The sequence below is a fragment of the Streptomyces sp. NPDC006624 genome (genome assembly GCF_040611555.1).
In the GTDB taxonomy this organism is placed as follows: domain Bacteria; phylum Actinomycetota; class Actinomycetes; order Streptomycetales; family Streptomycetaceae; genus Streptomyces.
Genome location: NZ_JBEXOM010000012.1, coordinates 1 through 225476, shown reverse-complemented (window position 1 = coordinate 225476; position 225476 = coordinate 1). Strand labels below are relative to the sequence as shown.

At 71.7% G+C, this 225476-nt stretch carries 172 protein-coding genes, 1 tRNA gene, 1 rRNA gene, 4 pseudogenes and 1 riboswitch; of the genes and pseudogenes, 112 read left to right on the top strand and 66 right to left on the bottom strand.

Going from position 1 to position 225476, the window contains the following annotated elements; all coding sequences use genetic code 11:
• The 3 genes from rrf to ABZY20_RS23130 all read left to right on the top strand — a co-directional run.
• Positions 1-84: ribosomal RNA gene (gene rrf / locus ABZY20_RS23140) — 5S ribosomal RNA — on the top strand; the annotation flags it as partial.
• 114 nt (positions 85-198) lie between these two features.
• Positions 199-861: a DegT/DnrJ/EryC1/StrS family aminotransferase gene (locus ABZY20_RS23135; RefSeq protein WP_356443425.1), complete on the top strand. Its 663-nt coding sequence runs from the start codon at positions 199-201 to the stop codon at positions 859-861.
• A gap of 73 nt (positions 862-934) precedes the next feature.
• Positions 935-1010 (top strand) — tRNA-Thr (locus tag ABZY20_RS23130).
• A gap of 43 nt (positions 1011-1053) precedes the next feature.
• Here ABZY20_RS23130 and ABZY20_RS23125 read toward each other — a convergent pair.
• Positions 1054-3807, bottom strand: coding sequence for a SpoIIE family protein phosphatase (locus ABZY20_RS23125; protein WP_356443413.1), 2754 nt, complete (start codon positions 3805-3807; stop codon positions 1054-1056).
• A gap of 381 nt (positions 3808-4188) precedes the next feature.
• Here ABZY20_RS23125 and ABZY20_RS23120 point away from each other — a divergent pair, with 381 nt between their 5' ends.
• The 10 genes from ABZY20_RS23120 (at position 4189) to ABZY20_RS23075 (ending at position 19701) form a co-directional block, all read left to right on the top strand.
• Positions 4189-9660: a HAMP domain-containing protein gene (locus ABZY20_RS23120; RefSeq protein ID WP_356443412.1), complete on the top strand. Its 5472-nt coding sequence runs from the start codon at positions 4189-4191 to the stop codon at positions 9658-9660.
• A gap of 319 nt (positions 9661-9979) precedes the next feature.
• Positions 9980-10660 (top strand): response regulator, encoded by a 681-nt coding sequence (locus tag ABZY20_RS23115; RefSeq protein WP_356443411.1) that lies wholly within the window; start codon positions 9980-9982, stop codon positions 10658-10660.
• Between the two features lie 127 nt (positions 10661-10787).
• Positions 10788-13517, top strand: coding sequence for a DNA translocase FtsK 4TM domain-containing protein (locus ABZY20_RS23110; RefSeq protein WP_356443410.1), 2730 nt, complete (start codon positions 10788-10790; stop codon positions 13515-13517).
• 263 nt (positions 13518-13780) lie between these two features.
• The gene (locus tag ABZY20_RS23105; protein ID WP_356443409.1) at positions 13781-14626 is read left to right on the top strand and encodes a RodZ domain-containing protein; all 846 of its coding nucleotides are present in this window, start codon (positions 13781-13783) and stop codon (positions 14624-14626) included.
• Positions 14627-14719: 93 nt separating this feature from the next.
• Positions 14720-16201, top strand: coding sequence for a 30S ribosomal protein S12 methylthiotransferase RimO (gene rimO, locus ABZY20_RS23100; RefSeq protein ID WP_356443408.1), 1482 nt, complete (start codon positions 14720-14722; stop codon positions 16199-16201).
• Positions 16202-16404: 203 nt separating this feature from the next.
• Positions 16405-17358 (top strand): CDP-diacylglycerol--glycerol-3-phosphate 3-phosphatidyltransferase, encoded by a 954-nt coding sequence (gene pgsA / locus ABZY20_RS23095; RefSeq protein WP_356443424.1) that lies wholly within the window; start codon positions 16405-16407, stop codon positions 17356-17358.
• Entirely contained in the window at positions 17355-17900 is a 546-nt protein-coding gene (locus tag ABZY20_RS23090) for a CinA family protein (protein ID WP_356443407.1), read from the top strand. Before pgsA ends, ABZY20_RS23090 begins: the two co-directional genes overlap by 4 nt.
• A gap of 109 nt (positions 17901-18009) precedes the next feature.
• Positions 18010-18390: a helix-turn-helix transcriptional regulator gene (locus tag ABZY20_RS23085; RefSeq protein WP_003993396.1), complete on the top strand. Its 381-nt coding sequence runs from the start codon at positions 18010-18012 to the stop codon at positions 18388-18390.
• A gap of 212 nt (positions 18391-18602) precedes the next feature.
• Positions 18603-19073: a DNA starvation/stationary phase protection protein gene (locus ABZY20_RS23080; protein WP_356443423.1), complete on the top strand. Its 471-nt coding sequence runs from the start codon at positions 18603-18605 to the stop codon at positions 19071-19073.
• A 370-nt stretch (positions 19074-19443) separates the two neighbouring features.
• A complete protein-coding gene (locus ABZY20_RS23075; RefSeq protein ID WP_356443406.1) occupies positions 19444-19701 on the top strand; it encodes a hypothetical protein in 258 nt (85 codons plus the stop codon).
• 45 nt (positions 19702-19746) lie between these two features.
• Here ABZY20_RS23075 and ABZY20_RS23070 read toward each other — a convergent pair whose 3' ends face one another.
• Complete coding sequence (locus ABZY20_RS23070) at positions 19747-20574, bottom strand: DNA-formamidopyrimidine glycosylase family protein (RefSeq protein WP_356443405.1); 828 nt, start codon at positions 20572-20574, stop codon at positions 19747-19749.
• A 163-nt stretch (positions 20575-20737) separates the two neighbouring features.
• The gene (locus ABZY20_RS23065) at positions 20738-25654 is read right to left on the bottom strand and encodes an ATP-dependent helicase (RefSeq protein WP_356443404.1); all 4917 of its coding nucleotides are present in this window, start codon (positions 25652-25654) and stop codon (positions 20738-20740) included.
• Positions 25655-25783: 129 nt separating this feature from the next.
• Here ABZY20_RS23065 and ABZY20_RS23060 point away from each other — a divergent pair.
• The 3 genes and pseudogenes from ABZY20_RS23060 to ABZY20_RS23050 all read left to right on the top strand — a co-directional run.
• Positions 25784-26614: pseudogene (locus tag ABZY20_RS23060) on the top strand (AraC family transcriptional regulator); the annotation flags it as partial.
• A 23-nt stretch (positions 26615-26637) separates the two neighbouring features.
• A complete protein-coding gene (locus ABZY20_RS23055; RefSeq protein ID WP_356443403.1) occupies positions 26638-27366 on the top strand; it encodes an AzlC family ABC transporter permease in 729 nt (242 codons plus the stop codon).
• Positions 27363-27671: an AzlD domain-containing protein gene (locus tag ABZY20_RS23050; protein WP_356443402.1), complete on the top strand. Its 309-nt coding sequence runs from the start codon at positions 27363-27365 to the stop codon at positions 27669-27671. Before ABZY20_RS23055 ends, ABZY20_RS23050 begins: the two co-directional genes overlap by 4 nt.
• Here the strand turns inward: ABZY20_RS23050 and ABZY20_RS23045 are convergent, their stop codons facing one another.
• On the bottom strand, positions 27672-28625 hold the full coding sequence (locus ABZY20_RS23045) for a hypothetical protein (protein ID WP_356443401.1): 954 nt from the start codon (positions 28623-28625) through the stop codon (positions 27672-27674). It lies immediately after the preceding gene.
• A gap of 79 nt (positions 28626-28704) precedes the next feature.
• On the opposite strand from ABZY20_RS23045, the gene ABZY20_RS23040 reads away from it, so the two are divergent.
• The 4 genes from ABZY20_RS23040 (at position 28705) to recX (ending at position 32739) form a co-directional block, all read left to right on the top strand.
• Complete coding sequence (locus ABZY20_RS23040; RefSeq protein WP_356443400.1) at positions 28705-28899, top strand: DUF3046 domain-containing protein; 195 nt, start codon at positions 28705-28707, stop codon at positions 28897-28899.
• A gap of 103 nt (positions 28900-29002) precedes the next feature.
• Positions 29003-30349, top strand: a complete 1347-nt coding sequence (locus tag ABZY20_RS23035) for an AI-2E family transporter (protein WP_356443399.1) — start codon at positions 29003-29005, stop codon at positions 30347-30349.
• Between the two features lie 341 nt (positions 30350-30690).
• On the top strand, positions 30691-31815 hold the full coding sequence (gene recA / locus ABZY20_RS23030) for a recombinase RecA (protein WP_356443398.1): 1125 nt from the start codon (positions 30691-30693) through the stop codon (positions 31813-31815).
• Positions 31816-31818: 3 nt separating this feature from the next.
• Entirely contained in the window at positions 31819-32739 is a 921-nt protein-coding gene (recX, locus tag ABZY20_RS23025; protein ID WP_356443397.1) for a recombination regulator RecX, read from the top strand.
• Positions 32740-32873: 134 nt separating this feature from the next.
• Here the strand turns inward: recX and ABZY20_RS23020 are convergent, their stop codons facing one another.
• The 8 genes from ABZY20_RS23020 to ABZY20_RS22985 all read right to left on the bottom strand — a co-directional run bounded on the left by ABZY20_RS23020 (position 32874) and on the right by ABZY20_RS22985 (position 39308).
• Positions 32874-33293: a rhodanese-like domain-containing protein gene (locus ABZY20_RS23020; RefSeq protein WP_356443396.1), complete on the bottom strand. Its 420-nt coding sequence runs from the start codon at positions 33291-33293 to the stop codon at positions 32874-32876.
• Positions 33290-33847, bottom strand: coding sequence for a cysteine dioxygenase (locus ABZY20_RS23015; protein ID WP_356443395.1), 558 nt, complete (start codon positions 33845-33847; stop codon positions 33290-33292). Before ABZY20_RS23015 ends, ABZY20_RS23020 begins: the two co-directional genes overlap by 4 nt.
• Positions 33848-33953: 106 nt before the next feature.
• A complete protein-coding gene (locus ABZY20_RS23010) occupies positions 33954-34025 on the bottom strand; it encodes a putative leader peptide (protein WP_310851512.1) in 72 nt (23 codons plus the stop codon).
• Between the two features lie 169 nt (positions 34026-34194).
• The gene (locus ABZY20_RS23005) at positions 34195-35796 is read right to left on the bottom strand and encodes an FAD-dependent monooxygenase (protein WP_356443422.1); all 1602 of its coding nucleotides are present in this window, start codon (positions 35794-35796) and stop codon (positions 34195-34197) included.
• Positions 35797-35984: 188 nt separating this feature from the next.
• Positions 35985-36857, bottom strand: coding sequence for an amino acid ABC transporter permease (locus ABZY20_RS23000; protein ID WP_356443394.1), 873 nt, complete (start codon positions 36855-36857; stop codon positions 35985-35987).
• A complete protein-coding gene (locus ABZY20_RS22995; RefSeq protein ID WP_356443393.1) occupies positions 36854-37519 on the bottom strand; it encodes an amino acid ABC transporter permease in 666 nt (221 codons plus the stop codon). Before ABZY20_RS22995 ends, ABZY20_RS23000 begins: the two co-directional genes overlap by 4 nt.
• Positions 37520-37612: 93 nt before the next feature.
• Positions 37613-38449 (bottom strand): glutamate ABC transporter substrate-binding protein, encoded by an 837-nt coding sequence (locus tag ABZY20_RS22990; RefSeq protein WP_356443392.1) that lies wholly within the window; start codon positions 38447-38449, stop codon positions 37613-37615.
• 82 nt (positions 38450-38531) lie between these two features.
• Entirely contained in the window at positions 38532-39308 is a 777-nt protein-coding gene (locus tag ABZY20_RS22985) for an amino acid ABC transporter ATP-binding protein (RefSeq protein ID WP_356443391.1), read from the bottom strand.
• A 287-nt stretch (positions 39309-39595) separates the two neighbouring features.
• On the opposite strand from ABZY20_RS22985, the gene ABZY20_RS22980 reads away from it, so the two are divergent.
• Both ABZY20_RS22980 and ABZY20_RS22975 read left to right on the top strand, forming a co-directional pair.
• Positions 39596-40282 (top strand): response regulator transcription factor, encoded by a 687-nt coding sequence (locus ABZY20_RS22980; protein WP_356443390.1) that lies wholly within the window; start codon positions 39596-39598, stop codon positions 40280-40282.
• Between the two features lie 9 nt (positions 40283-40291).
• The gene (locus ABZY20_RS22975; protein WP_356443389.1) at positions 40292-41698 is read left to right on the top strand and encodes a HAMP domain-containing sensor histidine kinase; all 1407 of its coding nucleotides are present in this window, start codon (positions 40292-40294) and stop codon (positions 41696-41698) included.
• A 206-nt stretch (positions 41699-41904) separates the two neighbouring features.
• On the opposite strand, the gene ABZY20_RS22970 is transcribed toward ABZY20_RS22975, so the two are convergent.
• Complete coding sequence (locus ABZY20_RS22970) at positions 41905-42906, bottom strand: TAXI family TRAP transporter solute-binding subunit (RefSeq protein ID WP_356443388.1); 1002 nt, start codon at positions 42904-42906, stop codon at positions 41905-41907.
• Between the two features lie 97 nt (positions 42907-43003).
• On the opposite strand from ABZY20_RS22970, the gene ABZY20_RS22965 reads away from it, so the two are divergent.
• Complete coding sequence (locus ABZY20_RS22965) at positions 43004-43411, top strand: MazG nucleotide pyrophosphohydrolase domain-containing protein (RefSeq protein ID WP_356443387.1); 408 nt, start codon at positions 43004-43006, stop codon at positions 43409-43411.
• A 235-nt stretch (positions 43412-43646) separates the two neighbouring features.
• Here ABZY20_RS22965 and ABZY20_RS22960 read toward each other — a convergent pair whose 3' ends face one another.
• Together ABZY20_RS22960 and ABZY20_RS22955 are read right to left on the bottom strand one after the other, a co-directional pair.
• The gene (locus ABZY20_RS22960) at positions 43647-44864 is read right to left on the bottom strand and encodes a cation:proton antiporter (RefSeq protein ID WP_356443386.1); all 1218 of its coding nucleotides are present in this window, start codon (positions 44862-44864) and stop codon (positions 43647-43649) included.
• Positions 44865-44868: 4 nt separating this feature from the next.
• Positions 44869-45354 (bottom strand): TrkA C-terminal domain-containing protein, encoded by a 486-nt coding sequence (locus tag ABZY20_RS22955; protein ID WP_356443385.1) that lies wholly within the window; start codon positions 45352-45354, stop codon positions 44869-44871.
• Between the two features lie 256 nt (positions 45355-45610).
• Between ABZY20_RS22955 and ABZY20_RS22950 the strand changes: the two genes are divergently transcribed.
• The 4 genes from ABZY20_RS22950 to ABZY20_RS22935 all read left to right on the top strand — a co-directional run bounded on the left by ABZY20_RS22950 (position 45611) and on the right by ABZY20_RS22935 (position 49574).
• Positions 45611-46558 (top strand): sensor histidine kinase, encoded by a 948-nt coding sequence (locus ABZY20_RS22950; protein WP_356443384.1) that lies wholly within the window; start codon positions 45611-45613, stop codon positions 46556-46558.
• The gene (locus ABZY20_RS22945) at positions 46558-47211 is read left to right on the top strand and encodes a response regulator transcription factor (protein ID WP_356443421.1); all 654 of its coding nucleotides are present in this window, start codon (positions 46558-46560) and stop codon (positions 47209-47211) included. Before ABZY20_RS22950 ends, ABZY20_RS22945 begins: the two co-directional genes overlap by 1 nt.
• A 64-nt stretch (positions 47212-47275) precedes the next feature.
• Positions 47276-48802 carry a tRNA (N6-isopentenyl adenosine(37)-C2)-methylthiotransferase MiaB gene (gene miaB, locus ABZY20_RS22940; RefSeq protein ID WP_356443383.1) on the top strand — a complete coding sequence of 509 codons (1527 nt, stop codon included), beginning with the start codon at positions 47276-47278 and terminating at the stop codon, positions 48800-48802.
• 58 nt (positions 48803-48860) lie between these two features.
• A complete protein-coding gene (locus ABZY20_RS22935; RefSeq protein WP_356443382.1) occupies positions 48861-49574 on the top strand; it encodes a class III extradiol dioxygenase subunit B-like domain-containing protein in 714 nt (237 codons plus the stop codon).
• Positions 49575-49694: 120 nt separating this feature from the next.
• Here the strand turns inward: ABZY20_RS22935 and ABZY20_RS22930 are convergent, their stop codons facing one another.
• Both ABZY20_RS22930 and ABZY20_RS22925 read right to left on the bottom strand, forming a co-directional pair.
• Entirely contained in the window at positions 49695-50042 is a 348-nt protein-coding gene (locus ABZY20_RS22930) for an antitoxin (RefSeq protein WP_356443381.1), read from the bottom strand.
• Between the two features lie 26 nt (positions 50043-50068).
• Positions 50069-50407, bottom strand: a complete 339-nt coding sequence (locus ABZY20_RS22925) for a hypothetical protein (protein ID WP_356443380.1) — start codon at positions 50405-50407, stop codon at positions 50069-50071.
• Positions 50408-50589: 182 nt separating this feature from the next.
• On the opposite strand from ABZY20_RS22925, the gene miaA reads away from it, so the two are divergent.
• From miaA to hflX, 6 genes are all read left to right on the top strand, one after another.
• Entirely contained in the window at positions 50590-51528 is a 939-nt protein-coding gene (gene miaA, locus ABZY20_RS22920; protein ID WP_356443379.1) for a tRNA (adenosine(37)-N6)-dimethylallyltransferase MiaA, read from the top strand.
• Between the two features lie 108 nt (positions 51529-51636).
• Positions 51637-52149, top strand: coding sequence for a hypothetical protein (locus tag ABZY20_RS22915; RefSeq protein ID WP_356443420.1), 513 nt, complete (start codon positions 51637-51639; stop codon positions 52147-52149).
• 50 nt (positions 52150-52199) lie between these two features.
• The gene (gene dapF, locus ABZY20_RS22910; RefSeq protein WP_356443378.1) at positions 52200-53072 is read left to right on the top strand and encodes a diaminopimelate epimerase; all 873 of its coding nucleotides are present in this window, start codon (positions 52200-52202) and stop codon (positions 53070-53072) included.
• 271 nt (positions 53073-53343) lie between these two features.
• Complete coding sequence (locus ABZY20_RS22905) at positions 53344-55521, top strand: HD domain-containing protein (protein ID WP_356443377.1); 2178 nt, start codon at positions 53344-53346, stop codon at positions 55519-55521.
• 110 nt (positions 55522-55631) lie between these two features.
• Positions 55632-57176 carry a M1 family metallopeptidase gene (locus tag ABZY20_RS22900; protein ID WP_356443376.1) on the top strand — a complete coding sequence of 515 codons (1545 nt, stop codon included), beginning with the start codon at positions 55632-55634 and terminating at the stop codon, positions 57174-57176.
• Between the two features lie 158 nt (positions 57177-57334).
• Complete coding sequence (hflX, locus tag ABZY20_RS22895; protein WP_356443375.1) at positions 57335-58828, top strand: GTPase HflX; 1494 nt, start codon at positions 57335-57337, stop codon at positions 58826-58828.
• Between the two features lie 85 nt (positions 58829-58913).
• Here hflX and ABZY20_RS22890 read toward each other — a convergent pair whose 3' ends face one another.
• Together ABZY20_RS22890 and ABZY20_RS22885 are read right to left on the bottom strand one after the other, a co-directional pair.
• Positions 58914-60161: a hypothetical protein gene (locus ABZY20_RS22890; protein WP_356443374.1), complete on the bottom strand. Its 1248-nt coding sequence runs from the start codon at positions 60159-60161 to the stop codon at positions 58914-58916.
• Between the two features lie 273 nt (positions 60162-60434).
• Complete coding sequence (locus ABZY20_RS22885) at positions 60435-61670, bottom strand: hypothetical protein (protein ID WP_356443373.1); 1236 nt, start codon at positions 61668-61670, stop codon at positions 60435-60437.
• A 512-nt stretch (positions 61671-62182) separates the two neighbouring features.
• Here ABZY20_RS22885 and ABZY20_RS22880 point away from each other — a divergent pair.
• The 4 genes from ABZY20_RS22880 (at position 62183) to ABZY20_RS22865 (ending at position 69437) form a co-directional block, all read left to right on the top strand.
• Entirely contained in the window at positions 62183-63706 is a 1524-nt protein-coding gene (locus ABZY20_RS22880; protein WP_356443419.1) for an aminotransferase class III-fold pyridoxal phosphate-dependent enzyme, read from the top strand.
• A gap of 746 nt (positions 63707-64452) precedes the next feature.
• On the top strand, positions 64453-65973 hold the full coding sequence (locus ABZY20_RS22875; RefSeq protein ID WP_356443372.1) for an IucA/IucC family protein: 1521 nt from the start codon (positions 64453-64455) through the stop codon (positions 65971-65973).
• An 81-nt stretch (positions 65974-66054) separates the two neighbouring features.
• Complete coding sequence (locus tag ABZY20_RS22870; RefSeq protein WP_356443371.1) at positions 66055-67077, top strand: GNAT family N-acetyltransferase; 1023 nt, start codon at positions 66055-66057, stop codon at positions 67075-67077.
• 383 nt (positions 67078-67460) lie between these two features.
• The gene (locus tag ABZY20_RS22865; protein ID WP_356443370.1) at positions 67461-69437 is read left to right on the top strand and encodes an ATP-dependent DNA helicase; all 1977 of its coding nucleotides are present in this window, start codon (positions 67461-67463) and stop codon (positions 69435-69437) included.
• A gap of 265 nt (positions 69438-69702) precedes the next feature.
• Here ABZY20_RS22865 and lexA read toward each other — a convergent pair whose 3' ends face one another.
• Entirely contained in the window at positions 69703-70482 is a 780-nt protein-coding gene (lexA, locus tag ABZY20_RS22860) for a transcriptional repressor LexA (protein ID WP_356443369.1), read from the bottom strand.
• A 620-nt stretch (positions 70483-71102) separates the two neighbouring features.
• Here lexA and nrdR point away from each other — a divergent pair.
• Both nrdR and ABZY20_RS22850 read left to right on the top strand, forming a co-directional pair.
• On the top strand, positions 71103-71663 hold the full coding sequence (gene nrdR / locus ABZY20_RS22855) for a transcriptional regulator NrdR (protein WP_356443368.1): 561 nt from the start codon (positions 71103-71105) through the stop codon (positions 71661-71663).
• A gap of 164 nt (positions 71664-71827) precedes the next feature.
• On the top strand, positions 71828-74713 hold the full coding sequence (locus tag ABZY20_RS22850; RefSeq protein WP_356443367.1) for a vitamin B12-dependent ribonucleotide reductase: 2886 nt from the start codon (positions 71828-71830) through the stop codon (positions 74711-74713).
• Between the two features lie 95 nt (positions 74714-74808).
• Here ABZY20_RS22850 and ABZY20_RS22845 read toward each other — a convergent pair whose 3' ends face one another.
• Positions 74809-75342: a TerD family protein gene (locus tag ABZY20_RS22845; protein ID WP_356443366.1), complete on the bottom strand. Its 534-nt coding sequence runs from the start codon at positions 75340-75342 to the stop codon at positions 74809-74811.
• A gap of 155 nt (positions 75343-75497) precedes the next feature.
• On the opposite strand from ABZY20_RS22845, the gene ABZY20_RS22840 reads away from it, so the two are divergent.
• The 6 genes and pseudogenes from ABZY20_RS22840 (at position 75498) to ABZY20_RS22815 (ending at position 79939) form a co-directional block, all read left to right on the top strand.
• The gene (locus ABZY20_RS22840; RefSeq protein WP_356443365.1) at positions 75498-76103 is read left to right on the top strand and encodes a YdbC family protein; all 606 of its coding nucleotides are present in this window, start codon (positions 75498-75500) and stop codon (positions 76101-76103) included.
• A 129-nt stretch (positions 76104-76232) separates the two neighbouring features.
• Entirely contained in the window at positions 76233-76892 is a 660-nt protein-coding gene (locus tag ABZY20_RS22835; RefSeq protein ID WP_356443364.1) for a histidine phosphatase family protein, read from the top strand.
• Between the two features lie 12 nt (positions 76893-76904).
• Positions 76905-77810, top strand: a complete 906-nt coding sequence (locus ABZY20_RS22830) for an ADP-ribosylglycohydrolase family protein (RefSeq protein ID WP_356443363.1) — start codon at positions 76905-76907, stop codon at positions 77808-77810.
• A 226-nt stretch (positions 77811-78036) separates the two neighbouring features.
• A pseudogene (locus ABZY20_RS22825) lies at positions 78037-78466 on the top strand (TetR-like C-terminal domain-containing protein).
• Positions 78467-78548: 82 nt separating this feature from the next.
• Complete coding sequence (locus ABZY20_RS22820) at positions 78549-79250, top strand: ribonuclease HII (RefSeq protein ID WP_356443362.1); 702 nt, start codon at positions 78549-78551, stop codon at positions 79248-79250.
• Between the two features lie 68 nt (positions 79251-79318).
• A complete protein-coding gene (locus ABZY20_RS22815) occupies positions 79319-79939 on the top strand; it encodes a hypothetical protein (protein ID WP_356443361.1) in 621 nt (206 codons plus the stop codon).
• A gap of 298 nt (positions 79940-80237) precedes the next feature.
• Here the strand turns inward: ABZY20_RS22815 and ABZY20_RS22810 are convergent, their stop codons facing one another.
• Both ABZY20_RS22810 and ABZY20_RS22805 read right to left on the bottom strand, forming a co-directional pair.
• Positions 80238-80852, bottom strand: coding sequence for a hypothetical protein (locus ABZY20_RS22810; RefSeq protein WP_356443360.1), 615 nt, complete (start codon positions 80850-80852; stop codon positions 80238-80240).
• A gap of 323 nt (positions 80853-81175) precedes the next feature.
• Positions 81176-83341 carry a RecQ family ATP-dependent DNA helicase gene (locus ABZY20_RS22805; RefSeq protein WP_356443359.1) on the bottom strand — a complete coding sequence of 722 codons (2166 nt, stop codon included), beginning with the start codon at positions 83339-83341 and terminating at the stop codon, positions 81176-81178.
• Between the two features lie 142 nt (positions 83342-83483).
• Between ABZY20_RS22805 and ABZY20_RS22800 the strand changes: the two genes are divergently transcribed.
• The 7 genes from ABZY20_RS22800 (at position 83484) to ABZY20_RS22770 (ending at position 95111) form a co-directional block, all read left to right on the top strand.
• On the top strand, positions 83484-85331 hold the full coding sequence (locus ABZY20_RS22800; protein WP_356443358.1) for a DUF4192 domain-containing protein: 1848 nt from the start codon (positions 83484-83486) through the stop codon (positions 85329-85331).
• Positions 85332-85954: 623 nt separating this feature from the next.
• Complete coding sequence (locus ABZY20_RS22795; protein ID WP_356443357.1) at positions 85955-87871, top strand: glycogen debranching N-terminal domain-containing protein; 1917 nt, start codon at positions 85955-85957, stop codon at positions 87869-87871.
• Between the two features lie 130 nt (positions 87872-88001).
• Positions 88002-88760 (top strand): NUDIX hydrolase, encoded by a 759-nt coding sequence (locus tag ABZY20_RS22790; RefSeq protein WP_184589838.1) that lies wholly within the window; start codon positions 88002-88004, stop codon positions 88758-88760.
• 143 nt (positions 88761-88903) lie between these two features.
• Entirely contained in the window at positions 88904-91090 is a 2187-nt protein-coding gene (locus ABZY20_RS22785; protein WP_356443356.1) for an ATP-binding cassette domain-containing protein, read from the top strand.
• Positions 91091-91251: 161 nt separating this feature from the next.
• Positions 91252-92139, top strand: a complete 888-nt coding sequence (locus tag ABZY20_RS22780; RefSeq protein ID WP_356443355.1) for a FadR/GntR family transcriptional regulator — start codon at positions 91252-91254, stop codon at positions 92137-92139.
• A 457-nt stretch (positions 92140-92596) separates the two neighbouring features.
• Positions 92597-94138 (top strand): RNA polymerase sigma factor, encoded by a 1542-nt coding sequence (locus ABZY20_RS22775; RefSeq protein ID WP_356443354.1) that lies wholly within the window; start codon positions 92597-92599, stop codon positions 94136-94138.
• Between the two features lie 139 nt (positions 94139-94277).
• Entirely contained in the window at positions 94278-95111 is an 834-nt protein-coding gene (locus ABZY20_RS22770) for a serine protease (protein WP_356443353.1), read from the top strand.
• A 131-nt stretch (positions 95112-95242) separates the two neighbouring features.
• On the opposite strand, the gene ABZY20_RS22765 is transcribed toward ABZY20_RS22770, so the two are convergent.
• Entirely contained in the window at positions 95243-95473 is a 231-nt protein-coding gene (locus tag ABZY20_RS22765) for a hypothetical protein (protein WP_356443352.1), read from the bottom strand.
• 441 nt (positions 95474-95914) lie between these two features.
• On the opposite strand from ABZY20_RS22765, the gene ABZY20_RS22760 reads away from it, so the two are divergent.
• The 3 genes from ABZY20_RS22760 (at position 95915) to ABZY20_RS22750 (ending at position 100383) form a co-directional block, all read left to right on the top strand.
• Entirely contained in the window at positions 95915-98038 is a 2124-nt protein-coding gene (locus ABZY20_RS22760) for a DNA topoisomerase IV subunit B (RefSeq protein WP_356443351.1), read from the top strand.
• 195 nt (positions 98039-98233) lie between these two features.
• Positions 98234-98794 (top strand): DUF485 domain-containing protein, encoded by a 561-nt coding sequence (locus ABZY20_RS22755; protein ID WP_356443350.1) that lies wholly within the window; start codon positions 98234-98236, stop codon positions 98792-98794.
• On the top strand, positions 98791-100383 hold the full coding sequence (locus tag ABZY20_RS22750) for a cation acetate symporter (RefSeq protein WP_356443349.1): 1593 nt from the start codon (positions 98791-98793) through the stop codon (positions 100381-100383). The genes ABZY20_RS22755 and ABZY20_RS22750 overlap by 4 nt, the downstream gene beginning before the upstream one ends.
• A 68-nt stretch (positions 100384-100451) precedes the next feature.
• Here the strand turns inward: ABZY20_RS22750 and ABZY20_RS22745 are convergent, their stop codons facing one another.
• The 4 genes from ABZY20_RS22745 to ABZY20_RS22730 all read right to left on the bottom strand — a co-directional run bounded on the left by ABZY20_RS22745 (position 100452) and on the right by ABZY20_RS22730 (position 105133).
• Entirely contained in the window at positions 100452-101132 is a 681-nt protein-coding gene (locus ABZY20_RS22745) for a response regulator (RefSeq protein ID WP_356443418.1), read from the bottom strand.
• On the bottom strand, positions 101132-102793 hold the full coding sequence (locus ABZY20_RS22740) for a sensor histidine kinase (protein ID WP_356443348.1): 1662 nt from the start codon (positions 102791-102793) through the stop codon (positions 101132-101134). Before ABZY20_RS22740 ends, ABZY20_RS22745 begins: the two co-directional genes overlap by 1 nt.
• A gap of 85 nt (positions 102794-102878) precedes the next feature.
• Positions 102879-103823 (bottom strand): sucrase ferredoxin, encoded by a 945-nt coding sequence (locus tag ABZY20_RS22735; protein WP_356443347.1) that lies wholly within the window; start codon positions 103821-103823, stop codon positions 102879-102881.
• A gap of 53 nt (positions 103824-103876) precedes the next feature.
• Positions 103877-105133: a citrate synthase gene (locus tag ABZY20_RS22730; RefSeq protein ID WP_356443346.1), complete on the bottom strand. Its 1257-nt coding sequence runs from the start codon at positions 105131-105133 to the stop codon at positions 103877-103879.
• A 110-nt stretch (positions 105134-105243) separates the two neighbouring features.
• Between ABZY20_RS22730 and ABZY20_RS22725 the strand changes: the two genes are divergently transcribed.
• On the top strand, positions 105244-106410 hold the full coding sequence (locus ABZY20_RS22725) for a citrate synthase/methylcitrate synthase (RefSeq protein ID WP_356443345.1): 1167 nt from the start codon (positions 105244-105246) through the stop codon (positions 106408-106410).
• A gap of 51 nt (positions 106411-106461) precedes the next feature.
• On the opposite strand, the gene ABZY20_RS22720 is transcribed toward ABZY20_RS22725, so the two are convergent.
• The gene (locus ABZY20_RS22720) at positions 106462-107121 is read right to left on the bottom strand and encodes a DUF6082 family protein (protein ID WP_356443344.1); all 660 of its coding nucleotides are present in this window, start codon (positions 107119-107121) and stop codon (positions 106462-106464) included.
• On the opposite strand from ABZY20_RS22720, the gene ABZY20_RS22715 reads away from it, so the two are divergent.
• Positions 107032-108216, top strand: a complete 1185-nt coding sequence (locus tag ABZY20_RS22715) for a GTP-binding protein (RefSeq protein WP_356443343.1) — start codon at positions 107032-107034, stop codon at positions 108214-108216. The genes ABZY20_RS22720 and ABZY20_RS22715 overlap by 90 nt on opposite strands.
• Here ABZY20_RS22715 and ABZY20_RS22710 read toward each other — a convergent pair.
• Positions 108213-110669 (bottom strand): DNA topoisomerase IV subunit A, encoded by a 2457-nt coding sequence (locus ABZY20_RS22710; RefSeq protein ID WP_356443342.1) that lies wholly within the window; start codon positions 110667-110669, stop codon positions 108213-108215. The genes ABZY20_RS22715 and ABZY20_RS22710 overlap by 4 nt on opposite strands.
• A 225-nt stretch (positions 110670-110894) precedes the next feature.
• Between ABZY20_RS22710 and ABZY20_RS22705 the strand changes: the two genes are divergently transcribed.
• The 4 genes from ABZY20_RS22705 (at position 110895) to ABZY20_RS22690 (ending at position 115741) form a co-directional block, all read left to right on the top strand.
• The gene (locus tag ABZY20_RS22705) at positions 110895-112259 is read left to right on the top strand and encodes a pitrilysin family protein (protein WP_356443417.1); all 1365 of its coding nucleotides are present in this window, start codon (positions 110895-110897) and stop codon (positions 112257-112259) included.
• Entirely contained in the window at positions 112256-113644 is a 1389-nt protein-coding gene (locus ABZY20_RS22700) for a pitrilysin family protein (RefSeq protein ID WP_356443341.1), read from the top strand. The genes ABZY20_RS22705 and ABZY20_RS22700 overlap by 4 nt, the downstream gene beginning before the upstream one ends.
• Before the next feature lie 192 nt (positions 113645-113836).
• Positions 113837-114002, top strand: a riboswitch (cyclic di-AMP (ydaO/yuaA leader).
• A gap of 12 nt (positions 114003-114014) precedes the next feature.
• Positions 114015-114803, top strand: coding sequence for a M23 family metallopeptidase (locus ABZY20_RS22695; RefSeq protein ID WP_356443340.1), 789 nt, complete (start codon positions 114015-114017; stop codon positions 114801-114803).
• A gap of 242 nt (positions 114804-115045) precedes the next feature.
• Positions 115046-115741 carry a GntR family transcriptional regulator gene (locus tag ABZY20_RS22690; protein WP_356443339.1) on the top strand — a complete coding sequence of 232 codons (696 nt, stop codon included), beginning with the start codon at positions 115046-115048 and terminating at the stop codon, positions 115739-115741.
• A gap of 193 nt (positions 115742-115934) precedes the next feature.
• On the opposite strand, the gene ABZY20_RS22685 is transcribed toward ABZY20_RS22690, so the two are convergent.
• Entirely contained in the window at positions 115935-116216 is a 282-nt protein-coding gene (locus ABZY20_RS22685; protein WP_033308341.1) for an HPr family phosphocarrier protein, read from the bottom strand.
• A 180-nt stretch (positions 116217-116396) separates the two neighbouring features.
• On the opposite strand from ABZY20_RS22685, the gene ABZY20_RS22680 reads away from it, so the two are divergent.
• The 4 genes from ABZY20_RS22680 to ABZY20_RS22665 are packed head-to-tail and all read left to right on the top strand — an operon-like array spanning position 116397 to position 121791.
• Complete coding sequence (locus tag ABZY20_RS22680; protein WP_356443338.1) at positions 116397-119264, top strand: GNAT family N-acetyltransferase; 2868 nt, start codon at positions 116397-116399, stop codon at positions 119262-119264.
• Positions 119265-119315: 51 nt separating this feature from the next.
• Complete coding sequence (locus tag ABZY20_RS22675; protein WP_356443337.1) at positions 119316-119903, top strand: DUF5998 family protein; 588 nt, start codon at positions 119316-119318, stop codon at positions 119901-119903.
• Positions 119903-121099 carry a nucleotide pyrophosphatase/phosphodiesterase family protein gene (locus ABZY20_RS22670; RefSeq protein WP_356443336.1) on the top strand — a complete coding sequence of 399 codons (1197 nt, stop codon included), beginning with the start codon at positions 119903-119905 and terminating at the stop codon, positions 121097-121099. Before ABZY20_RS22675 ends, ABZY20_RS22670 begins: the two co-directional genes overlap by 1 nt.
• A 44-nt stretch (positions 121100-121143) precedes the next feature.
• Positions 121144-121791 carry a thymidine kinase gene (locus ABZY20_RS22665; protein ID WP_356443335.1) on the top strand — a complete coding sequence of 216 codons (648 nt, stop codon included), beginning with the start codon at positions 121144-121146 and terminating at the stop codon, positions 121789-121791.
• A gap of 52 nt (positions 121792-121843) precedes the next feature.
• Here ABZY20_RS22665 and ABZY20_RS22660 read toward each other — a convergent pair whose 3' ends face one another.
• From ABZY20_RS22660 to ABZY20_RS22645, 4 genes are read right to left on the bottom strand one after another with little or no spacing between them, the layout of a single operon-like run.
• Positions 121844-123148 carry an ABC transporter permease gene (locus ABZY20_RS22660; RefSeq protein ID WP_356443334.1) on the bottom strand — a complete coding sequence of 435 codons (1305 nt, stop codon included), beginning with the start codon at positions 123146-123148 and terminating at the stop codon, positions 121844-121846.
• Entirely contained in the window at positions 123145-123834 is a 690-nt protein-coding gene (locus tag ABZY20_RS22655) for an ABC transporter ATP-binding protein (RefSeq protein WP_356443333.1), read from the bottom strand. The genes ABZY20_RS22660 and ABZY20_RS22655 overlap by 4 nt, the downstream gene beginning before the upstream one ends.
• Positions 123831-125216: a peptidoglycan-binding protein gene (locus tag ABZY20_RS22650; RefSeq protein ID WP_356443332.1), complete on the bottom strand. Its 1386-nt coding sequence runs from the start codon at positions 125214-125216 to the stop codon at positions 123831-123833. The genes ABZY20_RS22655 and ABZY20_RS22650 overlap by 4 nt, the downstream gene beginning before the upstream one ends.
• Positions 125206-125832: a hypothetical protein gene (locus ABZY20_RS22645; protein WP_356443331.1), complete on the bottom strand. Its 627-nt coding sequence runs from the start codon at positions 125830-125832 to the stop codon at positions 125206-125208. Before ABZY20_RS22645 ends, ABZY20_RS22650 begins: the two co-directional genes overlap by 11 nt.
• Positions 125833-125999: 167 nt before the next feature.
• Here ABZY20_RS22645 and ABZY20_RS22640 point away from each other — a divergent pair, with 167 nt between their 5' ends.
• Together ABZY20_RS22640 and ABZY20_RS22635 are read left to right on the top strand one after the other, a co-directional pair.
• Positions 126000-126707 carry a response regulator transcription factor gene (locus tag ABZY20_RS22640; RefSeq protein WP_356443330.1) on the top strand — a complete coding sequence of 236 codons (708 nt, stop codon included), beginning with the start codon at positions 126000-126002 and terminating at the stop codon, positions 126705-126707.
• Positions 126697-128505 carry an ATP-binding protein gene (locus ABZY20_RS22635; RefSeq protein ID WP_356443329.1) on the top strand — a complete coding sequence of 603 codons (1809 nt, stop codon included), beginning with the start codon at positions 126697-126699 and terminating at the stop codon, positions 128503-128505. The genes ABZY20_RS22640 and ABZY20_RS22635 overlap by 11 nt, the downstream gene beginning before the upstream one ends.
• A 323-nt stretch (positions 128506-128828) precedes the next feature.
• On the opposite strand, the gene ABZY20_RS22630 is transcribed toward ABZY20_RS22635, so the two are convergent.
• The gene (locus ABZY20_RS22630; RefSeq protein ID WP_356443328.1) at positions 128829-129632 is read right to left on the bottom strand and encodes a VOC family protein; all 804 of its coding nucleotides are present in this window, start codon (positions 129630-129632) and stop codon (positions 128829-128831) included.
• A 251-nt stretch (positions 129633-129883) separates the two neighbouring features.
• Between ABZY20_RS22630 and ABZY20_RS22625 the strand changes: the two genes are divergently transcribed.
• Positions 129884-130735 carry a sulfurtransferase gene (locus tag ABZY20_RS22625; RefSeq protein ID WP_356443327.1) on the top strand — a complete coding sequence of 284 codons (852 nt, stop codon included), beginning with the start codon at positions 129884-129886 and terminating at the stop codon, positions 130733-130735.
• 217 nt (positions 130736-130952) lie between these two features.
• On the opposite strand, the gene sepH is transcribed toward ABZY20_RS22625, so the two are convergent.
• The 3 genes from sepH to ABZY20_RS22610 all read right to left on the bottom strand — a co-directional run bounded on the left by sepH (position 130953) and on the right by ABZY20_RS22610 (position 135199).
• Positions 130953-131990, bottom strand: coding sequence for a septation protein SepH (gene sepH / locus ABZY20_RS22620; RefSeq protein ID WP_356443326.1), 1038 nt, complete (start codon positions 131988-131990; stop codon positions 130953-130955).
• Between the two features lie 691 nt (positions 131991-132681).
• Positions 132682-134001, bottom strand: coding sequence for a D-arabinono-1,4-lactone oxidase (locus ABZY20_RS22615; protein WP_356443325.1), 1320 nt, complete (start codon positions 133999-134001; stop codon positions 132682-132684).
• Positions 133961-135199, bottom strand: coding sequence for an MFS transporter (locus ABZY20_RS22610; protein ID WP_356443324.1), 1239 nt, complete (start codon positions 135197-135199; stop codon positions 133961-133963). Before ABZY20_RS22610 ends, ABZY20_RS22615 begins: the two co-directional genes overlap by 41 nt.
• Before the next feature lie 162 nt (positions 135200-135361).
• On the opposite strand from ABZY20_RS22610, the gene ABZY20_RS22605 reads away from it, so the two are divergent.
• Positions 135362-136489, top strand: a complete 1128-nt coding sequence (locus ABZY20_RS22605) for a ferrochelatase (RefSeq protein ID WP_356443323.1) — start codon at positions 135362-135364, stop codon at positions 136487-136489.
• Between the two features lie 8 nt (positions 136490-136497).
• Positions 136498-137313, top strand: a complete 816-nt coding sequence (locus tag ABZY20_RS22600; RefSeq protein ID WP_356443322.1) for an inositol monophosphatase family protein — start codon at positions 136498-136500, stop codon at positions 137311-137313.
• Positions 137314-137443: 130 nt separating this feature from the next.
• Here the strand turns inward: ABZY20_RS22600 and ABZY20_RS22595 are convergent, their stop codons facing one another.
• Positions 137444-137617: a hypothetical protein gene (locus ABZY20_RS22595; RefSeq protein WP_179272427.1), complete on the bottom strand. Its 174-nt coding sequence runs from the start codon at positions 137615-137617 to the stop codon at positions 137444-137446.
• 435 nt (positions 137618-138052) lie between these two features.
• On the opposite strand from ABZY20_RS22595, the gene ABZY20_RS22590 reads away from it, so the two are divergent.
• From ABZY20_RS22590 to ABZY20_RS22575, 4 genes are all read left to right on the top strand, one after another.
• Positions 138053-138706, top strand: a complete 654-nt coding sequence (locus ABZY20_RS22590) for a response regulator transcription factor (protein ID WP_003993508.1) — start codon at positions 138053-138055, stop codon at positions 138704-138706.
• A 5-nt stretch (positions 138707-138711) separates the two neighbouring features.
• Positions 138712-139944 carry a HAMP domain-containing sensor histidine kinase gene (locus ABZY20_RS22585; protein ID WP_356443321.1) on the top strand — a complete coding sequence of 411 codons (1233 nt, stop codon included), beginning with the start codon at positions 138712-138714 and terminating at the stop codon, positions 139942-139944.
• Positions 139945-140349: 405 nt separating this feature from the next.
• A complete protein-coding gene (locus ABZY20_RS22580) occupies positions 140350-140646 on the top strand; it encodes a DUF4193 domain-containing protein (RefSeq protein ID WP_003993510.1) in 297 nt (98 codons plus the stop codon).
• Between the two features lie 13 nt (positions 140647-140659).
• Entirely contained in the window at positions 140660-141625 is a 966-nt protein-coding gene (locus ABZY20_RS22575) for a hypothetical protein (protein WP_356443320.1), read from the top strand.
• A 623-nt stretch (positions 141626-142248) separates the two neighbouring features.
• On the opposite strand, the gene ABZY20_RS22570 is transcribed toward ABZY20_RS22575, so the two are convergent.
• Positions 142249-142707, bottom strand: a complete 459-nt coding sequence (locus tag ABZY20_RS22570) for a DUF3093 domain-containing protein (RefSeq protein WP_356443319.1) — start codon at positions 142705-142707, stop codon at positions 142249-142251.
• A 58-nt stretch (positions 142708-142765) separates the two neighbouring features.
• Between ABZY20_RS22570 and ABZY20_RS22565 the strand changes: the two genes are divergently transcribed.
• From ABZY20_RS22565 to ABZY20_RS22530, 8 genes are all read left to right on the top strand, one after another.
• Positions 142766-143350, top strand: a complete 585-nt coding sequence (locus tag ABZY20_RS22565; RefSeq protein WP_356443318.1) for a PaaI family thioesterase — start codon at positions 142766-142768, stop codon at positions 143348-143350.
• A gap of 104 nt (positions 143351-143454) precedes the next feature.
• Positions 143455-144006 (top strand): dUTP diphosphatase, encoded by a 552-nt coding sequence (gene dut, locus ABZY20_RS22560; RefSeq protein WP_356443416.1) that lies wholly within the window; start codon positions 143455-143457, stop codon positions 144004-144006.
• Position 144007: 1 nt separating this feature from the next.
• Positions 144008-144760: a DUF3710 domain-containing protein gene (locus ABZY20_RS22555; protein ID WP_356443317.1), complete on the top strand. Its 753-nt coding sequence runs from the start codon at positions 144008-144010 to the stop codon at positions 144758-144760.
• Positions 144761-144918: 158 nt separating this feature from the next.
• Positions 144919-146094, top strand: a complete 1176-nt coding sequence (locus tag ABZY20_RS22550; RefSeq protein WP_356443316.1) for an alginate lyase family protein — start codon at positions 144919-144921, stop codon at positions 146092-146094.
• A 132-nt stretch (positions 146095-146226) separates the two neighbouring features.
• Positions 146227-148770 carry an ATP-binding protein gene (locus ABZY20_RS22545; RefSeq protein WP_356443315.1) on the top strand — a complete coding sequence of 848 codons (2544 nt, stop codon included), beginning with the start codon at positions 146227-146229 and terminating at the stop codon, positions 148768-148770.
• Complete coding sequence (locus tag ABZY20_RS22540; RefSeq protein ID WP_356443314.1) at positions 148767-149450, top strand: response regulator; 684 nt, start codon at positions 148767-148769, stop codon at positions 149448-149450. The genes ABZY20_RS22545 and ABZY20_RS22540 overlap by 4 nt, the downstream gene beginning before the upstream one ends.
• Before the next feature lie 53 nt (positions 149451-149503).
• Positions 149504-149902, top strand: coding sequence for an OB-fold nucleic acid binding domain-containing protein (locus ABZY20_RS22535; RefSeq protein ID WP_356443313.1), 399 nt, complete (start codon positions 149504-149506; stop codon positions 149900-149902).
• 3 nt (positions 149903-149905) lie between these two features.
• Entirely contained in the window at positions 149906-150652 is a 747-nt protein-coding gene (locus ABZY20_RS22530; protein ID WP_356443312.1) for a DUF3159 domain-containing protein, read from the top strand.
• A 123-nt stretch (positions 150653-150775) separates the two neighbouring features.
• Here the strand turns inward: ABZY20_RS22530 and ABZY20_RS22525 are convergent, their stop codons facing one another.
• Positions 150776-151453 (bottom strand): TrkA family potassium uptake protein, encoded by a 678-nt coding sequence (locus tag ABZY20_RS22525; RefSeq protein WP_356443311.1) that lies wholly within the window; start codon positions 151451-151453, stop codon positions 150776-150778.
• Complete coding sequence (locus ABZY20_RS22520) at positions 151453-152124, bottom strand: TrkA family potassium uptake protein (protein WP_356443310.1); 672 nt, start codon at positions 152122-152124, stop codon at positions 151453-151455. The genes ABZY20_RS22525 and ABZY20_RS22520 overlap by 1 nt, the downstream gene beginning before the upstream one ends.
• A 334-nt stretch (positions 152125-152458) precedes the next feature.
• On the opposite strand from ABZY20_RS22520, the gene ABZY20_RS22515 reads away from it, so the two are divergent.
• The 4 genes and pseudogenes from ABZY20_RS22515 to ABZY20_RS22500 all read left to right on the top strand — a co-directional run.
• Positions 152459-153373, top strand: a complete 915-nt coding sequence (locus tag ABZY20_RS22515) for a PfkB family carbohydrate kinase (RefSeq protein WP_356443309.1) — start codon at positions 152459-152461, stop codon at positions 153371-153373.
• Between the two features lie 264 nt (positions 153374-153637).
• A complete protein-coding gene (locus ABZY20_RS22510; protein ID WP_356443308.1) occupies positions 153638-155689 on the top strand; it encodes an APC family permease in 2052 nt (683 codons plus the stop codon).
• Positions 155690-155797: 108 nt separating this feature from the next.
• Complete coding sequence (locus tag ABZY20_RS22505; protein ID WP_356443307.1) at positions 155798-157126, top strand: class I SAM-dependent RNA methyltransferase; 1329 nt, start codon at positions 155798-155800, stop codon at positions 157124-157126.
• A gap of 340 nt (positions 157127-157466) precedes the next feature.
• Positions 157467-157643, top strand: a pseudogene (locus ABZY20_RS22500) (toxin); the annotation flags it as partial.
• Positions 157644-158402: 759 nt separating this feature from the next.
• Here the strand turns inward: ABZY20_RS22500 and ABZY20_RS22495 are convergent.
• On the bottom strand, positions 158403-159008 hold the full coding sequence (locus tag ABZY20_RS22495; protein ID WP_356443306.1) for an ABATE domain-containing protein: 606 nt from the start codon (positions 159006-159008) through the stop codon (positions 158403-158405).
• A 135-nt stretch (positions 159009-159143) separates the two neighbouring features.
• Between ABZY20_RS22495 and ABZY20_RS22490 the strand changes: the two genes are divergently transcribed.
• The gene (locus ABZY20_RS22490) at positions 159144-160382 is read left to right on the top strand and encodes an MFS transporter (protein ID WP_356443305.1); all 1239 of its coding nucleotides are present in this window, start codon (positions 159144-159146) and stop codon (positions 160380-160382) included.
• 76 nt (positions 160383-160458) lie between these two features.
• Here the strand turns inward: ABZY20_RS22490 and ABZY20_RS22485 are convergent, their stop codons facing one another.
• From ABZY20_RS22485 to ABZY20_RS22475, 3 genes are all read right to left on the bottom strand, one after another.
• On the bottom strand, positions 160459-161226 hold the full coding sequence (locus ABZY20_RS22485) for an IclR family transcriptional regulator C-terminal domain-containing protein (protein WP_356443304.1): 768 nt from the start codon (positions 161224-161226) through the stop codon (positions 160459-160461).
• A 601-nt stretch (positions 161227-161827) separates the two neighbouring features.
• A complete protein-coding gene (locus ABZY20_RS22480) occupies positions 161828-162541 on the bottom strand; it encodes a 4'-phosphopantetheinyl transferase superfamily protein (RefSeq protein ID WP_356443303.1) in 714 nt (237 codons plus the stop codon).
• A gap of 14 nt (positions 162542-162555) precedes the next feature.
• Positions 162556-163047, bottom strand: coding sequence for an FABP family protein (locus ABZY20_RS22475; protein WP_356443302.1), 492 nt, complete (start codon positions 163045-163047; stop codon positions 162556-162558).
• Positions 163048-163416: 369 nt separating this feature from the next.
• Here ABZY20_RS22475 and ABZY20_RS22470 point away from each other — a divergent pair, with 369 nt between their 5' ends.
• The 13 genes from ABZY20_RS22470 (at position 163417) to mtnA (ending at position 184339) form a co-directional block, all read left to right on the top strand.
• Positions 163417-164781, top strand: coding sequence for an NAD(P)/FAD-dependent oxidoreductase (locus ABZY20_RS22470; protein ID WP_356443301.1), 1365 nt, complete (start codon positions 163417-163419; stop codon positions 164779-164781).
• Positions 164782-164902: 121 nt separating this feature from the next.
• Entirely contained in the window at positions 164903-166738 is a 1836-nt protein-coding gene (locus ABZY20_RS22465; RefSeq protein WP_356443300.1) for an acyltransferase domain-containing protein, read from the top strand.
• A gap of 26 nt (positions 166739-166764) precedes the next feature.
• On the top strand, positions 166765-172818 hold the full coding sequence (locus ABZY20_RS22460) for an SDR family oxidoreductase (RefSeq protein ID WP_356443299.1): 6054 nt from the start codon (positions 166765-166767) through the stop codon (positions 172816-172818).
• Positions 172815-175313 (top strand): KR domain-containing protein, encoded by a 2499-nt coding sequence (locus ABZY20_RS22455; RefSeq protein ID WP_356443298.1) that lies wholly within the window; start codon positions 172815-172817, stop codon positions 175311-175313. Before ABZY20_RS22460 ends, ABZY20_RS22455 begins: the two co-directional genes overlap by 4 nt.
• A 75-nt stretch (positions 175314-175388) precedes the next feature.
• Entirely contained in the window at positions 175389-175817 is a 429-nt protein-coding gene (locus tag ABZY20_RS22450) for an ester cyclase (RefSeq protein WP_037640169.1), read from the top strand.
• Between the two features lie 199 nt (positions 175818-176016).
• Positions 176017-176877 carry an SDR family NAD(P)-dependent oxidoreductase gene (locus tag ABZY20_RS22445; RefSeq protein ID WP_356443297.1) on the top strand — a complete coding sequence of 287 codons (861 nt, stop codon included), beginning with the start codon at positions 176017-176019 and terminating at the stop codon, positions 176875-176877.
• A 49-nt stretch (positions 176878-176926) separates the two neighbouring features.
• Positions 176927-178321 carry a cytochrome P450 gene (locus tag ABZY20_RS22440; protein WP_356443296.1) on the top strand — a complete coding sequence of 465 codons (1395 nt, stop codon included), beginning with the start codon at positions 176927-176929 and terminating at the stop codon, positions 178319-178321.
• A complete protein-coding gene (locus ABZY20_RS22435; RefSeq protein ID WP_356443295.1) occupies positions 178318-179769 on the top strand; it encodes an aldehyde dehydrogenase family protein in 1452 nt (483 codons plus the stop codon). Before ABZY20_RS22440 ends, ABZY20_RS22435 begins: the two co-directional genes overlap by 4 nt.
• A gap of 63 nt (positions 179770-179832) precedes the next feature.
• A complete protein-coding gene (locus ABZY20_RS22430; RefSeq protein ID WP_356443294.1) occupies positions 179833-181095 on the top strand; it encodes a cytochrome P450 in 1263 nt (420 codons plus the stop codon).
• A complete protein-coding gene (locus ABZY20_RS22425; protein ID WP_356443293.1) occupies positions 181088-181318 on the top strand; it encodes a ferredoxin in 231 nt (76 codons plus the stop codon). The genes ABZY20_RS22430 and ABZY20_RS22425 overlap by 8 nt, the downstream gene beginning before the upstream one ends.
• A gap of 2 nt (positions 181319-181320) precedes the next feature.
• Positions 181321-181857 (top strand): hypothetical protein, encoded by a 537-nt coding sequence (locus ABZY20_RS22420; RefSeq protein WP_356443292.1) that lies wholly within the window; start codon positions 181321-181323, stop codon positions 181855-181857.
• Between the two features lie 110 nt (positions 181858-181967).
• Positions 181968-183302: an MFS transporter gene (locus tag ABZY20_RS22415; RefSeq protein ID WP_356443291.1), complete on the top strand. Its 1335-nt coding sequence runs from the start codon at positions 181968-181970 to the stop codon at positions 183300-183302.
• Positions 183299-184339 carry an S-methyl-5-thioribose-1-phosphate isomerase gene (mtnA, locus tag ABZY20_RS22410; protein ID WP_356443290.1) on the top strand — a complete coding sequence of 347 codons (1041 nt, stop codon included), beginning with the start codon at positions 183299-183301 and terminating at the stop codon, positions 184337-184339. The genes ABZY20_RS22415 and mtnA overlap by 4 nt, the downstream gene beginning before the upstream one ends.
• Before the next feature lie 120 nt (positions 184340-184459).
• On the opposite strand, the gene mtnB is transcribed toward mtnA, so the two are convergent.
• Genes mtnB through ABZY20_RS22395 form a run of 3 tightly spaced genes read right to left on the bottom strand, consistent with a single transcriptional unit; the run spans position 184460 to position 186413 of the window.
• Positions 184460-185095 carry a methylthioribulose 1-phosphate dehydratase gene (mtnB, locus tag ABZY20_RS22405; protein ID WP_356443289.1) on the bottom strand — a complete coding sequence of 212 codons (636 nt, stop codon included), beginning with the start codon at positions 185093-185095 and terminating at the stop codon, positions 184460-184462.
• The gene (gene mtnC / locus ABZY20_RS22400) at positions 185092-185823 is read right to left on the bottom strand and encodes an acireductone synthase (protein ID WP_356443288.1); all 732 of its coding nucleotides are present in this window, start codon (positions 185821-185823) and stop codon (positions 185092-185094) included. The genes mtnB and mtnC overlap by 4 nt, the downstream gene beginning before the upstream one ends.
• Positions 185820-186413 (bottom strand): cupin, encoded by a 594-nt coding sequence (locus ABZY20_RS22395; RefSeq protein WP_356443287.1) that lies wholly within the window; start codon positions 186411-186413, stop codon positions 185820-185822. The genes mtnC and ABZY20_RS22395 overlap by 4 nt, the downstream gene beginning before the upstream one ends.
• Before the next feature lie 348 nt (positions 186414-186761).
• Between ABZY20_RS22395 and ABZY20_RS22390 the strand changes: the two genes are divergently transcribed.
• From ABZY20_RS22390 to ABZY20_RS22360, 7 genes are all read left to right on the top strand, one after another.
• Positions 186762-188603, top strand: a complete 1842-nt coding sequence (locus ABZY20_RS22390; protein WP_356443286.1) for a non-ribosomal peptide synthetase — start codon at positions 186762-186764, stop codon at positions 188601-188603.
• Complete coding sequence (locus ABZY20_RS22385; RefSeq protein WP_356443285.1) at positions 188600-192154, top strand: SDR family NAD(P)-dependent oxidoreductase; 3555 nt, start codon at positions 188600-188602, stop codon at positions 192152-192154. The genes ABZY20_RS22390 and ABZY20_RS22385 overlap by 4 nt, the downstream gene beginning before the upstream one ends.
• 96 nt (positions 192155-192250) lie before the next feature.
• Positions 192251-193450 carry an aminotransferase class V-fold PLP-dependent enzyme gene (locus tag ABZY20_RS22380; RefSeq protein ID WP_356443284.1) on the top strand — a complete coding sequence of 400 codons (1200 nt, stop codon included), beginning with the start codon at positions 192251-192253 and terminating at the stop codon, positions 193448-193450.
• Positions 193447-194229, top strand: coding sequence for an alpha/beta fold hydrolase (locus ABZY20_RS22375; RefSeq protein ID WP_356443283.1), 783 nt, complete (start codon positions 193447-193449; stop codon positions 194227-194229). Before ABZY20_RS22380 ends, ABZY20_RS22375 begins: the two co-directional genes overlap by 4 nt.
• The gene (locus ABZY20_RS22370; protein ID WP_356443282.1) at positions 194226-195368 is read left to right on the top strand and encodes a GNAT family N-acetyltransferase; all 1143 of its coding nucleotides are present in this window, start codon (positions 194226-194228) and stop codon (positions 195366-195368) included. The genes ABZY20_RS22375 and ABZY20_RS22370 overlap by 4 nt, the downstream gene beginning before the upstream one ends.
• 26 nt (positions 195369-195394) lie before the next feature.
• Positions 195395-196558, top strand: a complete 1164-nt coding sequence (metK, locus tag ABZY20_RS22365; RefSeq protein WP_356443281.1) for a methionine adenosyltransferase — start codon at positions 195395-195397, stop codon at positions 196556-196558.
• Between the two features lie 50 nt (positions 196559-196608).
• On the top strand, positions 196609-197424 hold the full coding sequence (locus tag ABZY20_RS22360; protein ID WP_356443280.1) for an S-methyl-5'-thioadenosine phosphorylase: 816 nt from the start codon (positions 196609-196611) through the stop codon (positions 197422-197424).
• Between the two features lie 22 nt (positions 197425-197446).
• On the opposite strand, the gene ABZY20_RS22355 is transcribed toward ABZY20_RS22360, so the two are convergent.
• The gene (locus ABZY20_RS22355) at positions 197447-198688 is read right to left on the bottom strand and encodes a cysteine desulfurase (RefSeq protein ID WP_356443415.1); all 1242 of its coding nucleotides are present in this window, start codon (positions 198686-198688) and stop codon (positions 197447-197449) included.
• Between the two features lie 658 nt (positions 198689-199346).
• On the opposite strand from ABZY20_RS22355, the pseudogene ABZY20_RS22350 reads away from it, so the two are divergent.
• Positions 199347-199496: pseudogene (locus ABZY20_RS22350) on the top strand (transposase family protein); the annotation flags it as partial.
• A 225-nt stretch (positions 199497-199721) separates the two neighbouring features.
• On the opposite strand, the gene ABZY20_RS22345 reads toward ABZY20_RS22350, so the two are convergent.
• The 7 genes from ABZY20_RS22345 to ABZY20_RS22315 form a co-directional block, all read right to left on the bottom strand.
• On the bottom strand, positions 199722-199901 hold the full coding sequence (locus ABZY20_RS22345) for a hypothetical protein (protein WP_356443279.1): 180 nt from the start codon (positions 199899-199901) through the stop codon (positions 199722-199724).
• A gap of 184 nt (positions 199902-200085) precedes the next feature.
• Positions 200086-200349: a hypothetical protein gene (locus ABZY20_RS22340; protein ID WP_356443278.1), complete on the bottom strand. Its 264-nt coding sequence runs from the start codon at positions 200347-200349 to the stop codon at positions 200086-200088.
• Positions 200350-200404: 55 nt separating this feature from the next.
• Positions 200405-201847, bottom strand: coding sequence for an FAD-binding oxidoreductase (locus ABZY20_RS22335; protein ID WP_356443277.1), 1443 nt, complete (start codon positions 201845-201847; stop codon positions 200405-200407).
• Positions 201848-201898: 51 nt separating this feature from the next.
• Positions 201899-203194 (bottom strand): peptide synthetase, encoded by a 1296-nt coding sequence (locus ABZY20_RS22330; RefSeq protein WP_356443276.1) that lies wholly within the window; start codon positions 203192-203194, stop codon positions 201899-201901.
• 50 nt (positions 203195-203244) lie between these two features.
• Complete coding sequence (locus ABZY20_RS22325; protein WP_356443275.1) at positions 203245-203979, bottom strand: DUF3159 domain-containing protein; 735 nt, start codon at positions 203977-203979, stop codon at positions 203245-203247.
• A gap of 365 nt (positions 203980-204344) precedes the next feature.
• Entirely contained in the window at positions 204345-205955 is a 1611-nt protein-coding gene (locus ABZY20_RS22320; protein WP_356443274.1) for an alpha/beta hydrolase, read from the bottom strand.
• Between the two features lie 113 nt (positions 205956-206068).
• Positions 206069-206716 (bottom strand): hypothetical protein, encoded by a 648-nt coding sequence (locus ABZY20_RS22315; protein WP_356443273.1) that lies wholly within the window; start codon positions 206714-206716, stop codon positions 206069-206071.
• A 130-nt stretch (positions 206717-206846) separates the two neighbouring features.
• On the opposite strand from ABZY20_RS22315, the gene ABZY20_RS22310 reads away from it, so the two are divergent.
• Complete coding sequence (locus tag ABZY20_RS22310) at positions 206847-207458, top strand: TetR/AcrR family transcriptional regulator (RefSeq protein WP_356443272.1); 612 nt, start codon at positions 206847-206849, stop codon at positions 207456-207458.
• Positions 207459-207668: 210 nt separating this feature from the next.
• On the top strand, positions 207669-208409 hold the full coding sequence (locus ABZY20_RS22305) for a MerR family transcriptional regulator (protein ID WP_356443271.1): 741 nt from the start codon (positions 207669-207671) through the stop codon (positions 208407-208409).
• Positions 208410-208426: 17 nt separating this feature from the next.
• On the opposite strand, the gene ABZY20_RS22300 is transcribed toward ABZY20_RS22305, so the two are convergent.
• Entirely contained in the window at positions 208427-209938 is a 1512-nt protein-coding gene (locus ABZY20_RS22300; protein WP_356443270.1) for an alpha/beta hydrolase, read from the bottom strand.
• Between the two features lie 166 nt (positions 209939-210104).
• On the opposite strand from ABZY20_RS22300, the gene ABZY20_RS22295 reads away from it, so the two are divergent.
• A complete protein-coding gene (locus ABZY20_RS22295; protein WP_356443269.1) occupies positions 210105-210860 on the top strand; it encodes a MerR family transcriptional regulator in 756 nt (251 codons plus the stop codon).
• A 209-nt stretch (positions 210861-211069) separates the two neighbouring features.
• Here the strand turns inward: ABZY20_RS22295 and ABZY20_RS22290 are convergent, their stop codons facing one another.
• The 7 genes from ABZY20_RS22290 to ABZY20_RS22260 all read right to left on the bottom strand — a co-directional run bounded on the left by ABZY20_RS22290 (position 211070) and on the right by ABZY20_RS22260 (position 223274).
• Entirely contained in the window at positions 211070-212638 is a 1569-nt protein-coding gene (locus tag ABZY20_RS22290; RefSeq protein WP_356443268.1) for an MFS transporter, read from the bottom strand.
• A 358-nt stretch (positions 212639-212996) separates the two neighbouring features.
• On the bottom strand, positions 212997-213785 hold the full coding sequence (locus ABZY20_RS22285; protein ID WP_356443267.1) for a DUF4097 family beta strand repeat-containing protein: 789 nt from the start codon (positions 213783-213785) through the stop codon (positions 212997-212999).
• Between the two features lie 78 nt (positions 213786-213863).
• Positions 213864-214427, bottom strand: a complete 564-nt coding sequence (locus ABZY20_RS22280; protein ID WP_356443266.1) for a hypothetical protein — start codon at positions 214425-214427, stop codon at positions 213864-213866.
• 199 nt (positions 214428-214626) lie between these two features.
• Entirely contained in the window at positions 214627-215970 is a 1344-nt protein-coding gene (locus ABZY20_RS22275; protein ID WP_356443265.1) for a lysine N(6)-hydroxylase/L-ornithine N(5)-oxygenase family protein, read from the bottom strand.
• Between the two features lie 313 nt (positions 215971-216283).
• Positions 216284-217126 (bottom strand): DUF4097 family beta strand repeat-containing protein, encoded by an 843-nt coding sequence (locus ABZY20_RS22270; RefSeq protein ID WP_356443264.1) that lies wholly within the window; start codon positions 217124-217126, stop codon positions 216284-216286.
• A 629-nt stretch (positions 217127-217755) separates the two neighbouring features.
• Entirely contained in the window at positions 217756-221907 is a 4152-nt protein-coding gene (locus ABZY20_RS22265) for an amino acid adenylation domain-containing protein (RefSeq protein ID WP_356443263.1), read from the bottom strand.
• On the bottom strand, positions 221904-223274 hold the full coding sequence (locus ABZY20_RS22260; RefSeq protein ID WP_356443414.1) for a serine hydroxymethyltransferase: 1371 nt from the start codon (positions 223272-223274) through the stop codon (positions 221904-221906). Before ABZY20_RS22260 ends, ABZY20_RS22265 begins: the two co-directional genes overlap by 4 nt.
• A gap of 691 nt (positions 223275-223965) precedes the next feature.
• Between ABZY20_RS22260 and ABZY20_RS22255 the strand changes: the two genes are divergently transcribed.
• The coding region (locus ABZY20_RS22255; RefSeq protein WP_356443262.1) for a condensation domain-containing protein at positions 223966-225476 on the top strand (1511 nt) is incomplete at its 3' end.

Below are 225476 nucleotides of genomic sequence, written 5' to 3'. Positions count from 1 at the left end.
TACATTCCGAACCCGGAAGCTAAGCCTTACAGCGCCGATGGTACTGCAGGGGGGACCCTGTGGGAGAGTAGGACGCCGCCGAACAATTATTGAAAGGGTTGGACCCTGAACTTCGGTTCGGGGTCCAACCCTTTTTTGTTGCGCGTCACTTGAAGTTCACATTGCGCAACCAGCATCCACGGCATGGGTACTGCTGCAATGCTCAGGGCCGCCGGTGTCGGACTCGGTGACGAGGTCGTCGTGCCGGCCTTCGGGAACGTCGAGGTCGCCGAGGCCGTGGCCATGGCCGGGGCGCTGCCGGTGTTCGCCGACATAGATCCCGCCACCTACTGCCTGGATGCCTCCGCCGTCGAAGCCGCGGTGACTCCGCGGACCGCGGCGGTGGTGGTCGTCCACCGCTTCGGGCGGCTCGCCGGGATGGCGGGGCTGCACGCGGTGGGCCGGCGGCACGGCCTGCTCGTGCTGGAGCAAGGGGAGTCCGAGGCGCCGTACGACGAGATAGCCAGGCGCCGGGAGCGGGCGGCCTATCTCGACGCGAAGTTGCGAGGTGTGCGGACGCCCGACGGTGGTGACGGGCACACCTACCAGCAGTACGTCGTGCGGGTCCCGGGCAACGGGCGGCCGGACCGGGACGCCTTCGCCCGGGCCGTACGCGGCAAGGGAGTTGAGTGCCGGGTGCCGGTGAAGACGCCCGTGCACCGGCTGCCCGAGTTCCGGCGGTGCGTGTCGTTGCCGGAGACGGAGCGGGCTGCCGACGAGACGCTCGCGCTGCCGGTGGACGCGACGCTCACCAAGCGGGACATGCAGCGGATCGTGTCCGCCTGCAATGCCCTCGGAGGGCTGCTGCAGCCCGCCTTCTGACCTGGTTGGGAGCACGGGTCTGTTCGGGGTATGATCTATTCCGTTGCCGCCGGGGGAACCCGCCGGACAACAGGCCCCTATAGCTCAGTCGGCAGAGCGTCTCCATGGTAAGGAGAAGGTCAACGGTTCGATTCCGTTTGGGGGCTCCAGCAGAAAAGGCCCCACCCTCAAGGGTGGGGCCTTTTTCGTGCTCTAGTCCTTCTGGAGTTCCGGGACGCGCATCGCCAGGATCGCCATGTCGTCGGAGGGCGCGTCCGACGCGAAGCGTTCCACCGCGCGCATGATGCGGGCCGCGACCGCGCCCGCCGTCAGGCCCGTGCACGTCGTGAGGACGTCCGCGAGACCGTCGTCGCCCAGCATGCGGGTGCCCTCGCGGCGTTCGGTGACGCCGTCGGTGACGCACAGCAGGACATCGCCCGGGTCGAGGGTGACCGTCTCCTCGTAGAGCTCCAGGTCGTCGATGACGCCGAGGAGCGGCTGGGGTTCGGCGGCCGGCTCGACCGTGCCGTCCTGGCGCAGACGGAGCGGGAGCGGGTGGCCTGCGCAGACGACCTTCAGCTCGGCGCTGCCGTCCTCCTGGGGGCGCATCTCGCCGTAGAGGAGCGTGAGGAAGCGGCTGCGGGCGCCCTCGTCGAGGATGGCGGAGTTCAGACGCTCCAGGACCGCCGGGCCGCTGAGGCCCTCGCGGGCGAGGAGGCGCAGCGCGTGCCGGGCCAGGCCGGTGACCGCCGCCGCGTTCGGGCCCGTGCCGCAGACGTCGCCGATGGCGAAGCCGTAGGCGCCGTCGCGGATGGGGAAGACGTCGTAGAAGTCGCCGCCGACCTCGTTGCCCTCGCCGGCCGCGCGGTAGATGACCTCGACCTCGACGCCGTCGATGGAGGGGAGCTCCGGGGGCAGCAGGCTGCGCTGGAGGGACTGGCTGATCGCCGTGCGCTCCGAGTAGAGGCGGGCGTTGTCCAGGGCCAGGGCGGCTCGGCGGGAGAGATCCTCGGCGAGTTCCAGGATCTCCTGGCGGAAGTGCTCGTCGGTCGGCTTGCCGAGCGTGAGCATGCCGATGACGCGGTTGCGGGCGACCAGGGGGAGGACGACCGTCTCGCCGCCGACCGCGGAGGCCGTGGTGAGGGTGGGGCCGATGCCGGGGGTGACCTGGCGGGTCGGGCTGCCGCTGAGGCCGAGGCTGCGCATGGAACTGCGCAGGGCGGCCTGGTGGGCGATCTCGGCGGGGGCCGTCCAGACGCGGGCGCCGGGGGTGGGCACCGGGTCGGGCGGGGGGACCTTCGACAGCAGGGACTTGATGCCGTCGATGAGCTCCTCGTCCTCGTGCAGGACGTAGGAGAGGTACGGCTCGGAGGCCTGGTCGGCGATCGTGTAGACCGCGCACCAGGTGGCGAGCGTGGGGACCGTCATCTGGGCCATCAGGGCCAGGGTCTGGTCGCGGTCCAGGGTGCCGGCCAGCAGGTCGGAGGCCTCGACCAGGAAGCTCAGGGAGCCGCGGCGCAGGCGTTCCAGTTCGCCCAGACGGGCCGACTCGACGGCCAGGGCGATGCGGTCGGCGGCGAACTGCAGGCGCAGGGCCTCCTCGTTGGAGTACCTGCCGGGAGCCTCGGCGGCTACGCCGAGGGAGCCGGTGAGGCGGCCCTCGACCTTGAGGGGGACGGTGACGACCGAGCGCATGCCCGTGCCGTTCAGCAGGGGCACCGCGCCGGCGACCGCGGTCAGGTCGTCGTGGACGGCCGGCATGCGGGCGGAGCCGTAGCGGCCGGTGCCCGCCTCGACGGGGACGCGGGCGAAGCGCTGGCGGGCGGAGGGCAGGCCGGTGGAGGCGCGGACCTCCAGTTCCGTCTCGTCGTCGGTGGCGAGCAGCAGGAACGCCGAGTCGCCGTCGAGCATGTCGCGGGCGCGTTCGACCGTGCGCTGCAGCAGGCCGTCGAGGTCGTCCGGGGCGGGGGAGCCGATGAACACCTCGAACGGGTCGGTGCTCTGGCCCTCGGAGCCGGTCGAGGTGTCGGTGGCGGGGATGCGCAGCGGGGTCTGCAGAACTGCCCGTTCGTGGTCCCTCACCAGGAGGCACACGGTTGACGGTTCGCCGCCGGTGTCGCGCACGCGCAGGTGGGAGGCGTAGACGGGGAGGACGCGGCCGGTGGCGTCGCGGATGCCGTAGCTGCCCTCCCAGCGGGACAGGCGCAGGGCCTCCGCGATGCCGGTGCTGGTGCCGGGGGTGTGCGGCCAGGCGGCGAGGTCGGTGAGGGGCTTGCCGGTGACCTGCCCGGCCGGGTAGCCGAAGAGTTCCTCGGCGTCCTCGTTCCAGGCGGTGATGTGGCCGGTGCGGTCGATCTGGACGACGGCCACGCGGACCCGGCCGTCGGCGAGGGGGAGGAGGTCGGCGGGCAGGACCGGGCCGGCGGCGCGGGTGCCCACGGTGCGGGCGGGGAGGTCGAGCTGGAACCAGACGGTCTTGTGGGTGGGCGTGTACTCGACGCCCCAGCGGCCCGCGAGGGCGGCGCAGAGCTGGAGGCCGCGGCCGCCCTCGCGGTCGGGGCTGCCCATGTTGACGGCGGTGCCCTGCAGCGGGATCTCGCGCTCGGGGTACCGGTCGGCCACCTCGATTCGCGCGCCCTCGTCGCTGCGCAGGCACAGCACGTCGGCGCTGGTGCCGGCGTGGACGACGGCGTTGGTCACCAGTTCGCTGGTGAGAACGACGGCGTCGTCGACGATGTCGGCGAAGCCCCAGCCCTGGAGGGTGTCGCGGACGAAGGAGCGGGCGCTCGCGACCGATCGCCCGACGGGCTCGAAACTGGCGGCCGCGCGCGCGGTGATCACAGAACTCCTCGACCGGTTCTCGACGTGCTGATCCGTGGGTCCGGACGGCTGGTGCCGTTGCTGCGGCAGGCCGCCCGTAGGCTGGGGGTCCGGGGGCTGTCCCCCCGGGATCAGTCCGGTGGTCATGTTGTGTGCGGCCGCCCCTCCGATGCCCGCTCGTCTTCGTGCCACCGCCCAGGCCGGACGGACCGGCGTGGCTGGACAGCCGGATGCAAGGTTACTTACCTTCGCGGTCCGAATGGATGCCGGTCTGCAGTGTTTCCGTCCGGAGGGTGTGCGGACGGTGTGCGAAGCTGCCGAACTGTTATGGCCTGGTTCGGCCGGGGTGAAACACTGGGCAGGCTTCTCGTGAAGGTCCGGGCAGGCTGAGTGACGAAGGCGTACGGCGGGCAGCAGCCCCCTGGGAACGGCCTGGTGGGCAGGGCGAGAATACGCAGTAGTAACCGGTACGCCGAGCGTGGTACCCCGGGCAGAGCAGTGACGGTCGACCCCTGCGGGAGGGACACAGTGGAGTCTGGCGCAGCGACGCGTGGCACGAGGACGCGCGCGAAAGGCGGACAGTCCCCGAGCAACCAGGGCAGGGCGCGCAACGGCACCACGGAGGTGGACACGGCCGCGCTGAACCGGCTGATGGCGGCCCTGGTGTCGATGCGGGACGGGAACTTCCGCAAGCGGCTCACGGTGTCCGGCGACGGCGTGATGTCGGAGATCGCGGCCGTCTTCAACGAGGTGGCCGACCGGAACCTGCATCTGACGGGTGAGCTGTCGCGGGTGCGGCGGATGGTGGGCCGTGAGGGCAAGCTGACCGAGCGGCTGGAGACGGGGGCCTGTGAGGGTTCCTGGGCGACGGCGATCGACAACTCGAACGCCCTGGTGGACGACCTGGTGCGGCCGGTTTCCGAGGTCAGCAGGGTGCTGTCGGCGGTGGCCGAGGGTGATCTGTCGCCGCGTATGGAGCTGCGCACGCAGGTCCCGGAGGGGAACGGCCAGCCGCTGCGGGGCGAGTTCCTGAAGGTCGGCCGGACCGTGAACAACCTGGTCGACCAGTTGTCGACGTTCACCGACGAGGTCACGCGTGTGGCCAGTGAGGTGGGCACCGAGGGCAAGCTGGGCGGTCAGGCACAGGTGCGTGGCATGTCGGGTTCGTGGAAGGACCTGACGGACTCCGTCAACACGATGGCGTACCGGCTGACGGCCCAGGTGCGGGACATCGCGCTGGTGACGACGGCGGTCGCCAAGGGCGATCTGTCGCGCAAGGTCACGGTGCACGTGGCCGGCGAGATGCTGGAGCTGAAGAACACCGTCAACACGATGGTGGACCAGCTGTCGGCGTTCTCCTCCGAGGTGACCCGGGTGGCCCGCGAGGTGGGTACCGAGGGGGCGCTGGGCGGTCAGGCGCAGGTGCCCGGCGTCGACGGTGTGTGGAAGGAACTGACCGATTCCGTGAACACCATGGCCGGGAACCTCACGGCCCAGGTACGCGGGATCGCCGAGGTGACGACGGCGGTCGCCAACGGTGACCTGTCCCGAAAGGTGACGGTCCCGGCGCGCGGCGAGGTGGCGCAGCTCGCCGACACGATCAACCAGATGACCGAGACGCTGCGGATCTTCGCGGACGAGGTCACACGGGTGGCCAACGAGGTCGGGGCCGAGGGCAGGCTGGGCGGTCAGGCGAACGTGCCGGGTGCGGCGGGGACGTGGAAGGACCTCACCGATTCGGTGAACACGGTCTTCCGGAACCTGACCACCCAGGTGAGGGACATCGCCGCGGTGACGACGGCGGTGGCCAACGGTGATCTGTCGCAGAAGGTCACGGTCGACGTGGCCGGCGAGATGCTGGAGTTGAAGAACACCGTCAACACGATGGTGGACCAGCTGTCCTCCTTCGGTGCCGAAGTGACGCGTGTGGCGCGGGAGATCGGTGTCGAGGGCGAGCTGGGCGGTCAGGCGCAGGTGCCGGGTGCGGCGGGGACGTGGAAGGACCTGACGGACTCCGTCAACACGGCGTTCCGCAACCTCACCGGTCAGGTGCGCAACATCGCCCAGGTGACGACGGCGGTGGCCAACGGTGACCTCTCGCAGAAGGTCACGGTCGACGTCTCGGGCGAGATGCTCAAGCTGAAGAACACCGTGAACACGATGGTGGACCAGCTGTCGAGCTTCGCCGACCAGGTGACGCGGATGGCCCGGGACGTGGGCACCGAGGGTCGGCTCGGCGGTCAGGCCCGGGTGGACGGCGTGTCGGGCACGTGGAAGGAGCTGACGGACTCCGTCAACTCGATGGCCGGCAACCTCACCTCCCAGGTGCGCAACATCGCGCAGGTGACGACGGCCGTGGCGCGGGGCGACCTGTCGCAGAAGATCGACGTGGACGCGCGCGGCGAGATCCTGGAGCTGAAGAACACCATCAACACGATGGTCGACCAGCTGTCGGCCTTCGCCGACCAGGTGACCCGGGTCGCGCGCGAGGTGGGCACGGACGGGCGGCTGGGCGGTCAGGCGCAGGTGCCCGGTGTGGCCGGTGTGTGGCGCGACCTGACCGACTCGGTGAACGGCATGGCCGGCAACCTCACCGCGCAGGTGCGCAACATCGCCCAGGTGGCGACCGCGGTGGCCCGGGGTGACCTGTCGCAGAAGATCACCGTGGACGCGCGCGGGGAGATCCTGGAGCTGAAGAACACCCTGAACACGATGGTGGACCAGCTGTCGTCGTTCGCCCAGGAGGTCACCCGGGTGGCCCGTGAGGTGGGTACGGAGGGCATCCTGGGCGGTCAGGCCGAGGTGCAGGGCGTCTCCGGCACCTGGAAGGACCTCACCCAGTCCGTGAACGGCATGGCGAACAACCTGACCATCCAGGTGCGCAACATCGCCGAGGTCACGACGGCGGTGGCCCGGGGTGATCTGTCGAAGAAGATCACGGTCGACGCCAAGGGCGAGATCCTGGAGCTGGTGACGACCGTCAACACGATGGTGGACCAGCTGTCCTCGTTCGCCGAGCAGGTGACCCGGGTGGCCCGTGAGGTGGGTACCGAGGGCATCCTGGGCGGCCAGGCGCACGTGCCGGGGGTCACGGGCATCTGGAAGGACCTGAGCGACAACGTCAACCTGATGGCGAAGAACCTCACCACTCAGGTGCGCAACATCTCCCAGGTCTCGGCGGCGGTGGCCAACGGTGACCTGACGCGGCAGGTCACCATCGAGGCGCGCGGCGAGGTCGCGCAGCTCGCGGACACCATCAACACGATGGTGAAGACGCTGAGTTCGTTCGCCGAGCAGGTCACCAAGGTGGCCCGTGAGGTGGGCACGGACGGCATTCTCGGCGGGCAGGCGCACGTACCGGGTGTGGCGGGTACGTGGAAGGACCTCACCGAGTCGGTGAACCAGATGGCGTCCAACCTCACCGGCCAGGTGCGCAACATCGCCATGGTGACCACCGCCATCGCCAAGGGCGACCTGACGAAGAAGATCGACATCGATGCCCGCGGCGAGATCCTGGAGCTGAAGACGACCATCAACACGATGGTCGACCAGCTGTCGTCGTTCGCCGAGGAGGTCACCCGCGTCGCCCGTGAGGTGGGTACGGAAGGGCAGCTGGGCGGCCAGGCACGCGTGCGTGACGTGGACGGCACCTGGCGGGACCTGACGGAGTCCGTGAACGAGATGGCCGGGAACCTGACCCGGCAGGTGCGGGCCATCGCGCGCGTGGCGACGGCGGTGACCCGGGGCGATCTGAACCTGAAGATCGACGTGGACGCGTCCGGGGAGATCCAGGAACTCCAGGACTACATCAACAAGATGATCGCCAACCTGCGTGACACCACGATCGCCAACAAGGAGCAGGACTGGCTCAAGGGCAACCTGGCCCGCATCTCCGCGCTCATGCAGGGCCGCCGCGACCTGGAGGACGTGGCGTCGCTGATCATGAGCGAGCTGACGCCGGTGGTCTCGGCCCAGCACGGCGCGTTCTTCCTCGCCATGCCGCTGGTCGACGGCGAGGACATGAACGCCGCCGACGAGGACCAGTACGAGCTGCGCATGCTCGGCAGTTACGGCTACTCGATGGGCTCCATGCCGACGTCGTTCCGGCCCGGTGAGGCGCTGATCGGCACGGCCGCCACGGAGAAGCGCACGATCCTGGTGGAGAACGCGCCCAGCGGCTACCTGAAGATCTCCTCGGGGCTCGGCGAGGCGCCGCCCGCGCAGGTGATCGTGCTGCCGGTGCTGTTCGAGGGAAAGGTGCTCGGCGTCATCGAGCTGGCGTCCTTCACGCCGTTCACGCAGATCCAGAAGGACTTCCTGAACCAGATCGCGGAGATGATCGCCACCAGCGTCAACACCATCTCCGTGAACACCAAGACGGAGCTGCTGCTGGCGCAGTCGCAGGAGCTGACCGAGCAACTGCGTGAGCGGTCGGCCGAGTTGGAGCAGCGGCAGAAGGCGCTGCAGGCGTCCAACGCCGAACTGGAGGAGAAGGCCGAGCTGCTGGCCCAGCAGAACCGCGACATCGAGGTGAAGAACACCGAGATCGAGGAGGCGCGGCAGGTCCTGGAGGAGCGCGCCGAGCAGCTCGCGGTGTCGATGCGCTACAAGAGCGAGTTCCTGGCGAACATGTCGCACGAGCTGCGTACGCCGCTGAACTCGCTGCTGATCCTGGCCAAGCTGCTCGCCGACAACGCCGAGGGGAACCTCTCCCCGAAGCAGGTCGAGTTCGCCGAGACGATCCACGGGGCCGGTTCGGACCTGCTGCAGCTCATCAACGACATCCTCGACCTGTCGAAGGTCGAGGCGGGGAAGATGGACGTCTCCCCGACGCGGATCGCGCTGGTGCAGCTCGTGGACTACGTGGAGGCGACCTTCCGGCCGCTGACCGCCGAGAAGGGCCTGGACCTGTCCGTGCGGGTCTCCCCGGAGCTGCCGGCCACGCTGCACACCGACGAGCAGCGGCTGCTGCAGGTGCTGCGCAACCTGCTGTCGAACGCGGTGAAGTTCACCGATTCGGGGTCGGTGGAGCTGGTGATCAGGCCGGCCCGGGACGACGTGCCGCAGCGGATCCGGGAGCAGCTGCTGGAGGCCGGGTCGCTGACCGATCCGGACGCCGAGCTGATCGCGTTCTCGGTGACGGACACCGGCATCGGCATCGCGTCAAGCAAGATGCGGGTGATCTTCGAGGCGTTCAAGCAGGCCGACGGCACCACCAGCCGCAAGTACGGCGGCACGGGCCTGGGGCTGTCCATCTCGCGGGAGATCGCGCAGCTGCTCGGCGGTGAGATCCACGCGCAGAGCGAGCCCGGCCGCGGCTCGACGTTCACGCTGTACCTGCCGCTGCACCCCAGTGAGCTGCCGCCGCAGGGCTACCAGCAGCAGCTGCCCTCCCTGGAGGCCGGTGACCTGGTGGCGTCGACGTCCGACCCGTCGGAGTTGTCCGACGTGGAGGCCGAGACGCCGGCCGAGGTGGCGTCGTACCGCGAGACGCAGAACGGGCCGGCAGCCCTGTTCCGGCGGCGGCGCAGGATGCCCGAGCTCCAGGCGCGTCCGGCGCAGCAGGAGCAGTGGACGCCCTCGGAGCAGCCGACGGCGCCGAGGACGCAGCGCGGCATCCGCTTCGGCGGCCAGAAGGTGCTGATCGTCGACGACGACATCCGCAACGTCTTCGCGCTGACCAGCGTCCTGGAGCAGCACGGCCTGTCGGTGCTGTACGCCGAGAACGGCCGCGAGGGCATCGAGGTCCTGGAGCAGCACGACGACGTGGCGGTCGTCCTGATGGACATCATGATGCCCGAGATGGACGGGTACGCGACGACCACGGCGATCCGGCGGATGCCGCAGTTCGCCGGGCTGCCGATCATCGCGCTGACCGCGAAGGCGATGAAGGGCGACCGGGAGAAGGCGATCGAGTCGGGCGCCTCCGACTACGTCACGAAGCCGGTCGACCCCGATCACCTGCTCACGGTGATGGATCAGTGGATGCGAGGGGAATGAGGGGATCGTCGGGCCGTCGCGCGACCGTGGCGGGAAGGTTCGGTGCTCACCTGGAGTCGCCGGCCGGATCGGCGGATAGTCGTGTAGAAGGACGGGATCCGGGGAACCTTCAGGTCTCCTGCGGCGTTTCTGCAACGTGCACAATGGCATGCACAGTGACATCGCGGTGACAGGGTGTGTCGACAGGTGGGGTGCGGCTACGATGACCGGCACAAGGACGGGCGGCGCAAGGGAGTCGTCCCCTGGGGCGGCACCCACCGGTGCATCCTCAGGTCCTGCGGACAGGGGAGGCCCCACGCCGGGGCGAGGAGGGCGGGCCATGGTGCAGAAGGCCAAGATCCTCCTGGTCGATGACCGGCCGGAGAATCTGCTGGCGCTGGAGGCGATCCTCTCTGCGCTCGATCAGACGCTGGTGCGGGCATCGTCCGGGGAGGAGGCGCTGAAAGCGCTGCTCACGGACGACTTCGCGGTCATCCTGCTGGACGTCCAGATGCCGGGTATGGACGGCTTCGAGACGGCGGCGCACATCAAGCGGCGCGAGCGGACCCGGGACATCCCGATCATCTTCCTCACGGCGATCAACCACGGCCCGCATCACACCTTCCGGGGGTACGCGGCCGGAGCGGTGGACTACATCTCCAAGCCGTTCGACCCGTGGGTGCTGCGCGCGAAGGTCTCCGTCTTCGTCGAGCTGTACATGAAGAACTGCCAGCTGCGTGAGCAGGCGTCGCTGCTGCGGCTGCAGTTGGAGGGCAACGGCAAGGACGCGGGCGGCGAGACCAAGGAGTCGGCCGGTCTGCTCGCGGAGCTCTCCGCGCGGCTCGCGGCCGTCGAGGAGCAGGCCGAGGCGCTGACCAAGCAGCTCAACGACGATTCCACGGACGCGGCCGCGGTGGCCACGGCGGCTCATCTGGAGCGCAAGCTCACGGGGTTGCGGCGGGCGCTGGACGCCCTGGAGCCGGGCACCGGGAACACCTCTTCGGTGCCCTCGCAGAACTGACGCGCAGGCGGACAGCGTTGTCCGCCCGTGACCGCGCGTCAGTTTCGTGCCTCTCCCGGAGCGACACGAACGGGTGAAGCCGTAGGCACACGTGTCCTGTGTCGTCTCCCCCGGTAACCTCACACCTATGGCCTCACGTCCCTCCGCAGCCAAGAAGTCGCCCGCGAAGAAGGCGGCCCCGAAGGCTCCGGCGAAGAAGGCCGCCGCCAAGAAGGCTCCCGCGAAGAAGGCGCCCGCCCGGAAGGCCGCGGCCAAGAAGGTCGCGCCCAGGCCGGCACCGAGCCCCACCGGGGGCGTCTACCGGCTCGTGCGCGCCGTGTGGCTCGGCCTGGCGCACGCCGTCGGCGCCGTCTTCCGCGGCATAGGGCAGGGCGCCAAGAACCTCGACCCGGCCCACCGCAAGGACGGCGTCGCCCTGCTGCTGCTGGCCCTCGCGCTGATCGTCGCCGCCGGCACCTGGGCCGCCCTCGAGGGCCCGGTGGGCGACCTGGTCGAGATCCTGGTGACCGGCGCCTTCGGCCGGCTCGACCTGCTCGTGCCGATACTGCTCGCCGTCATCGCCGTCCGGTTCATCCGCCACCCGGAGAAGCCCGAGGCCAACGGGCGCATCGTCATCGGCCTGTCCGCGCTCGTCATCGGTGTGCTCGGCCAGGTCCACATCGCCTGCGGCTCACCCGCGCGCGGTGACGGCATGCAGGCCATAAGGGACGCCGGCGGCCTCATCGGCTGGGCGATGGCGACCCCGCTGTCGTACACCATGGGCGATGTGCTGGCCGTACCGCTGCTGGTGCTGCTGACGATCTTCGGGCTGCTGGTGGTCACGGCCACCCCGGTCAACGCCATCCCGCAGCGGCTGCGGCTGCTCGGCGTCCGGCTCGGGATCGTCCGCGACCCCGTCGAGGACGAGTTCGGCGAGGACGACGAGCGCTACGACGAGCAGTGGCGCGAGGCGCTGCCCGCGCGCCCGCGCGGCCGGCGTGCGCCGGCGCCCGCGGCGTACGACCCCGACCACGCCGAGCAGGAGGCGCTCTCGCAGCGTCGGGGGCGTCCCCGGCGGTCGGCCGTGCCGCAGCCCGACATGGACCGGCCCCGGGACGCCGTGGACGTCGCCGCGGCGGCCGCCGCTGCGCTCGACGGCGCCGTGCTGCACGGGATGCCGCCCTCACCGGTCGTCGCGGACCTCACCCAGGGCGTGCGGGTGGGCGACCAGGAGCCGACCACCCCGACGCCCGTCCCCGCCGCCCGGCCCCAGCAGGACAAGCCGAAGCAGGACACGCCCGAACCGCAGAAGCCGAGGGCGGGCGTCCGCGACCTCACCAAGGCCCCGCCCGCCGAACCCCGCGACATGCCCGCGCGCGCGGAGCAACTCCAGCTCTCCGGCGACATCACCTACGCGCTGCCCTCGCTCGACCTGCTGGAGCGCGGCGGCCCGGGCAAGGCCCGCAGCGCCGCCAACGACGCCATAGTCGCGGCGCTGACCACCGTCTTCACCGAGTTCAAGGTCGACGCCAGGGTCACCGGCTTCACCCGCGGGCCGACGGTCACGCGCTACGAGGTCGAGCTCGGCCCCGCCGTGAAGGTCGAGCGGATCACCGCGCTGGCGAAGAACATCGCCTACGCCGTCGCCTCCCCGGACGTGCGGATCATCAGCCCCATCCCCGGCAAGTCCGCGGTCGGCATCGAGATCCCCAACACCGACCGCGAGATGGTCAACCTCGGTGACGTGCTGCGCCTGGCGGAGTCCGCGGAGGACGACGACCCGATGCTGGTCGCCTTCGGCAAGGACGTCGAGGGCGGCTACGTCATGCACTCGCTGGCGAAGATGCCGCACATGCTGGTCGCCGGCGCCACCGGCTCCGGCAAGTCGTCCTGCATCAACTGCCTGATCACCTCGATCATGATGCGGGCGACCCCCGAGGACGTCCGGATGATCCTCGTCGACCCCAAGCGGGTGGAGCTGACGGCCTACGAGGGCATCCCGCACCTGATCACGCCGATCATCACCAACCCCAAGCGGGCCGCCGAGGCGCTGCAGTGGGTCGTGCGCGAGATGGACCTGCGCTACGACGACCTGGCCGCCTACGGCTACCGGCACATCGACGACTTCAACAAGGCCGTGCGCGAGGGCAAGGTCAAGCCGCCCGAGGGCAGCGAGCGCGACCTCCAGCCGTACCCCTACCTGCTGGTCATCGTCGACGAGCTCGCCGACCTGATGATGGTCGCGCCGCGGGACGTCGAGGACGCGATCGTGCGCATCACGCAGCTCGCCCGCGCGGCCGGCATCCACCTGGTGCTCGCCACGCAGCGGCCGTCGGTGGACGTCGTCACCGGCCTGATCAAGGCGAACGTGCCCTCCCGGCTCGCCTTCGCCACCTCCTCGCTGGCCGACTCGCGCGTCATCCTCGACCAGCCGGGCGCCGAGAAGCTCATCGGCAAGGGCGACGGGCTGTTCCTGCCGATGGGGGCCAACAAGCCCACCCGTATGCAGGGCGCCTTCGTCACCGAGGAGGAGATCGCCGGGGTCGTCCGGCACTGCAAGGAGCAGATGACGCCCGTCTTCCGCGACGACGTCGTCGTGGGCACCAAGCAGAAGAAGGAGATCGACGAGGACATCGGCGACGACCTCGACCTGCTGTGCCAGGCGGCCGAACTGGTCGTCTCCACGCAGTTCGGCTCGACGTCCATGCTCCAGCGCAAACTGCGTGTCGGTTTCGCCAAGGCCGGACGGCTGATGGACCTGATGGAGTCCCGGAACATCGTCGGACCGAGTGAGGGTTCGAAGGCACGTGACGTTCTTGTGAAGCCTGACGAGCTGGATGGCGTGCTCGCCGTGATCCGGGGGGAGTCTGAAGGGTAGGGAAACGAGGCACGGTGATCGCCTCACGAGGCGTTACGGCAAACGAGTGTCCTGATCGTGACTCTTCCGTAAGGGATCATCGAGCAACCGTTTCCCTTCGGCGTACGTCAAGTTGAGCGAAGTGAAAAGCAGTGAGCCCACCATCGGACTGTCGGGCCATTCCGATGGCGTACAAAGTGTCACCGCCCGGTTGCCCCACCGTTTTGTACCCCCCCTAGACTGAACTTCCAGCACAGGCGGCTACACGCTCGAAAGGCGCCCCCGTGTCCATCGGCAACTCCCCTGAAGACGAGCGTCCGTTCGAAAACGAGCACGTCGAAGCAGACCGCGAGGAAGCCCGCCCCTCCATCGGCACCGTCCTGCGGCAGGCCCGTATCGCCGCCGGGCTGACCGTCGACGACGTCAGTAGCGCCACCCGGGTCCGTATGAACATCGTGCATGCCATCGAGGCGGACGACTTCACGCCCTGCGGCGGTGACGTCTACGCCCGCGGGCACATCAGGACCCTGGCCAAGGCCGTCCACCTCGACCCGGAGCCGCTGCTCGCGCAGTACGGCGACGAGCACGGCGGACGCCCCGCACCGACCCCCGCAGCCCCCCTGTTCGAGGCGGAACGCATCCGTCCGGAGCGGCGGGGCCCCAACTGGACCGCGGCCATGGTCGCGGCGATCGTCGCCGTGATCGGCTTCGTCGGCTTCACGATGTTCCAGGGCGGCGACGACGGCGGCGAGGCGACCGTGGCCGAGGGCTCCTCGCCCAGTGAATCCGTCTCGCCGACCACCAAGACCAAGAAGCCCGCCGACCCCGCGCCCGAGCCGTCCGACAGCGCCATCGCGGCCGCGCCGCGGGACAAGGTGACCGTCCGGGTGGTCGCCGCCGACGGCCGCAGCTGGATCGCCGCCAAGGACCACAACGGCCGGATGCTCTTCGACGGCGTCCTCAAGCAGGGCGACACCAAGACCTTCCAGGACAGCTCCAAGGTCCACCTCGTCCTCGGCGACGCCGGCGCGATCGACCTCTTCGTCAACGGCAAGAAGATCGAAGAGAACTTCCAGCCGGGGTCCGTCGAACGCCTGACCTACACAAAGGGCGACCCCGAGGCCGGGTGACCGGCACCGAGGGCTGCGTGACATACGGGGTTGGCCGTGATCGGCCAACCCCGTCGACGTGGGGTGTCAGCGGGACGAAGTAGTCTTGAGCCCATGCCTGAACGCCGTACCGTCGCACTGGTCACCCTTGGCTGCGCCCGTAACGAGGTGGACTCGGAGGAGCTCGCAGGCCGTTTGGAGGCGGACGGCTGGCAGCTCGTGGAGGACGCCGGGGACGCGGACGTCGCCGTCGTGAACACCTGCGGCTTCGTCGAGGCCGCCAAGAAGGACTCCGTCGACGCCCTCCTGGAAGCCAACGATCTCAAGGGACACGGCAGAACCCAGGCCGTCGTGGCGGTGGGCTGCATGGCCGAGCGGTACGGCAAGGAACTCGCCGAGGCCCTCCCCGAGGCCGACGGTGTCCTCGGGTTCGACGACTACTCGGACATCTCCGACCGCCTCCAGACCATCCTGTCCGGCGGCATCCACGCCTCGCACACCCCGCGCGACCGGCGCAGGCTGCTGCCCATCAGCCCGGCCGAGCGGCAGGAGTCGGCCGCCGAGGTCGCCCTGCCCGGGCACGCCCCCGCGGACCTCCCGGAGGGCCTCGCTCCGGCCTCCGGCCCGCGCGCGCCCCTGCGCCGCCGGCTGGACGGCTCCCCGGTCGCCTCCGTGAAGCTCGCCTCCGGCTGCGACCGGCGCTGCTCCTTCTGCGCCATCCCGTCCTTCCGCGGCTCCTTCATCTCACGCCGCCCGAGCGACGTTCTCAACGAGACGCGGTGGCTGGCCGAGCAGGGCGTCAAAGAGATCATGCTGGTCTCCGAGAACAACACCTCGTACGGCAAGGACCTGGGCGACATCCGCCTGCTGGAGTCGCTGCTGCCCGAACTCGCCGAGGTCGACGGCATCGAGCGGGTCCGCGTCAGCTACCTCCAGCCGGCCGAGATGCGGCCCGGCCTGATCGACGTGCTGACCTCGACCCCGAAGGTCGCTCCCTACTTCGACCTGTCCTTCCAGCACTCCGCGCCCGGCGTGCTGCGCGCGATGCGCCGCTTCGGCGACACCGACCGCTTCCTGGAGCTGCTCGACACCATCAGGAGCAAGGCACCCGAGGCGGGCGTGCGCTCCAACTTCATCGTCGGCTTCCCCGGCGAGAGCGAGGCCGACCTCGCCGAGCTGAAGCGCTTCCTGAACGGCGCGCGGCTCGACGCCATCGGCGTCTTCGGCTACTCCGACGAGGAGGGCACCGAAGCGGCCACCTACGACAACAAGCTCGACGAGGACGTCGTCGCCGAGCGGCTGGCCCACGTCTCGCGGCTCGCGGAGGAACTCGTCTCGCAGCGGGCCGAGGAGCGCGTCGGCCAGACCGTGCACGTCCTGGTCGAGTCCGTCGACGGCGAGGACGGCGTGTACGGCCGCGCCGCGCACCAGGCACCCGAGACGGACGGCCAGGTGCTGCTCACGAGCGGCACGGGCCTGCGCCCCGGCCGTATGGTCGAGGCGAAGGTGGTCGGTACGGAAGGTGTCGACCTCGTGGCCGAGCCGCTGCAGAGCTCGTTCGCGTCACCTGCGCGGAGTGAGGAGGCGGGCAGATGACGGGTGTCCCGGCATCCGCGGCGGGAGGTGCCTCCGGCGCGAGGAGGGCCGTGGCCGGTGCGGTGCCCGCGTCCTCGATGGCCGCGTCCTCGGTGGCCGCGAGGCCGGTGTCCGGAGCGCCGCCGGTGCGCGCGATGGCGCGGTCGGCCGACGGCGGGTCCGGTGCGGGACGCGGTGGCGCGTCCGAGCAGGGGCCCGCGGGTCTGGGCAGGACGACGTCCGACGCGAAGCCCGGCACGGGTCCGAACACGGTTCCGGGCGCGGTTCCGGACACGAGTCTCGGCGGGGCGCAGGCAGAGCCCGGTGCGGCTGCTGCCGGGGCGCCCGGGGCGGGGCGCGCTGCGGCCGCCCCCGGGGCGTCCGACGCGGCGCACGGTGGGGGCGCTGCCCGCACGTCCGGTGCGGGTGAGAGCGCGGCCGTCGCCGGCTCGCAGGGCCCCGCATCCGACGGGCAGGGCCCCGCATCCGGCGCGCAGGACCCCGGATCCGACGGGCAGGTTCCCGGATCGGACGCGCTGGACGATGGGAAGGCCCCGCGGGGGGCGAAGCTGGCGGCGGCCGCCGTGAACCAGGCCAGCGTCTGGAACATCGCCAACCTGCTGACCATGCTGCGGCTGCTGCTCGTACCGGCCTTCGTGGCGCTGATGCTCGCGGACGGCGGATACGACCCGGCGTGGCGGTCGCTGGCCTGGGCGGCCTTCGCCATCGCCATGATCACCGACCTCTTCGACGGCCATCTGGCACGGACGTACAACCTGGTCACGGACTTCGGGAAGATCGCCGACCCCATCGCCGACAAGGCCATCATGGGAGCGGCGCTGATCTGCCTGTCCGCACTCGGCGACCTGCCGTGGTGGGTGACCGGCGTCATCCTCGGACGGGAACTCGGCATCACCCTGCTGCGTTTCCTGGTCATCCGGTACGGCGTCATCCCCGCGAGCCGTGGGGGCAAGCTCAAGACCCTCACCCAGGGCGTCGCCGTCGGCATGTACGTGCTGGCGCTGACGGGGTGGCTGGCCACGCTGAGATGGTGGGTGATGGCCGCGGCGGTCGTGCTGACCGTCCTGACCGGCCTCGACTATGTGAAACAGGCCATTGTGCTGCGCCGGCAGGGAATCGCCGCGCGCAAGGCCGCGTTGGAGGAGAAGGAAGCGTGAGTTCCACGGCCACCGACGTGGTGCGACTACTCACAGTGAAGGGCGAGACGCTCGCTGTCGCGGAGTCGCTGACCGGTGGCCTCGTGGCGGCGGAGATCACGTCGGTCCCCGGGGCGTCCAAGGTCTTCCGGGGCTCGGTGACGGCCTACGCCACCGAACTGAAGCGCGAACTGCTCGGTGTCGACGCCGCTCTGCTGTCGGCGCGCGGCGCGGTGGACGCGCAGGTCGCGGCCCAGATGGCCGCAGGCGTCCGCAAGGCGCTCGGCGCCGACTGGGGCATCGCGACCACCGGCGTCGCCGGTCCGGAGCCCCAGGACGGCCGGCCCGTCGGAACGGTCTTCATCGCCGTCGACGGGCCCCTCGCGCCGGATTCCGGTTCCGCCGGCGGCGGAAAAGTGGAGGGTCTGCGGTTGAACGGCGACCGCGCGGAAATTCGTAGAGAGAGTGTACGGAGCGTACTCGCACTGCTCCTGGAGCAGCTTGCGGGCGAACAGACTGGGAATGAGCGGGCACAGGATACGGAACGGAACGGGGGGTTTTGATGTTTGCAGCCCTGAGTGAACACGACATCGCTCCCCGCACGGCCGCGGCGCAAGGCGGTACGGTGGGGCGTAATGGATGCGGCTACGCGGTCCGAGGAGGGAGCCACCGATGATTCTGCTCCGTCGCCTGCTGGGTGACGTGCTGCGTCGGCAGCGCCAGCGCCAGGGCCGTACTCTGCGCGAAGTCTCCTCGTCCGCCCGAGTCTCACTCGGCTATCTCTCCGAGGTGGAGCGGGGGCAGAAGGAGGCTTCCTCCGAGCTGCTCTCCGCCATCTGCGACGCGTTGGACGTACGGATGTCCGAGCTCATGCGGGAAGTGAGCGACGAACTCGCCCTCGCCGAGCTGGCCCAGTCTGCTGCGGCCACCCCCAGCGAGCCTGTGCCCACGCCGGTTCGACCGATGCTGGGCTCTGTTTCGGTGACCGGTGTGCCACCGGAACGGGTGACCATCAAGGCGCCTGCCGAAGCGGTGGACGTCGTCGCCGCGTGAGGCTCTGCGCCCGCACGGCATGAACGAGGCCCCGGCCGGGCCTCTCCGGGAGATCCGGAGGGGTGCCGCCCGGGGTTTTCGCATGTGCGCCGCCTTCGCCCGGCCGCGCCCCGGCGCCTGACGGCCCCTGCCCGGTTTGCGTGCGTTTGCCGCTATGGCGTATGGCGGTCATCGTGGAGGGCATGGCCCGGGGACAGTCCACGGAGGTGCGGATGTACGTCGTGAAGAGCCCGTTGTCGGACGCGAGCATCAAGACCGTGTCCGAGGCGCTGCAGGGCGCCCTCGCCGACCTGGTGGATCTCGCCCTGGTGGCGAAGCAGATCCACTGGAACGTGGTGGGGCCGCGTTTCCGTTCCGTCCACCTCCAGCTCGACGAGGTCGTCGACACCGCGCGCCGATACTCCGACCTCGTGGCCGAGCGGGCCGCGGCGCTCGGGATCTCGCCCGACGGCCGGGCCGCGACGGTCGCCGTCGGCAGCGGGATCGGCGTGACGCCCGAGGGCTGGGTCGACGACACGACCGCCGTCGGGACACTGGTGGAGGCGCTGGGCGCCGTCATCACGCGGATGCGGGAGCGCATCGAGTCGACCGGTGAGCCGGATGCGGTGAGCCAGGACATCTTCATCCAGATCACGGCGGATCTGGAGAAGCATCACTGGATGTTCCAGGCCGAGAACGGGTGACGCGAGCGGGCGCGGCAGCGGCCGGCGGGCCGGCCGGAGGCCTCGCCGGGGTGAGGGGTGGCGTGAGCCGCCGTGGGGCGAGTCGCCGTGTGGTGAGCCGCCCTGGGATGAGTGGGGCGGGACGCGGGGTGGGGCGCGGGGCGCGGGGTGTGTGCGGCGGCGCGCTTGGTTTTCGTCGCGCTCGCGGGGTGCGCGGGGTGCGCGGTGTGCATGGTGTACACGACGTGCACGGCGTGCGCGGTGCTTGCCGCATGCGCGGTGCACCCGGTGGTGGGGGTGACCCTGGCGGCGGCGGTGCGCCGTTGTGCCCGTGGTGCGCCCTGCCTGGGAGGCCTAGCCGCCGAATACCGTCGGGCCGGAGGTGGCGGCCATGGCGGCGATAGGGCGCTGGGGGGTCCGTGCGGCCGTGCTGGGGCTCGTGGGGCTGTGGTGGTGGGCCGTGGTGCGGCTGGTGGCCGTGCCCGGGGCGGGGGCGCTGGAGGCGGCGGTCGCGGCCGGCGGGTGGGGGTTGAGCGTGCTGCCGGTGCACTGCGTGCCGAAGGGGCGGGCGAGCGGTGTGGTGGACACGGGGCGGTGGCGGCAGCTCTGGGGATTCCGGGGGAGGGGTGGGGCGCCGCGGAGGGGGTGAGGGGAGGGGCGTGAAGATTGCCGTACGAGCGTTTCTGGCGGGATGTCAGCTGATCCCGTTGTGGCGGGCGCGTACGGGAGCCGGGGCCGGGCCCGGTTGGCAGGTGGGGCACCAGTAGGTGGGGCGTTCGCGGGAGCCGTCGCCCTGGTCGGCGACCCGGATGGAGGTGCGGCAGCGCAGGCAGGGGCGGGGGGAGCGGCCGTAGACGAAGAGGTCCTGGCCGCGGCGGCCCGTCGTGCTGCGGATCGGGCGGTCGCGGTTCACCTCCAGCAGCTTCTTGGCGAGGGCCGGCAGCTTCGCGGCGCGGTCGGCGGGCAGGTCGCCCACGGGGAGCCAGGGGGTGACGCCGAGCAGGAAGCAGAGCTCGCACTTGTAGACGTTGCCGATGCCGGCCAGGTTGCGCTGGTCCAGCAGCGCCTCGCCGAGGGGGCGTGCGGGGTCCTGGAAGAGGTTGGCCAGGGCGCGGTCGGGGTCCCAGTCCGTGCCCAGGAGGTCGGGTCCGAGATGGCCCACCGCGCGGTGCTCGTCGGTGGTGCGCAGCAGTTCCAGGACGGGCAGGCGGTAGCCGACGGCCGTGCGGTCGGCGGTGCCGAGGATCGCGCGGATCTGGTGGCCGGGGCCGCCGGTCCAGCGCCTGCCGTTCTCGTAGACCTTCCAGGCGCCGTCCATCCGCAGGTGGGAGTGGAGGGTCAGGCCGCCCTCGATGCGGGCGAGGAGGTGCTTGCCGCGCGCGGTGACGTCCAGGACCCTGCGGCCGGTGAGGTCGGCCGTGGCGAAGCGGGGCACCCGGAGGTCGCTGCGGGTCAGCACCTGGTCGGCCAGGGCGCCGTGCAGCCGTTTCGCGGCCTGCCAGACCGTGTCTCCTTCGGGCATGGGTCAAGGGTGGCACGGGGGCGGGCGTTCGCGGGGTTTGGCTGGCGGTGGGGCGTCGGCGGGTGGCGCGTGGCTGTCCGGGCCGGGGCCGGGAGCGGGTCAGGCGAGCGGGTGTTCGCCCCCTGGGCCTGCCTCAGGCGTCCTGCCTCTGGCCTCGTGGCCGTCAGGCGCGCAGGCGGAGTCCTCGGGGCGTCGCGATGAAGCCCGCTCCTTCCAGGAGGGTGCCGATCGGGGAGGTGAGGGCCTGGGCGCCGTTGACGCGCTCCACGGTCACCGTGCCGAGGGAGCCCGCGCGGGCCGCCGAGGCCAGGGCCTCGGCGGCCGGGCGCAGGCGGGGATCGTCGGTGAGGTCGCCGTCCGGGTCGGTGGGCCAGGCGAGCAGGGTCTTGCCGCCGCGCTCCATGTAGAGCGTCAGCTCACCGTCGACGAGTACCACCAGGGAGCCCGCTTTGCGGCCGGGCTTGTGTCCGGCGCCGGTCGGGGGCTCGGGCCAGGGCAGGGCGGCGCCGTACGCGTTCGCCGGGTCGGCGGCGGCCAGGACGACGGCCCGGGACGTGTCGGAGCGGGAGCGGCCGCCCGGGAGCCCCGAGCCGTACGGGGCGCGTCCGCCGTTCTGCCAGGGCGGGACGCTCTGCTGTGCGTGGTCGCGGGGCGAGACCCACTCGTCACGGGAGGGCTGGGCGGTGTCGAAAGGGCTGACGCCCAGGTCGGGGAAGCCGTCGTGGCCCGGGTCGTCGGTGTGGTCGCTGCTGGGGGCGGAGTCGTCCGGCCCGGCGAAGTCGTGCGCGGGGAACGGGTCGGCGTCCAGGGCCGGGGGCGGGCCGGGCAGGTCCTCGCCGCGGTCGCGGGCGTTGGACACCGCGCGCAGGCGGTCCACCGCGCCGTCCATCGCGAACTGCGCGGCACCGAGGCCTTCCACCACGTAGCCGCGGCGGGCCTGGCCGCTCTCCTCGAAGACGGACAGCACACGGTACGTCGCCGAGAAGCCCCCCTCGACGCCCTCCGCCGCGACGGCGCCCCGGGTGACCACGCCGTGCCGGTCGAGGAGGGTGCGGGCGAGGGCGTGGGCGCGCACGGTGGGGTCCTGCTCGTGCGCGGGGAGCAGGGACCAGCGGCCGGCGACCGTGGGCGGGCCGGAGCGGGACGCCGTACGGGCCGCGGCCGTCAGGGAGCCGTACCGGCCGCGCGGGACGGAACGCTTGGCGCGGTGGGCCGTGGAGCCCGCCGTGCGGCCCGAGCCGAGCAGGGAGCGCATGGGCGTGAGCGTGTCGTTGGTCAGACGGCCGGACCAGGCCAGGTCCCACAGGGCGTCGGCCAGCTGCGGATCGCTGGCCTCCGGGTGGGTGGTGGCCCGGACCTGGTCGGCGATCTGGCGGAAGAACAGGCCGTAGCCGCCCGAGAGGGTGTCCAGGACGGACTGGTGCAGGGCGGTCAGTTCCAGGGGGTGCGGGGGCGGCAGGAGCAGGGGGGCCGCGTCGGCCAGGTAGAGGGAGACCCAGCCGTCCTTGCCGGGCAGGGATCCCGCCCCCGCCCAGACGACCTCACCGGCGGCGGTGAGCTCGTCCAGCATCGCCGGGGCGTAGTTCACGACACGGGAGGGCAGCACGAGCTTCTCCAGGGCGGACGCCGGTACGGAGGCGCCCTGCATCTGCTCGATGGCGCGCACCAGGCCGTCGATGCCGCGCAGAGAGTGCCCCCTGCCGATGTGCTGCCACTGGGGGAGGAACTGGGCGAGCGCGGCCGGGGGCACCGGCTCCAGCTCGTGCCGCAGCGCGGCGAGGGAGCGGCGGCGCAGACGGCGCAGCACGGCCGCGTCGCACCACTCCTGGCCGATGCCCGCCGGGTGGAACTCTCCCTGCACCACCCGCCCGGCCGCGGAGAGCCGCTGGAGGGCGCCCTCGGTGACCGCCACGCCCAGGCCGAAACGGGCCGCGGCCGTGGCCGAGGTGAACGGGCCGTGGGTGCGCGCGTAGCGGGCGAGGAGGTCGCCGAGCGGGTCCTTGACGGGCTCGGTGAAGGCCTCCGGGACGCCGACCGGCAGTGCTGTGCCCAGGGCGTCGCGCAGGCGGCCCGCGTCCTCGATGGCCGCCCAGTGGCTCGCTCCGGCGATCCGGACCCGGATCGCGCGACGGGCACCGGCCAGCTCCTCGGCCCAGCGCGGCTCCGCGCCCCGTTCGCCGAGCTCGGCGTCCGTGAGCGGCCCGAGCAGGCGGAGCAGGTCCGCGACGCCCTCGGCGTCCTTGACCCGGCGGTCCTCCGTGAGCCACTGCAGCTCACGCTCCAGCTCGGCCAGCACCTCCGCGTCGAGCAGCTCGCGCAGCTCCGCCTGCCCCAGCAGCTCGGCCAGCAGCCGGGAGTCCAGCGACAGGGCGGCGGCGCGGCGCTCGGCGAGCGGGGAGTCGCCCTCGTACAGGAACTGGGCGACGTACCCGAAGAGCAGGGAGCGCGCGAAGGGCGACGGCTCGGGGGTGGTGACCTCGACGAGGCGGACCCTGCGGGACTCCAGATCGCCCATCAGCTCGACGAGGCCGGGAACGTCGAAGACGTCCTGGAGGCACTCGCGGACCGCCTCCAGCACGATCGGGAACGAGCCGAACTCGCTCGCCACCTGCAGCAGCTGCGAGGCACGCTGCCGCTGCTGCCACAGCGGGGTGCGCTTGCCCGGGTTGCGGCGCGGCAGCAGCAGCGCGCGGGCGGCGCACTCGCGGAAGCGGGAGGCGAACAGGGCGGAACTGCCCACCTGGTCGGTGACGACCTGGTCGACCTCGCCCTTGTCGAAGACGACGTCCGCGGCGCTCACCGGTGCCTGATCGGCGTCGTACTCCCGGCCCGCCTTCAGCGGCTCCTGGTCCAGCAGGTCCAAGCCCATCAGGTCGGCGTCCGGCAGGCGCAGCACGATGCCGTCGTCGGCGTGCATGACCTGCGCGTCCATGCCGTACCGCTCGGAGAGCTTCGCTCCGAGCGCGAGCGCCCAGGGGGCGTGCACCTGGGCGCCGAAGGGGGAGTGCACGACGACCCGCCAGTCGCCGAGCTCGTCGCGGAAGCGCTCCACGACGATCGTCCGGTCGTCGGGGATGTGGCCGCAGGCCTGGCGCTGCTCGTCCAGGTACGACAGCACGTTGTCCGCCGCCCAGGCGTCCAGGCCGGCGGCGACCAGGCGGAGCCGGGCGTCGTCCTTGGTCAGCGAACCGACCTCGCGCAGGAACGCGCCCACCGCCCGGCCCAGCTCCAGCGGGCGGCCCAGCTGGTCGCCCTTCCAGAAGGGCAGCCGGCCCGGCACACCCGGGGCCGGGGAGACCAGGACCCGGTCGCGGGTGATGTCCTCGATGCGCCAGGAACTCGTGCCGAGCGTGAACACATCACCGACCCGGGACTCGTAGACCATCTCCTCGTCGAGCTCGCCGACCCGTCCGCCGCCCTTCTTCGGGTCGGCGCCGGCGAGGAAGACGCCGAAGAGGCCGCGGTCGGGGATCGTCCCGCCGGAGGTGACGGCGAGGCGCTGGGCGCCGGGGCGGCCGGTGATCTCACCGGTGACGCGGTCCCACACCACGCGCGGGCGCAGCTCCGCGAAGGCGTCCGACGGGTAGCGGCCCGCCAGCATGTCCAGGACCGCGGTGAAGGCCGACTCGGGGAGCGAGGTGAACGGGGCGGCGCGGCGGACGGCGGCGAGGAGGTCGTCGAACTGCCACGTGTCCATGGCCGTCATCGCGACGACCTGCTGGGCCAGGACGTCCAGCGGGTTGGCGGGAACCCTGAGGGACTCGATGGCACCCGTGCGCATGCGCTCGGTCACCACCGCGGCCTGGACCAGGTCGCCGCGGTACTTCGGGAAGACCACACCGGTGGAGACCGCGCCCACCTGGTGGCCGGCGCGGCCGACGCGCTGCAGCCCGGAGGCGACCGAGGGGGGCGACTCCACCTGGACCACGAGGTCGACCGCGCCCATGTCGATGCCCAGCTCCAGGCTGGACGTGGCCACGACCGCGGGCAGCCGGCCGGCCTTCAGGTCCTCCTCGACCAGGGCGCGCTGCTCCTTGGACACCGAGCCGTGGTGGGCACGGGCGATGATCTGCGGAGCGCCCTGGGTGCCGCCCGAACCGCCCATGAGCTCGGCGGGGGAATGGTGCTCGTCGAGCGGCTCGCCCGTGGCCCGCTCGTACGCGATCTCGTTCAGACGGTTGCAGAGCCGCTCCGCCAGGCGCCGGGAGTTGGCGAAGACGATCGTGGAGCGGTGGGACTGGACCAGATCGGTGATGCGCTCCTCGACGTGCGGCCAGATCGACGGGCGCTCGGCGCCCTCCGAGCCCTCCGACACCGGGGAACCGCCCAGCTCGCCCAGGTCCTCCACGGGGACGACCACGGACAGGTCGAACTCCTTGCCCGACTCCGGCTGGACGATCTCCACCTTGCGGCGCGGCGAGAGGAACCGGGCCACCTCGTCGACCGGACGGACCGTCGCGGACAGGCCGATGCGGCGGGCCGGCTTCGGCAGGAGGTCGTCCAGGCGCTCCAGGGAGAGCGCGAGGTGGGCGCCGCGCTTGGTGCCGGCGACCGCGTGCACCTCGTCGAGGATCACCGTCTCGACGCCGGCCAGCGCGTCGCGTGCGGCCGACGTCAGCATCAGGAACAGTGACTCGGGCGTCGTGATCAGGATGTCCGGCGGGCGCGTGGACAGGGCGCGGCGCTCGGCGGCCGGGGTGTCGCCCGAGCGGATGCCCACCTTGACCTCCGGCTCCGGCAGGCCCATCCGCACGGACTCCTGGCGGATGCCGGTCAGAGGGCTGCGCAGGTTGCGCTCGACGTCCACCGCCAGGGCCTTGAGGGGGGAGACGTACAGCACGCGGCAGCGCTTCTTGGGGTCGGCCGGGGGCGGGGTCGACGCCAGCTCGTCCAGGGCGGCGAGGAAGGCGGCCAGCGTCTTGCCGGAACCGGTGGGAGCCACGACCAGCACGTCCGAGCCCTCGTGGATGGCCTGCCACGCACCGGCCTGCGCCGTGGTGGGCGCGGGGAAGGCGCCCGTGAACCACGCTCGGGTCGCGGGGGAGAAGCCGTCCAGGGGTCCGGGTGCTGTGCTGGGCATGCGTCCATCGTGCACCCCGGCACTGACATCGGGCGGTCGCCGCCGCCTCGCCCGCCGTCTCGGGACGGGCGAGGCCGCTCCGGGACAGGGGTGGGGCGGGGCCCCGCGTGCTCGGCCGACAATGGTCGTATGAGCGAGCGCGCACAGCACTGGAGGTACGAGGAGCTGCCCGGGGTGGACCTGCTCCGGGCCCGGTACGTGCGCAAGACGTTCGTGCGGCACACCCACGAGAACTTCGTGATCGCCGCCAACGCCGACGGCGTGGAGGTGTTCCACCACGGCGGGGGCGACCAGTACGCCGGAGCCGGCGCCCTGGCGCTGGTGAACCCTGACACGCCGCACACCGGGCGGGCCGGGGTGCCCGAGGGGTGGCGGTACGGGGCCGTGTACCCGTCCGTGGACGTGGTGGCGGAGATCGCGGCCGAGACGACCACGCTGCGGGGGACCCCGGGGTTCGTCAGCCCCGTGGTGGACGACCCGTACGCCGTCGGGCTGGTGCACCAGGTGCTGCGGGCCGCCGACGAGGGCAACGCGCTGGCCGCCGACACCCTGCTCCGGGTGGCCGTGACCCGGCTGCTGCGGTCGAACGGAGGACCCCTGCCCCGGCGGGAGGTGCGGACGGCCGGCGCCCGGATCGCCGCACGCGCGCGTGCCGTGCTGGAGGAGCGGATGGAGCAGCCGCCGAGCCTGGAGCGGCTGGCGGCCGACCTGGGCACCAGCCCGTTCGCGCTGCTGCGGGCCTTCCGCGACGCATACGGGATGCCGCCGCACACCTGGCTCACGGACGCGCGGGTGCGCAGGGCACGGCACCTGCTCGACCGGGGAACGGCCCCCTCCGAAGTCGCCGTGGCGGTCGGCTTCACCGACCAGCCGCACCTGAACCGGCACTTCAGCCGGATCGTCGGAGTGCCTCCGGGCGCGTACCAGAAGGAGCGCAAGAACGTACAAGACGCGCCGCGGTGGCCGGCCGTAGGTTCCCGGGTGTGGCAGAACCGATAGCTCTCCAAGATCCGGAAACCAGTGAGAATGAGAAGGCGGACAGGGCCGTCGTGCGGGACGCCCTCGGCGTCGGGGTCGCCGTGGGGCTCTCCGGGTTCGCCTTCGGGGTGACCTCGGCCGGCAGCGGACTCACCGTGCTCCAGACCTGCGCGCTCAGCCTCCTCGTCTTCACCGGCGCCTCCCAGTTCGCCCTCGTGGGCGCACTCGCGGGCGGGGGCAGCGCGTTCACGGCCGCCGCCGGGGCGTTCTTCCTCGGAGTGCGGAACGCCTTCTACGGGCTGCGGCTGTCGCAGATCCTGGCCCTCCCGCGCGCGGTGCGGCCGTTCGCCGCCCAGTGGGTCATCGACGAGACGGCCGCCGTCGCGCTCGCCCAGCCCACACGGCGATCCGCACGGATCGGCTTCCTGGTGACCGGGCTGAGCCTGTACGTGCTGTGGAACCTCACCACCCTGCTCGGTGCCCTGGGCGCCGAGGCCATCGGGGACACCGACGCGTGGGGCCTGGACGCCGCGGGACCGGCGGTCTTCCTCGCACTGCTCGCACCGATGCTGCGCACCGGCACCGAGCGGGCCGTCGCCGCACTCGCCGTGCTGCTGGGACTCGGACTGCTGCCCGTACTGCCCGCCGGGGTGCCGGTGCTGCTCGCCGCGCTGGCGGCACCGGCCGTGCTGTGGGCGGACGGCCGTCGCAAGGGCCGGAGGGAGGCACGGTGAACGTCTGGATCGCCATCGGCGCGACCGTCCTCGGGTGCTACGCCGTCAAGCTCGCCGGTCTGCTGGTGCCCGCGAACGCCCTGGAACGGCCCGTGGTCCGGCGCCTCGCCGCCCTGCTGCCCGTCGCGCTGCTCGCGGCCCTCACCGCCCAGCAGACCTTCGCCCACGGGCAGACACTGCTGCTCGACGCGCGAGCGGCCGGACTCGCCGCCGCCGCCGTGGCGCTGCTGCTGCGCGCGCCGTTCCTGCTCGTGGTCGCTGCGGCAGTGCTGGTGACCGCCGGGGTGCGGGCCATGGGCGGGTGATCAGCCGATCCGCCGCCCGTACGCACCGAGCGTGCGCAGCGCCTCGATCGTCACCACCGGACGGGACTCCGACGCGGGGACCGGCGCCCAGTGGCGCCAGCGCACCGGCCAGCCGCCGTCCTCCTGCTGCTGCGCCGCGAGATGGTCCAGGGAGCGGTCCATCTCCTCGTCCGAGAACCACGCGCGCGCCAGCGACTGCGGTGTCCTCGCGTAGTCGTGCGGGAAGTGGTGCTCGCCCGGGGCGTAGCCCGGGGAGACCGGATACGCGTCGAGGCCGCCGGGGTCCAGGGCGGCGAGGCGCTGCGCGCGCACCAGGCGGCCCAGCCGGTCGGCGGCCGCCTCCGCGCGCGGGCGGTCGGGCGCGGAGTCCAGGAACGCCACGGCCGCCTCGACCTCGTAGGGGTGCGACGTCTCCAGGGACTCCACCGCCTGCCAGCAGAAGTCCGTGGCCCTGAAGAGCCAGGCGTGCCACACCTCGTTGCGGTGCAGCAGCCCGACCACCGGCCCGGTGGCCAGCAACTCGCTCGGCGGGTCGTCCACCACCGGCACGAAAGGCGCCGTCGGATAGCCGCGCTGGCTCGGGTGGACCGCCGGGAGCGCGCCGTCCGCCGTGGACACGGACGTCAGGTAGCGGCACATGCGTTCCACGCGCTGGCCGGCGCAGCGTCCCACGGCGTCCAGCACGCGCAGGGCGTGGGCGGTGTGCAGCGGCTGGCTGACCGGGCCGCGCAGATCCGGCTCCAGGCCGTGGCCGTACCCGCCGTCCGCGTTGCGGTAGGCGTCCAGAGCGGTCTCCACCGGGTCGGCGGAGGCACCCCGGAAGTGATGGGCGAAGAGGTGTTGCTCCAGCACGCGCGCGGTGAGCCAGACGAAGCGCTCGGCGCGCGCGACGGGCGTGTGCGGCGGGGACGGCGGGGACGTCGGGGGGAGTACGGGTGCTCCTGAATCGGCCATGGGTCAGACCGTAGGGCGCAAAGGACCGTCGCAGGCGGTCCCGGCCCAGGCCCACACCCAGGGGCGGGATACTGGAGTCATGCGGTTGACGGTCTTCTGGGAGCGGATGGCGGAGCACTTCGGTCCGGGCTACGCCGACACCTTCGCGCGCGACCACGTGATGTCCGAGCTCGACGGGCGCACCGTGCACGAGGCGCTGGACGCCGGCTGGTCCGCCAAGGACGTCTGGCAGGTGGTCTGCGCGGTGATGGACGTGCCCCGGGAGAGGCGCTGACCACCGCCGCCGAACGCCGCCGGACGGCCGCGCGGATCGTCGGCCGGTCACGAAGGTCCCAGGCGGGCAGACGGCTGTCGGTGGCGTGGGTGAGACTTGGCGCGTGACATCCACTGACGAGACCGGGCAGACAACCCAGCAGTCATCCCCGTTCGGTTCGACACCGCCCGCCCAGCCCCCGGCAGGCGGGGCCGGGCCGAACGGCCGCATGCCGCGCTGGCTGCCGCGCGCCATGGTGCTGGCGCTCACGCTCGTCGCCCTCTTCCAGCTGGGCAGTTGGGCGTTCCACCAGCTCACCGGCCTGCTGACCAACATCCTCATCGCGTTCTTCCTGGCCCTCGCCATCGAACCTGCGGTGAGCTGGATGGCCTCGCGCGGAATCCGCCGGGGCTTCGCCGCGTTCGTCGTCTTCATCGGCGTGATGATCACGGCGGCGGGCTTCGTCACCCTCCTCGGGACCGTCCTCGCGGACCAGATCATCAAGTTGATCGAGGGCTTCCCCGAGTACCTCGACTCCGTCATCAACTGGATCAACACACACTTCAAGACCGACCTGAAGCGCGTCGACATCCAGGAGGGCCTGCTCCGCTCCGACTGGCTGCGCAACTACGTGCAGAACAGCGCCACGGGCGTCCTGGACGTCTCCGCCCAGGTCATCGGAGGCCTCTTCCAGCTGCTGACGGTCGCGCTGTTCTCGTTCTACTTCGCCGCCGACGGCCCCCGGCTGCGACGCACGATCTGCTCCGTCCTGCCGCCCGCCCGGCAGGCCGAGGTGCTGCGCGCCTGGGAGATCGCCGTCAACAAGACCGGCGGCTACCTCTACTCGCGCGGCCTGATGGCGCTGATCTCCGGCATAGCCCACTTCGTCCTGCTGCAGTTCCTCGACGTGCCCTACGCGCCCGTGCTCGCCGTGTGGGTGGGACTGGTGTCCCAGTTCATCCCGACCATCGGCACGTACCTCGCGGGCGCGCTGCCCATGCTGATCGCGTTCACGGTGGACCCCTGGTACGCGCTGTGGGTGCTGATCTTCGTCGTGATCTACCAGCAGTTCGAGAACTACGTGCTGCAGCCCAAGCTGACCTCGAAGACCGTCGACATCCACCCCGCGGTCGCCTTCGGCTCGGTCATCGCGGGCACCGCACTCCTCGGCGCCGTCGGCGCGCTGATCGCCATCCCCGCCGTCGCGACGCTGCAGGCCTTCCTGGGGGCGTACGTGAGGCGGTACGACGTCACGGACGACCCCCGGGTGCACGGGCATCACCGGCGTGGGGAGGGGCCAGGGCTGGTCTCGCGCGCGCGAGTGCTGTGGGCGCTGCGGAAGCAGGGCCAGGAGCGGCCCGGAGGCGGCGACCTCGGGTCCGGTTCCGGGCCGGGCCCGAGCCACGGCCCGGGATCTGGCTCCGACTCGGACTCCGGCTCTGGCTCGGGATCTGGGTCGGGTTCCAAGTAGAGGTGCCTCTGCGGGCCGCCCGGGCGGGGTGAGCCCTGAGCTCCGCTTCAGCGCTGTGGACACGCGGATCGCTGCCGTCCGCTGCCGGCTGCCGTCCACTGGTGCCGGGACACCGGCGAACCCTGTCACCGGAGGTGCCGAGTGGTGCGCTTGACACCAAAATCGAACATCCATTCTTATGGAGTCTCCGGCGCGGCTCAACGGCGGGCGATTCGACATAGTTTGGGTAGAGAAGCGCCCGAGTTATCCACAGGCCGGAGGTGCGTCGAGGCGCATTGTCAGTGGCAGGCGTTAGCGTCTTTGACGTGAAGCGATCGACTCAAGCAAATCGGGTGGAACCCATGGCAGGAACCGACCGCGAGAAGGCCCTGGATGCCGCACTCGCACAGATTGAACGGCAATTCGGCAAGGGCGCGGTCATGCGCATGGGCGACCGCACCAACGAGCCCATCGAGGTCATCTCGACCGGATCCACCGCCCTCGACGTGGCCCTCGGCGTGGGCGGCCTGCCCCGCGGCCGTGTCGTCGAGATCTACGGACCGGAGTCCTCCGGTAAGACCACCCTCACCCTGCACGCGGTGGCGAACGCGCAGAAGGCCGGCGGCCAGGTCGCCTTCGTCGACGCGGAGCACGCCCTCGACCCCGAGTACGCCAAGAAGCTCGGCGTCGACATCGACAACCTCATCCTCTCCCAGCCCGACAACGGTGAGCAGGCCCTGGAGATCGTGGACATGCTGGTCCGCTCCGGCGCCCTCGACCTCATCGTCATCGACTCCGTCGCCGCGCTCGTGCCGCGCGCGGAGATCGAGGGCGAGATGGGCGACAGCCACGTCGGTCTGCAGGCCCGCCTCATGAGCCAGGCCCTGCGGAAGATCACCAGCGCGCTCAACCAGTCCAAGACCACGGCCATCTTCATCAACCAGCTCCGCGAGAAGATCGGCGTCATGTTCGGCTCCCCGGAGACCACGACCGGTGGCCGGGCGCTCAAGTTCTACGCCTCGGTGCGCATCGACATCCGCCGCATCGAGACCCTGAAGGACGGCACCGAGGCGGTCGGCAACCGCACCCGCTGCAAGGTCGTCAAGAACAAGGTCGCGCCGCCCTTCAAGCAGGCCGAGTTCGACATCCTCTACGGCCAGGGCATCAGCCGTGAGGGCGGCCTGATCGACATGGGCGTGGAGCACGGCTTCGTCCGCAAGGCCGGCGCCTGGTACACGTACGAGGGCGACCAGCTCGGTCAGGGCAAGGAGAACGCGCGCAACTTCCTCAAGGACAACCCCGACCTGGCCAACGAGATCGAGAAGAAGATCAAGGAGAAGCTGGGCGTCGGCGTGCGTCCCGAGGAGCCGGCCGCCGAGCCCGGCACGGACGCCGCGGTCTCCGCTCCGGCCGACGCGGCGCCCGCCGTCCCCGCTCCGGCAGCGGCCAAGACCAGCAAGTCCAAGGCCGCCGCAGCCAAGAGCTGACCCGTGACACGACGAACCGACTGGGCGGAGTACGAGCACGCCGCCTCCGGCATCCCGCGGGGGAGGGCCACCGGAGGCGATACGGACTCGGCCGTGGGCGGTGAGGACGCGTACGGGGGCGACGGGCTGTACCGGGGCGACAGGCTGTACGGGGACGACGAGCCGAACGGAGGGCGGCTGCGCGGAGAGCCGTACGGAGAGCAATACGGAGGAGGCTCACTCGGAGGCGGCTCGGGAAGCACCGCCAGGGACTGCTCGGAAAGCACGTCCGCGGGAGGCTCGGAAGGCTCGCCCGGAGGTGACTCGCGTGGCGGCGGGGCGCGTCGCGGGCGTGGGCGGCGTCGGCGAGGGTTCGAAGACGCCGCTGATCCACAGGACGGAGGTGCCCTCTCTTTGTCGAGGGCCGAGCAGGAGGCGCCTCCGGGGGACCCGGTCGAGCAGGCTCGGGCGATCTGCCTGCGCCTGCTGACCGGGACCCCGCGGACGCGCAAGCAACTCGCCGACGCGCTGCGCAAGCGGCAGATTCCGGACGACGCCGCCGAGGAGGTGTTGTCGAGGTTCGAAGAGGTCGGCCTGATCAACGACGGCGCTTTCGCGGACGCCTGGGTGGAGTCCCGTCACCACGGACGAGGACTGGCCCGGCGTGCGCTCGCCCGGGAACTGCGTACCAAGGGCGTCGATTCCACGCTGATCGACGAGGCCGTCTCCCAGCTCGACTCCGAGCAGGAAGAGGCGACCGCGCGTGAACTCGTCGCCCGCAAGCTCCGCTCCACCCGCGGCCTCGACCGCGACAAGCGCCTCCGCCGCCTCGCAGGCATGCTCGCCCGCAAGGGCTATCCCGAGGGCATGGCCCTGCGGGTGGTCCGCCAGGCGTTGGAGGAAGAGGGGGAGGACACGGAGTTCCTGGGGGACGAGGGGTTCTGAGGGGGACGAGGGGTTCTGGGGGAGCTGGGCTGAGGGGGCACCGGGGGTGGGGAGGGAGGGGGAGGGGAGGGGGTGGCCCCCCAAGACCCCGCCGCCAAGCCCGAACACGTCCTCAGCCCCCACCCAAAAACCCCTCACCCCACCGGCAACCCCGCCCCCCGCCAGGCCTGGAACCCCCCGACCAGATCAGTGGCCCGATGCAGCCCCAGCCGGCGCAGCGACTGGACCGCCAGGCTGGAGGCGTACCCCTCGTTGCAGATCACGACGATGCGCAGCGCATGGCTGGTGGCCTCGGGGAGGCGGTGGCTGCCCTGGGGGTCGAGGCGCCACTCCAGTTCGTTGCGCTCGACGACGACGGCGCCCGGGATGAGGCCGTCCCGGTCCCGCAGTGCGGCGTAGCGGATGTCCACCAGCAGTGCGTCACCGGCCCGGGCGGCTTCGTACGCCTCCTGCGGGCCGATCCGCACGTACTCCGCGCGTACTCGTTCCAGCAACTCGTCGATGCCGACGGGAGGTTGGGCCTCACCGTTCGCCGGTTCGTGCGTGGCGCTCACTGCCAGTCCTCCGGCCGTTCCACTTGCTCGAGGCGCAGGATCGGGCCGCTGCGGCTGTAGCGGCGGATCTGCGGCAGGGGCGGATAGTAGGCGTGGACGGAGATCGCGTGCCGGTCGGGCGACTCGTTGAGCACCTCGTGGACGTGGTGCCGGCCGAAGGTGCGGCCCCGCCCCGCCGGGAGCAGCCGTGTGCGGTCCACTCCTTCGGAGAGTTCCAGGGTCTTCCAGCCGTCGGTGGGCAGCCGTGCGGCGAGCGAGTTCTCCTTCAGCTCGCCCGACGCGGTCTGGAAGGCGCCCACGGAGTCGGCGTGGTCGTGCCAGCCGGTGCCCGTGCCGGGTGGCCAGCCGATCAGCCAGGCCTCGCTGCCGCCCGGGCCGTCGAGACGCACCCAGGTGCGGCCCTCCGGGTCGAGCGGCAGTGAGGAGATCAGTTCGGTGTCGGCCGCCGCGCGCCGCACGAAGTCGTGGAGGTCGGCTTGCGTCGGGGCCGGGCGGGCCGGGGAGACGGAGGGACGCGGGGAGGAAGAAGGGCTCGCGGAAGGGGAGAGGGACACGGGTGCCGTCCTGAAGGTCCTGATCCTGATGATGGTTCGCGAAAGAGGCGCGGCTGCCGACGCGGACACAGCGTGGCGCGCGCACAGGGGAGAGGGAGATGCGAAGTCAGCAGGACGGGCGACACACGCAGCCCGCATAGCGGAGGAGGTCCATATGGACCCTCCGCCACAGGCGCACACAGGTGTCGGTCACGTTCCGGAGTAGACCATGAGCGCCTGGAGCGGTCAACTCACTGTCACCATGCGGACGCACGGTGACAGAGAGCACGTCGTTCGAGGTGTCGGAGTCGGAGTCGGAGTCGGAGTCGGAGTCGGTGGCGGTGGCGGTGTCGGCACCGGCGCCGGTGTCAGCTCGCCGATGCGCCGGCTTCGGCCTCCGTCTTTTTCGTGCCGCCCATCGCGGCCTCGGCCGCCGTGTACAGATCCTCCGGGCGCACTCCGCCGAGGGCGGTGACGAGGTGCCCGTCGGGGCGCACCAGGAGCACCGTGTGCGCGGCCGCGCCCGGGTAGCTCTCGGCGACCAGCAGTTCGGCGGGATGGGGAAGTGCCGTGACCGCGGTGGCGAGCCGGGGCATGATGCCGGCGTGGGCCCAGTGCTTGCGTTCCCACACACCCGTGCCCGGCGCGATCAGCACCACGAGCAGGGCGCCCCGTCCGAGCCGGTCCCGCAGCCGTACGAAGGTGCCGTCCTCCGCGGTGACCCGGACGTCCGTGACCTGCGATCCGGGCGGGGTGTCGACCGGCACTTCTCCTTCGAGATGCGGGGGCGCGAGCGGTGAGTCGGCGTACGCCCCCGGCGCTCCGAGCTGGCCCTGCCCCAGGTGACCGTCCGCGAGGAGGGTGTCGTGGCTCCGGGACGAGCCGGGGACGTAGGAGCGCAGGCCCTTGCCGCCGCGCAGCAGTGGCAGCGCTTGGTCGGCGGCGCGGAGCCGGGCGGCGACGACCGCCCGCCGCTCGGTCTGGTAGCTGTCGAGGAGCCCTTCGTGCGGTCCGTGGTGCCAGGCCAGGGCCAGTTTCCAGGCGAGGTTGTCGGCGTCCCGGAGTCCTTCGTCCAGCCCGTGCGTGCCCAGTGCGCCGAGCAGGTGGGCGGCGTCCCCGGCGAGGAACACGCGGTCGGCGCGCCAGCGCCGGGCCAGCCGGTGGTGGACCGTGTGGACGCCGGTGTCCAGGAGTTCGTAGGGCGGGGTCGTGCCGCCGCACCAGCCGGCCAGGGTCTCGCGGATGCGGGTGATCAGCAGTTCGGGGGTGACGAGGTCCTTGCCGGGCGGCAGCAGCCAGTCCAGACGCCAGACGCCGTCCGGCAGGGGACGTGCGGTGACTTCGCCGGCGGAGGGGCCCGACATGCGCCAGGGAGGCATCCGGTGCAGCAACGCCTCGTGGGGCCAGGGCAGTTCGGTTCGGAGGGCCGCCACGGCGTGACGTTCCACCGCGGTACGGCCGGGGAAGCGGATGTCCTGCAGTTTGCGCACGGTCGAGCGGGGGCCGTCGCAGCCGACGAGATAACTGCCGCGCCACCAGGTGCCTTTGGGGCCGCGGGTGTGGGCGGTGACGCCGGAGGGCTCCTGCTCGATGCCGTCGAGGCGGCTCTCCACGGCGATCTTGACGAGTTTCTCGCCCGCGAGAGCCGAACGCAGGAGGCCGGTCAGGACGTGCTGGGCGATGTGCAGCGGGATCGGCTCGGTGCCGTCGAAAAAGACCTCGCGCATCACCTGCTTGCGCCGTACGGACCGCCATCCGGCCCATTGCGCACCGAACTCGTCCAGCGGCACGCCGGTCAGGCGTTCCACGAGCGCGGCGGTCTCCTCGCGCAGGACGACGGTGCGCGAGGCGCGGGGTTCGTCCTTGCCCGGGCCCTCGTCGAGGACGACGCAGGGCACTTCCTGACGGGCCAGAGCCAGGGCGAGCGTGAGCCCGATGGGCCCGGCTCCGACGATGATCACCGGATCCACGGCGCCGCGCCCCCTGCCCGTGGTGTTGTCCTGAGGGACGTAGGTGAACACGAAGTCGGAGCAGGGTGCACGATCACAGAACGTATGCAACCTATTGCCGGTGCTTGCGTCAAGTGATCAGGGGCAGTGGCGATCATGCCACTGCCCCTGAGGTCGTTACGCGAGGTGACCGAGTGTCAGGTGACGGTTCAGTCGGCCTTACCGGTCGCCAGGTCTTCGGCGCCCACGACCGCGCCGGTCGACTTCTTCGCCTGGCGCAGACGCTGCTCCAGCCAGCTCGCGAAGGAGGTGAGGGCGAAGTTGAGGGCGATGAAGACCACGGCCACGACGGTGTAGCTGGCGATGACGTTGGCGCCGTAGTAGCCGGCCATCGTGCTCGCCGACGCGAGCAGTTCGGGGAAGGTGAGGACGGCGCCGCCGAGAGCGGTGTCCTTCACGATCACGACCATCTGGCTGACGATGGCCGGCAGCATCGCGGTGACCGCCTGCGGCAGCAGGATGAGCCGCATCTCCTGGTTCTTGCGCAAACCGATCGCCATGGCCGCCTCGGACTGGCCCTTGGGCAGGGACAGGATGCCGGCGCGGACGATCTCGGCGAGGACCGAGGCATTGTACAGCACCAGGCCCGTAACGACCGCGTACAGCGGACGGTCGTCGGACGAGACGTTGGTGTACTCGGCGAACAGCGCGAGCCCGAAGATCATCAGGATCAGCACGGGAATGGCACGGAAGAACTCGACCACGACTCCGGCGGGCACCCGGATCCAGGCATGCTCCGACAGGCGGGCGATGCCGAAGACCGCGCCCAGCGGCAACGCGATGATCATGGCGAGCGCCGCGGCCTTCAGCGTGTTCAGCAGGCCCGGCCAGATGTAGGTCGACCAAGGCTCGGCGCTGGTGAAGAACGGCTTCCACAGCACCCACTCGAGCTGGCCCTTTTCCTCGAGGGTGCTGAACAGCCACCACAGCACCGCGGCGGAAGCCACCAGGAAGAGAACCGTGAACAGGATGTTGCGCCGCTTGGCACGGGGGCCCTGGGCATCGTAGAGAACGGAACTCATCGCTTCACCGCCACCTTCTTGCCCACCCAGCCGAGGATCAGACCGGTCGGCAGCGTCAGCACCACGAAACCGAAGGCGAAGATCGCCGAGATCAGCAGCAGCTGGGCCTCGTTCTCGATCATCTCCTTCATCAGCAACGCCGCTTCCGCCACACCGATCGCCGCGGCCACCGTGGTGTTCTTCGTCAGGGCGATCAGCACGTTCGTCAGCGGACCGACGGCCGAGCGGAAGGCCTGGGGAAGCACGACCAGCCGCAGCACCTGCGAGAAGCTCAGGCCGATGGCGCGGGCCGCCTCCGCCTGCCCGACCGGCACCGTGTTGATGCCGGAGCGCAGGGCCTCGCACACGAATGCGGAGGTGTAGATGATCAGGCCGAGGACGGCGAGCCGGAAGTTGGCCGTGTCCGACCTGTCGGCGCCCAGGTTGATCTGCAGGGTCTGGTACAGGCCCAGCGAGGTGAACAGGATGATCACGGTCAGCGGGATGTTCCGCACGATGTTCACGTAGGCGGTCCCGAAACCGCGCATCAACGGCACCGGGCCGACGCGCATGGCGGCCAGCAGGGTGCCCCAGATCAGGGAGCCGACGGCCGAGAGCAGGGCGAGCTGCACCGTCGTCCAGAAGGCTCCCAGGATGTCGTAGTCACTCAGAAAGTCGAACACGATCTCCCGCGCTTCCGCGTATAGGGATGCCGATGCCCCGGTGCGCCGCCCCGGAGGGCGGCGCACCCGTCAGGCTTTGCCTCAGCCGTTGCGTCAGCTCTTGATGTCGCCGATCTTCGGCGCGGGCTCGTTCTTGTAGTTGGCCGGGCCGAGGTTCTTGTTCACGGCCTCCTGCCAGGCCTTGTCGGCGACCATGTCCTCGAGGGCCTTGTTGATCTTGTCCTTGAGGTCGCTGCCCTTCTTGACGCCGATGCCGTAGTTCTCGTTGGTCATCTTGAAGCCGCCGAGCTTGAACTTGCCCTTGAACTGGGCCTGGGCGGCGTAACCGGCGAGGATCGAGTCGTCGGTGGTGAGGGCGTCGATGGCCTTGTTCTGCAGACCGCTCAGACAGGCCGAGTACGTCGGGTACTGCTGGAGGTCGGCCTTGGGGGCCAGCTTCTCCTTGACGTTCTGCGCCGAGGTGGAGCCGGTCACCGAGCAGAGCTTCTTGTTGTTGAGGTCGGCCGGCGACTTGATCGAGTTGTCGTCGGCGCGGACCAGCACGTCCTGGTGGGCCAGCAGGTACGGGCCGGCGAAGTCGACCTTCTCCTGGCGCTCGGGGGTGATCGAGTAGGTCGCGGCGATGAAGTCGACGTCACCGCGCTGCAGCATGGTCTCGCGGTCGGCGCTCTTCGCTTCCTTCCACTCGATCTGGTCCTCGCTGTAACCGAGCTTCTTGGCCACGTAGGTGGCGACGTCGACGTCGAAGCCGGAGTAGCCCTGCGGCGTCTTCTGGCCCAGGCCGGGCTGGTCGAACTTGATGCCGACGGTGATCGTCTTGCCGCCGGAGCCGGAACCGCCCTCGTCGTTGCTGTCGCCGCCGCACGCCGTGGCGGTCAGGGCGAGAGCGAAGACGGTGGCCGAGGCGGCGGTGACCTTGCGGAGCTTCATGGTGAACATCCTTTGGCTGGTGAAGGAGATGCGGACCCTCAAGGGGCGGGCGGCGTGGTCGCGTCCAAAGCGACCCGCGCCGTCAGTGGTGCAGGATCTTCGACAGGAAGTCCTTGGCACGGTCGCTGCGCGGATTGCTGAAGAACTGGTCGGGCGCAGCCTCCTCGACGATTCGGCCGTCCGCCATGAACACCACGCGGTTCGCCGCAGATCGTGCGAAACCCATCTCGTGGGTGACGACGATCATGGTCATACCGTCGCGGGCGAGCTGCTGCATGACCTCCAGCACCTCGTTGATCATCTCGGGGTCGAGCGCGGAGGTCGGCTCGTCGAAGAGCATGACCTTCGGCTCCATGGCCAGGGCACGCGCGATCGCGACGCGCTGCTGCTGGCCGCCGGAGAGCTGTGCCGGGTACTTCTCGGCCTGGGCGGCCACGCCGACCCGGTCCAGCAGGGCCCGGGCCCGCTCCTCGGCCGCCTTCTTGTCCTTCTTGCGGACCTTGATCTGGCCGAGCATCACGTTCTCGAGCACGGTCTTGTGCGCGAAGAGGTTGAAGGACTGGAAGACCATGCCGACGTCGGCCCGCAGCCGGGCCAGTTCCCTGCCCTCGGCAGGCAGGGGCTTGCCGTCGATCGTGATCGCGCCCGAGTCGATCGTCTCCAGGCGGTTGATGGTGCGGCACAGGGTGGACTTTCCGGACCCGGAGGGTCCGATGACCACGACGACTTCGCCGCGGGCGATCGTCAGGTCGATGTCCTGGAGTACGTGCAACGCGCCGAAGTGCTTGTTGACGCTCTTCAGGACGACCAGTTCGCCGGTCGCGGCCACATCTTCCTTGGCCACCGATACTTCGGTCATCGCTCTCAGGCTCCGTCCTCCTCGGTTTCGGAGGACAGTAGTTACCCTCCACGACCTGCGTCATTACATCTGAGGGGAATCTGAGCATCACGATCCGATAGCAATCGGACACATGTCGTAGCACTTATGAGCAGCGCTCATATCGGCCGGATAACGGAAGTCGTCAGCAACCGGAACCCTCTTGACGCCGTCCTCATCCATCAGCGTGACTGCACAGTGCGCACGCGCGTGTGCACGCGTCTTGTACCTCTCCAGATCGTACGGCCAGTGAACCGAAGGGGGCCCGGGTGAGACTGCTGCTCGTCGAGGACGACAACCACGTCGCCGCTGCCCTGTCGGCGGTACTGGCGCGGCACGGGTTCGACGTCACGCACGCGCGCAGCGGTGAGGAGGCCCTCCAGGCCCTGGTGCCCGAGGTCGACGGCTTCGGCGTCGTCCTCCTCGACCTCGGCCTGCCCGACCAGGACGGCTACGAGGTCTGCGGCAAGATCCGCAAGCGCACCAGCACCCCGGTGATCATGGTGACCGCCCGCTCCGACGTGCGCTCACGCATCCACGGCCTCAACCTCGGTGCCGACGACTACGTGGTGAAGCCCTACGACACGGGGGAGCTGCTCGCCCGCATCCACGCGGTGAGCCGGCGCACCTCCCACGAGGACACCTCCAGCGGCATCGAGACCGAGCTGCGGCTCGGCGCGATGCACATCGAGCTGCCCACCCGCCGGGTCAGCGTGGACGGGTCGGTCGTGCAGCTGACCCGCAAGGAGTTCGATCTGCTGGCCCTGCTGGCGCAGCGGCCCGGGGTGGTCTTCCGCCGGGAGCAGATCATCAGTGAGGTGTGGCAGACCAGCTGGGAGGGAACGGGGCGCACCCTCGAGGTGCATGTGGCGTCCCTGCGCGCGAAGCTGCGGATGCCCGCCCTCATCGAGACCGTCCGCGGAGTCGGATACCGGCTCGTCGCGCCTGCCGGATAGCGGGGCCGGGTGCGCACTCGTCTGCTCCCGCTGCTGATCATCCTGATGGCGGCCGTACTGCTCGCGCTCGGCGTGCCGCTCGCGGTCAGCACGGCCGGCGCCCAGCAGCAGAAGGTCGTCGTCGACCGCATCGACGACACCGCGCGCTTCGCAGCCCTCGCCGGCTTCGTCACCGACTCGCCGGACGCCGCCGCCGAGGCCTTCGAGAACGAGCGTCTGGCCACCCTCAGCAGCGAACTCCGCAGCTACCACGAGGTCTACGGCATCCGCGCCGGTGTCTTCTACCGCAACGGCAGTGCCATGGCCAGGGCACCCGCCCGCTGGGCCCTGCCGAAGGACGGCGAGGTGCGTGACGCCTTCGCCGAGGCCCTGCTCAGCCGCCGCAGCCACGACCCGCAGCAGGTGTGGCCGTGGCAGCGCCGCAACCTCGTGGTGGCCTCGCCGGTCATCCGGGACGGTGACGTCGTCGCGGTCGTCGTCACCGACTCGCCCACCGGGCAGATGCGCTCGCGCACGCTGCAGGGCTGGCTGGTGATCGGCGCGGGCGAGTTCGCCGCGATGCTGCTGGCCGTGGGCGCCGCCCTCCGGCTGACCGGCTGGGTGCTCAAGCCCGTACGGATCCTGGACGCCACCACGCACGACATCGCCACCGGGCGGCTCAAGTCGCGGGTCGCGGCCGCGGGTGGCCCGCCGGAACTCCAGCGTCTGGCCCGGTCGTTCAACGAGATGGCCGACAACGTCGAGGACGTCCTGGAGCAGCAGCGCGCCTTCGTCGCCGACGCCTCGCACCAGCTGCGCAACCCGCTCGCGGCGCTGCTGCTGCGCATCGAGCTGCTCTCCTTCGAGCTGCCCGAGGGCAACAAGGAGATCGCCTCCGTCCAGGCCGAGGGCAAGCGTCTCGCCCAGGTCCTCGACGACCTGCTGGACCTGGCGCTGGCCGAGCACACCGAGGCGGATCTGAGGATCACGGACATCGGCGCGCTCGCCGCCGAACGCCTCGCGGCCTGGACCCCGACCGCCGAGGCCAAGGGCGTGCGCCTGGTCGGCGACTGCCCGCCGACGACCGGCTGGGCCGACCCGATCGCCCTGTCCAGCGCGCTGGACGCGATCATCGACAACGCCGTGAAGTTCACGCCCGAGGACGGGACCGTCGAGGTGAGCGTCGCCTCGAACGGGGACTCCTCCACCGTGGTCGTCGCCGATCACGGCCCCGGCCTCACCGACGACGAGCTGGCCCGCATCGGCGACCGTTTCTGGCGCAGCGGCCGCCACCAGAACGTCAAGGGCTCGGGCCTGGGGCTGTCCATCTCGCGGGCGCTGCTCGCGGCGGGCGGCGGTTCGATCACGTACGGCCATCACGAGCCGCACGGGCTGCGGGTGACGGTACGGGTGCCCAGGTCGGCGTCGGCGGCCTGAAGCCGGGCTTGCCGTGATCGCCCTCGACCACCGGCGCCACCCTTGACTACCGGCGTCACCCTCGACCACGGGCGTCACACCCTTGACCACCGGCGTCACCCTCGACCACGGGCGTCACCCTTCGACCCCGGCGTCACCCTCCACTACCGGGATCACCCTCCACTACCGGGATCACCCTCGATCACCAGGATCAGCGGGCTCCGGCGCTACGGCTTGACCGACTGGTAGTAGCGCTGAGCCCCCGCGTGCAGCTGCAGCGGGTCCGTGTAGATGGCCGTACGGACGTCGACCAGTTGCGCGGAGTGGACGGACCGGCCGATGCCGTCCCGGCTGTCGATCACCGTCCGGGTCAGCCACTCGGTGAGCCGTGGATCGAGGTCGCTGCGCGTGATCAGCACGTTGGACACCGCCAGGGTGGGCACCGGCTCGCCGCGCTGGATGGTGGGGTAGGCCGACTCCGGCATCTTCGTGGCGCGGTAGTAGCGCGTGGCGCCGCCCTGCTCGTGCAGCTTGGCCACGAGGCGGGCGTCGATCGGCACGAACCGGAACGCCGACGCCGACGTCTTGGCCACCCGGCTGAGCCCGTCCGTGGGCAGCCCGCCCGACCAGAAGAACGCGTCGAGGCCGCGACCGAGGCGCCGGGGCCCGGTGTCGATGCCGTCCGACGCAGGCGTGATGTCCTTCTCCGGATCGATGCCGGCCGCCTTGAGCACGCCGTTCGCGATCAGCCGCACGCCGGAGTTCGGCAGCCCTATGGCCACGCGCTTGCCCCGCAGGTCCGCGACGGAGTGGATGTCCGAGTCCGGCGACACGACGAGCTGCACATAGTCGTCGTACAGGCGGGCGACCCCGCGCAGCCGGTCGGCGCCGGGGCTGTTGTCGAGCTTGTACGTGGCGATCGCGTCGGCGGCGGCGATCGCGAAGTCGGCCTTGCCCGTCGCCACGTCCGAGACGTTCTCCTGCGAGCCGGCCGTGGTCAGCAGCCGTACCCGCAGGTCGGGCATGTCCTTGTCGATGGCGTTGCTGAGGAGTTCGCCGTACTCGTGGTAGACCCCCGCGCGCGTGCCCGTGCTGATGGTGACCGTCCCGGACGGGGGCTCCTCCGCCCAGGGGCGCAGCCACCACAGCAGGAGCCCGAGGACCACGAGAGCGGCGGTGCCGCCCTGCAGGGCCCGCTGCCTGCCGATCGGGGGGAACGTCCTGGACATGCGCGCGATCCTGCCAGGCGTGGGGCCCCTCTGACCAGGGCGGGGGTCACAGGTGGGGGCGGGGGGAGTGTCAGTGGCCGCCACTACAGTCGGCCCCATGAGCTCCTCGCCCGCCGACCTGGTCCGTGCATTCCACCTCGCGTTCGGCCTGGACGCCCGCAGCACTCCGACGGAGGTCTCCCCGGAACTCGCCGCCCACCGCGGCGAACTGCTGGCTGAGGAGGCCGCGGAGGTCGCCGAGGTGTCGGTGACGGGCCCGCTCGACCGGCTCGCGCACGAGCTGGCGGACGTGGTCTACGTCGCCTACGGCACGGCCCTGGTGCACGGCATCGACCTCGACGCCGTGCTCGCCGAGATCCACCGCTCCAACATGACCAAGATCGGCCCGGACGGGTCGGTGTCCCGCAGGGAGGACGGCAAGGTCCTCAAGGGCGAGCACTACGAGGCACCGGACGTGGCGGGGGTGCTGCGGAAGCAGGGGTGCGTGCCGGGCGGGGGCGACTGACCGGGGCCGCTCTCTCCACGCGCCCCGGCCCCGTCACTGATCTCGCCCTGTCCCCGCCACTGTCCTCGGCCTGTCCCCTCCACCGATCTCACCCTGTCCCCGCCACTGTCCTCGGCCTGTCCCCTCCACCGATCTCACCCTGTCCCCGCCACTGTCCTCGGCCTGTCCCCTCCACCCCCGGCGTCTCCCGCACCCTTGCTGGGCGACAGGTGCCTCTACTCCGCGAAAGGTGCCTCTACTCGGCGACAGGCGCCTCCGCCTCCGCCGGACGGAGCGCGGGCTCCGTCCGTCGCGGCGCGCGGCGGCCGGTCCACCAGGACGCCACCGGCTCCGTGTACCGCGCGGTCAGCGGGCCCAGGACGACCAGGATGAGGACGTAGGCCGTGGCCAGCGGGCCGAGGGACGGCTCGATACCGGCCGAGACCGCGAGTCCCGCGATGACGATCGAGAACTCACCGCGTGCCACCAGCGCACCGCCCGCCCGCCAGCGTCCCTTCACGGAGATCCCGGCCCGGCGTGCCGCCCAGTAGCCGGTGGCGATCTTCGTCAGCGCGGTGAGGACGGCCAGGCCGAGCGCGGGCAGCAGGACCGGCGGGATGCTCGACGGGTCGGTGTGCAGCCCGAAGAAGACGAAGAACACCGCCGCGAACAGGTCGCGCAGAGGGCTCAGCAGCGTGTGCGCGCCCTCCGCCACCTCACCGGACAGCGCGATGCCCACGAGGAAGGCCCCCACCGCCGCCGACACCTGGAGCTGCTGCGCGACCCCCGCCACCAGGATCGTCAGACCCAGCACGACCAGCAGCAGCTTCTCCGGGTCGTCGCTGGAGACGAAGCGGGAGATGACCCGGCCGTAGCGCAGGGCCAGGAACAGCACGAGGCCCGCCGCACCCAGCGCGATCGCCAGCGTCACACTGCCGGCCAGCAGACCGGCGCCCGCCACCAGCGCCGTGACGATCGGCAGGTAGACCGCCATCGCCAGGTCCTCCAGCACCAGCACGCTGAGGATCACCGGCGTCTCGCGGTTGCCGACCCGGCCCAGATCGCCGAGCACCTTCGCGATCACCCCGGACGACGAGATCCAGGTGACGCCGGCCAGGACGACGGCGGCCACCGGTCCCCAGCCGAGCAGCAGCGCCACCGCCGCTCCCGGCAGCGCGTTGAACGCGCAGTCGACCAGACCGGACGGGTAGTGCGTCTTGAGGTTGGAGACCAGATCGCTCGCCGTGTACTCCAGGCCGAGCATCAGCAGCAGCAGGATGACGCCGATCTCGGCGCCGGTGGCGATGAACTCCTCGCTCGCCCCCAGCGGCAGCAGACCGCCCTCGCCGAAGGCCAGTCCGGCCAGGAGGTACAGCGGTATCGGCGACAGCCGGAAACGGGCGGCGAACCGGCCGAGCAGGCCGAGGCCGAGGATGATGGAACCGAACTCGATCAGGAGGACCGCGGAGTGCACCGGCTCACTCCCGCTCGAGTATCGACGCGGCCGCGTCGACGCCCTCGCGCGTGCCCACGACGATCAGGGTGTCGCCGCCCGCCAGCCGGAAGTCCGGTGCGGGCGACGGGATGGCCTCGGCCCGCCGCAGCACCGCCACCACGGAGGCGCCCGTGTCCGTCCGCATCCGGGTGTCGCCCAGGACCCGCCCGTTCCAGCGGGAGGTCGCGGCCACCTCGATCCGCTCGGCCACCAGTCCCAGGTCCGTGGTGTACAGCAGGCTGGGGCTGTGGTGGGACGGCTTGAGCGCGTCGATCAGGGAGCCGGCCTCCGAGCCGGTCAGCCGCAGGGAGTGCGCGCAGGAGTCGGGATCGTCGGCCCGGTACACGTTCACCGTGCGCGTGCCGTCGCGGTGCGCCACCACCGACAGATGGCGGTGTTCCCGGGTTTCCAGGTCGTACTGGACCCCGATACCCGGTAGCGGCGTCGCCCTCAGGCGCGGAGCTGACACGTTGCGTCCCCTTGTCCGACTTGTCTGTCTGTTCGCCGTGCTCTTGCAGATCCGGTCGTGCTCTTGCAGGTCCGGTCGTAGCTCTTGCAGGTCCAGTGGACCGTGCCGATCATCGGACCGGCCACCTCCGCATGCTGCCATCCGGTCGTACGGTGACGACATGGGTGTCGTGACGGATATACGAGGCGACCGGCCACCGGAGAGGCTGGGGCGGGCAGTGCCATACCCGAGAGCCGGAAGGGGCGGAGCCGCGCACGTGTCGTTGTTCTGGCGCATCTTCTCGCTCAACGCCGCCGGTCTCGTCCTGGCCACCGCGTTGCTGCTCGGCCCCGTCACCGTGTCGACGCCCGTCCTGTGGGGCGAGGCGCTGGTCCTGCTCGGCGGCCTGGCGCTGCTGCTGGCCGGCAACGCGCTCGTGCTGCGCTTCGGCCTCAGGCCGCTGCGGCGGCTGGACCGGGCCATGGCCACCGCCGACCTGCTGCGCCCCGGGTCCCGCCCGGTCGTCGCCGGCCCGGCGGAGACGGCCGGCCTGATCACCACGTACAACACGATGCTCGACCGGCTGGAGGCCGAGCGTGCCACGGGCGCCGCCCGGGCGCTGTCCGCGCAGGAGAGCGAGCGGCACCGGATCGCGCGGGAACTGCACGACGAGGTCGGGCAGACCCTGACCGCCGTCCTCCTGCAGCTCAAGCGCGTCGCCGACCGGGCACCCGAGGATCTGCGCGAGGAGGTCGGGCAGGCGCAGGAGGCGACCCGGGCCGGACTGGACGAGATCCGCCGTATCGCGCGCCGGCTGCGCCCCGGTGTCCTGGAGGAGCTCGGCCTGGCCAGTGCCCTGCGCTCGCTCGCGGCCGAGTTCACCACCCACGGGCTGACCGTCCGCCACCACGTCACCGGCGACCTCCCCGCCCTGCCGCCGGAAGCGGAACTCGTCGTCTACCGCGTGGCCCAGGAGGCCCTCACCAACACCGCCCGGCACGCGGCGGCCGACCGCGCCGAACTCCGCCTCCGGCCGGTCGCCGGCGGTGCCGAACTCCTCGTCCGGGACAACGGCACGGGCCTGGGCGGGGCCCCCGAGGGCGCCGGCATCACGGGCATGCGCGAACGCGCCCTGCTGATCGGCGCCGCCCTCGGCCTGGAAGCGGCCCCCGGCGGGGGAACCGGCATCCGGCTGCGCGTCCCCGTCACCGAAGGACCCCGATGATGCCCACCCCGATCCGCGTCCTGCTCGCCGACGACCACACCCTCGTCCGCCGGGGCGTGCGCCTCATCCTGGACGGGGAGCCCGACCTGACCGTCGTCGCCGAGGCGGGGGACGGGGCCGAGGCGGTCGCACTGGCCCGCCGGACCCCCGTCGACCTCGCCGTCCTGGACGTGGCCATGCCCCGCATGACCGGCCTCCAGGCCGCCCGCGAACTCTCCCGCCGCCTGCCCGACCTGCACATCCTGATCCTGACCATGTACGACAACGAGGAGTACTTCTTCGAGGCGCTCAGGGCGGGAGCCAGCGGCTACGTCCTCAAGTCGGTCGCCGACCGCGACCTGGTCGAGGCGTGCCGGGCGGCCGTACGCGACGAGCCGTTCATCTACCCCGGCGCCGAGCGGGCCCTGGTCCGCTCCTACCTGGACCGGCTGCACCGCGGTGACGGCCTGCCGGCGCGGGCCATCACCGAACGCGAGGAGGAGATCCTCAAACTGGTCGCCGAGGGCCACACCTCCAAGGAGATCGGCGAACTCCTCTTCATCAGCGCCAAGACCGTCGAACGCCACCGCGCCAACCTCCTGCAGAAACTCGGCATGCGCGACCGCCTGGAGCTGACCCGGTACGCCATCCGGGCGGGTCTCATCGAGCCGTGAGGCCCGGGGCCCGGTTGTCCACAGGCGGCCCGGCCACGTCCGGCGACCGCCTACCCTTGTCCCCATGAGCAGCATCGACCGGAGCCAGTCAGTGGGCGGCACGCGCACATACGAGGTACGCACCTACGGGTGCCAGATGAACGTCCACGACTCCGAGCGATTGGCCGGGCTGCTGGAGGACGCGGGCTACGTCCGCGCCCCCGAGGGCGCCGACGGCGAGGCGGACGTCGTCGTCTTCAACACCTGCGCCGTACGCGAGAACGCCGACAACAAGCTGTACGGCAACCTCGGGCACCTCGCCCCGAAGAAGGCCGGCCGCCCCGGCATGCAGATCGCGGTCGGCGGCTGCCTCGCGCAGAAGGACCGCGACACGATCGTGAAGAGGGCGCCCTGGGTGGACGTCGTCTTCGGCACGCACAACATCGGCAAGCTCCCGGTCCTGCTGGAGCGCGCCCGCGTGCAGCAGGAGGCGCAGGTCGAGATCGCCGAGTCCCTGGAGGCGTTCCCCTCGACGCTGCCCACGCGCCGCGAGAGCGCCTACGCGGCCTGGGTCTCCATCTCCGTCGGCTGCAACAACACGTGCACCTTCTGCATCGTCCCGGCCCTGCGCGGCAAGGAGAAGGACCGTCGCCCCGGCGACATCCTCGCCGAGATCGAGGCCCTGGTCGCCGACGGCGTCTCGGAGGTCACCCTCCTCGGGCAGAACGTCAACGCGTACGGCTCCGACATCGGCGACCGCGAGGCCTTCAGCAAGCTGCTGCGGGCCTGCGGCAGGATCGAGGGCCTGGAGCGCGTCCGCTTCACCTCGCCGCACCCCCGCGACTTCACCGACGACGTGATCGCCGCCATGGCCGAGACGCCGAACGTGATGCCGCAGCTGCACATGCCGCTGCAGTCCGGTTCCGACCCGGTCCTGAAGGCGATGCGCCGCTCCTACCGCCAGGAGCGCTTCCTCGGGATCATCGACAAGGTCCGCGCCGCCATCCCGCACGCCGCGATCAGCACGGACATCATCGTGGGCTTCCCCGGCGAGACGGAGGAGGACTTCGAGCAGACGCTGCACGTGGTGCGCGAGGCCCGCTTCGCCCAGGCCTTCACCTTCCAGTACTCCAAGCGCCCGGGCACCCCGGCCGCCGAGATGGACGGCCAGATCCCCAAGAAGGTCGTCCAGGAGCGCTACGAGCGTCTGGTCGCCCTCCAGGAGGAGATCTCCTGGGAGGAGAACAAGAAGCAGGTCGGCCGCACGCTGGAGCTGATGGTCGCCGAGGGCGAGGGCCGCAAGGACGACACCACCCACCGTCTGTCCGGCCGCGCCCCCGACAACCGCCTGGTCCACTTCACCAAGCCGGACCAGGAGGTCCGCCCCGGCGACGTGGTCACCGTCGAGATCACCTACGCCGCGCCGCACCACCTCCTCGCCGAGGGCCCTGTCCTCGACGTGCGCCGCACGCGCGCGGGCGACGCCTGGGAGAAGCGCAACGAGGAGAAGTCCTCCAAGCCGTCCCAGCCGGCCGGTGTCCTGCTCGGCCTGCCCAGGGTCGGCGTCCCCGAGCCGCTGCCGGTGGCGGCCGGCGGGTGCGGCTGCGACTGAGCCGGGCGGCTGCCGCCGCGTGCGGCGGTGGCACTCCCTGAGGGTTACCCTGCCGATCATGCTCGTCGCCGCCGCTGTCTGTCCCTGCCCGCCGCTGCTCGTTCCCGAGGTCGCCGCGGGAGCCGCTCCGGAGCTGGACGCCGCGCGCGCCGCCTGTTCGGACGCGCTGAGTGTGCTCGCCGCCGCCCGGCCCGGCCGCCTCGTGGTCGTCGGGCCGGTGGACGGCTCCGGGTGCGAGGCGTACCCGGAGGGCGGCCGGGGCTCGTTCAAGGGCTTCGGCGTGGACCTCGGCGTACGGCTGGGACCGGCCGCGGCGCCGGACACCGCCCGGCCGCTGCCCTACTCGCTGGCCGTGGCCGCCTGGCTGCTGGAGCGCGTCGGGTGGTCGGACGCGCCCGTCGAAGCACTGGGCGTGGGGGAGCAGCTCCCGCCCGAGCAGTGCGTACGGACCGGACGGGACGTCGCCGCACGGGACGAGCGGGTCGCCCTGCTGGTGATGGGCGACGCCAGCGCGTGCCGGACGCTCAAGGCCCCGGGCTACCTCGACGAACGGGCGGCGCCCTTCGACGCGGAGGCGGCGCGCGCCCTCGGCGCGGTGGACCTGCCGGCGCTCACCGCGCTGGACGCCGCTCTCGCCGGTGAGCTGAAGGTCTCCGGCCGGGCACCGTGGCAGGTCCTCGCGGGCGCGGCGGAGGGCACGGACCTCGACGGCTCGCTGCTGTACGAGGACGCTCCGTACGGAGTGGGGTACCTCGTGGCGACCTGGTCGTAGCCGGCCAAGGCGGGACACCCGGCGGCCGGCGCGGGAAACGGCGGACGGCCGGGAGCCCTCGGGCTCCTCGGCCGTCCGCCGTCGTGCCTTCCGTGCGGCGATGTCGCGGCGATGCGCGGGTCAGGACGCCGGAGGGGGCACGTCGTCCGGCGGCGTCGGCCCGCCCGGATCGCGCGGCGGCGCCGTGCGACCCGCATCGGGCGGCGGGGTCGCCGTGCCCGGCGGGGGAGCCGTGCCGCCCGCGGCCGGTCCGCTGTCGCCCTTGTGCGCGAATCGGTCCATGGCGTCCTTGGCCCGGCCCGTGCCGGACTGGATCTTGCCGCTGTACTTGCCCTTGGTGCCCTTGTCGACGGCGTGGGCCGCCTTGTCGAGGCCGTGCTGGATCTTGCCCTCGTGCCGCTGTGCGAGGTCGGAGACCTTGCTCTTGGCCGGGCCCAGTTTGGCCTTCATGTTGTCCAGCAGACCCATGGTTCACCTTCCCTCGCGCGAAGCGGTCACGTACGTGCGCCGTCACCGGCCTCGTTGTCGGCCGCCTTGTCGGTGGACTGCTGCTTGGGGATGTCGACCCCTTCGGTCTCGGTGTCCTTCGCCGCGGGTTCGGCGGCTTCCGCCGTCCCCTCGGCCGCCTTCACCTCGGCGGCGGCCGCCGCCTCCTCGGTCCCGGCACCCGCGTCCGCCGACTCGGCACCGGCACCCGCCTCCGCCGACTCGGCACCGGCACCCGCCTCCGCCGACTCGGCACCGGCCCCGGCCTTCGCCGACCCGGCGCCGGTCTCGGCGGCAGGCGCCTCCGTGGCCTTGGACCGCCGGAGAAGTCGTGCAAATACGCCCATATCCACTCCATACGTTACTCGTGCGGGCGAAATCCCGCGTAACCCGGTGCGTCCGTTTGCGCGGCCCGGGCCACCGCCTCGGTGATCCGGCGGCAGGAACCTCGCAACGGGCAACGACCCCGAAGCCGCGGCGTCACGTAACTCGTTCGAGACGGAGCTCCGAGGTTTGCGAGACTGTTCCGGTGAGCAGCGCACCCCCCGCCCCCCGCGTCATCGCCGTCGTCGGACCGACCGCGGCCGGAAAGTCCGATCTGGGCGTCTTCCTGGCCCAGCGTCTCGGCGGCGAGGTCGTCAACGCCGACTCCATGCAGCTCTACCGAGGGATGGACATCGGCACCGCCAAGCTGACGCCCGAGGAGCGCGGCGGCGTCCCGCACCACCTCCTCGACATCTGGGACGTCACCGTCACGGCGTCCGTCGCCGAGTACCAGCGCCTGGCCCGGGAGCGGATCGACGCGCTGCTCGCCGAGGGCCGCTGGCCGATCCTGGTCGGGGGCTCGGGGCTGTACGTGCGCGGGGCCGTCGACAACCTGGAGTTCCCCGGCACCGACCCCGAGGTCCGGGCCCGCCTGGAGGAGGAACTCACGCTGCGCGGCTCGGGCGCCCTGCACGCCCGCCTGGCTGCCGCCGACCCCGAGGCCGCCCGGGCGATCCTGCCGAGCAACGGCCGCCGGGTGGTCCGCGCCCTGGAGGTGATCGAGATCACCGGCCGGCCCTTCACCGCCAACCTCCCCGGCCACGACTCGGTCTACGACACCCTGCAGATCGGTGTCGACGTGGCCCGCCCCGAACTCGACGAGCGCATCGCCCGCCGGGTCGACCGCATGTGGGACGCCGGTCTCGTGGACGAGGTGCGCGCACTGGAGGCGCAGGGGTTGCGTGAGGGGCGTACGGCCTCGCGTGCGCTCGGCTACCAGCAGGTGCTCGCGGCGCTCGCCGGGGAGTGCACCCTGGAGGAAGCGCGGACCGAGACCGTCCGTGCGACCAAGCGCTTCGCGCGCCGCCAGGATTCGTGGTTCAGGCGCGATCCCCGGGTGCACTGGTTGAGTGGGGCCGCGGCCGATGTCGCGGAACTTCCGCGGCTCGCGCTGTCCTTGGTCGAACGACCGGTTACAGCCTGATCACGTCATGGCATCGGGACGCCCAGGCCGTCATCGGGGCCTGCGGCGGCGTGCCATCATCGAGCTTCGATCGACCGAGTTGAGTCCTAGTTGGGAGGGCGCGTGGCGATGGAGGCCGGCCCTCGCGACACCGCACGAAGCACCGATCACATCACCGCCGAGCGGGACGTGACGGGACACGACGACGGACCGGAGCAGGACACGGACCGCCTCAGCTCCGACGGGCCCGACGAGACGCCGGGTGTGACCGACGACGGCCCCGAGCCCGAGGAGATGTTCGCGGACGAGGTCGAGGTCGAGCTGCGCCCGCAGCGCCGGCTGCGCATCTGGCAGCTCGCGCCGATCGTGGCGCTCGCGGCGGTCGGCTCCCTGATGTTCGCCTTCCCGCTCGCCTTCGACTTCGGCGACAGCGGCGCCGTCATCGCCATGCTCGGGCTGCTGATCTGCTCGACCGCCGCGGGCTGGGGCATGATGGCCGCCCGCCGGGTCGGCCACACCTGGCCGGGGCTGCCGGCCAAGGGCTCGGGCCGCAGACCGGACTGGCGGGTCGTCCTCGGGTACGCCCTGGTCGTGACCGTCGTGGTGGTCCTTGCCGTGTGGCGCGTGGCGCGGCTGCGCTGATCGTCCGCACGGGCGCGCTCCCTGTCGTACCCACCCCGTACGATCGAGGAATGAGCACGCGGATCGCCTTCCTCAAGGGGCACGGCACCGAGAACGACTTCGTGATCGTCCCGGACCCCGAGAACGCCATCGACCTGCCCCCGGCCGCCGTCGCCGCCCTGTGCGACCGCCGCGCCGGCATCGGCGGCGACGGGCTGCTGCACGTGGTGCGGTCCGCCGCGCACCCGGAGGCGAAGGACATGGCGGCCGAGGCGGAGTGGTTCATGGACTACCGCAACGGCGACGGCTCCATCGCCGAGATGTGCGGCAACGGCGTGCGCGTCTTCGCGCGCTACCTCCAGCGCGCCGGGCACGTGACGGAAGGGGACCTGGCCGTCGCCACCCGGGGCGGCGTCAAGGCCGTCCACATCGCCAAGGGCGGTGAGGTCACCGTCGGCATGGGCAAAGCGCGGCTCCCCGAAGGAGACGTCACGGTGAGCGTCGGCGAGCGCAGCTGGCCCGCGCGGAACGTGAACATGGGCAACCCGCACGCGGTCGCCTTCGTCGACGACCTGGCGCAGGCCGGCGACCTGCTCACCCCGCCGCCCTTCAGCCCGGCCTCCGCCTACCCGGACGGCGTGAACGTCGAGTTCGTGGCCGACCGCGGCCCCCGGCACGTCGCGCTCCGTGTGCACGAGCGCGGCTCCGGCGAGACCCGCTCCTGCGGCACGGGCGCGTGCGCGGTCGCCGTGGCCGCCGCCCGCCGCGACGGCGCCGACCCGGCGGCCACCGGCACCCCGGTGACGTACACCGTGGACGTCCCCGGCGGCACGCTCGTGATCACCGAGCACCCCGACGGCGAGATCGAGATGACCGGCCCCGCCGTGATCGTGGCCGAGGGCGAGATCGACGCGGACTGGCTGGAGAGCGCCACGGCGGTGTGAGCCGGGCAGCCGCCCGGACGACCCGAAAACACCGGTGACAACCGGCCACTTGGCGGGAACACGACTGCTGAGGCCATGCTGCAAGGGGGTGCAAACCTCACATTCATCCCTCGAATGGGTGATCAGTTTCACGCTCGGCGAGAGGCGGTCAGCCAGGCGTGGTGGGCTCGATAGCATCAAGCACCGGCCCGGACGGGGGACCGAAGCCGCCCCCTGAGCCGTGTCCGCCCTGGGGCACCCCGTCCGCCGGTTGACGCAGCCGGAGGTGCCCATGAGTGCGGAGGCCACGAATCCCGTGACCCCAGGCCCGATGCCGGGCGCGGTGTCGGGACCGGTGACGCCGACAGCGCCGCGCAGAAAGGCCCGCCCCCGGATCGACCTGCGCCGCCTGGGCAGAGCCGCGCTGCTCGGCCCCGCCGCCCGCGACCGGCTGCCCGACGCCATCAGCCACGTCGTCGAGGCGCACCGCGCCCACCACCCCGACGCCGACCTCGAACCCCTGCGCCGTGCCTACGTCCTGGCCGAGTCCTCGCACCGCGGCCAGATGCGCAAGAGCGGCGAGCCGTACATCACCCACCCCCTCGCCGTGACCCTGATCCTCGCCGAACTCGGCGCCGAGACCACGACGTTGACCGCCTCCCTGCTGCACGACACCGTCGAGGACACGGACGTGACGCTGGACCAGGTGCGCGACCAGTTCGGCGAGGAGGTCCGCTACCTCGTCGACGGCGTCACCAAGCTGGAGAAGGTCGACTACGGCGCCGCAGCCGAGCCTGAGACCTTCCGCAAGATGCTCGTCGCCACCGGCAACGACGTCCGCGTCATGTCGATCAAACTCGCCGACCGGCTGCACAACATGCGCACCCTGGGCGTGATGCGCCGGGAGAAACAGGAGCGCATCGCGAAGGTGACACGTGACGTGCTCATCCCGCTCGCCGAACGCCTCGGCGTGCAGGCCCTCAAGACCGAACTGGAAGACCTGGTCTTCGCGATCCTGCACCCCGAGGAGCACGAGCGCACCAGGGAGTTGATCGCGCGCAACGCCGCCCGCCCCGACGACCCGCTCGCCGAGGTCGCCGACGAGATGCGCACGGTGCTGCGCGAGGCGGACATCCCGGCCGAAGTCCTCATCCGGCCCCGCCACTTCGTCTCCGTGCACCGCGTCTCCCGCAAACGCGGCCGGCTCCGCGGCTCCGACTTCGGCCGCCTGCTGGTCCTGGTGAACGAGGACGCCGACTGCTACGGCGTCCTGGGCGAACTGCACACCTGCATGAAGCCGGTGGTCTCGGAGTTCAAGGACTTCATCGCCGTACCGAAGTTCAACCTGTACCAGTCGCTGCACACGGCCGTGGCCCGTGAGGACGGCCAGGTCGTCGAGGTCCTCATCCGCACGCACCAGATGCACAAGGTCGCCGAGGCCGGAGTCGTCGCCCTCGGCAACCCGTACGCACCCGCCCCCGAGGACCCGGCCGACGGCGAGCGCGTCGACCCGACCCGCCCCGGCTGGCTCTCCCGGCTGCTGGACTGGCAGGAGGCGGCGCCCGACCCGGACCACTTCTGGTCGGTCCTGCGCGAGGACCTCGCCCAGGACCGCGAGATCACCGTCTTCCGTCCCGACGGCGGCACGCTCGGCCTGCCCGAGGGGGCGACCTGCGTCGACGCCGCCTACGCGCAGTACGGCGAGGACGCGCACGCCTGCATCGGGGCGCGCGTCAACGGCCGGCTGGCGACGCTGAGCACCGTCCTCAGGGACGGCGACACCGTGCAGCTCCTGATGGGCCAGGACCCGGCGTCCGAGCCCTCCCGCGAGTGGCTGGAGCACGCCCAGACGCCCGCCGCCCGCATCGCCATCCAGCGCTGGCTGGCCGCCCATCCGGCGCAGGCCGAGGCGCAGGGCAGCGAGACGCGGGACGCGACGGACCGGGCCGTTCCCCGGCCGGCCGTCGAGCCGTCCGCGTCCGACGGAGTCCCCGAGCAGCCCGCCGCCCGCACCGAGAGCGCCGACGTCCTCACCGACCTGCCGGGCGCGGCGGTCCGGCTGGCCCGCTGCTGCACGCCCGTACCGCCCGACGAGATCACCGGCTTCGCCGTACGCGGGGGCGCGGTCACCGTGCACCGCGTCGAGTGCGCCGCGGTGGCCCGGATGCAGGCCGGGGGGCGTGCGGAGATCGGCGTGCGCTGGGGGGACACCGCCGAGTGCCGGGTCACGCTGGTCGCCGAATCGTTCGTCCGTCCCCATCTGCTCGCCGACCTCACCGAGGCCATGGCCGTGGAAGGCGCGGAGATCGTCTCCGCGACCGTCGAGCCACCGACCCAGCAGCAGGTGCGGCACACGTACACCGTGCAGCTCCCGGACGCCGCCCACCTGCCCGCCCTCATGCGCGCCATGCGCAACGTGGCCGGGGTGTACGACGTGAGCCGCGCGCAGCCGCAGACGCAGGGCGGCTGAGCCGGCCGGCGGATCTCAGGCGGCACCCGGCGCAGACCCCGGTCCCCGGTTCGGGTGGGGCGGACGCGCGCCGTCCGCGCCCGGCAGGCGCGCGCTGATAGCCGTGAGGCATGCCCCACACGCCCCGCGTCCGCGCCCCCCGCGCCCGCTTCCGGCGGACCTCCGCCGCCCTGCTCGCCTCCGCCGTCTCCGTCTGCCTCGTCGCCGCGAGCGCCCCCGCCGTCCCGCTCGGCGTCGGCGACCGCCTCTTCCCGTACCTGGGCAACCCCGGCTACGACGTCGCCTCGTACGACCTCTCCTTCGTCTACTCCGGCGACAACAGCGAGCCCCTGCGGGCCGTCACCACCATCGACGCCTGGACCACCGAGGACCTGGACCGGATCAACCTGGACTTCGCCCACGGCACGGTCGAGTCGGTCGAGGTCGACGGCGACCCCGCCGCGTTCCGCACCGCCGGCGAGGACCTCGTGATCACGCCTGAGGACTCCGTGTCCGACGACAACTGGATGCGGATCACTGTCCGCCACACCAGCGACCCCGTGCCCGCCGAAGGCCGCGAGGGCGGCTGGGTGCGCACCGCGGACGGCCTCGCCATGGCCAACCAGGCCGACGCCGCCCACCTGGTCTTCCCGTGCAACGACCACCCCTCCGACAAGGCCGCGTTCACCGTCCGGGTCACGGCGCCCGACGGGCTGACCGCCGTCGCCAACGGCCTGCCCGCCGGTGTGGACCGGCACGGCGGCACGACCACCTGGACCTACCGCACCCGGCACCCCATGGCCACCGAACTCGCCCAGGTCTCCATCGGCCGCTCCACGGTGCTGCACCGCACCGGCCCGCACGGCCTGCCCGTACGCGACGTCGTCCCGACACGCCACCGCAAGGCCCTCGAACCCTGGCTGGAGAAGACCCCCGCCCAGATCGCGTGGATGGAGCGCAAGGTCGGCCGCTACCCCTTCGAGACGTACGGATTGCTCGTGGCCGACGCCACCACCGGCTTCGAACTGGAGACCCAGACGCTCTCCCTCTTCGAGCGGGAGCTGTTCACCGAGCCGGTCTACCCCGCGTGGTACGTCGAGTCGATCATGGTCCACGAGCTGGCCCACCAGTGGTTCGGCGACAGCGTCGGCCCCCGCACCTGGTCCGACCTGTGGCTCAACGAGGGCCACGCCACCTGGTACGAGGCGCTCTACGCCGAGGAGCACGCCGGCAAGCCGCTGCGCGACCGGATGAAGGCCGCCTACGCCGCCTCCGACCGCTGGCGCGCCGCGGGCGGGCCGCCCGCCGCGCCCAAGCCCCCCGAGCCCGGCCGCAAGACCGGCATCTTCCGGCCCAACGTCTACGACGGCGCCGCACTCGCCCTGTACGCCCTGCGCCAGGAGATCGGCCGCCCGGCCTTCGAGCGCCTGCAGCGGGCCTGGGTCGGCCGCTACCGGGACGCCACCGCCACGACCGGCGACTTCGTCCGCCTCGCCACCGAGATCTCCGGGCGCGACCTGGACGGCTTCTTCCAGGGCTGGCTCTACGGCGAGAAGACCCCGCCCATGCCGGGTCACCCGGACTGGAAGCCCCAGCCCCCCGCGAAACCGGCGGGCCCGGGGAAGGCCACAGGGCACGCGAAACCCGCGGGAGCCGCCGGGAGGGCCGCGCGATAACACAGTGACGAGACGCCCCGTGCCGTGCGACCATCTTCGGGTCGGCGCGGCACGCAGCGCCGGGGGAATCTCCCGGACGGCCCGTGCGTTGTGGACAGTGACGGAACAGCTCGCAGCGCTCCGCCGACCCACCGGTTTCCAGCTACGTTAAGGATCCAATGACCTCCTCTTCTTCCTTTTCCCAGGACACCCCGCGCTTCGCGCACAGCCACCCCGAGGGTCTTCGGGCCGATGCCCTGATGGAAGAGGACGTCGCCTGGAGCCACGAGATCGACGGAGAGCGGGACGGCGACCAGCTCGACCGCTCCGAGCGCGCGGCCCTGCGCCGTGTGGTGGGCCTCTCCACCGAGCTCGAGGACGTCACCGAGGTCGAGTACCGCCAGCTCCGTCTGGAGCGGGTCGTCCTCGTCGGCGTCTGGACCTCGGGAACCGTGCAGGACGCCGAGAACTCCCTCGCGGAGCTCGCCGCCCTCGCGGAGACGGCCGGCGCGCTGGTGCTCGACGGTGTCGTCCAGCGCCGCGACAAGCCCGACGCGGCCACCTACATCGGTTCCGGCAAGGCCGAGGAACTCCGGGACATCGTCCTGGACACGGGCGCGGACACCGTCATCTGCGACGGTGAGCTCAGCCCCGGCCAGCTCATCCACCTCGAGGACGTCGTCAAGGTCAAGGTCATCGACCGGACGGCCCTGATCCTGGACATCTTCGCCCAGCACGCCAAGTCCCGGGAGGGCAAGGCGCAGGTCGCGCTCGCGCAGATGCAGTACATGCTGCCGCGGCTGCGCGGCTGGGGTCAGTCGCTGTCCCGGCAGATGGGCGGCGGCAAGGGCGGCGGCCTCGCCACCCGCGGTCCCGGTGAGACCAAGATCGAGACGGACCGGCGGCGGATCCGCGAGAAGATGGCGAAGATGCGCCGGGAGATCGCGGACATGAAGACCGGCCGCGAGATCAAGCGCCAGGAGCGCAAGCGCCACAAGGTGCCGTCCGTGGCCATCGCGGGCTACACCAACGCCGGCAAGTCCTCGCTGCTCAACCGCCTCACGGGCGCGGGTGTGCTGGTGGAGAACGCCCTGTTCGCGACCCTCGACCCGACCGTGCGCCGGGCCGAGACCCCGAGCGGACGGCTGTACACGCTGGCCGACACCGTCGGCTTTGTACGTCATCTGCCGCATCACCTGGTCGAGGCGTTCCGTTCCACGATGGAGGAGGTCGGCGAGTCCGACCTGATCCTGCACGTGGTCGACGGTTCGCACCCGACCCCGGAGGAGCAGCTGGCCGCCGTGCGCGAGGTGATCAGGGACGTCGGCGCCACCGGCGTACCCGAGATCGTCGTGATCAACAAGGCCGACGCGGCCGACCCGCTGACCCTGCAGCGGCTGCTGCGCGTCGAGAAGCGGTCCATCGCCGTCTCGGCCCGCACCGGCCAGGGCATCGAGGAACTGCTCGCGCTCATCGACAGCGAGCTGCCGCGCCCGTCGGTCGAGATCGAGGCGCTCGTGCCGTACACGCACGGCAAGCTGGTCGCCCGTGCCCACGACGAGGGCGAGGTGATCTCCGAGGAGCACACCGCGGAGGGCACCCTGCTCAAGCTGCGGGTGCACGAGGAACTGGCGGCGGAACTCGCGCCGTACGTCCCGGCTCCGGCGCTCTGAGCCCCGGCCCGCAGCCGAACCCGGAACACAAACGGAAGGCCCGCTCCCTGTCCGCAGGGAGCGGGCCTTCCGCTTGTGTTTCCGGTCAGCGTCCGCCGTACGTCTCGCTCATGTTCCGGTAGAGCGCCTCGGCGTCCGGGCCCAGCTGCGGACCCGCCAGCCAGGTGTTGTCGGTCGGGCCGATCGAGGTGTTGGAGACCAGCACCGACTTGCCGTTCAGCACCCGGAACCAGCCGCCTCCGGACGACCCGCCGGTCATGTCGCAGCCGATGCGGTACATCGTCGGCAGGGACGGGCTGAGCGAGAACCGGCCGGGGACGTCCACGCACTTGAACATCTTCAGGCCGTTGTAGGGCGGCGCAGCCGGATAGCCCCAGGCGCCCATCTTCGCGGCCTCCGCGGCGGACGGGGCGGAGAAGTCCACGTCGAGCGCGGCCCCGACCGTCTCCTCCAGCGACTTCGCGCCCCGCTCCGGCTTCACGTGCAGCACCGAGTAGTCGTACGCGGCACCGTCACCGCCGCTCTCCGAACCGCCCTGGATCCACTGGTTCGAGGTCGAAGCCCAGTCCGCCCACCAGTTGCCGTACGGGGCGACCTCCGCCGGGTCCGCGTCGCCCAGCTCCGCCTCGGACCTGCCGAGGTCGTTGTAGGCCGGGACGAACACGATGTTGCGGTACCAGCCGCCGTCGCCGCCGGCGTGCACACAGTGGCCCGCCGTCCACACCAGGTTGGACTTGCCCGGGTGGTTGACATCCTTGATCACCGTGCCCGAGCAGACCGCCGGGCCGTCGGGGGAGTCGAAGAAGACCTTGCCGACCGGCGCCGCGTTCTCGTGGTACGGCGTCTTCTCGGCCTGTGCCCGCACGGGCGCCGGTTCCGGGTCGCTGACGCCCTGGCCGGCCGAGGCGTCCTTCGTCGTGACCGTCTTGTTCGCCTCCTCGGCGGACCGCATCCGCTCCGGCTTCCAGAGCCCGTCGATCACCGGGTTGACGAAGTCCTTGGCGTCACTGAGCCACTTGTCCTTGTCCCAGTCCTTCCAGCCGCCGTTCCTCCACGTGTCGACGTCGATGCCGTGCTCTTTGAGCTTGCCGGCGATGTCGGCCGGGATCCGGACCTTGCCGCCGTCCGCGCCTCCCGATCCGGCGGCCCGGGAGGCGGTGGCGTCGGGCTTGTCGCTCGCCGAGTCCGCCGAGCCGCCGCAGGCGGTCGCGGTCAGCGCCAGGACGGCGACGACACCGGTGGCGGCGAGAACGGTGCGCCGCCCGCGCCTCGGTGCGGGCGTGCGATGTGGTGCGGGCTTGCGACTTGGTGTGGGCGTACCTGTGGAACGCATGCTGCGATGACCCCCGTGGTGCGTACGAGTTGGTGCGTGGGAGGGACCGGAAGGACTGCGACTACGACTGCGACGGTCGCGCAGGGGTGCCGTGCCGGTGGCTCGGAGTCCGGCCGCCCTTGCGCGACACCCCACTATGCCTTCGGAGTTGAGGGCGTACCGGGGTGGGGCGGTGAAGCTTCGCGTGAGTCCTGGGACCAGCGCCGAAGCACTCCACCCCACCCCCGGCGGGACTTACCGCCCCGAGACTTAGCGCACTTACTGCCCCGGGACTTACCGCCCCGCGAACTTCTTGCTGACCGAGTCGTAGACGCCCTTGGCCTCGTCGCCCAGGCGCGGTCCGGCCAGCCAGCCCGACGTCACCGGGCCGATCGAGGTGTTGGAGACCAGCGCGGGCTTGCCGTCCGAGCCCGTCCCGACCCAGCCGCCGCCCGACGAACCGCCGGTCATGGTGCAACCGATGCGGTACATCGTCGGGTCCGACGCGGTGACCGACAGCCGTCCCGGCCGGTCCTGGCACTTGTACAGCTTCTGCCCGTCGTACGGGGGCGCGGCCGGGTAGCCGATCGCCGTGAGGCTCTCGACCTTCGGCACGGCGGGAGCCTTGAAGTCGACCGGCAGCGCCGAACCGACCGTCTCCTCCAGCGACTTGCCCTCGTTGCCCTTCTCCGGCGTCACATGGATGACCGCGAAGTCGTACGGCGCGCCGTCTCCGCCCGTCGAACCGCCCTGCTCGATCCACTGGTCCGAGGTCTGCGCCCAGTCGCCCCACCAGACGCCGTACGGGGCGACATCCTCGCGGGTGGCGTTCTGCAGCGCCTCGACCGGCTTGCCGTCGTCGTTGTACGACGGCACGAAGGCGATGTTGCGGTACCAGCCGCCCTTCTTGCCCGCGTGCACGCAGTGGCCCGCCGTCCACACCAGGTTCGACTTGCCCGGGTTGGCCGGGTCCTTCACCACCGTCGCCGAGCAGACGGCCGAGCCCTTGGGGGAGTCGAAGAACACCTTCCCGGCCGTGGGCGCATTCGCGTGGTACGACGGCGGAACGGCCTGCGCCCGGACCGGCACGGGCGTCGGATCGGTCACGCCCTGGTCACCGTCGAGGTCGCTGTCGTCCACGCCCTGGTCGGGTTCCTCGGCCTCCCGCATGCGGTCCGGGTTCCAGAGCCCTTCGATGATCGGGTTGACGTACTCGTGGGCCTCGCGCAGCCAGTCGTCCCGGTCCCAGTTCTTCCAGGCGCCGTTCTTCCATTTGTCGATGTCGATCCCGTGCTCGCGGAGCCGGTCCCGGATGTCGTCCGGGATCCTCAGCTTGCCGTCGTCGGAGGCGGACGCCGAGGCTGCGGCGGACGCGGAGGCCTCGCCGTTCGCCTCGGCGCCGCCCGACTCGCAGGCGGTGGTGGTCAGCGCGAGCGCCGAGGTGAGGGCGACGGCGGCCAGCACGGGGGAGTTCCTGCGGCCCGCCCTCCTCCCCCGGCGAGTGGTGGACAACGGCCGTATGGATCGCATGATCTGACTCCCCCTGATGGTGACGTACATGGACGAACCGGTGCTCCCCGGTCGCGGCCCCTGTTGCTGCGCGTGGAGCCGGCCGGCACCTCACGGCGTCCGGGAACGGCACCACACACTATGCGGTGCCTGTGGGCGGGGTCCGACGGAACAGCAACAGTTCCGTCACGGAAAGGATCTTGAGGCAACCCGTAACCCCGTGAGCGATCGGGGGTTGGTAGCGGTGGGGGTCCTGCTGTCCGTGTGCGGTCCTCCGTGCCCGTGCCCAGGAGGAGGACAGGAAGAGCGTGGCGGAATCCACCCTCGGGGGTCGTGCGTCAGAGGAGGCCGCTGTGGGGCGTGCGTCGGTGAACCTTCCTCGTTCGCGTACCGCTGGTGCCGTCGGTGCCGTCGGTGCCGTCGGTGATGCTGGTCGCGCTGGGGTGCCGGGGGCGGGCGGCACTGGGCCGGGAGTCGTGGACGGTCCATCGGGAGTCCGCGAGTCGGGGGGCCTGGGCCGTGAGTCGAGGAGCCTGGGCCGTGAGGCAGGGAGCCTGGGCCGTGAGTCGGGGGCGCGCGGCCCCTGTGAGGAGGTTCTGCGTCGGCAGTCCTCGCGTGAACCCGCCGCCCGGACCTACGCCCGATCCCTGCCGATCGTGCCGGTGCGGGCGAGAGGGCTGACCATCGAGGGAGCGGACGGCCGCCGCTACCTGGACTGCCTCTCGGGCGCCGGTGCCCTCGCCCTCGGGCACAACCACCCCGTCGTCCTGGAAGCCGTCCGCAAGGTCCTCGACTCCGGCGCGCCCCTGAACGCCCTCGACCTGGCGACACCCGTCAAGGACGCCTTCCTCACCGAGCTGTTCCGGACCCTGCCACCAGGGCTCGCCGGCCGGGCCCGGGTGCGGTTCTGCGGACCGACGGGCAGCGACGCGGTGGAGACCGCGTACGGCCTCGTCCGCGCGGCGACCGGTCGGACCGGCATCATCACGTTCGCCGGCGCCGGTCACGGCAGGATCACCCGGTCCCCGGACACGTCCTCGCACGTCTGCGACGCGGAGGCCGCCTTCGACGCGAAGGCCACCTGTCCGCCCCGCTCACCCGATTTCCGCTGTCCTTTCGGTGTCAGCGGTGAGCAGGGGACTGAACCCGCCACCCGCTGGACCGAGTCCGTCCTCGACGCCGCCACGTCCGGGGTGCCGCTCCCGGCCGGGTTGATCGTCGAGCCCGTGCAGGGCGAAGGCGGGGTGATCCCCGCACCGGACGGCTGGCTCCGGCGCATGCGGCACCTCACGGCCGCCCGCTCCGTCCCACTGATCGCCGACGAGATCCAGACGGGCGTCGGACGCACCGGCACCTTCTGGGCCGTGGAGCACAGCGACGTCACTCCCGACGTGATGGTCCTCTCCGAGGCCATCGGCGGCAGCCTGCCCCTGGCCCTCGTCGTCTACCGCGACGACCTCCACACCGGGGGACCGAGCCCTCAGACCGGCCCCTTCCGCGGCAACCAGCTCGCCATGGCCGCCGGTACGGCGACTCTCGCCCACGTCCGCGAGAACCGCCTCGCCGAACGCGCGGCAGCCCTCGGCGCACGCATGCTGGGTCAGCTCAAGCGCCTGGCGGCGGAGTTCCCGTGCGTGGGCGAGGCGCGAGGGCGGGGGCTGATGATCGGGGTCGAACTGGTGGACCCGGACGGCGATGAGCCGGCCGCGGAGCCGGAGACGGAGCCGTGCCCAACGGGGACCGGGCTGACACCAGGATCCGCGTGGGACGGCGAAGCGGCGCCGCCGGTGGTGCCGGACAGCGTGCGGGGGCGGGGGAGCGCGGGTCGCCTTCGCCCCGGCGCCCGTGCCCTGGCCTCCGCAGTCCAACGCGAGTGCCTGCGACGGGGACTCATCGTGGGGCTCGGCGGCCGCCACGGAAGTGTCGTACGGCTGCTGCCGCCGCTGACGATCACCGACGAGCAGGCGACCGCCGTGCTGGACCGCCTGGCCGACGCGGTCCGAGCAGTGGCCGCTGGGTGCCCTGGGGGCACGGCAGTGGTGCGGTCCGCGCGATGACGTGTGACGCAGTGATGGTCTCGGGTGACGGGGTGACGGGGTGATGGCGGGGTGATGGTCTCGGGCGTGCGGCTTTGCAGCGTGGGTTGCCCCGCGACGAGTGCGCAGACCTCGGCAGCGGACGCTTCCTTAACCGCGCCGAGGACGCTTCCTCGGCTCACCCACCCCGCTCGCACCCCCCTGAACCACCGCACGAGGTACCTGTCTTGCACGCCATCCCCCCACCCGACAGCCACGCGACGACAGGGAAAGGAGGCCTCGTCGACGACCGCGCGTATGGGGAGCCGGGGACGAGATCGGCAGTACCCCGGCAAGATCGCGAAGCGACGGCGCAGTCGGCCCTGGGGCAGGGCACCGATCCCGCCCCCGATCTCCTGACTCACCCCGACGCGCACGTCGCAGCCCAGGCCGCGGCCGTGGAGACCCTGCTGCGCTGCTGGGTGCGAGAGACCGACCAGCCCGCCCCGACCGACGGCACCCTCCGCATCCCCCTTCCCGCCAGCGGCACGGCCCTCCTCGCCCCGGTCCGCTACTGGTCCCCGACAGGCATGCACCGCTTCGACCTCCCACGCCTGGCCGACGCACCAGAGCACGCTCCACCCGCCGACGCCGTCACTGTCGCCGCCCTCCTGTCCAGGGAAGACCCGGCAGTGGGTCGCAGCTCCGCCTCCGGACGCTGTTCCGGTACCGGTACCGGAACAGCGTCCGGAGGCGGAACCGGGGCAGGTCCCCGCCTCGTCGCAGACGTGGCCGACTCCTTGCACCGCATCACCACGTTCATCAGCCACCGGCGGGAACACCCCACCGCCTCACCCGACCTCTTTCTCGCCGCCGAACAGGCACTGGTCCTCGGGCACCCCCTCCACCCGACCCCGAAGAGCCGCGAGGGCCTGACCGAGGCCGAAGCGCGTCTGTACTCACCCGAGACACTCGGTTCCTTCCCGCTGCACTGGATGGCTGTCGCACCCTCCCTTCTCGCCACCGACTCCTCATGGACCGAACGAGGCCGCCCGGTACCCGCACCCCGCCTGGCCGCCCGCCTGGCCGGCCCGGGCCTGCCGCTGCCCGACAGCTACGCCCTGCTGCCGCTCCACCCCTGGCAGGCACGCGAGGTCCGGCACCGCCCCGACACCGCTGCCCTGCTGGCTGGCGGACTGCTCCGTGAACTCGGCCCTCACGGCACTCCTTGGCACCCCACCTCCTCCGTACGCACCGTCCACCGGTCAGGCGCCCCGGCGATGCTCAAACTGTCGCTGGGCCTGCGCATCACCAACTCCCGTCGCGAGAACCTCCGTAAGGAACTCCATCGCGGCGTCGAGGTCCACCGCCTCCTCCGCACTGGTCTCGCGCGGCAGTGGCAGGCCGCGCACCCGGATTTCGACATCGTCCGTGACCCGGCCTGGCTCGCCGTCGACGGACCCGACGGGGAGCCGGTGCCAGGGCTGGACGTCGTGATCCGCCACAATCCGTTCAGCCCCACCGACGATGTCTCCTGCGTCGCGGGCCTCGTCTCGCTGTGTCCGGGCCTGGGCCCGAGTCCGGGGTCAGACAGAGGCAGAGGCAGGACGAGAGGCAGAGGCACAGGCCCGGGCACACCGGCCCTGCTGGAAATGGTCCCGGACCGCTCCTGGACGCACGGTCCCGTTCCGCGCTCCCGACTTGCCCAAGTCGTCACCCGCCTCGCCCAGCGGACCGGCCGGCCGCGTGCAGCCGTTGCCGCCGAGTGGTTCCTGCGCTACCTCGAACACGTCGTACGTCCCGTGTTGTGGCTGGACGGCGAGGCAGGCGTGGCCCTGGAGGCGCACCAGCAGAACACCCTGCTCCTGCTGGACACCGACGGCTGGCCCAGGGGCGGCCGCTACCGCGACAACCAGGGCTACTACTTCCGCGAGTCCCGGCGTGCGGACCTCGACGCCCGGCTGCCCGGTATCGGAGAGCGCAGCGACACGTTCGTCTGCGACGACGTCACCGACGAGCGCCTCCTCTACTACCTGGCGGTCAACAACGTGTTCGGTCTGATCGGGGCGTTCGGCTCCCAAGAGCTCGCGGACGAACGGCTGCTGCTCGCCGCCTTCCGCCGCTTTCTGGGAACTCTCGCCTCCGGCCCGTCCCGGATGCGCACCTCCCTGCCTGCCCAGCTGCTCGACTCACCCGTCCTGCGCTGCAAGGCCAACCTGCTGACTCGACTGCACGGCCTCGACGAACTGGTCGGCCCGGTCGAGACGCAGTCCGTCTACGTCACCATCGCCAACCCCCTGCACGCCTGACCACCTGACCGTCCTCGCTCCCAACCGACCTCCTTCATCCCTGAGGACATGCCCCATCCCCCTTCCTGAGAGGAGCGTTTGGTGTCTCCCGCCGATCCGACCGCCGACACCGGCACCGCAGTCACCACCACGGCCGACGTCGGCTTCCACGCCGAGCCCGGTCTCGGCTCCGGTCCTCATGCCGATGCCCGCCCCGACATCGAGATGGACTCCGATGCCGACGTCGGCCCGGCCTCCGACACCGGGAGCCTTGCCGAGCACGAGGCGGAAGCGGAGCCCACGTCGGACGGGCATGGCGGCGAAGACACCATGGACCTGCATCTCCCGGACGAACTCCTCGCCTTCTTCGCGGAAGGGACGACCGAGCCCGCTCACCACGAGGCGGAGTGCTGCGCCCAGGAACTGGCGTCACTCCCCGCTGCCGACTTCGACTCCGCGTCCGCCTCCGACTCGTCCTCCCTCTCCGTCACCACGTCCCGCACCACCTCCGGCCTCCCGTACGACCGCTTCCCGCACGAGGACCTTCCGTATGACGACCTCCTCGACGGCGTCGGAGACTGGGGGCCGACCGACACACCCGCCGGCGTGTTCCACCTCGTCCCCGTCCGCGTCGAGCGTGACCTTCCGCTCATCAGCCGCTGGATGAACGACCCCGCCGCCGCGGCGTTCTGGGAGCTCTCAGGGCCTCGGGACGTGACCGAGCACCACCTGCGGGACCAGCTCGGCGGCGACGGACGCAGCGTCCCCTGCATCGGCGTGCTGGACGGGAAACCGATGAGTTACTGGGAGATCTACCGGGCGGACCTGGACCCGCTGGCTCGCCACTATCCCGCCCGACCGCACGACACGGGAGTCCATCTCCTCGTCGGTGCCGTAGCCGACCGGGGACGCGGTCTCGGCGGTCTGCTGCTCAGAGCCGTGGCCGATCTCGTTCTCGCGCGGCGTCCCTCATGCGGACGCGTCATCGCGGAACCCGACATGCGCAACACCCCCTCCATCGCCGCTTTCCTCACCGCCGGCTTCCGGTTCTCGGCCGAGGTCGACCTGCCCGCCAAGCGGGCCGCCCTCATGGTCCGAGACCGATCACTTCGGCGACTGATGTAGCGCTGTGTCATCGCGCCATCACTCATTGAACGGAGCCCGCACGGCCGTGGTTCCCGCGCACGGCACATTTTTCTCCGGCCGCCGTTCACCGGCTTCGCACGGCCCTGCCCACTCCGGCCGCTCCCCCCGCCGCCTCCGTCCGCATCCCCTCCCACCCCATTCCCACCCCACTCCCACCCCCTTCTCCGTCCCGTCCCCGTCCCCGCCCGTCCAGGAGCACAGGCCGTGAACCCACCGCACTCCTTCACCTCGACCTCACCTGATGTCTTGGTCGCACGCCCTGTCCTCACCGTGCTTCCGCCCCTCGTCGCCGCCTCGATCGCACCACCCGACTCCGCCGTGATCACCCGTTTGTCAGTGCTGGGTCGTAGGGTGGTCGCGCTATGACGAAGCCCTCACTCCCCGAACTCCTGCACGCTGCCGTCGCTGCCGTCGGCGGTACGGAGCGCCCCGGTCAGGTGGCCATGGCCGAAGCCGTCGCGGAAGCGATCGACGACGGCTCCCACCTGCTGGTCCAGGCCGGCACAGGCACCGGTAAGTCGCTGGGGTACCTGGTGCCCGCGCTCGCGCACGGGGAGCGAGTGGTCGTGGCGACCGCCACCCTGGCCCTGCAGCGCCAGCTGGTGGAACGCGATCTTCCGAGAACGGTGGAATCGCTGCACCCGCTGCTGCGCCGCCGCCCGGAGTTCGCGATGCTCAAGGGCCGGTCGAACTACCTGTGCCTGCACCGCCTCCACGAGGGTGTCCCGCAGGACGAGGAGGAGGGCCTCTTCGATCAGTTCGAGGCGGCCGCGCCCACCAGCAAGCTCGGCCAGGATCTGCTGCGCGTGCGCGACTGGGCCGACGAGACCGAGACCGGCGACCGTGACGACCTCACGCCCGGCATCTCGGACCGGGCCTGGGCCCAGGTGTCGGTGTCGTCGAGGGAGTGCCTGGGCGCCTCGAAGTGCGCCTACGGCGCGGAGTGCTTCGCCGAGATGGCCCGGGAGCGGGCCAAGCTCGCCGAGGTCGTGGTCACGAACCACGCCCTGCTCGCCATCGACGCCATCGAAGGCGCCCCGGTCCTGCCGCAGCACGAGGTGCTGATCGTCGACGAGGCGCACGAACTGGTCTCGCGCGTCACGGGAGTCGCCACCGGCGAACTGACCCCCGGCCAGGTGAACCGCGCGGTGCGCCGTGCCGCGAAGCTGGCCAACGAGAAGGCCGCCGACCAGCTCCAGACCGCCGCCGAGGGCTTCGAACGGCTGATGGAGCTGGCGCTCCCGGGCCGCCTGGAAGAGATTCCCGAGGACCTCGGGTACGCCCTGATGGCGCTGCGCGACGCGTGCCGCACCGTCATCTCCGCCATCGGCAGCACCCGCGACAAGTCCGTCCAGGACGAGGACGCGGTCCGGAAGCAGGCTCTGGCCTCCGTGGAGAACGTCCACGATGTGGCGGAGCGGATCACCAACGGCTCCGAGTGGGACGTCGTCTGGTACGAGCGCCACGACCGCTTCGGCGCCTCCCTGCGCGTCGCCCCGATGTCGGTCTCCGGCCTGCTGCGGGAGAAGCTCTTCGCGGACCGTTCCGTGGTCCTCACGTCCGCGACGCTGAAGCTGGGCGGTGACTTCAACGGTGTCGGTGCCTCCCTCGGCCTCGCGCCCGAGGGCACCGAGGGGGACGACCTGCCCCAGTGGAAGGGCATCGACGTCGGCTCGCCCTTCGACTACCGCAAACAGGGCATCCTGTACGTCGCCAAGCACCTGGCGCGCCCCGCGCGCGACGGGGACCGCGCGGACATGCTCGACGAGCTCACCGAGCTGATCCAGTCGGCCGGCGGTCGCACCCTGGGCCTGTTCTCCTCGATGAGGGGTGCGCAACTGGCCGCAGAGGAACTGCGTTCCCGGATCCCGGAGTTCCCGATCCTCCTCCAGGGGGAGGAGACGCTCGGCGAACTCATCAAGAACTTCGCGGCCGACCCGAAGACCTGCCTCTTCGGCACGCTGTCGCTGTGGCAGGGCGTGGACGTCCCCGGGCCCAGCTGCCAGTTGGTCGTCATGGACAAGATCCCGTTCCCGCGTCCGGACGACCCCCTGATGAGTGCCCGCCAGAAGGCGGTGGAGGAGGCGGGCGGCAACGGCTTCATGGCGGTCGCCGCCACGCACGCCGCGCTCCTCATGGCGCAGGGCGCCGGCCGCCTCGTACGGGCGTCGGGCGACCGGGGGGTCGTCGCCGTACTGGACCAGCGGCTGGCCACGGCCCGGTACGGCGGGTATCTGAAGGCGTCCATGCCCGACTTCTGGTACACGACGGACCGTAACCAGGTGCGGAAGTCGCTGGCAGCCATCGACGCGGTGGCCAAGCAGACGGAAGCCGAGTAAAGGCTCGGGAGGGGGCCCCGATCCGCCGTGCCGACGCCGGGCAAGGAGGGCGCCAGCCGCTCCACGCTCGGTGTCGCCGACCGCCGATCCGCCGATCCGCCGGGGGACGGCCCTCACCGTTCAGCCCGTCCGGGGCGGGCCCGCGCCGGCTTCCCTCGGCGCCCTCACCGCCCCCGGACAGCGCAGGACCCCGGAACCGGCGCAGGGGTTCCGGGGCCCGGTACAGAGGGCGGGCCGACTGGGCCCGCCCGACGCGGTGCGCGGCTCATACGCGGCGCAGTACGGCCACCACCTTGCCGAGGATGGTCGCGTCGTCGCCGGGGATCGGCTCGTAGGCCGCGTTGTGCGGGAGCAGCCACACATGGCCGTCCTCGCGCTTGAAGCGCTTGACGGTGGCCTCTCCGTCGAGCATCGCCGCGACGATGTCGCCGTTCTCGGCGACCGGCTGGCGGCGGACCGTCACCCAGTCGCCGTCGCAGATCGCGGCCTCGATCATCGAGTCGCCGACGACCTTCAGCACGAACAGCTCACCGTCTCCGACGAGCTGGCGGGGGAGGGGGAAGACGTCCTCGACGGATTCCTCAGCGAGGATCGGGCCACCTGCGGCGATGCGGCCGACCAGCGGGACGTACGACGCGGCCGGCTTGCCCGCGGTGTCCGTGGGCTGCACCGAGGCGGCCTGGTCGGAGCCACGCACCTCGTACGCGCGCGGGCGGTGCGGGTCGCGGCGCAGGAAGCCCTTGCGCTCCAGGGCCATCAGCTGGTGCGCCACGGAGGAGGTGCTGGAGAGGCCGACGGCCTGGCCGATCTCGCGCATCGACGGCGGGTAGCCGCGTCGCTGCACCGAGTCCCTGATGACCTCGATGACGCGGCGCTGGCGGTCGGTGAGGCCCGAGCTGTCCGCCCGGATGCCGGGAGGTCGGCCCGGCAGGGAGCGCTTGTGCCCCTCAGGGTTCGTGGCTTCGTTCATCGCATGCACCGGCTCCAGTCGGCCCTGGGAGCGGTCCTGGGCAGTGATGATGGCACTGTCTGCGGTGGTGGTCACGTCGGCCCCTCTCGATGGTCTCCCTGCTGCACAACGGTAGTTGCTTTCGAAAGGTTGCGCCAAACACACGTTCGAGTGAAAAATCGCGAATCATCGGACGCGATCACGTGTCCGGGTGTATTGGCAGCCGCACCGCCTGGCAGGCAAAAGGGTCCATTGCTGTACTCTTCACCGCCGGGATGATCGCCCCGTGGACAGGTGCCCCAGTCTGCCATCCGGCATTCCCCTGCTCTGGGAGCAGCCCTCATTTCTGCGGGAGTCCCACGTCCCCTCCCCGTGGCGCCCACGGTATCTCCGCATGCACCGCAGCGATACGGCTGTGCGGGAAGGGATGCGATCGCGGCGGCCGCGGCGGTGGACGGGAGGCGTTCCCGGGGGCTTGTGGGGCCGGATGAGGGGGACCTGTCGTGTGTCGCCAGGGCCTGTGCGCGCGACACGCGCATACAGCCAGCATGTATGAGCCAATCCCCACATCTAGTGGTTGGATTGCTACAGCAGCCCAGAAGTTGTGGTCCCCCCGGTCTCCGGGCCCATGGTCATCGCCTATGCTGGGGGCTGCTTCGTGGGGCGCAAGAGGCCCGGCGAGGTCATTGAGTCTGCTGTGAGGAGGGTTGGAGTTCATGCACTGCCCCTTCTGCAGGCACCCCGACAGTCGTGTCGTGGACAGCCGTACGACCGACGACGGCACGTCGATCCGCAGGCGCCGCCAGTGCCCTGACTGCTCCCGTCGTTTCACGACCGTGGAGACGTGCTCGCTCATGGTGGTCAAGCGATCGGGCGTCACCGAACCCTTCAGTCGTACGAAGATCATCAACGGCGTGCGCAAGGCGTGCCAGGGCCGGCCCGTCACCGAGGACGCGCTCGCCCAGCTCGGCCAGCGGGTCGAGGAGGCGGTGCGGGCGACCGGCAGTGCCGAGCTGACCACCCACGACGTGGGGCTGGCCATACTCGGCCCGTTGCAGGAGCTCGATCTCGTCGCCTATCTCCGCTTCGCCTCCGTCTACCGGGCCTTCGACTCGCTCGAGGACTTCGAGGCGGCCATCGCGCAGCTCAGAGAAGAGACGGCACGCCCCGGCGCGGACGACGGCGACCGCGAGGACGCGGGTGCGGGGAGCCATGAGGACGACCGCGGGCCCGGAGGGACGACACAGGTCCCCGAGCCCGCAGGCGCCGCCGACTGACAGGCGGGCCGGACCCGGAAGGCAGCTCCGGGACCGGCCGGTCGGCGGCGATGTGAAGACCTGTTGCGGGTCATGTGAGTGGTGCCCGCAGCATCAGACAGAACACCGTGCCACGGGAACAAACGGGGCACTTCAGGGCGTTTTCGCCCGTACAGGGAGGCGGCATGACAGAGACGGCGAGCGGTCCGGCACGGAGTTCCCGCGCCAAGAGCCCCAAGGCGAGCAAGGGCCTGCGTATCGAGCGCATCCACACCACCCCCGGGGTCCACCCCTATGACGAGGTGGCCTGGGAGAGCCGTGACGTCGTCATGACCAACTGGCGCGACGGCTCGGTCAACTTCGAGCAGCGCGGCGTCGAGTTCCCCGACTTCTGGTCGGTGAACGCGGTCAACATCGTCACCAGCAAGTACTTCCGCGGTGCCGTCGGCACCCCGCAGCGCGAGACCAGCCTCAAGCAGCTGATCGACCGCATCGTGAAGACGTACCGGAAGGCCGGTGAGGACCACAAGTACTTCGCCTCGCCCGCCGACGCCGAGATCTTCGAGCACGAGCTGGCCTACGCCCTCCTGCACCAGATCTTCAGCTTCAACAGCCCCGTCTGGTTCAACGTCGGCACCAAGCAGCCCCAGCAGGTCTCCGCCTGCTTCATCCTGTCCGTCGACGACTCCATGGAGTCGATCCTCGACTGGTACAAGGAAGAGGGCATGATCTTCAAGGGCGGCTCCGGCGCCGGCCTGAACCTCTCCCGGATCCGCTCCTCCAAGGAGCTGCTCTCCTCCGGTGGCAACGCCTCCGGCCCCGTCTCCTTCATGCGCGGTGCCGACGCCTCCGCAGGAACGATCAAGTCCGGTGGCGCCACCCGCCGCGCCGCCAAGATGGTCGTCCTCGACGTGGACCACCCCGACATCGAGGACTTCATCGAGACGAAGGTCAAGGAAGAGGAGAAGATCCGCGTCCTGCGCGACGCCGGCTACGACATGGACCTGGGCGGCGACGACATCACGTCCGTCCAGTACCAGAACGCCAACAACTCCGTCCGCGTGAACGACGAGTTCATGACCGCGGTCGAGCAGGGCGGCCGGTTCGGGCTGCGCGGCCGGATGACCGGCGAGGTCATCGAGGAGGTCGACGCCAAGGCGCTCTTCCGCAAGATCGCCGAGGCCGCCTGGGCCTGCGCCGACCCCGGTATCCAGTACGACGACACCATCAACAACTGGCACACCTGCCCCGAGTCCGGCCGCATCACCGCGTCGAACCCGTGCAGCGAGTACATGCACCTGGACAACACGTCCTGCAACCTGGCCTCGCTGAACCTGATGAAGTTCCTCAAGGACGACGGCAAGGGCAACCAGTCCTTCGAGGCCGAGCGCTTCCAGAAGGTCGTCGAGCTGGTCATCACCGCGATGGACATCTCGATCTGCTTCGCGGACTTCCCGACCCAGAAGATCGGCGAGAACACGCGCGCGTTCCGCCAGCTCGGCATCGGCTACGCCAACCTCGGCGCCCTGCTGATGGCCACCGGCCACGCCTACGACTCCGACGGCGGCCGCGCCCTCGCCGGCGCCATCACCTCCCTGATGACGGGCACGGCGTACCGCCGCTCCGCCGAACTCGCCGCCGTCGTCGGCCCGTACGACGGCTACGCCCGCAACGCCGACGCCCACAAGCGCGTCATGAGTCAGCACTCCGACGCCAACGACAAGGCCGTCCGCATGGACGACCTGGACACCCCGGTGTGGGCCGCCGCCAGCGAGGCCTGGGGAGACGTGCTGCGCATCGGTGAGAAGAACGGCTTCCGCAACGCCCAGGCGTCCGTGCTGGCCCCGACCGGCACCATCGGTCTCGCGATGTCCTGCGACACCACCGGTGTCGAGCCCGACCTCGCGCTGGTCAAGTTCAAGAAGCTGGTCGGCGGCGGCTCGATGCAGATCGTCAACGGCACGGTGCCGCAGGCCCTGCGCCGCCTCGGCTACCTGGAAGAGCAGATCGAGGCGATCGTCGCCCACATCGCCGAGCACGGCAACGTGATCGACGCCCCGGGCCTCAAGCCCGAGCACTACGAGGTGTTCGACTGCGCCATGGGCGAGCGGGCCATCTCCCCGATGGGCCACGTCCGCATGATGGCCGCGATCCAGCCGTGGATCTCCGGCGCCATCTCCAAGACGGTCAACATGCCGGAGACGGCGACCGTCGAGGAGGTCGAGGAGATCTACTTCGAGGCCTGGAAGCTCGGCGTCAAGGCGCTCGCGATCTACCGCGACAACTGCAAGGTCGGCCAGCCGCTCTCCGCCAAGAAGAAGGAGGAGAAGAAGGCCGAGGAGCCCGCCGCCGTCGAGGCCAAGGTCGAGAAGGTCGTCGAGTACCGCCCGGTCCGCAAGCGCCTGCCGAAGGGACGTCCCGGCATCACCACGTCCTTCACCGTCGGCGGTGCCGAGGGCTACATGACCGCCAACTCCTACCCGGACGACGGTCTCGGTGAGGTCTTCCTGAAGATGTCCAAGCAGGGCTCGACCCTCGCGGGCATGATGGACGCCTTCTCCATCGCCGTCTCCGTCGGCCTCCAGTACGGCGTGCCGCTGGAGACCTACGTCTCGAAGTTCACGAACATGCGCTTCGAGCCGGCGGGCATGACGGACGACCCGGACGTGCGGATGGCGCAGTCGATCGTCGACTACATCTTCCGCCGCCTGGCGCTGGACTTCCTGCCCTTCGAGACGCGTTCCGCCCTCGGCATCCACTCCGCAGAGGAGCGCCAGCGGCACCTGGAGACCGGCTCGTACGAGCAGACCCTCGGCGAGGAGGAGGTCGACGTCGAGGGCCTGGCCCAGTCGGCGCCGCGCGCCCAGGAGCTGAAGGCCGTCTCCGCGCCGAAGCCCGACGAGGCGGCCAAGCCCGCCCCGCAGCAGGCCCACACCAGTGCCGAACTGGTCGAGATGCAGCTGGGCATCCAGGCCGACGCCCCGCTGTGCTTCTCCTGCGGCACGAAGATGCAGCGCGCCGGTTCCTGCTACATCTGCGAGGGCTGCGGCTCGACCAGCGGCTGCAGCTGACGCCGAGCGCCTGACCGCATGACAGAGGGGCACCGCCTTCGGGCGGTGCCCCTCTCGTCGTCGCAGGCTCCGGACGGCGTCCCGCCCCGCAGGGCTCACGACCGGTGTGCCGCCCCCATCGTCCTGGTGAAGTCCACCGGGTCGCCCTCGAATCCCCGCAGGCCGGGACGGAAGGACCACGGGCCCGAACCGTCCCGGACGAACTCGGCGACCGTCGTCGCGGTCGCCCCCAGGACGCCGCCGAAGTCGTCCTCGGCCAGGACGTCGTACCCTTCGCGGATCCTCAGCCCGGGGTTGACCACGCTGACGAACGTGCGCTCGGCGGGACGCTGCTGGATGACGACACCGACCACCACGCGCGCGTAGCGGGCGTCCAGCCGGTGGAGCTCCAGGGTCATCACCTCGTCGAAGCCGAAGCCCTGGCCGTCCTTGCTGTCCCGGTTGAGATAGATCGTGCCGTCGGGCGAGCGGCTGTCGAAGTGCACCACGTACGCGGGATCGCCGTGCGGGTCGTCCGCAGGATAGGTCGCCGCGACGAGATCCAGATCGGTGGACGGCTGCCCCGCCGGACTGGGATCCCACCGCACCGCGATCTCGACCTTGCGAAGCCCCTTGTTGAGCCCGTCCACCGAAGTCCCCTTCCCCGTACCGACCCGTCCGTTCGCCCCAACTGCCGGGCACTCACGGCTGTTTGTCCATCCTGCCACGCGGGCGGGTGCGCGCGGGGCGGAGCGGTCCAGCCGAGAGTGACCGGCGCCACGCTCGCTGGCCTTACCATGGCGCGGTGCTGGTCAAGTGGATTCGCTGCACCGTGGTGGACCGCCGTGGGTTCGAGCGGGGGCAGCGGAAGTGGGCGGGGCTTCTGGGGGAGCCGGGGTTTCGCGGGCAGGGGGGTGGCTGGAGCCGGAGGCGACCGGACGTGGCGCACATCTTCGCGTTCTGGGAGAGCCGCGCCTTCTACGACTCCTTCATGGCGAGGTCCCACGACCGGCTCGCGTCGGCCCAGTCGGGCACGTTCAAGGACGCCCAGGTCAGGCTCTTCGATTACCGCTTCGACGTGAAGACCGGTTTCGAGCCGCGCTTCGCGGACGCCGACCTGCTCAGGGTCGCGCTCTGCCGCGTCCACGAGGAACGGGCCGAGCACTTCGTGCTGATGCAGGAGAAGGTCTGGAACCCGGCGATGGCCGGTTCACCCGGCATGGTGCGCGGGCTGTTCGGTGAGGCGCCCGGGAACGAGTACCTGGTGCTTTCGATGTGGCGGTCGGCCGCCGAGCACGGCAAATACCGCACCGAGCGGGTGGAACGGCTCGCCCTGAGGGCCCAGACGGAGGCCGACGTGGCGGCGCTCACCGGGGATGTCGTGGACATGGAGACGACCTGGACCGTGTGATCGCCCTTCGCGCGCGGGTGCGACCGGAGGCCGCGGAAATGTGATCCGCGGTGCGGGATCTGTGTGACCTACGCTGTATGGGTACGGTCCGGGTGCTCGACGGGCCCTCACCCGATCTAGGGTTTTGGCATGGCACGACCACGGCGCATCGTCCTTGTCCGGCACGGCGAATCAACGGGCAATGTTGATGACTCCGTTTACGAGCGTGAACCCGACCACGCCCTGGCGCTCACCGAGCGCGGAAAGCGGCAGGCAGCGGCGACGGGGGAGCAGCTGCGCGAGCTGTTCGGGCATGAGCGCGTCAGCGTCTACGTCTCCCCGTACCGCCGCACGCACGAGACGCTGCGCCAGTTCCACCTCGACCCCGGGCTCATACGGGTGCGTGAGGAGCCCCGGCTGCGGGAGCAGGACTGGGGCAACTGGCAGGACCGCGACGACGTCCGCCTGCAGAAGGCCTACCGGGACGCCTACGGCCACTTCTTCTACCGCTTCGCGCAGGGCGAGTCCGGAGCCGACGTCTACGACCGGGTCGGCGGCTTCCTGGAGAGCCTCTTCCGCAGTTTCGAGGACCCCGACCACCCTCCGAACGTCCTCATCGTGACCCACGGCCTGGCCATGCGGCTGTTCTGCATGCGGTGGTTCCACTGGACGGTGGCGGAGTTCGAGTCGCTGTCGAACCCCGGGAACGGCGAAGTGCGGATGCTCGTTCTGGGAGACGACGGCAAGTACACGCTTGACCGGCCGTTCGACCGCTGGCGAGATCCCGAACCGTACGGGATCACCGGATAGAGTGGCAGGGCGATGACCGCTGACTCCTCCCCCGACGTGCGCCTGGACCGCGCACTCGCCGCCCTGCGCGGACTGTCCGTGGGGGACGCCCTGGGCTCCCAGTACTTCGTGCCGGTGAACTACCCGCTGCTGAAGAGCCGCGAGGTCCCGGACGGGCCGTGGCAGTGGACCGACGACACGGAGATGGCCTGTTCCGTCGTCGCCGTCCTGGCCGCCCACCAGCGCATCGACCAGGACGCCCTCGCCCGGTCCTTCGCCGAGCACCACGACTTCGACCGGGGCTACGGCCCCGCCGTCAACCGCCTGCTGCGGCTCGTCCGGGAGGGCGGTGACTGGCGTGCGCTCGCCGCCGGGCTGTTCAACGGACAGGGGTCCTGGGGCAACGGCGCCGCGATGCGGATCGCCCCGCTGGGCGCCTGGTACGCGGACGACCCGGAGCAGGCCACCCACCAGGCGGAGATCTCCGCATACACCACCCATCAGCACCGGGAAGCCGTCGTGGGCGCCATGGCCGTCGCTGCGGCCGCCGCTTTCGCCGGGGCGCCGGGCGGAGCGCCCGGTGCCGAAGCCCTCCTCGACGGGGTCATCGACCTGGTGCCCAAGAGCGCGGTCGGTGCGGGGCTGCGCCGGGCCCGGGACATGCTCGACTACGGCGACGCGGCCACGGTCGCCGCGGTCCTGGGATGTGGGCGGCGCACGACCGCCCACGACACGGTGCCATTCGCCCTCTGGTCGGCCGCGCGAAGCCTCGGCGACTACGGGAAGGCGTTCTGGACGACCGCCCAGGCCGGCGGCGACGTCGACACCACCTGCGCCATCGTCGGCGGGGTGATCGCCTCGGGGAAGGCGGGGACCCCGCCCGCCGAGTGGGTGGAGCGGACGGAACCGCTCCCGGAGTGGGTGCCGGCATCGGCCTAGCGTGGCCGCACCCGCCGCAGATCACGAGGTGACCGGAACTCTCTGTGTCCGGTGGGAACTCTCTGTGACCGCCCGTGCGTTCTCGTGGCGTCCGGTGTGCGAGCCGTCCAGCCGCACACGGACGGCGGCGTCAAGTTGGGAGTTCGAAGGGGGGTGGCCATGGGAGTCCTGAAGCGTCGCCGCCGGCGCCCGGGCCGGAAAGGCGGCCGTCCACCGGCGATGGCCCTTGGAGGAGGACCTGGTCGCCGATGCCCTGCGTGCCGGGCTGCCGCACTTGTACGCGGTGCCGGGCGAGGGGAGGGTGCGCGAGGACCTCTTGTTGCTGTGTCTGCGGGCCGCGACGCGAGGTTCTCCCGCCCGGTCCCGCTCTTCGCTCGGTGGTTCACGAATGTGACACGAGGCAGGCGGAGCGCTTCCATGCCGTGGTCTTCGAGTGTGTCGTGGAGTCCACCATCAGGATGCTGCGGACAGTCATCGATCGTGGGATCGCGCGGGGTGAGGTGCGAGCGGGCGCCGCCGACGGATACGTCATCGATGCCATTCCGGCCATGATGATGTACCGCTCCAAGGTGTGCGGCTGCGAATGGGGAGACCGGGAAATCGAGGACATGATCGACCAGTTGACGGTTCCGCTGCTACGGCCGGAGGGCGGCTGACGCGTGTGGTCCGGGGCCGTGGCGTCGGGGAGGCGGCCCGGGGTGTCGCGGGTGGTTCGGGGCGGCGTAATCTAAGGGCGCCATGCCGTACGAACCGCCTACTCACACCGTCGAGCGCTCCCTTCGAGCCACGACCGGAGCGAAGATCGTTGCAGGTGTCGACGAGGTGGGGCGCGGCGCGTGGGCCGGTCCCGTCACCGTCTGCGCTGCGATCACCGGGCTGCGTCGGCCGCCCGAGGGCCTCACGGACTCGAAGCTGCTCACCATCAAGCGACGCACCGAACTCGCCGAGGAACTGCGGAAGTGGGTGACGTCGTACGCCCTGGGGCATGCCTCCCCCGAGGAGATAGACGACCTGGGGATGACGGCCGCGCTGCGGCTGGCGGCTGGGCGGGCCCTGGAAGCCCTGCCGGTCCGTCCCGACGCCGTCATCCTCGACGGCAAGCACGACTATCTCGGGGCGCCCTGGCAGGTCCGTACGGTCATCAAGGGCGACCAGTCGTGCGTGGCGGTCGCCGCGGCCTCGGTGATCGCCAAGGTTCAGCGCGACAAAATGATGGCCGAACTGGGTATCGACCATGCAGACTTCGGTTTTGCGGACAACGCCGGGTATCCCTCACCCGTGCACAAGGCCGCACTGGCGGAGCGGGGCCCCACCCCCTACCACCGCTTGTCGTGGGCGTATCTTGATGCGCTGCCCCGGTGGCGGCACCTCAAGAAGGTCCGCAGCTGGGCGGGCGGAGGCGTTCCGGAGGTCGAAGGTCAGCTGGGCTTCGATTTCTGACGGTTTCGTTCGCACACATGCGCCACCCGCTGACGCGGGCCGTACCAACGTTTGATAAATATCAGCCCATGCCTCTCATTCCCGAGGAGCCTCAGATTCACGAGAGTGCCCAGGGTCCCCGCGCCACGCCGGCCAGCGGCCGCACCGCGCCGACCCCTCGCCCCGTACCCGGCCCCCGTCCCGCGGCTCCGTCGCGTCCCGGTCGTCCCGGCCCTCTGCGGCCCGCGCCGCCGGTGCAGCGCACGCCGCGCGAGGTGGCCGCCAAGCCCGGTCCTTCGGGCCCCGCCGCCGCTCCGGCCACCCCGCAGATCCAGCTGATCCCGGCTTCCGCCGAAGGCGCGCTCGACGCCGCCGAGGAGGCCGTGGACCTGCTGCTGGACTCCGGTCGTGCCCCCGGCGACGTCCTGGTGATCACGACCGGCGAACAGCACCCGTGGGCCACCCACGAGCTGTCCTTCGGTGAAGCCTCCTACTGGGCCCAGCACGACGCCCGTGACGACGTCTTCTACACGGACGCCTCCGTCGCGGCCCGCGCCGCGTCGCGCCCGGTGGTCGTGGTCGCCGTCAACGGCGGTCCCGAGGACGCGGCCGCGAACGCCCTGCCCCTGGCCCACTCCCGGGCTGGCGCCCTGCTGATCGTCTGTGGCGACCCGCAGCGCATCAACTCGGTGCTGGGTGCGGGCGTCTGAGTCGCTGCCGTAGCACCCGCCCGGGCGCCGCGGGATGACTTCAGGTGCCGCGTCGGCGGCCCCCGTGCAGCGGGCGGTCCGGCCTGCCCGTACGGCGGGACGGTGTGGGCTCGGCCGGGCTGGAACCGGCGCCGATCAGCGGTGCCGGAGCGCTGTCCCGCTGTCCGCACCGGGTGCCCGGCGTAGGCGTCATGGTGTGCTGCGTGCTGCGTGCTGCGTGCTGTGTGCCGTGCGCTGGGCGCGGCCCCGGTTCCTCGCGGAACGGTCTGCGTCTTCTTGCGGACGGTCTGCCCCGGCCTCAGCGTGCCGCGGCTGCGCGGCGCAGTATGTCGGAGGTGGCGCCACCGGTGCGCGGGGGCGGTGGCGGTGCCTCCGAGGTGGCGAACGGCTCCGGTGCCGAGGCCGAGTGAGGGCGGCGTCCGCCGCGGCCCTCGCCCAGGACCTGCCAGCCGTCACGGGTCAGGGTGATGTACGCCCCGCACCGCAGCCCGTGCAGGGTGCAGGCATCCCGCAGTCCCCACATCCACGCGCCGTCCTCCTCCGTCCAACGGGCGTCGCCCTCACGGCAGTAGAGCAGCACCGCCGTGCGCACCGGCGTACGGCGCCGCAGGTCGTGCGGGATGACCCGGCGCAGCTGCGCCAGCAGCACGTTGCGGAACATCCAGCCGTCGGCGGGTGCCGGGCGGCGGACGAAGGAGGCGCTCGCCCGCAACCGCTCGTCCGGGTCGAGCACGGCGATGACAGCGGTCGCCGGCTGCGGATGGTGCCGGGCGTGCAGTCCGCTGACCACCTCGCGGGGGTTGCGCAGCAGTGGGATCCCGGCGGCGGCCCATTCCGCGGGTTCGAGCAAGCGGTTGGCGGAAGCGGCGGACGTCGACGCCGCTGCCGAGGCCGGAGCGAATCCGAAGGTCACGGTCCTCCCTTCGGCTACGCGCCCACACTGCGGGCGGGGTCGGATTCCTGGGAGCGCGCACCGCAGCGAAGCCCAGCCGGAGCGGCGGACGAGCCGTGCGGGAGCGGACCTCAATTCTTCCTGTCGAACTTGGATGCGGCAACGAGCAATTGAGGCAGCCGACCGTTATCAGATGGTGCGCGGCTAATATCCCCGCCCGGTGTGCCGCCGGAACGCCCATGGGGCGTTCGAGCACGACACGTTCGTACGTCACGGGAAGGCGCGGCGTCCAGAGGCGTGCGCGAGAGACCGGCGCCGCGTGCCCGGTAACAGACGGCGGGATGTCACCCCTGCACCGCCAGCACCAGGGGCAACACCCCCTGAGCACCGCATCGTCGGAGCAGGCGGGCCGCGACCGCGAGGGTCCAGCCGGTCTCCGTGTAGTCGTCCACCAGGAGCACCGGGCCCGGGGCCTCGGCCAGGGCGGACGACAGGGCCGGCGGCACGGTCAGCGCCCCGTCGAGCGCCTTCAGCCGCTGGGCGCTGTTGCTGCGGGGACCGGTGTGCGCGTCACCGGTGTACTCGACGCTGCCCAGCAGTGGCAGCCGGCCGATCTCCGCGATGCGCGCGCCCAGCGAGTGGATCAGCCGGGGCCGGGTGCGGGAAGCCACGGTGACGACGCCGACCGGGCGCGGCGGTGCGTCCGGAGCGCCCGACGCCCAGCCGCCGGGGCCCTTGGCCCAGTCCGCGAGCACGTCCACCACAGCCTTGGCGACATCATCGGGAACCGGTTCGTCGGGGGCCTGGGGCGCAAGCATGGGACGCAGCCGGTTGCCCCAGCCGATGTCCGTCAGGCGGCCCAGAGCGCGTCCGGGCGCGGCCTGTTCGCCGACCGGGATACGGCCCTTGAGATCCACTCCGATCGCCGGGAGTCCGGTCGGCCACATCCGGCGGGGCTCCACCTCGACACCCGCCCGGCCCAGATCCACCCGCGCGGCGACGAGCGCGTCCTCGGAGGTGTCGGCGGTGAAGCGGGGCCCCGCGCAGTTGTCGCAGCGGCCGCACGGCTTGGCCGCCTCGTCGTCCAGGCGGCGCTGCAGGAACTCCATGCGGCAGTCCGCCGTCGACGCGTACTCGCGCATGGCCTGCTGCTCGGCCTCGCGCTGCCGAGCCACCCACGCGTACCGCTCGGCGTCGTACGTCCACGGCTGCCCGGTCGCGATCCAGCCGCCCTTGACCCGCTGGACGGCTCCGTCCACGTCGAGGACCTTCAGCATCGTCTCCAGACGCGAGCGTCGCAGCTCCACCAGGGGCTCCAGAGCGGGCAGCGAGAGGGGCTTCTCCGCGTGTCCCAGGACGTCGAGCGTGCGGCGCACCAGGTCCTCCGGGGGGAAGGCCAGCGAGGCGAAGTACTTCCAGATCGCCTCGTCCTCCTTGCCAGGGAGCAGCAGCACCTCGGCGTGCTCCACACCGCGTCCTGCGCGGCCCACCTGCTGGTAGTACGCGATGGGGGAGGAGGGCGAGCCGAGGTGCACCACGAAGCCCAGGTCGGGCTTGTCGAAGCCCATGCCGAGAGCGGAGGTGGCGACCAGCGCCTTCACCTTGTTGGCGAGCAGGTCCTCTTCGGCCTGCTGGCGGTCGGCGTTCTCGGTCTTGCCCGTGTACGAGGCGACGATGTGCCCGCGCTGACGGAGGAACGCGGTGACCTCCTCGGCCGCCGCCACGGTGAGCGTGTAGATGATTCCCGAGCCCGGCAACTCGTCGAGGTGCTCAGCGAGCCAGGCCATCCGGTGAGCGGCGTCCGGCAACCGCAGCACGCTCAGGCTCAGGCTGTCCCGGTCCAGCGGCCCGCGCAGGACGAGTGCGTCGGAGCCGCCGCCGGTGCCGAGCTGTTCCGCGACGTCGGCCGTGACGCGCGCGTTGGCCGTGGCGGTCGTCGCGAGCACCGGCACGCCCGGTGGCAGGTCCGCGAGCATCGTGCGCAGCCGACGGTAGTCGGGCCGGAAGTCGTGGCCCCAGTCGGAGATGCAGTGGGCCTCGTCCACCACGAGGAGCCCGGTGGCGGCCGCCAGCCGGGGCAGCACCTGGTCCCGGAAGTCGGGGTTGTTCAGCCGCTCCGGGCTGACCAGCAGGACGTCGACCTCGCCCGCGGCGATCTCGTCCTGGACGGCCTCCCACTCCTCGGTGTTGGACGAGTTGATGGTCCGGGCGTGGATGCCGGCCCGGGCTGCCGCCTCGACCTGGTTGCGCATGAGCGCGAGCAGCGGGGAGACGATCACGGTCGGACCGCTGCCTCGCGCCCGCAGCAGCGAGGTCGCCACGAAGTACACCGCGGACTTGCCCCAGCCGGTGCGCTGGACGACGAGAGCACGGCGTCTGTCGGCGACCAGCGCCTCGATCGCCCGCCACTGGTCCTCGCGCAGGCGGGCGGCTCCCGAAGCGTCGCCGACGAGACGGGCGAGGACGTCATCCGCGGCGGCTCGGAGATCCGCGTTGCTCGTGTGTTCCATGCGTTCCATACAACAGGACGCGACTGACAGCGGGTGCGCTGCCTGTGGACAAGGCGGCTGCGCGTCGACTGCGTGTCGTGTTCCTGATCGAAGTTGTCCACAGGCAAAAGCGGAGCTTTGCATTCCGCGAGATCGTCTTCGCATGACGAATCACGGCGAAACGACTGGATCCTCTGAAAACGGCGACATCGCCGGGTCCGGGGGAGACAAGGCGCACAGGGCATACAAGGAGCACAAGACCCACGAGGTGCACGAGGGCGAGGCCTACAAGGTGCATGGGGGCGAGGGGCACGAGGTGCACACGGGCGAAGGACGCGGGAAGCGGGGGAGCGGCCCGACCGGGCTCCATGTCCCCACCCCGTCGCGCGACGGCCACGGCGGCGAGCACCAGGTCACCCTGCGCACCCCTGCCGAGCTGGCCGACGCCCTGCCGTATCTGCTCGGCTACCGACCAGAGGACAGCATCGTTTTGGTCGCCTTGCACGACAAGGACGGCCACGGCCGGTTCGGTGGCCGGGCTCGTCTCGGTATCCCCGCGAACGCGGACGACTGGCCGTCCGCTGCCCGCCAACTCGCCCAGGGACTGATCAAGGGCAGCGAGCGCCGAGGGGCGCGGCCCGAGTCGATGGTGGCCTTCCTGTGCCAGGAGCCGGAGAAGGGCCAGACCGGCCGGCAGGTCATGGAGCGGCTGAGGCCTCTGGCCCAGAACTTGCGTGTCGAATGCGGTTCTCAGGACGTGGTGGTGGTCGAGGCGCTGTGCATCTCGGAAGGGCGCTACTGGTCGTACTGCTGTGACAACCCGGTCTGCTGCTCACCAGAGGGAGCATCCATGGGTCTGCCGGGCACCTCCGTGCTCGCCGCGGCTGCCACCTACGCCGGAATCCAGGTCCGCGGCAGCCTGCGCGAGCTGAGGGCCAGGCTCCAGCCCTGGGAGAACGCCGCCGCACTCGAGCAGGAGACCGCCCTGGACGCCGCGAGCATGGCGCTGGTCCCCAGGATCCTCGACGAGGCGGGCCGCACGGAGGTGGCCGACGAGACGCTGGCACTGGCCGAACGGATCCTCAACCGCCTGGCCGGAGCCGAACCCGTCTCCGGCATGCTCCTTGCGGACATCCGCGACGACGAACTGATCGGCCACGACGAGGCCGCCCGCATCGTCCTCGGCCTCCAGGACCGCACGACCCGCGACCGCGCGGCCGAGTGGATGGAGGGAGACGAGGCCGGGCACGCCCTGCGCCTGTGGCGGTCACTGGCCCGCCGCTGCGTCGGACCCTACGGTGAACACGCCGCCGCCCCGCTGACCCTCGCGGGCTGGGTCGCCTGGTCCACGGGGGACGAACTGGAGGCCCGCGAAGCCCTGGCCATGGCTCTGGGCGCGGATCCCGACTATCTCTTCGCGCGGCTCCTGCACCAGGCCTGCAACGAGGGACTCGACCCGGAAACGATCCGCAGGTGCCTGCGGACGGAACGCGAGGGGCGGGGGAGCGGGACCGTGGGCAGCAGCCCGGACGCTGAAGCAGAGGCCGAGGAGCGGGCAGAGGCGGAGACAGACGGACCGGTGGCCGGTAGGCAGGGGGAAGACGCTGCTGACGGGCTGAAGCCGGCCGCGCCCGCGGCCCCACCGGCAGGGACGCCGTCACGCCGCCGACGTCGCCCCCGTTCCGCTGGTGGCTCCATCCCTGCTCTCGATGCCACCCGCGGTCGTGTCCGCGCCGCGAACCGTGACCCGGGCAGGCGCAGCACGTCCGCCCGCCGTACGCCGACCGGGGCCGCACGCCCCGCCGGTGCCGCGGAAGCAACCACCCGCCCTGGCCGGGGGACAACGGCCAGCACCGCCCGGCCGGGGATCGCACGCACAGACGGCCCGCGTGCGCGTGCCCCGCGTGAGGCCGCCCTGTCACCCCGGGACACCGGACAGGAAGGCTTGCGGCCCGGCCACGGCACCCCCGGCCACGGCACCCCCGGCCACGGCACCGAGGGACAGGAGTGAGGACCCGGCAGGTATCGGCGCGTAAGGGGCCGAGCCGCCGGCGTGACCCGGAGCGGGTCCCCACCGTTCACCTGAGTGGCGGAACGTCCGGACCGGCCGTGACGCCGCACTGCCCCTGTCCCGTCGGAGCCCTCCGATACCGGTACCGAACCCGACCCAGGCGCACAGAGCGCAGAGGAAGCCCTCCCATGCATCAGCCGACTCCGCCCTGCACAGTCGCCGACGACCGTCATGTCCCGGGCGGGACCCCGCCGTCCGCCGGAACGGGCCGGGGCCTGCCCGGAGCCGGTCCGCCGTGGCCCGGTGACTCGGGCATCCCGGTGAGGCCCGTGGCGCGGATCGACGGCTTCGGCCCCAGGTTCCCCGACGGCGCCTCACCCGCCCGGCCGTCCATGGGCCAAGAGCCGTGCCCGCCGTCGCCACCCGGCTCAAGCCGTCCTGCCGACCGATGGACCGGCCAGAGCCGCCGACCCGGGCCCACGCCGGGGGACGCATCGCCCACGCCGCCCTCGTTCCAGGAACGAGCCCCGTCACCTGCGGGGCACACGTCCCCGCCGCCTCCCCGAGGTGCCACGGTCCCGGGACTGCGCTGGTCCGCCGACCTGCCGCCTGCCCACAACGCGATGATCTGCGTCGCCCTGCCCGGCCTCGCCATCTCGACCGAGGGACAGATGACCGGCCGGGGGCTTGAGGGGTTCTACCGGGCGGGCCGGCGCGTGCTCTCCCGGTGCGTGGTCCGGGTCGCCGGGCGGGAACCCGTCGCCGTGCAGACCCGGATGGCCGCGGCCGACCGCGCCCGGTTCGTGGGCACGCTCCGCGCCTCCCCCGGGACCGGCCCGGACCCGGACGTGATCGTGGAACGCGACCGGTACGCGGACGGCACGGAGCGGATCACGCTGCACAGCGCTGCCGCCCGCCCGCTGCGGCTGCCGGTCGAGGTCGCCCTGGGCACGGACCTGGCCGACCTCGGAGCGATCGCCTCCGGCAAGGCGGGACCCGAACTTCCCGCAAGCGTCCACGACTCCGGCCTGCGCTGGTCCAGCGCCACCGGCAACGCCACGGTTACGGCCGCACCACCCCCGTCGGACGCCCTGGCCTCGGCCGGGCTGCTGCGGTGGGAGCTTGAATTGCCGCCCGGGGGCAGCGCAAGCGTGGAACTGCGGGTGCGCCCCGACCGGGCCGGACCTCTCCGTGCCGTGGGGCGCGCGGCGACCAGCCCTGTCGCGGTGGCCCGTGCGGAAGGCGACGATCCGAGAGTCCACGCGTTCCTGCGGACGAGCATCGAGGATCTTCAGGCGCTCCTGTTGCGTGACTCCGCCCGCCCGGCGGACACCCACCTCGCAGCCGGGGCCCCCTGGCGCTGCGGCCTGGCACCCGCCGACGCGCTCGTCGCCGCCCGGATGGCGCTGCCCCTCGGGACCGGCCTCGCCGCGGGCACGCTGCGGATCCTCGCCCGGACCCAGCTCGGCGGTCCAGGGCCGCAGGCCGGGATGATCCCCGGGCCGAGACGGGACGCCGGGCCCCACCTCCCGCCCCACTGCACCGGTACGGAGGCCACGCTGCTCTTCCCCGTCCTGCTCGCCGAGGCCCGCCGCTGGGGCCTGCCCGAACGGGAGACGGAAGAACTACTGCCCGCCGCCGAACGCTGCCTGACCTGGCTGCGCACCACCGCAGAAAGGGACGCGTACCTGCGCGACCCCCACCCCGAAGGTCCCGCCCGCTGCGAGACGCAAGCGCACGCCCACCGTGCCGCACTGCTCGGCGCCGACCTGCTCGACTCCTGCGGCCGCAGTGGAGGGGCCGCACTCCGGCAGTGGGCGGAGGAACTGCGGACCGCGTTCCGGAGGGACTTCTGGGTCGACGGCCCGGGAGGCGGCAGACCCGCTGTGGCCCGCACGCCCGACGGCAGACCCGTGCCTCCCCTGTGCTCGGCCGCCGTCCACCTCCTCGACACCGGTCTGCTGGGCGGAGGAGGGGTGGCGCCTGGCCTGCTCGACAAGGTGCAGACCGAGAGCCTTGCCCGGCTGCTCGGAAGCCCGGTCATGGACTCCGGCTGGGGGCTGCGAGGGCTCGGCGCCAAGGAACCCGGATTCAATCCCTTCGGCCATCGCGCCGGTGCCGTACGGGTCCAGGAGACGGCACTCGCCGTCGCGGGCCTGGCCGCCGCCGGCTACGAGAAGGAGGCGAGCGCGTTGCTCCTCGGCGTGCTCGCGGCGGCGGAGTCCTTCGGCCACCGCCTGCCCGAGATGTACGCGGGGCAGCAGCGCACGGAGGGCAGTGCCCCGCTGCCCCACCCGGCCGCCTGCCGCCCCGCCGCCATCCCGGCGGCCGCCGGAGTCCTGCTGCTGACCACGCTCGCCGGCATCCGCCCCGACGCCCCGGCCGGGACGGTCACCCTGCGGCCCGTGCGCGGCGCGCCCCTGGGCGAGATCGGCCTCACGGGACTCAGGGTGGCCGGCGCCCCCTTCTCCGTACGGGTGAGCCGGCTCGGTCTTGCCATGGTCGAAGAGGCGGCCGAGAGTCTGCAGCTGGGCGTATGACCTGCCACGACATGTCCTGTTCAGGTCTCTGGGAACAGACAGTGAACCCATACCCCATCGAAGTGGATCAGCAGGCGAGCGGACCGGCGAAGGGAGTGTTTATCGTCAGGCAGACGACTATGATCGCGGCATGCCCTACGACCCGTCAGCGTTTCCGCCCTTCGCCGTCACCGTGGACCTGGTCGTGCTGACCGTGCGCCGCCACGCCCTGTGTGCGCTCGCGGTCCGCAGGGGTGAACCGCCGTTCCAGGGACGTTGGGCGCTCCCCGGGGGCTTCGTACGGGCCGACGAGGACCTGGCGCAGGCCGCGGCACGCGAGCTCGCCGAGGAGACCGGGCTGCGGGTCCACGACCCGGCCGTCCCCGCTCAGGACAACGGCGCTCATCTCGAACAGCTCGCGACCTACGGTGATCCGAAGCGGGACCCCAGGATGCGGGTCGTCAGCGTCGCCCACCTCGCCCTCGCTCCCGACCTGCCCGCGCCCCGGGCGGGTGGTGACGCCAGCAACGCCCGCTGGGCTCCGGTCGAGGAACTGTTGCAGCAGGGCGGTTACGGACGCGACGCCGAGCCGGTCGCACCGCTGGCCTTCGATCATGCGCAGATCCTGGCGGACGGTGTGGAGCGTGCTCGTTCCAAGATCGAGTACTCGTCGCTGGCCACGGCTTTCTGCCCGCCCGAATTCACCGTCGGGGAGCTGCGCCGTGTCTACGAGGCGGTGTGGGGCGTGGCGCTGGACCCGCGCAACTTCCACCGCAAGGTCACCGGCACACCGGGCTTCCTCGTGCCCACCGGCGGCACGACCACCCGGCAGGGCGGCCGCCCGGCGCAGCTCTTCCGTGCTGGCGGTGCGACGCTGCTCAACCCTCCGATGCTCCGCCCCGAGGTGTGATCAGCGGCGCGAACACGGACCGCGCCTGACGTCGGACGTGTCCGTCCGCAGTCCAGCCGCGGTCCAGGAATACGGGATCGTCGTACCCCAGTCCGGTCTCCAGGTGCCCGAAAAACCGGACATAGCGCGCTATCTTGCTGCGGGTGATCGAGGCCTTCGGACTGACCAGCAACGCTCGCAAAGAGCTTCCGCCCGCAGCTGACGACGTCTCGTTCGAGGCGCCGGCGGGTCGCGTCACCGCGCTGCTCGGAGCACCGGGCGCCGGCAAGACGACGGTCCTCAGACTCATGCTCGAACTCCAACAGGGCCGCGGCATCACCTACTTCCGAGGCCGCCCCCTGCATCGCATCGCCCACCCCTCACGCGAGGTCGGCGTGCTGCTGGGTGATGTGCCGGGACATCCGGCCCGCACCGTGCGCGGTCATCTGCGCATGCTGTGTGCTGCGGCGGGCGTTCCGGTCCGGCGTGCCGACGAAGTCCTCGAGGCAGTGGGGCTGGTGAGCCTGCGCGAGGAACGCCTCGGCACCCTCTCGCGCGGCATGGACCGCCGCCTCGGCCTGGCCTGCGTCCTCCTCGCCGACCCGCACACGCTCGTCCTCGACGCCCCCACCGAAGGGCTCTCCGTCCGCGAGGGGAACTGGCTGCACGGCATGCTCCGCGCACACGCCGCCCAGGGCGGCACGGTCCTGTTCACCACGGCGGACCCGAAGGAGGCCGCACGGACCGCGGACCGTGTCGTCACACTGGAGCAGGGCAGGCTCGTGGCCGACCAGGAGGCAGCCGAGTTCGCACGCACCCGCCTGCGTCCCCGCGTCGCCGTGCGCAGTCCGCATGCGGCCCGTCTGGCGGCTCTCCTGGCCAAGCAGGCCCGCACGGCGCAGCGCTCCGTCGAAGTCGTCAGGGAGGGTGGCAACCGCCTCTCCGTGTACGGCAGTACGTGTGCGGACGTTGGTGAGACCGCGTTCCGCCACGGCATCCTCGTCCATCAACTCGCCGACGAGATCGGGGACATGGGTCCGGGAGCGGGAGCGGCTCCGGAAGTGCGGGAACCCACCGCCGGGGAACCTGCCGCCGTCGCCACGGAGGCGTGTCCCATCCTCGATGCGCCACCCCACGCCGACCCCCAGGGACCGGTCGCCGATGAGCCGTCGCCGACCGATGAACCGTCGACCATCGATCAGCCGTGGGTCTCCGATCAGCCGTGGGCCCTCGATGAGCCGTCGCCCTCCTCCCAGCCGCTCGTCACCCCCGAGGACGAAGAGCCCACCGCCGCTCCCGACGACAACTCGGGCGCCCCGGGAGCACCCGATCAGGGATGCGGCGCCGACCCGTCCCAGGAAGACACGGCACCGCTTCCCCCTGTGGTCACGGACTCCGAGCCCTGGGCACCCAAACCCTCAGCACCCGAGCCCCCGGCACCCGAGCCCCCTGCCGTCACCTCTGATCACCAATCCGCGTCTGATCACCAATCCGCGCACCCCGCCAGCGCCCACCCCACCCGTGCGGCCCGCACCCTCGACACCCTGCCCCCGCTGCCGCCGCCGATCTCCGTCCGTCCCGCCCCCAGCCCGCTGCGCCCCCTTCGCTACGAGATCCGGCGTGCCACCGGGATCGGCACCGGGTTCCTCACCGGGGCCGTCGTGCTCGTCGTGTCCGCCGTGACCGCCGTCGTGCTCGCCCGCATCGGGCACACCCCGCAGCCGCGCCTGCTCGCCGCGTGGCCGCAGGAGCTGCCCCTGCCGCCCGCCGCCCTCGGTGCGGGACTGCTCGGCGCGCTGGCCTTCGGTGACGAGTTCCGCCACCCCGCTCTGGCGGCCGACCGCGGCACCGTGCCCCGCCGGCTGGGGCTGCTGGTCGCCAAGCTCCTCGTCTCCTCGGCCACCGCGCTGGCGCTGGCCGTCCTCACCGTCGGCTGCGACGCCGAAGTGCTGTATCTCGTCTACGGACGGGAACTCGCCCAGGTTCCCGCCGACTGGTGGTCCCTGAGTGCGAGTTGGATCGGGCTCGTGGTCGGCTGCGCCTGGGCGGGCGTGCTGGCCGCAGGGGTGTTCCGGTCCACCTCGGCGGGGCTGGCCGCGGTGGCCGCCGTGCCCCTCCTCGTGGTGCCCGTCGTGCACCAGCTCCTGAACGGGCCGTCCGTGCGGACCGCGGCGGGCCTGCCCATGCGACTGCGTGAGGCCGTCATGCCGCGGTGGCCCTTCGGGGGAGAGCGCTACCTGGAGGCCGTGCTGCGGGTGATCTCCCAACCCGTCGGAGGCGCGCTGACGTTGTCGCTGGCCACGCTGCTCGGCGCGTACCTGGTCACCGGCCTGCGGAGCAGGTTCCGGTGACGACTGTCCGTGACCCTTGGTTCGGCCATGCGCACAACTCCCCGCAGAACGCCCATTTCTTTCCGATAAGGCGTCAATTGCGACGGGGTGAGCGATCACCCTTTCGTGTGCTTTTCACCAAAGACCTCAAGGGAGTTGGAGACGGCGCCGACAAAGGATGCGTGAGTACCCTTGCGCACACCATGATGACCGCCGCCCGCTCCGCTGACTCCGGCCTCGCGAGCCCGGGCGAACTCGACCGCTACCCCTACGCCGAGGCGCCCGCCGTCGACCGCGTCGGAGCCTCTGCCTGGGACGGCGGGGATCCCGAGCTGGGCCGGGTGGGCCGGCGCGCCGCGGGCAGCCGCGGGCGCGGCCTGCACGGCCAACTCGTCCAGCAATTGGGGCAGATGATCGTCTCCGGTGACCTGGGCGCCGACCGCCCGCTGGTGCCGGAGGAGATCGGCCAGCGCTTCGAGGTCTCGCGCACCGTCGTCCGTGAGTCGCTCCGCGTCCTGGAGGCCAAGGGCCTGGTGAGCGCCCGGCCGAACGTAGGGACGCGGGTGCGCCCGGTCAGCGACTGGAACCTCCTCGACCCGGACATCATCGAGTGGCGGGCCTTCGGCCCGCAGCGCGACGACCAGCGCCGTGAGCTGCTCGAGCTGCGCTGGACGATCGAGCCGCTCGCCGCGCGCCTGGCCGCCGGGCACGGGCGCGAGGACGTCCAGCAGCGCCTGGCGGACATGGTCGAGATCATGGGGCACGCCATGGCCCAGGGTGATGCGCTCACCTTCGCCCGCGCCGACGCCGAGTTCCACTCCCTGCTCATCCAGATCGCGGGCAACCGCATGCTGGAGCACCTCTCCGGGATCGTGTCCGCGGCCCTCCAGGTCTCGGGCAATCCGGTCACGGGCTGTGACCGGCCGACCGAGGCGTCGCTGGCGCACCACGGTCGCATCTGCGACGCCCTCGCGACCGGCGACGGAGCGGCGGCCGAGACGGCGACGCGGCAACTGCTCATGGTCCACCCCGAGGTGGAACGGGTGGTGCCCGCTCCGCGCGAGCACTGACCGCCGTTCCGCGGGCGGCGCGGCCGGGCGTGCCACCCCCCTCCTGTGGCAGTGCCCGATCGAACCGCCTCCGTCGGACCCCGTGGGATCCTCGGAGATCCTGCGGGGTCCGACGGTGCGAAGGCGGCGCTGGTGCGGCGCGATGGCGGCGCGAAGAGGGTCTGGCCCCTGGGTGCGGCAGGTTCATCGTCGTAGACGACCACTTCCGTCCGCTTATGACCGCTTTTGTTCGCTTACGGGGTGTGACTCGGGCCACGCGGATTGGGCGTAACGCTCGCGGGAAGAAAGCGATGACCTAAGAGGTGACAGCCGCGGAGGGAATACGGACGCCGTTCACGGCGCTGTGCATCTTCCCGGCCCCCGCCCGCGCCGTCGGCCCATCCCCAAGCCGGCGGTCGGCCCCTGTCCCCTGTGGACGGGGCCGGAAGCCGTTTTCCAACGTTCCGAGAGGTTGTTCGTGTCGGCCAGCACATCCCGTACGCTCCCGCCGGAGATCGCCGAGTCCGTCTCTGTCATGGCGCTCATTGAGCGGGGAAAGGCTGAGGGGCAGATCGCCGGCGATGACGTGCGTCGGGCCTTCGAAGCTGACCAGATTCCGGCCACTCAGTGGAAGAACGTACTGCGCAGCCTCAACCAGATCCTCGAGGAAGAGGGTGTGACGCTGATGGTCAGTGCCGCAGAGCCCAAGCGCACCCGAAAGAGCGTCGCAGCGAAGAGTCCCGCCAAGCGCACCGCCACCAAGACGGTCGCGGCCAAGGCGGTGACCACCCGGAAGGCCACTGCTTCCACCACGCCGGCGGCGCCCGCGGCCGAGCCCGCAGCCGAGGAAGAGGCGCCCGCCGCGAAGAAGGCGGCCGCCAAGAAGACCACCGCCAAGAAGGCGGCCGCGAAGAAGACGACCGCCAAGAAGACGGCGGCCAAGAAGACCGGCGCCAAGAAGGACGACGCCGAGCTCCTCGAAGAGGAGGTGCTCGAGGAGGCGGCCCCCGGCAAGGCCGGCGAGGAGCCCGAGGGCACTGAGAACGCGGGCTTCGTGCTCTCCGACGAGGACGAGGACGACGCGCCGGCGCAGCAGGTCGCCGCCGCCGGTGCCACCGCCGACCCGGTCAAGGACTACCTCAAGCAGATCGGCAAGGTCCCCCTGCTCAACGCCGAGCAGGAGGTCGAGCTCGCCAAGCGCATCGAGGCGGGCCTGTTCGCCGAGGACAAGCTGGCCAACGCCGACAAGCTGGCGCCGAAGCTCAAGCGCGAGCTGGAGATCATCGCCGAGGACGGCCGCCGCGCCAAGAACCACCTGCTGGAGGCCAACCTCCGCCTGGTGGTCTCCCTGGCCAAGCGCTACACCGGCCGCGGCATGCTCTTCCTGGACCTCATCCAGGAGGGCAACCTCGGTCTGATCCGCGCGGTCGAGAAGTTCGACTACACCAAGGGCTACAAGTTCTCCACGTACGCCACCTGGTGGATCCGTCAGGCGATCACCCGCGCCATGGCCGACCAGGCCCGCACCATCCGTATCCCGGTGCACATGGTCGAGGTCATCAACAAGCTCGCGCGCGTGCAGCGCCAGATGCTCCAGGACCTGGGCCGCGAGCCCACCCCGGAGGAGCTGGCCAAGGAGCTCGACATGACCCCGGAGAAGGTCATCGAGGTCCAGAAGTACGGCCGCGAGCCCATCTCACTGCACACCCCGCTCGGCGAGGACGGCGACAGCGAGTTCGGTGACCTCATCGAGGACTCCGAGGCCGTCGTCCCGGCCGACGCGGTGAGCTTCACGCTCCTGCAGGAGCAGCTGCACTCCGTCCTGGACACCCTCTCCGAGCGCGAGGCGGGCGTCGTCTCCATGCGCTTCGGTCTCACCGACGGTCAGCCGAAGACCCTCGACGAGATCGGCAAGGTCTACGGCGTCACGCGTGAGCGGATCCGTCAGATCGAGTCCAAGACCATGTCGAAGCTGCGCCACCCGTCCCGTTCCCAGGTGCTGCGCGACTACCTCGACTGATCCCGGTCGCACGACACGGAAGGCCCGGTTCCCTCAAGGGACCGGGCCTTCGCCGTGCCAGGCCGCTGCCGCGGGTGCGGGGGAGTGCGGGGTGGATCACCCTGGGTGTCTCACCGACACCACGGAGTGAGGAGTGTGTATGCGTCGCCGCCTTGTCCGAACCCTGGTCGGGCCGCTGGCCCTGGCAGCCGCGGTATCCGCCGTATCGGTGGCCTCCAGCGACTCTGTGGCCGTCGACCGCGGCGTCATAGGCGGGTTCCCAGTGGAGGCGTCGGAGAGCCCCTGGACGGTGGCCCTGTCCAGTCGTGACCGGTTCGGGCGTACGCGGGCGGGGCACTTCTGCGGGGGCGTGGCCGTCGGGCGCTCCACGGTGCTCACCGCGGCCCACTGCATGGACGAGGCGGTCCTGGGCGGGCCTGCGCAGCGGGTCTCCGACCTCAGGGTGATAACGGGACGCACGGACCTGTCGGACGGCGGGGGCCGGGAGATCGCCGTGCGGTCCACCTGGGTGAATCCCGGGTACGACGGGGCCAGCAACTCCGGGGACTTCGCGGTGCTGACCCTGGCCGAGCCGCTGCCCGCCGATGCCGTCATCGGCATGGCGGCCGAAGGCGACCCCGCGTACGCGGCGGGCGGGACCGCGACCGTCTACGGGTGGGGCGACACCTCCGGCGCGGGGGAGTACCCCAGCGGTCTGCGCGCGGCGCGTGTGCGGGTGCTGCCCGACGCGCTCTGCGAAGAGGCGTATCCGGGCGGCGGCGACGGCACCTACGACGCCAGGAGCATGCTGTGCGCCGGGGAGGCGGAAGGGGGCCGGGACGCCTGTCAGGGCGACAGCGGAGGGCCGCTGGTGGCTCAGGGGCGGTTGATCGGGCTCGTGTCGTGGGGCATCGGCTGCGGCAGGGCCGGCAGCCCCGGGGTGTACATGCGGGTGTCCGACATCATGCGGACACTCGGCTGGACACGGGTCTGAGGAGCGCGGCAAGCGCCCGGCAGGCCCTGTGAGGGCCTGCGGTGACGAGGACGGGCGGCTGCCTCTGGGTAAGGAGGCAGCCGCCCGTTCACCGGCCTGTGCCGGGCTGGCTCGTCGTCGGACGCGAGGTGTCAGCGCTCTTCTTCGGAAGCGGCAGCGGGAACGGCCGTGAGCCGCTCCGTCTCGTCCTGTATCTCAGCGGCGATCTTCTTGAGTTCCGGCTCGAACTTGCGCCCGTGGTGGGCGCAGAAGAGCAGCTCTCCGCCGCTGAGCAGGACGACGCGCACGTACGCCTGGGCGCCGCAGCGGTCGCAGCGATCAGCGGCCGTCAACTGGCTCGCAGGGGTCAGAACAGTAGTCACGTCGCCTCTTCTCTAGCTCGACGAGCTGTCGTACCAGGGTCAACATCCAACCAGCCCGAAAACGTTCCCGCTCGTGGCTTTTCCTCGAAAAAATCTTGCGAGGCGGCTGTCTGCTGCCGGTTGGCGGCGAATGTGCCGTATTGCGTGTCTATGTGTCTTACGGGGCTTCGCGTGTATCGGTGGTCGGTCCTCCCGGCTGGGTTGCCGGTTGTTCATGAGGACGTGCCCGGAGCCTAAATGGTTCATGCCTGGAAGGGAACGTGATGTGTGCTTCACCTCCATCGAGGGATCGAACAAGCATGCGACTCTGGACTAGGGTGAGTTTCCGACGAGGGTGGCGTTACAACGGCTCTACCAGGCCTCGGTACCCTCTCACCGGTGACTGAAGCCGCGCCCTTACCCATGAGGGCCCCATCTGAAATTCAGCGAGGAGCGAACCGCGTGACCGCCGACACGTCCGTGCCGTCCACAGCTCTGCTGGCAGGAGCAGACCGGGACGGATCCAACTACACCGCGCGGCACCTGCTCGTCCTCGAGGGGCTCGAGGCCGTACGCAAGCGCCCCGGCATGTACATCGGGTCGACCGACAGCCGTGGCCTGATGCACTGCCTCTGGGAGATCATCGACAACTCCGTCGACGAGGCCCTCGGCGGCTACTGCGACCACATCGAGGTCGTCCTCCACGACGACGGCTCGGTCGAGGTCCGGGACAACGGCCGGGGCATCCCGGTCGACGTCGAGCCCAAGACCGGCCTGTCGGGCGTCGAGGTCGTCATGACCAAGCTGCACGCCGGCGGCAAGTTCGGCGGCGGCTCCTACGCCGCCTCCGGCGGTCTGCACGGCGTCGGTGCCTCCGTGGTGAACGCCCTGTCCGCCCGCCTGGACGTCGAGGTGGACCGCGGTGGGCACACCCACGCGATCAGTTTCCGCCGCGGTGTACCCGGCGCCTTCTCCGGGAACGGCCAGGACGCGAAGTTCGAGGCCGGCAGCGGTCTGCGCAAGGCCAGGAAGATCCCCAAGAGCCGTACCGGCACGCGCGTGCGCTACTGGGCCGACCGCCAGATCTTCCTCAAGGACGCCAAGCTCTCGCTGGAGAACCTGCACCAGCGCGCCCGGCAGACGGCGTTCCTCGTACCGGGACTGACCATCGTCGTCCGCGACGAGTACGGCCTCGGCGAGGGCGGCAGCAAGGGCGAGGAGTCCTTCCGCTTCGACGGCGGGATCAGCGAGTTCTGCGAGTACCTGGCGAGCGACAAGCCGATCTGCGACGTCCTCCGCTTCTCCGGCCAGGGCACTTTCAGGGAGACCGTGCCGGTCCTGGACGAGCACGGCCAGATGACCCCCACCCAGGTCACCCGCGAGCTCGACGTCGACGTGGCGATGCGCTGGGGCACCGGGTACGACACGACCCTGAAGTCGTTCGTGAACATCATCGCCACCCCCAAGGGCGGCACCCATGTCGCCGGCTTCGAGCAGGCCGTCGCCACCACGATGAACGAGGTGCTGCGCGCCAAGAAGCTGCTCCGCGTCGCCGAGGACGACATCGTCAAGGACGACGCCCTGGAGGGCCTCACCGCGGTCGTGACGGTACGGCTCGCGGAGCCCCAGTTCGAGGGCCAGACCAAGGAGGTCCTGGGGACCTCGGCGGCCCGCCGCATCGTGAACAACGTGATCAGCAAGGAACTCAAGGCCTTCCTGACGTCCACGAAGCGTGACGCCGCCCAGCAGGCCCGGGTCGTGATGGAGAAGGCCGTCGCCGCGGCCCGTACCCGCATCGCGGCCCGGCAGCACAAGGACGCACAGCGCCGCAAGACGGCCCTGGAGTCCTCCTCCCTGCCGGCCAAGCTCGCCGACTGCCGCAGCGACGACGTGGACCGCAGCGAGCTGTTCATCGTCGAGGGGGACTCCGCGCTCGGCACGGCGAAGCTCGCCCGGAACTCCGAGTTCCAGGCGCTGCTGCCGATCCGCGGCAAGATCCTCAACGTCCAGAAGTCGTCCGTGACGGACATGCTGAAGAACGCCGAGTGCGGCGCGATCATCCAGGTCATAGGGGCCGGCTCGGGCCGGACCTTCGACATCGACACCGCTCGCTACGGCAAGATCATCATGATGACCGACGCCGACGTCGACGGCTCGCACATCCGCACCCTGCTCCTGACCCTGTTCCACCGCTACATGCGGCCCATGGTGGAGGCCGGGCGCGTCTTCGCCGCGGTGCCGCCGCTGCACCGGATCGAGATCGTCCAGCCCAAGAAGGGCCAGGACAAGTACGTCTACACGTACTCGGACCGGGAGCTGCGCGACAAGCTCATGGAGTTCCAGACCAAGGGCATCCGCTACAAGGACTCGATCCAGCGCTACAAGGGTCTCGGCGAGATGGACGCCGACCAGCTGGCCGAGACGACCATGGACCCGCGCCACCGCACCCTGCGCCGGATCAACCTCTCCGACCTGGAAGCCGCGGAGCAGGTCTTCGACCTGCTGATGGGCAACGACGTCGCACCCCGCAAGGAGTTCATCTCCAACTCGGCGGCGACGCTGGACCGGTCGCGGATCGACGCGTAGGCACCGCACCGACCCTCCGGCCCGGTCCGCGCGGGCCGGACATGTGAGAGACCCGGGCACGGCTTCGGCCGTGCCCGGACCGCGATACGCCCACCCGCGGGACTCGGCGCGGCCACCAGCGGATCGGTCACCTGATGGGGTGAAGACAGCGGGGAAGAAGAGTCGGGGATCTTCCCGTTCTGTCCATCCTTGGGCATGCAGTCAAGCAAGGGCCGTCTCCACGACGCAGGGGCCGGTCGGGAGAGTTCGGTCGGGTATCACGACGGTCAGGACCCGGGCGCGGCCGAGGAGGCCGGGCAGCTGGAGTATGACGACCCCTGGTACGACGCCCTCGCGGCGGGCTGGGGCGAGTCGGCCGGTGGCGGAGGACCCGCCCCGGCGGCTGTGCCGTCGGCTCGCCGGGAGGGCGAGAGGGGGGCCGCCCCGGCCGATGTGTACCTCGAGGTGCAGCGCAGCGCGGCCTTCCAGGAGGTGCGGCGCCGCTACCGCCGGTTCGTGGTGCCGGCCTGCGCGGCCTTCTTCGCCTGGTACGTGGGTTACGTCGTGGCGGCCACCACCGCACCGGAGGTGATGGCCCGGCCCGTCGCGGGAGCGGTGAACGTCGGCCTGGTCGCGGGGCTCGGACAGTTCCTGACCACGTTCCTGCTCACCTGGGCGTACGCGCGCCACGCGCGGCTGCGCCGGGACCGGGCGGCGCTCGAACTGCGCTGGGACACACAGGAACTGACGCGCGGCGTGAACGGCGGTGCCCCGTGACGAGTGAGCATCAGACGCTGGCGCTGCTGCTGTTCAGCGCGTTCATCGCGGTCACGCTGGGGATCACGACCTGGGTGAGCCGCAACCGGCGTGGTTCGGCGGAGGAGTTCTACGCGGGCGGGCGGCTCTTCTCACCGATGGAGAATGGTTTTGCCATCGCGGGCGACTACATGTCGGCCGCGTCCTTCCTGGGCGTCACCGGGCTCATCGCGCTCTTCGGGTACGACGGGCTGCTGTACGTGGTCGGATTCCTGGTGGCCTGGCTGGTGGTGCTGTTCCTCGTCGCGGAACTGGTCCGCAACTGCGGCCGGTTCACGCTCGCCGACGTCGTGGCGGCCCGGATGAGGGAACGGCCGGTGCGGATCGCGGCGGGCACCTCGTCCGTCACCGTCTCGGTCCTGTACCTGGTGGCGCAGATGGTTGGCGCGGGCAGCCTGGTGGCGCTGCTGCTCGGCGGTACGAGCGACGCGGCGCGGTCCTGGACGGTCATCGGCGTCGGGGCGCTCATGGTGATCTACGTGTCGCTGGGAGGAATGCGGGCGACCACATGGATCCAGATCGTCAAGGCCGTCCTCCTCCTCGGGGGCACCGTCGTGCTGACCGTCCTGGTCCTGGTGCGCTTCCACGGCGACCTGGACCGGCTCCTGCTCACGGCGGCCGAGCGCAGCGGGCACGGACAGGCCTTCCTGGCGCCCGGGCTCAAGTACGGCGAGGACTGGACGGCCCGTTTCGACTTCATCAGCCTGGGGCTGGCCCTGGTGCTGGGTACGGCGGGCCTGCCGCACATCCTGTCGCGCTTCTACACCGTGCCCACCGCGCGTGCCGCACGCCGGTCGGTCGTCTGGGCCGTGGGGCTCATCGGCGGCTTCTACCTGATGACGATCGTGCTCGGGTTCGGCGCGGCCGCGATCGTGGGCCCGGACGCCGTGCGCGGCTCGAACGCGGCCGGGAACACCGCGGTCCCGCTGCTGGCGCTCGACCTGGGCGGCGGTGCCGGATCCACGGGGGGCACGGTGCTGTTCGCCGTCGTCGCCGCGGTCGCGTTCGCGACGATCCTCGCGGTGGTCGCCGGAATCACGCTCGCCTCCTCGGCGTCGGTGGCGCACGACCTGTACGCGTCCCTGCGCCGGAAGGGCGGCAAGCAGCGCAGCGAGGTCGCCGTGGCCAGGATCGCGGCCGTCGGAGTCGGAGTCGTGGCGATCGCCCTCGGACTGCTGGCGCGGGACCTGAACGTGGCGTTCCTGGTCGGCCTGGCCTTCGCCGTCGCCGCGTCGGCGAACCTCCCCGTGCTGCTCTACTCCCTGTTCTGGCCCGGCTTCACCACCCGAGGAGCGGTGTGGGCCGTCTACGGCGGTCTGGTCCCGGCCGTCGTGCTGGTGGTGCTGTCCCCAGTGGTCTCGGGCAGCCCCGACTCGCTGTTCCCGGGGATCGACCTGCAGTTCTTCCCGCTGCAGAACCCGGGCCTGGTCTCGATCCCGCTGGGCTTCCTCGCGGGCTGGCTGGGCACGGTCACCTCGCCGGAGGTCCCCGACGAGGCGAGGCACGCGGAGACCGAAGTGCGGTCACTGACCGGGGCGGGGGCGGCCTAGCATCGCCGGGCGGTTCGCCCCGCGTCCGGTGCCGACCGGGTCGCCGGCCCCGCTCACGATCGGCACCGCTAGCCGCGGGTCGCCCACACGTAACGGTGTTCCGGGCGGCCCGCGTCGCCGTACTTGAGGGTGAGCTTCGCCCGGCCCGTGCGCTCCAGCAGCTTCAGGTACCGCTGGGCGGTCTGGCGGCTCACTCCGGTGCGCTCCGCGATCTCCTGGGCCGACAGGGGCCCGTCGGCGCTCATCAGCGACTGCCGGACCAGTTCGGCGGTGGTGGGGGAGTGCCCCTTGGGCAGATTCGGCTCCGATGACGCCGACAGCGCCCCGAAGATGCGGTCCACCTCGGACTGTTCGGCCTCGCCGCCGCCGTCCAGGGTGCGGCGCAGGTCCGCGTACGCCTCCAGCTTGGCGCGCAGGCCGGCGAAGGCGAACGGCTTGACCAGGTACTGCAGCGCGCCGTGCCGCATCGCCGCCTGCACGGTCGAGACGTCCCGGGCCGCCGTCACCATGATCACGTCGGTCTGGTGGCCGCGCCGCCGCATCTCCTGGACGACCGCCAGGCCCGTCTCGTCGGGCAGGTAGTGGTCCATGAGGACCAGATCGAGCCGGGGCAGCGTCTCCAGCTGGCGCAGGGCGTCGGCGGCGCTGTGGGCCTCACCGGCGACATGGAAGCCCGGCACCTTCTCGACATAGGCGGCGTTGACCCGCGCGACCCGGGTGTCGTCGTCCACGACCAGCACCTCGATCATCACGACTCCTCCTCGGCGGTCCGCGGGGCGGTCAGGGCCGGCTCGGGGCCCGGTCCGGCCAGCGCGTCGGGCAGCACGACCGTGAACTCCGCGCCTCCGCCGTGCGCCTCGCCGACGGTCGCGCTGCCGCCCTGCCGCTCGGCGAGCCGGCGCACCAGGGACAGTCCGATGCCGCGCTCGCGATGCGCCGGCGGCTGCTTCGTGGACCATCCCTCGGTGAAGATCAACTCCCGGTGTTCCGGCGGGATTCCCGGGCCCGTGTCGCGCACCCGGAGGATCGCCGTGTGCCCCTCGGCGCGCAACTCGACCTCCACGCGCGCGTGCGGCGTGCCCGCGACGGCGTCCAGGGCGTTGTCCACGAGGTTCCCGACGACGGTGACCAGCCCCTGCGGGTCGACCAGCCGGTCGGGCAGCCGGGTCCGGTCCGACACCCACAGGGCGACACCCCGTTCGGCCGCGACGGTCGCCTTGCCGACCAGCAGGGCGGCCAGCAGCGGGTCCTCGATCCGCTCGGTGACCTGTTCCGCGGTCGCCCGGTGGTCACCGACGACCTCGCCGACGAACTCGACGGCGTCGTCGTACATCTCCAGTTCGAGCAGCCCCAGCAGGGTGTGCATCCGGTTGGCGTGCTCGTGGTCCTGCGCGCGCAGGGCGTCGATCAGGCCGCGCGTGGAGTCGAGTTCGCGGCCCAGCTGCTCCAGTTCGGTGCGGTCGCGCAGGGTGGCCACGGCGCCGCCGTCGTCGGTGGGCATGCGGTTGGCGACCAGTACCCGCTGACCGCGTACGGCCAGCAGGTCCGTGCCGGTCACCCGCCCTGCCAGCACATCGGCCGTACGGCCGGTGCCGAGGGCCTCGTCGGGGGTGCGGCCCACCACGGCCTCCCCGATGCCCAGCAGGCGCTGCGCCTCGTCGTTGACCAGCCGGATCCGTCCGGTGCGATCCAGGGCTACGACGCCCTCCCGGATGCCGTGCAGCATCGCTTCCCGCTCCGACAGCAGCGCCGCGATGTCCGAGAACGCCAGGTCCCTGGTCTGCCGTTGCACGCGCCGGGAGATGAGCCACGCCGCCAGCGCGCCGACGGCCAGGGCACCCCCGGCGTACGCCAGCAGCCCCGGGATGGCGTGGATGAGCCGGGCCCGGACGCTGTCGTAGGCGATGCCGACCGAGACGGCGCCGACGACCGTGCCGTCGCCGTCGCGCAGCGGCACCTTGCCCCGGGCGGAGCGGCCGAGGGTGCCGCTGTCGATCTCCATGACCTCCTTGCCGGCCAGCGCCTGGCCGGGGTCGGTCGAGACGATGCCGCCGATCTGCTCCGGGTCGGTGTGGGACCAGCGCACGCCCCGCCAGTCCATCACCACGACGTACTCCGCATTGGTGGCCTTGCGGATGTGCTCCGCCTGCTGCTGCACCGGGCCGCTCGGTGAGGGCGGCGTGTCCCTCAGGTCCTGTGCGAGCCCCGGCCGCTGCGCCGTCGTCTGCGCGATCGCGAGGGCGCGGCGCATGGCCTGGTCGTCCAGCTGGTCGCCGAGGGGCGCGAGGAACAGCCCGGTCGCGAGGACCGCGACCCCCGCGGCGATCGCCACCTGCATCAGCAGGACCTGGGAGAACACCCGCCGCGGCAGGCCGAGGCGCAGGCGGCGTGCGGGGGGAGTGGGGCTCATACCCAAGACGGTACGTGCGCCCGCCTACCCGCCGTAACGGGTGTGGCATGGATCTCTTGATCAATGGGTCTCTTGATCAATGTGTTCAGCTCGCGAGAGCCGCCGTGAGGCTCAGCTCCCGCACCGCCACCACGCTCATCCGCGCGGGCGATCCGAGGACCGACGCCCCGCAGCTCTCCGGCCGGGGCGGCAGACCCGCCTCCTGGGCCACCTCCACCTGCCAGCGGCGTCCGTCGGCATGGGCGACGGTCACCTCCCAGCGCGGAGCCGCACCGGCCGTCCGTACGACGCTCAGCGCCTCCGCGGCGTACTCGCCGATGCCGGCCCGCACGGCCAGCTCGGCGGCCTGGCCGGGCCGTTCCCAGGCCGAGCCGCCCCGGCAGCCCTCCAGGACGATCCGCCCTTCCCTGGCGCCCTCCATGGCCTCTTTCAGGGTGTGCGCCCCGGCCCGCCCGTAGGCGTATCCGTACGGCAGCACCAGGACGGTGGGGGCGAAGCGGTGACCACCCAGATGAGTGACCTCCCAGACGCCTTCGACCCCGGAGGCGGCCAGCTCGGCGGCGAGAGGACGGCCGAGGAGGGCGCAGCAGCGGTCGCGCTTGCCGTTGGTGCACACGAGCGCCAGCGGGCCGCCGTCGTGCGGCCGTCCCCCGAGCAACTCGTCGAAGCCGCGGTGGTCGCCCCGGCCCAGGGCGGCGAAGTCGAGGTCGAGCAGCCGGGCGGGGTCCGAGGTCGTGGCGGTGTGCAGCCACACCTTCCCGGGGACGGTGTGGGCCACGTACACGCGGCGCGTGGACGGCGTCCGGCGGTCCGCGTGACGCCCGGGGCGGCGGATGAGCACGATCCGTACGCCGGTGTCCTTGGCGGCCGCCTCCAGGGCGCGCCCCAGGGCGGGGTCCAGGTGGCTCGAGGTGAGCGCCTTGGCACCCCAGGGGCCGGGCTGTTCCAGCAGCAGCCAGGTCGTCGCGGTGGCCGCGGTTCCCGAAACGGGCTCGCCGATGTCCCGGGAGACGCTTGAGCACGTACTCACAGAGGTGAGCCTAACCTGACTTGGCCCGCTGTTCCTGCCGGGGCCGCCCCGTCCTACTCCGGCAAGGGCTGAGGCGGCTTCGGACCTGCGTAGAGACCACTCGGGCGCATGCGCAGCGGGCGCTCGCCGTACTCCTCCAGGGCGTGCGCGATCCAGCCCGCCGTACGGGACACGGCGAAGATCGTCTCCCCCGCGGTCGGGGGCATCCCGCAGGACGCCGTGAGGACGGCGAGCGCGAGGTCGACGTTGGCGTGCAGCGGGGCGTGGCGGGCGGCGGTGTCGACGATGTCGCGGGCCGCCAGGAGCGCGGGTTCCGCGCGCGGCATCCGCTCCAGGAACGTGAACAGGGCACGCGCGCGTGGGTCCTCGCCCGGGTAGAGCCGGTGGCCGAGCCCCGGGATGCGGCGGCCCGCGCGCAGTTCGTCCGCGATCACGGGGGCCGCGTCGCCCTGGTCGAGCACGTCCTGGAGCAGCCGGTGGGCGAAGCCGCTGGCGGCGCCGTGCAGCGGGCCCTCGATCACGCCCAGACCGGCGGAGACCGCCGCGTAGGGGTGCGCGCGGGCCGAGGCGGCGACTCGCACGGCGAGCGTGGAGGCGGCCAGGTCGTGGTCGGCGAGGAGGGCGAGGGCGGCGTCCAGGGCGCGCAGGGACGCCTCGTCGGGATCCCGCGCGGACAGCCGGTTCCACAGGCGGCGCGCCAGGGAGCCCTGGTCGCGGCGCTCACGTCCCGCCGCCGGCAGCGCGGCGACGAGAGTCGGGATGAGGGTGCGTGCCGTGCCGAGCACGGCGTCCGCGGACAGGTCGAAGCGCAGGGGGTCCGCGGTCGCGGCGGCGATCGTCGCGACGCGCAGGAGGTCGGTGGGCGCGGCGTGTTCGGGCAGGGCGTCGACGGCGCGGCGGGCGACGGCCACGGAGGCGGCGGGCGCGGTGAACGTCCGGCCCGGGCTCGTCCGGCCCGTCCACAGCCACTCGGCGACCTCCTCGTAGGTGTGCCGGGTGGCCAGGTCGACCGCGTCGACGCCGCGGAAGTAGTAGCGGTCGGCCTCGATGAGGGTGATGCCGGTGCGCACGGACAGTTCGCCGCCGGAGCCGGAACTCGCCGCGCCGTCCCGCCGGTTGCGCCGGGCGAGCGCCTCGACCTCGCGGGCGTCGAAGGTGCTGCCCCGGCCGCCGGCCGCACGCCGGCTGCTGAGCTGGCCGCGGCTCACGTACGCGTACACGGTCTCCGGCTTCACGCCGAGCAGCTCGGCGGCCTCCCTGGTGGTCAGCCGCCGTTCCGTGTCGAGGGGGGCGGGTTCGTGATCGCGCATGGGGGTCACCGTATCCGTCTACCGGACCATTGAATGCTGTGTTGATTCAATCAATATTGACACAACTCAAGTCAAGCATGGACAGTCGAATCAAGTCCAGGGAGGAAGACATGTCCGTCAACAGGTCCGCATCCGTTCTTGTCGAGGTGCCGCGGGGTCTCGCCGGTGTCGTCGTCGCCGACACCCGTATCGGCGACGTCCGCGGGCGTGAGGGCTTCTACCACTACCGGCAGTACTCGGCCGTCGATCTCGCGCGCACCCGCACGTTCGAGGACGTCTGGCACCTGCTCGTGCACGGCGACCTTCCGGACGCCGGACGGAGCGCGGCCTTCGCCCACCGGACGGCCGCGCTGCGAAGGCTCCCCGACGAGGTGCGCGTGGCGCTGCCGGCCATAGCGGCGGCCGGCGGGCGTTCGGGCCCGCTCGCCGGGATGCGTACGGCGTTGTCGCTGCTGGGAGCCGCGAAGGGCTTCCGTCCGGTGTACGACGTCGACGCCGGGCAGCGCAGGGAGGACACGCTGGTGGCGGCAGCGGCCGTGCCCACGCTGCTCACGGCCCTGCACCGGCTGGGGAAAGGGCTCGAACCGGTGGAGCCGCGCGAGGACCTCCCGTACGCGGCGAACTACCTCTACATGCTGACCGGTTCGGTACCGGACGATCAGCGCGCACGGGCGGTCGAGCAATACCTGATCTCCACCATTGATCACGGATTCAATGCATCAACCTTCACGGCCCGGGTCATCGCCTCGACCGGCGCGGACGTGGCGGCGTGCCTCGCCGGTGCGGTGGCGGCGCTGTCGGGACCGTTGCACGGAGGTGCGCCGAGCCGCGCACTGGACACGCTGGACGCGATCGGCACGCCGGACCGCATCGACGCGTGGGTGCGTGAGCGGGTGCTCGCCGGTGAGCGCATCATGGGCTTCGGGCACGCGATCTACCGCACGGAGGACCCGCGCTCCCGGATGCTGCGCGAAGTCGCCCAGCAGTTCGGCGGCCCGCGTGTGGACTTCGCGGTGGAGGTCGAACGACGGGTCGAGGCGATCCTGGCGGAGCTGAAGCCCGGCCGCGAACTGCACACCAACGTCGAGTACTACGCGGGCGTGGTGATGGAACGCTGTGGTCTGCCGCGCGAGATGTTCACGCCGACGTTCGCCGCCGCGCGGGTGGTGGGCTGGAGCGCCAACATCCTGGAACAGGCGGAGGACACGAAGATCATCCGTCCGGTGGCGCGGTATGTGGGGCCGGAGGCGCCGGTGGCGGTGCCGGAGTCCGCCTGAGGGCGCATCGACGAGCGAGTCATGACCCGCTCGAGTCATGACCCGCTCGAGTCATGACGCGCTCGTCATTACGCGCTCGTCACGTCGGGCCGGGGGTGCCGTGCTGCTGGGCCTCGTGGAGGGCCCGCTCGAAGATCCGGAAGAGCCGTCCCTCATGGCTGTCGGGTGAGAGGCACTCCTTGGCGCCACGAGAGGCTTCCAGTACCGCTGGAACAAAGGGCGTCTGAGGAGAGTGCGGGCGTATTCGAGCAGCTCTTCCTCCGGCACCTCTCCCCATTCGTAGAAGAGGAGGTAATGGCCGAAGGTGAGGTTGGCGAAGAGATTCCGGCGCACCATTTCACGCGGCTCGCGGGGACAGCCGTTCCACACCTCCGCGAGGGCGGGGTCCTCCATGGCCATCCGGGTCAGTTGCACGTGCAGCGCGGGGAGGTCGGCTCTCGCGCTGCGTCGCAGCCCGGAGCGGGAGGAGATCCCCTCACCTGGATGCCTGAGGGCCAGCGCTGCTGACAATCGTTCACTTCGGCGCGTTTTCCACGGCTCGTATCCTGGGGCGGCATCCCATCCTCGTACGTGTGCCGGAACGCGAGCCGGTGCACGCGTCGGCGTGAGAGAGGTCGCACGGTGAGTCAGCCGAGCCCGAAACCGCAGCAGATCCCGGTCGTCGTCCTGGCCGGATTCCTCGGCTCCGGGAAGACCACACTGCTCAATCACCTGCTCCACCGCAGCGGCGGCAGCCGCATCGGCGCCCTGGTCAACGACTTCGGGGCGATCGAGATCGACGCGATGGCCGTGGCGGGAGCGCTCGGGGACTCGACGGTCTCGCTGGGCAACGGCTGCCTCTGCTGTGCCGTCGACGGGAGCGAGCTGGACCAGTACCTGGAGCGGCTCGCGGCGCCCTCCCTCGGTATCGACGTCATCGTCATCGAGGCCAGCGGTCTCGCCGAGCCGCAGGAACTGGTGCGGATGCTGCTCGCCAGCGAGCACCCGGGGATCGTGTACGGCGGGCTCGTCGAGGTCGTCGACGCCGCCGAGTTCGACGACACCCGCACCCGGCATCCCGAGATCGACCGGCATCTCGCGTTGGCCGACCTCGTCGTGGTCAACAAGCTCGACCGCGCGGCCGACGGCGACCGAGTCCTGGGGCTCGTCAGGTCGCTCGTCGACCGCGCCGCCGTCGTCCCGGCCACCTACGGCCGGATCGATCCCGAGTTCCTCTTCGACTGCCGGCCCAGCGAGGAACGCATCGGGCAGCTGTCCTTCGACGACCTGCACGACCACGACCCCGGCGCCGACGAGGACGGGGACGAGGACCACGCCGGGCATCTGCACACCGCCTACGGCAGCCTCTCGTTCGTCTCCGCCGAGCCGCTCGACCCGCGCCGGCTGATGACGTTCCTCGACAGCCGGCCCGAAGGGCTGTACCGGATCAAGGGATACGTCGACTTCGGCCCGTACGACGTCCGCAACCGCTACGCCGTGCACGCCGTCGGGCGCTTCCTGCGCTTCTACCCCGAGCCCTGGCCGGCCGGGGACGAGCGCCGCACGCAGCTGGTTCTCATCGGCTCGGGCATCGACGCCTCCGCGCTCGGCAAGGAGCTGGACACCTGCAAGAACGGCGCCCCACACGCCGACGAGCACGGCATGTGGGGCGTCCTGCGGTACGTGCGCGACCCCGAAGAGGATCCGGAAAGGGATCTCGGAGGGGCTCTCGAAGAGGACGCCGACGGGGATCTCGGCGCACGCGAGCACGAAGGGCCCTGGGGCGAGCTGGGCGACCCCCTGGAGGGAGCCGCCCGGCCGGCCTAGACCGGTCCCGCCACCACCGCCACCGTTTTCGCCAGGGACACGCCCGAGCCGTCGCGGCGCGGGTCGACCTCGGGGAGGTCGGCCGGGGAGCCGTTTTTCTGCGCGGCAAGGGCGGGCGCCGGGCCGGCCCAGGCAAGCGACAGGCAGTCCTCGCCCTTCAGGAACCGCTGGCAGCGGACACCGCCGGTGGCGCGGCCCTTGCGCGGGTACTGGTCGAAGGGGGTCAGCTTGGCGGTCGTCTGGACCGAGTCGTCCAGCGTGCCCCGCGAGCCCGCGACCGTGAAGACGATCGCGTCCGCGGCCGGGTCCACCGCCGTGAAGGAGATGACCTTCGCTCCCTGCGTGAGCTTGATGCCGGCCACACCGCCGGCCGGGCGGCCCTGCGGGCGGACCTGCGAGGCCTGGAAGCGCAGCAGCTGGGCGTCGTCGGTGATGAAGACCAGGTCCTCGTCGCCGGAGCGCAGCTCGACCGCGCCGACGATCCGGTCACCCTCCTTGAGGGTGATCACCTCCAGCTCCTCCTTGTTGGACGGGTAGTCCGGCACGACGCGCTTGACGACACCCTGTTCCGTGCCGAGCGCCAGGCCCGGCGAGGACTCGTCGAGCGTCGTCAGGCAGACGATCGTCTCGTCGTCCTCCAGGGAGACGAACTCCGCCACCGGCGCGCCTCCCGCCAGGTTCGGCGTCGGCATCGTCTCCGGCAGCTGCGGCAGGTCGACCACGTTCAGCCGCAGCAGCCGGCCCGCCGAGGTGACGGCCCCCACCTCGCCGCGGGCGGTGGCCGGCACCGCCGAGACGATCACGTCGTGCTTGACGCGCTTGGCACCGGCGGCCTCCGTGAACGGCTCGGCGTTCGCCGTACGGGCCAGCAGACCCGTCGACGACAGCAGCACCCGGCACGGGTCGTCGGCCACCTGCAGCGGCACGGCCGCGACCGGGGCACCGCCCGACTCCAGCAGGACCGTACGCCGGTCGGTGCCGAACTTCTTCGCGACCGAGGCCAGTTCGGAGGAGACCAGCTTGCGCAGCTCCGCGTCCGAGTCGAGGATCCGGGTCAGCTCCTCGATCTCCGTGTTGAGCCGGTCCTTCTCGCTCTCCAGCTCGATGCGGTCGTACTTGGTCAGACGGCGCAGCGGCGTGTCGAGGATGTACTGCGTCTGCACCTCGCTCAGCGAGAACTGCTCCATCAGGCGCTGCTTGGCCTGCGCGGAGTTCTCGCTGGAGCGGATCAGGCGGATGACCTCGTCGATGTCCAGCAGGGCCGTCAGCAGGCCCTCCACCAGGTGCAGCCGGTCGCGCTTCTTGCCGCGGCGGAACTCCGAACGCCGCCGGACGACGTTGAAGCGGTGGTCGAGGTAGACCTCCAGCAGCTCCTTCAGACCCAGCGTGAGCGGCTGGCCGTCGACCAGGGCCACGTTGTTGATGCCGAAGGACTCCTCCATGGGCGTCAGCTTGTACAGCTGCTCCAGGACCGCCTCCGGCACGAAGCCGTTCTTGATCTCGATGACCAGGCGCAGACCGTGCTCGCGGTCGGTGAGGTCCTTGACGTCGGCGATGCCCTGGAGCTTCTTCGAACCGACCAGGTCCTTGATCTTGGCGATGACCTTCTCGGGGCCGACCGCGAAAGGCAGCTCGGTGACGATGAGGCCCTTGCGGCGGGCCGTCACCTGCTCCACGGACACGGTCGCCCGGATCTTGAACGTGCCGCGGCCCGACTCGTAGGCGTCCCGGATGCCGGAGAGGCCGACGATGCGGCCGCCCGTGGGCAGGTCCGGGCCCGGGACGTGCTTCATCAGGGCGTCGAGGTCCGCGTTCGGGTGCCTGATCAGGTGGCGGGCGGCGGCGATGACCTCGCGCAGATTGTGCGGCGGCATGTTCGTGGCCATGCCGACGGCGATGCCCGAGGCGCCGTTGACCAGCAGGTTCGGGAAGGCGGCGGGCAGGGCGGCCGGCTCCCGCTCCTGGCCGTCGTAGTTGGGGTTGAAGTCGACCGTGTCCTCGTCGATCGACTCCGTCATCAGGCTCGTCGCCTCGGCCATCCGGCACTCGGTGTACCGCATGGCGGCCGGCGGGTCGTCGTTGCCCAGCGAGCCGAAGTTGCCGTGCCCGTCGACCAGGGGGACCCGCATGGAGAAGGGCTGGGCCATGCGCACGAGGGCGTCGTAGATCGACGCGTCGCCGTGCGGGTGCAGCTTGCCCATCACCTCGCCGACGACACGGGCGCACTTGACGTACCCGCGCTCCGGGCGCAGGCCCATCTCGTTCATCTGGTAGACGATGCGTCGGTGCACCGGCTTGAGGCCGTCGCGGGCGTCCGGAAGGGCGCGGGAGTAGATGACCGAGTACGCGTACTCGAGGAAGGAGCCCTGCATCTCGTCGACGACGTCGATGTCGAGGATCCGCTCCTCGTACGAGTCGTCGGGCGGCGGGGTCTTCGTGCTGCGGCGGGCCATCGCTGCCGGCTCCTTGCTGCTGCGTTCCAGATCTGACGCGGACCATTGTGGACCGCCGCACTGACAAGCGGGACCAGGACCCGGGTCAAGCGCCGCCCCCGCCCGCGGCCCGAGCCCGGCGCCGGGAACTTCACCAGGGCTTCGCGCGCTTGCATACAGTGGCAGGACCGGCAGGAAATCCGCGGTTTGATCGACCGCCCAGCGATCGAAGGGACGTACATGCCCATGGGTCACACGGCCACAGCCCAGGCAGGCTCCGGAGGCCTGACAGCGACCGAGCACCGCCTGGCCAACGGCCTTCGCGTGGTGCTCTCCGAGGACCACCTGACCCCGGTCGCGGCGGTGTGCCTCTGGTACGACGTCGGCTCGCGCCACGAAGTCAAGGGGCGCACCGGCCTGGCTCACCTTTTTGAGCACTTGATGTTCCAGGGATCCGCGCAGGTGAAGGGCAACGGCCACTTCGAGCTCGTCCAGGGCGCGGGCGGCTCGCTGAACGGCACCACCAGCTTCGAGCGGACCAACTACTTCGAGACCATGCCCGCCCACCAGCTGGAGCTCGCCCTCTGGCTGGAGGCCGACCGCATGGGCTCGCTGCTCGCCGCCCTCGACGACGAGTCGATGGAGAACCAGCGCGACGTGGTCAAGAACGAACGCCGCCAGCGCTACGACAACGTGCCCTACGGCACCGCCTTCGAGAAGCTGACCGCCCTCGCCTACCCCGAGGGCCACCCCTACCACCACACCCCCATCGGTTCCATGGCCGACCTGGACGCGGCGACCCTGGAGGACGCCCGCGCCTTCTTCCGCACCTACTACGCGCCGAACAACGCGGTGCTCTCCGTGGTCGGCGACATCGACCCCGAGCAGACGCTGGCCTGGATCGAGAAGTACTTCGGTTCCATCCCCGGCCACGACGGCAAGCCCGCCCCGCGTGACGGCTCGCTGCCGGAGACCCTCGGCGAGCAGCTGCGCGAGGTCGTCGAGGAGGACGTCCCGGCGCGCGCCCTGATGGCCGCCTACCGGCTGCCGCACGACGGCACGCGCGCGTGCGACGCGGCCGACCTGGCCCTCACCGTCCTCGGCGGCGGCGAGTCCTCCCGCCTCTACAACCGCCTGGTGCGCCGCGACCGCACGGCCGTGGCGGCGGGCTTCGGCCTGCTGCGGCTCGCCGGGGCGCCCTCCCTGGGCTGGCTGGACGTGAAGACGTCCGGTGACGTGGAGGTGCCGGTCATCGAGGCCGCGATCGACGAGGAGCTCGCCCGGTTCGCCGAGGAGGGCCCCACGGCCGAGGAGATGGAGCGCGCCCAGGCCCAGTTGGAGCGCGAGTGGCTGGACCGGCTGGGCACGGTCGCCGGCCGCGCCGACGAACTGTGCCGGTACGCCGTGCTGTTCGGTGACCCGCAGCTCGCCCTGACCGCCGTCCAGCGCGTCCTGGAGGTCACGGCGGAGGAGGTCCAGGAGGTCGCCAAGGCCCGCCTGCGGCCCGACAACCGCGCGGTGCTGGTCTACGAGCCCGTCGCCGACGAGGACGCCACCGACGAGGACACCGCTGCCGCGGCCGGAGACGAGAACGAGGAGGCGGCCAAGTGACCGAGCTCGCCGCGATGGACTTCCACCCCCAGCCCCAGGCGGGCGACGCCAGGCCCTGGGCCTTTCCCGCCCCCGAGCGCGGCACGCTCGGCAACGGCCTGACCGTCCTGCGCTGCCACCGCCCCGGCCAGCAGGTCGTCGCCGTCGAGGTGCTGCTCGACGCGCCCCTGGACGCCGAGCCGGCCGGCCTGGACGGCGTGGCCACGATCATGGCCCGGGCCTTCTCCGAGGGCACCGACAAGCACTCCGCCGAGGAGTTCGCCGCCGAGCTGGAGCGCGCCGGCGCCACGCTCGACGCACACGCCGACCACCCCGGTGTCCGGCTCAGCCTGGAGGTGCCGGCGTCCCGGCTGGCCAAGGGGCTCGGGCTGATCGCCGACGCCCTCAGGGCGCCCGCGTTCGCGGACAGCGAGGTCGAGCGGCTGGTCCGCAACCGCCTCGACGAGATCCCCCACGAGCTGGCCAACCCCTCGCGCCGCGCCGCCAAGGAGCTCTCCAAGGAGCTGTTCCCGGCGGACTCGCGCATGTCGAGGCCCCGGCAGGGCACCGAGGAGACGGTCGCCGCGATCGACTCCGCGGCCGTACGCGGCTTCTACGAGAAGCACGTCCGCCCCGCCACCGCCACGGCCGTGGTCGTCGGCGACCTCACCGGCATCGACCTCGACGCCCTGCTCGGCGACACGCTGGGCGCCTGGACCGGCTCGCAGGCCGAACCGCGGCCGGTGCCGCCGGTGACCGCCGACGACACCGGCCGGGTCGTCATCGTGGACCGCCCGGGCGCCGTGCAGACGCAGCTGCTCATCGGCCGCATCGGCCCGGACCGGCACGACCGCGTCTGGCCCGCGCAGGTGCTCGGCACGTACTGTCTCGGCGGCACCCTCACCTCCCGTCTGGACCGCGTCCTGCGCGAGGAGAAGGGCTACACCTACGGCGTGCGCGCGTTCGCCCAGGTCCTGAGGTCCGCCCCGGACGGCACCGGTGCCTCCATGCTGGCCATCAGCGGTTCGGTGGACACGCCCAACACCGGTCCCGCGCTGCAGGACCTGTGGACGGTGCTGCGCACGCTCGCCGCGCAGGGCCTGACCGACGCGGAGCGGGACGTCGCCGTGCAGAACCTGGTCGGCGTGGCGCCGCTGAAGTACGAGACGGCGGCGGCCGTCGCCTCGACGCTGGCCGACCAGGTCGAGCAGCACCTGCCCGACGACTACCAGGCCACGCTGTACCGGCAGCTCGCCGCGACCGGCACCGTGGAGGCCACCGCGGCGGCCGTCAGCGCGTTCCCGGTGGACCGGCTGGTGACCGTCCTCGTCGGTGACGCGGCGCAGATCAAGGGCCCGGTGGAGGCTCTCGGCATCGGCGAAGTCTCGGTGGTCGCCGCCGAGTAGCGGCACACGCGCGCGGGAGCCCTGGTTGTCTTCTAAGGCGCCAGGGCTCCTTTATGCCCGAATTGGTACGGAGGTTGCCTGTCTGCCCTGTGGGATGCGCTACAAAAGCCGGGATCCGTTTGGGAATTGAAAGTGCCCCCGCTTAGCGTCGTCCGGGCTGTTCGTCAGGCAGTGCGCCGCACCCGCGGCACCGGACAGTCATCGCCGAGTCCCCGTACGGCGCGAGCCAGGGGAGCCGGGGACCCACCAGTAGTCCCTGGGGTGAATCGGACGCCCGCGCGAGTCGCGAGGGGGTCCGTAGGAGACCTTCCTGCTCCGAACCCGTCAGCTAACCCGGTAGGCGAGAGGGAAGGAAAGGACCAGCCACTACATGGCGTTCACCCGCGCCACCGGGAAGCACCGTCGGCCCAGCCGGATGCAGCGTGGCACCGCCCGCGCCGCGGGCGTCGCGGCCCTCGCGACCACCGGCGTCATCGGCACCGTGGCCGCTCCGGCCGCCTTCGCCGCCGACCCCGCTCCCGAGCAGACCGGTCTCACCCCCGTGGTCACCATGGGCGACACCGTCGCCCAGCAGATCGACGCCCAGGCCGTCGCCCAGAAGCAGGCGGCCGAGGAGGCCGCCGCCAAGAAGAGGGCCGAGGAGGCCGCCCGCAAGCAGGCCGCCGAGATGGCCCGCAAGGCCAAGGAGGCCGCGGAGGAGGCCCGCGAGGCCAAGGAACGCGCCGCCCGCGAGGCCGAGCGCAAGCGCCTCAACACCTTCGTCTCCCCGATCGCCGGCTCGTACGTCTCCACCGGCTACCGGACCAGCAGCGGCCTGTGGTCCTCCGGCAGCCACACCGGCGTCGACTTCCACGCCGCCACCGGCACCTCCGTCCAGTCCGTCGGCATGGGCACCGTCGTCGAGGCGGGCTGGGGCGGTTCCTACGGCAACCAGGTCGTGATCAAGATGAACGACGGCACGTACACCCAGTACGGCCACCTGTCGTCCATCGGCGTCTCCGTGGGGCAGAAGGTCACCCCCGGCCAGCAGATCGGGCTGTCCGGCGCCACCGGCAACGTGACCGGCCCGCACCTGCACTTCGAGGCCCGCACGAGCCCCGAGTACGGCTCGGACATGGACCCCGTCGCCTACCTCCGCTCGCACGGCGTGAAGATCTGACCCACCCCGCCCCGCGTCCGAAGGCCCCGGCTCGTCGAGCCGGGGCCTTTCGGTGTTTCCGGTGACCACCGCCCGAACCGGCGCCCCGGATGAACGGGGTGTTCCCGGTCCGGACCGCCGGCGGTTGTCCAAAAAATATCCATGATTTCCGGCCCGCCGTCGGAAATTCCGGCTCATTGCAATAGAGTCACGGAACACGCGTCACGCGTCGGCGTTTCACGGGGATTAAGCGGAGGTCGGTCATGCGCATTCCCGCGCACTCGGTGTGCACGGCCATCCGGGACGACATCGTCGCGGGTGTCCACGAACGCGGCAGCCGGCTCACCGAGGAACTCCTCGCGCGCCGCTACGGCGTCTCACGGGTCCCCGTCCGGGAGGCGCTGCGCACCCTGGAGGCGGAGGGCTTCGTGGTGACCCGGCGGCACGCGGGCGCGTGCGTCGCCGAACCCACCGAGCAGGAGGCGGCCGACCTGCTGGAGATGCGCATGCTGCTGGAGCCGCTCGGCGCCGCCCGGGCCGCCCAGCGCCGCACCGAGGCCCACCTGAAGGTCCTGCGCGGCCTGGTCCGGCTGGGGCAGGAGCGCGCCCGCCGGGGCGGCAGCGAGGACCTGCGCTCCCTGGGCGGCTGGTTCCACGAGACGCTCGCGCAGGCCTGCGGCAGCCCGGCGCTCACCTCGACGCTCACCCAGATCCGCCACAAGATCGCCTGGATGTACGCCGTCGACGCGCCGGCCAGCCCGGTGGAGGCCTGGACCGAGCACGGCGCGATCGTCGACGCGGTGGCGCGCGGGGACAGCGAACGCGCGCGGGCGGTCACGGCGCTGCACACCGAGCGCGAGACGGCCGCGCACCGTCTGCGGTTCGGCTCCGCCGGGGAGCGCGCCGAGCGTGTGAGGAACTCGCAACATCCCGTAAACACGACGGGCCTGCGGCATTAACACACGAGCCGTATACAAAGAGCGGGGAATTCGCGGGGGCTATTTCTGCTGCCCGCGGGAAATATCCGCAGGCGTCTTCGCGGCCTCGTTCGCGGCCATGTCCGCGAACCGGAAATGCGCGAAACGCGAAGGGCTCGCCCGGCGAATGCGGACGAGCCCTTCAGGATGCGCCGGGTGTGGCGCGGGGAATTGCTCAGACGGTCTCGGGAAGCTCTTCGAGACCCTCGGAGACCAGCTTGGCCAGCCGGTCCAGAGCGGCGTCGGCGCCCTCGGCGTCGGAGGCGAGGACGATCTCCTCACCGCCCTGGGCGCCCAGGCCCAGGACGGCCAGCATGGAGGCCGCGTTGACGGGCTTGCCGTCAGCCTTGGCGATCGTCACCGGGACGCCTGCGGCCGTGGCGGCTCGGACGAAGATGGAGGCGGGGCGGGCATGGAGGCCCTCGGCCCAGCCGACGTTGACGCGGCGCTCAGCCATGTGTTGCTGCCCTTCGGTGTTCAGGGTTGTCTAGACCAGTTTCCCATATCGTGAAGCTGCGCCGGGAGCGGTCCCCGAAGGACCGCCCCGGGGTGCCGCCGGGTCGCGGCCTCGACCCGGCTGACGCCCTCCACAGACTGCCTCGCGCCGTTGTCAGGCGCTAGCCGTACTCTGGGGCCCATGCAGACCTCGCCGGACCGGCACGAGTATCCCGCCCACTGGGAAGCCGACGTGGTGCTGCGCGACGGAGGCACCGCGCGCATCCGGCCCATCACCGTTGATGACGCCGAGCGTCTCGTCAGCTTCTACGAGCAGGTCTCCGACGAGTCGAAGTACTACCGCTTCTTCGCGCCGTACCCTCGCCTGTCCGCCAAGGACGTCCACCGCTTCACGCACCACGACTTTGTGGACCGGGTGGGACTCGCGGCCACGGTCGGCGGCGAGTTCATCGCCACCGTACGCTACGACCGGATCGGCGCCGACGGAACGCCCGCGTCCGCACCCGCCGACGAGGCCGAGGTCGCCTTCCTGGTGCAGGACGCCCACCAGGGCCGAGGCGTCGCCTCCGCCCTGCTGGAGCACATCGCCGCCGTCGCCCGCGAGCGCGGCATCCGCCGCTTCGCCGCCGAGGTGCTGCCCGCCAACACCAAGATGATCAAGGTCTTCACGGACGCCGGCTACACCCAGAAGCGCAGCTTCGAGGACGGCGTCGTCCGCCTGGAGTTCGACCTCGAACCCACCGACCGCTCCCTCGCCGTGCAGTACGCGCGCGAACACCGTGCCGAGGCGCGCTCCGTGCAGCGGCTGCTCGCGCCCGGCTCGGTCGCCGTCATCGGCGCCGGGCGCACCCCGGGCGGCGTGGGCCGCAGCGTCCTGGGCAACATCCGGGACGCCGGCTTCACCGGCCGCCTGTACGCCGTGAACAGGGCCCTGCCCGAGGGGCAGAAGGAGCTCGACGGGGTGCCCGCCCACCGTTCGGTGCGGGACATCGACGGCCCCGTCGACCTCGCCGTCGTCGCCGTGCCGGCCGAACAGGTCCTCGACGTCGTCACCGAGTGCGGCGAACACGGCGTGCAGGGCCTCGTCGTGGTCTCCGCCGGGTACGCCGAGACCGGCGGCATCGAAGGCCGGGACCGCCAGCGCGCCCTGGTGCGGCACGCGCGCACGTACGGCATGCGCATCATCGGCCCGAACGCCTTCGGCATCATCAACACCTCCCCGCGGGTCCGCCTCAACGCCTCCCTCGCCCCGGAGACCCCCCGGCCGGGCCGGATCGGCCTGTTCGCCCAGTCCGGCGCCATCGGCATCGCCCTGCTGTCCCGGCTGCACCGGCGCGGCGGCGGCGTCACGGGCGTGACCGGCGTCTCGACGTTCGTCTCCTCGGGCAACCGGGCCGACGTCTCCGGCAACGACGTCCTGCAGTACTGGTACGAGGACCCCGACACCGATGTCGTGCTCATGTACCTGGAGTCCATCGGCAACCCCCGCAAGTTCACCCGCCTCGCCCGCCGCACCGCCGCCGCGAAGCCCCTGGTCGTCGTCCAGGGCGCCCGGCACGGAGCGGCCCCGCAGGGGCACGCCGTCCGGGCGACCCGGCTGCCGCACGCGACCGTCTCGGCCCTGCTGCGCCAGGCCGGCGTCATCCGGGTCGACACCATCACCGACCTGGTGGACGCGGGCCTGCTCCTCGCGCGCCAGCCCCTCCCCGCCGGGCCGCGGGTGGCGATCCTCGGCAACTCCGAGTCGCTCGGCCTGCTCACGTACGACGCGTGCCTCGCCGAGGGCCTGCGCCCGCACCCCCCGCAGGACCTGACCACGGCCGCCTCCGCCGCCGACTTCCACGCGGCCCTGTCCCGCGCGCTGGCCGACGACCGGTGCGACGCGGTGGTCGTCACCGCCATCCCGGCGGTGGGGGAGGGCTCGGTCGGGGACGCGGCCCTCGCCGAGGCCCTGCGCTCGGCCGCGGCCGCCGCCCCGGCCAAACCGGTCCTGGTCGTGCACGTGGAGCTGGGCGGCCTCGCCGAGGCCCTGTCCGCGGCGGCGAGCACGGCACCCCAGGCCGCGGCGGACGACCCGCCGCCGCCCGCCCCCCGGCAGGCACCGCCCGAGGAGCGGCCTCTCACCGCGCAGCGGCCTCCCGCGGACGCCACCGAACAGGACCCGACCGCCGAGGCCCCCGAAGGCACCCGCCTCATCCCCGCCTACCCCGCCGCCGAGCGCGCCGTCCGCGCCCTCGCCCAGGCCGTCACCTACGCGCAGTGGCGGCGCGACGCGGCCGACCCCGGCAGGGTGCCCGAGTACGACGACATCGACCAGAAGGGCGCCGCCGCCCTCATCGACGGGCTGCTCGCGCGCGGGCAGGGCCTCACGCTCGGCACGGAGGAGACCTGCGACCTGCTGGGGCACTACGGCATCGACGTCCACCGCGCCCTGCCCGCCCCGACCCCCGACGCCGCCGTGGAGGCCGCCCGCACCCTCGGCCACCCCGTCGCCCTCAAGGCCACCGCCCCGCACCTGCGCCACCGCGCCGACCTGGGTGGCGTACGCCTGGACCTCGCCGACGAGGAGCAACTGCGCCGGGCGTACGCCGAGTTGACCGAGCTGTTCGGTGACCCGGACGAGCTGCGTCCCGTGGTGCAGCGGATGGCGCCGCGCGGCGTGGACGTCGTCGTCCGGGCCGTCATCGACCCGGCGGCCGGCGCGGTGCTCTCCTTCGGGCTGGCCGGGGCCGCCTCGCAGCTGCTCGGGGACACGGCGCACCGGCTGATCCCGGTCACCGACCGGGAGGCGAACTCGCTGGTGCGTTCGATCCGTACCGCCCCCCTGCTGTTCGGCTGGCGCGGCACCGCACCGGCCGACACCCGTGCCCTGGAGGAGCTGCTGCTGCGGGTGTCCCGGCTGGTGGACGACCATCCCGAGGTTGTCGCGGTGACCCTGGAGCCGGTCGTCGTCGCCTCGCACGGACTGAGCGTCCTGGGCGCCTCCGTCCGTCTCGCCCCACCGCCCGCCCGCGACGACCTGGGCCCCAGGACGCTGCCCGCGTACTGACCGGGGGCGAGCGGTGCCTCGCAGTCAGTGGTCCCCCGTAGGATGGGCGTCATGGCCAAGACCAGTACGACGACCCAGGGGCTGCGTGCGGCGATCGAGCGCAGCGGCTACTACCCGGCCCTCGTGGCCGAGGCGGTGGAGGCCGCCGTGGGCGGCGACCCCATCCGGTCGTACCTGGTCCACCAGGAGACCACGTTCGACCAGAACGAGGTGCGCCGGCACGTGACGGTGCTCGTCCTCACGGACCACCGCTTCATCGTCAGCCACACCGATGAGCAGGCCGCCGACAGCACCTCCCCGACGCCGTACGCCACGACGTCGACGGAGTCCGTGAAGATCGGCCGTATCTCGTCGATCGTGGTCAGCCGCGTCGTCGCCAACCCGGAGTCCTACAAGCCGGGCACCCTGCCCCGCGAGGTGGTGCTCACCATCGGCTGGGGCGCCGTCTCCCGCATCGACCTGGAGCCGGCCGCCTGCGGCGACCCCAACTGCGAAGCGGACCACGGCTACACCGGCAACTCGACGGCGGACGACCTCAGCCTGCGCGTCAGCGAGGCCGGGGACGGACCGGAGACCGTGCGCGAGGCGCTCGCCTTCGCGCAGGCCCTCTCCGAGGCGACCGCGGACAGCGCCCGCTGATGGCACAGCCCGACACGGCCTGGGGCCCTCATCCCGAACCGCTCGCCGTCGCCTCCGCACCGGTCCCGGAGTACGGCAGCGGCTCCCTCGCCGACCTGCTGCCCACCCTGGCCGCCGGTCTGGGCGTCCCCGGCATGAGCGCCGCGATCACCGAGCTGACCCCCGCCGACCGCAACTGCGTGTTCCTGATCGACGGCCTCGGCTGGGAGCAGCTCAAGGCGCACCCCGAGGACGCCCCGTTCATGGCGTCCCTGCTCGCCAGCTCGCGCGGCGGCACCGGACGCCCGCTCACCGCCGGCTACCCGGCGACCACGGCGACCTCCCTGGCCTCCGTCGGCACCGGCCTGCCGCCCGGCGCGCACGGCCTGCCCGGCTACACGGTGCGCAACCCCGACACCGGCGAGCTGATGAACCAGCTGCGCTGGCAGCCGTGGACCGCGCCCGGCCCCTGGCAGCCGTACCCCACGGTCTTCCAGCTGGCCCACCAGGCGGGTGTGCACGCCGCGCAGGTGTCGTCCCCGACCTTCGAGCACACCCCGCTCACCAAGGTCGCGCTCAGTGGCGGAACGTTCCTGGGCAGGCTCTCCGGCGAGGACCGCGTCGACCTGGCCGCCGAGCAACTGGCCGCCGGCGACCGCTCCCTGGTCTACACGTACTTCGCCGAGGTCGACGGCGCCGGCCACCGCTTCGGCGTCGACTCCGACGCCTGGCGCGGCCAGCTCATGTACGCCGACCGCCTCGTCCAGCGCCTCGCCGAGCAACTGCCCCCGCGCAGCGCCCTCTTCGTCACCGCCGACCACGGCATGATCGACGTGCCCTTCGACGAGGAACACCGCATCGACTTCGACGAGGACTGGGAGCTCAGCGCCGGAGTCGCCCTGCTCGGCGGCGAGGGCCGCGCCCGGCACGTCTACGCGGTGCCCGGCGCCGCGAACGACGTCCTCACCTGCTGGCGCGAGGTGCTCGGCGAGCAGTTCTGGGTGGCCTCACGCGAGGAGGCCATCGCGGCGGGCTGGTTCGGCCCGCGGATCGACGACCGGGTCCACGGCCGCATCGGCGACGTGGTCGCCGCCGCCCGCGACGACGTCCTGCTCATCGCCTCCCAGCGGGAGCCGAAGGAGTCGGCGATGGTCGGCAACCACGGTTCGATGACCCCCGCCGAGCAGTTCGTCCCCCTGCTCGAAGTACGCTCCTGAATCCGCACGCCGCCCGACCCTCCGCCGAAAGGTGTTCCCCTCGCATGCCCGAGCTGGTGTTCTTCTGCGGAACGATGGACTGCGGGAAGTCGACGCTGGCTCTCCAGATCGAGCACAACCGCTCGGCGCGCGGGCTGGTCGGCATGATCTTCACCCGCAACGACCGGGCCGGGCAGGGCAAGCTGTCCTCCCGCCTCGGCCTGGTCACGGACGCGGTGGAGGTCGGCGACGGCGCGGACCTGTACGCCCACCTCGTCGACCACCTCTCGCAGGGCGGCCGCGCGGACTACGTGATCGCCGACGAGGCCCAGTTCCTCGCCCCCGAACAGATCGACCAACTCGCGCGCGTGGTCGACGACCTGAGCCTGGACGTCTACGCCTTCGGCATCACCACCGACTTCCGTTCCAAGCTGTTCCCGGGCTCCCAGCGGCTGGTGGAGCTGGCCGACCGGGTCGAGGTGCTCCAGGTCGAGGCGCTGTGCTGGTGCGGCGCCCGCGCGACGCACAACGCCCGCACGGTGGGCGGCGTCATGGTCGTCGAGGGCGCCCAGGTGGTCGTCGGCGACGTCACCCACTCCGCGGACGAGGTCGGCTACGAGGTCCTGTGCCGCCGCCACCACCGCCGCCGGATGACCGCGGCGTCGGCGCGGGCGGCGGCGCTGTCGCCGGACGTGCTGCCGGTCACCCGGTGACGGACGGCCCCGGCGCCCCCGTCTCCCGGGGCTGAGCCTAGGTCGACGCCGCCTAGGTCGACGCCAGGGCTTTCGTCGGGGACAGCCGGGAGGCGCGGACGGCCGGGTAGACACCGGCCACCACGCCGACCACCGCCGCACCGAGGCAGCCGCCGGCCACCGACAGCGGCGAGATCACCGCTGGCCAGCCCTGGTAGGTCGCGTAGCCGACGGTGACGAGGACACCCAGCACGGTTCCCGCGGTGCCGCCCAGCACCGCCAGCGCCACGGACTCGGTGAGGAACTGGGCCCGTATCTGGCCCCGGGTCGCGCCCAGGGCCCGGCGCAGCCCGATCTCCCTGCGGCGCTCCAGCACCGAGATCACCATGGTGTTGGCGACCCCGATCCCGCCGACCAGCAGGGCGATTCCGGCGAGCCCCAGGAAGAGCGACGAGAAGGTGTTCTGGGTGGCGCGCTTGGCGGCCAGGGCGTCCGAGGGACGACTGACCTGGACCTGACCGGGCTGGTCGGGGAACACGGTGGCGGGCAGCACGTCCCGCACCTCCTCGAGGGCCTCCTCCCGTGCCTTGATGTAGATCACCGTGGGTTTGCCGTCGAACCGCAGGGTCTCCCGGGCGGCGTGCCATCCGGTCAGCACGGCATGGTCGAGGTCGTCGGCCAGGCGGACGGCGCGCAGCACGCCGATCACGGTGAACCACGACCTGCCGATCCGGATCTGCGGGGGCGGGTCGCCGGCGTGGATCTCGCCGATGCCGAGCCGGGTCGCGGCCCGAACACCCAGGACGGCGGTGGGAAACCGTTCGTCGGCACGGCTGAAGTACCGGCCCGACGACACCGATCCGCCCACCACGTCCAGCAGATCGCGCCGGGCCGCGAGAACGGACAGGCCCGCGCCGGAGAAGTCGTTCTCGTCGACCAGGTCGGAACGCCGGACCTGGGCATGGGTGTTGGCCACCGCGCTCACCCCGGTGACCGGGCCGATACGCCGCACCATGTCGACCGACTCCTCCGGCAGGGGTACGGGCCTGCTCTGCACGGACACGGACTGCGCCCGCAGCATGTTGGAGCCGAGCGCGGACATCTCGTCCATCAGCGCCCGATGGCTGGAGGCGGGGATGCCCGTCACCACGACCATCGTGGCGATGCCGATCGAGATCCCGAGCGCCGACAGGGCGGCCCGGAGCCTGCGGGTGCGCAGCCCGAGGAGCCCGAGCCCGAGGAGGTCCGACGGAGCCAGCCGCACCGGCTTGGTCGTGCGGCCGCCGCCGGAGCGGGAGGACCCGGGAGCCGGTGGCCTCCGCAGAGCGTCGTGTGCCCTTCGCTGCGTCCGGCGGGGCGGGGCGTCAGGAGTGGTCATGGCGAACTCTCGATCAGTGCGGTGTCTTCGACGAGGCGGCCGTCGCGCATCCGGATCCGCCGGGGCAACTGGGCGGCGATGTCGCGGTCATGGGTGATGACCGCGATCGTGGTGCCTTCCTCGTGGAGTGTTCTCAGCAGCGCCAGCGCGGCGGCGCCGTTGGCCGTGTCGAGTGCTCCGGTCGGTTCGTCGGCCAGGACCAGGGCGGGTTCGTTGACCAGCGCGCGGGCGATCGCGACGCGCTGGCGCTCCCCTCCGGACAACTGCTGGGGCAGGTGGCCGGCGCGGTGCGCCAGCCCCACCCGGGCCAGGGCCTCCTCGGCCAGCCGGCGCCGATGGCGTCTGCGCACTCCGGCGTGGAGCAGGCCGGTGGCGACGTTCTCCGCCGCGGTGAGACCGTCCGTCAGGTGGAACTGCTGGAAGACGAAGCCGAGTCGCCGGCCGCGCAGGGCGGAGAGCTCCCGGTCGGGAAGATCCGCCACGTTCTGTCCTTCGACGATCACCTCGCCGCTGGTGGGCCGGTCCAGGGTGCCCATGACGTTGAGGAGCGTGGACTTGCCGGAGCCGGAAGGGCCGACGATGGCCAGCAGTTCGCCGGGCCCGACCGACAGCGAGACCCGGTCGAGAGCCCGGACGCCGCCGGAGTAGGTCATGGTCGCCTCGCGCACGGTGATGACGTCGGTCATGCCGTGGCCTCCACCTTCATGCCCTCCGTGACACCCTCGCCGCTGATCTCGACCAGCCCTTCGGCGAACATGCCCGTCTCGACGGGGACGAGGTCGCCTCCGGTGAGGCGGAGGGCGTAACCGCCTTCGCGCAGGGCGAGCAGGGCGCCGACGGGCACCGCGAGCACGTCCTTCCTGGACTCCGCCTCGAAGCGCGCCTCGACCGGTGCGGAGTCGAGGTCCTTCACGGCCTCCGGGTCGTCGAGCGAGACCGTGACGTTGATCTTGGAGCGTCCCGGCTGGTCCGCACCGTCCTGTCCGCTGCGGATGACGCTGCTGATCGCGGAGACCCGGCCCTTGGCCTCGGACCGGTCGGGGAGCACCACGGTGACCCGCTGCCTCCTCTTGACGGACCCGATGTCGAGGGCCTCCACCGGCACGGTCACGGACTTGGTCGTGGAGGTGACCGTCATCAAATCCGCCGCCGCCTCGTCCCCGGGCTGGACGAGGACCTCACCGACCCGCACGGCGTCCTGCGTCACCACCACGTCGGAGACGTCGAGGAAGCCGGTCGGCTGCATGCCCACGGTCGGCTGCCAGCGCCGGACGGCGGCCATCAGCGAGGAGGTGAGCACGCCGTCGCCCTCCTTGACCGTCACCGGCGGGGGAGCCGCCTCCGGTTCCCCGGCCGGTGCCCCGGCGGGCGAGGAGTCCGAGGGAGGGGTGCCGCTCTCCTCGGCGGGCGGGGGCTGCGAGGCCGGCTCCTCCTCCCGCTCTCCCTCCGGACTGTCCGCCCCGGACGGGCCGGGGACCGCGGGGCGTGACGGCTGGATCCGCGTGCCGGGCGGCGGCTGGCTTCCTATGTCGTAGCCGAGCGCCTTGAGGTTGTCGGCGACGACCCGGACGTCCCGCCCGGTGAGGCCGACGGCGTCGAGTCTGCGGTACATGGGGGTGCTGCCGTAGAAGACCACGGCGGGACGCTCGTCGACCCGGTACAGCGGTCGGCCGCGCCCGACCGTCGTCCCCTGTTTCGCCGACCAGGTGACGCGTCCCTGCCCGGGGCCGCGGAGGGTGCGCGGGGAGGTGTAGTCGAGGGTGCCCTCGATCTCCCTGGTGCCCGACAGGTCGGTCCTGGTCACGGCGACCGTCCTGATCTCGGGACCGCTGTCGGCGGCCGGCGCGCCGGTGTCGTCGCGGGCCCACAGCAGCCCGGCGCCGACCCCGAGCGTGAGGAGCACGGCGGTCGCGGCGACGACGCCGCGGCGCGTGAACCTGCTGGAGCGCCGCGCGGCGGGCCCCCGGGGGTCCGGCTCCGGCTCTGGCTCCGGCTCCGGCTCGGGTCCGGGTGCGTCGGCGACCGTACGCAGCATCACGGTGTCCGCGGGGTCGCGTTCACTGCTCACTGAAGGCCTCGATCCGGCACTCGCTGTCGATCCGATCGGCGTTGTCCGGTATGTTCCCGCCCTCCCTGTAATTCCAGCCGCTGCCGTCGGGGAGCGGGTCGACCGCCAAACCCCTGCGGTTATTGCATTCGATCCACTCGCGGTAGTCCGCCATGTAGTTCGGGTTCTTCTTCGGGTCGGTTTCCGAGGGCGGCAGCGGCCTCTTGGAGAGACATTTCCTTTCCGCGGCGGGGTGCTCCTCGGCCACGTTCACGCCCGGGAACCACAAGGAATTCGGATCGATGTCCTCACCGCCTTTGCCGCCTGAGCGCGGGATGTCCACGCCCTGGTCCTTGAGGCAGCGGAGGTAGCCCTGGTACATCCGGACCTCCTCCTCGATCGTGGTGTCCAGCCGGAGTTGGGGACGCCCGGCCTCGGCCTCGGCGGCGGCCGAGGACCTGCTCCCGCCCCGCTCGCCGGAGTCCACGGAGGCCACCTCGGATTCCTGGGCGCCGCTGCCGTCGGAACAGCCGGAAACCAGGGCGGACACGGCCCCGGCGACGGCGAGCACCAAGGCGCCGCGAAGGGAGCGCCGTGCGCCGAAACCGGAACGGCAGCGGGTCGATGCGTTTCTCATGCGGTGACTGTGGCAGAGGATTGTCAGGAAGGTATGAGACGGCGCCGACAGGGCGGGATCCGGCCGCCGTTCCCCGGCAATAGCATGGAATTGTCAGGAAGTTGTGAGGAACGAAAAGGGGGCGGGGTCGGCCTCTCGGCGCGCATTTCCGGTCTAGCATCGGAACCATGGGTGCGAACGTTCTGGTGGCCGAGGACGACGAGAAGCAGGCCGAACTGATCCGGCGTTACCTCGTTCACGAAGGTCATGCCGTCACCGTGGTGCACGACGGCCGGTCGGTCCTGGACGAGGTCGCCCGGCGGCCGCCGGACCTGATCGTGCTCGACTGGATGCTGCCGCGTCTGGACGGACTGGAGGTGTGCCGCCGGATACGGGCCGGGGGAAACCTGCCCGTGCTGATGCTCACGGCCCGGTCCACCGAGGACGATGTGCTCCTCGGCCTGAATCTGGGCGCGGACGACTACATGACCAAGCCCTACCGGCCGCGTGAGCTGGTGGCGAGGGTCCGCACCCTGCTCCGGCGCACCCGGCTCGCGGATCAGCCGGTTCCGGAGACCCGGCAGGTCCTGGAGGTCGGGCCGCTCACTCTGGATCCGGTCGGCCACGACGTCTTCTGCCACGGCCGCCCGATCCGTTGCACCCCGGGGGAGTTCCGCATCCTGAGCACCATGGCGGCCTCGCCCGGCCGGGTCTTCACCAGGGCTCAGCTGCTGGAGTGCACCACGGGCCACGACCGGGTCATCACGGAGCGCGCCGTCGACGTGCACATCATGAACCTGCGGAAGAAGATCGAGGTCTCTCCGCGCGACCCCGCGCTCCTGCTGACCGTCCACGGGATCGGGTACAAGCTGACGAGCGGCCGCCGTGGCGGCTGAAGTCCCCCTGCGCAACAGCCTGCTGCTGCGGCTGCTGCTGACGTCCCTCGTGATCTCCCTGCTGTCCATCGGGGCGACCGCGTGGCTCACGGTGCGCGGCACGAGCCTGGCCATCGAGCAGGAGCGCGGTCAGGTGCTCGCGGACGACGCCGCCATCCAGGACACGCTCACGGCTTTCGCGGCGTCGCACCGCAGCTGGGAGGGCGTGGAACGCGTCGTGCGGGAGCTGGCCGACCGGACCGGCCGGGGCATCGTCCTGACCACGCGGACCCGCCGGCCGATCACCGCGTCCGACAGGGAACGCGCCGGTGACCTGCCCGTCAACGCCTCGGCGGTCATCGACCCGTTGCACGTCACGGCACACCCGGGACAGGGCATCGACCCGGAGCAGCAGATCTCCCGCATCGACCCCCGCGCCGTCGGCCCCTACCGCCTCCCCGCCGACGAGAGAGCGGAGCTGCGGCGGCTCGCCCGTGCCGAGGTCGAGTGCCTGGCCGGCAGCCTGGGGCGTCCGGCGTACATCGCCGAGGGATTCAGCGGCCGGCCCGAGGTCCGGCTCTCCAGGACGGACACCGAGGCCGCTCCCCTGTGCCTCTCCAAGGAGCTGGCGGCACCCACCAGGACGGAGGCCGCCGCACTCGCGGAACTCGAACGGCTCGTCCGGCGCTGCGCGGAGCGCCATCACGTGCCCGCGCCCGGGTCCGTACGCATCGACGTGCGGCTGCGGCCGGAATACCAGGGTTCGGAGGCGGAGCAGACGATCGTGGACGAGTGCGTCGAGGAGGGGCGGCGCGAACAGCTCACCGGGCATGTCGCCCCGGCGGCACTGCTGTTCGTCACCGACTCCTCCCGAGAGGCCGTCCGCGTGTTCGACCTGTCCCCGTCCGGGACCCTCCGGATCGTCGGCACCACCGCCCTGGTGCTCGCCGTGACCCTCGCGTTGACCACGGTCATCGCCGTCCGCCTGGTACGCCCGCTGCGGGCGCTGGCCGACGCCGCCCGCGCCCCCGACGGGCGGCACCTCCGCATTCCGGTCACCACCAAGGACGAGACCGGCTCTCTGGCCGCCGCCCTCAACGACCTCTCGGAGCGCCGCGAACGCACCGAGGAGCAGCGCAGAGCCATGGTCAGCGACATCGCCCACGAGCTGCGGACCCCGCTCACCAACATCCGCGGCTGGCTGGACGCGGCACAGGACGGGATCGCCGAACCCGACTCCGTCCTCTTCGCCTCGCTGCAGGAGGAGGCCCACCTGCTCCAGCACATCATCGACGACCTCCAGGTGCTCGCCGCCGCCGACGCCGGGACGCTGCACCTCAGCCCGCGCGAGGTACGCCTGGACGACCTGATCGGGCAGTCCGCCGCCGCGCACCGGGCGGGAGCGAAGGCCAAGAACGTGGAGCTGATCGTGCACGCCGCCGGTGATCTGTCGGTCCACGCCGATCCGGTGCGGTTGCGCCAGGTGATGGGCAACCTCCTGTCCAACGCGATACGCCACACCCCTCCCGGCGGCCGGGTCGTCCTCGACGCCCACCGTGTGCCGGGTGGTGTCGAGCTCCGGGTGACCGACACCGGCTCCGGAATCCCCCCGGAGGATCTGCCCCGTGTGTTCGACCGCTTCTGGCGGGGGGACACGTCCCGCAGCAGGAAGACCGGAGGCAGCGGCCTGGGACTGTCCATCGTCAGGCAGCTCGTGCGGGCGCACGGCGGAGAGGTCCTCGTGACGAGCCACCCGGGCGTCGAGACGGCCTTCACCGTCCGCCTGCCCCACGAGACCTCTCCCACGGGTCGGCCGTAGCGCCGTGGCGCGAGCGGCGGGGACGGCCGGGCCGCATGACGGTCACGAGCGGTGGCTTCGGTCAATGGGCGGCGGCGCCGTCGGCCCGGACCCGCCGCCGGTCCGGACCCGCCGGTCACGCGCTCGGCGTCACCGTGAGCTCGCCGGGGCGGCTGAAGTCCGCGCCCTGATGCGGGGTGAGGACGGCGTCCTCGGGCGCCGGACGCCGGCGGACGGCGGTGCCGCGGCTGTTCCGGCTCGAAGAACGGACGGAGCTCGCGGTTCGCTCGGCTGCCATGGCGTTGACGTGGTGCCGGTGACCTCCGGCTGACGTCCGGGCCCGGTCACCGCGCTCGCTCCACCAGCGCGAACCGCGCCCCCTCCGGGTCCGTCACCATCGCCACGCGCCCTTGCGTCGTGTCGTGGGCCGGCTTGAGGATCTGCCCGCCCAGGTGGGACAGGTGGTCCAGCGCGTCGTCGAGGTCGGAGACCAGGAAGTACGTCACCCAGTGCGCGCCCCGGTCGCGGGGGAGGGACCGGCCCAGGCCGTGGATGCCGGCGACGGGCCGGCCGTCGAGCCGCAGCGTCACGTAGTCGAAGCCGGCCGAGACCACCGGCTCCTCCTCATAGCCGAACACCGTCCGGTAGAACTTGGCGACGCTCGCCGACTCGTACGTCAGCAGCTCGTTCCAGGCGGGGGTGCCGGGGGCGTCTGCGACGGACGTGCCGAGGTGGGCGGCGGCCTGCCAGATGCCGAAGACCGCGCCCGAGGGGTCGGAGCCGATCGCCAGCCGGCCGGCGTCGGCGGCGTCCAGCGGGCCCACGCCGATCGTGCCGCCGCAGCCGCGCACCGACTCGGCCGTCAGGTCGGCGTTGCCGGTGGCGAAGTACGGGGTCCACGCGAGGGGCAGATGGCGGTCCGGAGGCAACTGGCCGATGCCCGCGACGTCACGCCCGTCGAGCAGCGCGCGCACATAGGGGCCGAGTTGCCGGGGGCCCGGTCTGAACTCCCAGCCGAACAGCGCCCCGTAGAACTCCTCGGTCACGGTCAGACCGTGCACCATCAGGCTCACCCAGCAGGGTGTGCCGGGCGCGTGCCGAGCGGGTGCGGCCCCGTTCGGGCCTGCGGGCTCCCGTGCTTCGGTCATCGTCACTTCCTTCTCGGCCTCGTGGTGGCCGTGCTCTCCGCAGCCCTCGTGGGGCACGCCCTGGGGGCGGTTCTCGTCCGGGAGGATGCCCGATGTGCGGGGCGGTGTCCCTGGCGGCGCGCTTGTCGGAAGGTGTCGTTCAGCTGTACAGCACGTGCTTGTACCCGCACGCCCTGTGATCGACCCGGTCCGGCGGAGCAGAGTAGCCGGACAACGGCGGCTCGGCCACCCGGTGCGCGAGGATGGGGACCATGAACGCCATCATCTCCGCACCCGGCCTCGCGACCGAACTGTCGGGCCCCAACCCGCCGGTCCTGCTCGACGTCCGCTGGCAGCTCACCGCCGCCAAGGCGGCCGGTGAACCGCCATTCGACGGCCGGGCCGCGTACGCGTCGGGGCACCTGCCGGGAGCCGTTTTCGTGGACCTGGACCGGGAGTTGGCCTCCGCGCCGGGTGCGGGCGGCCGGCATCCGCTGCCCGACCTCGCGGTCTTCGGCGCCGCGATGCGCCGCGCGGGCGTGTCCGCCGGGACACCGGTGGTCGTCTACGACGGCGGCCAGGGCTGGGCGGCCGCCCGGGCGTGGTGGCTGCTGCGCTGGACGGGTCACCCGGACGTGCGGGTCCTCGACGGCGGGTTGCCGTCCTGGGAGGGGCCGTTGGAGACGGCCGTGCCGACGCCAAAGGAGGGTGACTTCACGCCCGAGCCGGGGGCGACGGGGCTGCTCGACGCGGACGCCGCCGCCGAACTGGCTTGCTCCGGGGTGCTGCTGGACGCACGGGCGGGGGAGCGGTACCGGGGCGAGGTGGAGCCGATCGACCCGGTGGCCGGGCACATCCCGGGCGCGGTGTCGGCGCCCACCACGGAGAACGTGGGGCCGGACGGCCGTCTCCTGCCCGCCGAGGAACTCCGTCAGCGCTTCAAGAGGCTCGGCGCTTCGGGAAGTTCACGCGTCGGGGTGTACTGCGGCTCGGGTGTCTCCGCGGCCCACCAGGTCCTGGCGCTCGCGGTGGCGGGCATCCCCGCGGAGCTGTACGTGGGCTCTTGGTCGGAGTGGTCCTCGGATCCGGAGCGGCCGGTCGCGGTGGGGCCGGACCCCCGGTAGCTGCAGAGGCCGGTCGTGGTGGGGCCGGACCCCCGGTAGCCGAAGCGGCCGGTCGTGGTGGGGGCCGGACCCCCGGTAGCCGGAGCGGCCGGTCGTGGTGGGGCCGGACCCCCTCGGTAGCCGCAGAGGCCCGGCCGGACCTGCCCGCTCCGGCAAGTGCGCGCACGCGGAGGGCCGCGCCGTGCGGGGCGCGGCCCTCGGTCTGCCGGTGGTCCGGCTATTCCTGCTTCTTGCGCCGTGTGCCGAACACGATCTCGTCCCAGCTCGGCACGGCCGCTCTCCGGCCGGGGCGGACCCCGTCGGCCTCGGCCTGGCGGTCGGTGGCCCCGATGAGCCGGTCGCGGTGGCTGCCCACGGAGCGCGGCATGAGGACGTCCGCGTAGGCGGAACCGGCCGAGGCCGCGGGAGCCGGCGGCTCCTCCGCCTCGGGCTCGGCGACGATGGTCTCCTCCTCCGGCTCCGCGGCCGGGAGCTCCGGCACGACCAGGTCGCCGCGGAAGCTCGGCACCGCCTCCAGCAGGCTGGTGAGGGAGTCCCGCTCGCCGGTGCTCTCCTCGAGCGGTTCGGACGCCTGCGCGGGCAGGCTGGGACGCTCGCGGTCGGCGGAACGGTCCAGCGGTCTGTCGCGCGGCAGCCGGGCGATGCGCGGCACGAACGGGAAGCTGGGCTCGGGCGCGGCCAGGTCGTCGGACTCGCCGATCAGGGAGCGCGCCTCGTCGTCGACGGCCTGGACGAGCCGCCGGGGCGGGTCGTACGTCCAGCTCGCCGAGTGCGGTTCGCCCGCGACGCGGTAGACGAGCATGACTTCCCACGTGCCGTCGTCACGACGCCACGAGTCCCACTGCACGGTGTCCTTCTCGGCGCCGCGCAGCAGCAGCCGCTCCTGCACCGCTTCGCCCAGCGGCGGGCCGGAGTTCTCACCGGGGCGGCGGACGGGGGTCTTGCGGGCGCGCTCGGCCATGAAGGCGCGCTCGGCGAGCACCGGGCCCTCGAAGCGGCGGACGCGGTCCACGGGGATGCCGGCCATCTGCGCGACCTCTTCCGCGGTCGCGCCTGCACGTATACGGGCCTGGATGTCGCGGGGGCGGAGGTGGCTCTCCACCTCGATCTCGATCTGGCCGAGGCGGGGACGGTCGCCGCGCACGGCGGCGCGGAGCCGTTCGTCGATCGGAAGCGTGTACTCCGTGCTGTCCGCAGCCTTCAGCACCAGCCGTGTGCCGTCATTCGAGACGGCCACGACACGCAGTTCGGGCATGGGGACCTCCCGGGTGGTGCCTGCCGACGTCACGTGCGTCGCTGCTTCCGCTAGTCGAGTGTGGCCTGCCCGGGTGCAGCCTGCCACAACCTTGCCGAGTTGCCCGGCGTGTCGGGCGGGGGCCCTGGATCGCCGTTATGGCACGGTTACCTGTTCGCAACGCTCAGTGACGAATCCTGTCACCCTGCGCAACTAGCCCCCTCCCGGCGGTCCTTAACGGCCCCGGGCACCCTGACGGGAGACCGGACCCAGGGCTCGCCACAGTACTCCATTTGGGCCACGTGCGTGGATTGGCACGCCGCCCAACTTCTGGCAAGAGGGGGGACTTGGCCGTCCTCTGCCCCGATTCCCCGATCTTGAACGTGGGGAACTTCACCTCATCGCCTGAACCGGAATCACGGGTTTCGGTCGCACGTCCCCTTCCCGCGCAGGTGAACGACCCTGCGCGGACCAGGCGGGCGAGGTTCAAAGGCGCGGCAGGTCGCCGGGTCGGTGGCCGCGGCGGCGGCGCAAGGGCCTCCGTCATGCGGAGGGTTCACCGGGGGCGACGCCTGCCGCGCCCGGCCCCGGGCGGCGGGGGACCGGTGCCCGCAGCGGTCGTGGCCTTCGGCGTCAGCATGGCCGAAAACCGCCCATGGGTGGTCGTCGTGCCACGACCTCCGCGGCGGCCCCGGCGCGACAGCCGGCCGGCCTACGCCCCCAGAACCCTCCGCAAGTAGTCGTTCTGGAACCGCCGGTCGGGATCGAGGCGATCCCGCAGCGCCGTGAACTCGCCGAAGCGCGGATACACCCGGGAGAAGTACTCGGCGTCGCGGGTGTGCATCTTGCCCCAGTGCGGTCGGCCCTCATGAGCGACGAAGATGCGTTCGGCGGAGGTGAAGTACCGCTGATACGGAGTGCCCTGGAACATGTGGACGGCGATGTAGGCGCTGTCCCTGCCGGAGGCGGTGGACAGGGTGATGTCGTCGGCCGGGGCGGTGCGCACCTCGACGGGGAAGCTGACCCTGAGGCCGGAGCGGTCGACCATCGCCTTCAGCTCGCGCAGCGCGTCGGCGACCGCCGCGCGCGGAACGGCGAACTCCATCTCCACGAACCGCACCCGGCGCGGGGACGTGAACACCTTGTAGGGGATGTCCGTGTAGGTCCGCGCGGACAGGGCCTTGCTGGAGATCTGCGCGATCGCGGGGATCGTGGCGGGCACCGCGCGGCCGACCCAGTTGGCCACCTGGAAGACCCCGTTGGACAGGAACTCGTCCTCGAACCAGCTCTTGAGCTGCGGCACGGGCCTCTCCGGGCCGGCGCTGCGGTTGTTGCGCTTGGTGTTGGTGCTGCCGGTGTGCGGGAACCAGTAGAACTCGAAGTGCTCGTTCTCGGCCCACAGTTCCTCGAACTCGGAGAGGACCCGCTCGAACGGCATCGGCTCCTCGCGGGCCGTGAGCAGGAAGACCGGCTCGATCGCGAAGGTGATCGCCGTGACGATGCCCAGGGCGCCCAGGCCGATGCGGGCGGCCGCGAAGACCTCCGGGTTCTCCTTCTCGGAACAGGTCAGGACCGAGCCGTCGGCGGTGACCAGTTCCAGGCCCTTGATCTGGGCGGCGATCGAAGCGGAGTCGCGACCGGTGCCGTGGGTGCCGGTACTCGTGGCCCCGGAGACCGTCTGCTCCATGATGTCGCCCATGTTCGTGAGCGACAGGCCCTCACGGGCGAGGGCTATGTTGAGCCTCTTGAGCGGGGTGCCGGCCTCCACCGTGACCGTCATGTTCTCCCGGTCGATGTCACGTATGCCGGTCAGCAGTTGAGGGCGGATCAACACGCCGTCGGTCGCGGCTATGGACGTGAAGGAGTGCCCCGTTCCCACGGCCTTCACCTTCAGCCCGTCCTCGGCGGCCCGCCGCACCGCGGCGGCCAGCTCGTCGACGGACGCCGGGGTGACCTCCCGCGCGGGGCGCGCGGAGACGTTGCCGCCCCAGTTACGCCACGTGCCGTTCTTTCCGTTCGCTGTGCTGCTCAACGGAGCCTCCCCGACCCGGCGCCGGTCGCTTGAGCCGGCGGTACCCGAGGAAACCCACCGCGACCGCGACGGCCCCGGACACCACCGGGACCCCGTAGCCCGCGCGCGCCCCGGCCGCGTCGATCACCCAGCCGGCCGCGGAGGAGCCGAGCGCGACCCCGACCGCGAGCCCGGTGCTCACCCAGGTCATGCCCTCGGTGAGCTGCGCACGTGGTACGTGCTCCTCGATGAGGGACATCGTCGTGATCATCGTCGGAGCGATGGACAGTCCCGCAACGAACAGCGCCACGGCCAGAGACGGCAAGTTTCCGACCAGTAGGAGGGGGATCATACTCACGGCCATGGCGCACACGCCCAGCAGCCAGCGACGCTCCGGCGCCCCCGCGAAGTGCAGCAGCCCGAACACCATGCCCGCCGCACAGGAGCCGGCCGCGTACAGCGCGAGGACGACGCTCGCGGCGGCCTTGTGCCCCTCCTCCTCGGCGAACGCCACGGTCACCACGTCGACCGCCCCGAAGATCGCCCCGGTGGCGACGAACGTGGCCACCAGGACCTGCAGCCCCGCCGCCCGCAGCGCGCTGCCGCCGCCCTTGCGCTCGCGCGGGTGCGGCGGCGGTTCGGTGGCGCGTTGCGCGGTCAGCCAGAAGACGCCGACGGCCAGGAAGCAGGCGGCGAGCAGCGGGCCGGCCTCCGGGAACCAGGCCGTGGACAGGCCGATGGAGATGATCGGCCCGAAGATGAAGCACACCTCGTCCACCACGGACTCGAAGGAGTACGCGGTGTGCAGCTTCGGCGTGCCCCGGTACAGCACCGCCCAGCGCGCCCTGATCATCGCGCCGACGCTCGGCACGCAGCCGATGCCGACGCACGCCGCGTACAGCACCCAGTCCGGCCACCCGTAGTGCGCCGCCACCAGCAGGGCCGCCGCGGCCACCAGCGCGACCAGCGTCGCCGGGCGCAGCACGCGCCGCTGCCCGTACTGGTCGACCAGCCGGGAGACCTGAGGCCCGGCCACGGCGGCGGACAGCGCGATGGTCGCCGACAGCGCACCGGCCAGTCCGTACCGCCCGGTGAGCTGGGAGACCATCGTGACCACGCCGATGCCCATCATCGACAGCGGCATCCGGCCGAGGAAGCCCGCGGCGGAGAAACCCTTGGTGCCGGGGGCGGCGAACAGGGCGCGGTAGGGGCTGGGCAACGAAGGCTCCGGAAAAGGCTCAGTAAGCTGCGAGCGCAGTCGACACAGCTTACGTCCCGGGCCGTCCCCGTGCACCCGTCCGGGGTACTCCCGACCGGCCGCCCGCGCCCGTGTCCCCCCGTGGTTTTCCCGCTGTCAGTGCAGGGTGGCAGGATCGGAGTCATGCCAGACGCGCGTGATGTGAGCCCCTACGACGCCCTGCTCCTGCTCTCCTTCGGTGGCCCGGAGGGCCCGGACGACGTGGTCCCGTTCCTGGAGAACGTGACGCGCGGGCGCGGCATCCCCAAGGAGCGCCTCAAGGAGGTGGGGCAGCACTACTTCCTGTTCGGCGGGGTCAGCCCGATCAACGACCAGAACCGGGCCCTGCTGGAGGCGCTGCGCGAGGACTTCGCCGAGCACGGCCTGGATCTGCCGGTGTACTGGGGCAACCGCAACTGGGCGCCGTATCTGACGGACACCCTGCGCGAGATGGTCCGAGACGGGCACCGGCGGGTGCTGGTCCTGGCCACCAGCGCCTATGCGTCGTACTCGGGCTGCCGTCAGTACCGCGAGAACCTGGCCGACGCGCTGGCGGCGCTGCAGAGCGAGGGTCTGGAGCCGCCGGTGATCGACAAGCTGCGGCACTACTTCAACCACCCGGGCTTCGTGGAGCCCATGATCGACGGGGTGGTGCGGTCCCTGGCCGAGCTGCCCGAGGACGTCCGCGACGGCGCGCACATCGCCTTCTCCACGCACTCGATCCCGACGGCCTCCGCCGACACCTCCGGCCCCGTGGAGGGCCACGGCGACGGCGGCGCCTATGTGCGGCAGCACCTGGACGTGGCGAAGCTGATCGCCGACGCCGTCCGCGAGCGCACCGGTGTCGATCATCCCTGGCAGCTGGTCTACCAGTCCCGCTCCGGCGCCCCGCACATTCCGTGGCTGGAGCCGGACATCTGCGACCACCTGGAGGAACGGCACGCGGCCGGCGTCCCGGCGGTGGTGATCGCCCCCATCGGCTTCGTCTCCGACCACATGGAGGTCCTCTACGACCTGGACACCGAGGCCAGGGCCAAGGCGGAGGAACTGGGCCTTGCGATGCGCCGCTCGGCCACCGTCGGCGACGACCCGCGCTTCGCCGCCGCCATCCGCGACCTCGTCCTGGAACGCGCCGCGGTCGAGCGCGGACAGCAGGTCACCCCCTGCGCCCTGGGCTCCCTCGGGGCGAGTCACCAGCTGTGCCCGGTCGGCTGCTGCCCGGCCCGCGCGCCCCGGCCCGCCGCCGCGGGCGCCGACAGCCCCTACGCGTGAGGAACCCCGTGACCGACCCCCTGCACACGGACCTGCTCGAACTCGCCCAGGAGGCCGCCCGCCGCGCCGGCGCGCTGCTCCGGGACGGCCGTCCCGCCGACCTCGCGGTCGCCGCCACCAAGTCCAGCCCCATCGACGTGGTCACGGAGATGGACATCGCGGCGGAGAAGCTGATCACCGGCCTGATCGCCGAACGCCGCCCGGACGACGGCTTCCTCGGCGAGGAGGGCGGCTCCACCGAGGGCACGAGCGGCGTCCGCTGGGTGATCGACCCGCTCGACGGCACGGTCAACTACCTGTACGGCCTGCCCACCTGGGCCGTCTCCATCGCCGCCGAACAGGACGGCGAGACTGTCGTCGGCGTGGTCGCGGCCCCGATGCGCGGCGAGACGTTCCACGCCGTGCGCGGCGCCGGAGCCCGGGCCACGGGCGCCTGGGAGGGGGAGCGCGAGCTGGCCTGCCGTCCCGCGCCGCCCCTGGACCAGGCGCTGGTCTCCACGGGCTTCAACTACGTCCACGAGGTTCGCGCCCACCAGGCCGAGGTGGCCCGGCGGCTGATCCCGCTGGTGCGCGACATCCGGCGCTCGGGCTCGGCCGCGGTCGACCTGTGCGACCTGGCCGCCGGACGCCTCGACGGCTACTACGAGCGCGGTCTGCACGCCTGGGACCTCGCGGCGGGCGACCTGATCGCCCGGGAGGCGGGCGTGCTGACCGGTGGACGCCCCGGAGAGCGCCCGTCGGGCGATCTGACGGTCGCCGGTACGCCGGGTGTCTTCGAGCCCCTCCAGCGCCTCCTGGAGGACTTCGGCGCCTGGCACGACTGAGAGCCGTTCCGCCCGCGGACCCGCGGGCGGACGGTGGCCGGCGGCACGCTGAACACCGCGTGAACACGGCCGCGAACGACGGAGCGGGCCCCGGCGCTGGATTCGCCGGGGCCCGCTTCCTGCCGCCTGATCAGACGCTCGTCGCGCCGACCTCCACACCGTGCTCGGCGGCGAGACGGCGCAGGTCGTCGAGCTCACCCTGCTCCACCTCGACGAGGAACTCGTCGCCCTCGTCGCGAGCCCGGGACAGATCGGACTCGGTCGCCCTTATGCGCTGCAGAAGTCCTGCGGTGAATGCGTCCATGCTGCGCCCCCTCGTCCTGGGTCGTGGGTCGATGGCACCGGGGTGTGCCTGCCGGAAGGGACGATCACGTCTCGTGTGGATGCCCGGCGCCGCTCGGCCGGGCGGCGACGATGCCGGACACCCACGCCCGCCCTGCGGAAAAGCGGAGTGCGTGCACCGCATGGATGTGCGGTACCGGCAGAGCGTGATCGTGGGATGTAAAGCCGTCCTCCCCAAGCTCCCATTCCCGGAAACCTCACCCGGGGAGAAAATCTCCGCTTCCCGCCCCGGGCCCGGTTTGCTCGCGCCGCCCGGCTCCGCCCCACCCGCCTTACCTCCGACTTATGACCGAAAAGGGCAGGATGGAGGGCAACACACCGAGACACCGTCGAAGACCCCTGCCCGCGTCCGCCCCCACGAGCGCTGCGCGGGCGGACATGAGGAAGGACCAAGGACGTGCGCGTACTCGTCGTCGAGGACGAGCAACTGCTCGCCGATGCGGTGGCCACCGGACTGCGCCGGGAGGCCATGGCCGTCGACGTCGTGTACGACGGTGCGGCCGCCTTGGAGCGCATCGGCGTCAACGACTACGACGTGGTCGTCCTCGACCGCGACCTCCCGCTCGTGCACGGCGACGACGTCTGCCGCAAGATCGTCGAGCTCGGCATGCCCACGCGCGTGCTGATGCTCACGGCCTCCGGCGACGTCAGCGACCGGGTCGAGGGCCTGGAGATCGGCGCCGACGACTACCTGCCCAAGCCGTTCGCGTTCAGCGAGCTCATCGCCCGCGTGCGGGCCCTGGGCCGGCGCACCAGCGTGCCCCTGCCGCCCGTGCTGGAGCGCGCCGGGATCAAGCTCGACCCCAACCGCCGCGAAGTGTTCCGCGACGGCAAGGAGGTCCAGCTCGCACCCAAGGAGTTCGCCGTGCTGGAGGTGCTGATGCGCAGCGAGGGCGCCGTCGTCTCGGCGGAGCAGCTCCTGGAGAAGGCCTGGGACGAGAACACCGACCCGTTCACGAACGTCGTGCGCGTGACGGTCATGACCCTGCGCCGCAAGCTGGGCGAGCCGCCCGTCATCGTCACCGTCCCCGGCTCCGGCTACCGGATCTGATACCCGTGGCCGCGACCCCCGCGCCTCCGCAGGCGCCCCCGAAGCCCACCTGGGACCCCAGAAGACCCGTCCCGCCGTTCCCGTGGCTGCGCCCGACCATCCGCATACGGCTCACGCTGCTCTACGGCGGCATGTTCCTCATCGCCGGCATCCTGCTGCTGTCGATCATCTACCTGCTCGCCGCGCAGGCATTGAACGTGGGCAGCGACCTGCCCTTCAAGATCGTCGAGGGCAAGGTCACCAGCAACAGCTGCAACCTGCCCGACCAGGCCTCGCCCAGCGAGTTCAACGACGCCATGAACAGCTGCGTCAACGAGCAGCGCAGGCACGCCCTGGACAGCCTGCTCAGCCGCTCGCTGCTGGCGCTGCTGGGCCTGGCGGTCATCGCCTTCGCCTTCGGCTACGCCATGGCCGGGCGCGTGCTGTCGCCGCTGGGCCGGATCACCCGCACCGCCCGCGCGGTGGCGGGCTCGGACCTGTCCCGCCGGATCGAGCTGGACGGCCCCGACGACGAGCTGAAGGAGCTGGCGGACACCTTCGACGACATGCTGGAGCGGCTGCAGCGCGCCTTCACCGCCCAGCAGCGCTTCGTCGGCAACGCCTCGCACGAGCTGAGAACGCCGCTGGCGATCAACCGCACCCTCCTGGAGGTGCACCTGTCCGACCCGGGGGCGCCGGTGGAGCTCCAGCAGCTCGGCAAGACCCTGCTGGCCACCAACGAACGCAGCGAGCAGCTCGTGGAGGGCCTGCTGCTGCTCGCCCGCAGCGACAACCAGATCGTCGAGCGGGGCCCGGTGGATCTCGCCGAGGTCGCCGGGCAGGCCATCGACCAGGTGCACGCCGAGGCCGAGAGCAAGGGCGTGACCATCCGCGGCGAGCAGAAACCCGCCGTCGTCCAGGGCAACGGCGTCCTGCTGGAGCGCATCGCGCTGAACCTGGTGCAGAACGCCGTGCGCTACAACGTCCCCGAGGACGGCTGGGTCGAGGTCACCACCGACGTCCAGCACGGCCAGGCGGTCCTGGTCGTCTCCAACACGGGCCCGGTCGTGCCGGCGTACGAGATCGACAATCTCTTCGAGCCGTTCAGGCGGTTGCGCACGGAACGGACGGGCAGTGACAAGGGGGTCGGACTCGGTCTGTCCATCGTCCGGTCCGTGGCCCGGGCGCACGGCGGGCACATCTACGCCCAGCCGCGCGAGGGAGGAGGACTCGTCATGCGAGTCACACTGCCGATCTGAGATCATGTCGCCGATCAACTCGGCGGCACACGGGGATGTTCGCTTTGCGCTGAATTTCGCAGAGTCCGCCGCGCGGGTCCCGTGTGTGATCGATCACAGAGGCGCCTTTCCGGACATCCACTCTCCGTGATCATGCACCCTGTCGGAAAGCCGGGAAAATCCCGGTTTTCGGGGGTCTTGATCACGGGAAGTACACGGTGAGACGCCTTTGTAGTGCGGCATTCGGACCGTGTACGGTCCCCATCGCCATCCAAGCCGATCACTCGTGAGGAGTCCGGTTGGGTGTCGATTGAGTAACAGACCTTGATGTGAGGCAAAATCTCCGCCTCAGGTCGGGCACAAGTCCGGCCTCTCACGCGTTACGTGCGCTGGAGACACCGCAGACACCCAGAGGGGGAGAGCGACATGGCAACCGATTACGACACTCCACGCAAGACCGACGACGACGTCGACTCGGACAGCCTCGAAGAACTCAAGGCACGGCGAAACGACAAGTCGGCCTCGGCCGTGGATGTCGATGAGTTCGAGGCCGCAGAGGGACTCGAGCTGCCCGGAGCCGACCTGTCCAATGAGGAGCTGGCCGTCCGGGTGCTCCCGAAGCAGCAGGACGAGTTCACGTGCATGAGCTGCTTCCTGGTGCACCACCGCAGCCAGCTGGCCCGGGAGAAGAACGGTCAGCCGATCTGCCGCGACTGCGACTGAGGACGGGTCGGCCGTGACTGGCTCGACCCCTCCCTGGAAGCGCCGCTTTTCCCGGCGGAAAGCGGACGAAGGGCCGATCGACGGCCCGCAGTACGGCGTACGTGACAACGAGCGGGGCTCAACCGGCACGGGGGCGGCCTCGCTCGAACCGGCAACGGACCGGGGTGACCTCCCGGCGTCCGTGGACGTCCCCGCACCCGTCGCCCGACGGCGGGCGGGGGCGATCCGTGAGCGGGCCAGGGAAGGCGCCCGCAGAGGCGGTGACCGGGCGCGGGCGGGACTCGCGTACCTCGCCGACCGGATCATCGAGCTGGCCCCGCGGGTCCCCGTACGGGACCTGGCGACCCTGCGCAGGCAGTTCCCCGGCCTGGGGCCCGAGGAGCTCGCCGACAAGCTCGTCGCGGGGGCGGCGAAGGCGACGGCGACGGTGGGAGCCGGCGTCGGTGCGGCGGCCATGCTGCCCGTGCCCCCCGCGATGCCGACGGAACTGGCCGCCGAGATCACCGGCGTCGCCGCGATCGAGCTGAAGCTGATCGCCGAGCTCCACGAGGTGTACGGCGTGCGGCCGGCCGGCAACCTCAAGCAGCGCAGCACCGCGTACCTCGACTCGTGGTCGGGGGAGCGCGGCGTCGACGCGACCAAGCCTTCGACGTTCAGCGTGGCGCTGAACAGCCGCATGAAGCACGAACTGCGCCAGCGGATCATGAAGCGGATGGTCCGCAACATGCCCAACCTCCTGCCGTTCCTGGTGGGCGCGGCGGTGGGCGCGGCCATGAACCGCAGCGAGACCAGAAAGCTCGCCGGCCGGATCCGCAGCGACCTGCGCAAGATCCAGGTGCCCTGGGAGGCCCTGGAGGCCCTCCCCGCCCTGGAACGCCCGGCGGACGCCCTGGAGATCGGCGAGATCACCCACGACCCGCTGGGCCGCCACCCCGGCGGTGAACCCGACGGCACTCTCCGTGGACCGGGCGCCGGCTGACGGGGCGGAGAGCGGAACGGCTCACGCCGTGACGTGCGGAGGCGGCGAGCGTCTAAGGCCGGTACGGGGTGCTGGTCCGCGGACGGCCGGTGCGAACGTCCGCGCACGGTGAATCGGGCGGGGCGGATGGGGTGAGGGAGGGGCGGCCGGGTGGGCTGACGTAACAGGCCGTGCGGGGGCGAAGCACGAAGCACGCCGCGCGCCGACGGGTGTGCCGGGATCGGCTGTCCGTCGCCCGGTCACCGGCGTCTTCCGGGCGGCCGTGCCGTGGATGGGGCGCCGGACGGGCCGCCGTCTGTCGGGTGCGCCGCTCCGCCGGGTCGTGCAGCGCCTCGGCCAGCACCCGCGCACCGCATCGATAGCTGGCGGCGGCCCGCGCTCGTACCCCGGATATCCGCGTCCCGTCTGCTGCCGTGGCCTTCGCGTCCGTCTGCTGCCGTGGCCCGCGCGTCCGCCTCGGAGCGGCCCGCGTCGGCCGCTCTGCGAACCGGCCTCCGCACCCGCCTTCCGCGCATCGGGGCCTGGTGTGCGCCGACGCCTCGTGTCGCTCCCGCCGGGAGTGGCAGCCGGTCCGTCCCCCGGCAGCGAGCATCCGCCCCCGAGTGACCCCCCGCGCAGCTGTGCTAAGCGGTCTTCGCCGCCTCAAGGGCCTCTGCCAGGCGCTCCGGGTCGCGTGTGGACAGGTACAGGTACGGGGTCGGGTCCTCGGGGTCCGTGACCTCCACGCGCAGGGCCGTCGGGATGTAGGCGCGCAGCAGGAGGAAGGCGCGCGGGTCGGCCTTGTGGGTGCGCCAGGCGCGGGCCTCCTCGGCGTCCAGCACCCGCGCCTCGCCCAGGGCCGCCACCGGGATCTTCGCCTCGCCCGCGATCAGGGAACCGCCCACGACGCGGATGCGCACCGAGCCGTACGAACTCGCGGCGACGGCCGCGACCGCGGTGCCGCCGGCCAGGCCGCCGAGCATCGGCAGCGTGCCGAACGGGAGCAGGACCAGGGCCATGGAGACCCCGACGAGGAACGAGATGAGCCACCAGGTCCGCGGGGCGGTGAGGCGTTCTTCGTAGGGGGCGGCGGAGAGCTGCATGGAGCCAAGCTTGACACGGTGTCCGGAACGGGCCGACGCGCGGGTAAGGTCTGCGCCTGTGAGTGGTACTTCCGCAGTCCTTCAGCCCCCGGCCGACGCCGTGCGACCGGTGCGGCACCCGGACGCGCCCGCGCCCGGCGAGCTCCTCGGCGCGCACTACGCCCAGTGCTTCGGCTGCGGCGGCGATCAGCCGCACGGACTGCACCTGGAGGCACGGGCCGGCGAGGGCGTGTCGCTCACCGCCGAGTTCGTCGTGCAGCCCGCCCACCAGGGCGCTCCGGGCCTCGCGCACGGCGGCGTGCTCGCCACGGCCCTGGACGAGACCCTCGGCTCGCTGAACTGGCTGCTGCGCACGATCGCCGTCACCGGGCGGCTGGAGACCGACTTCGTGCGGCCCGTGCCCGTCGGCACCACGCTGTACCTGGAGGCGGAGGTCACCGCGGTGGCCGGGCGGAAGATCTACTCGACCGCGACCGGACGTGTCGGCGGCCCCGACGGACCGGTCGCCCTGCGTGCCGACGCGCTGTTCATCGAGGTGAAGGTCGACCACTTCGTCGACCACGGCCGCGAGGAGGAGATCCAGGCGGCCATGAACGACCCGGACCAGGTCCGCCGCGCCCGTGCGTTCGAGGTGAACCCGTGAGCCTGGCCGGCTCCACGAGTCCGGCGGGCCGCACGGCCCCCGGCGGCTGCACCACCCCCACCGACCCGGAGAGCCACATCACCCCCATGCCCCCCACGAGCCCTGTGAGCCGTCCGCCGGTCGACGTGCTGATCCGGCGCGTCGATCCGGACGTACCGCTTCCGTCCTATGCGCACCCGGGTGACGCCGGAGCAGATCTGCGCACCACCGAGGCGTGCGAACTGGGGCCGGGGGAACGGGCCGTGCTGCCCACGGGAGTGTCTGTGGCGCTGCCGGAGGGGTACGCGGCCTTCGTGCACCCGCGGTCCGGTCTCGCCGCCCGCTGCGGCGTCGCCCTGGTGAATGCCCCGGGGACGGTTGATGCCGGGTACCGTGGGGAGATCAAGGTGATCGTGGTGAATCTCGACCCGCGCGAGGCCGTGCGGTTCGAGCGCTTCGACCGGATTGCCCAACTGGTCGTCCAGCAGGTCGAGAGGGTCCGCTTCCAGGAGGTGGCGGAGCTTCCCGATTCCGTGCGGGCCGAGGGGGGCTTCGGGTCCACCGGAGGGCACGCCGCGGTGGACGGGACGAGCGGCACAAGCGGTCAGGCCGCCCTGGGCGGTCGGACGGGTGGGAATCGATACGCTTCGGTCGTATCCGACCGGGAAGGACAGTGACGTGTTCGGACGTCGCAAGAAGAGGGATGCCGCCGAGGACGCGGCCGGCGAGGCCGAGCAGGTCGTCGACGGTGTCGACACTGAGGCGGACGAAGAGGGCGGGCGCCTGAGGCTCGAGCCGGCGCCGCGCCCCGACGGGCCCTGGGACAGCTCCGAGGTCCGCGACCCGGGCGAGGGCCGCGTCGACCTGGGCGGCCTGTTCGTGCCGGGTGTGGACGGCATGGAGCTCAGGGTCGAGGTCGCGGGCGACGCGATCGTCGCGGCGACGGTCGTGCTGCGCGACAGCGCCATCCAGCTCCAGGCCTTCGCCGCGCCCAAGCGCGAGGGCATCTGGGGCGAGGTGCGCGAGGAGATCGGCACCGGCATCACCCAGCAGGGCGGCATCGTCGACGAGGTCGAGGGTCCGCTGGGCTGGGAGCTGCGCGCGCAGGTGCCGGTGCAGCTGCCAGACGGCACCGGAGGCTTCCAGGTCGTGCGGTTCGTCGGCGTGGACGGCCCCCGCTGGTTCCTGCGCGGGGTCATCTCCGGCCAGGGCGCGGTGCAGCCGCAGGCCGCCGGGCTGCTCGAGCAGATCTTCCGGGACACCGTCGTGGTCCGAGGCGAGGGCCCGATGGCGCCCCGCGACCCGATCGTCCTGAAGCTGCCGAACGACGCCCAGATGGTCCCCGAGGGCGTCCAGCAGGAAGAGGGCTCCCGTTTCGCCGGCGGAATGGGGCAGCTCCAGCGCGGACCGGAGATCACCGAGGTCCGCTGAACCACGGAGACACCAGGGCCGCACCCCGCTGAGGGTGTGGCCCTTTCTCGTGCGCGGAACCTTGACGGCGCATTGGTCTGTACCTACGGTCTCCGACCAACGCGTCTGTTCATAAAGGCGCTTCACGTTCACATGCGAGAACGGAAGGCCCCCCACGTATGCGCAGAACCGCTCTCCTCGCCGCCTCGGCCGCCCTCGTCGCCGGTGTCCTCACCCGGCCCGCCGACGCCGCGCCCGGCGCCCCCGCCGCCTTCGTCCACCCCGGAGTCACCGTCTCCCAGGGGCAGTTGGACTTCGCCCGGTCCAAGGTCACCGCCGGTGCCCAGCCCTGGAAGGGCGCCTTCGACCAGATGAGGGCGAGCAAGTACGCCGACCTGAACCGCGTCCCCCGGCCCCGGGCGGTGGTGGAGTGCGGCTCCTACTCCAAGCCCGACAACGGCTGCACCGACGAACGCGAGGACGCGATCGCCGCGTACACCCAGGCCCTCGCCTGGTACATCACGCGCGACGAACGGCACGCCCGCAAGGCGATCGAGCTGATGGACGCCTGGTCGGCCGTGATCCGGGACCACACCAACTCCAACGCGCCCCTGCAGACCGGCTGGGCCGGCTCCTCCTGGCCCAGGGCCGCCGAGATCATCAAGCACACCTACCCCGGGACCTGGACGAACTCCGGCCGCTTCGCCACCATGCTCCGCGACGTCTACCTGCCCGAGATCATCAACGGCTCGAACTCCAACGGGAACTGGGAGCTGTCGATGATGGAGGCCGCCGTCGGCATCTCCGTCTTCCTGGAGGACAAGGCGTCCTACGACCGGGCCATGGCGAAGTTCCGCACCCGCACGGCCGCCTACGTCTACCTGGAGTCCGACGGCGCCCTGCCGAAGACCGTCCCGAGCCAGAACCTCGACACCCGGGACAAGATCGTCTCGTACTGGCAGGGCCAGTCGACCTTCGTCAACGGGCTCAGCCAGGAGACCTGCCGGGACTTCACGCACACCGGCTACGGACTCTCGGCCATCTCCCACGTGGCCGAGACCAGCCGGATCCAGGGCCAGGACCTCTACGGCACGGACGTCGGCGAGCGGCTGCGGCACGGCCTCGGACTCCACGCCAGGTACCAGCTCGGCACCGCCGCCCCGAGCTGGCTGTGCGGCGGCTCCCTGAAGCTCGGGCTCGGCCCGGTCACCGAGGTCGGCCACAACGCCCTCGCCCACCGCCTCGGGCACGCCATGACCAACACCGGGACGCTGACCCTGCGCGGCCGCCCCGCCGGCAGCAACAACCTGTTCGTCGCCTGGGAGACCCTGACCCACGGCGACAACCCGGCCTGACCCCCCGACCGGGCCGGGCGCGTCAGGGTTCCGTCAAGGACGGTCCCCGTGCCGTGCCCGGCGCCGGTGAGCCGCCCCCGCGCGCCGTAAGGTCGACGCTGCGCAGGCAGCAGACCGGAAGACAATGAGGCCATGGCACGCGGCAACCTTCGGATCTACCTCGGAGCGGCACCGGGCGTCGGCAAGACGTACGCGATGCTCTCCGAGGCGCACCGCCGCGTCGGGCGGGGCACGGACTGCGTGGTGGCCTTCGTCGAGCACCACGACCGGCCCCGCACCGAGGTGATGCTGCAGGGGCTGGAGCAGGTGCCGCGCAAGGAGCTGGAGTACCGCGGCGGCGTCTTCCCCGAGATGGATCTCGACGCCGTCCTCGCCCGCCGTCCGCGCGTCGCCCTGGTCGACGAGCTCGCCCACACCAACGTCCCCGGCTCCCGCAACGCCAAGCGCTGGCAGGACGTCGAGGAACTGCTCGCGGCGGGCATCGACGTCGTCTCGACCGTCAACATCCAGCACCTGGAGTCCCTCGGCGACGTCGTCGAGTCGATCACCGGGGTCCGGCAGCAGGAGACCGTGCCGGACGAGGTGGTGCGGCGGGCCGACCAGGTCGAGCTGGTCGACATGTCCCCCGAGGCGCTGCGCCGGCGGATGGCGCACGGCAACGTCTACCAGCCGGACAAGGTGGACGCCGCCCTGTCGAACTACTTCCGCCCCGGCAATCTGACCGCCCTGCGCGAGCTGGCGCTGCTGTGGGTGGCCGACCGGGTCGACGCCCACCTCACCCGGTACCGCAGCGAGCACCGGGTGTCGAGGATCTGGGGCTCGCGCGAGCGGATCGTGGTCGGGCTGACCGGCGGCCCCGAGGGCAGGACGCTGATCCGCCGGGCCGCCCGGCTGGCCGAGAAGGGCGCGGGCGGCGAGGTCCTCGCCGTCTACATAGCGCGCAGCGACGGGCTGACCTCCGCCTCGCCCAAGGAACTCGCGCAGCAGCGGACCCTGGCCGAGGACCTCGGCGGAACGTTCCACCACGTGGTCGGCGACGACATACCGGCCGCGCTGCTCGCCTTCGCCCGCGGCGTGAACGCCACCCAGATCGTGCTCGGCTCCTCGCGCCGCAAGGCCTGGCAGTACGTCTTCGGACCCGGCGTCGGCGCCACCGTCGCCCGGGAGTCCGGACCCGACCTCGACGTGCACATCGTCACCCACGACGAGGTCGCCAAGGGCCGCGGACTGCCGGTGGCCCGGGGCGCCCGTCTGGCGCGGTCGCGCCGGGTGTGGGGCTGGATCGCCGGTGTCGCGGGTCCGCCGGTCCTGGCGGCGCTGCTGAGCGCGGTCGACCTCGGGCTCGCCAACGACATGCTGCTGTTCCTGGCGCTGACGGTGGCGGCGGCCCTGCTCGGCGGGCTGCTGCCGGCGCTGGCCTCGGCGGCGGTGGGCTCCCTGCTGCTGAACTACTTCTACACACCGCCCCTGCACCGGTGGACCATCGCCGACCCGAAGAACATCGTCGCCATCGTGATCTTCGTGGCGGTCGGTGCGGCGGTCGCCTCCGTGGTCGATCTCGCCGCCCGCCGCACCCACCAGGCGGCCCGGCTGCGGGCCGAGTCGGAGATCCTGTCCTTCCTCGCGGGCAACGTGCTGCGCGGCGAGACCGGCCTGGAGGACCTGCTGGAGCGGGTCCGCGAGACCTTCGGCATGGAGTCGGCGGCCCTGCTGGAGAGGGCGGGCGACGTCGAGCCGTGGACCTGTGCCGGCCGGGTGGGCCGGGGGCGTCCCGTGGAGCGGCCCGAGCAGGCGGACGTGGACATGCCGGTCGGGGACCACATGGCCCTCGCGCTGACCGGCCGTGTCCTGCCCGCGGAGGACCGCCGGGTGCTGGCCGCCTTCGCCGCCCAGGCGGCCGTCGTCCTGGACCGCCGCCGGCTCCGGGAGGAGGCCGAGCGGGCGCGCACCCTCGCCGAGGGCAACCGCATCCGCACGGCGCTGCTCGCCGCCGTCAGTCACGACCTGCGCACTCCGCTCGCCGCGATCAAGGCGGCGGTGTCCTCGCTGCGTTCCGAGGACGTCGAGTGGTCCGAGGAGGACAGCGCGGAGCTGCTGGAGGGCATCGAGGAGGGCGCCGACCGGCTCGACCACCTCGTCGGGAACCTGCTCGACATGTCCCGCCTGCAGACCGGCACGGTCACCCCGCTGATCCGCGAGATCGACCTCGACGAGGTGGCGCCGATGGCGCTCGGCGGTGTGCCCGAGGACAGCGTCGAGCTGGACGTCCCGGAGACCCTGCCCATGGTCGAGGTCGACCCCGGGCTGCTGGAGCGGGCCATGGCCAACCTCGTCGAGAACGCCGTCAAGTACGCCCCGCCCGGGGTGCCCGTGCTGGTCGCCGCCAGCGCGCTCGCCGACCGGGTCGAGGTCCGGGTCGTCGACCGGGGGCCCGGGGTCCCCGACCCGGCCAAGGACCGCATCTTCGAACCCTTCCAGCGCTACGGCGACGCCCCGCGCGGTGCCGGTGTGGGGCTGGGACTCGCCGTGGCGCGCGGCTTCGCCGAGGCCATGGGAGGCACCCTGAACGCCGAGGACACCCCCGGCGGCGGACTGACCATGGTGCTCACCCTCCGCGCGGCGGGCACGCGCCCGGACGTCCTCCCCCTCGCACGACCGGAAAGGCAGGCCTCATGACCCGCGTCCTGGTGGTCGACGACGAGCCGCAGATCGTGCGCGCCCTCGTGATCAACCTCAAGGCACGCTCGTACGAGGTCGACGCGGCCCACGACGGCGCCACCGCCCTGCGGCTCGCCGCCGCCCGCCACCCCGACGTGGTCGTCCTCGACCTCGGCCTGCCCGACATGGACGGCGTCGAGGTCATCCGGGGCCTGCGCGGCTGGACCCGGGTACCGATCCTGGTGCTGTCCGCGCGGCACTCCTCCGACGAGAAGGTCGAGGCGCTGGACGCGGGTGCCGACGACTACGTCACCAAGCCGTTCGGCATGGACGAGCTGCTCGCGCGGCTGCGGGCCGCCGTGCGCCGGGCCGAACCGGCCGGGGCGGGGGAGGGCGACGTGGTCGTGGAGACCGACGAGTTCACCGTCGACCTGGCCGCCAAGAAGGTCAACCGGTCCGGGAAGGACGTACGGCTGACCCCCACCGAGTGGCACCTGCTGGAGGTCCTGGTGCGTCACAGCGGCCGCCTGGTCGGGCAGAAGCAGCTGCTGCGGGAGGTGTGGGGGCCGTCGTACGGGACGGAGACGAACTACCTGCGCGTGTACATGGCACAGCTGCGGCGGAAACTGGAGGCGGATCCGTCGCACCCGAAGCACTTCATCACCGAGCCCGGAATGGGGTACCGGTTCGAGAAGTAGGGCCCTCACCACAGGGGTACGGAGATGTCAGCACACCCCGGTACGCTTCAGATATGAGTGGTGTTCCTCGTTCGCAGAAGCCGACGGGCCGGTTCCGGCGCATGCTCGACCGGCTCTCCTCGTCGCAGGAGGACCTGGAGTCCGAGGAACTGCGGGAGGACGCCGAGACCGCCGGTTGCACGCGCATCGGAGACTGCCAGGACCGCCAGATAGTGACGGTTACTGGTACCTTGCGCACGGTCACCCTCCGGCCGCGCGCCGGAGTCCCGGCGCTGGAGGCCGAGCTGTTCGACGGCTCCGCCGCGCTGGACGTGGTGTGGCTCGGCAGGCGCTCCATCGTGGGGATAGAGCCGGGGCGCAAGCTGATCGCATCGGGCCGGATCTCCATGAGCCGGGGCCGCCGGGTGCTGTTCAATCCCAAGTACGAACTGAGACCCCTCGGACGGGAGTAGCCGGTGACGTCGCTCGACAAGCCGACCGAAGAGAACGCCGCGGACGACGCCCGGGCGGTGACCGAGGCCGCCCTGTTCGAGGCGTTCGGCGGTGTCCGGGGCATGGTCGAGACGGTGCTGCCCGGCCTGCTCTTCGTCACCATCTACACGATCAACAAGGATCTGCACCTGTCGGCGATCGCGGCGCTGGCCGTGTCGCTGGTGCTGGTCGCGGTCCGGCTGGTGATGAAGGACACCGTCAAGCACGCCTTCAGCGGTGTCTTCGGCGTGGCCTTCGGTGTCGTCTTCGCGATGATGACCGGCAACGCCAAGGACTTCTACCTGCCCGGCATGCTCTACACGCTGGGCCTGGGCCTGGCCTACATCATCACCACGCTGTGCGGGGTGCCGCTGATCGGGCTGATCCTCGGCCCGGTCTTCAAGGAGAACCTGTCCTGGCGGACGCGGAACCCGGGCCGCAAGAAGGCCTACGCGAAAGCCAGTTACGCCTGGGGCACGATCCTGCTCGCCAAGTGCGCGATCCTCTTCCCGCTGTACTGGTGGGCGGACACCACGCAGCTGGGCTGGGTCCTGGTCGCCCTGAAGATCCCGCCGTTCCTGCTCGCCGTGTGGCTGACGTGGGTCTTCCTGGCGAAGGCGCCCGCGCCGATCGACGTGTTCGCGGAGATGGAGGCGGAGGAGAAGGCGGCCGAGGAGAGGGAGCGGCAGCAGGCCGCGGCCCGCTCCGCCGGCCAGAGCCCGAAGCACTGACGCGGAGCCGTCGGCGAGAGCCGGTAGCAGGAGCCGTCGGCAGGAGCCGGTAGCAAGAGCCGGCAGAAGAGGCGTCCCGATCCGTCGGGACGCCTCTTCTGATCTCCCCTCGAAGGGTTCCGCTCAGCTCGCGGCGCTGTTCCGGCGTACCGACAGCAGGTCCTCCAGCTGCTCCTCGCGGGCCTGCGCGGCCACGAAGAGGAGTTCGTCGCCCGCCTCCAGGGAGTCCTCCCGGGAGGGGGTCAGGACGCGGGTGCCGCGGATGATGGTGACCAAGGACGTGTCCTCGGGCCACTCCACGTCGCCCACCCGCGTGCCGGCCAGCGCCGACTCCTCCGGCAGGGTCAGCTCGACCAGGTTGGCGTCGCCGTGGCTGAAGCGCAGCAGACGCACCAGGTCGCCGACGCTCACCGCCTCCTCGACCAGGGCCGACATCAGACGCGGCGTGGAGACGGCGACGTCCACGCCCCAGGACTCGTTGAACAGCCACTCGTTCTTCGGGTTGTTCACCCGGGCGACGACGCGCGGGACGCCGTACTCCGTCTTCGCCAGCAGGGAGACGACCAGGTTGACCTTGTCGTCGCCCGTCGCGGCGATGACGACGTTGCAGCGCTGCAGCGCCGCCTCGTCCAGGGACGTGATCTCGCAGGCGTCGGCGAGCAGCCACTCGGCCTGCGGGACGCGCTCGACCGAGATGGCGGTCGGCGTCTTGTCGATCAGCAGGACCTCGTGGCCGTTCTCCAGCAGTTCGCCCGCGATCGAGCGGCCGACCGCGCCGGCTCCGGCAATGGCGACCCTCATCAGTGACCGCCCTCCTCTTCGGGACCCTTGGCGAACGCCGCCTCGACCGTGTCGACCTCGTCGGTGCGCATCATCACGTGCACCAGGTCGCCCTCCTGCAGCACCGTCTGGGAGGTCGGCAGGACCGCCTCGCCGAGCCGGGTCAGGAACGCCACGCGCACGCCTGTCTCCTCCTGGATCCGGCTGATCTTGTAGCCGACCCAGGCGGTGGAGGTGTGCACCTCGGCGAGCTGGACGCCGCCGGTGGGGTCGCGCCACAGCGGCTCGGCGCCGGAGGGCAGCAGACGGCGCAGCATCTGGTCGGCCGTCCAGCGGACCGTCGCGACGGTGGGGATGCCCAGGCGCTGGTAGACCTCGGCGCGGCGGGGGTCGTAGATACGGGCGGCGACGTTCTCGATGCCGAACATCTCGCGGGCCACGCGGGCGGCGATGATGTTGGAGTTGTCCCCGCTGGAGACGGCGGCGAAGGCGCCCGCCTCCTCGATGCCCGCCTCGCGCAGGGTGTCCTGGTCGAAGCCGACCCCGGTGACCCGGCGGCCGCCGAAGGAGGAGCCCAGGCGGCGGAAGGCGGTGGGGTCCTGGTCGACCACGGCGACGGTGTGGCCCTGCTGCTCCAGGTTCTGGGCCAGGGCGGAGCCGACCCTGCCGCATCCCATGATCACAATATGCATCGCGTCACACCGCGCTTCCTGCAGGCCCTCTGGCCTTCATGAATGTCGTGCTCATGTCTCTCTTTCGGCTCGCCAGGCAACACGTCGCGGCCTGAGTGCGGGCCGCCAGGCAACATCATGCCGGTGGAATCACGCCATGACGCCCTCCGGGGCCGGTACCGCGATCGGCTGCCCGAGTCCAACGTATCGGCAAAGCCGCGGGGGTTGCCGGGGTCTGCCGGGCCCTCGGCGGGCCCCGGCGGCACGCCGCGCCGCGATCGAACCGGAAACGGCTGGGCCCGACGGGACCGCGCATGAGACCTTGGGCGGGACTCGTACGGGGGAGGACGCACGGATGAGCCATGAGATCGACGTCCTGGTGCTGGGCGGCGCCGGTGTGGACACGATCGTGCACGTGCCCGAACTGCCGGTGGCGTTCGCGGACAGCCACATGATCCGGCCGGGGATCGTGACGCGCGCCGGACAGAGCGGGGACTTCGTCGCGCTGGCCGCGAGCGCCCTGGGCCTGCGCACCCACCACCTCGACATGCTCGGCGACGACCCCGAGGGCGACCTCGTGCGCGCCCTGCACCGCGACCGCGGCATCCCTCTCACCGCCGTCCCGCAGCCGCTCGGCACCAAGCGGGCCGTCAACCTCGTCGGCCCGGACGGCAGACGGATGTCCCTCTACGACGCGACGCGCTTCGCGGAGGCGGACCGGCTGCCCGAGGCCACCGTGCGCGACCTGGCGTCGGTCAGCCGGCACGCCCATGTCGTCATCACCCAGCCCTGCGGCCACGCGCTGCCGGCCTTGCGCGCGGCGGGCGTGACGATCTCGACCGACCTGCACGACTGGGACGGCGTCAACCCGTACCACGCCTCCTTCGCCCACGAGGCCGACCTGGTCTTCCTGTCGGCCGCGGCCTTGACCGACCCGGAGCGGACCATGCGGCACATCGCCGAGCGGGGCCGGGCCCGGGTGGTCGTCGCCACGGCCGGGGCGGACGGGGCGTACCTGCTGGCCGACGGCGAGCTGACCCGTGTCCCCGCCGCCCCGCCCCCCGCCCCGGTCGTCGACTCCAACGGCGCGGGCGACGCCTTCGCGGCCGCGTTCCTGCACGCCTGGCTGAACGGCCAACCACCCCGGCGCTGCGCCCTGCACGGCACGGTGGCCGGCGCGTACGCCTGCACGGTGCCGTCGACCCGGACGGACAGCATCGGACGGGAGGAACTGCTGGCCGGGGTGGCGGGGCTGGTCAACGGCGGCTGATGCTCCGCACGCTGGCCAGTGTGAGGATTCCGAGGACGACGAGTGTGACTGCGGCGCCGATCAGTTCTGCGGGGGCGTGCACGGGGCCTCCTGGGGCGGCGTCGGCGGGGGGCGGAGCGGGTTTAGTCATATAGGCATGGGATCGGCGTGACCAGGGGAATCCTCAGCCGCACGCGCCTCTGAATTCACTCGGAGAGCAGAGGGATCGCCGATGAGGGGTGGCGGGTGGGCGCCCCCGCAATCGAACGCTTACGATCCTCTGTTGTGTCCAAACTGACCGACGTGCCCAAACGGCTCCTCATCGGGCGCGCACTGCGCAGCGACCGGCTGGGGGAAACGCTCCTGCCGAAGCGCATCGCACTCCCCGTCTTCGCCTCCGACCCGCTGTCCTCCGTGGCGTACGCCCCCGGTGAGGTGCTGCTGGTCCTGTCGATCGCGGGCGTGACGGCGTACCACTTCAGCCCCTGGATCGCCGTCGCGGTCGTCGTGCTGATGTTCACCGTGGTCGCCTCCTACCGGCAGAACGTGCACGCCTACCCCAGCGGCGGCGGCGACTACGAGGTGGCGAACACCAACCTCGGACCCAAGGCGGGGCTGACCGTCGCCAGCGCGCTGCTGGTGGACTACGTCCTCACCGTCGCGGTGTCGATCTCCTCCGGGGTGGAGAACCTCGGCTCGGCGATCCCGTTCGTCGTCGAGAACAAGGTGGCCTGCGCGATCGGCGTGATCGTGCTGCTGACGCTGATGAACCTGCGCGGGGTGAAGGAGTCGGGGTCGCTGTTCGCGATCCCGACGTACATCTTCGTCGCCGGTGTCTTCACCATGATCGCCTGGGGCGCCTTCCGCGGACTGGTCCTGGGTGACACCATGCGGGCACCGACGGCGGACTACGTCATCAAGCCCGAGCACCAGGGCCTGGCCGGCTTCGCCCTGGTCTTCCTGCTGCTGCGCGCCTTCTCCTCCGGCTGTGCCGCGCTCACCGGCGTCGAGGCGATCTCCAACGGCGTCCCGGCCTTCCGCAAGCCCAAGTCGAAGAACGCCGCGACCACCCTGGCGATGATGGGCCTGCTGGCCGTCACCATGTTCTGCGGCATCATCGGCCTCGCCATGGCGAGCGGCGTCCGCATGGCCGAGAACCCCGCCAAGGACCTGGTCGACAACGGCGTCCCGCTCGGCCCCGACTACGTCCAGCACCCGGTGATCTCGCAGGTCGCCGAGGCCGTCTTCGGCGAGGGCAGCTTCCTGTTCATCCTGCTGGCCGCCGCCACCGCGCTGGTGCTGTTCCTCGCCGCGAACACCGCCTACAACGGCTTCCCGCTGCTCGGCTCGATCCTCGCCCAGGACCGCTACCTGCCGCGCCAGCTCCACACCCGCGGCGACCGCCTGGCCTTCTCCAACGGCATCGTCCTCCTCGCCGGAGCCGCCGCCCTGCTGGTCGGGATCTACGGCGCCGACTCCACCCGCCTGATCCAGCTGTACATCGTCGGCGTGTTCGTGTCCTTCACGCTCAGCCAGACCGGCATGGTCCGGCACTGGAACCGCCACCTGGCCACCGAGAGGGACCAGGCCAAGCGCCGCCACATGATCCGCTCGCGCGCGATCAACGCCTTCGGCGCCTTCTTCACCGGCCTGGTCCTGGTGGTCGTGCTCATCACCAAGTTCACCCACGGCGCCTGGGTCGCCCTGCTCGGCATGGTGATCTTCTACGCGACGATGACCGCCATCCGGAAGCACTACGACCGGGTCGCCGCGGAGATCGCCGCCCCCGAGGGCCCGAGCGACGACAGCGTGCGACCCTCCCGGGTCCACTCCGTCGTCCTGATCTCCAAGATCCACCGCCCGACGCTGCGCGCCCTGGCCTACGCCAAGCTGATGCGCTCGGACACCCTGGAGGCGCTCAGCGTCAACGTCGACCCGGCCGAGACCAAGGCGCTGCAGGAGGAGTGGAACCGGCGCGGCATCGACGTCCCGCTGAAGGTCCTGGACTCGCCCTACCGCGAGATCACCCGGCCGATCATCGAGTACGTGAAGAACCTGCGCCGGGAGTCGCCGCGCGACGCGGTCTCCGTGATCATCCCCGAGTACGTCGTCGGGCACTGGTACGAGCACCTGCTGCACAACCAGAGCGCCCTGCGGCTGAAGGGCCGGCTGCTGTTCACGCCGGGGATCATGGTCACCTCGGTCCCCTACCAGTTGCAGTCCTCCGAGGCGGCCAAGCGGCGCGCCCGCAGGCAGCAGGACTGGAACGCGCCGGGCGCGGTGCGGCGGGGACCGGCGCAGGTCCGGCACAAGGAGTCCTCCGAGCGTAAGTCCTGAGCGACGGCTCGGGTCAACGGCCGGGCGGCAGCCACGTAGACTGGTGGGCTGTTGTCCGGCCGTACGTCGTACGGTGCCTTCCCTCTCGCGTTTTGGAGTCACCCCACCATGCAGGCAGAACCGAGGAAGTCGCTGGTGGGGGAGGAGTACGAGGTCGAGGTCGGCCCCGTCGCCCACGGCGGTCACTGCATCGCCCGCACCTCCGAGGGCCAGGTGCTGTTCGTCCGGCACGCACTGCCCGGCGAGCGCGTCGTGGCGCGCGTGACCGAGGGCGAGCAGGGCGCGCGGTTCCTGCGGGCCGACGCCGTGGAGGTGCTCGACGCCTCCAAGGACCGCATCGACGTCCCCTGCCCGTTCGCCGGGCCCGGCCGCTGCGGCGGCTGCGACTGGCAGCACGCCAAGCCCGGCGCGCAGCGCCGCCTCAAGGCCGACGTCATCGCCGAGCAGCTCCAGCGGCTCGCCGGGCTCACCCCGGAGGAGGCCGGCTGGGACGGCACGGTGCTGCCCGCCGAGGGCGACAAGGTACCGGCCGGCCAGGTCCCGGCATGGCGTACGCGCGTCCAGTACGCCGTCACCGCCGACGGCCGGGCGGGGCTTCGCCGGCACCGCTCGCACGAGGTCGAGCCGATCGACCACTGCATGATCGCCGCGGAGGGCGTCAGCGAACTCGGCATCGAGAAGCGCGACTGGACGGGCATGGACTCCGTCGAGGCGATCGCGGCGACGGGTTCGCAGGACCGCCAGGTCATCCTCACGCCGAAGCCGGGCGCGCGCCTGCCGCTGGTCGAGCTGGACCGCCCGGTGTCCGTGCTGCGCGTCGACGAGCGCACCGGCGGTGTGCACCGCGTCCACGGCCGCCCGTTCGTCCGCGAGCGCGCGGACGGCCGCACCCACCGGGTCGGCAACGGCGGCTTCTGGCAGGTCCACCCGAAGGCGGCCGACACCCTGGTGACCGCGGTCATGCAGGGCCTGCTGCCGCGCAAGGGCGACATGGCCCTCGATCTGTACTGCGGCGTCGGCCTCTTCGCCGGCGCCCTCGCCGACCGCGTCGGCGACCAGGGCGCGGTCCTCGGCATCGAGTCCGGCAAGCGCGCGGTGGAGGACGCCCGGCACAACCTCGAGGAGTTCGACCGGGTGCGCATCGAGCAGGGCAAGGTCGAGAGCGTGCTGCCGCGCACGGGCATCACGGAGGTCGACCTCATCGTCCTCGACCCGCCGCGCGCGGGGGCGGGCCGCAAGACGGTGGAGCACCTGGCGTCGCTGCGGGCACGGCGCATCGCGTACGTCGCGTGCGATCCGGCTGCGCTGGCCCGGGACTTGGCGTACTTCCGGGACGGGGGGTACCGGGTGCGGACGTTGCGGGCGTTCGATCTGTTTCCGATGACGCATCATGTGGAGTGCGTGGCGATTCTTGAGCCTGCGGCAAAGGGCGCCTGACCTGCGGTTTTGTGGTTTGGATGGGTCGCTCGACCTGTTTTCCTCCGTGCAGCGGTTCGAGCGGACGGATCGATTTTGCAAGCTCCCTGACCTGGAATTCGTGGGCGAGGTGCTTGCATCGTCGACGCCTTCAGAGGGCCGTTCGGAGATTCTTGACGCTCGGATGACGCTCGAAGCGGAAGTCTCTGCCGCACCTCCGCAGCGGCGGTGCGAGCGGAGAACGCGGCCCGACCGCGCCACATTGATACCGCTCAGGTCCGTGACGCCGGGCCGAGCTGAAGGTCGATGACGTCTTGGCCGAGCTCATGGACAGCGATGCGGAGATCCTGGACTACCTGAAGTGACCGACGTGCGCCATCTCCAGATCGACGAGGTCCTGGCCATCGCCCGCACGGTCAGCGGTACCGAGCACAGCGTGCGCGACATGGGCCTTCTGGTGTCGGCGATCGAGCGCCCGCGGACGAACGTGTTCGGAGCCGAGTTGTATCCCACCCTGCACGAGAAGGCCGCGGCGCTTTCCTCCTGACGGGCATCCGGGGTGAGGATGCGCTCGGTTTGTGCGAGGGGCGTGAGGCCGCGGTGCTCCCAGGTGAGCGCTACCGGACGAGGCAGGTCGCTGGAAACGGTGGTCTGTTCGCAGAGGGTCAGGCCGTCCCAGGTGAAGCGGATCTCCTCTGCAACGGTCTTGCCGTCCGCCGCCAGGCGCTGCTTGGAAGTGCCCGTCACGCGGCCGCCCGGGTGCGGGAGGCGAGCTGGAGGAAGGCGTCTTCCTGCACGGCGTGCACGGTACGGCCGACGCGTGTGCGCATACCCGCCACAGCTTGAGGAGTGAGCGGGAGCCAGCTCGTGCAGGTGAGCTGGTCGTGGCGACCTCTTCCGCCCAAAGGGGAGGGATGGACTGTCGGTCATGACGCTCATTTGACGCTCTGGGCGCCCGCAGACGCGGCAGAGAGTCGATGATCCGCTCTGACCTGGGCGTTTTCGTGACTCGCCCAGGTCGACATCTTTCCGATGACGCATCACGTGGAGTGCGTGGCGATCCTTGAACCCGCCGCAAAGGGCTCCTGACCTGCGGTTTTTTAGGTGGGCATTATGTGCGGTGTGGGCGATACGGGCGATATCTTGACGCTGAAGTGACGTTCGTGGCGCGTGGCCCTGGTGGCCGCGCGGGTCCGAGTCGCCGGACCATCAGGAGCATACGGACGGCCGACCCTGAACTGACGTGCACGAGAGCCGAGTTGGCAGCGCAGTGGTCGAGTTCCAAGCCGGCGTCTTCTCAGGTTGTGCGGCCTCGGGTGGTGCGGTGATCGGTGTAGTGGCGGGCCGCGCGGACGCGGTTGCCGCAGCGGTCGGAGCACCAGCGGCGGGCGCCGTGGGTGCGGACGAAGAGGCGGGTGCAGCCGGGAGCTCCGCAGGTGGAGAGGCGGCCGCTCGGGGGGCCGGTCAGGAGTTCCACGGCGTTCTCGGACAGCACCGTGAGGGCCGCGCCGACGGGGTCGTCGGCCGGGCGGCGGACGACCGCGACCGGGCCGGTGTGCTCCCAGTGGATCTCGTGGACGGCGGGGGCCGCCGCGAGGGTGGTGTTGACCGTGGACAGGGCTGTCGGGGCGGGTGCCGCGCCGCTCAGGTGGGCGTCGAGCAATTCCCGCAGTGAACGCCGGAGTTCGAGCAGCCGTTCCAGCTCCCGGGTGGCGACCGGGGTCCCGGAGGGGAGCAGTCCCCGGCTGTTCAGCCAGGCGGCGGCGCTCTCGGTGTCGCGCAGTCCGTCATAGGGGCCGTTCGGCCGGCTGAACTCGGTGTTCACCAGTGCCAGAGCGCCGTGGCGGTCCTCGCCGGGAGCCTGCGGCGGGGCCGTCGCGGTGGAGGATTCGGCAGCGTCCATGACCTAACGCTAGCACTTGAGACTTTCCGTGAGGCTGGGATAAGGTCGCGATGTCTAACGGAGAATTTTCGACTTGCCCGTTAGTTGTGCCTCTTCAGCCACCCCTGGCTTCCGTCGTCAACGATGGGGATTCCCGTGGAAAAACCAGACAAAGGCCTTACTTGGCGGTTCGTCACGCTGGCCATCGGCATGTTCGCCATCGGCACGGACAGCTTCGTGGTCGCCGGCATCCTGCCCAGCGTGGCCAAGGACCTCGACGTCGACGTGCCCACCAGCGCCGAGCTGATCACGGCCTATGCGCTGTCCTACGCCGTCCTCTCGCCCGTCGTGGCGGCGGTGGCCGCCCGGGTGCCGCGCAGGCTGCTGCTGATCGGCGGCCTGCTGGTGTTCATCGCGGGCAACATCGGCACCGGGCTCGCGTCCGGGTTCGAGGTGGCGCTGGGCTTCCGGGTGATGGCCGCGCTCGGCGGTGCCATGTTCACACCGACTGCGGCCGGCGTCGTCGTCGCGCTCGCCGGGCCGGAGCGGCGGGGTACCGCCCTGTCCATCCTGTTCGGCGGACTGAGCGCGGCCACCGCCCTCGGTTCCCCCATCGGTACCGCGATCAGCGGCTTCACCGACTGGCGCGGCACCATGATCTTCGTCGCGGCGGTCGGTCTGGTCGCCGCGATCGCCGTCTCGGTGGCCCTGCCCTCCGTGCCCAGCCCGCCGGCGGTGACGCTGAAACAGCGTCTGTCGCCCGTCACCGATCTCCGGATCGCCCTGACGCTGCTGCTGGTCCTGGTCGGCTACAGCGGCCTGTTCGTCCTGTACACCTACGTCAGCCAGATCTTCGCCCCGGCCACGGACGGCAACGGCCGGACTCTGGCCTGGCTGCTGTTCGCCTGGGGCATCGCGGCCGTCGTCGGCAACATGACCGCCGGACGCCTGACCGACAAGTTCGGCAACCGTGTCGTGATCAACACGGCCGGTGTCATCGCGGTCGCCGTCTTCGCCACCACCCCGTGGAGCAGCCGGCACCTGGCGACCGCGTTCGTCGCCGCGATGCTGTGGGGCGCTTGCGGATGGGCGATGCTCGTCCCGATCCAGCACCGGCTCGCCGGGGTGAACCCCGCGGTCGCGCAGATGTCCATCTCCCTCAGTTCCTCGGCGAACTACGTCGGTGTCTCGCTCGCTCCGGTGGTCGGGGGCTTCCTCCTCGACCACGACGTGGAGATGCGCTACCTGGGTGTGCCCTCCGCCGCGATCGTCGTCGCAGGCCTGCTGATCGGTGAGGCGGGGCACCTGCTGATCAGGCGCAAGCAGCGGCAGGTGGAGGCGGAGGCGGACGGCGGTGACACTCCGGCCGAGGGGCGGGCCATCGCGGCGCGCTGACCCGGCCGAAGGCGCGCGGGGGCTCCGCATGGACCGGGCGACGGTGCCCTGCGAAGCCCCCGCGGGGAGCCGCGGGTCAGGCGATCCGGCCGCGCGGCTGCGGTTCCAGCACTCCCATGAGCTGGCTCACCTCGGCCGTCGCGGACCTGACGGCCAGGACGCAGCGGTCACGGGTGGCTGCCGACTGGTGGGCCGGCTTCAGCAGGACGAGCGAGCCCAGCACGGTGCCGTCCCACAGCACGGGAGAGGCGAAGGAGTCCCAGCCGCGCGCGCACTCCTGGAATCCGAGCGCGTAACCCTTGACCCGGATCTCCGCGAGGGAGGCGAGCAGTTGACCGCGGTCCCGGTACACGCCCGGTCCCACGGCCGCGGGCAACTGCTCCGCGAGCACACGGTGCTGGAGGTTCTCGGAGAGGTGGGCGAGGATCGCCCGGCCCGAGGCGCCGATCCGCAGCGAGCGGTTGACCCGCATGATCTCCCGCGGCGACATCCCCAGTTCGGTCAGGTCGTGGGCGCCCACCGCCATGTTGAGGCAGTGCCGCTGAGGGTGGCCCAGGTTGGTCAGGCCGTACAGGAACACCATCCCGCCGTCGGTGCTGAGGCGCAGTTGTTCCAGGCAGTCGCTGAGCGCGTCGTGGTCCAGCCGGGGCGTCAGTGCCTGGGTGCCGAGCCGCGCGGCGGCCGGGCCGAGCCGGTACCGGCCCCGGGCGACCTGCACGAACGCGCCCTGCTCGATACCGGAACGCAGGATCCGGTAGACGGTGGAGTCGTCCAGACAGGAGGCCCGGGCCAGTTCCGCGAGTCCGTGCACCTCGCCGCCCAGCTGGGTGAAGGCGTGCTGCACGCGGAAGACGCGCTCGGCGTGGCTCGACCCGGCGGTGTGCGACGTATTCTTGGGCTGGTTTTTGAATTTATTTTGCTGAGGGGCGGGAAATGGGGTCCGTGTGACACCGGACTGATGGGCGGCACCGTGGCGCACGGTATGACCTCTCGACATAGAAAATGGGGGGAATGCGGTCGGCGGGCGTCGGAGTCACCGCGTGACTTCAGTGACGGATGGATGAGTTCCTTCGCGCGAAAAGCCGACATGTGCGAAATGCGTCCGGCCCTGGTGTCGTCAAATGGGTTGTCAATGGCGAGAAATGCATGCACAGCCCCCGTTGGTTCTTTGTGCAACTACTTGCGGTGCTGGCGGGATGGTTTCCCGTACCTGCCGCAGGCGAGTTACGTGCGTTTTGCTGGACGGTACAGCGACCTGGCGGGCGGGAGTGTGACGGGCCTCACTCTCTAACGGATTCGGCTGAATTTTGCCGTGCTCTGTGCTCCGTCTCGGCGCGGATCGTCGACCGTTGCCCCGTGAAGAAGCAGCGGAATGAAGGATCCGACTGGCGTGCGAGGGGGTGGATCCAAGCCACCGAGCCGGTCGGTCCGGATGGCCCGGTCGGTCAGATCGGCCCGGTCGGCTTCGCGGCGGCCCGGTGTGCCGTGACGGGCTCGTCCGGCCCGGCGGCCGGCCGGGCCACCGCCGCCAGGAGCCCGGGGGTCGGCAGAAGGTCGCTGACCCGCCAGTCGCCCCCGCGCCGCCCCGTGCCGTGCGATACGCGCGCCGTCCGTTCGCGCGGCCGCACGTCCAGGTCGGTCAGGTCGCCCACGACCCCGGTGCCCACCGCCTTGAGAACGGCTTCCTTCCGCGTCCAGCAGCGCAGGTAGGCGAGCGAACGGCGTCGGCCCGCAGGCTCTTCGGCCACGTAGTCCCGCTCGTCCGCGCTCAGCGTCGTCGGCGCGAGCACGTCCAGGGGCATCGGCCGCAGCAGCTCGATGTCGAGGCCCACCGGGTGGCGTGGCGACAACAGCAGGGCCGAGTAGCCCTCGCTGTGCGAGAGGCTGAGGTGCACCGCGCCGTCCGCGAGCTCCGCCACTAAAGGCCCGTGTCCGGTGTCACCGCAGCAGGGACACGGCTCCCGGGTCAGCCGTACGTCCCGGGCGGGCACCCCGGCAGCGGTACCCGCGATCCGCTTGGTCAGGGCCCGCGCCCAGATGAACCGGGCGCGGTGGGCCGGGAAGCGGAAGGCGGCGGCCCGTGCGCGTTCCGGTGCGTCCAGCAGCTCGGTGAAGCCCTCGGGCACCGGTGTGGCGTGCCGCCACCACCACAGTTCCACGTGACCGGCCCCGGTCAGCCGGGCAGGCGCCGCAGACGGGCCGACAGGTGCTGCTGGAGCGGCTGCCCGACCGCCTGCACCTCCGTGACGACCGTCAGCTCGTCCCCGCGCAGCGTGAGGCGGCGCCGGGACGCGGTGACCTCCTTCGCGAGCGGGGTGACGACCGTGTCCCGCGACGCCATCTCGATCTCGCCGCCCGAGATCCGGCCGACGTACGTGGTGGCGATCCCGATGGGATGGGCGACCACCGCCTCGAGGTAGCCATCGGCGCCGACCCGCCACCAGCCGGTCTCGCGTCCCGACGGGCGGTCCGGCCGGCCCTCGCTGTCGGTCAGCCAGGCGCGCGCCTCGTACCGCAGGAAGGGTCGGCCGTCGTGGCTGAAGGTGATCTCCTGCTCGTAGGAGAAGCCGTCGGCCAGAGTGGCGTATCCACCGGTGCCGGACCCGCGCCACATGCCGAGCAGGGGGAGGGCGGGGGCGATCCACGGATGCGGTTCCGGGCCCACGCCCACGACCTGGCTGTCAGGGAAAAAGGCCTGCGTGTAACCCAATTTGCTCACTCCGCCGTGTTCGCCGGTACCGGCGGTACCGGAATCAGCTGTAGCCGGAATCAGTCCTACCCGGAGCAGCGTAGCGGAATGCGAGCCGAGTTTCCGCGACAGCCGCCCTTTTCTCGGCACATGAGAAACCGGGCGCCGGGTGGAGGTCGGCGATATTTCTCATCCGCCGAGAAACCGGTTCGAGTTTTCTCGCTGGCCGAGAATGTGCAGGTGGGAGGCCCGGCAATAAATGATTGACGAATACTCGGGGCGTCTTGTTACGCTGGCCGCGCCGGATTTCCATCCGGAGATCTTCATTCGTGGACGGGGGCTTTCGTGTACGACGCGATTGTTGTAGGCGCACGAATATCCGGCGCATCCACGGCTCTGCTGCTGGCGCGGCTCGGCCACCGGGTGCTGCTGGTCGACCGGGCGCGTTTTCCCAGCCCGACGTCGTCGTCCACGAACCTCATCCACCCGCCGGGCGTCCAGCGGCTCACCCGGTGGGGGGTGCTCGACCGGCTCGGCGACCCGACGATCCCGCGGATCAGTCGCTACCGCCTGGAGAGCGGCCCCGTCCGGCTGGAGGCCCGGCTGCCCGCCGTCGAGGACGTCGACTACGCGCTGTCGCCGCCCCGCGTCAAACTGGACGAGGCCTTGGTGCGCTGCGCGGCCGACGCCGGTGCCGAAGTACGCGAGGAGACCTCTGTCCAGGAACTGCTGCGCGACGCCGACGGCACCGTCGTAGGGATTGCGGGCACGGCCAAGGGCTTGGGCCGCTTCCAGGAGAAGGGCACCGTCGTCATCGGCGCCGACGGCAAGAACTCCAAGGTGGCCCGGCTGGCCGGGGTCGGCCAGTACCGCGCCGAACCGGTGCTGAGCAAGAGCCTGTGGACGTACTGGGAGGGGCCGGCGCAGCCCTCGCTCGTCCGCACCTACCGCAAGAACCGCCGCCACCCCTTCACCTGGCCCACCCACGACGGCCTGTCCATCGTGGGAGTGGCCTGGCCCACGGCGGACTTCCCCTCGCCGGGCGGTGACGAGGCGACCGACCGGACGGTCATCGCCGCGCTGGCCGACGTGGACCCGGAGTTCGCCGAAGAGGTCCGGGCGGGTCGGCGGGCCGGTCGCTGGCTCACCGGTTCCGTCCCCAACTTCCTGCGCACGCCGCACGGTCCGGGCTGGGCCCTCGTCGGCGACGCCTCCGCCACCCGCGACCCGATCACCGCATCCGGCATCACCCACGCCGTGCTCGGCGCCGAACTCCTCGCGGACGCCGTGCACCGGGGCCTGTCCGGCGGCCGCGGCCTGGACCTGGAGCTGGCGGCGTACGCCCGCGCCCGGGACGCGCTCGTCCGCGACCACTACGACTACACCCGGGACTACGCGCGCATCCTCGACCACACGCGGGAGGAGCGGGCGCTCATCGAGGCGATGAGCCGCAGCCCCTGGCACGCGCGCACCATGATCGGGCTGTTCGCCGCGGTCGTCCCGCCGGAAGAGTTCTACTCCCGCCGCAGCTTCCGCGAACTGTTCGACTATCTCGACGAAGAGGGCGGACTGCCGCACACCATCCGCATGCTGCGCTGGCTGCTGTACGCCGTCCCCGGCCGGTCCGAGGCCACGGCCCGGCTCGCCGACCGGCTGCTGGCGGCCCGGCTCGGTCTCATGGGCGAGCTTCTCCTGCGCACGGCTGCCTGAGCCACGCCCCGGTACGACCACCGGCCCTTCGCCATCCCCGATGACACGCCCGTGCACCGACGCCGTTGTGCGGCTGCTCGGAGCACCGCCCGTGACACCTTGTTCTGGAGGAATTCCCACCATGCCCGGTACGCGGCAGTACGCCGGCCCCGTTCTTCTCTTCCCCGGCCAAGGCGGCTTCGACGGTGTCGCGCTCACACGCGCGGCCGACGGCTACCCGCAGGTGCGGGCCGTCTTCGAACGGATCGACACCGTGACCCGGCAGATCCACGGCCGGGAGCTGTCCGCGACACTGTTCCGCGACACACCGGTGGAACTGACCGACCTGCTGAGGGACGAGCCCTGGGTGTCCCAGCTCGCCATCTACGGGTCGGGTCTCGCGGCCCACCGCGTGCTCACGGAGCACGGAGTACGGCCCTTCGCCCTCGTCGGCCACAGCCTCGGCGAGATCACGGCGCTGGTCGCCGCGGGCGGCTACTCCGTCGAGGACGGCGCCCGGATCGTACTGCGCCGCACCGCCGCCATCGCCGGGCTGGACGGGGGCAGCGGAGCGATGGTCGCGCTGGCCGCCGCACCCTCCCGCGCCCGGCATCTGATCGCGCTCGTGGAGAACGACCGTCTCGCCGTCGCCACCGAGAACCACGCCACCCAGACCGTGCTGAGCGGTCCCCGCGAGGCCATCGGCCAGGTCAAGGCCATCGCCGAGCAGCTCAGGATCGGCTGCGCCGAACTGGACGCCGCGTTCGCGTTCCACAACCCGTCGCTCGCCTCCGTGGCACCCGACTTCGCCGCCGCCGTACGGGACCTGCCGCGCGGCCCGCTGAGCGTGCCCGTGTACTCGCCGATCCTGCAGCGCTTCTACGACCCGGACGAGAGCCTCGGCGACCGGCTGGCCGACCACTTCACCCTGCCCGTGCGGTTCTCCTCGGCCGTCACCCTCCTCCACGAGCACGGCGCGCGCGTCTTCGTGGAGGCCGGCGGACGCGCCACCCTCACCTCGCTGGTGCCCAAGGCACTGGGCGGGCCGGACGACGTCACCTCGCTGTCCACGCTGTCCGTGGGCCGCGGCAACACCCTGCGGCTGGCCGACACCCTGGCCGAGCTGCGGCGGGCGGGCCTGTCGGCCGGCGACGGACTGGACTCCCTGCGCCAGTACCTGGCCCCCGAGCTGACCGCCGCCGAGTTCTCCACCTTCTGGACCACGACCGGCCACGAGATCACCGCCCTGGTGAGCAGGCGGCTGTCGGACTTCCGCACCGCGCCGCAGAACGTGCCGGCCGGTACGGCCGAGCCCGCAGGCACGGACGGCGCGGCCGAGCGGCCGGACACCGGTGCGCGGCCGGCTGCCGCCGTGGTGGAGGTGCTGGGGCGGGAGGAGGTGTTCGCGAGCGTGCGGGGGCTGTATGCGCGGGCGTTGGAGTATCCGGAGGAGGTGTTCACGCCGGGTGTGCTGCTGGAGGCGGAGCTGGGTGTGGACTCGGTGAAGCAGGTGGAGCTGCTGTCGCGGGCGTCGGAGTACTTCGGGCTGGAGCCGCGTGGTGAGGACTTCCGGCTGGCGGACTACGAGACGCTCGACGCGGTCGCCGACCTCATCCACCAGGAACTCGGCACCCGGCGCGGCGCCGTCGAGAGTGAGGCGCCGGACACCGGTGCGCGGCCGGCTGCCGCCGTGGTGGAGGGGCTGGGGCGGGAGGAGGTGTTCGCGACCGTGCGGGGGCTGTATGCGCGGGCGTTGGAGTATCCGGAGGAGGTGTTCACGCCGGGTGTGCTGCTGGAGGCGGAGCTGGGTGTGGACTCGGTGAAGCAGGTGGAGCTGCTGTCGCGGGCGTCGGAGTACTTCGGGCTGGAGCCGCGTGGTGCGGACTTCCGGCTGGCGGACTACGAGACGCTCGACAAGGTCGCCGACCTCATCCACCAGGAACTGAACGGCCGTCGGCTCCAGGGCGCCGCGGCGTGAGCAGGCGGACCGGAGGGACGACGTCCATGCAGGACCTGACCGGCAAGATCGCACTCGTCACGGGCGGCGCCCGCAACGTGGGCAAGGCCATCGCGGCCACCCTCGCCGACCGAGGCGCCCACGTCCTCGTCAACTACTTCCACTCGCACGAGCAGGCCAAGGAGACCCAGCGCGAACTGCGTGCCCGGGGCGCCCGCGTGGACCTGCTCCGCGCCTCCGTGGCCCGTCCCGAGCAGGTCGACCGGATGTTCGCCGAGATCGAGCAGCGGTTCGGCCGGCTCGACATCCTCGTCAACAACGCGGCCAACGGGGCACTCGTCCCCGGCTCCGAGGTCACCGACGCCCATCTCGACAAGGCCCTCGACACCAACCTCAAGGGCGGCCTGCGCTGCGCCCGGGCGGCTGCCCCGCTGATGCGGAGGGCCGGCGGCGGTTCCATCGTCAACATCTCCGCCCTCGGCGGCTCACAGCTCGTCATGGCCAACTACCTGGCCTGCGCCCCCGCGAAGGCCGCGGTCGAGGCCGCCGCACGCTACCTGGCCGTGGAGTTCGCACCCTTCAACATCCGGGTGAACACCGCCTCGGCCGCGATGCTGGTCAGCGAGGTCGCCGAGGCCTTCCCCGACGCCGGGGCGATGCAGGCCGCCATCGCGGCGAGCACCCCGCTCGGACGCCTGGGCACGCCCGAGGAGTTCGCCGAGGTCGTCGCCTTCCTCGCCTCCGACCGGGCCCGCTGGATCACCGGCCAGGTGGTCCTCGCCGACGGGGGACTGTCCCTCGGCGCACCGCTGCTCTCGCCGCCCGCGGGCACGGGTGCGGTGGAACCCGCGGTCGTGCAGGCCACGGCTGAGGCCGAGGCGGAGCCCGCGGCCGTTCCCGCCGCTCTCACCTCGGCGGAGGCCGACGGGGACACGCACGGGGACACGGATTTCCCCGAGGACGACGACATAGCCGTCGTCGGCATGGGGCTCGTCGTCAGCGGTGCCGACAGCCCCGAGAAGTTCTGGCAGCTGCGCACCACCGGTCGTGAGCTGTTCATCGAGGTGCCCGAGGACCGCTGGGACCGGGCCCGGTTCTCCTCGCCCGACCGGTCCGCCGAGGACAAGTCCTACCAGGACACCTGTGTGTTCATCACGGACTTCGAACCGGGCCGCGCCGTCCTGGACGGTCTGCCGGCGCTACCGGACGAGACCGAGCTGACCACTCTGTGGCTGCGCCACTCGCTGGTCCAGGCCCTGGACGGGGTGCGCGTCGGTGACACCGACCGCTTCTCCTTCCACGTGGGCTACACCGCCGACGGCAGCCAGCACCTGGAGGAGGCGGGCGTCCTGCACGCCGCCCGGCGTCTCACCGAGGACGTCGCCGCCGGACTGGACCTCACGCAGGAGGACCGCGCCCGTCTGGTGGGCCGCGTCGACAAGGTGCTGTCCGGCCGCTACCACCGAGGTGCCACCGACGCGCCACGGTTCCTGCCGCACCAGGTGGGCCTCGCCGCGATGGCGGGCGTCCTGCCGGACGCCACCCAGCTCCAGATGGTCGACACGGCCTGCTCCTCCTCGCTGTACGCGATCGACATCGGCATCAAGGGCCTGCTGATGGGCAAGCAGGACATCGCGGTGTGCGGCGGCGCGTTCGCGCTGGCCCCGCGCGGAACCGTGCTGTTCTCCAAGCTCAAGGGCCTGTCCCAGCGCGGCGCGGTGCACGCGCTGGACGCCGAGGCGGACGGTGTGATCTTCGCCGACGGCGCCGGCGTCGTCGTACTGAAGCGGCTCAGCCGGGCCAAGGCCGACGGCGACCGCGTGCTGGGCGTGCTCAAGGCGTTCGGCAGTTCCTCGGACGGCAAGGGCAAGGCGATCTACGCGCCCAGCTCCACCGGGCAGAACCTGGCGGTGGAGCGAGCGCTGGAGGCCGGCGGCCTGGACGGGGCGGAGGTCGACTGGATCAACGCGCACGCGACCGGTACCCCGGCCGGCGACCTCGCCGAGTTCACCACGCTCCGCGAGCACTACGGCAACGCCCGCGCCACCACCGTCACCTCCAACAAGTCGCTGATCGGGCACACCGGTTGGGCGGCGGGCGTGATCTCGCTCATCGAGTCCATCCTCGCGCTCCAGGGGGAGACCATCCCCGGCCAGTACCGGTTCTCCTCCGCCCCCGCGATGTTCCAACTCGACCGCACCCGGCTGGAGATCTCCGGCAGCCCACGGCCGTGGCCCGCCGTCCCCGGCCGGGCCCGCACGGCGGCGATCTCCGGCTTCGGGTTCGGCGGCACCAACGCCCACCTGATCCTCACGGAGGGCACCGACGGTACTGAGGGTGCGGGGGGTACGGAGGGGACTGACAGGGAGCGGGGCCGTACGGCCGCCGCGTCCCGGTCCGCGACCGACCGCATCGCGGTGGTCGGCTGGTCGGTCAAGCTGCCCGGCGTCGAGGACCGTGACCAGGTCCTGCAGTGGCTCTCCGGGGACCGGGACGTCGAGCAGAGCTTCGGCGAGCAGTACCCGGCACCGCCGTTCCAGCAGGTGCGGATGCCGCCGGCGACGGTACGGACCATCGACCGCTGCCAGCTGATGATCCTGGCCTGCGCGCACGACCTGCGCGACCAGTTGGGCGACTTCTGGCAGCGGCACACCGAGCGCACCGGTGTCGTGGTCGGCCACATGGGCCCCACCCGCGCCGCCATGCTCTACGCCAACCGCTGCTACCTCGACGACATCGAGCACGCGTTGCGCCAGGACCCCGAACTCGCCGCCACCGCGCAGCTCACGCCGCTGCTGGAGCGGATGCGCGAACGGGTCCGTTCGCTGGTCCCGCCGTCGAACGAGGACTCCTTCCCCGGGATGATGCCCAACATCATCTCGGCCCGGGTGGCGAACTACTTCGACCTCAAGGGCCCGAACATCACCGTGGACGCGGGACTCGCCTCGACCGTGGCGGCGTTCGCGACGGCCGTGCGCTATCTGCGCAGCGGTGAGCTGGACTTCGTGCTCGCGGGCGGCATCAACGGCAACAGCCTGCCCGAACTCGGCGGGCTGCTGGCCGACGTCTTCGAGGAGCCGGTGCGGCCGGCCGAGGGCGCCTTCCTGTTCGGGCTGACCACCGAGCGCGCCGCAAGAAAGGCCGGACTGCGCGTCCTCGGCATCATCGACGAGGCCGATGTGCGCGAGGCCGGCACCGGCGAGGGGGCACCGGACGTCCTCGACTGCGGCTCGCGCGGCGGCTACGGCCACTACCTCGGCGCGGCCGGTGGGGCGCAGATCCTACGCGCCCTCCAGCGGACCGGCACCACCACCCGGATCCACTGCCGGGAGAACGGCCACGACATGGCCACCCACCTCGTCGTCACGGTCGGAGAGCCGGCACAGGACGCGCGGGGCTCCGCCCCCGTGGAATCCGAGGCCTCCTCAACCGAGGCCGCACAGACCGCCATGCGGACCGGGGCCGCACCCACCGGTTCCGCCCCAGATCTGGTCGAGCGGTACGCCGTCACGCTCACCCCGGCGCCCGCCGCACCCCGTGGCCCGGTGCCCGCCGCGGTGCCCGACGGTGCGTTGATCCTCACCGACCGGCCCGGCCTCGCCGAGCGCCTCGCCCGGGGCGCCGCGGACTGCACCGTGTTCAGCACCACACCCGTCACCGGGGAGCAACCCGCCGTACGGCAGGTGACGAGCACCCCGGAGGGCGTGCGCGCGGCCTTGGACGCGCTGGGCCGCCCGGCACGCCACGTCGTCCTGGTCACCGACCTGACCGCGTCCGCGCCGCCGCGCACCGCGCTCACCGCGGACCACCCCGGCCTGACCGCGCTGCACGACCTGGCCTTCCTCGTCGTACAGCAGCGCTACGCCGACCTCGGCGAGGCACCCGCCTCCGCGGTGTTCGCCCTGCTCGGCGCCGAGCCCCAGGGCATCGCCCACCCGCTCGCCGGACTCTTCACCGGTCTGCTGAAATGCGTCCGCCTGGAACGCCCGGACGCCGACTGCTTCGCCCTGCTGACCGCCACGGGCGACCCGGAGGCGGCGGCGGAGCTGATCGCGGCCGAGCGGGCCTGCGAGCGTGCCTTCCCGGTCGTCCACCGCGACGGGGACCTGCGCCGGGTCCCCACCCTGACCGCACGGCCGGCCACCGCCTCCGCGGACCGCCCCGCCCCGCTGGAGCGGGAGTCCGTGGTGGTCGCCCTCGGCGGGGCTCGCGGCATCACCGCCGAACTGCTCACGGCGGTCGCCGAGCGCTACGGCAGCCGTATCTACGCACTCGGCAGCAATCCGGTCGACAGTTACCCGGTCGGCACCTTCGACGGCACGGACGAGGAGTTCGCGGCCACCCGCGCCCGGTACATCCGCGAGCAGCTCGCCGCCGGCGGCCGTACCGTCGCCGCGATCAACAAGAGCTTCGACCGCATGGCCGACGCGCGCGCCGCTCGGCGGAACCTGGACCGGATGGCCCGGCACAGCGGTGCGGGGCGGGTGACGTACCTGCACTGCGACGCACGGGACGAGGAGTCGGTGCGCCGCGCCCTCGACACGGTCCACGCCGCGCACGGCCGGATCGATCTGCTCGTCAACGCGCCCGGCCTGAACCGCTCCGCGCTGATCCAGGACAAGAACTTCGACGAGTTCCGGCGCATCCGCGACCTCAAGCTGGTCGCGCACCGTAACCTGCACCGCGCGCTCGCCGGTCGGCCACCGCGCCTGTGGTGCGACTTCGGTTCCCTGCTCGGCTACTTCGGGCAGCGCGGCGAGCCCGACTACGCCTCCGGCAACGACTACCTGGCCACGGCCGCCGCCTACGCCGCGAAGGCGACCGGCAGCGACGAGTTCGTCATCGGCTGGACCCTCTGGGACGAGGTCGGCATGGGCGCCGACGAGCTGACCCGCGAGTACTTCAAGCGGGCGGGCTCCTACAGCCACATGCCGGTCGCCGAAGGCGTCCGGCACTTCCTGGCCGAACTCGGCACCGGGGACCGCACCCCCTCGCTCGTGCACATGGGGGCGGCTGAACGCGCCACGGTGGAGACGTTCTACCCCGGCTACCTGACCGAGCGGCCGGCGGTCGCCGCCACCGCGCCGGCCCGGGAGCCGGGCGGGCCCGCCCGGGGCCGGTTCTATCTGCGCCGTACGCTGCCGACGGACACCTGCGACGCGGACACCGGCGACCGCGACGGCCCGGGCGCCGTGCGCTTCGAGTGCCCCTTCGGCCTGGACACCGACGGCTATCTCGCCGGGCACCTGGTGCGCGGCGTGCCGACGCTGCCCGGCACCTTCGTCACCGAGATCGCCGCCGAGGCCGCCCTCGCCCTCGTCCCGGACGGCTGTGTGGTCGCCTTCGAGGACCTGCGCTTCCTGCACTTCCTGCAGGTCCGGGAGGGCGTCGCCCAGACGCCCAAGCGGATCACGGCCCGGATCAGCGAGCGGGTCGGCGACCTGACCACGGTCGAGGTCTCCGTCACCCACGATGTGATCGCCCCGTCCGGAGTGCTGCTGGTGTCCGGCAAACCGCACTTCACCGTGCGGGTCCTGGTCGCCGGTGCGTTCCCGACGGCGCCCAAGTGGCAGCGCTGGGACGGTGAGGGGGAGCAGCCCGTCGTGGATCCCTACCACGTGCCGTCGGCCCCCGTGCTGCTCAGCGGACCGTTCCGGGCCACCACCGGCACCCGGCGCCACCGGCTGGGCGCCCGCTCGGTGTTCCGGCCCGAGCTGGACCCCGCCACCGGGCCCTGGCGGCAGTTCCTGATGCCGACCGTGCTGCTGGACGCGCTGGCGCGGACCGGGGTGCTGGACCCGGTGGACGGGCTCGTCCCGGTCGCCGCCCCGCTGTCCATCCGGCGGATCGACCTGTACCAGAGCGCCAACGACCTGGACCTGGCGCAGACCCACGGAGCGTTGGACCTGTACGTCACCCAGCCCGGGTTCACGGCCGCGCCGCGGTCCGGCAACCGGTTCGTCGCCGTCGCCCCCGGCGGGCACGTCGTGGCCCAGATGAAGGACGTCGACGCCACCGTGATCGGGTATCTCGACCCGGACACCGGCGAGGTGCGTCCGCCCGCGCAGGCTCCGGCCGGGGCGGGGGGCCGTACCGCATGACCGCGCTCACGGACCTTCCGCTCCTCAGCGATGACACCGCGGACGGAGCGGCGTCCGCCGGCACCGGCGGATCCGACGCCATGACCCGTCCGGTGCGCCGCATGCTGTGGCGGCTCACCCCCGCCCCGGCCCCCGGCAGCCCCCGAGACCTCACCGGCCGGCGGGTGCTCGTCCTCGGCGGCACCCCGGACGACGCGGAGCGGGTGCGCGGCGAACTGCGCGCCCGGGGCGCGTCGGTACTGCCCGGCCCTTCGCTCTCCGGCTCCTCGGCCGAAGCCGGACCGGTGCCCGACACCCTGGTCGACCTGACGCTCGCCGAACGGTTCTCGGCCGACGCCGACGCCGACTCCTGCGCCGGCCGATGGCGCACGGCACTGCTGCGCACCTTCGACACGCTGCGGCACTGCTACCCGGAGTGGAGCAGGGAGACCTCGGCCCAGCGGCTCACCTACCTCGCCGTCACGTACCACGGCGGCGGCATGGGATACCACCCCGACGACGACATCGCCCAGCCGCTCGGCGGGCTGTGGGCGGGCCTGGCCAAGACGCTGCACCGGGAGCTGCCCAACTGCCGGGCCCGGGTCCTCGACATCGCCCTCGGCGACCGCGCGGACCTGCCCCGGCTGGTGGGCGACGAGCTGGGCCGCCCGTACCTGAGCGAGATCGGGCACCGGGACGGCGCGCGCTGGACCCTGACGCCGGACGCCGTACGGCCCGGGCCGCCCACTGTGCGGCTCGGCCCCGAGGACACCGTGCTGATCAGCGGCGGCAGCCGGGGCATCGGCATGGCGCTGGCCCGGCGGCTGTGCGCCGAGTTGGGACTGCGGGTCGTGGTGACCGGGCGCGGGCGGCTGCCGGCCGAGGACACCTGGGACGATCACACCCCCGAGCGGCTCGCCGAGCGCCGCGCCGAGCTGTGGGCCGGGCACCGGCAGGGGCGCGGCGTGGCCGACATCCGCCGCGACATCGGGCGCGCCGAGAGCACCTGGGAACTCGTCGGGCATCTGCGCGCGGCCCGCGCCGAGGGGCTGCGGCTGGAGTACCGGCGCTGCGATTTCACCGACCCCGGCCAGGTGCGGACGCTCGTCGCGGGGCTGCCCGGCCTGACTGCCGTGGTGCACAACGCGGGCGTGGACCGGCCCACCCGGCTGCCCAACAAGTCCGACGACGACGTGGTCGCCGTGGTCGCGACCAAGGTCGACTCCTTCGTCCACCTGGTGCGGGCCCTGCGCGAGCGGCCGCTGAAGCTGCTGTGCACAGTCGGCTCGCTCACCGGGCGGCTGGGCGGCATGGTCGGCCAGTTCGACTACGCGGCCGCCAACGAGTGCCTGGCCCGCCTGGGCCTGTGGGCCGCGCGGCAGCTGCCGTACCCGGTGATGACACTGGCCTGGCCGACCTGGGCCCGGCTGGGGCTGATCTCCAACTACGAGGCCAGCCTGCGCTACATGGCGGCCCTGGATGTCTCCGAGGGCCTGGACCACTGGCAGGCGGAGCTGCTGGCCGGCAGCCGCGGCGAGATCACCTTTGTGGGTCCCCTGGGCCGCGCGCTGGACCCGGTGCAGGCCACCGGCTATCCCATGCCACCGTCGCTGCCGGGGTACGCCGAGACCTACCCGAAGGTCTTCCACCTGGGTGAAGCGGAGGTGTTCCAGCCGCACGAACGCCTGTGCTCCGTCGTCACGTTCGACCCGGCGACGAGCCCGGCGGTCGGTGACTTCACCGTCCACGGCACGCCCGCCGTACCCCTCGGCATGCTGGTGGAGAGCGCCGTGCGCGGCGCGGAGTGGGTGACCCCCGCCGACCTGCCCGACCACGCCCCGCACGCGGTGGAGGACCTGCGCGTCCCGTGGAACGTGCTGCGCTGCCCGGACGGCGGGCCGCTGCGGCTGCGCCGGGACATCCGGGCGCGGCGGAGCACGGACGGCCGCTGGCGGCTGGACGTCGCCTTCCGCCGGGTGGACCCCGCCGGGGCCATGACGACGGGCGCGGACGACGCGGACACCGCACGCCTGCGGCTGGTCTTCGGCGCACCCGGCGAGGCGGCCGCCGCCGCGCCCCCGGCACCGCGCCCGCCCGCCGGGCACCACGCCGGTGCCCTCGGCACCACCCTGCTCAGCGCCGCGCCCGTGCTCCGCTGGCACGGGGTGGTGGTGCCGTTGGCGCGCTGGCGCCCGGACGGCCGGCACCGGATGGTCGCCGAGGCCGGCCGCTGCACGGCGCCCGACCTGTGGGTGGTGCCGCAGCCGCCCGAGTGCCTCGTGCCGGTCGCCGCCGTCGAGAACATCGTCCGCGCGGTCACCGAACGCGCCCCCGGACTGTCCGTCACGCACGACCCGCTGACGATCCGTCACCTCTCCTTCCCGGCGGCCGGCACCCCCGCCGGCGGACCTGTCCGGCTCGAAGGGGACCCGGCACTCGGTGTCTGGAGTGCCCGGCACACGGACACCGGCCGGACCGTGATCCGCGTCCGCGGGCTCGCGGCCGACGGCATCTGACCCATCCGCCCCGTCCGACCCATCCGACCGCAACCGATCACAGCCGATCCGGCCCGCTACCGAGGAGTTCCCGGCATGAGCGACAACCAGCACGTCAGCGCCAACCGCAAGCTGCTGGAGCACTACTACGAGGAGTGCCTGAACAAGGGCAACCTCGACGCCGTCTACGACAAGGCCGTCCCGGACCACATCAGCCACGGCACCCGCGCCGACGGCTTCGAGGGCGTGGAGCACCTCAAGGAGTGGGTCCGCATCCAGCGCGCCTCGTTCCCCGATCTGCACGTCGTCGTCGACGAGTGGATCGAGGAGGGCGACAAGGTCGTCCAGCGGTTCACCGCCCGCGGCACCCACTCCGGCGAGGACTACTACGGCATCCCGGCCGCCGGCCGGAAGATCGAGATCTCCGGGATCGTCATCGACCACTTCGTCGACGGCAAGATCGTCGAGAGCTGGTTCTCGATGGACGGCATGGAACTCGCCCAGCAACTCGGCGCGCTGGGCTGACCCCGCGCGGAGCCGGTCCCCGGCTCCGCCCACCCGGCCCGGACGGCCGGGGGCGCCCCCGTCGATGCCCGCGCCCCCGGCCGTCCGGCACCCACCCGCTTCACCCACCCGGCACCACACCGTGCCGAACCCAGTGAGGCCCCCCAGCAACCCCCAACAGGCCCTGACAACGCAGAACCCCCAGGAAGGGGAAGGCACGATGACCCAGCGCTCGACCGCCCTCGTCACCGGGTGCTCGTCGGGGATCGGACGAGCCACCGCCCTGCGCCTGCACGCCGCCGGCCACCGCGTCTACGCCAGCGCCAGGAACCCCGCGACGCTCGACGAGCTCGCCGCGCGCGGCCTTGGCACCCTGGCCCTCGACGTCACCGACCCCGCATCCGCGAAGGCCGCCGTCGAGGCCGTCGAGGACGAGCACGGTGCGGTGGACGTCCTCGTCAACAACGCCGGATACGGGCTGTCCGGGACCTTCGAGGAGACCCCGCTGGACCAGGTCCGCGACCAGTTCGAGACCAACGTCTTCGGCCTGGTCCGGCTCACCCAGCTGGTGCTGCCCGGCATGCGCGCCCGCGGCGCCGGCACCGTCGTCAACGTCTCCTCGATCTTCGGCCGCTACGCGGCCCCGGGCGGGGGCTACTACCACGCGAGCAAGCACGCCGTCGAAGCCCTCAGCGACGCGCTCCGGCTGGAGACGGCGGCCTTCGGCATCCGGGTCGTCCTCGTCGAACCCGGACCTGTGCGCACCGGCTGGGGCCGGCGGTTCCTGGACCACATCCCGGACGGACGGACCCGCGCCGACTCCCCGTACCGCCGCTTCCACGAACAAAGCGCGGCCTACTACGACGCCATCTACAACGGCACCCGCAGAACGCTCGCCGGCACCTTCGCCATCGAGGCCGAGCAGGTCGCCGACACCATCGTCCGGGCCGTCAGGTCCCGCTCCCCGCGCTCGCGCTACCCGGTCGGCTTCCTCGCCGCCAGCACCATCGCGCTGCGCAGGCTGACCCCGGACCGGATCTTCGACAACGCGTTCATACGGCGCCAGTTCCCGGTCCCGTGAGCGGCGGATCCAACAGCTGACCAGGCGAACCAACGAGGTGACGAGAGACATGACCACCCTGGCACCGACCCCCGCGACCGCCCCGCGCGGCGCCGTCGCACCCGGCCCACGGGGAGTCCCCCTGCTGGGCAACCTGCCCCAGTGGAAGTCGGACACCGCCCAGTTCCTGCTGCGCGCCCAGCGAGACCACGGCGAGGTCGCCCGGCTGCGCCTCGGCCCCTACACGGTGCACCTGGTGACGGCTCCCGACGCCGTGGGACGGGTCCTGAAGGAGAACAGCGGCAACTACACGCGCGGGGTGCTCTACGAGCAGTTCCGGATCGTCATGGGCGACGGGCTGCTCACCACCGACGGCGACTACTGGAAGGCCCACCGGCGCGCGGTCCAGCCCGTGTTCCTGCGCAAGGCGGTCGCCGCCATCGGCCCCAACGTGGTGCGCGCCACCCGCGAGATGCTCGACGACTGGGAGGTCCGCGCCCGCCGCGGCGAGCCCGTCGACCTGGTCACCGAGACCCTGCGCCTGACCCTCGTCACGCTCAGCAGCTCACTGTTCGGCTATGACATCCGCCCTGCCGCGCCGGTCATGAAGGACATCGTCGACAACGTGATCGAAGTGATGTTCAAGCACGGGTCGGTCGGCGAGATGCTGCCCTCCTGGCTGCCGACCAGGCGCAACCGGCTCATCGCCCGCGACCGGCGGATCTTCACCCGGCTCGTCACCGAGATCCGCGACCGGCACGCGGCCACCGGGGAAGGGCCGCTGATGGAGCTCATGGAGGCGGCCACCGACCCGGTCACCGGCGCCCGCTGGACCGACGACGAGATCCGTGACGAGATGCTCACCATCTATCTCGCCGGACACGAGACCACCGCGGTCGCCCTGCTGTGGACGCTGGTCTCCCTCGCCCGCCACCCGTCAGTCGGCGAGGAGCTGGACGAGGAGCTGGCACGGGTGCTGGGCGGCGCCGAGCCCGCCCCCGAGGACGTGGAGCGGCTGCCGTACACCAGCCAGGTCGTCGACGAGAGCCTGCGGATGTACCCGCCGATCTGGATCTACCCCCGGGACGCCGTGGCCGACGACGAACTCGGCGGATTCCACATCCCCGGCGGCTCCTCCGTGCTGCTCTCGCCCCTGGTCTCCCAGCGCAACCCCCGGTACTGGGACAACCCCGAGGCCTTCGACCCGCACCGCTTCGACCCGGAGCGGGTCAGGGAACGGCCCCGGATGACCTACTTTCCGTTCGGCGCCGGCGCCCGCATGTGCATCGGCAACTTCATGGCCCTGCTGGAACTGCGGATGATCACGGCCATGATCCACCAGCGGTTCCGGCTCAAGCTGGTGCCCGGCGACTTCCTGCGCTACGGAGACACCTCCATCTCGCTGCGCCCGCTGACCAAGGTGCTCGCCCTGCCTGAGCCGCGCGAGGCGGGAGCCCGGGCATGACCACCGCCGCCGATCCGCCGCACGCCGCCCCCACGGCCACCTCCGGCACACCCGACGTCGCCGCCGCGGTGTCCGCCGCCCGCAGCGTGCAGCCCGCCTGGGACGCGCTCGGCTTCGCCGGGCGGCGCAAGGCCCTCCAGGCCTGGTGCGCGCTGATCCTGCGCCGCTCGGACGAACTGGTCGACCTCATCCGCGCCGAGACCGGCAAGACGGCCGACGACGCCCGGCTCGAGGTGATCCTCGCCGCCCACCACCTGCGCTGGACCGCAGCCCACGCCGCCCGGGTCCTCGGCCCGCGCCGGGTCTCGCCCGGGCTGCTGATGTTCCACCACGCGGTCACGGTGGCCCACCGCCCGCTCGGGGTCGTCGGCGTCATCGGCCCCTGGAACTACCCGGCGTTCATCCCCATCGGCCCCGTCTCGGCCGCCCTCGCCGGCGGCAACACCGTCGTGCTGAAGCCCAGCGAACTCACCCCGAGGACCGGCGAGTGGCTGGCGGCCACCCTCGCCGAGGTCACCGGCGGGATCCGGGTGCTGCACGTCGTCACGGGAGACGGGACGGCCGGCGAGGCGCTGTGCCGGGCCGCCGTCGACAAGATCTCCTTCACCGGCTCCAGCGCCACCGCACGCCGCGTCATGGCGGCGTGCGCCGACCGGCTGACCCCGGTGGTGATCGAGGGCGGCGGCAAGGACGCCATGATCGTCGCCGCCGACGCCGACCTCGACGCCGCCGCCGACGCCGCGGTCTGGGCGGCCATGACCAACGCCGGGCAGACCTGCGTCGGCCTGGAACGCGTCTACGCCGTCGATACCGTCGCCGACCGCTTCCTGGACCTGGTCACCGAGCGCGCGGCCGCCCTCCGCGTCGGCGACGGGCCCGACGCCGACCTCGGCCGGATCGTGCTGCCCCGGCAACTCGACGTCATCGCCGCCCAGGTGCGCGACGCGCTGTCCCGCGGCGCCCGCGCCGTCCTCGGCGGCCCGCAGTCCATCACCCCGCCGTACGTCGCGCCGATCGTCCTCGCCGACGTCCCCGAGGACGCGGCCGCCGTCACCGAGGAGACCTTCGGACCGGTGCTCGTCGTGAACCGGGTGACCTCCGTGGCGGAGGCCGTGGAGCGCGCCAACGCCAGTGACTACGGACTGGGCGCCTCCGTCTTCACCCGCGACCGCGGCAGCGGCCGCGGCGTCGCCGCCCGGCTGCGGGCCGGAATGGTGTCCGTCAACGCCGTGATCGCCTTCGCCGGAATGCCCGCCGTCCCCTTCGGCGGGGTCGGTGACTCCGGTTTCGGCCGGGTCCACGGCCCCGACGGGCTGCGCGAGTTCACCCGCACCCAGGCCATCACCAGCCAGCGGTTCCGGCCGCCGGTGCAGCCCACCTCCTTCCGCCGACGCCCCGGCACGATGCCGACCCTCGTGCGCCTGGTGCGCACCCTCTACGGCCGGTGACGGCGCTCCCGCCCACCTGGCGCCGACGCGTCGCGCACCCGCCCCCAAAGGAGCACGCAGAACGTGACCACCACCCTGACCACCGGGCTGGCCCGGCTCGCCGACCCCGCCTCCCGGGCCCACCCCTACCCGCTCCTGCGCGAACTGCGGGAGGCGTCACCCTTCACCGACCCCGCGAGCGGCATCGCCGTCGTCGGCCGCCGGGCCGACTGCGAGACCGTGCTGCGCAGCCCCCGGGTCGGGAGCAATCGGCTGGGCGCCGGGATCACCAAGGTGCCCCAGCAGCCCAACCTGATGAACCTGGACGCGCCGGACCACACCCGGCTGCGCCGGCTCGCCGGAAAGGCGTTCAAGCCGCGGGTCGTCGAACGCTGGCGGCCCCGGGTCCGGGCCATCGTGCGCGAGCTGCTCACGGACATCGCCGCGAGCGGCGCCGACGGCGTGGACATGGTCTCCGCCTTCGCCTACCCGCTGCCCGTCCGGGTCATCTGCGAGATGCTCGGCGTGCCCCGCGAGGACCACCCGGTCTTCGAGAAGTGGGCGCACTCCATCGCCTACACCGTCGACCCCCGACTGGTCCCCGGTGAACTGACCACCGAGGTTGAACGCAACGTCGAGGAGGCCCGCGCCGGCTTCGTCGGCTACTTCTCCCGGCTGATCGCGGAACGCAAGCGAGAACCACGCGCCGACGTCCTTTCCGAGCTGATCGCCGCCGAGGAGGGAGGTGACCAGCTCGACGAACGGGAACTGATCCTCACCTGCGTCCTGCTGCTGGTCGCCGGCCACGAGACCACCGCCAACCTGATCCTCAACGGCGTCCTCGGCCTGCTGCGCCACCCCGACCAGCTGCGGCTGCTGCGCGAGCGGCCCGAACTCGCCGAGGCGGCCGTCGAGGAGGTCCTGCGCTACGACGCCCCGGCCCAGATGGTCACCCGGATCGCCCGGGAGCCCTTCACCCTGGGCGACCACGAAGTGGCCGCCGGACAACCTCTGCTGCTGCTGCTGGCCGCCGCGAACCGGGACCCCCGCCAGCACCACGAGCCCGACCGCTTCGACATCACCCGGGGCGATCCGGGACACCTGGGCTTCGCCGCCGGACCGCACTTCTGCCTCGGCTCGGTGCTGGCCCGCATGGAAGGCGCCATCGCTCTCGACGCCTTCGCCCAGGCGTTCGTCGAGCCGAGGCTGGACGAGGCGTCGCTGCACTACCGGCCGCACGTCGCCGTACGCGGCCCCGACCATCTGCGGATCACCTTCCAGGGCGTCCGGCTCGACTCGCTGCCCGCCGCCGGCCCGGCCGAGGAGAGCGAGGCCGCACATGGCTGAGCGGCAGTGGGAGGTGACCGTCGATCAGGAGCGGTGCGCCGGCTCCGGCGTGTGCGTGGCCGTGGCGGCCGGCCACTTCGTGGTGCGCGACCGCAAGTCCCACGCGCTGCGTCCCGTCACCGCACCCGACGACGCGGTCCTGGACGCCGCAGAGACCTGCCCCATGGAGGCGATCACGGTCCGCGAGTCCGGCGCCGGCACCCTGCTCGCCCCGGTGGAATGACCGTGCCCGACGCGGTCAGGCCGGGTGACCTCGTCACGGTGACCCACCGGCCGCACCCGCTCGCCGGCCGGCGGCTGCCGGTGCGCGCGGTCCGCGGCCGCGGTGCCGAGAGCCTGCTGTGCGAACGCCCCGGCGGCGGGCTGGTGACCGTCCTGCGGTCCTGGACGGACCGGGCCTCGGACGCCCGGCCTGTCCAGGCCCGGGCCTCGGACGCCCGGCCTGTCCAGGACCGGGCCTCGGACGCCCGGCCTGTCCAGGACCGTGAACCACGCCGTGCGGCGGGACATGAGGTACGCCCCGCGGCACGTTCCGAGATCACCGGCGGCGGTGCCTTCCAGGTCTCCGACACCGCCCTGCACCGGCTGCGCGCCTCGCTGGCGCTGTCGGTGGAACGCCTCGTCGGCCTGGACGCCGCGAAATACTCCGCCACCGCCGGAATTCCGCGGCCGCCGCACCGGCTTTTCTCGGCAGCTGAGAAAGAGAGGCCGGTTTCTCATCCCGTGAGAAAGCGCGGCCGGAGTGTGGCGACGTCTGATTGACGAAGCCTCAGAACCTGTTGCTAAGCTGCCCGGACCGATTTTTCGGCCGGGGGCCCGGGGATATTCCGGCGGCGAGAAGAGAGTCACCCCGATTCATGGGAGTTGTCCGCATGACGAAAAGGCCTGCCGCCCTCCTGCGAGGCTGCGGGAAACTGCTCCTGGGCATGGAGTGGGACCCCGTACTGGGGCGTGCGGCAGTGGTGCACCTCATCAGCGGCGCCTCCTTCTCCACTTTCTGGAGTTATGCCGGCGTCTGGGCGATCGAGGCATTGGGCGCCACCACCGGTCAGGTGGGCGTCATGTTTCTCCTCAGCGCCGTCCTCAGCCCGCCCGCGGCCTGGCTGGGCGGTTTCGTGTCCGATGTGGTGGGCCGCCGCAGCGTGCTGGTGATGAGCACCGGCATCCAGTCCCTGCTGATCCTCGGTCTGTGCCTCGTCGGACACAGCGCGGCCTGGGGCATCGCCCTGGTCGTCGTGGCCGGGGTGGTGTGGGCACCGGGACGCTCCGCCGTAAACGCCATCGTCGCGGACGTCACCCCGCCCGAACGCCACGACCAGGCGTACGCGGCCCTGCGCACCGCCAACAACCTCGGCGTCGTCGTCGGCCCCCCGCTGGCCGCGCTGCTCCTGTTCCTCGGCGACTGGACCGCGTTTGTGCTCGGCATCGCCCTGCTCGGCGCTCTCACCTGCGGGCTCGCCGTGCGGCTCCTGCCCCGCGACCGGGTCCGCGGCCACCGCGGCGGCACCGCCGCGCAGACCGCGCGCGTGGTGCTGACGGACCGGTCCCTGCTGCTGCTGCTGGTGGCGACGCTCCTCGGATTCATGGTCTACATGTCCTTCGAGACGGTGCTGCCGGTCATCGCCGTCACATCGTTCGGGTTCGCGCCCGAGACCTGGGGCCTGCTGTACGCGGTGAATCCCGTGGTGGTGCTGCTCTTCCAGATGCCCCTGACCCGCTGGACGCGGAGCTGGCCGGCCTCGGTCACGCTGAGCCTCGGCGTGCTGCTGATGGGCCCTCCGTTCCTGCTCTTCCTGGTCTCCCATCACATGGCGGTCGTGGTGCTGGTGGTGCTCGTCTTCGCCTTCGGTGAGATGCTCTGGGTGCCCACCATGCAGGCCACCGTCGCCCGCCTGGCGCCGCCCCACCTGCACGGGGCCTACCTCGGCGGTTACACCAGCAGCCAGCTGCTGGCCTGGATGATCGCGCCGCTCACCGGACTGCGCCTGGAGGAGGCCCTCGGGGAGCGCGCCATCTGGGTCTTCTTCACCGCGCTGTCGGCCGTCAGCGTCGTCGCCGGACTCGCGGCGGTCCGCCGCCGGCGCCGCACCGCGACGGGCGACCGCAAGGGTCACCGCATCGACGACCGCGGCAGCCATCGCCTTGCCGACCGGGCCGATGCGCCGGCGTCCGTCCACCCCGACCCCTCCCCGGAGAAAGCCCCGTGAGCCACGAACCGCGCGCCGTCAGCTGGACGGGCACCGCCCTGTCCCTCATCGACCAGACGGCCCTGCCCCGAACCCTCCGGCGTCTGGACGTCCGCGACGTGGACACGCTGATCGACGCGATCGTCCGGCTCGCGGTGCGCGGAGCTCCCGCCATCGGGGCGGCCGGCGCCTACGGTGTCGCCCTGGCCGTGGCCCAGGCACGCCGGGAGAACTGGACCGACCGCGAACTGGCCGACGCCGTCGCCCGCCTGCGCGCCGCGCGCCCCACCGCGGTGAACCTCGCCGTGTGCGTGGACCGGGCCGCCGCGCGGATCCCGGAGGGGCTGGACGCCGTACTCGCCGAGGCCGACGCCATCATCCGCCAGGATCTGGCGGCCAACCGGGCCATGGCCGAGGCCGGCGCCGACTGGCTGCTCAAGCGGGTGGCCGCCGACCGGCCGCTGCGGATCCTCACCCACTGCAACACCGGCGCGCTCGCCACCGCGGGTATCGGCACCGCGCTCGGTGTCATCCGGGAACTGCACGGGCGTGGCCTGCTCGAAACGGTGTACGTCGACGAGACGCGTCCCCTGCTGCAAGGGGCGCGGCTGACGGCGTGGGAGCTGGCACAAGAGGGCATCCCGCACCAGGTGCAGGTGGACGCGGCGGCCGCGGCCACCGTCGTCGGCGGGCTGGTCGACGCCGCGATCGTCGGCGCGGACCGGATCACCCGCAACGGCGACACCGCCAACAAGACGGGCACCCTGGGCATCGCCCTCGCCTGTGCCCACGCGGGTCTGCCCTTCATGGTGGCCGCGCCCACCAGCACACTGGACCTCGCCACGGCCACGGGCGCTTCGATCCGCATCGAGCAACGCGGGGAGGAGGAAGTGCTGAACCTGACAGCCGGCGCCATCACCGCCCCGAACGGCACCCGGACCCGCGCCCACAACCCCGCTTTCGACGTCACCCCGGGCACCCTTGTCACCGCGCTGGTGACGGAACGAGGGGTCCTGGAGGTCGCTGCGGGCGTACTGCCGGGGGACCACTGGAACTGACGCCGAGCCCGGCCGACCGGTTCGCCCGGCAGGTGAGGGCCGGGGCGGTGGCCCTTCCCCGGCGGGCGGGGGGGGGCGGCTCCCTTGCCCCCTTTCCCCCCGACCCACTCGCCTCGCCGCCTACCGGCCCCGCTCCTGCGCGAGCTCCAGTTCGAGCAGCCACTCCACGACCTCCGTGTGACGGCGGGCCTCTGAGAGGTCCGCGCCCCACGTGTACAGGCCGTGGCCCGCCACCACGACCCCCGGGACCAGGGGGTTCAGGGCTGCCTCCAGGCGGTCGCCGAGGACGCGCATGTCCTGAGAGTTGCCGATCACCGGCAGCACGACCTCCTCGTCGTGGGCGGAGCGCCCGATGCCCTTGAGCATCTCCAGGTCGCGGAACACGATGCCGCCGGGCCGCCGGCGGCCCATCGCCACGGAGGCGACGGTGTGCACATGGACGACGGCGCCGGCGCCGGTCAGCCGGACCACCCGCGCGTGCAGGGCGGCCTCGGCGGACGGCTTCCCGGCGGCCCCGGTGCCCGGCACCGCCCTGCCCTCCCCGTCCACCGGCACCACGTCACGCGCACCCAGCTCGCCCTTGTCCAGCCCGCTCGCGGTGACCAGCAGGCGCAGCGGGTCCCGGCCGGTGACCACGGACAGGTTTCCCGATGTGCCGCGCATCCACCCGAGTGCCGCGAACCGTGCCGCCTCCGCGGCCAGCGCCCCGCCCCAGCCCGCCGTCCGAGGCGCGCCCGTGGTGATGGTGCCCGTCATGCCGTTCCCTCCGCGAGTTCCATGTCGAGGTCGATGTCGGTGAAGGAGCGCGCCACGGGGTGGACCGTACGGCCCGACGCGCTGTGCGGCTCCTCCGGACGGATCAGGGCGCCGGTCAGCCATCCGGCCTCCCGCGCCGCGTCCAGTTCGCTCGCCCGGTCGGAGAGGAACAGGGTGGCTGCGGGCGGCACTCCGGTGGCGGCCGTGATGGCGCGGTAGGACGACGACGACGTCTTGGGCCCGGCGGTGCGGGTGTCGAAGAAGCCGCTGACCAGCGGCCGCAGGTCGCCCTGCGGGGTGTGCCCGAACCAGGAGCGCTGCGCGGACACCGAGCCGGAGGAGTAGACGTACAGACGCGCTCCCCGCTCGTGCCAGCGCCGCAGGACGGGGACGACGTCGGGGTAGAAGTGCGCGGTGAGGTCGCCGCGCGCGAAGCCTTCCGCCCAGATGACGCCCTGGAGCGTCTTCAGCGGGGTGACCTTCCGGTCCTCGTCCAGCCACGCGCCGAGGGCACGCTCGACCCGGTCGGCGTCCGCCTCCGGCTCGCCGATCAGCTCCCGGACCTGCTCGACTGCGGCCCGGACCTCCGGCTCGTCCCGCCGTTCGGTCAGCAGCCGCGCGAAGCGCCGGCGCGAATAGGGATACAGGACGTCCGTGACATGGCGGGTCGCGCTGGTGGTGCCCTCGATGTCGAGCACCACGGCCGTCGCCCTGAAGCTCGGCGTCACACGCTCACCCCGGTGTACCCGGCCCGCAGTGTGTCGAAGTCGGGGAAGCGCGCGGCGATGTCGCTGCCGGTGAACGTGCCGATCCAGCCGTCCTCCTCGTGGAAGAAGCGGATCGCGCTGAACGAGGGCCGGGTGCCCATGTCGAACCAGTGCGTGGTCCCCTTCGGCACGCCCAGCAGGTCGCCCTTCTCGCAGTACACGGCGTGCACCGCGCCGTCGACGTGCAGGTAGAAGACACCGGCCCCGGAGACGAAGAAGCGGACCTCGTCGTCGTCCTCGTGGGTGTGCTCGGCGAGGAACTTCTCCCGGGCCGCGCGGGCCCGGTCCGCCCAGTCCGGGGAGCCGTCCGGATGCAGCGAGACGACGTCGACCGTGCGGAAGCCCTCCCGGGCGGTGAGCGCCCGCACCTCGCCGGCGTAGGCGGCGAGCACGGCCTGTGGGCCGGCGCCCGGCGGCAGGTCGTCCCGCACGGGCCACTGCTCGTAGGCGACGCCGAGCGGGGCCAGGGCCGCCCTGATCTCCTCCGGATCGGAGGTGCGGCGCAAAGCGGTCTCCGGGCCGGAATCGGGCCAGGTGGTCAGAAGCGTCATCAGCACTCCATCCGCGAAAGAAGGTCGGCGGGTCCTTCCCGGACCACCGGAGGATTTCACGTCGGTGGATCGTACGGCATTCCGAGGGCGCCCGGCAGAGCGAACTCTTTCCTTTCTCACCGGCCGAGAAGAACGGTGTATTTCTCGCCCTGTGAGAAACATTCCGCGGCTGCCGGAGAGGCCCTGCGCATGCCGGGAACAGGCGTCTTTCCAGCGCGAGTCGACGCCGTCGGGGCGCCCGAACGACATTGACAACAACAGGTCGCCCATATTTGGCTGTTCAACGCTTGCCGAGGAAACTTCGGAAGCGGTCGTCGTCCGGCGAAGAATGAGGGTTGAGGGTACGGAATGGCGGAACAGGCGAAGTCGGATCCTGGTTCACGGTCGGCCAGTCAGTGCCTGCACGACCAATTCGCCGGACAGGCGCGGCGGCGCCGGAACGCCGTCGCGGTCGTCCAGGGCGAACGGTCCCTGACCTACGCGGAACTGCATGAGCGGGCCCGGGCCCTGGCCGCCCGGCTGCGGGCCGAGGGCGTGGGACCCGACGTGGTGGTCGGTCTCTTCGCGGAGCGTTCGGTCGACATGCTCATCGGCATGATCGGCATCCTGGAGGCGGGCGGCGCCTATCTGCCGCTGCGGGTGGACGACCCGACGGACCGTGTGTCGTTCATCCTGCGCGACGCCGGAGTGCGGGTCGTCGTGACCACCCCCGTGACCGACGAGCGCGGTCTCGACTTCGACGGAGTGCGCGTACGGGCCGACGTCCCCGGCGCCGTCGCCCCGGCGGAGGAGACCCCCGCCCGCGCGAAGGAGGAGACCTCCGCCCGCGCGAACGAGGAGACCTCCGCCCGCGCGAACGAGGAGAACCTCGCCTACGTCATCTACACCTCCGGCACCACCGGCACCCCGAAGGGCGTGGCCGTCCCGCACCGCGCCGCCGCCCGGATCGTCCGCACCGGCGTCTACGGCGACTTCGACGAGCACCAGACGTTCCTGCAGGCGTGCCCGCTGTCCTTCGACGCCTCCGTGTTCGAGATCTGGGCGGCCCTCGCCAACGGCGCCAGGCTGGTCCTGCTGCCGCAGCAGCGCTCCTCGGCGGACGCCGTCATCGACACCGTCCGCCGCTACGGCGTCACCACCTGCTGGCTCACTCCCACCCTGTTCAACCAGCTGGTCGACGAGGACCGGCTGAAGGACAGCGGGCTGCGCCAGGTGGTGATCGGCGGAGAGGTGGTGTCCACCCCGCACCTGGCGCAGGCCATGCGGTCCACCGACATCCGCTTCGCCAACGGCTACGGGCCGACCGAGGCCGGCGTGTTCACCTGCTGTCACCTCTTCCAGGAGTCCGACCTTGCCTATGCGCCCCCGCCGGTCGGCACCCCGCTGCCCGGCACCCGGGTCTGGATCCTCGACGAGCGGATGCGGCCGGTGCCCGACGGGGAACTGGGCGAGCTGTACATCGGCGGACCCGCGCTGGCCCGCGAGTACCATCGGCGCCCCGACCTCACCGAACGGGCCTTCCTGCCCGACCCGTTCGGCCAGACCGCCGACGGCCGGATCTACCGGTCCGGCGACCTCGCCCGGATGCTCCCCGGCCAACTGGTCCAAGTGGTCGGACGCACCGACAGCCAGGTCAAGATCCGCGGTAACCGGGTGGAGCTGACCGAGGTCGAGGCCGCCCTGCTCGACGAGCCGGCCGTCGCCCAGGCCGCCGTCGTCGACCGCGGCGAGGGAGCCGAGCGGGTGCTCGCCGCCTATGTCATCCCGGCGTACGGCGCCACGCCCACCGTCACCGAGCTGCGCGCCCGGCTCGCCGCCCGGCTGCCGGACTACATGATCCCCACCGAGTTCCACCGCCTGGAGCGGCTGCCGCTCACCCGGCACGGCAAGACGGACCGGGCCGCGCTGCGCGCCGAGACCGGAGCGCCCCGGCTAGAGCTGGGCACCGCCTACCGGCCCGCGGCCGGCGAACTGGAGTCGCTGATCGCCGGAATATGGGCCGAGGTCCTCGGCGTGCCGGCGGTCGGCATGGACGACAACTACTTCGACCTGGGCGGCACCTCGCTCTCCATCAAGCAGGCGCAGCTCCGCCTGGAGGAGCGGACCGGTGTCCGTCTCCCGTCCACGGCCCTCTACGAATACCCCACGGTTCGCGCGCTCGCCGAAGCCATGGCCAAGCACGAGGTATGACACCTGTGAACCCTCAGTCCACTGACCCCCACTGTCGCGACATCGCCGTCATCGGAATGGCCGCCGAACTGCCGGGCGCCGACGATCTCGACGCCTTCTGGGAGAACATCCGCGCGGGCGAGGAGTCCATCACGCACGGCTCCCCGCGCGTCGTCGAGGACCCCGCCACCGGCCGCCGCTGGGTGCACGCCCGCGGCGTCCTGAAGGACGTCCGCCGCTTCGACGCCGAGTTCTTCGGCATCCCGCGCCGGGAGGCCGAGGTCCTCGACCCGCAGCACCGACGGCTGCTGGAGCTGTCCTGGAACGCCATGGAGGACGCCGGCTACGACCCGTACCGGGTGCGGGAGACCGTCGCCGTCTACACCTCGGTCGGCCCCAACACCTACTACGGCACCAGGGACTTCGGAGCCCGCTCCGCCGCCGAGCGCATGCTCATCCAGCTGTCCAACGGGCCCGACACCCTGCCCACCCGTATCTCCTACAAGCTGGGCCTGACCGGCGAGAGCGTCAACGTCCAGTCCGCGTGCTCCTCGGCCGCCGTCGCCGTCCATCTGGCCTGCGAGGCGCTGCGCGAGGGCCGCGCTGACATGGCACTGGTCGGCGCGGCCAGCATCAGCGCGCTGGAGACACTCGCGTACGAGCACCAGGACGGGTTCATCCTGTCCGCGGACGGCAGCACCCGCGCCTACGACAAGGGCGCCAGCGGCTACGTGGAGGGCGACGGCGCCGGTGTGCTCGTCCTGCGCCGCCTCGACGACGCCCTGGAGCGCCGGGACAACGTCCACGCCGTGATCAAGAGCAGCGCGGTGAACAACGACGGCCGCGCCAAGGCCGGTTACTCGGCGCCCAGCGTGGAGGGGCAGTCCCGGGTCATCCGGGCGGCGCTGGAGGCCTCCGGGGTCCCCGCCGACACCATCGCCCTGGTCGAGGGCCACGGCACCGGCACCCAGGTCGGCGACCCGATCGAGGTACGCGGTCTGTCCCGCGCCTACCGGGCCTTCACCGACCGCACCGACTACTGCGCCCTCGGCTCGGTCAAGGCGAACATCGGCCATCTGTGCTTCGCCTCCGGCATCGCCGGGCTGCTCAAGGCCGTCCTGTGCCTGATCCACGGCGAACTGCCGCCCGTGGCCGTCCTGGAGGAGCCCAACCCGGACCTCGACTTCACCGGCACGCCGTTCTACCTCAACCGGACGCTCAAGCCGTGGCCGCAGCCCGGTCCCCGCCGGGCCGCCGTGAGCTGCTTCGGGATGGGCGGCACCAACGCCCACTTCGTCCTCGAGCAGGCACCCGAAGCGGTGACCCGTGACCGGGAATCCGGCCCCCGGCGGACCCTCCCCGTGGTCCTGTCGGCCCGCAGCGCCGAGGCCCTGACGGAGGTCAGGCGCCGCCTGGCCGCTCACCTGCGCGCCCACCCGGACACCGACCTCGGCGCGCTCGCCCACACGCTCGCCACCGGCCGCCGTCCGCTCGCCCACCGCTGGGCCGCGGCGGTCGATTCCGGCGAGGCACTGCTGCGCGCGCTCGACGGCGCCCCGCCCGCCCCCGACGGCTCTCCGGCCGCCGAACTGGCCCGGACATGGGCCGAGGGCGGCGACGTGAACTGGGACGAGGTGTTCGACACCGCCGACCGGCGCCGGATCCCGCTGCCCGGCTACCCGTGGCAGGGCGAGCGCCTGTGGATCGAGGCCGCCCCGGCCGGCACCGAGGGCGGCGTCGAACTGGAGTCGGCGGAGCAGGCCCCGGTAGCCGAATGGCTCCACCGGCCCGCCTGGGAACGGACCGCGCTGCCCCGGCCGTACCTCACCGGCGACCTGCCGCCCGTCGACGGCGTCACACTGCTGTTCGGCGACGGCGACGGCGACGGCGACGGCGGCCCGGCCGGCCCGCTGGCGGCCGAGCTGAGCGCGGCGGGACGCACCGTGCTGCACGTCGCGCCCGGCGACCGGTTCGAGGTCACCGACGACCACCACGCCGTCGTCCGGCCCGAGGTGGCCGAGGACTTCCACCAGTTGGTGGACTGGGCCGTGACACGCGGTGGCCAGGTGGCCGAGGTCGTCCACCTCTGGTCCTACGGCGCCCCGTCCGACCAGGACACCGGCATCGCCCGGGGCGCCCTCGCGGTACTGCACCTGGTGCAGGCCCTCGCCACGGCACGACAGCGCGCCGACCTCTGGATCGGCACCGAGAACGCGCAGACCGCCGCCGCCCCACGCCCCGGGGCCACGGCGTCCGAGGACGCCCGCCGGACCCTGCGCCTGGAGGCGTCCGCGGTTCTGGGACTGTGCCGGGTCATCCCGCAGGAACACCCGGAACTGCGCTGCCACGCCGTCGACTTCGCCCTGGACACCCCACACGGGCAGGCCGCCGCCGGGCTGCTCGCGGAAATGGCGTCCCCGGGCGCCGACCCCGAGGTGGTGTACCGGGGCGGCGACCGGCTGCTGCCCACGGTGGAACCGCTGCCCGCCCCCGACGGCGGCCCCGTGCCGGTGCCCGTACGCCCCGGTGGCGTGTACCTCGTCACCGGCGGCCTGGGCCGGATCGGACTGGTGATCGCCGAGGTGTTCGCGCGCACCGCCCCGGTCCGCCTGGCGCTCGTCTCCCGCACCCCCGACCCGGACGCGCCGGGCGTGCGCCGACTGCGCGAACTGGGGGCCGACGTGCTCGTACTGGGTGCCGACGTGGCCGACGAGACGGCGATGCGCGAGGTCGTCGACAAGGTCCACGCCCGGTGGGGAACCATCGACGGAGTGGTGCACTCGGCGGGCATCGAGGAGAGCCGCAACTTCTCCTTCATCGCCGAGACCGGCACCGACCAGGCCGTGGCCGCCCTGCGGCCCAAGGTGCCCGGCATCGCCGTCCTGGACAGGGTGACCCGCGACGAGCCACTGGAGTTCTGCCTGGTCTGCTCCAGCCTCGACACCCTGCTCGGCGGCATCGCCTTCGGCATCTACTCGGTGGCCAACCGCTACCTCGACGGCTACGCGCACTGGCGGCGCGCCCACGGCGCCCCCTGGATCAGCGTGGACTGGGACTCGTGGCAGTTCGACGGACCCGGTTCCGGACGCATCGGAGCCGCCGCCGCCCGCACCGCGATCCGCCCCGGCCAGGCGGGCGACGTCCTGGGCGCCGTGCTGACCAGCGGTGAAGCCCAGTGCGTCGTCTCCACCGTGCCCCTGGCGAGCCGTATCGAGCGCATCCGCCGCGCCTTCGAACGCCGCCGACAGGACGCCGCCGCACACGAGGGCGCACCGCACGCCCGTACCCGCGAGGAGATCGGCGGCCTCGTCCGCGACGTCGTCGGGGAGATCACCGACACGCCCACGCCGCGGGACGAGGACGAACTGCTCGCCGTCGGCTGCGACTCGCTCGCCATGCTGGAGGTCGTGGTCCGGCTGGAGGGCGCGCTGGGGCTCAAGCTGCCCATGGCCGACCTGTGGGGCTGCTCCACCCTGTCCGACCTCGCCCAGGTGTGCTGGGCGAGCGCCGGAGCACACGGGGCGGACGACGGCGACGGCGCCGAGGAGGCGCTGCGCTATCTCGCCGGCTGAGGCGGCACGGCGCTCCGCGCACTCCGCGGAGCGCTCCCGGGACCTCCACCACAGGCGTCTCGCGCAGACGCCGGCCGAAGACAGGTGACCCAACCGATGCAATTCGACCTTGCCAGGGCCCGCGCCGACACACCGGGTGTCGCGCATGTCGTGCACCTGAACAACGCGGGCGCCAGCCTGGCCCCACGCGCCGTGACCGACGCGATGACCCGGCATCTCGCGCTGGAGAGCACCGTGGGCGCGTACGAGGCGGCCGAGCGCGCCCACGAGGCGGTCGCCCGTGCCCATGACGCGCTCGCCGCGCTGCTGAACGCGCACCCCGACGAGATCGCGATCCTGGAGAGCGCGACCCGAGCCTGGGGCATGGCGCTGTCCAGCATCCCGCTGCGGCGGGGGGACCGGGTGCTGCTGTCACCCGTGGAGTACGGCAGCAACCACATCTCGCTGCTCCATCTCGCCGAACGCACCGGCGTGTCCCTCGAGTTCCTGCCGGTCGACGGCGACGGCCTCGTCGACACGGCCGCGCTGGAGCAGTGCCTGGACGAGCGGGTCAAGCTCGTGGCCATGGCGCATGTGCCCATGCACGACGGCCTGGTGAACCCGGTCGCCGAGGTGGGCAAGGTGGTGCGCCGGACCGACGCCCTGTTCCTCGTGGACGCCTGCCAGTCGGTGGGCCAGCTGCCGGTGGACGTCCAGGACTTCGGCTGCGACCTGCTGGTGGGCTGCGGCCGCAAGTACCTGCGCGGCCCGCGCGGCACCGGTTTCCTCTACGTGGCCCGCGACGTCGCCCCCCGCCTCACTCCGCCGGTGCTCGGCCTGGACGGCGTCGAGTGGCATGCGGGGAAGTACCGGCTCGCCCCAGGCGCGCGCCGCTTCGAGACCTGGGAGGTCAACGCCGCCGCCCGGATAGGGCTCGGGGTGGCCGTCGACTACGCCCGCGGTTGGGGAGTGGAGCGCACCTGGCAGCGGATCCGCTCGCTGGCCGCCGGACTGCGCGCCGACCTGGCCGGAGTGCCGGGCGTCACGGTGCAGGACCGGGGCGTGGAACGGTGCGGCAACATCGCCGTCACCTTCGCCGGCCTCGACCCCTTCCAGGTGCGCGCCGAGTTGCTGCGCGCCGGCATCAACAGCTGGGTGTGCCTCGACAACGCCGCCTGCCACGACATGCAACAGCGCGGCCTCAGCCGCCTCTTGCGGATCTCCGTCCACTACTACAACAGCGAGGACGAGCTGGAGCGGCTGTGCTCGGTGCTCGCGGGTCTGACCTCAGGAACGAAAGCGAGGGCCTTCGCATGACGGCATCGGCATGGATCAAGCGGCCGCGGCCGCGGCCCGAGACCCGCGCGAGGGTGTTCTGCGTCCCGCACGCCGGTGCGGGACCGTCGTCCTACGCGCACTGGGTTTCCGAACTGCCCGAGGACGTCGAGCTGTGCCTGGTGCATCTGCCGGGACGGGAGGCACGGCTGGCCGAGCTGCCGCTCGACGACATCACGGCCATCGCCCAGCACGTCGCCCGCGCCTGCGCGGACCTGCTCGACCTGCCCTTCGTCATGTTCGGCCACAGCATGGGCGCACTCGTCGCCTACGAGACGGCCCGGCGGCTCACCGTCCAGCCCCGCCGGCTGTTCGTCTCCGCCTGCCCGCCCGCGCACCGGCTGGTGGAGGAGCCGCCCGTCGCCCACCTGCCCGACGACGAGTTCCTCGCCGAGGTCCGCCGCGCCTACCAGGGCATACCGGACGAGGTGTGGAACGACCGGGCTCTGATGCGGATGATGCTGCCCGCCCTGCGCGCCGACTTCGCCGCGTACGAAACCTACGAGTGGGTCCGGCGCGCCCCGCTGAGCTGTCCCGTCACCGTGCTGGGCGGCTCCGCGGACGCCCTGGTGCCCACCGGTTCGCTCGCGGGCTGGGCCGAACTGACCGAGGGGGAGTGCGCGGTCGAGGTGTTCGACGGCGGGCACTTCTACCTCACGCGGGCCCGCCGCGAGGTCCAGGGCATGGTCACCGCGGCGCTCCTGACCGACGGGGCCCCGGCCGCCGCCGGCACCGGCCCGGACCGAGGAGCCGGGGCATGACCGTATGGACGACCGAGAATCTGGCCGAGGCGCGCGAGAAGGGCTGGGACACCGTCGTCCCGCCCGACGACCTCTTCCGCTCCCCGGGCTGGCTGGCGCTGGAGAGCGAACAGACCAACCTCCCGCCCCGCTACTACCTGGCGGGCGAGCCCGGCCGGGCCGAGGCGGGCCTGTCCTGCTACCCACTGGACGCCTCCTCGGAGCCCTGGCCGTTCATGCGCGTGGACCGGACCGTGCGCATGCTCGCCGGAGCCCGCGGCGTCGAACCGGACGAGGACACCGCCCGAGCCGTCGACGCGCTGCTGCCCACCCGGCTGTTCGGCGGGCGCAGGGTGCCGAATACCGCGCTTGTCACGGCGCCCGACCTCCCGGACAACCGGCGCCGGCACCGGATCGCCGAACTGGTCGCCGCCGGCGAGGACGATGCCCGGGCCGCCGGCGCGGCCAGCTCCGCCTTCCTCTTCGTCGCCGCGTCCGACACCGCGCTGCGGGAGGTGCTGCGCGAACGCGGCTACGCCGAGGTCCCCACCGCCCACTACTCCACCCTCCGGCTGTCCGAGCCGGGCTTCGAGGGCTATCTGCGCCTGCTGCCCAGCGACCGCCGGCGCAAGGTGCGCTACGAGCGCCGCCGTCTGGATGCGGCCGGTGTCGGCTTCCGGATCGAGCCCCTCACACACGACCTGACCGGGGAACTGGTGCCGCTGCTGCTGAGACACGGCAACAAGTACGGACACGCCTACGCCCCCGAGGCGATGGCCCGCACCTTGCAACTGCACGCCACGCACTGCGGCGCGGACGCCGAGGTCATCACCGCCCGCTCCCAGGACGGCGCGGTGCGCGGCTTCTCCCTGGTCGTCCGCCGGGGCACACGCCTGTACATCCGCCTGACCGGCTACGACTACGACTGGCAGGGCAAGCTGCCGCTGTACTTCGCCCTCTGCTTCTACGAACCCGTGGAGCACGCGAGCCGGATCGGCGCGACGACCCTCGACTACGCCGTCGCCTCCGAGAGCACCAAGCTCTCCCGTGGCTGCACCCAGGAACGGCGCTTCGGCTATGTCAAGGCGTTCGACCCGACGACCCACACCACCGTCGCCCGGCTGCTCGCCCGCCTCGGCGACGACCCCGCAGACCGTTGACCCTCCGCCCCACCCCTGGGAGACCCATGCCCGGCCGCCTGTTCACCTCGGAGTCCGTCACCGAGGGCCACCCCGACAAGATCGCCGACCGGATCAGCGACGCGATCCTCGACGTGCTGCTCAGCGAGGACCCGGCCGCCCGGGTCGCCGTCGAGACCCTGGTCACCACCGGCCAGGTCCATGTGGCCGGCGAGGTCACCACCTCCGCGTTCGCCGACATCCCCGCCCTGATCCGGGCCGCCGTCCTCGACATCGGCTACGACTCCTCGCAGAAGGGCTTCGACGGCGCCTCCTGCGGCGTGACCGTCTCCATCGGCGCCCAGTCCCCGGACATCGCGCGGGGCGTGGACACCGGCGGCGCCGGCGACCAGGGCCTGATGTTCGGCTACGCCACCGACGAGACGCCCACCCTGATGCCGCTGCCGATCTTCCTCGCGCACCGGCTGTCCAAGCGCCTGTCCGAGGTCCGCAGGAACGGCACCATCCCCTACCTGCGCCCCGACGGCAAGACGCAGGTCACCATCGAGTACGACGGCGAGCGCGCGGTCCGCCTGGACACGGTGGTCGTCTCCTCGCAGCACGCGAGCGACATCGACCTGGAGTCGCTGCTGGCCCCCGACATCCGCGAGTTCGTCGTCGAACCGGAGCTGAAGGCGCTGCTCGACGAGGGCATCAAGCTGGACACTGAGGGCTACCGGCTGCTGGTGAACCCGACCGGGCGGTTCGAGATCGGCGGTCCGATGGGTGACGCGGGTCTGACCGGCCGGAAGATCATCATCGACACCTACGGCGGTATGGCGCGGCACGGCGGTGGCGCGTTCTCCGGCAAGGACCCGTCCAAGGTGGACCGTTCGGCTGCGTACGCGATGCGCTGGGTCGCCAAGAACGTGGTCGCGGCGGGGCTGGCCTCGCGCTGCGAGGTTCAGGTGGCGTACGCGATCGGCAAGGCCGAGCCGGTCGGCCTGTTCGTCGAGACCTTCGGCACCCACAAGGTCGAGCCCGAGAGGATCGAGAAGGCCATCGACGAGGTCTTCGACCTCCGCCCGGCCGCCATCATCCGCGACCTCGACCTGCTGCGCCCGATCTACGCCCAGACCGCGGCGTACGGCCACTTCGGCCGCGAGCTCCCCGACTTCACCTGGGAACGCACCGACCGCGTCGACGCCCTGCGCGCCGCCGCCGGAGCCTGACCCCGCCACCCGCCCCGGCAACCGTGCCGCACTCCCCGAAGGAACACCCCATGACCGCGACGACGCAGGCCGCGCCGACCCTTGGCGTCATCGGCGGCAGCGGCTTCTACCAACTGCTCGAAGAGGCCGAGGAGATCAGCGTCGACACACCCTACGGTGCGCCGTCCGACACCATCGCGGTCGGCGCGGTGGCCGGGCGCCGGGTGGCGTTCCTGCCTCGCCACGGCCGCACCCACGCCCACCCGCCGCACCGCATCAACTACCGGGCCAACCTGTGGGCCCTGCGCTCGCTCGGAGTGCGTCAGGTGCTCGCCCCCTGCGCGGTGGGGTCGCTGCGCCGCGAGCACGGCCCCGGTGCGGTCGTCGTCCCCGATCAGCTGGTCGACCGCACGAGCGGGCGGAGCCAGACCTTCTTCGACCAGGGAGCGCTGCACGTGCCCTTCGCGGACCCGTACTGCCCCGACGGGCGCGGCGCCGTCCTCAAGGGCGCGGCGGCCGTCGGCGCCGACGCGCACGACGGGGGCACCATGGTGGTCGTCGAAGGACCCCGGTTCTCCACCCGCGCAGAGTCCCGGTGGTTCGCGGCGGCCGGCTGGTCGCTGGTCAACATGACCGGGCATCCGGAGGCCGTCCTGGCCCGCGAACTCGCCCTCTGCTACACGTCGATCGCCCTGGTCACCGACTACGACGCGGGCCTGGACGCCGGTGAGAGCGTCCAGCAGGACGACGTCTTCGCGGTGTTCGCCCGCAACTCCGCCCGTATGCGGGAGATCGTCCTGGAGACGGTACGGCGGCTGCCGGAGCGGCGGATGTGCCCCTGCCCCGGAGCCCTCGCCGGAATGGACCTCCCCTTCGAACTGCCGTGAGCCGGCCGGCCCGGACCGGCCGTCAGCCGAAGTACTTCTGTGCCTCCCGTACGCCCCGGGCCAGCGTCTCCACCTCTTCGGGGGTGTTGTAGACGTAGAAGCTCGCGCGGGTCGTCGCCGCAACGCCGAAGCGCTGGTGGAGGGGGCGGGCGCAGTGGTGGCCGACGCGGACGGCCACCCCGAGTTCGTCCAGTACCTGACCGACGTCATGGGCGTGGATCCCGTCCACGGTGAAGGCGACGGTGGCGCCGCGGTCCTCGGTGGTCAGGGGCCCGATGACGGACACGCCCGGGGTGTCGGACAGCAACGCGAGTGCCTGCTCGGTGAGTTCGTCCTCGTGCCGCTTGACCTGCTCCATCCCGAGCGCTGTGAGGTAGTCCACGGCCGCGGCCAGACCGACTGCCTGTGCCGTCATCGGCACCCCTGCCTCGAAACGCTGCGGCGGCGGCAGATACGTCGACCGCTCCATGGTGACGACCTCGATCATGGAGCCACCGGTCAGGAAAGGCGGCAGCTCCGCAAGGAGGCGACGGCGGCCCCACAGGACGCCGATGCCGCCCGGGGCGAGCATCTTGTGCCCGGAGAAGACCAGGAAGTCGGCGCCGAGTGCCGCCACGTCGACGGGGCGGTGCGGCACGGACTGGGCCGCGTCCAGGAGGACGAGCGCGCCGACCCGCCTGGCCCGCTCGGCGATCAGCTCGACCGGGTTGACCGTCCCCAGGACGTTGGACTGGTGCGTCAGGGCGACGACGGCGGTGTCCTCGGTGATCAGGTCGTCGATCGACGTCAGGTCCAGCCGGCCCTCGTCGGTCAACGGGAACCAGTCGAGGGTCGCCCCGGTCCGTCGGGCGAGTTCCTGCCACGGCACCAGGTTGGCATGGTGCTCCATCTCGCTGACCACGATCCTCTTGCCGGCCGTGACGGTGCCGGCGATGCCCAGCGCGTAGGCCACGAGGTTGATGCCCTCCGTGGCGTTCTTGACGAAGACCACCTCGTCGGGCTCGGCCCCGATGAACCCGGCCACCGTGGCCCGCGCCGCCTCGTAGATCTCGGTGGCCTCCTCGGCGAGCTGGTGGGCGCCCCGGTGTACGGCGGCGTTGTGCCGGAGGTTGACATCGCGCTCGGCGTCCAGCACTTGGACGGGCTTCTGGGAAGTGGCCGCGGAGTCCAGGTAGACCAGCGGGGCGCCGCCACGCATCACTCTGCCCAGAATGGGAAAGTCGCCCCTGATGTCCCGCACGTCGAGTCCGAGGCCCACTGACATATACGCGCCCTCTCGTTCTTCCTCGCTCACCTAATGGAATCTACTCTATTTCTCTGTTAGAAGGCGTCGAGGGGATGCCATGACCCGTTCAGCGGAACGGGAGGGGTTCGAGGCACGAACGGTGCTGCTGGGCTACGGGGTGGGCAATGACCGGGCGAAACAGCAGGGCAACAGCCCGGAGACGGGTCGAGGTCGGCGGCCGAGGACACGTAAGGATACGGATAGTGATCAGTCGTAGGCCGGTACGCGTTGGACTCCTTGCCGCGGCTGTGACCGGCTTGTTGGGTCTCGCGGCCACCGGTTGTGGCGGGGACGGAGACGAGGAGCCGGCCGACAAGGCCTTGGCGGGAACGCGAGTGTGCGGTGGTGACGCCGTGTCCGCCCAGGCGTCCAAGGCACTGAAGGTGATCATGGGGACATCGCGGTTCGGGACGACGGCGGAGAAGTCCACCGTCGCGCGGGCCGCGACGAACCCAGTCGCGGCGTTTCCGGCCGCCACCAAAGGGCGCGATGACGTCTGTCGCATCTTCACGGCCGGCGGTGAGGCGGATGTCGCGATCCGAGTCACCTGGGGGCTGTATGGCGACTCCCCGCCTCCGGTTGGCGGCCCAGGGATGCCCACAGCCGGATCAAGGTGTGGGCCGTCGCGGTGTCTGCTGTGATCACCGCGTCGCGGCGCGAGGGCGCAGATCCGGTGCACAAGGGTCGACCGTGGAGCCTGCCGCTGGAGGACCGGGTCCTCATGATCGCCGCGTACTGGCGGACCAACCTCACGCTGCGGCAGCTTGCCCCGTTGTTCGGCGTCTCGTGCATCTCCGTCACGCGGCTGCCCGGTTACGGGAGGCGAGCTGACTGGGAAGGCGTCCTCCCACACGGCGCGCACGGTGCGACCGACGAGGGTGCGCAGCACCGGCCGCAACTGGAGGAGGCAGGTCCTGGTTGAGGTAGCGGGGCAGATCGTCATGCAGGCGCTCGTGTAGGACGGTGCGGTACAGACCCGTGTGCTGGCGAGGCTTGCTCATGTCATACGAGGTCATCCCGGCCAGGCCATGTGCAGCGTCAGCTCCACGCCCCCCGAGTGGGGGCCCTGCAGTACGTACGACGACTCCGGCAGGAGCCGCCGGAACTTCTCCCGGTGCAGCACGAGGTCCTCGGCGCCGGCTCCCGAGAGATCCCTCGGCGCGGGTGCGGAGTGCTGTGGGCTGGAGGGCATGACCCCATCATGGCGGCCGGAGAAGTGGTGCGGGTCATGATGTGCGAGCCGGTGTCCGGAGTGAGCGCGGGCGGGCAGCGGAGAGTCCGTCACCTGGGCGCTCAGGGCTTCAGGAGCAGGTTCACGTGCGCGTGCCCCACCGGGTCCGGACGACGTCGCGCCCCCGGTCCTTGGTCTTCCTCGTTCACCAGTTCCCGTGGTCCTCCACGCAGGTGGCGATCAGCTCGAGCAGGGCGTCGGCCCGGTGCCGGTCCTCGCGCTGCTCGCGCAGGGCCTTGTCGGCGGCCCGGAGGCGGGCCAGGGTGGCCGGTTCACCGTCGACCAGGTCGTCGACCACCGGCGTGGTGACCAGGTCCAGGCATTCGGTGAGCAGGGGCCGGGTGGCCGGGACGGGGGGAGCAGGGCCGGTCGGGCGAGAGGTTGTGAGTCTCGGGAGCCTCTGCTGCACCAACGGAGTAGTGGCAGATGCTCCCGGCGGCCGGAGGGGCGACGTCGTCTTCCCCTCACACGGGCATGGATCCGGCGTCGGCTGTCCCGAGGGGGAGCGGCGTGGCGGCGAAGACGGAGTCCGGGTCGACCGCGGCCTTCACGGCGAGCAGGCGTTCGGTGTTGGGCCCGTAGGCTTCGGCAACCTGGTCGGGAGTCTCCGGCCCCAGGAAGTTCACGTAGCCGCCCGGCAAGGAGAACGGCTCGAGCGCCGCGTGCAGCTCCTCCAGCCAGCGCAGGTGCGGGGATCTGCCGCCGCCACCGCCTGCGGTGTCCTCGCCTTCGCCGCCCTCCCACATGGAGATCAGTTCGACCATCAGGTGCGGTTCGCGTCGGCCGAAAGCCGTCGAGCCGAGAGGCGGACGGGTGGCAGCACCGTGGAACCGGTGCCACACGATCGCGGAGAACGGCGAGGTGAACTCCTGGGCAGATCGGTCCAGGACGGCCGCGAGGGGGCTGGAGACGCTCTGGACGGTCCGTGTGCGAATCGCGCCCATCCGCCCGGGCGGGAACATGGCGTCCGTCGCGGCCAGCGTCGCGGAACGGGCGACCGGTCCGACCTCGGCGAGGAGGGGCGTACCGAGCCGGGCCAGCGCACGCACCGGCCCGTTCCCGGCGTTCCCCACCGCCAGATCCCCCGACCAGGTCGGCGCGACGTACACCGTCGGCTTGCCGTCCGGGCCGGGAAGGAACCCCACGTCCGCCGTCAGCTCGTCCGGACCGTCCTGGAGGATCCCGGCGAGGTCGGCCAGCACGCCGGCGCTCTGGGCGACCGGGTACAGGATGGTTCCCGACACCACTGTCGGGACCGGGTGCAGGCGGATCCGCGCCGAGGTCACGACACCGAAGTTGCCGCCGCCGCCGCGCAACGCCCAGAAGAGGTCCGGATGATGTTCGGCGTCGGTGTCCACCCGTGAACCGTCGGCCAGGACGATCTCGGCGCCGAGCAGGTTGTCGGCGGCGAGCCCGCACCGCCCGATCAGGGGACCGTATCCGCCGCCGAGGGTGAGGCCGACCATTCCGACGGCTCCCGCTGTTCCGGTGACGGCGGTCAGGCCCACCCGCTCGGCGGCCGCTACGACGTCGGACGAGAGCGCCCCGCCACCCACCGTCGCGCACCGGTGGTTGACGTCGATCCGCACTTCCCGCATGCCGGTCAGATCGAGAACCAGCCCCCCGGGACGGAACGCCCGGCCCCAGAAGTCGTGACCCCCGCCACGCACGGAGAGCGGCACTCCGTGGCTACGCGACGCACGTACCGCGGCCTGCACGTCAGCGGTGGTCGCGCACCGCACGACGACGGCTGGACGGACCTCCACCGCTGCGTTGAACAGCGCCACGGCCCGTGCGTACTCCGGCCCGTCGGTGAGCACCCGGCCCGCTGGAATGCGGGACCGCAGCTCATCCAGCAGGGCAGTGCTGACTGCGTCGCGGGCATCGGCATCGCCAGGGGTCTGCATGGTCACTCCCGTGTGTCGCTGTCGGAGACGGAGTTCGGCGGCCTGAACGGATCAGGAGGACGGCGGGGCGGGCTCGGCGCACTGCTGCGCGAGCACGGTGGCCATGTCGGGCAGCAGAACGGCCACGGGGTCGTGGGTCAGTTCCGTCATGCGCAGGCGCCCTCCGACCGTGGCGACGCCGAGGACGTGCTCACCGCGCAGCTGGGTGGTCTGCGCCGGTCCCCACAGAGCGGTGAGGCAGGTGCGGCCGTGTGCCGGGGTCTCCACCACCCCGAGATTCGTGATCTGGATGTCCGCGGCGGTGGCGACGGCCATCATCGCCTCGGCCTCCTCGGGGGTGGCCGGCGGCTGCTGGGCCAGCGCCTCCGAGCCGGTCTTGAGTACCTGCGGTGCGCGCCGGCGTTCCAGATCCATGTGATGGTGCCGGGCCAGTTCCCAGAAGTCCCCGGCCTGGGACGCCTCGCTCGCCGTCCGCGCTCCCGCGAACCGGTTCGCCACTGCGTCGGGCAGACCTGCGGCACGACGCAGGTCGATCGGGCTCAGCACCCTCACCCGGGTGCGGCCCGCGCGGTGGAAGACCGTGCAGGCGGCAGCGCACAGTGCCGCGTGCACGGACACCCCTTCCGCGTGGCAGCGGTCCACGAGCCGTGCGGTCAGGCCGTGTTGCAGGGCCAGGGCGGAGACGTGCGGTGCCCGTCCCGAGAACCGCGTCAGTGAGCCGGGCTCGTTCATCAGCTCGTCCTGGGGTGCGTCCGCGGTGGGCGTCGCAGTGTCGAGAGCTCGCAGGAGGGTCTCCTGGGAGGGCGGCACATCCTCTCCCAGGGCCGCCACATCCCCTTCCGGGGGCGGCACATCCCCTTCCGAGGCCGGTTCGCCGCCCTCCTCTTCCTCGTCGTCGAGAGCGGCGACGAGGTCCGCCACCACCCGCATGCCGCCGGTCCCGTCGGTGATCTGGTGGGCGAAGGTCAGCACGATGACGCTGCCGAACTCCGCGGGAATGAGCACGGTCCGCATCAGCGGGCCGGGCTCCGGCGCGATGGGGCGCGTCTGCTCCGCAGCGACGACCGCCTGCCAGGGAGTTCCCTCGGCCGCCGTTTCGACCCTGACCGGACCCTCTGCCCAGCGGTATCGGGCCCGGGGAGTTCGGCGGTCGACCGAGACGCGAAGCAACGGGTGCCGTGCCTGCACACCCCGCAGTGCCCGCGCGAGAGTCTGCTCGGAGATCTTCCGGTCCATCTCGGCGACCAGTGAGAACTGGACGGGATTTCGGTGCATGTAGAGGTCGATGGTCTGCTCGAATGCTCCGAGTTCCCTCACCGTCTCCGCGTGCGTATCGCTGATCGACATTCAGGGGCCCTTTCTTCGCTGAGGTGAGGTGAGGTGAGGTGACGGTGTCGCTACCTGGACGGGCTCCGCCGAGGCGGCAGGTCGGCCTGCTGCCGAGCGGTCGTCTCGGCCGGTCGGCCGGGCACCAGGCGCTTGGACGTCTTGCGGAAGGCCCAGGCGACGACCAGCGCGGCCACCGCGGTCAGGGGGGTGCCCATGGCGATCTTCGCGACGGCGAGCCAGCCGGTGGCGTCGTGCACGTAGAGCCACTGCTTCACCACGAACCGGGCTCCGAGGACGAGTGCCGCGGCGAGGGTGGCGAGGTCGTGTGCCCGCAGAACCTGCCGGTCCTCGCGCCAGGCGTACGTGCCCCCGTGCAGGAGGTTCCACGCCATGCCGGTCAGGGGGCGGCGGAAGAGGACCGACCCGAATGTGGCGAGGAAACCCGCGAACGCCACCCAGATGCCCAGCAGGAAGAAGTCCTTGGCGGAACCGGTGACGGCGACGATGCCCGCCGCGACCAGAACGCCGGTCAGACTGCCGGAGGCCGCGAGGAGACGTTCGCCGCGCACCAGCCGGATCACGGTGAGCACCGCACCGGTGGCGACGGCCGCGAGCACGGCCGCCTTCGTGGACAGCGAGGCGAGAGCGATCACGAACACCGCGACCGGCACGGTCGAGTAGACGAATCCCGCCGTGCCGCCCAGGGATTCGAGCACGGGCGGCCGCGGGGCGGGGGGCGGCGTATCACGGGGTTTCCTGCTGTCGGCCGGGGAGGGGCCGTGCGCGCCTTCCGGATGGGACATCGATCACTCCTGGTCATGTGCTGCGGCTGCAGAGTTCCTTGGGCGTTTCTCGTCGTGGGAAGAGGCATTACGCGCAGCAGGAAGACTTGCAGGAAGACTTTCCCCGCACCCCGTCTTCCGCGGTTTTCTGCGAATCGCCTTCACGGAAAGAGGAAACGCAGAAGGCCAGGCATTCGCCACTGTCTTGTATGCCGGTGAGCGAATTCCTTGCTGCGCTTTTGCCTTCCTGTGTGACTACTACCTTCGGTTCGAGGCGTGAAACTGGTGACGTTACGGCACACTTCTGCGCACCTCGGAGAAGGGACATTCCTGTGCGTATGCGTATGCGTATGCGTACGCGTGCGCGGGTGAGGGCCGGCTGCGGCTCAACGTTTCGCGAGGACGAGGGGGCGGGTGGTGGCGGGCTTGTCCGTCTTGCATACGGTGCCGTCGGCGGGGTGGGTGCCGTGCACGAGGGCGGCGTCAACTGCGCTGTCGATACACGAGTTGGTGCCGTAGGAGCCGTGTCCGACTCCTTCACGCGTGAGCAGGACCGCGGAGTCCAGGGTTCGGGTCATGTTCTCGGCCCAGTGGTGGGGGGTGACGGGGTCCAGCCGGCCTGCCACCACCAGTGCCGGCGGCGTACCGGCGCCGGTGAGCGGCTCGGTGACGCGGTCCTTGTTCGGGGCGGGCCACCGCGCGCAGTTCAGGGCGGAGTAGGCGGCCCGGGTCCCGATCCGCCCGGCCTCAGTGAGGGCCTTGGTGGCTGCGGCCTTGTGCGCGGCGATGCCGGCCGGGGTCTGCCAGTCGGCGCAGCGAACCGCCGTGTGGGATTCGTACATCGCGGTAGGGACGGGGAAGGGGGAGACCGTGACGCTGCTCCACAGGGTGTACAGGGGTGCGCCGTTGCCGTCCTGTGCGGCCAGCAGCGCCGAGGTCAGCAACGGCCAGGTGTTCTGGTCGCCGGCCAGGGCCCGGGTGGCCTCCAGGGCCATGGCGCCGTCGAGTTCGCCGCCCGGGGTGGTGCCCTCGACGGGTGCGACCTTCAGCGGCTTCGCTTCCAGCGTGTCGATCAGCGTGTCGAACGCCGTCTGCGGGTCTCCCGCTCCGAACGGGCACACGGCTCTCCCTTCGGAGCGGCAGGTCTCGAACCAGGCGTTGAGCGTCCGTTCGCTCGCCACGGCGACGTCGTTGAGGAAGGGGAGGGAGTTGCCGAACCACATGCCGGTGTCGACGGGCGCGTCGAGCACCATCTGGCGGACGCGGTGAGGGAACAGGGTGGCGTACATCGGGCCGACCACGGTGCCGTAGGACAGGCCGTAGTACGTGATCTTGTCCTCGCCGAGCGCGGAGCGAACCTGGTCGATGTCGCGGGCCACGTTGTCGGTGGACATGCTGGCCAGGAACTCTTTGCTCTGGTGTTTGACACAGCCGCCGGTGAACGCGGCGGCATCGGTCAGCAGCCGCGGCAGGGGTTTGCCCCCGGGGACGGCCGGGTCGAAGGCGGTGCCGGCGGCGTCGGCTCGCTGCTCGTCGGTCAGGCAGCGAACGGCCTGCGATCCGCCGACGCCGCGCGGGTCCACCGCGATGACGTCGAACCGGGCGAGCACTGCGGCCGAGAAGGCGCCAGGGGTGCCGGCTGTCCTGGGCAGGTTGCGCAGTGTCTCGGTGGCGGGAACCCCGGGCCCGCCCGGGTTGAAGATCAGGCTGCCGATGCGGCGGTCGGGGTCAGTGGCCCGATGCCGCATGACCGCGAGCGGGATCCGCGCGCCATCAGGCTCGGTGTATTCCTGCGGCACCTTGATCGTGGCGCATTCGAGGTTCTTCCCGCACGTGCTCCAGGACAGCGGGTCCGGGGACGGGACGGCGGCCGACGTGGCCCCCGCGGACGTGCTGCGTGGCCCCGAGGCGCCGGACGAACACCCGGTCAGGACCAAGAGGGCCGCGGCGAGCGCCGCCCCGTACCGGGCGGCGGGCCTGGGCCTCGACTGGATCATGCTGAACTTCCTTTCGCCGTACGCGTGTCATGCCATGCGGCCGGGCCATGCCGGTCGCGCGGGACGCCGGCCCGAGAGGGCTGACGTGGTCGTGCCTTCCTCGCTTCGCGGGGTCAGCGGCCGGCCGCGTCGAGCAGCGGGGAGTACCGCAGGCGGAGCGCGCGCTCCGTGCTCGCCAGGACGGCCCCGACCGCCAGGGCGAGGTTCAGCCAGATCGGCAGGTGCAGCGGCGATTCGAACGTTCCGACCCGCTGCGTGACGGGAGGGATGTGAGAGACGGGTTCGGCGAGTTGCAACAGGTTCAGGCCCACGCCGGTGACGAGCAGCAGCACCGATCCGATGCCGATCGTCCGGCTCAGCCCCGGATGGCGGGCACCGAAACGCGCCCGCCGTCCCTCCGCCGAGGCCGGGTCGGGCGTGAGCTGACGCGGCTGTCCGCCCGAGGGGCGATAGTGGCAGCGCCTGATGCCGTAATTGCTCATCGCCACCTCGATGACACCCCCGTCGACGGGGAAGAGCGCGGGCAACTTCGACTCGGCCACGTGCCTGCCGTCCAGGAACAGATGCGCCCGGATCCCGCTGCCGTCCCACCCCGCCCAGCGCCGTACGTCGACGGCGTGCACGCGGGCGTGCCCGTCGGCGCCGGGAAGCCGTAGCCAGAACAGGGAGCGCAGGGGGAGCTGCCACCAGCGGAACCGCTGCAGTTCCCGGCCGTCTCCCGGCTTGAGGCGCCTCGATGCCGCCCACTGCTTCCAGGTCATGCTCGCCCCTCCTGTGCACATCAAACGCACACCTCACTAGTACAGCGTGTTAGAGAAACGCTAGCACGCCGTACTAGTACGGCGTGCTAGTAGAGTGAGAGGGCTGGGGAGAAGCGAAGGAGAGCGGAGCATGGAAACACGCGAGAAGATCCTCCAGGCCGCCGCGGAGATGATCGCCGAGGACTTGGCGGCGAAGCTGAGCGTGCGAGCGGTCGCCGCGCGTGCGGGGGTGAGCACCGGCTCGCTGAGGTTCCACTTCCCCACCCAGCGCGCCCTGCAGGACAGCCTGCTCGCGCGGATCTACGAAGGCCTGCTGCCCGGCGACCCGATCCGGGACCGGACGCTGCCGCCCCGCGAACGGCTGCTGAACTGCCTGCGGCAGGTCCTCGCACCGCTCGGCACCAGTGAGGACGCGCGAACCGCATGGGGAACGATCTATCGGACCTTCATCGAACCCGAGCCGACCGAACAGGTGCGCGCCGCCTACCTCGGCCATGAGCGGGAGGCGGAGCGCCGGGTCGAACACTGGCTGACCGTGCTCGCCGAGGAAGGCGCACTGCCCCCGGGAGACCACACCCGCAACGTCAGGTTCCTTCTCACCGTCCTCAACGGACTCTCGGTCGAACGCGCCCTGCCCACCCGCGAATCCGTCCTCGTCGCCGAGACCGAGACCCTCAGCGCCGCCGTCGACCACGTCCTGTCCACCGGCTCCGCACCACCCGCCGGGCCGACTCGGCCGTGAACCGAACCGGCCAACCACCTCTCGGCACCGGTTCCTTCCCGACGGGCAGGGGCGCGAGCGCCGGTTCCTTCCCGACGGGCAGGGGTGCAAGTACCGGTTCCTCCCCGACGGGCAAGGACGCGAGCCCCGGCCTGCCGTTGCGGCATGGCTTTCAATGGGCCAACGGCGCGACCGCGCCGACGGCAGCGGACGGTGAGGGAGACATCGATCATGGCGTGGAGCACCCGGGAGATGGCGGAGCTGGCCGGCACCAGCCTCAGGGCCGTACGGCACTACCACGAGATCGGCCTGCTCGACGAGCCGGAGCGCCGCTCCAACGGGTACAAGCAGTACGGCGTCAGCCATCTCGTCCGACTCCTCCGGATCAAGCGCCTCGCCGCCCTGGGCTTCTCCCTCTCCCAGATCGCGGACATGCCCGACGGCCCCGACTCCGACCCGGACCCGCGTGATCTGCGGGCTCTCGACGAGGAGTTGGCCGCCACCATCGAGCGCCTGCAGCACGCACGCGCCGAGGTCGGCGCCCTCATGCGCAGAACGGCCGCGACCGATCTTCCCCTCCGCCTCGCCTCCGTGGACGAGACAGCGGAACTCCCCGACCCCGACCGCTCCTTCGTCACCGTCCTCGGTACGGTCCTCGGCCCCGGTGGGATGGACGCCTACGCCGACCTGCTCCAGGAGAAGCCGCAGCCGGTGGCACGCGAACTCGACGAGCTTCCCGCCGATGCGGACGAGCCGACGCGCCGGAGTCTCGCCGAGCGCCTCGTGCCGTACGTCCGAGGCCTCCGGGCCAGGCATCCCGGGCTGAGCGACCTCGCCTCGGACGCCCCGCGCGGCCGGCGGCACACCGCTCGCACCATCGGCACAGCCGTCACCGACCTCTACAACCCGGCCCAGGTCGACGTGATGCGGCGTCTCCACACCCTTCTGTCCGATACGGGCGACCCGCGGTGACGGGCCTGCGGGGAGGGTCAGTCCGCGCGGCAGAAGATGTCCTTCGCGGGCATCTCGCCCTCGACGAGGTAGCGCGTGGCGGTGTTCACCGCGCAGGAGTTGTCGCCCAGGACGTACACGCCGTGCCCGCTGTCGTCGACGCTGACCAGCCGGGCCCGGTCGCCGAACTTCTCGCGCAGCATCTTCCCGCCGCGGTGCGGGGTCGACGCGTCCCGCCGGTTCTGCAGGAGCAGCACGTTGCGCGGGCCCTCGGCGTCGATCTCCACCGGCGCTTCGGCCGGGGTGTGCGGCCAGAAGGCGCACGGCGTGATGTTGGCGGTGGCGGCGCCGAACAGCGGGTAGCGTGCGCGGTCCTCCGCGACGCCCCTCCGGTAGGTGGTGACGTCCTCGGGCCACTCGACGTCGTTGCAGGTGACGGAGAGGAACACGGTCAGGGCGTTGTCGGTGGGCGACAGCGCCCCGTCCTCCGTCTCCTCGGGGGCGGCCGACAGGCCGCGGACCGTCGCCTCGTCGCCTTCGCGCATCGCCTGCCAGGTCCGCGCCAGCTCGGGGTACTGCGTCCGCTTGAACAGGTGACCGAACGTCAGGAGCCGGAAGAGGCTGCCGTCGATCCCCCCGACCGGGGCGTCGTCGAGTGTGTCCGCGAGGGCGAGGTAGGAGGCCCGGACCTGTTCGGGCGTGCGGCCCAGGCCGTAGCTGTCGTGCCGGCGGGCGGCCCACCGCGCGAAGTCCGGCAGGGTCTGCTCCATGCCGAGCGCGTAGCGGCGCATGCCGTCGCGGTCGAGGTGGGTGTCTCCGATGTTGCTGTCGAGCACGATCCGGTCGGTGCGCTCGGGGAACATCGAGGCGTAGGCGGCGCCGAGTGCCGTGCCGTAGGAGTAGCCCAGGTAGCTGGTCTTCTCCTCGCCGAGCGCGGCCCGGATCCGGTCCAGGTCGCGGGCGGTGTTCGCGGTGGTGAGGTGGCGCAGCCGGCCGTCGTGGTCGTTGTCCGCGCACTGCTCGGCCGCCTGCTCGGCGATCTTCGCCTGCGCGGTGACCGCGGCGTCGTCGGCCGCGTACGGCGGGATGTTGGAGTAGTAGGGGCTGTTTGTGGTGAAGCCGCAGCCGACCGGTGTGGAATGACCGATCCCGCGGGTGTCCATGCCGATCAGGTCGTAGCGGTCGGTGACGCTGCTGGGCAGGCCCTGGGCCACCAGCAGCGCCGACAGCGCCAGCCCGGACCCGCCGGGGCCGCCCGGGTTGAGCATGAGGACGCCGCGCCGCTTGTCCGGGTCGGCGGCGGCCAGCCGGGAGACGGTGAGGTCGATCTGCTCGCCCTCCGGGTCGGCGTAGTCCAGCGGCACGCGGACGGTGGCGCACCGCAGCTCGGTCGGAGCGGCTTCGGCCACGACGTCGCCGGGGCACCGGCCCCACTCCACCTGCGGCGTCTCCGGCTCCTCGGCCGCGGCGGGCACGGTGGCCAGCGAGCCTCCCAGGCCGAGCACCACCAAAAGGGCCAGACTCCGTCCGGCACTGCCTTGTCGTTTCATGTCCAGTCTCCGCACACCGGTTCGTGGTCGTGGTCGCGACCATCCCACTCCGTGCCCCTGGGGCACGGTCAACAACGGCCGGCGCGGAACCTGCCGGTGATTGACCGTGCCCCAGGGGCACGGTTTTGAATGGCCGCCGGGAACAAGGCTGGAGAAAGGGCTCCTGGTGGCGTGGAGTACGCGTCAGCTGGCGGAACTCGCGGGCACGACGACCAAGGCCGTCCGGCACTACCACGAGATCGGCTTGCTGGAGGAGCCGGAACGGGCGTCCAACGGCTACAAGCGGTACGGCGCCGGCCATCTGGTACGCCTGCTGCGCATCCGCAGACTGACCGACCTCGGTGTGGCCCTCGCGGACGTCCCCTCGGTCGAGAGCGGCGACGAGAAGGCGCGGCAGATCCTCCGGGACCTGGACGCCGAACTCGCGGCGGACATCGAACGCCGGCAGCGGATGCGGCGGGAACTGGCGGCCGTCATGGAGAACCGGGCCGCGCTCGACATGCCCCCGGACTTCAGGACGCTCGCCGACGACCTGCCCGAGACCCAGCGGTCCCTGCTGCTGGCCTACTCCAGCATCCTCACACCCGCGGCGATGGCCGCCCTCCGGGCACAGCTCGCGGGACCTCGTCGCGAGAACCTCGAAGCGGAGTTCGCGGCGCTCGACGAGGACGCCCCCGAGGAGGTACGGCAGCGGCTGGCGGAGCGGATGGCGCCCGACGCCCGCCGACAGCACAGGGACCACCCCGGCCTGGCCGACCTGGGGCTCTCCTCGCACCGGGAGACGCCGGTCGCCGAGTCGGTCGTCGCGCACGCGCTGGTCGAGTTCTGCAACCGCGCCCACCTCGACGTGCTGCGCCGCGTCCACGCGATCCTCTCCGAGGAGGAGACCACGGAGAGCGAGAGCGACGGTGCCCGGGGGTGAGCCGGTGTGCCGGGCTCCTCCGCCCGATTCGAGCAGTACGGGCGGTGAACGGGCACTGCGTGATCGGGCGCTGCGCGACCTGATGGCCCGAGGTCCGGGGCAGTCGGCTTGCACGGAACCGTCACTGCACGCTCCCCTCACCAGTGGGAAGCACCCGGACACAGCGAAGCCTCCGGCGACGGTCGTCGCGGAGGCTTCGCTGCCGGTGGTTACAGGAAGGCGGCCATCTGGTCGCCCTTGGTGTCCTCGTTGGAGACCAGCAGGGAGAGCAGGGCCGCGCCGACCGCGACGGCCGCGCTGATCAGGAACACGGTGTGCAGACCGTTCAGGAAGGTGTCGTGGGCGGCCTGGGTCATGGTCGCCGAGAACTCCCGTACCTGGTCCGCCGTCATTCCGGCGTTCGTCAGTTCCTTCTCCAGGGCTTCCTGCGCACTCGGCGGGAAGCCCAGCTCGATGAGCTTGTGCACCTGCTTGTCGTCGGCCAGCTGCTCAACGGTCTTGCCACCCTCGCCGCCGAACGCTTCCCGCAGGTCCTGTGCGAAGCGATTGTTGACGAACGCGGCCAGGAAGGCACCGAAGACCGCCGTGCCGAGCAGACTGCCGAGCTGGGACATGGACTGCTGCATGCCCGAGGCCGTGCCCGCCTTGTGCACCGGCGCGCTGCCCACGATCGCCTGGGTGGCGGCCACCATCATGAAGCCGACGCCGATACCGCCCAGGACCAAGGGCGGGCCCACGGTGGCCACACCGGAGTCGCCCTCCAGACGCAGCAGGAGCAGCGAGGTTCCGGTGATGCACAGGGCGCCGAAGGCCAGGGACTGCTTGACACCGAACTTGTCCACGGCCCAGCCGCCCAGCGGTGCCGAGATGATGAACGTCAGGGTCAGCGGCAGCAGGGCCACCGACGCGGACATCGGGCTCTTGCCCTGGAGGCCCTGCAGGAAGAAGTTGAGGTAGTAGATGATCGCGTAGAAGGCGAACATCGTGACCACCATCAGCAGGCATCCCACGGACAGTGAGCGGATGCGGAACAACTCCAGGGGGATCATCGGGAAGCGGCGCATCCGCTGGATGATCACGAAGACGATCAACAGGGCCACGCTCAGACCGATGTAGCCGAGAGTACGCACCGAGGCCCAGCCGTCCTCCTGGCCGTGCGTCAGGGCCCATACCAGGCTGACGATCGAGAGCGTCAGTGTGATCCCACCGGGCAGGTCCAGCGGCTCGGGCTGCTCCTGCCGCGACTCGCGGACGAAAAGGACGGCCATGACGACGCTGAGCACGCCGAAGGGCAGGTTGATCAGGAACACCCACTGCCAGGTGAGGTGTTCCACCATCACGCCGCCGAGCAGCGGACCGCCTGCGAGGGACACAGCCGTGACACCGCTGAACAGGCCGATGGCGGTGGCGAGTTTCTCCGGTGGGAACGCGGCCTTGATCACCGCGAGTGCTGCCGGAATCATCATCGCGCCGAAGACACCCTGAAGAACGCGAGCGCCGATGAGGAGGCCGATGGTGTTCGACATCGCGCACAGCACGGAAGCGATCGTGAAACCGACGAGGCCGATCATCAGCCCCCTCTTGCGGCCGATCCGGTCGACCAGAGTGCCGGCCGGGATCAGCAGGCCCGCCAGCACCAGGAGGTAGCCGGTCATCACCCACTGGAGGCTGTTGAGGCCGGCGTCGAGGTCCTTGGCGATCGCCGGGTTCGCGACCACCACGACCGTGCCGTCGAGCTGCACCATCATGATGCCGACGCCAACCGTGGCGAGACTCAACCAAGCTTCTTTGGGTGTCTTGCCCGAACTCGCGGCCGGAACGGCGCCGTCTAATGAACCGCCGTGCTCCGTGGTTGACTTGCTTGCTTCTGTCATGATGAATTCCTTGTGCGTTAGGGCACCGTGCCGGAACACGGACCGGGATGCAAGCGGGCACGTCCCGGCACGGTGCAACAGCAGGGAACGCCGGACGGGAGTCGATCCCGACCCCTTACGCACGAGGCGGCCACCTCGTACGCCGACGTTCCCTGGGTGCGCAGGCCCCGGAGAGCGGGGGATGTCCTCTCCGGGGCCCGTGAAACCGGCATCGACTCGCCGACGGGGGCGCACCGGTGCCGTGCTCTGGCCGGGCGGCGCCTCAGGCGCTGCGCCGGACGATGACGTCACCCATGGTGGTGTTGGCGACGACCTTCACCGTCTGTGCGGACGGATCGGGGCCGTCGACCGGTGTCATGAAGTTGTGGATGCTGCCCGAGACGGACCGCACGTCGAGCAGGGCGGCGGTGTTCGGCGCGATGCCGATCTCCACCTGCCCGATCGAGGTGCCCAGCACGACTGAGCCGCGCGCGACGCTGCCCACGCGGACATCGCCGTTGGCCGCCTTGGCCTCGAGATTGTCACGGGCCCTGTCGACGACGATCATGCCGTTGGAGCTCTTCAGCACCGCGGAATCGGCCGACTCGCGGATCCGCAGGGTGCCGGATCCGGTGGCCGCCTCCAGCGGGCCGCCGGCCCGGTCCACGGTGATGTCGCCGACGCCCGTGTTGAGAACCAGCCGTCCCGCTTCCTCCAGATGGATGTCGCCGGTGGAGGTTCTGATGCGGACGCTGTCGAGCCGGCCGCTCGCGTAGAAAGACGCCTCGCGGGCGCTGGCCCACAGTTCGGAGCCGTCCGGCAGTTCGATCGTCAGGTCGATCGAGCCGGAGCGGGAGAACAGGCCCCGCTGCCGGGGCCCTCTGACAGTCAGTTTCTGGTCGGCGTATTCGACCACGGTCTGGTCGGCGGCTCTGACGTCCGCTTCGTTACCGGGGTCGGTCGGTGTGATCTCGACGACCGTGTCAACACGCTGCTCGGCGTGCAGCCGCACGTGCCCGACGCCGAGGTCCATACTCACGGCGACTGGTAGAGGTGTCTGGAAAACAGGCATGACTGCACTCCGTGGTGGGATGGCAGAGTGTCCCTGAGGATGGACGGACGGATGGTGCTCGGCCTCGGAGCCGAGGACCTATCTGACCCAGCCCGTGTAGCGTTGGACCTGACGCAGGGCCCCGCTGCGCGGGGCCCGTCTTTCGGGGCGTCCGCGTTCGTCGCTCTCCAGCATCGAGGAGACCACTCGAATCAACCAGGCGTTCACCGACAGCCGTTCCCGGCCGGCGGCCTCCTCGATCTTGGTCTTCAGGTACTCCGGGGGGCGGAAGTTGATACGGGCGGTGCCACTGCCCTCGCCGCCCAGCGGTACTGATTCCGGGTGCATGGACGCTGTCCCGGAGGAAGGGGCGTGCTTGAACTCCTCGGCATCGGCCTCGGCTTCGTACGCCCGGTCCTCCGGCGGCAGGGTGACCACGAACCCGGGATCGAGTCCGCGCAGCCGAAGCTCCACCGAACCGGGTACCAGCTCCCGGGTGATCTCGCCCGCGGCATCCGACAACGCTTCCAGCAAGGTCAGCTGGAGCGCCGACGAGAGCTGGGCCACAAGCCGCTCGGCGAGAAGGCGACCTTCTTCGCCCTCCGCCTCGGCAGCGACCGAGACCTCTCGCCGCAAGTTGTCGATGTACCGGGTCAGGTCCATGGCACCAATATGGCACCGCTTTGGCTCCGGTGCAAGTCCTGCCGTTTTTCGGCCGCGAACCTGGGCTTTGCCGACACCCCATGGGGCCGGGCCCTGAGGGGGGTGCCGGCATGCGTGGCGCCATGGGTGGATGCATGACGCCATGCAGACAGGGCGCCCCCCGGCGATCGGGGGGCGCCCTGCCCGGTGGGGGGAGGCGTCAGCCGCGCGCCCGTTCGGCGGCGACCGGGAGGCCCCGGGTCAGCTCCCGTTCGGTCCGGCGCTGCACGATGGACTCGACGATCTCGCCGCTGCGCACAGCCAGGTTCGACAGCAGAGAGGAGGTCAGGCCGTGCGTGTGCTCGGTGCCGCCCTGGAGGTACACGTCGGCGGGCAGCGGGGAAGCGGCGGACAGCCGGTAGTTGCGCTCGACCCGGTAGCGCCCGGCGTCGTCGCGCAGGAAGTGCCCGTCCAGCGAGGTCAGAAGGACACCCGGCTCCATGGAGTCGTATCCGGTGGCGAAGACCAGGACGTCGGTCTCCAGTTCCCGGGGCTCGCCCTCGACCAGCGACCTCACCGTGACCCGGGTCTCGGTGCCGGCCCGCTTGACGGCCGTCACCCGCGTGAGGTTCATGAAGCGAAGACGCTTGGTCTTGCTCACGTCCTCCTCGTAGGCGCGCCGGTGCAGCTCCCGGATCAGGTCGTCGTCGACCACCGAGTAGTTGGTGTTGCGGTGGTAGCGCCAGAAGGCCTCACGGGTGTGGCTCGTGCCGAAGTAGTAGTCGTCCACCGCGCCCGGGTCGAAGACCTGGTTGGCGAAGGGGGTGTCGTCGGCGACGGAGTAGCCGTAGGACGGGATGATGGCGGTCACCTGGGCGTGCGGGAGAGCGTCGTGGAAGAACCGGGTGATCTCGGCGGCGCTCTGGCCGGCGCCCACCACCGCCACGTTCTTCAGGTCGTTCGGGTTCATGCCGCGGAACCGCTCCAGGAACGCCGAGCTGTGCCACACCCGCTCGTCCTGCCGCACTCCGTCCGGCATGCGCGGTACGAGCCCCGTGGAGATGACCAGGTTGCGGGCGTTGACCAGGCGGGGCCGTCTTCCGTCGGTGCCACGGATCTCCACCTGGACGTGGTCCGCCTCGGCGCCGGCGTTCTCGGGAAGCCGTACGGCGGTGACCTCGGAGTCGTAGGAAACCTGGTGGGTGAAACTCGACTCGACCCACTCCAGGTACTGGTGGAATTCATGGCGGGACGGGAAGAAATCCTGGTTGTTGATGAACTGTGTCAGTCGCCCTGCGGCATGCAGATACGACACGAAGCTGTACCGGGACGCCGGATTTCGGAAAGTGGCCAGGTCCTTCAGGAAGGAAATCTGCATCGTCGTCTGGGGCAGCAGCATGTTGCGGTGCCAGCCGAACGAGGGCTGCCGTTCGAAGAAAAGGGCGCTCAGTGGCTTCTCGGCGGTACTGGCCCGGTGTTCTTCCAGTGCGACGGCGAGTGACAGGTTGGACGGACCGAACCCGACGCCAACCACGTCGTAGATCTCGTTGTCGGAAGTACCCATGGAAAATTCTCCCGTTGGCGTGGCTGTGACAGGGCTGCTGCAAGAATCTTCTACGGGCCATGACGGTAGCCGAAGAGGATGTGGGCCGGGAATTCCGGGAGTGGCACGATGAGATTTCCCGGACTCGGCAAGGAGTCAACGTAGTGGCGCTCGATTGGCCTTTCAAGGCCCTCTCGTTTTCTCGGGCGTCCGCGACTCGCCATTCGCCGGCGGCGGACCTGCTGTCCTGTCGGCAGGACAGCAGGTCCGCCGCAGCTTTACGTAACTGCGCGGCGGTCGGTGAATAGGGCGCGGGCCGCAGACCTGTGCCTGGTCATTGCGCGCCGCAGCGTTCCACCATGATGTCGCCGATGACGGTCCGGGCGTGCACATGCACGACCTCGTCGACCGACTCGTCGGTGCTCAGCAGGGAGAGAGACGTGTAGACGGTGCCCGCGGTGGAGTCGAGGACCAGGCGGGCGCCGCTGGTCTCCGCCACACCGATACGGATGTTGCCGAAGGTGGTGTCGGCGACCACGGAACCGCGCACCACCTTGCCGATGTCGACGTCGCCCTGGGACGTCCGGGCCTCCACTCCGGCGTGCGCCCACCGGATCTTGATGTCGCCCCTCTCGGCGTGCAGGCGTGCCACTCCGTGCACCTCGCCCACGACGGCGTCGCCCTCGCTGCTGGAGCTGACCGTGGCCCTGCCCTCCACATGTCCCAGGCGCACGTCGCCGCGCTCGGCGGTAGCCTCGACGGAGCCGGCGGCGCTGTCCACCGTGATGTCACCCAGAGCGGCTGTCAGTTGGAGACTGCCCGTGCGGTCGAGACTGATGTGGCCCAGGCCTGTGGAGAGCCTGCACTCACCCAGCTGCCCCACCCCGAGGAAGTCCGCGGCCATGGCCCGTCCGTGCAGACTCGATCCGGTCGGCACGGCGATCACCACGACGACCGCGCCGCGGTTGCCGTCGGTCTCCGGCACGTTCACCAGCAGCCGGCCGTCGGCGTAATTGATGCGGAGCTGCTCGGCCGTCCATACGTCCACCTGGTCCCCGGCGTCCCGGGGGTAGGCCTCGACCGTCGTGTCGGCGCGTTCGCTCGCGACGATCCGCACCTCTCCGAACACCAGGCTGAGCACCACCCGGACAGGCGCGGGTGTGTCGAACGTCGGCATCGCGGGCCGCCTCCGGGAGGTCTGCGGCCGCCGGGTCTGAGCCGTTGGCCGGAACGACACAGGTCCCTGCTGCGTGGCGTGTGCGCGGCTGCACCCCCGGAGCCCGCGCAACCGGGGCGCGCATGTGCACCGCCGGACGGCCCAGCCGATTCTGACCCAGCCTCACCACGTTGGACACCTCGCGTTAGCCGTGTGGAGCGCGCCGGACACGCGCCCGCGCCTGATTGCTGGTGACGCCCCGCCGGGGGCGGGTGACGCCATGTGGTGCCAGATTAGCGCCATCGGGGGAGTGCATACTGTACGGGTTTGGAAACTGCGGGTGACGGCGCTTCAATCCGGTCACGCCGGGCCATGCGGAACAACGACGCCACCGACCCCCTTCCTGGTGATCGGGCAGGTTCAACGCGAGCGACGGGACCGAGCGGCGAGATACGGCCAAACAGGATCTTCCCGGAGCGCGCAGCCCTCGAAGAGCTTCTGCAGGCGCCGTCGTTCGGCCTCACGAGCGTCGGGCCCGGCAGCGAAGCGCGGCCGGCAAGTGGCGGAGCACGCGCGAGTGGCCGACAGCGGACGTCGCTGTCGGCCACCTCGTCGCCCGCCTTTGGAGACGGCGGGCGTGGAACCGGGATCTAGCGGGTCATGCGGCGGAGGCCGGGGCGCGAGCGAGTGGTCCCCGTGCCCACCTGCCGGGCCAGCTGCGCGATGGTCGGATGCTCGAAGACCGTCCGGATGGAGACCGTCAGGCCGAGCGTCCTGCGCATCCGGCTGACCAGGCGGCCGGCCATCAGCGAATTGACGCCGATGTCGAAGAAGCGGTCGTGGACGCCCACCCGCTCGATGCCCAGAACCTCGGCGAACAGCTCGCACATCGCTGCTTCCCGAGGGCTCACCTCGGCTTCCCGGCCGTCGGCGGCCGCTTCGACGTCCCTGTCCGGTGAAGGCGGCGGGGACGTCGGCTGCGGCCCATCGTCCCTGACGTACTTGAGCAGGTCGGGGGCGCTCAGCACGACGTCCACCATCCCCACGGGGCGGTCCGGCTCGGCCGCCATCTGGTCGAGGACGGCGCGGAAACGATCGGCGATCAGCTCGGCGAACCGCCGGTCGAACCGGTCGGGGTGGTACTGCACCACCAGCCGGTCCGGCTCCACGAACAGTGCCAGCGGGTAGCTGACGCCGCCCACGGAGTCGACACCGGTGACCTCGAACCCGGCAGCGGCGACGGCCTCGGCGCCCGGCCGGTCGGCCGGATACGACTGGAAGACCACCAGCGTGTCGAAGAGCGCCCCGAGCCCCGCGTCCCGGTGGACGTCGGTGAGCCCGCGGTGGTGGTGGTCGAGCAGCGAGGTCTGCCGCCCGTGCAGCTCGGCCAGCAGCCGCGCCACCGGCTGCCCCGGCTCGCATCGCACGCGCACCGGGACGGTGTTGATGAACAGGCCGACCATCGACTCCACGCCGGCCAGCGAGCCGGGCCGGCCGGACACCGTGGCGCCGAACACGACGTCCGTCCGCCCGGTCAGCGCGGACAGCAGCACCGCCCACGCGCCCTGCACCAGCGTGTTCGTCGTCACGCCCAGACGGGCGACGGCCTGCGTCACACCCCCCGACCGGCCCGTCTCCAGCGGCAGGACGACCTCGCCGGTGCCGCCGGCCGGGGCATCCGGCCGGACCGCGGGCGCCAGCAGCGTCGGCGCCTCCACGCCCGCGAGTTCCTCCCGCCACGCACGGGCGGCGGCCTCCTGGTCCCGCCGGGACAGCCAGTCCAGGAAGTCCTCGAAGCCGCGCGGCGCCGGGAGAGCGGTGCCGTCGCCGCGCGCGGCGCACAGCCGAACGAGATCACCGGCCAGCACCTGCTCCGACCAGCCGTCGAACAGCGCGTGGTGTGCGCTCAGGACCAGCACCGCCGGTCCCGTTCCGAAGCGCAGCAGCGCCATGCGCACCAAAGGCGGCGTGGTCAGGTCGAAGCGCTCAACCCGGTCCTCGGCCAGGAACCGTCGCAGCGCCTCCTCACGGCCCGTCTCGTCCAGTTCGCCGCAGTCCACGACGCGCCACGGCAACTCCAGCCCGTCGAACACGAGCGACACCTGGCGGTCGGCCGTGTCCCGCACGAACGCGGCGCGCAGGCTCGCGTGCCGGTCGAGCAGAGCCTGGGCACCGGCCCGCAGTGCCTCGGCGTCGATCCGCCCCGACAGTCGGTACAGCGTCTGGAGGTGATAGGGGTCCTCGCCGGTCTCCCGGAGCATCGAGTCGAACAGCATCCCCGACTGCATCGGCGTCAGCGGCCAGACCCCGGCGAGCCCTGGACGGGCGCGTCGCCACTCCTCGACGTCCCGGGCGTCGGCGGCGAACAGCGGTTCCCGCGGCGCGGCACCGCCGTCGCCCCCGGACTCGGCGACCGCGGTCGCCACCTCGGCGAGCGCGGCCACCGTGCGCCGCTCCAAGACCTGACGGGCAGTCAGGCCAAGCCCGCCGGCGCCGGCCCGGGTGACCACCCGGATGGCACCGATGCTGTCGCCGCCGAGCGCGAGGAAGTCGTCGTCCAGCCCTACCCGGTCAAGGCCCAGGACGTCCGCGAAGATCGCCGCAAGCGCCTCCTCCGCGGCGGTTCCGGGCGCCCGGTAGGCGGCACCGGCGCGCTGCGGCGCGGGCAGGCCCTTGCGGTCGAGCTTGCCGTTCGGGGTCAGCGGCAGCGCCTCCAGCGTCACGATCGCGTGCGGCACCATGTACTCCGGCAACCGGGCCGCCACCAGGGCGCGCAGCTCCTCCTCCCGGTCCTCGCCGGCCGTGTCGGGATCCTCCGGGACGACGTAGCCCACGAGCCGCCCGTCGCGCGCGGCCACCGCCGTCTGCCGCACCCCGGGCGCCGAGCGCAGCAGCGCCTCGATCTCGCCCAGCTCAACCCGCAGCCCGTTGATCTTCACCTGGAAGTCGGTGCGCCCGAGCAGCTCGATCATCCCGTCGGCGCCGAACCGGGCCAGATCGCCCGTACGGTACAGGCGTTCGTGCACGACGTCGTCCCAGGACCAGTCGACGAACCGCTCGGCGGTGCGCTCGGGCTGGTCGAGATAGCCGCGGGCGAGTCCGATGCCCGCCAGAAACAGCTCGCCCGGCACTCCCTCAGGGACCGGCTGGAGCCGCTCGTCGAGGATGTACGTGCGCTGGTTGGCCATGGGGCGGCCGTACGGGATGCTGTTCCACTCCGGGTCGACCCGCTCCACCTCGTAGAGCGTGGAGTGGATGGAGGCCTCGGTGGCGCCGCCCATCACCACGAAGCGCAGGCCGGGTGCGTGGGCCCGGACGCGGTCGGGCAGCGGGACCGGCACCCAGTCGCCGCCGAGCAGGGCCAGCCGCAGCGACGGCAGCGGGCCGGTACCGGTCTGCTCCAGGTGGTCGGCGAGCAGCCCGAGCAGGGCCGGGGCCGAGTTCCACACCGTGACGCGCTCCGACACGATGAGCCTCGCCCAGTGTGCCGGGTCCTGCACGCGGTCCCGGTCCGGGAGGACGACGGTGCCGCCCGCGGCGGTGAGACCGAGGAACTCGTACACGGACATGTCGAAGCTCGGGGAGGACAGCGCGAGCACCGAGTCCGCCGGGCCCACTTCGAACCGGGAGTTGAGGTCCGCGATGTTGTTCATCACTCCGCGGTGGCGCAGCGCGATGGGTTTCGGCGTGCCGGTCGAGCCCGAGGTGTGAATGATGTAGCAGAGGTTCTCCGGCCCCGCCGTGCGGGCAAGGGGTGCAGGGCTGAGTGCCGCCAGTGCCTCGGCGTCCCGGTCGAGCAGCACCAGCGGGGTGCCCGCGCTCGCGCCGGGCAGATTGCCGGCGAGGTCACCGCGGCTGATCATCACCGCACAGGACGTCCCCGCGATCATGGTCTCGATCCGGGCACCGGGGTAGGCCGGGTCGAGCGGGACGTAGGCCCCGCCGGCCTTGAGCACGCCGAGCAGCGCCGTCAGCAGTCCCGGCGAGCGGTCCAGGCACAGCCCGACCCGGACGTCCGGGCCCACCCCGAGCGAACGCAGCCTGTGCGCCAAGCGGTTGGCGTCCTCGTCGACACGCCGGTAGGTCCACCGCTCACCGCCGTGCACGATCGCGACGGCGTCCGGCGCGCGCCGCGCGTGTGCCTCGAACGCCTCGTGCAGGCAGACGTCGTGTGGCAGCTCCGCCTCGGTCCTGTTCCATTCGACGAGGGTGCGCCGCACCTGCGCCTCGGTCAGCAGGCGCAGCCGGGAGACCGGGCGGTCGGGGTTCGTCAGCGCGTCCGAGACCAGCGTCCGCAGGTGGTCGAGCCAGCGCGCGGCGGTGCCCTCGTCGAACAGGCGCGGGTCGTGGCGCAGGGCGGCGGTCAGGGAGCCGTCCCGCTCCTCCCCGACGACCAGCTCCAGTTCGCACCCCGGGGATCCGGCGGTGGCGCCGGCCGCACCCGCGAAACGGATTCCCACCGTCACCGCGCCCGCGTCCGTCGCGCCCACCGCCGTGACGGCCTGCGCGCGCAGGGGCGCGTCGGGATCTACGGTCACTCCGATCCGCTCGGTGCGACCCGTGCCGTCCGTCCTGAGCAGGCCGATCCGCGGCAGGCCCGTGCAGCGGTGCAGCAGGGTGGCCCATCCCGCCAGCAGCAGATGCGGCGCGTCGTCGCCCAGTTCCTTGGTGGCAGGACCGAGTTCGCCGTGCACCACGGCCGAACAGGCGGGCACCGCTGCGGGGTGGCGCGGCCGGTCGGCGGGCATCAGCACGGGCGGCAGCGCCGCGGTCGCGCTCCCGGCCGGCGCAGGCCCGCTCACTGCTCGGCCCCCGCGGCGAGTGCCTCCGCGGCGTGCGCAGCCGTGGCGCGGGGAGCCACGGCGAGCGGGCCGGTGTCGGCCGGGAGCGGATGGCGGGCACACAGCGCTTCGACCTCGGCACGCAGCTCGGCCGCTGTGCGCTGGTCGAGCCGGTACTCGGTGTCGCTCATCGCCGTCGTCGCGGTCAGCACCGCGTGCAGCAGCCGCGCGCACTCCCGCATCTCCTCGGGACCCATGCCGCGCTGCGCGAGGATGTTGGTGCCCAGCCGCAGACCGCTGGTGACCAGCGGCGGCTTCGTGTCGCCGGGGATCCTGTTGCGGTTGGCCAGGATGCCGCACCGCTCCAGGGCGCGCTCGGCCACCACCCCGCTGAGCCCGTGGTGACGGACGTCGATGAGGACCATGTGGTTGTCGGTGCCTCCGGTCAGCACGCGGTGGCCGAGCTCCTCCAGCTCGGCGGCCAGCCGCCGTGCGTCGTCCACGATCAGCTGGGCCGTGCGCAGGAAGTCCAGCCCCGAGGCCAGGGCGAGGGCCCGCGCCTTGGCCGCGATCAGCCCCGGGCTCGGCGTCCCCTGCGTCTGCGGGAAGACCGCCCGTTGGAGCAGCCGGTACAGAGGCGTGGCTCCGTCGGGGCCGGGGGCGCGGTGCTCCTGCCCGCTGAGGATCAGACCGCCGCGAGGACCGCCCAGCTGCTTGTAGGTGCTCATCGTCGTCACATGGGCGACGTTGATCGGGCTCGGATGCTCGCCCGCGGCGACCAGGCCGGCGATGTGGGAGATGTCCGCCAGCAGGTACGCTCCCACGGAGTCGGCGATCTGCCGGAACCGGGGGAAGTCCAGCGTGCGCGGATACGCGCTCGCCCCGGCGATCAGCACGCGGGGCCGGTGCTCCGCCGCCAGTTCCTCCACCTGCTCGAAGTCGATCCGGCCGCTGTCGTTCAGGCCGTAGTGCACCGCGCGGTAGTGACGTCCCGTCACCGACGCCGGCGAACCGTGCGTGAGGTGACCACCGGAGTCCAGGTCGAGGCCGAGGAGAGTGCCGCCCGGTGGCAGCAGCGCGGCCAGGACCGCCAGATTGGCGGACGAGCAGGAGTGCGGCTGCACGTTGGCGTACTCGGCGCCGAAGAGGTGCTTGGCCCGCGCCACCGCCAGGCGCTCGACCCGGTCGAACTGCGCCGCACCCGGATGGTACCGGGCACCTGGGTAGCCCTCTGCCGTCACGTTGGACAGCGCCGCCCCACCGGCCGCCAGCACGGAGGGATCGGCGATGCTCGCCGAGGCCACCATCGCCAGCGTCGTCCGCTGTTGGTGGACCTCGGTGTCGAGCATCTCGGCCAGCTCCGGGTCGGTACGGTGCAGGACGTCCATGCCGCTGCTCAGCGCGGCACTCTGCGCGCCCGTCACCGCGGGCGGAAGGTCGGCTATACCCCTTTCATCGGTTCCGGCGTCGGACATCGAGTGCGCTGTTGCCACTGCTGTGGTATTCGACTGACGGGCCATCTCCTGCACCTCTGTGTCTGGGTCAAGGTCTGCGTCAACACGTGCGTCACTGCAATGTGAATGTGCGTGGAATTCCGGAGCTCGCGTCGCGCGCCGAAGGGACGCGCAGAGAGCGGGGGCATCGAAAACCGGCCCCGCAATACGGCGGGCGCATTCGCACGACAGGCGCGCCGGTTAGGCTCCGGCCTCATGATTGCGGCGGTGTTTCCGGCGCCACCCCGCGTCCACGCAGCGTACTGGCCCGGAGCGCACCCGTGTCCGGCCGACGGCGCACATGCTGTCCCGTCGACGGGACGCCGTCGGCACCGAGGGTGATGCCCCGGGCCAAAGGCGCTTGACCCGGCCGCCGGGACATCGGAAGCTCTCAGGGCGTGCGCGGTCCGAAAAGAATGCCGGGCGAGCGCACCCGAAGGAAATTCTCTGATTCCTGAGCCAGCGTGCTTTCCCGCTGCCCGGATTGCCGAACCCGCGATATCCGCAGGGCCACCGATGAGCCGGCCCGTTGACCCGTGCCGGCCGACCGCGTCCGCGAAACGATGACCAAGGAAGTAGAGGCGAAATGATCCAGTTGTCCTTCGCGCAGCGCCGGTTGTGGTTCCTGCACCGCTTCGAGGGGCCCTCGGCCACGTACAACCTCCCGGTGGTCGTGCGGCTTTCGGGCGAGCTGGACGTGGACGCGCTCACCGCCGCGGTGCGGGATGTGGTGGAGCGGCACGAGAGCCTGCGGACGGTGTTCGACGAGGACGAGGGCGGTGTGCCGTTCCAGCGCGTCGTCCCGGCCGGCGAGGCGGCGCCGGACCTGCCGGTGCGTGAGGTGGCTGCCGAGGACGAGGAGGCCGCCGTCACCGAGGCCGCCCGCCATGCCTTCGACCTCTCCCGCGAGATCCCCTTCCGTGCCTCGCTCCTGCGCCTCGGGGAGTGGGAGCACGCCCTCGTCCTGGTCATGCACCACATCGCCTTCGACGGGGAGTCGATGGCTCCGCTGGCCCGCGACCTGTCGGCGGCGTACACCGCCCGCCTGGGCGGCGGTGCCCCGGACTGGGAGGAACTGCCGGTCCAGTACGCCGATTACACCCTGTGGCAGCGCGAAGCACTGGGCGAAGAGTCCGACCCCGAGAGCGAGCTGAGCGCCCAACTCGCCTACTGGCAGAGCGAACTGGCCGGGGCGCCGCAGCAGATCCGGCTGCCCGCCGACCGCCCCCGGCCGCCCGTGCCCGGCCACGAGGGCGGCGTCGTGAGCTTCTCCGTCGACCCCGGGACCTGGGCGGCGGTCCAGGACCTCGCCCGGTCCTGCGGCGCCTCCGCGCCGATGGTGCTCCAGGCGGCCCTGTCGGTGCTGCTGGGCCGGCTGGGCGGTGGCGAGGACGTGTCGATCGGCGCGCCCATCGCGGGGCGGGGTGACGAGGCCCTGGGCGATCTGGTGGGGTTCTTCGTGAACACCTGGGTGCTGCGGGTGGACCTGTCGGGCAACCCGACGTTCTCCGAGGTGCTGGAGCGGGTGCGGGGCAAGGCCCTGGCGGCCTACGACAACCAGGACGCCCCCTTCGAGCGGCTCGTGGAACTCCTCAACCCCGAGCGCTCCAGCGCCTACCACCCGCTGTTCCAGGTGATGTTCGCCTGGCAGGACACCGCGCTGGTCGGCCTCGACCTGCCGGGCCTGACCGCCGTCATGGAGCCGGTGTCCACCCACACGGCCAAGTTCGACCTCGAATTCGCCTTCGGTCTGGAGCCCTCCGGAGAGGGCCTGACCGGCACGCTCGAATACGCGACGGAACTCTTCGACCCCGACACCGCGGCGGGATTCGCCGACCGGTTCGTGCGCGTCCTGCGCACCGTCGTCACCGACCCCGCCGTGCCGGTGGGCGCTGTGGACGTGCTGGTGCCCGGTGAGTACGGGCGGCTGGTGACGGAGGTGAACGACACCCGGGCCCAGTGGCCGGCCGCCACCCTGGTGGAGTTGGTGGAGCGGCGGGTGGCGGCGGCTCCGGGTGCGCGGGCGGTGGTCTGCGGTGATGTGGTGTGGTCGTACGGGGAGTTGAACGCGCGGGCGAACCGGCTGGCGCGTGAGTT

Bases quoted from the DNA above. Each gene is read 5' to 3' on its own strand.
- ABZY20_RS23135 (WP_356443425.1), top strand. From the start codon at position 199: ATGCTCAGGGCCGCCGGTGTCGGACTCGGTGACGAGGTCGTCGTGCCG.
- ABZY20_RS23125 (WP_356443413.1), bottom strand. From the start codon at position 3,807: ATGACCACCGGACTGATCCCGGGGGGACAGCCCCCGGACCCCCAGCCT.
- ABZY20_RS23115 (WP_356443411.1), top strand. From the start codon at position 9,980: ATGGTGCAGAAGGCCAAGATCCTCCTGGTCGATGACCGGCCGGAGAAT.
- ABZY20_RS23110 (WP_356443410.1), top strand. From the start codon at position 10,788: ATGGCCTCACGTCCCTCCGCAGCCAAGAAGTCGCCCGCGAAGAAGGCG.
- rimO (WP_356443408.1), top strand. From the start codon at position 14,720: ATGCCTGAACGCCGTACCGTCGCACTGGTCACCCTTGGCTGCGCCCGT.
- ABZY20_RS23085 (WP_003993396.1), top strand. From the start codon at position 18,010: ATGATTCTGCTCCGTCGCCTGCTGGGTGACGTGCTGCGTCGGCAGCGC.
- ABZY20_RS23080 (WP_356443423.1), top strand. From the start codon at position 18,603: ATGTACGTCGTGAAGAGCCCGTTGTCGGACGCGAGCATCAAGACCGTG.
- ABZY20_RS23075 (WP_356443406.1), top strand. From the start codon at position 19,444: ATGGCGGCGATAGGGCGCTGGGGGGTCCGTGCGGCCGTGCTGGGGCTC.
- ABZY20_RS23070 (WP_356443405.1), bottom strand. From the start codon at position 20,574: ATGCCCGAAGGAGACACGGTCTGGCAGGCCGCGAAACGGCTGCACGGC.
- ABZY20_RS23065 (WP_356443404.1), bottom strand. From the start codon at position 25,654: ATGCCCAGCACAGCACCCGGACCCCTGGACGGCTTCTCCCCCGCGACC.
- ABZY20_RS23045 (WP_356443401.1), bottom strand. From the start codon at position 28,625: ATGGCCGATTCAGGAGCACCCGTACTCCCCCCGACGTCCCCGCCGTCC.
- ABZY20_RS23040 (WP_356443400.1), top strand. From the start codon at position 28,705: ATGCGGTTGACGGTCTTCTGGGAGCGGATGGCGGAGCACTTCGGTCCG.
- recA (WP_356443398.1), top strand. From the start codon at position 30,691: ATGGCAGGAACCGACCGCGAGAAGGCCCTGGATGCCGCACTCGCACAG.
- ABZY20_RS23000 (WP_356443394.1), bottom strand. From the start codon at position 36,857: ATGAGTTCCGTTCTCTACGATGCCCAGGGCCCCCGTGCCAAGCGGCGC.
- ABZY20_RS22990 (WP_356443392.1), bottom strand. From the start codon at position 38,449: ATGAAGCTCCGCAAGGTCACCGCCGCCTCGGCCACCGTCTTCGCTCTC.
- ABZY20_RS22985 (WP_356443391.1), bottom strand. From the start codon at position 39,308: ATGACCGAAGTATCGGTGGCCAAGGAAGATGTGGCCGCGACCGGCGAA.
- ABZY20_RS22970 (WP_356443388.1), bottom strand. From the start codon at position 42,906: ATGTCCAGGACGTTCCCCCCGATCGGCAGGCAGCGGGCCCTGCAGGGC.
- ABZY20_RS22965 (WP_356443387.1), top strand. From the start codon at position 43,004: ATGAGCTCCTCGCCCGCCGACCTGGTCCGTGCATTCCACCTCGCGTTC.
- ABZY20_RS22945 (WP_356443421.1), top strand. From the start codon at position 46,558: ATGCCCACCCCGATCCGCGTCCTGCTCGCCGACGACCACACCCTCGTC.
- miaB (WP_356443383.1), top strand. From the start codon at position 47,276: ATGAGCAGCATCGACCGGAGCCAGTCAGTGGGCGGCACGCGCACATAC.
- ABZY20_RS22935 (WP_356443382.1), top strand. From the start codon at position 48,861: ATGCTCGTCGCCGCCGCTGTCTGTCCCTGCCCGCCGCTGCTCGTTCCC.
- ABZY20_RS22930 (WP_356443381.1), bottom strand. From the start codon at position 50,042: ATGGGTCTGCTGGACAACATGAAGGCCAAACTGGGCCCGGCCAAGAGC.
- ABZY20_RS22925 (WP_356443380.1), bottom strand. From the start codon at position 50,407: ATGGGCGTATTTGCACGACTTCTCCGGCGGTCCAAGGCCACGGAGGCG.
- ABZY20_RS22915 (WP_356443420.1), top strand. From the start codon at position 51,637: ATGGAGGCCGGCCCTCGCGACACCGCACGAAGCACCGATCACATCACC.
- dapF (WP_356443378.1), top strand. From the start codon at position 52,200: ATGAGCACGCGGATCGCCTTCCTCAAGGGGCACGGCACCGAGAACGAC.
- ABZY20_RS22905 (WP_356443377.1), top strand. From the start codon at position 53,344: ATGAGTGCGGAGGCCACGAATCCCGTGACCCCAGGCCCGATGCCGGGC.
- ABZY20_RS22900 (WP_356443376.1), top strand. From the start codon at position 55,632: ATGCCCCACACGCCCCGCGTCCGCGCCCCCCGCGCCCGCTTCCGGCGG.
- hflX (WP_356443375.1), top strand. From the start codon at position 57,335: ATGACCTCCTCTTCTTCCTTTTCCCAGGACACCCCGCGCTTCGCGCAC.
- ABZY20_RS22890 (WP_356443374.1), bottom strand. From the start codon at position 60,161: ATGCGTTCCACAGGTACGCCCACACCAAGTCGCAAGCCCGCACCACAT.
- ABZY20_RS22885 (WP_356443373.1), bottom strand. From the start codon at position 61,670: ATGCGATCCATACGGCCGTTGTCCACCACTCGCCGGGGGAGGAGGGCG.
- ABZY20_RS22865 (WP_356443370.1), top strand. From the start codon at position 67,461: ATGACGAAGCCCTCACTCCCCGAACTCCTGCACGCTGCCGTCGCTGCC.
- nrdR (WP_356443368.1), top strand. From the start codon at position 71,103: ATGCACTGCCCCTTCTGCAGGCACCCCGACAGTCGTGTCGTGGACAGC.
- ABZY20_RS22850 (WP_356443367.1), top strand. From the start codon at position 71,828: ATGACAGAGACGGCGAGCGGTCCGGCACGGAGTTCCCGCGCCAAGAGC.
- ABZY20_RS22835 (WP_356443364.1), top strand. From the start codon at position 76,233: ATGGCACGACCACGGCGCATCGTCCTTGTCCGGCACGGCGAATCAACG.
- ABZY20_RS22830 (WP_356443363.1), top strand. From the start codon at position 76,905: ATGACCGCTGACTCCTCCCCCGACGTGCGCCTGGACCGCGCACTCGCC.
- ABZY20_RS22820 (WP_356443362.1), top strand. From the start codon at position 78,549: ATGCCGTACGAACCGCCTACTCACACCGTCGAGCGCTCCCTTCGAGCC.
- ABZY20_RS22815 (WP_356443361.1), top strand. From the start codon at position 79,319: ATGCCTCTCATTCCCGAGGAGCCTCAGATTCACGAGAGTGCCCAGGGT.
- ABZY20_RS22805 (WP_356443359.1), bottom strand. From the start codon at position 83,341: ATGGAACACACGAGCAACGCGGATCTCCGAGCCGCCGCGGATGACGTC.
- ABZY20_RS22800 (WP_356443358.1), top strand. From the start codon at position 83,484: ATGACGAATCACGGCGAAACGACTGGATCCTCTGAAAACGGCGACATC.
- ABZY20_RS22795 (WP_356443357.1), top strand. From the start codon at position 85,955: ATGATCTGCGTCGCCCTGCCCGGCCTCGCCATCTCGACCGAGGGACAG.
- ABZY20_RS22790 (WP_184589838.1), top strand. From the start codon at position 88,002: ATGCCCTACGACCCGTCAGCGTTTCCGCCCTTCGCCGTCACCGTGGAC.
- ABZY20_RS22770 (WP_356443353.1), top strand. From the start codon at position 94,278: ATGCGTCGCCGCCTTGTCCGAACCCTGGTCGGGCCGCTGGCCCTGGCA.
- ABZY20_RS22755 (WP_356443350.1), top strand. From the start codon at position 98,234: ATGCAGTCAAGCAAGGGCCGTCTCCACGACGCAGGGGCCGGTCGGGAG.
- ABZY20_RS22745 (WP_356443418.1), bottom strand. From the start codon at position 101,132: ATGATCGAGGTGCTGGTCGTGGACGACGACACCCGGGTCGCGCGGGTC.
- ABZY20_RS22740 (WP_356443348.1), bottom strand. From the start codon at position 102,793: ATGAGCCCCACTCCCCCCGCACGCCGCCTGCGCCTCGGCCTGCCGCGG.
- ABZY20_RS22730 (WP_356443346.1), bottom strand. From the start codon at position 105,133: ATGCGCGATCACGAACCCGCCCCCCTCGACACGGAACGGCGGCTGACC.
- ABZY20_RS22725 (WP_356443345.1), top strand. From the start codon at position 105,244: ATGTCCGTCAACAGGTCCGCATCCGTTCTTGTCGAGGTGCCGCGGGGT.
- ABZY20_RS22710 (WP_356443342.1), bottom strand. From the start codon at position 110,669: ATGGCCCGCCGCAGCACGAAGACCCCGCCGCCCGACGACTCGTACGAG.
- ABZY20_RS22705 (WP_356443417.1), top strand. From the start codon at position 110,895: ATGGGTCACACGGCCACAGCCCAGGCAGGCTCCGGAGGCCTGACAGCG.
- ABZY20_RS22695 (WP_356443340.1), top strand. From the start codon at position 114,015: ATGGCGTTCACCCGCGCCACCGGGAAGCACCGTCGGCCCAGCCGGATG.
- ABZY20_RS22690 (WP_356443339.1), top strand. From the start codon at position 115,046: ATGCGCATTCCCGCGCACTCGGTGTGCACGGCCATCCGGGACGACATC.
- ABZY20_RS22685 (WP_033308341.1), bottom strand. From the start codon at position 116,216: ATGGCTGAGCGCCGCGTCAACGTCGGCTGGGCCGAGGGCCTCCATGCC.
- ABZY20_RS22680 (WP_356443338.1), top strand. From the start codon at position 116,397: ATGCAGACCTCGCCGGACCGGCACGAGTATCCCGCCCACTGGGAAGCC.
- ABZY20_RS22675 (WP_356443337.1), top strand. From the start codon at position 119,316: ATGGCCAAGACCAGTACGACGACCCAGGGGCTGCGTGCGGCGATCGAG.
- ABZY20_RS22670 (WP_356443336.1), top strand. From the start codon at position 119,903: ATGGCACAGCCCGACACGGCCTGGGGCCCTCATCCCGAACCGCTCGCC.
- ABZY20_RS22665 (WP_356443335.1), top strand. From the start codon at position 121,144: ATGCCCGAGCTGGTGTTCTTCTGCGGAACGATGGACTGCGGGAAGTCG.
- ABZY20_RS22660 (WP_356443334.1), bottom strand. From the start codon at position 123,148: ATGACCACTCCTGACGCCCCGCCCCGCCGGACGCAGCGAAGGGCACAC.
- ABZY20_RS22655 (WP_356443333.1), bottom strand. From the start codon at position 123,834: ATGACCGACGTCATCACCGTGCGCGAGGCGACCATGACCTACTCCGGC.
- ABZY20_RS22645 (WP_356443331.1), bottom strand. From the start codon at position 125,832: ATGAGAAACGCATCGACCCGCTGCCGTTCCGGTTTCGGCGCACGGCGC.
- ABZY20_RS22640 (WP_356443330.1), top strand. From the start codon at position 126,000: ATGGGTGCGAACGTTCTGGTGGCCGAGGACGACGAGAAGCAGGCCGAA.
- ABZY20_RS22630 (WP_356443328.1), bottom strand. From the start codon at position 129,632: ATGACCGAAGCACGGGAGCCCGCAGGCCCGAACGGGGCCGCACCCGCT.
- ABZY20_RS22625 (WP_356443327.1), top strand. From the start codon at position 129,884: ATGAACGCCATCATCTCCGCACCCGGCCTCGCGACCGAACTGTCGGGC.
- sepH (WP_356443326.1), bottom strand. From the start codon at position 131,990: ATGCCCGAACTGCGTGTCGTGGCCGTCTCGAATGACGGCACACGGCTG.
- ABZY20_RS22605 (WP_356443323.1), top strand. From the start codon at position 135,362: ATGCCAGACGCGCGTGATGTGAGCCCCTACGACGCCCTGCTCCTGCTC.
- ABZY20_RS22595 (WP_179272427.1), bottom strand. From the start codon at position 137,617: ATGGACGCATTCACCGCAGGACTTCTGCAGCGCATAAGGGCGACCGAG.
- ABZY20_RS22580 (WP_003993510.1), top strand. From the start codon at position 140,350: ATGGCAACCGATTACGACACTCCACGCAAGACCGACGACGACGTCGAC.
- ABZY20_RS22570 (WP_356443319.1), bottom strand. From the start codon at position 142,707: ATGCAGCTCTCCGCCGCCCCCTACGAAGAACGCCTCACCGCCCCGCGG.
- ABZY20_RS22550 (WP_356443316.1), top strand. From the start codon at position 144,919: ATGCGCAGAACCGCTCTCCTCGCCGCCTCGGCCGCCCTCGTCGCCGGT.
- ABZY20_RS22545 (WP_356443315.1), top strand. From the start codon at position 146,227: ATGGCACGCGGCAACCTTCGGATCTACCTCGGAGCGGCACCGGGCGTC.
- ABZY20_RS22540 (WP_356443314.1), top strand. From the start codon at position 148,767: ATGACCCGCGTCCTGGTGGTCGACGACGAGCCGCAGATCGTGCGCGCC.
- ABZY20_RS22535 (WP_356443313.1), top strand. From the start codon at position 149,504: ATGAGTGGTGTTCCTCGTTCGCAGAAGCCGACGGGCCGGTTCCGGCGC.
- ABZY20_RS22525 (WP_356443311.1), bottom strand. From the start codon at position 151,453: ATGAGGGTCGCCATTGCCGGAGCCGGCGCGGTCGGCCGCTCGATCGCG.
- ABZY20_RS22520 (WP_356443310.1), bottom strand. From the start codon at position 152,124: ATGCATATTGTGATCATGGGATGCGGCAGGGTCGGCTCCGCCCTGGCC.
- ABZY20_RS22515 (WP_356443309.1), top strand. From the start codon at position 152,459: ATGAGCCATGAGATCGACGTCCTGGTGCTGGGCGGCGCCGGTGTGGAC.
- ABZY20_RS22505 (WP_356443307.1), top strand. From the start codon at position 155,798: ATGCAGGCAGAACCGAGGAAGTCGCTGGTGGGGGAGGAGTACGAGGTC.
- ABZY20_RS22495 (WP_356443306.1), bottom strand. From the start codon at position 159,008: ATGGACGCTGCCGAATCCTCCACCGCGACGGCCCCGCCGCAGGCTCCC.
- ABZY20_RS22465 (WP_356443300.1), top strand. From the start codon at position 164,903: ATGCCCGGTACGCGGCAGTACGCCGGCCCCGTTCTTCTCTTCCCCGGC.
- ABZY20_RS22460 (WP_356443299.1), top strand. From the start codon at position 166,765: ATGCAGGACCTGACCGGCAAGATCGCACTCGTCACGGGCGGCGCCCGC.
- ABZY20_RS22455 (WP_356443298.1), top strand. From the start codon at position 172,815: ATGACCGCGCTCACGGACCTTCCGCTCCTCAGCGATGACACCGCGGAC.
- ABZY20_RS22450 (WP_037640169.1), top strand. From the start codon at position 175,389: ATGAGCGACAACCAGCACGTCAGCGCCAACCGCAAGCTGCTGGAGCAC.
- ABZY20_RS22445 (WP_356443297.1), top strand. From the start codon at position 176,017: ATGACCCAGCGCTCGACCGCCCTCGTCACCGGGTGCTCGTCGGGGATC.
- ABZY20_RS22440 (WP_356443296.1), top strand. From the start codon at position 176,927: ATGACCACCCTGGCACCGACCCCCGCGACCGCCCCGCGCGGCGCCGTC.
- ABZY20_RS22435 (WP_356443295.1), top strand. From the start codon at position 178,318: ATGACCACCGCCGCCGATCCGCCGCACGCCGCCCCCACGGCCACCTCC.
- ABZY20_RS22425 (WP_356443293.1), top strand. From the start codon at position 181,088: ATGGCTGAGCGGCAGTGGGAGGTGACCGTCGATCAGGAGCGGTGCGCC.
- ABZY20_RS22415 (WP_356443291.1), top strand. From the start codon at position 181,968: ATGACGAAAAGGCCTGCCGCCCTCCTGCGAGGCTGCGGGAAACTGCTC.
- mtnB (WP_356443289.1), bottom strand. From the start codon at position 185,095: ATGACGGGCACCATCACCACGGGCGCGCCTCGGACGGCGGGCTGGGGC.
- ABZY20_RS22395 (WP_356443287.1), bottom strand. From the start codon at position 186,413: ATGACGCTTCTGACCACCTGGCCCGATTCCGGCCCGGAGACCGCTTTG.
- ABZY20_RS22390 (WP_356443286.1), top strand. From the start codon at position 186,762: ATGGCGGAACAGGCGAAGTCGGATCCTGGTTCACGGTCGGCCAGTCAG.
- ABZY20_RS22385 (WP_356443285.1), top strand. From the start codon at position 188,600: ATGACACCTGTGAACCCTCAGTCCACTGACCCCCACTGTCGCGACATC.
- ABZY20_RS22380 (WP_356443284.1), top strand. From the start codon at position 192,251: ATGCAATTCGACCTTGCCAGGGCCCGCGCCGACACACCGGGTGTCGCG.
- ABZY20_RS22375 (WP_356443283.1), top strand. From the start codon at position 193,447: ATGACGGCATCGGCATGGATCAAGCGGCCGCGGCCGCGGCCCGAGACC.
- ABZY20_RS22370 (WP_356443282.1), top strand. From the start codon at position 194,226: ATGACCGTATGGACGACCGAGAATCTGGCCGAGGCGCGCGAGAAGGGC.
- metK (WP_356443281.1), top strand. From the start codon at position 195,395: ATGCCCGGCCGCCTGTTCACCTCGGAGTCCGTCACCGAGGGCCACCCC.
- ABZY20_RS22360 (WP_356443280.1), top strand. From the start codon at position 196,609: ATGACCGCGACGACGCAGGCCGCGCCGACCCTTGGCGTCATCGGCGGC.
- ABZY20_RS22355 (WP_356443415.1), bottom strand. From the start codon at position 198,688: ATGTCAGTGGGCCTCGGACTCGACGTGCGGGACATCAGGGGCGACTTT.
- ABZY20_RS22345 (WP_356443279.1), bottom strand. From the start codon at position 199,901: ATGCCCTCCAGCCCACAGCACTCCGCACCCGCGCCGAGGGATCTCTCG.
- ABZY20_RS22335 (WP_356443277.1), bottom strand. From the start codon at position 201,847: ATGCAGACCCCTGGCGATGCCGATGCCCGCGACGCAGTCAGCACTGCC.
- ABZY20_RS22330 (WP_356443276.1), bottom strand. From the start codon at position 203,194: ATGTCGATCAGCGATACGCACGCGGAGACGGTGAGGGAACTCGGAGCA.
- ABZY20_RS22325 (WP_356443275.1), bottom strand. From the start codon at position 203,979: ATGTCCCATCCGGAAGGCGCGCACGGCCCCTCCCCGGCCGACAGCAGG.
- ABZY20_RS22320 (WP_356443274.1), bottom strand. From the start codon at position 205,955: ATGATCCAGTCGAGGCCCAGGCCCGCCGCCCGGTACGGGGCGGCGCTC.
- ABZY20_RS22315 (WP_356443273.1), bottom strand. From the start codon at position 206,716: ATGACCTGGAAGCAGTGGGCGGCATCGAGGCGCCTCAAGCCGGGAGAC.
- ABZY20_RS22310 (WP_356443272.1), top strand. From the start codon at position 206,847: ATGGAAACACGCGAGAAGATCCTCCAGGCCGCCGCGGAGATGATCGCC.
- ABZY20_RS22305 (WP_356443271.1), top strand. From the start codon at position 207,669: ATGGCGTGGAGCACCCGGGAGATGGCGGAGCTGGCCGGCACCAGCCTC.
- ABZY20_RS22300 (WP_356443270.1), bottom strand. From the start codon at position 209,938: ATGAAACGACAAGGCAGTGCCGGACGGAGTCTGGCCCTTTTGGTGGTG.
- ABZY20_RS22285 (WP_356443267.1), bottom strand. From the start codon at position 213,785: ATGCCTGTTTTCCAGACACCTCTACCAGTCGCCGTGAGTATGGACCTC.
- ABZY20_RS22280 (WP_356443266.1), bottom strand. From the start codon at position 214,427: ATGGACCTGACCCGGTACATCGACAACTTGCGGCGAGAGGTCTCGGTC.
- ABZY20_RS22275 (WP_356443265.1), bottom strand. From the start codon at position 215,970: ATGGGTACTTCCGACAACGAGATCTACGACGTGGTTGGCGTCGGGTTC.
- ABZY20_RS22270 (WP_356443264.1), bottom strand. From the start codon at position 217,126: ATGCCGACGTTCGACACACCCGCGCCTGTCCGGGTGGTGCTCAGCCTG.
- ABZY20_RS22260 (WP_356443414.1), bottom strand. From the start codon at position 223,274: ATGGACGTCCTGCACCGTACCGACCCGGAGCTGGCCGAGATGCTCGAC.